Genomic DNA, 227,163 nt, shown 5'->3' with positions numbered 1-227,163 from the left:
TCCAGCGTCGCGGTGCTGATCGTGCCGGTGGCGTTCGCCGTCGAGCGGCTGATCAAGCGGGACGGGCTGCGGATCGCGGACGGGGTGCTCGCCGCCGTCCTCGCCCACGGGGTGTCGCTGGCCACCGACCTGTGGGTGGCCGAGGCCGCCCCGCCCTCCATCCGGGACGCGCTGACCCAGACCCTGGACAACGGCGCCCTCTCCGCTCCGGTGCACAGCTATCTGGCGCCGGTGATCGCCTATATGACGGCGGTGGGGATGTCCCGGCGGCCCCGTTGGCGGGTCGCGATGTGGTGCGTGCTGCTGCTGGACTCGTTCGCGGTGCTGGTCGGGCGGTACACCACCCCGTTCGCGATCGTCACGACCGTGCTGATCGGCTGGACCGTCGCCTACGGCACCCTCTACGCCGTCGGCTCCCCCAACGTCCGCCCCACCGGCCAGAACCTCCTCGCGGGGCTGCGCCGGGTCGGCTTCCACCCGGTCTCCGCCCTGCGCGCGGAGGACGCGGCCGGCGCGGAGCAGTCCGAGCACGCCGACCGCGGGCGCCGCTACCTCGTCACCCTGGAGGACGGCCCGCCGATCGATGTCACCGTCGTCGACCGCGAGCAGCAGGCGCAGGGCTTCTTCTACCGCGTGTGGCGGCGGCTGTCGCTGCGCGGCATCAATCAGCGCCGCAGTCTCCAGTCGCTGCGCCAGGCGCTGGAGCAGGAGGCGCTGCTGGCGTACGCGGCCATCGCGGCCGGGGCGCACGCCCCCAAGCTGATCGCCACCTCCGAGCTCGGCCCGGACGCGGTGATGCTGGTCTACGAGCACATCGGCGGCCGCAGCTTCGACTCGCTCGCCGACGAGGAGATCACCGACGCGCTGATGCACAGCGCCTGGCGGCAGGTCGAGGCGCTCCAGTCCCGGCGGATCGCGCACCGGCGGCTGGTCGGGGACGCGCTGCTGGTGGACCGCGCCGGCGACATCGTGCTGACCGAGCTGCGCGGCGGGGAGATCGCGGCCGGTGATCTGGTGCTGCGGATGGACATCGCGCAGCTGCTGGCCACCTGCGGGCTGCGGGTCGGTGCCGAGCGTGCGGTGGCCGCGGCCGTCGAGGTGCTGGGCCCGGACGCGGTCGCCGACAGTCTGCCGCTGCTCCAGCCGATCGCGCTGAGCCGCACCACCCGCGCGACGCTCCGCCAGCTGGCCCGGGAGCGGGCCGCGCGGGAGCGGGAGGCGGTGCTGGAGGCGTCGCAGGCCGCCAAGGAGGCGCGGGAGGCCCGGGACGCGGCGGGTACGAAGGACCGCAAGACGCTCCGGGCCGAGCGGCACGCGGAGAAGAACGCCGAGAAGCGGGCCCTGGACGAGGCGTCCGAGGAGGCCCGTGAGGAGGATCTGCTGGCGCAGATCCGGCGGCAGGTGCTGCTGATCCGCCCGGCGGCGGTGATCGAGCCGGCGAAGCTGGAGCGGCTCAGCCCGCGCATCCTGCTCAGCTGGATCGCCGGTGCGTTCGCGGTCTATCTGCTGCTGTCCCAGCTCACCCACTTCAACTTCAGCGATCTGATCAGCAAGGCCCAGTGGATGTGGGTGCTGGTCGCGGTGGGCTTCTCGGGGCTGACATATATCGCGGCGGCGATGAGCCTGCTGGGGTTCGTCACGGAGAAGGTGTCGTTCGTCAGGACGGTCATCGCGCAGATCGCGGGCAACTTCGTGAAGCTGGTGGCGCCCGCGGCGATCGGCGGGGTGGCGCTCAACACCCGCTTCCTCCAGCGCGCGGGGGTCCGTCCCGGCCTGGCGGTGGCGAGCGTCGGGGCCTCCCAGCTGTTCGGGCTGGGCAGCCACATCCTGCTGCTGCTCATCTTCGGCTATCTGACGGGCACCGAACGGACCCCGACGATCTCGCCGTCCCGTACGGTCATCGCCGGGCTGCTGACCGTGGCGGTGCTGGTGCTGGTCGTCACGGCGGTGCCGACGCTGCGGAAGTTCGTCTCGACGCGGGTGCGGTCGCTGTTCGCGGGGGTGGTCCCCCGGATGCTGGACATTCTCCAGCGACCGGGGAAGCTGGCCACCGGCATCGGCGGGATGCTGCTGCTGACGGCGGCGAACGTGATGTGTCTGGACGCCTCCATCCGGGCGTTCGGCGGCGGCGACACGATCAGCTACGCGAGTATCGCGGTGGCCTTCCTGGCCGGTAACGCGCTGGGGTCGGCCGCGCCGACACCGGGTGGTGTGGGTGCCGTCGAGGGCGCGCTGTTCGGTGCGCTGACCGTTGCCGGGCTCGCCGGTGATGTGGCGTTCCCGGCGGTGCTGCTGTTCCGGCTGATGGTGTTCTGGCTGCCGGTGCTGCCGGGCTGGGTGGCCTTCACGTATCTGACGCGCAAGGGCGAGATCTGAGCGCGGGCGCCGGGCACGGGCCGGCCTTACCTCCCGTACACCGCGCGAAGGCGCCGGTCCGCAGAACACGGACCGGCGCCCTTCGCATGGTGCGGGAAGCTCAGTAGACCGGCTTCTCCGGCTCGACGGTGTTGACCCAGCCGATGACACCGCCGCCGACGTGCACGGCGTCGGCGAAGCCCGCGGACTTCAGGACGGCCAGGACCTCGGCGGAGCGGACGCCCGTCTTGCAGTGCAGGACGATCTTCTTGTCCTGGGGGAGGTCCTGGAGGGCGGTGCCCATCAGGAACTCGTTCTTCGGGATCAGCCGGGCGCCGGGGATCGAGACGATCTCGAACTCGTTCGGCTCGCGGACGTCGATGATGTCGATCTTCTCGTCGGCGTCGATCCACTCCTTGAGCTGCTTGGGAGTGATCGTCGAGCCGACCGCCGCCTCCTGGGCCTCCTCGGACACGACGCCGCAGAAGGCCTCGTAGTCGATGAGCTCGGTGACGGTCGGGTTCTCGCCGCAGATCGCGCAGTCGGGGTCCTTGCGGACCTTGACCTGACGGTAGGTCATCTCCAGCGCGTCGTAGATCATCAGCCGGCCGACGAGCGGGTCGCCGATCCCGGCGAGCAGCTTGATGGCCTCGTTGACCTGGATGGAGCCGATGGAGGCGCACAGCACACCCAGGACGCCGCCCTCGGCGCAGGAGGGCACCATGCCGGGCGGCGGGGGCTCGGGGTAGAGGCAGCGGTAGCAGGGGCCGTGCTCGCTCCAGAACACCGAGGCCTGGCCGTCGAAGCGGTAGATCGAACCCCAGACGTACGGCTTGTTCAGCAGCACACAGGCGTCGTTGACCAGGTAGCGGGTGGCGAAGTTGTCGGTGCCGTCCACGATCAGGTCGTACTGCGCGAAGAGCTCCATGACGTTCGTGGAGTCCAGGCGCTCTTCGTGCAGGTTCACCGTGACGTACGGGTTGATGCCCAGCACCGTGTCCTTGGCGGACGCGGCCTTGGAGCGGCCGATGTCCGCCTGGCTGTGGATGATCTGGCGCTGGAGGTTCGACTCGTCGACCTCGTCGAACTCCACGATGCCGAGCGTGCCGACACCGGCCGCGGCCAGGTACATCAGCGCGGGCGAGCCCAGGCCACCGGCGCCCACGCAGAGCACCTTGGCGTTCTTCAGCCGCTTCTGCCCGTCCATCCCGACATCGGGGATGATCAGGTGGCGGGAGTACCTGCGGACCTCATCGACGGTGAGCTCGGAAGCGGGCTCGACCAGGGGTGGCAGCGACACGGGGACTCCGTTGGTCGGTCTTGATGGGGTTCCCCCCGCCCGAGCCGAGCCGGGAGTGGGGGAGCTTGCACTCCCGTAACACTGCCACGCCCTTCTTCATTCCGAGACACCTGTTCCGATGCGCGAGACGCATGCGTCCCAGTAGCCGGGCAGTGACACCCGGGCCGCTCCGGGGGCGCCGGCCGCGGGCGGCAGCGTCCGGTCCGCGGGGCAGCGGGCCGGGCCGGAAGCCGTCGGCCGTCCCAGCAGGCGGACACCGGTCTCACGCACCTACCCGGGTGAGCTGGGGGCAGACGGGCGAACGGGCCCGCCGATGCCGAGCGGCGGTGCCCCGGCCGGGGCGAGGGTGGCACCGGCCGGGGAGGTCAGATACGGCATGCGGCCTCCATCCAGATGTCGGCCAGGGACTCCTCCAGCCCGATCCGGGGGCGCCAGCCGAGCCGGTCGCGGGCGGTGCGCACATCCGCCTGCTGCCAGGTGCCGCAGCCGTCCGGGTACGGGTAGGTGGCGGGCGGCGAGCCGCCGCCCGGGTGCTCCGGGGACGGGCCGGGGATGACCAGCCGGGCGGGTGGGGAGTCGAGTTCGTGCAGGGCGCCGCCGAAGCCCGCGACCCGGGCGAGCACCGACGCGGCCTCCCGCAGCCGGATGGCGCGGCCGGTGCCGATGTTGACGACGCCCTGCGCGGCGGACAGTGAGGCGGCGTGCACCGCCCGCGCCACATCGCGCACATCGACGAAGTCCCGCTGCACCCCGAGCCCGCCGAGCTTGAGTTCGCTGTCGCCGGACTGCATGGCGCGGCGCATCGCCTCGGCGAGCCGGCCGAGCGGTGAGCCCGCCGGGGTACCGGGGCCGACCGGCGAGAAGATCCGCAGCACCACGGCGTCGAGCCCGGAGCCCAGGACCAGTTCGGTGGCGGCGAGTTTGCTGACGCCGTACGGGCCGCCGGGGCGCGGCACCGCGTCCTCGGCCGTGGAGGAGCCGGGCTGGGAGGGCCCGTACTCGGAGGCGCAGCCCAGGTGGACGAGCCGGGCGCCGCAGCTGCTGCGCCGCAGCGATTCGCAGATGGTGGCGACCGCGACGGTGTTGTGCCGGGTCAGCTCGCGGGCGCCGCCCCGGGTGGCACCGGCGCAGTTGACGACGACACCGGGGTGCACCGCGTCGAGGAAGCGGGTGAGCGCCCCGGGGCTGCCGGTGGCCAGGTCGAAGCGGACGTCGGCGTCGTCGCCCCGCCCGAGGGCGGTGAGCTGGACGGCGGGGTCGGCGAGCAGGCGGTCGGCGACATAGCGGCCCAGGTAGCCGTTGGCGCCGATGAGCAGCACCCTCATCGTGCGACCCCCCGGTCCGCGTGGCGTGTGGTCGGCTGGACGTTCATATGTCGTGCTCCTAAGGCGGATTGAGGGAAGCAGGTCGGCTTCGGCCGCGGGGTCGGCGTCCGCCCTGGGGGCGGGGGCCACGTGGGGGGTGCGGTCCGCGGTGCGGTGTCCGGAGCGGCCGTTTCGGGGTGCCGCTCCGGGGGTGGTGCGTGGTGGGGGTGCCCGTGTGGGGGTGCCGGGTATCGGGGGCCGGTGGTCGTCCGGAAGGTCACGGCCGGTGCGCCTCCGCCGGTCCGGAGGGGGCGGGCCAGTGGGCGCAGGCGCCGGTGAGCGCCCGCAGGCCGTGGACGAGGAGGCCGAGGGCGGCGGCGGTGCAGGCCACGGCGGGTACCGCGGCCGGTCCGACCGTGGTGGCCAGCGCCGCGACCGGGGCGTCGACCGGGGGCACGCCGGGGAGCCGGGCGATCAGCACCAGGGCCGGGGCGAGGGCTTCCAGGGCGGCGGCCGAGGCCAGGCCGGTCGCGGCCGCCTCGGGGAAGCCGTGGACGGCGAGCAGCCGGGCGAGGAAGAGCAGCACCCCCAGCGCGGCCGCCGCCCCCAGCGCGAGCGGGTCACCGCCGCCGAGGACCGCTGCCGCGCCGAGGAGCAGCGCCACCAGCGCGCCCAGGAAGAGCAGGGTGACGGCGAGCAGCAACGGGCGTACCCGGGCGGCGAGTTCTCCGAGTCCGCGGCTGGCGGCCAGGACCCGCCGTCCACGCACGGTGAACCAGTGGGCGCAGCAGGCCGCCGGGACGAGGGCGAAGGCGAGTGCCACGGCGGGGACGACGGCGGCCCGGGGCGCGGCGGGGGGCAGATCGGGGCCGCCGGCCAGCAGCTGTCCGAGCAGCCAGTCGCCGTACACCGCGTACCCGGCCGTCCAGCAGACCCACAGGCCGGCGGTGTGCGGCCCGGTGCCGTGCCGCAGCCGCAGCGGCCCGGACCGTACGCCCAGCCGGACGGCGAGGGCGAGCAGCACGAGGCCCGAGGCGCCGACGGCGGTGCGTACGGCGGGCGGTGCCGTGGTCACCGAGGCGAGGGCGGCGGCGGCCGCCACACAGACGGCGCCGGGGAGCAGGTGCAGGGCGCCGCACACGATGCGGGAGCGCCGGGCGGGGGCGGTCGTGTGCGGGGGCCCGGCCCCGGGCGCGGCGGCCGGGTCGGCGCGCGGCACCCGGGCGTAGAGCTCCTCGGCCAGCGAGAAGACGTCGCGGTGCCGGAAGCGTGCGGCCGTGCGGTCGGTGACGCCGTGCGCCTCCAGACCGGCGGCGATCTCCAGCGCGTCGACGGCGTGCGCGCACAGCTCCTGGTGGCGGTGCATCAGCATGCGTACGGGGTCGGCGGGGCCGCGGCGCGGGGGGCGGGCGGCGGCGTCCTTGCGCGGGGGCGCGGGACGGTCGGCGCGGGCCTCCCCCGGAGTCTCCACGGCACCGGTGGCGCCGCCTTCGGGTGTGGTCATGACCCGTTCCCCCTCCCCCACGTCGGCGCGCAGCCGTCCGGGCCGGGGCGGAGGTGCGCCGTACGGCGCCGGGGCGGGCGGCCGGGGCAGCCCGGGGCGCGGCGGGGGACGCGGACGGGGACGGCGGGGCGGCCGCTGTGTGCCACATCCGCCATGCCCGTCACCAGTGCCACACCCACGACACCCATCGCACACATCACGTCCAGCACACCGGTCACCATTGCTCTCTCCCTCGCACCGGCCACTCCTGGTGGCTCGCCGGGTCCTTACGTCTCACGGCCTGTCCCACGTCCCGGACAGCGCCCCCTCCCCCGGCCTCGCCCGGGGCGGCGGCCGGTACCGCGGCGGACCGCCCGGCCCCGGGCGCCGCCCAGCTCGGCGTCCGGCCGGCCGGCGCGGTGACCGCCCTGGTGGCGGTGCCGGTCGCGGCCCAGCGGCCGGGGACATGGGACTCCGCGGGGCGGGCGAACGGCCGCGGGACCCCGTGCGCGTCCTGTGTGCGGCAGGCGGCCGGGCCGGCCGGGGCGTGCGAGATCAGCTCCAGGTAGATGCCACGAAATGCCGCGATGTTCTGCTCGACGGTGAACAGTTCCAGCGCCCGGGCGCGGGCCGCCGCGCCCAGCCGGGCCCTGCGGCCGGGGTCGGCGAGCAGGGCCGTGCAGGCCGCGGCCAGCGCGCGGGGGTTGCGCGGCGGGACCACCAGACCGGTGCCGCCGATGACTTCGCAGACCGCGCCGGTGTCGGTCGACACCGTGGCACGGCCGCAGAACATCGCTTCCACCAGGGAGCGCGGAAAGCCCTCGATGACGCTGGAGAGCACCACCACCGCACCGGAGGCATAGGCGTCCGCCAGGACCGGCAGGTCGGGGCTGCCGATCTCCTCGAAGCTGACCGGGCTCTCCCCGACGGTGCGGGCGTCGGCCGCCTCGTCGGGGAAGAGCTGGGCGGCCAGCGCCCGGCAGTGCGCGAGATACCCGGGCGCCCGGGGGTCGCGGCCGGTCCCGCCGATGATCCGCAGCGTGGCCGCCGGCTCCGCCCTGCGGACCTCGGCGAACGCGTGCAGCAGCGCGATGAGGTCCTTGGCGGGCTCCACCGTGCCGACCCACACCAGCGTCGTGGAGTCGTCCGGGGCGGCGTCCGCGACCGCGGCGAACGGCGCGGCGTCCATGCCCGGGTAGACCGTGCGCAGCCGGGCGCGGTCGGCGCCGCAGCGCTCCTGCCAGCGCCGGGCGTGGGTGTTGCCGGGGGTGATCAGGGCGGCCTGGGAGTAGGTCTCGGCGGCCAGCGCGCCCTGGAAGGCGGCGAGCAGCGCGCGCACCGGCACGCTCAGCGGCGCGGCGGCGCGGGCCAGGTAGTGCTCGCGCAGCCGGACGCCGTACTCGGTGACCAGGAGCGGGGTGCCGAAGAAGCGCTTGGCCAGCAGTCCGGGGAGGGCGGCCGCGCCCCCGGAGGTGGCATGGCAGAGGTCCACTCCCCCCAGGCCGGGGGTGTGCCGGTCGCCGTACCAGTCCAGGGACAGCGGCCGGAGCGCGAGTGCGAGCCGGTCGGTGACCGCCAGCAGATCGTTGACCTGCGCGCCCTGGGCGGCGGGCAGCGCGCGGGGGCCGTGGCAGACGGCTTCCAGGATGCGTACGGCGGCTTCGGAGTGCAGCAGCGCGGGCAGTCCGCCCTGTTCCCGGGCGAGTTCGGCGAGCCCGTAGAGACCTGTGGCGAAACGGTCCGCCTTCCAGGTCGCGGACGTATCGGGGGCACTTGGCGGATCGCCTGCCGCCCCGCCCCCGTCGGGCACCGTGGCGAAGGCCGTCACGAGATCGCCGAACCGCTCGGCGAAGCGGCGCCGTTCGCGGCGGCCGGGGCCGCGGCCCTTGCGCTCCGCGGCGGCCCGGCGGTGCCCGGCGGGGAAGCTGCCCCACAGGGGGGCGCGGCGCACCAGGCGTACGTGTTCCGGCAGCGCGGTCCGGGGCCGGGCTTCCTGGCGGGGGTCCGTGCTCAGGGCGTAGACCTCGAAGTCATGGCCGGTGAGCCCGCGCACGAGCCGGTCGCACCACGCGTGCGACTCACCGGCCGCGTCCGGGTAGCCACCCTCGGTGAGTAGTCCAATGCGCATGAGTGCACCCCCGTCCTCCCCTGTCGGCGTCCTGGTGTGCCGGGCGGCACGGCCGCCACCGGCAGGAAGAAGCTATGCAAAGGGGCCGGTGGCGCGATGGACGGTTGTCCATCGCGCCACCGGAAGGGGTGAAAGCACGTGACTTTCCGCCCCTAAGGGCGTTCCTTCGCGCTATGCGAGTGCGGGCCCCTCCCCGGCGCCGGGCGCCGGGGTCCGGTCAGCGCTGGGTGGGGAACGGCCAGGCGTTGGGCCGGCAGGTCGCCCCGTCCGTCGTCAGGAACTTGGTCTGCTGCATCATCACCGGGGCCAGCCCGCCCTGCCGGGAGCAGAACTCATGGTTGTGGCCGAGGCGGTGGCCGACCTCGTGGTTGATCAGCATCTGCCGGTAGGCGTACATCTTGTCGTGGCCGTAGGTCCGGGCGCCCTGTGCCCACCGGTAGGCATTGATCATGACCCGCTCGGTCGCCGCGGAGTCACAGGAGACATTGCCCTCGCGGGTGTCGAGGTTCGACTTGGCGCACCACGTCGCGGTGGTCCCCGGGCTCGCCAGCGTGATCACGAAATCGGCGTCGCCGGACCCCACCCGCTGGAAGGCCATCTTCCCGCCGTGGGCCCAACTACGGCTGTCGTTGAGGGTCTTGTGCACCGCCTCGGCGAACAGCTCGCCGTCCAGCGACAGTCCCTCCTCGACGTCGACGCGATAGCGCAGCACCTTGCCCTGGCCGGGCGCCTTGGCCTCGCTGCCGACCGGCTTGAAGCGGCCGGTGGCCGTCAGCTTCGCGTCCAGCGGGAAGACCTGGTTCATCTTCTCGTCGTAACTGGCGGGCTTGGCGTCCTGGGTGGGCCTGGCGTGCGACCGGGAGGTCTCGTCGCCGACCCCGTCGGTACGGTCGTTGCCGCTGCGCGCCTGCGGGTCGGCGCTCTCCTTGTGCTGCTCGGCGACCTGGCCCGCGATGACCACGGCGAGCACGGTGGTCACCGCCGCGGCCGCCGCGCCGGTGAACGTCCGGCCCTTGCCGCCCTTCGTGGCGCCGTGCCGCGACTCATCGGCGTCGGATTCGTCGTCCAGGTCCTGGTCCCCGGGGCCGCCCGGCGCCGCGCCGTCCGCGCCGAAGCCCGCCTGCCGGTCCGGCTCGTCGCTCGCGTCGCGGTCGAAGACGACCGAACGTCCGGTGTACCGGCCGCCGGGGGCCACCCCGTCCGCGCCGGGCCCGTACGCCCCGGCCTGCGGAGCCGGCTTCCGGGGCGCGCCGGCCCGGAACACATCGTCGTCCGGGTCGCTCGCGGCTCCCGGCCCGCCCGGGAACGTCCGGGCGTCGAAGGCCTCCACATACTCACGCTTCGGCCCGGGCCCGCTGCCCGGTGCGGCGATCGCCTGCCCGCCGGACATCTCCGCACGCGGCCGGGGGATGCGGGGCCCGCCCTGGCCGGGTACGGCCGAGGAGGCCGGCGCCCCGGGGAACTCGCCCCAGCCGCCGCCCGGTTCCCGCTGCTCGGGATGTCCGCCGCGCACCGCGTCGCCCTCGAACGGCTCACGTCTGCGGCGCCCCCGGCCCGGTCCGGTCGGGGTGCCCCCCGAGGGGCCGTTACCGGGCGGACCGGCCGTCTCCGGGGTGTCCGTTGCGGTTTCCGGCCGGCCTCGACGGCTATGGCGTCCCACGGGGTGCGTCAGCTCCTGCTCGCGTCGGCGGTCACATCGGTCATGTCACTGTCGAGCAGTTCGCGGACGGCCCGCGCCACTGTCTCCGGGTACTCCATCATCGCCACATGACCCGCCTCCGGCAGCGTCAGCAGTCGCGAACCGCGGAACGCCGCGGCCGCCCGCCGCGCCATCCGGAAGGAGACCAGGCGGTCGCGCCCACCGTAGACGAGAAGGGTGGGGGCGAGCACTCTCTCTGCCTGACGCCACAAATTATGCTGCCCGCCCAGCGTGTACGCGTTCACCAGACCGCGCGCCGAACGCTCCATGACCTCCCAGAAGTAGGGAAGTTCCAGCCGTCGCGTGTATTCGTCGACCGCGGCGTTGAACCCTTCCGGACTGACCCGGCCGGGGTCGCCGTAGCAGAGCGCCAGCACCTCGCGGGTGCGGCGCTCGGGCGTCCAGTCATGGGTGAGCCGGCCGAAGAGTCCGGTGATGCCGGGCACCGCGAGCAGCGCCGTCGGGACCGCCGTCAGCTGCGGGCGCAGCTCGGGCAGCGCCGGGGAGATCAGCGTCAGGGTGCGGACGAGGTCGGGGCGCACGGCCGCGACGCGGGTGGCGGCGGCACCGCCCATGGAGTTGCCGATGAGGTGGACGGGGCCGCGCCCGGCCGCGTCCAGGTAGCGGATGACCGCGCGGGCCTGCGCGGAGACCGAGTAGTTGCCGTCGTCCGGTGGCGGGGAGTGCCCGAAACCGGGCAGGTCGATCGCCTCGCCGTGCACCCGGTCGGCGAGCAGCGGCATCAGGTCCGACCAGTTCTGTGAGGAGCCGCCGAGGCCGTGGACGTAGAGCGCGGGTTCGCGGTCCCGTCCGGCGCCGGTCTCCGCGCCGCCGTCCTGGGGGGCGGGCGATCCGACGGGTGCCCGTACGGTCAGCGTCAGGCCCGGCAGGGCCACGGTGTGCACCGTCTCCGCCGCGCCGTGCCGGCCGGGGCCGGCCGGGGGCACCGGGAGGGCGGCGGTCGCGGTGTCCGGCGACTCGGTCGAAGACATGCGTCGATGTTACGAGACGATCACGCCCCCGATCGTGTGTCCGCGGTCACACACCGCATCGCGCTGCCGCGGCCACTCTCCTACGCTCGTAGTCGAGGGCAGCCGCCCCGGCCCCTGTTGTCATGCCAGGCACCAGCCGTCGAAGCGAGCACGTGAGAAAGGGAGCCACCATGCGCGTCGACCCGACAGACCCGGATACTTTCGAGGACGAGAGCGACGCCACGGAGTTCGATGTCGAGGCACCGGAAGCGGACGCGGCGGAGCAGTACGCCGACGTCACTCCGCACCACGACGAGCCGCCGGTCACCGTCGACCCGGACTCCGCGAACGAGGCGGATCGCGCCGAACAGGCCCGCGTCGTGGAGCTCAACGAAGACGAATACCGATGACCTGGGGCGTTATGTCGGCTTCCGACGCCGGGGTCAGGCATAAATTCTGGGCCCGGACCGCGCACAGCCGGGTTACCCAAAAGTACGATGGCGGGCGCGGTGCACCATCTTGTACAGGCCGCATACGGAACGATTTCTGGGAGGCAGCGTGAGCGCCATCGAGCAGACCGAGGCGACGCGCCCGCGGGGCACACGCCTGCCACGTCGAGCCCGGCGCAACCAGCTTCTGGGCGCCGCCCAGGAAGTCTTTGTGGCGCAGGGCTACCACGCGGCCGCGATGGACGACATCGCCGAGCGGGCAGGCGTCAGCAAGCCGGTGCTCTACCAGCACTTCCCGGGCAAGCTGGAGCTCTACCTCGCTCTGCTCGACCAGCACTGCGAGTCCCTGCTCCAGTCGGTACGCGCGGCGCTCGCGTCGACGACCGACAACAAGCAGCGGGTCGCGGCGACGATGGACGCCTACTTCGCGTACGTGGAGGACCCGGGCGGCGCCTTCCGGCTGGTGTTCGAGTCGGACCTCACCAATGACCCGGCGGTCCGTGAGCGGGTGGACAAGGTGTCGCTGGAGTGCGCCGAGGCCATAAGCGCGGTGATCGCCGAGGACACCGGGCTGTCGCAGGACGAGTCGATGCTGCTGGCCGTGGGCCTGGGCGGGGTGTCGCAGGTGGTGGCGCGCTACTGGCTGTCGTCGGAGAGCAAGGTCCCGCGGGACACCGCGGTGCAGCTGCTGACGTCGCTCGCCTGGAAGGGCATCGCCGGCTTCCCGCTCCAGGGCACCGAGGCGCACTGACCCCGTTGCCGCACCGCCCCTGTTCGCTGCGGGCGTGGCCCATGGCGTCCTGTGCGTCCCCGTACCGGGCTAATGTGTGCTGCGTACGGCGCGGATCACCGCGCTTCCTCCCCCAGCTGAGGCTGGGGACCCCCAGACCGTCGGAGGGACAAAAGCCGTGGAGGTCAAGATCGGCGTGCAGCACGCGCCCCGCGAGATCATTCTGGAGAGCGGGCAGTCTGCCGAAGAGGTCGAGAGCGCCGTGTCCGACGCGCTGGGCGGCAAGTCACAGCTGCTGAGCCTGGTGGACGACCACGGTCGCAAGGTCCTGGTCCCGGCGGACCGGCTGGCCTACGTGGAGATCGGCGAGCCGACCGCCCGCAAGGTCGGTTTCGGCGCGCTCTGAGCACGGGGCGCCGACCGCGGCGCCCACAAGGTGACAAAGGTGGCGGCCCGGAGATTTCCTCTCCGGGCCGCCGCCTTTTCGCCTGTCGCCGCCGGGCTCGGCCCGCGCCCCGTTCCGGGCCCCCGGGCGCCGCATTTGCGCAGATCAGACCGTTCGAGTCGGTTCGGCTGGGCTGATCAGGCAGCGGACCGGCGCGGAGAGGGTTGCTGCCGGTGCCCCCTGGGTACGACCGCCTACGACCGATTTGTTCGTCCGGTCGGCGTTGTCACGCGGGAGGGAACAGCATGATCTGGGAAGCGCTCGGTGCCCTGCTCATCGGCTTTGTCATCGCACTGTCCGCGACGCGATGGCTGCCCGACCGCTTTCCCTCGCGCACCCTCACGCTCGCGACGGGCCCGGTCGCCGCACTGCTCGGCGCCATGCTGACCCGCGCGATCCTCGGCCCGGGGTATCCCGTCCTGGTGATGTTCGCGTCGGTCGCCGTGGGGGCGGCGCTGCTGTCGGTCCTGGTGCGCCCGCCGCACCGGCGCCTCAGGCGGCCGGCCCCGGCACTGAAAGGGCACCGGACGGCCTGAACCGCCCGGCACCCCGGCCCGGCGTCAGGCCGCGAGACCCAGCGCCGCCATCCGCTTGGTGTGTGCCTCGGTGATCCGCGAGAACATCCGGCCCACCTCGGCCAGGTCGAAGCCGTCGGCGACGCCGCCCACCAGCATCGTGGAGAGCGCGTCGCGGTCGGCAACCACCCGCTGCGCCTGCGAGAGCGCCTCGCCCATCAGCCGGCGCGCCCACAGGGCCAGCCGTCCGCCGACCCGCGGCTCGGCCTCGATGGCCGCGCGCACCTTCTCCACGGCGAACGTGGCGTGCCCGGTGTCGTCCAGTACGGCCAGCACCAGGCCACGGGTGTCGGTGTCCAGGCGGGCCGCGACCTCGCGGTAGAAGTCACTGGCGATCGAGTCGCCGACATAGGCCTTGACCAGGCCCTCCAGCCAGTCCGACGGCGCGGTCTGGCGGTGGAACTCGTCCAGGGCGGCGGCGAACGGCTCCATCGCCTCGTTCGGCTCCGCCTCGATCTGTGCGAGCCGCTCCCGCAGCCGCTCGAAGTGGTGGAACTCCGCCGAGGCCATCTTGGCCAGTTCGGCCTTGTCGTCCATCGTCGGGGCGAGCTTGGCGTCCTCCGCCAGGCGCTCGAAGGCGGACAGCTCGCCGTAGGCGAGCGCGCCGAGCAGATCGATCACGGCGGCCCGGTACTGCGGGTCGGCGGATGCCCGCGCCCAGTCCTGGGCGGCGATCCCGGTGTGTTCTTGCGCGTCAGCGGCGGCGTTGTCAGGCGTTCCCATGACCGGCACAATAGCCCGCTCGGCGGCTGGGGGAAGGGCCTGGTCAGCCACTGCCGTTCCCCCGTACGAACGACGGTCGTAGCGGGCGCTCGGGCGCCGGACCGGGCCGTGATGTATTCCTCACTCATACAAGCCTTCGGATGGGCGCGCCATATCCGGGGTACAGTGGTATTTGGACCTGCCGAGTATCGGTGGGTCGTTCCACGAAGCGGATGCCCGGTCGGTGGCCCGATCGGCTCCAAACCGACCGCCCTCTTTTGCGGCGCGTAGCAGGCATACGCACAGCAGGAGGGACACCGCTCGCGGCAGGAGTGCCTGAGCGTTGGCAGTGGTCCCGCCCCACCGGCCGCCTCAGGCCGGCCCGTACGAACCAGTACGAAGGTGCGGTACGACCCCCTTCGCCGCCTCACGCCGCGTCTCACAGAAGAGGCAAGATTCTGTCTACATTTCGAGACCTCGGAATTTTCCCCGAGACGGCCGAGGCGCTGGAAGCCGTCGGCATCATCTCCCCCTTTCCCATCCAGGAGCTGACGCTCCCCGTCGCCCTCTCCGGGAACGACGTCATCGGCCAGGCCAAGACCGGCACGGGCAAGACCCTGGGCTTCGGCCTGCCGCTCCTTGAGCGCGTCACGGTCCCCGCGGACGTCGAGGCGGGCCGCGCCAAGCCCGAGCAGCTCACCGAGGCCCCGCAGGCCCTGGTGGTCGTGCCCACCCGCGAGCTGTGCCAGCAGGTCACCAACGACCTGCTCACCGCCGGCAAGGTGCGCAATGTCCGGGTGCTGGCCATCTACGGCGGCCGTGCCTACGAGCCGCAGGTCGAGGCGCTGAAGAAGGGCGTCGACGTGGTCGTCGGCACGCCCGGCCGGCTGCTCGACCTCGCCGGTCAGCGCAAGCTCAACCTCTCCGAGGTCAAGAGCCTGGTGCTGGACGAGGCCGACGAGATGCTCGACCTGGGCTTCCTGCCCGACGTCGAGAAGATCATCCAGCTGCTGCCGGCCAAGCGGCAGACGATGCTGTTCTCCGCGACCATGCCCGGCCAGGTCATCTCGCTGGCCCGCCGCTACATGTCGCAGCCCACGCACATCCGCGCCACCGCGCCGGACGACGAGGGCCAGACCGTCCGCAACACCGCCCAGCACGTCTTCCGGGCCCACTCCATGGACAAGCCGGAGATGGTCTCCCGCATCCTCCAGGCCGAGGGCCGGGGCCTGGCGATGGTGTTCTGCCGTACGAAGCGGACCGCCGCCGATATCGCCGACCAGCTCGCGCGCCGCGGCTTCGCCTCCGGCGCGGTGCACGGCGACCTCGGCCAGGGCGCCCGTGAGCAGGCGCTGCGCGCCTTCCGCAACGGCAAGGTCGATGTCCTGGTCTGCACCGACGTCGCCGCCCGCGGCATCGACGTCGAGGGTGTGACCCATGTCATCAACTACCAGTCGCCCGAGGAGGAGAAGACCTACCTGCACCGCATCGGCCGTACCGGCCGGGCGGGCGCCAAGGGCACCGCGGTCACCCTCGTCGACTGGGACGACATCCCGCGCTGGAAGCTGATCAACAAGGCGCTGGACCTGGCGTTCGACGAGCCGGAGGAGACTTACTCCACCTCGCCGCACCTCTACGAGCAGCTGAACATCCCCGCCGGTACCAAGGGCGTGCTGCCGCGCAACGAGCGCACCCGGGCCGGGCTGGCCGCCGAAGAGGTCGAGGACCTGGGCGAGACCGGCGGCCGCGGCCGTGGTCCCCGTAAGGGCGCCGTCGTCGAGGAGGAGCGTCCGCCGCGCACCCGTACCCCGCGCCAGCGCCGCCGTACCCGTGGCGGCACCGGGCAGGACGGCCCGGCCGACGCCACGACGCAGACGACCGGGTCGCCCGCCGCCGCCGAGAGCACCGAGCGCTCCGAGGGCACGGACGCCGCCGGACCGCGGCAGCCGCGCCGGCGTCGCCGTACCCGCTCGACTCAGTCCGATGCCGTGACGGCGCCGGTCACCGTGGCCGCGGCCCCCGCCGCCGAGGTGACCAAGCCCGCCGCCGTGGTGACCGAGGCGCCCGCCGTGGCGACCAAGGCCGCCGCCAAGGCGACCAAGGCCCCGACCGTGGCGACCAAGGCTCCCGCCGTGGTGACCGAGGCTCCGGCCGAGGCCGCCGCGCCGCGCCGCCGCCGTAGCCGGGTCGTCCGTCCGGTGGAGACCGAGAGCTTCCAGACCGTCGAGACCGCCGCCCGGGCGCTCGCGGCGGAGCGCTCGGCGGCCGCCACGGCCGTGACGGAGCCCGTCGAGGCGCCGGCCAAGCCGCGCCGCCGTACCCGCAGCGCCGCCAAGGCCGCCGTGGAGACGGCGCCGGCAGTGGTGACGGAGACCGTCGCCGCGGAGACCGTGGTGGACGCGCCGGCCAAGCCGAAGCGCACCCGGAAGACCGCCGCCGCCAAGGCCGCCGAGGCCACGGTGGACACCGCCGAGGGCGCCGTGGAGGCTCCCGCCAAGCCGAAGCGGACGCGGAAGACCGCTGCCGCCAAGGCCGCCGAGGCCGCGGTGGACACCGCCGAGGGCACCGAGGCCGCACCGGCCAAGCCCAAGCGCACCCGGAAGACCGCTGCCGCCAAGGCCGCCGAGGCCACTGCGGACGCTCCGGTCGCCGAGGACGCCCCGGTCAAGCCGAAGCGGACGCGCAAGAGCGCCGCCGCCAAGCCGGCCGCGGACGCGGCGGAGGCCGCCGAGGCCAAGCCGGTGCGCCGCCGCACCCGCGCCAAGGCCACCGCTGCCGAGGCGACGCCCGAGGGCTGACCCACCCGCTCCACGCCGACGACCCGGACCCGCCCCGCGCGGGTGCCGGGTCGTCGGCGTCCCGGCCCCGTTTTGCCACCCGGCCCGGATAACCTCACCTCATGAGCAGGCCGCCCACCCTCACGCTGCCCCCGTGCGCCCGTGCGTACCGACTCGACACCGAGCGCGGCTCCTTCGCCGTACAGGACGCCCGGCCCGAGGCCGCGCCGATCGGCACCGCCCTGCTGGTGCCCGGATTCACCGGCAGCAAGGAAGACTTCCTCGCCCTGCTGGCACCGCTGGCCGCGGCCGGGTTCCGGGCGGTCGCGGTGGATGGCCGCGGCCAGCACGAATCCCCCGGGCCGCGCGAGGAACAGGCGTACGTGCAAAGGGAGTTGGCGCTCGATGTGCTGGCGCAGGCGCGGGCCGTGCGGGAGCCGGACGGCGGGCCGGTCCATCTGCTGGGGCACTCGCTGGGCGGGCTGATCACCCGGGCCGCGGTGCTGCTGGACGCGGCCCCGTTCCGTTCGCTGACCGTGCTCAGCTCCGGGCCCGCGGCCATCGAGGCGTCCCAGCAGGCCCGGGTGCGGATGCTGATCGACGCGCTCGCGCGGTTCGACATGGAGGGCGTCTGGCGGGCGATGCGCGAACTGGATCCCCCGGAGGCGGCGGACGCGGCGACGCCGCCGGAGATCGGCGCGTTCCTGCACCGCCGCTGGCTGAACACCGTGCCCGAGCAGCTGATCGCGACCGGCCGGCAGATGCTGGAGGAGCCCGACCGGGTGGCGGAGCTGGCCCGTACGGGAATGGCCACCCATGTCGTCTCCGGCGCCGTCGACTACGCCTGGCCGGTGGCGTGGATGGACGCGATGGCCGAGCGGCTGTCCGCCCGGCGCACCGTCATCGAGGGCGCCGAGCACTCCCCCAACGCCGAGCGGCCGGAGAAGACGGCCGAGGCGCTGACGGGGTTCTGGAGCGGGGTGGGCTGACGGCCTGTCGCCCGCACTGCCGCCGGTCCGGTGGGCCGAGCGGGCGGTGTCGCCAGGACAGCGCCCGGCGGTTCGGCGAGCATCGAGGAAGGCGGGCGGGCAGCGGCGCCCGGCCCGCACCGGCTTCGTACGAAGGGCTCCCCATGACCGAGAATCCGGCGTCACCGGCCGATGCCGAAGGCGGCCCGCACGGCATCGCGCTCACCCGGACCTTCGATGCCCGCCGTGAGCTGGTCTTCGAGGCGTGGACCAGGCCGGAGCACTTCGGGTACTGGTTCGGCGGGGAGCTGACGGTGCCGGCCGACCGGATGACGATGGATCCCCGGCCCGGTGGGGTCTGGAGTCTGGTGATGCAGACCCCGGACGGCGGTGAGCTGCCGTTCTCCGGTGTCTACCGTGAGGTCACGCCCCCGGAGCGGCTGGAGTTCACCCTCAAGGACGCGAGCGCGCCGGACGGCATCGAGGGCGAGATCGTCCGGGTCACCCTGACCGACCTCGGGGAGCGTACGGAGATGGCCTTCCGTCAGCTCGGCGGCAATCTCACCTCCGAGCAGTACCGCCAGGCGGAGGCGGGCTGGTCGGGCTTCTTCGACCGCCTCACGGAGCTGCTCTCGCGAGCCTGATCACGGCCTCTCCGGCCGGACGCCGTAGCGGACGCGCCTGCGGAACGCCCGCTAATACTGCCCCTGCACGTGATCCCAGAAGCCGTCGCGCAGGACCCGGCGCAGATCGGCGTGGCCGCGCAGGGAGTGCCGCAGCAGCGCCTCCGAGGCGGTCAGGAGTTCCTGGTCGACGGCGCCGGGCAGATACGGGTGACCGGGGAGCAGTCCGGCCACCCACTCGCGGCCGCGTTCCGACAGCCACTGGGCGGCGACCTGCGCGCCGACGAAGCGGACGTCCTCGCGGCTGGGCGCCGGCCCCTCGCCCACCGTCTGGTCACATTCGACGCCGGCCCGCCGGGTGACGTACGGCTTGCAGAACTCCAGGTCGAAGGTGCGGGTGCTGTCGACCTCCCACAGCAGCGGCTCGGCCTGATTGCGGCCGCCGGCGGCCTCGATGCCCCACAGGTGCACGCGTGCGCCGTAGCCCTGGGCCGCCTCGACCGCGGAGACCAGGTCCTCGTCGCCGCCGATCAGCACCGCGTCGCTGATCGCCCGGTGCCGGGCCAGCGACTCCAGGTCCGAGCGGATCAGGGAGTCGACGCCCTTCTGCTGGTTGTTGGCGTTGAGGTTGCCGAGCCGGACCTTCACGTCGGGCAGCTCGGCGATCCGCTGCTGCTCCTGGGTGTGGATCCGGCGGCGGGCGCCGTCGTACCAGTAGACGCGGAGCAGCCGGCTGTCCGGGAAGATCATCCGGGCCCGGTCGATGAAGGCATCGATGAGCCCTTCCGCGTCCAGATCGAAGGCCTTGCGGTCCTCCGTGCCGGCGACCAGCCGTCCCGCGGCGGCGTAGACATAGCCCGCGTCCACGAAGGCCGCGTGGGTGGACGGGGTGGTGGCGACCTCGGCGAGTACCCGGGTGAGCAGCTCGTTGGTGCGCTCGATCCCGGCGGCGAGTGCGGTGAGGTCGGTGGGGCCCGTGGGCTGGACGTCATTCATACCGGACCCATTGTCCGGGCGGTCACTCTGCGGGCACAACCGTTCTCGGCCAGGCGTACTTAGACCGTCGAAAATTTTCTTTAGCGTAGGGAATGATTGCACTGGGTAGGGCGTTCCCCTGTATGGAGCGCCCGGCAGTGACGCCGGGCAGCGCCGACCCAAGGAGTTCTCCGCAGGAGGATCAGACGAAGGGAGAAGCCGTATGCGCTTCGAGATCATGCGCCTGGACGATGTCGACGGCACCGCCGTGGACAGCACCGTCGTGGACGCCGCCTCCGTCAACCGGATCGTGCAGCAGGCCGCCTCAACCGGCCAGCGCATCTATATCCGCCCGGCCGACACCGCCGTCCGTTAGCACCCGTTCCGCCGCCCGGTAACGCGCCGGGCCGGCAGCCGGCCGCCGATCGGCCGCACCCGCACGAACGCCCCCGTACGCACTGGCCGTACGGGGGCGCCGCGCGTTCTGCGGCAGTGCGGGCGTCAGGCCGCCGCCTGGATCACCTGGAGAACGCCGTTGATGATCTGCTGCACGGCCAGCGCGGAGAGCATCATGCCCGCCAGCCGCGTGACCAGGACCACTCCGCCGTCCTTGATCACGCGGATGATCACCAGCGAGAACCGCATCACGACGTACAGCACCACATGGATCGCCGCGATGGCCGCCCAGACGGAGATCTGCGCGGCGACCCCGTGGGCGTGCTGCACCGCGAGGATCACCGACACGATCGCCCCGGGCCCGGCCAGCAGCGGCATCCCCAGCGGCACCAGCGCCACATTGACGTCCTTGGTCTGGGTCGGCTCCTCCGACTTCCCGGTCAGCAGATCCAGCGCGACCAGCAGGAGCAGCAGCCCGCCCGCGATCATCAGCGCGGGCGTGGAGATGTGCAGCCGCCCCAGGATCTGCCGCCCGAAGAGGCCGAAGAGGGCGATGACACAGAAGGCGACGGCGGCGGCCTGCCAGGCCATCCGGCGCTGCACCTTGGCCGGCCGGCCGGAGGTCAGGGCCAGGAAGATCGGAGTGATGCCCGGCGGATCCATGATCACGAACAGGGTGACGAACAGAGTACTGAAGACGGCGACGTCGAACACGGTGATGGCCTTGCGAGAGGTGGTACGGGAGCAACCACGGACCGGCGCGGTGGGCGCGGGCCCGTAAGGAGGGGGTGGTGGGGCGGCGGGCAGGCAGGGGCCTGCGCCTCGCCCGGACGGAGAACGGCCCGGTGTGGGGACGGTCCGGCGGACCGGGGCACATGGTGCGGCAGCGGCCGCGGCGGGGTCAGCCCCCGGTGCCGGGAACGGGGAAGGCGCCGGTCGCGCGGCGCACGATCTCGCCGTAGATCTCGGGGTCGGTGGTGTATTCGCCGAGGCGACAGGTCTTACGGCTGCCGTGGTAGTCACTGGAGCCGGTGGTCAGCAGGCCGAGGTCGGCGGCCATCCCGCGCAGCCGCGCGCGGGTCGGGGCGTCGTGGTCCATGTGGTCGACCTCGATGCCGTCGAGACCGGCCGCGGCCAGTTCGGCGATCGCGCTCTCCGGTACGCAGCTGCCGCGCTTGACGGCCAGGGGATGCGCGAAGACGGTGACCCCGCCCGCCGCCTTGACCAGCCGGATCGCGTCGAACGGATCGAGTTCGTGCTTCTCCACGTACGCCCGGCCGTCGTTGGCCAGCCAGTCGGCGCAGAACGCGTCGGAGACGGAGGGCACCACGCCCAGGTCGACGAGGGCGGTGGCGATATGCGGCCGTCCCACGGCGCCGTCCCCGGCGATCCGGGCGACCTGCTCCCAGGTGATGGGCACCCCGAGGTCCCGCAGCTTGGCGACCATGCCCTGGGCCCGCGGCACCCGGTCGTCCCGCACCAGTTCCCGCTCGCGGGCGAGCTCGGGCTCCTCGGGGTCGAAGAGGTAGGCGAGCATGTGGAGGCTCACCCCGTCGAGCCGGCAGGAGAGTTCGGCGCCGGTGATCAGCGTCAGCCCCGCGGGCAGCGCCGCCCGCGCCTCGGCGTGGCCGCCGACGGTGTCGTGGTCGGTCAGCGCGACGACGTCCAGCCCGTCGGCCGCGGCGTTGCGCACCAGCTCGGCGGGGGTGTCCGTACCGTCGGAGGCCGTGGAGTGGGTGTGCAGATCGATACGCACGACGCGGACTCCAGACTGCTGCGGGACGGGCGGGGGACGGGGCCCGGGGAAACTCCGGGGACAGGTACACCGTAGGGGGACCTCAGAAGGATACCGGGCGGCCGGATGGCTCCCGGCCCCGGCGATGGCGCCCGGCCGTCAGCCCAGGATCCGCGGTGAGAGCGCCCCGCACGGCAGCAGATCCACCTCGGCGCCGGCCTCGCGCAGATCGGTCAGCACCAGCTCGTCGTACATCATCAGCCCCGACTGCTCGGGCCAGGCGATCGCCCAGAGCCACAGCCCGCGCGCCTCGCCCGCGAAGACCGCGCGGTCCGGGGGCGTGTCCTCGAGGTGCCACAGCGGGGTCGGGCGGCCGGCGGCGAGCACCTTGCCGTGCGGGTGCTTGTCGACGCAGAGGTGCGGGCCGGGGTCGGGGCCGTCGATACCGGCGTAGCGCGCGCCGAGTCCAACGCCCAGTTCCTCGGCGATCAGGAGCAGTTCGCCGGGGCCGCCGAGCGGGCCGGGGCCCGTGCAGGCCACCGCGGTCGCCCGGCCGCCGCTGCGGTCGTCACCGGCGCAGGCCACCCCGGTGAACAGCCAGCCGACCGGCAGCGGCCAGGGCATCCATACGGGCACCTGGGCGCGGCGCACGACAACGCCGAGCGCCTCGACGCTCGGCGGGACGACCGGCTGGAGCGGATGCACGGTGCCGTGCAGGGCGCACTGCCAGGTGTCGGAGAAGAGACCGGGCGCCCTTACCCGGCCTCCGCACTTCGGGCAACTGGGTTCGCCCCTCATAGGGACCAACGGTCCTCCAGCCCCGCCGCCACGTCAAGGACGATCACCCGACCGGTGTGCCCCGAATCACTTGCGCCGGCGCGCATTTGACCGCGCCCCGAGGTCCGTTCACCCCCGCCGAACAACTAGTTGCAGCTTGCATTCTTTAGATGGCCTAACTTATTGTGTGTAAACGTCAACGATCTCGGCGGCCGCACCGGCCGCCACGGACCAGGGATACGCAACCGGCAACAGGAAGGGGAACCGCAGCATGAGCGGCACGGTGAACGGCGGCCACGGCGGCGCGCACGATCCGTTCGAGGAGGGCGGCACCTCCCTGCTCCGCCAGCCGAAGGCCGTCTGGGCCACGGCGGGCGCCTCGGTCGTGGCCTTCATGGGCATCGGCCTCGTCGACCCGATCCTCCCCTCGATCGCCCGCGGCCTGCACGCCACCAACAGCCAGGTCTCCCTCCTCTTCACCTCCTACTTCCTGATCACCGCCGTCGCGATGCTGGTCACCGGCTTCGTCTCCAGCCGTATCGGCGGCCGCAAGACGCTGCTGGCCGGGCTGGCGCTCGTGGTGGTCTTCGCGGCGCTCTCCGGAATGTCCGGGTCGGTCGGCGAACTGGTCGGCTTCCGGGCGGGCTGGGGCCTGGGCAACGCCCTGTTCGTCTCGACGGCGCTGGCGGTCATCGTCGGCGCGGCGGCCGGCGGGAGCAGCGCGGCGATCCTGCTGTACGAGTCCGCGCTGGGGCTCGGGATGGCCTGCGGCCCGCTGCTGGGCGCGGTCCTCGGCGACCTGAAGTGGCGCTACCCGTTCTTCGGGACCGCCGTGCTGATGGCCGTCGGCTTCCTCGCCATCACGGTCTTCCTCAAGGAGCAGCCGAGGCCCGCCGCCAAGACCTCGCTGCTCGCCCCGGTCAAGGCGCTCGGCCACGGCGGGCTGGCCGCCACCGCCACCGCCGCCTTCTTCTACAACTACGCGTTCTTCACGGTGCTGGCCTTCACCCCGTTCGTGCTGAACATGTCCCCCTACGCATCGGGCGGCGTCTTCTTCGCCTGGGGTGTGCTGCTCGCGGTGTTCTCGGTGATCGTGGCGCCGCGGCTCCAGCACCGTTTCGGCTCACTGAAGGTGCTGTGCGCCTCGCTGCTGCTGCTCGCCGCCGATCTGGTCGTGCTGGGCTACGGCGACCACACCACCGCGGTCGTGTGCACCGTCCTGGCCGGCGCCTTCATCGGCCTGAACAACACCGTCTTCACGGAACTGGCGCTGGGCGTCTCGGACGCACCGCGCCCGGTGGCGAGCGCCGGCTACAACTTCGTGCGCTGGTTCGCGGCGGCGGCCGCGCCGTTCCTCGCGCCCAAGATCGAGGAGTGGACCGATATCCATCTCCCCTTCGTGGTCGCGGCCGTGGCCGCGGTGCTCGGCGCCGGCATCGTCGCCGTCCGGCGCCGCGCACTGACCATCCGGGCCGAGGAGCAGGCACCACGGCACGCGACGAAGGACGGGGTCACCGCCTTCGCGCGCTGAGGCACACCGGGGCCGCCCAGCCCCGCCCTGCTCCGCAAGCAAACTGACACCCCGTCGGCCCTCCCTCCCGGAGAGCCGACGGGGCGTACCGCTACCGGCAGCGCGCGGATCAGTCGAGCGGCACGCCCGTGCGCAGCGGATCGCGCAGATCCGTGCCGTGCTCCAGCCAGCGCTTCTCCAGCGCCTCGGCGCCGTGCACCCGCTTCCAGGCCGCCTCGTTGGGCGTCATCGGCAGCAGCGGCAGAAAACGGACCGGCTCCCGCGGCTCGTCCAGTTCGAGATCCTCGACGAGACCACCGGGTGCCGCGACCAGCACCGAGGTGAACGTCGCACCCGGCCACAGCGGTTCACCCACGTCCAGCGAGGCGCCGGGCGCCACGACCACCCCTTCGACCTGCGGGGACGCGGCGAGCACGGCGAGCGGCCGGAGCACCTTGTCGGTGTCGGCGAGGCCGCCCCTTACGGACAGCACGAGTTCGGCGCGCGGACCGCGGAGCGGATCGGCCACTACGGTCGTGGGGTCGGCCATGGGCTGCGCGGACATCCCGAGCGTGGCGTAACGGACCACCCCGCTGTCCACGAAGCGGAGGACCTCGATACGGTCGGTCCCGAGGAAAGTGACGGCGGCGCGCGCGTCCGGCTCGCCCAGGGTGGTCCGCAACCGGGCCTCGACCAGCTCAAGAACGTCAGACATGGCGCGAGCATACGGCCGGTCACCCGTTCGGCCGTCACCCCTCCATGTGCTGCTGTGCGGCGCGCCCGTTCTTCGTATGGAACCGGCAAAGCGGCACCGCAACGCATCAGGCGGCTGATAGCCTTGCCGTCTGGTCAGGGAATGACGTCGTCCCCCAACGGGGACCGGCCGGAGGAGGTGGGGCTGCGGTGGATCCGAGTCGACCGTGCAGTACCGATAGTTCTCCCGTCATTTCCCTCGCGCAGCGAATCTCCTGATCCGAGAGCTTCCGTACCCCGCCGCTCAGCGGCGAAACCAGGGAAGCACCTTTGCGCCGGAAGTAGATGCCGGAAGAGCGCCTTCGACTCTTTGTTCCGTGTTTTCTGCGAACTGCCGTCAGTGTCACCGCACGGAGCGCCGCCCGCTTTGCGGACGTACAGCCGATGACGCCTCGTACGTCCACGTTCCGGGCAGCGTTGCCCCCCCCCGCGCCCGCGCTGACGGCCGGCCCGTGAAGGAGCCTGCCATGTCGATGATCCGCGACCTGCGCGCCGCCGTCCGTCCGTCCCGGCGGCGCGATGACCGTCCGTACCCCTACGAGTCCGCCCCGGCCTGTGTGAACAGCGCCATCGTCGACTGCGGTGTCTACCGCGAGGGCCGCCGGGTGAGCGAGCACGTCACCCCGGCCGAGGCGATGACGAGTGTGCGCACCGAGGGCGGCTTCGCCTGGATCGGCCTGCATGAGCCGACCGAGGCCGAATTCGCCGGTATCGCCCAGGAGTTCGGGCTGCACCCGCTCGCCGTCGAGGACGCCGTGCACGCCCACCAGCGGCCCAAGCTGGAGCGTTACGACGAGACCCTGTTCACCGTCTTCAAGACGGTCCACTACGTCGAGCACACCGAGCTGACCGCGACCAGTGAGGTCGTGGAGACCGGTGAGGTGATGTGCTTCACCGGCCGGGACTTCATCGTGACGGTGCGGCACGGCGGCCAGGGTTCGCTGCGCGCGCTGCGGCACCGGCTCCAGGACGACCCGGAGTTGCTGGCCAAGGGGCCGTCCGCGGTGCTGCACGCCATCGCCGACCAGGTCGTCGACGGCTATATGGCGGTGGCCGGTGCGGTGCAGGACGACATCGATGAGGTGGAGATCGATGTGTTCAGCTCCGGCACCAACGGCAAGGGCTCCCCGAAGGGCGGCGACGCCGGGCGGATCTACCAACTCAAGCGTGAGGTGCTGGAGTTCAAGCGGGCGGTGTCGCCGCTGCTGCGGCCGATGCAGCTGCTGAGTGAGCGTCCGATGCGGCTGGTGGACTCCGACATCCAGAAGTACTTCCGGGATGTCGCCGACCACTTGGCGCGGGTCAATGAGCAGGTGCTGTCCTTCGACGATCTGCTCAACTCCATCCTTCAGGCCAATCTCGCGCAGGCCGCCGTCGCGCAGAACGAGGACATGCGCAAGATCACGGCCTGGGCGGCGATCTTCGCCGTACCGACGATGATCGCCGGGATCTACGGCATGAACTTCGACTACATGCCGGAGACGCACTGGGAGTACGGCTACCCGGCGGTGCTGCTGGTGACGGCCGCGATCTGTGTCGGCATCCACCGCGGGTTCAAGCGCAACGGGTGGCTGTGACCCCGGTGCCGGGCCACCGATCGGCGCCGCCCGCCGGTGCCGCCCGCGCGTTCGCGCATCTCAGCGCCTGGGCGGCCCCGGTCGCCCAGGGCAGGGGCGATTAGGCTGAGCCGTATGACGGAGACCGTGTCGCAGGCCCTGCACGATCGGGCGCTCATCGAAGAGGCCACGAAGAAGTCCGGCCTCGTCTGGGTACGGGGGACGGCCGGCCCGTCCCGTGCGCTGTGGCATCTGTGGCTCGACGGAGGCGCCTGCCTCATCGGGGACGGCGCCGGCGAGCAGCCGCTGGCCGACCTCGGGCTGACCGACGGCGGGACGGCGACGGTCACCGTCCGCAGCAAGGACAAGGGCGGCCGGCTGGTCGCCTGGCAGGCCCGGGTCGTCGAGCTGGCGCCGGAGAGCGATGCCTGGCGGGCCGCGGTCGACGAGCTCAAGGGCAAGCGGCTGAACGCGCCGGACGCGGACACCCTCACGGAGCGCTGGGCGCGCGAGTGCCGGGTGCTGCGGCTGGAGCCGACCGGGGAGACCACCCAGCGCCCCGGACAGATGCCGGACGAGTCGCATGCCGTACCGGCACTGGCGAGCCCCGCGATCACCCGGCGCCCCGCCCCGGCCGCGCTGCCGAAGCTGCTGCGACGGGGACGCAAGGGCTGAGCCCCGGGGCCCCGGCCCGTCCGTCGGCCGGGTGTGATCCGGTGAGCCGCGACGGGAGGCCTAGTGGCCCCCGCCGGAGATCCGGGTGCCGTAGTCCACGACCTGGTCCTTGTCCGGGGCCTTGAGGTCCACGCTCTTGCCCCAGTCCCCCATCCGCACCACGCCCGCGCCGCCGGCCCGGTGGAGCCGCAGCGGGTAGGGCGTGCCCTCCAGCGAGACATCGAGGGTGCCGCCGGAGCCCGCGCCGGCGGTGAGCCGGATGGTGCGGACCCCGTCGAGGTCACCGCGGTCACCGGCGGTCAGCTTGCCGTGCAGACCGAGCAGTCCGGCGAGCAGGGTGTCCTTGTCGGTGAAGCCGCTGAAGCGCTGGTAGACCGGGTCCTTGGCGGGCACCTTGACGTATTTGCCGCCGAGCTTCTGCGCCGCCGCCTGGTCGGGCGTGCCCGACCCGGCGCTCTTCTCGCCGGCCCAGAAGGCCGCGTCCGCCTTCAGATAGAGGGACTCGCCGACCCGCAGCAGCTGGAAGGCGGCCGCCTTGGTGGTCAGCTCGCCCTTGGCCCCGTCCTTCGCCAGGCTCATATCGAGCTTGTAGGTGCGGCCCTGGCTGACGACATTGCCGGACAGGTGCACCGTCTCGGCGCGCTGGGCCGCGGCCTTGGCCTTGGCCTCGACCTTCGCGGCGGGCAGCTTTCCCATGCCGTTGGTGCCGGCGTCCGGATCGGTCTCCCCGCCGCAGCCGGTCAGCGCCACGGCCAGTGCCGCGCAGACCGCCCCCGCGAGCGCAGCCCGTCCCGTACGACGGGTTCCGGGCAGGGGTCGGGGGCCGGACCCCGGGGGGATTGCGCTCACGTCGGCTCGGCCTCCTGATGCGGGTGATCTCGGCAGCAGTACGGCAGCGTACCTGGGCCGCGCCGGGTCGTCGGCGGGGTGCGTGGCGGTCACCCTACGGCCTCTCTCACCGGGGCGGCGCAGAGCCGGGCGCGTTAGCCTGAACCCGGATTGATGCCCTATTTCGGGCCGAACGGGAGAAGGGCGGCGCTCCGCATGGCAGTCGTGACGCCCCGGGTCTTCGTCTCCCACCTCGCCGGCAGCGCCGTCTTCGACCCCCACGGCGACCAGGTCGGCCGGCTGCGGGACCTCGTCGCGCTGCTCCGGGTCGGCGACCGTCCGCCGCGGCTGCTCGGCGTGGTCGTCGAGGTGATCAGCCGGCGCCGGATCTTCGTCCCCATGACGCGGGTGACCGGGGTGGACTCCGGCCAGATCGTCATCACCGGCGTGGTCAACATGCGGCGCTTCGAACAGCGGGCGTCCGAGACGCTGGTGCTCGGCGAGCTGCTCGACCGGCGGGTGCGGCTGGTGGAGACCGGTGAGGAGGTCACCGTCCTCGATATCGGCATCACCCAGCTGCCGGCCCGCCGCGACTGGGAGATCGACAAGGTCTTCGTACGGAAGGGGAAGGGCGGGGCGCTGCGCCGCAAGGGCGAGGCGCTGACCGTGGAGTGGTCGGCGGTGACCGGCTTCTCGCTGGAGGAGCACGGGCAGGGCGCGGAGAGCCTGCTCGCCACCTTCGAACAGCTGCGGCCTGCCGACCTGGCCGGGGTGCTGCACCATCTCTCCGCCAAGCGGCGGGCCGAGGTCGCCGCGGCCCTCGACGACGACCGGCTCGCCGACGTCCTGGAGGAGCTGCCGGAGGACGACCAGGTGGAGATCCTCGGCAAGCTGAAGGACGAGCGGGCCGCCGACGTCCTGGAGGCGATGGACCCGGACGACGCCGCCGATCTGCTCTCCGAGCTGCCGGAGGAGGAGAAGGAGCGGCTGCTGGCGCTGATGCGGCCGGAGGAGGCCGCGGATGTCCGGCGGCTGATGTCGTACGAGGAGCGGACCGCGGGCGGGCTGATGACCACCGAGCCGATCGTGCTGCGGCCGGACGCCACCGTCGCGGACGCGCTGGCCCGGGTCCGCGACCCGGACCTGTCCCCCGCCCTGGCCGCCCAGGTCTATGTCTGCCGGCCCCCGGACGAGACCCCCACCGGCAAGTACCTGGGCCTGGTGCACTTCCAACGGCTGCTGCGCGACCCGCCGTTCACCCTGGTCAGCTCGATCGCCGACACCGATCTGCCGGCCCTGCCGCCGGACACCCCGCTGCCGGAGGTGACCAGCTATCTGGCCGCGTACAACATGGTCGCCGCGCCGGTCGTGGACGAGAGCGGGGCCCTGCTGGGCGCGGTCACGGTCGACGACGTGCTGGACCATCTGCTGCCGGACGACTGGCGGGAAGACGGGCTGCACGGCTCGGCGACGGCCGGGCTGACCGGCAACGGCCGCCTCGGGAAGGCCGAGCATGGGCGCTGAGGAGCGGGACGGCGGCAGGGAGCGGTCGCGGGCGAACGGCGCCTCCGCGCTGCGCCGGGGCGCCGTGGACCGGCCGCGGGTGCGCCTCGACCTGCCGCGCGCCCCGCGCCGTACGTTCCTGCCGGAGTACGACCCGGAGGCCTTCGGGCGGCTCTCGGAGAAGATCGCCCGCTTCCTGGGGACCGGCCGCTTCATCGTCTGGATGACCGTCACCATCATCCTGTGGGTCATCTGGAACATCACCGCGCCCAGCGGGCTGCGCTTCGACACGTACCCGTTCATCTTTCTGACGCTGGCGCTGTCGCTCCAGGCCTCGTACGCCGCGCCGCTGATCCTGCTGGCGCAGAACCGCCAGGACGACCGCGACCGGGTCACCCACGAACAGGACCGCAAGCAGAACGAGCGCTCCATCGCCGACACCGAGTATCTGACCCGGGAGATCGCGGCGCTGCGGCTCGGGCTCGGCGAGGTCGCCACCCGCGACTGGATCCGCTCCGAGCTCCAGGACATGCTCCGGGACCTGGAGCTGCGGCAGCCCGCTGACGCGGAGAGTGACGAACGCGACCGCTGACGGCCTTTCCGGAGGCCGCCTCATGAGCCGTACCATCGGGTCATGGCTACCGACACGCCCCATGGCGCCACCCCGAGCGAGGACGCGGTCCGCGAAGCGCTCGCGACGGTGAACGACCCCGAGATCCACCGCCCCATCACCGAGCTGGGGATGGTCAAATCGGTGGACATCGCGGCGGACGGCGCGGTGGCGGTGGTGGTCTATCTGACCGTCTCCGGCTGCCCGATGCGCGAGACGATCACCAGCAATGTGCGCGAGGCCGTCGAGCGGGTCGAGGGCGTCACCTCCGTCGCCGTCGAGCTGGACGTGATGAGCGACGAGCAGCGCAAGGAGCTGGCGACGTCGCTGCGCGGCGGCACCGCCGAGCGTGAGGTGCCGTTCGCCCAGCCCGGCTCGCTGACCCGGGTCTACGCCGTCGCCTCCGGCAAGGGCGGCGTCGGCAAGTCGTCGGTGACGGTCAACCTCGCCGCGGCGATGGCGGCCGACGGCCTGAAGGTCGGTGTCGTGGACGCCGACATCTACGGCCACTCGGTGCCCCGCATGCTGGGCGCCTACGGCAAGCCCACCCAGGTCGAGAACATGATCATGCCGCCGTCGGCGAACGGCGTGAAGGTCATCTCGATCGGCATGTTCACCCCCGGCAACGCCCCCGTCGTCTGGCGCGGCCCGATGCTGCACCGCGCGCTCCAGCAGTTCCTCGCCGACGTCTACTGGGGCGACCTGGACGTCCTCCTCCTGGACCTGCCCCCGGGCACCGGCGACATCGCCATCTCGGTGGCCCAGCTCGTCCCGAACGCCGAGATCCTCGTCGTCACCACCCCGCAGCAGGCCGCCGCCGAGGTCGCCGAGCGGGCCGGTTCGATCGCCGTGCAGACCCACCAGAAGATCGTCGGCGTGGTCGAGAACATGTCCGGGCTGCCCTGCCCGCACTGCGACGAGATGGTCGATGTCTTCGGTACCGGCGGCGGCGAGCGGGTCGCCGAGGGCCTGACGAAGACGACCGGCACCCAGGTACCGGTGCTCGGCGCCATCCCGATCGATGTCCGGCTGCGCGAGGGCGGCGACGAGGGCAAGCCGGTCGTGCTGACCGACCCCGACTCCCCGGCCGGCTCGGCGATCCGCACCATCGCGGGCAAGCTGGGCGGCCGCCAGCGGGGCCTGTCCGGGATGTCGCTGGGGATCACCCCGCGCAACAAGTTCTGAGCCGGCGGGCGGCGCGGCGGCCTCCCGGCTGTCGGCTCCCGGCTGATGTGGAAAGGGGCGGGCCCTTACGGGTCCGCCCCTTTCGCTGCCTTGCTGCCGCGCGCGGCCGTCCGGCTCCCCGGTGCCGCCCGGCCTGCGCCCCGGCTCAGCCCTCGTACGCGGACAGGTCCTTGATCACCGAGAACCCCAGCCCGTACGCGCTCATCCCCCGCCCGTAGGCGCCGATGTGCACGTCCTCGGAGCCCTCGCCCGCCGAGCCGGCCAGCACCCAGCCGTACTCGGACTCGCGGTAGGCGAACGACGTGGGCACCCCGTCCACCGGCAGCATCAGCTCGCTCCAGCTTCCGCCGCCGAGATCGTCGGCCAGCTCCCAGGCGAGCATCGTCTGCTGGTCCAGCCAGTCCTGGCGCAGTGTCCGGTCCATCTGGGTCGGCCAGGTCTGCGCGAGCAGCCCCGACCCGGCGAGCCAGGCGGCCGTCGAGACCGAGGTCGCCTCCAGGACGCCGGTGCCGTCACCGCTGCGCCGCACGGGGCGGCTGGCGACCGTCACCACGACCGCGAACCGCTCGTCCTGCGGCGGCTCCACCTTGATGGTGGGCTCCTCGCCGTGGCCGGTGGCACCGTGCTCGACGGTGCCGTCCGCGGCCGCGCCGACCTGCATCAGCCAGCGCGGACCGGTGAACGCCTCGTCGAGGCCGTACCACGGGAACGCGGCCAGCAGATAGCCGTCGACCTTCCGGCCGACGCCGGCGGCCGCCTCATGTGTCGCTGACGGACTGGTCGTCTCCATCTGCGCGGAGCCTCCTTGTTGCCCTGCGTCGTGGGCGGCCCGCCCCCCTCAGGCGACCGAACCCCGGACACCCGGAGCATAGCCATAGGCTTCCACACAGACAGTCATACCGGTGTGTGTCAGGTGGCGTCGGCGTCGAACGGCGGACGCTCGTCCGGCTGAGCGGTCCTCTTGACCATGTCGGGGCGCCCGGCGGAGGCGGCCGGGGACTCCTTGGACAGGCTCGGACCCGAGCCGTTCGAGGGCGTGGCGGAGGAGGCGCTGTCGTCGCTGTGGACGGCGTCGGTGACCTCGGCCATCTCCTTCTTCAGGTCGAAGCCGTTACGGATCTCCTGAAGGTCCTTGAGGCCGTACTCGTCCTTCTCCAGGACGTGCTTGCGCACGAAGTTCTTGGGCTTGAGGTCCTCGAACTCGAAGTCCTTGAACTCCGGCCCCAGCTCGCTGCGGATGTCTTCCTTGGCGCTGTCCGAGAACGCCCGGACCTTGCGGACGAAGGACATCACGTCCTGGATGACCTTGGGGAGCTTGTCCGGACCGAAGATGAGCACGGCAAGGATCACGAGCGCCACCAGCTCGAGGGGTCCTATGTCGAAGAACACCTTGCAGCTCCTTGGGTTATCCGCGGCCTTCGGTGGCCTAGGGGCCAGGCCGCCTATCACGGTACCTGGCCCCACACGTCGGGCGGGAGTCGCCCGCCCCAACACCATGCAAACGATCAGCCCGTGCTGGAGGATCCGAGGCTGAGCCGGACGGACCGCTCCTTACCGCCCCTCTGGACGGTCAGCACCAGCGTGTCGCCGGGCCGGTGGCTGCGGATCTTGACGATCAGCTCCTCACCGCTGTGCACGGGGGCGCCGTCGACCTTGGTGATCACGTCGCCGGCCTTGATCCCGGCCTTGGCGCCGGGGCCGCCCGGCAGGACCGGCTGCCGGCCGTCCTTGCTGTGCTCACCGACCCGCGCGCCGTCGCCCGCGTACTCCATCTCCAGCGTGACGCCGATCACCGGGTGTGTCGCCCGGCCGGAGTTGATCAGCTCCTCGGCCACCCGCTTGGCCTGATTGATGGGTATGGCGAAACCCAGCCCTATGCTGCCGCCCTGGGCCTGGCTGTCGCCGTCCGGGCCGCCGCCGCTGTCGGCCGCGCGGATGGCGCTGTTGATGCCGATCACCCGTGCCTTGGCGTCCACCAGCGGACCGCCGGAGTTGCCGGGGTTGATGGGGGCATCGGTCTGCAGGGCGTCCACATAGGACACATCGCTGCCGTCGCCCTTCTTGCCGCCCGCGGTGATCGGGCGCTGCTTGGCGCTGATGATTCCGGACGTGACGGTGTTGGCGAGGTCGAACGGTGCGCCGATCGCCACCACCGGGTCGCCGACCCGCACCGAGTCGGAGTTGCCGAGGGTGAGCGGCCGGAGCCCCGCCACGCCCTCCACCTGGACGACGGCGAGGTCGTAGCCACCGTCCCGGCCGACGACCTTCGCCTTGGCCGTCTGGCCGCCGCTGAAGGTCACCGAGATCTCGCCGCCGCTGCCGGCCGGTTCGACCACGTGGTTGTTGGTGAGGATGTGCCCCTGGTGATCGAGGACGAAGCCGGTCCCGGTCCCCTGCTCGGCGCTCCCCCGCACGTGGATGGTGACCACCCCCGGCAAGGCGGTCTGCGCGATCCCGGCAACGCTGTCGGGCTTACGTCCCCCCTCATCGGCCCCCGACTGCGACAGCTGGATGTCACTGAGCCCGCCGTACCGCTCGACATACGCGCCGATGCCACCCCCGACGCCACCTGCCAGCAGAGCGAGCGCCACCGCCCCGGCGACCAGCGGTCCCCGGCGGGTGCGGCGGAGAGCCGGCGGCGGCACGGGCCCGCCGCCCTGCAAGGGCGCGCTCCAGGGGTCGTAGTGGTGCCAGGCGCCTTGGGGGGTGGGGTTGGGGGTGCCGGGGGCCTGGCCGGGGATGGGGGCGTGGGCGAGGGTCGGGCCGTGGTTGGTGGGGGCGGGGTGGGGGCCGGGGGCGTGGGGCGTGGGTGCCGAGGCCGGGTGGGGGACGGCGGGGGCGCCGGGGGCGGGTGCGTGGGGGCCGGGTGCGTGGGGCGCGGTCGGTGAGGTCGGGCCGTGGTCACCGGGTCCTGTCGTGCCGGGCTGCGGGCCGGATGCGTAGGGCGCGGTTGCCGAGGCCGGGCGGGGGCCGCCGTCGCCGGGGTGGGGGATGAAGGCGCCGTCCGTGCCCTCCTGCGGCGCGTCGGGTCCGGCGGCGGGCCCGGCCGGGGCATCCATGGGGGCGCTCTGTGAGCCGGTGGCCCCGGGGGCGGCTGTCTGCGCGGGGGCGGTGGCCTGCCCGGGGGCGGGCTGCGGCGGAAGCACCGTGCCCTGTGCGGGCGTCGCCATCGGCCGCTGCACGGGCGGCGCGGGCGCCCAGGGCCCGGGACCACCGTAAGGAGGGGTGCCGTAGGGGTCCTCGGCATGCAGGGGCTGCTGGGGCGCGGCGGCCGGGGGCTCGGTCGGGGCGGGGGCGGCGGACGGTGTCGGGGTGGCTTGGGCGGCGGGGACGGCAGCGGTGGCCGCCGTGGCGGGGGCGGCCGTGGTGGCCATCGTGGCCGTCGTGGCCTCGTCGCCCGGGGTGCGGGCAGGCAGAACGGCCTCATCCGGTAGGTCCGCACGCACCCGCCCGAGCGTCACGGTCCCCGGGTCCGGGCGCGTACCGCCGGTCCGGCCGTCCACGGCCGAGGCAGCCTCCTGGCTCGACCCGGCCCCGGCTGCCGTACCCGACGCCACCGTCAACTCATCGGCGGGCCCGGCCACTTCGGCCGTCTCGGAAGCTGCGGGCGACCCGGGCGCCCCCGCACCGTTCCGCGGCTCCGGCGGGCGCACGGTCCAGTCCTCTTCCTGCTGCCCGGCGGACGTGCCCGGCACGTGGGGCAGCCGGGCGGTCGGCGCCTCGGCGGCATCGGCCACCACGGCACCGGCCGGTGCGGACCCGTCCGGCGAACCTGCCGCTGCGCCCGGTGCGTCTCCCCGCTCGGGCGGACGCACGATCCAGTCCTCGCCGCTGTGGTGCACGTCGGACGTGCCGGAGCCCTCGGTCCGCGTTCCGCCCGACGGACTGTCGGCGGGCGGCGGGGTCTGCGGGCCGGCCTCGGCGGACGGTTCCGTGCCCGTGCTGCTCCCCGGACGGCTCCACCACTTCAGCTTCGACCCGGCGGCCTTACCGTCGTCCATGCTCTCCCCAGAGTTCGCCCGCGTCGTGCGCGGGCCACCACCACCTCGCGGACGCGCCCGCTCAGGGGTGCGCCGCCCCACAGGGATTCAACCAGTTCCGTGTGGGGCCGCGCAGGGGACGGTCAGCGCCGGGCGGAGGCTCCGCCCTCGGCGAAGGGGCCCGCCGCGGCCGCGGAGCCGATCAGCGGACGCTTGGGCTCCAGCGGCGGGAGCGCCGGCGGGTTCTTCCGCACCGGGGAGTTGCCGGTCGCGGTGGTCAGGGGCGCGAGGTGATACGGCGACGCCGGACCGCTCCCGGCTATCAGCGGGGAGAGGCCGAAGCGGCCGGCCGGCGCGGAGGGCGGTGCCGACGCCGTCGCATAGGGGGCGGGGGGTGCCGCACCGGGGCCGTACAGGGCCATGGCGCTGGGGGCCGGGGCCAGGGTCGGGCCGCCGGACGGCTGCCCGTCGGAGTTCTTGGCGGCGAACTCCGCGCCGCGGAGCAGGGAACCGCTGTCGGCGGCCGGGTTGACGCTCAGCGGGGTGACGGTCGTGCCGCCGCTGTCGACGCGTCCGCCGGGCAGGTCGACGGCCGCTTCCAGGGGGAGGGCGCCGCCCAGTGCGAAGGCCGCGAGGGAGACCGCGCCGGCCGCCGCGAAGGCGAACCGCCGCCGCTGTGCGGGACGGTCGACCTCGTGCACCCGGAAGCCGCGGCCGCGCGACTGGGTGGGAAGCGCCGCCATGGCATGGCCGGAGTGACCACCGGAGGGGACGTAGCGGAACGCGCTGCCGCCTCTGGCGAAGTCGCCGCGCCCGAAGTCGCCGCGTCCGAGCGCGCCGTTGCCGAGCCGGCTGCCGGGACCCTCGGGGTCGCCACCGGGCAGTTGCTGGAGACGTGCCAGCAGGCCCTCGGACGGCCCGGGCGGTGCCGCCTGGGCGAAGACATTTTTCAGCCGACGCTGGGCGTCGGCCTCGGCCTTGCATTTGCCGCAGGTCGCGAGATGCGCGAGCACCCGCTCGCGCGCGTCATGCCCCAACTCGCCATCGACCAGGGCCGCAAGGCGGTCGCCGAGATGCTGCTCGGCGGGGGACGGACCGCCGTTGCCGCTCACGCGATTCCGACCTCCTGCGAGGGCACCACGGCCAGCGAGCGCCGCTGCTCGCGCTCTTCGGCGCGGGTGGCCGGGGCCCGGTGCTTGAGGGACTTGCGCAGATGGGAGCGGCCGCGGTGGATCCGGCTGCGGACCGTGCCCAGCTTGACGCCGAGAGTCGCGGCGATCTCCTCGTAGGAGAGGCCCTCGATGTCGCACAGCACGACCGCGGCGCGGAACTCCGGCGCCAGGGTGTCCAGCGCCTGCTGCACATCGGCGTCGAAGTGGGTGTCGTTGAAGTGCTGCTGCGGGGAGGGCTCGCGGCTGGGGAGCCGCTCGGCCGCGTCGTCACCGAGCGCGTCGAAGCGAATACGCTGCCGGCGCCGGACCATGTCCAGGAAGAGGTTGGTCGTGATGCGGTGCAGCCAGCCCTCGAAGGTGCCGGGGGTGTACGTCGACAGCGAACGGAAGACGCGGACGAACACCTCCTGGGTGAGGTCCTCGGCGTCGTGTTGATTGCCGGTGAGGCGATAGGCGAGGCGGTAGACCCGTGCACTGTGGGTGCTGACGATCTCCTCCCAGCTGGGCGGAGTCCACGCCTGCGCATCCGCGTCTGCGGCAAAGGTCGCGGTGGTCGCGGAGTCGGCGGTGGAGGCCCTGCCCATGCCCTTCGGGCCATGGGGGCGGAAACGGTCAGCGGTGTTTGTCACGGATTTCGGCTCGGCGAACGACCTTTTCAAGCGCCTCAGCACCCCTCGGTCACCCGCCGCAGCCGCACCTCCCCTGGTGGCTCTGGTGGTGTCCAGTAGAGCCCCTACCATATCCACCTCGCCCGTTAGCTCCGGATAAGCAGTTTTGACCTGCATTTGGTCCTGCTTCTCGTCCTGGTTCGCGTCTCGCGCGGTCGTCACCGTGCCTCCCCCCGTCGTCCCGCCACCCCTTCTTAACGTCCAGTCCCATCTGCGGGTTCCCGCACGCAGCGGATACAGTCACGGTTGCGTCAACTACGGGGACAGGAGAGGGCCATTACCGGCAACCGGCAGACGAGCTTGGCATTCGCCGAGGCGTACGGCGCCGGGACCATCGACGACAGCGCCGAGGCCGCCCTGCACTGGTCCCGTGACCGCGCGCGGGAAGCCGGTATCCGCACGGTGACCACCGGCACCGGCTCGGCCCTCCGTCTGCTCGCCGCCGCCGTGGACGCCAAAGCGGTCGCCGAGATCGGCACCGGCACGGGCGTGTCGGGCATCTACCTCCTGCACGGCATGCGCCCCGACGGGGTGCTGACCACCGTGGACCTCGAACCCGAGCGGCAGGCGTTCGCCAAGCAGGCGTTCCGCGCGGCGGGCTTCGCCGGGAACCGCGCCCGCTTCATCCCTGGCCGCGCCCTGGACGTACTGCCCCGGCTCGCGGACGGCGGATACGACCTCGTGTACTGCGACGGCGACCTGATGGAGTGCTTGGAGTACCTCGCTGAATCGTTGCGGCTGCTGCGCCCCGGCGGCCTGGTCTGCTTCGAAGGGGTCTTCGCCGACGGCCGTACGGTCGATTCGGCGGTACAGCCCGCAGAGGTACTGCGGCTGCGGGAACTCCTGCGGACCGTAAGGGAGAGCACGACCCTCGTACCGTCCCTGTTGCCGGTCGGTGACGGACTGCTCTGCGCCGTCAAACGCGGTTGACCCACGCAGCACCGGATATGCGAAACGGCCCCGACACACGGCGCGCCTTCACTGCGCGCCCCATGCCGGGGCCGTCATACGGCTGGGGATACCGGGGTCAGCCCCGGGAAACCGCCGGTTGCGCCGCCCTTGTCAGACGGTGACCTTGTCCAGGGCCTCACCCAGCGCCTTGGCTTCGTCGGGGGTCAGCTCGACGACGAGCCGCCCGCCGCCTTCGAGCGGAACACGCATGACGATGCCCCGCCCCTCCTTGGTCACCTCGAGCGGGCCGTCGCCCGTCCGCGGCTTCATGGCCGCCATGCTCGTTCCCCTTCCTGAAACCAGCTCATCTCAGCCGACGGCCCGAATAGGCACGTGTCACCGGCATCGAACACATTGCTTCCAGGCCATTATCCCGCATCGAACGACCCGATGACCAACATCGGGCTGCATCCCTTCGGCAACGCGCTCCCGCAAACCCCCTCAATTCGGAGAGGCGGCTGCAATACTTCTCCGCCCGCCGACCCCCGGCGCGCCCGCAATCTTTGATGTACGTCACATGCCGAGGCCCGATGATCTCCGGCATCCTGAGCGCTGACTGCCGCTGCCGAGCAGTCCGAGCCGCGACGGAGGGGACTCCCACTATGGCCGACACCGTGCTCTATGACGTGACCGACGGACTCGCGACGATCACGCTCAACCGCCCCGACGCGATGAACGCGCTGAACATCGAGGCGAAGGTCCTGCTGCGGGACACGCTCCAGGAGGCCGCCGCCGACTCCGCCGTACGCGCCGTGCTGCTGACCGCCACCGGGCGCGCCTTCTGCGTCGGGCAGGACCTCAAGGAGCACATCGGCCTGCTGGCCGAGGACCGGGCCACCGGGTCCGGGAAGACCATGAACACCGTGCGTGAGCACTACAACCCGATCGTGACGGCGCTGACGGAGATGCCCAAGCCCGTGGTGGCGGGCGTCAACGGGGTCGCCGCGGGCGCCGGTGCGGGCTTCGCGATGGCCGCCGACTACCGCGTGGTCGCCGACTCCGCCTCCTTCAACACCTCCTTCGCGGGCGTCGCGCTGACCGCCGACTCCGGGATGTCCTGGACCCTGCCGCGGCTGATCGGCCAGGGCCGGGCCGCCGACCTGCTGCTCTTCCCGCGCAACGTCGGTGCCCAGGAGGCGTACGAGCTGGGGATCGCCAACAAGGTCGTACCGGCCGAGGAGCTGGCAGCGGAGGCCGCGGCCGTCGCCCGGCGGCTGGCCCAGGGCCCGACCGCCGCGTATGCCGCGCTCAAGGAGTCGCTGGCCTACGGGGCGGGGCACTCGCTCGTCGAGACCCTCGGCAAGGAGGACGAACTCCAGGGCCGGGCCGGGGCGTCGGAGGACCACCGGATCGCGGTCGAGGCGTTCGTGAAGAAGGAGAAGCCGGTCTTCCTGGGCCGCTGACCCGGCCCGGTCCCGGCGACGGCGGGCGGCCGGGTCAGCCGGCCGCCGCCTCCACGGCCGCCCGGACGTGGCACTCCGCCAGATGGTCGTTGACCAGGCCACACGCCTGCATCATCGCGTAGGCGGTGGTCGGGCCGACGAAGCGGAAGCCGCGCTTCTTGAGGTCCTTGGCGAGCGCCGTGGACTCCGGGGTCGTCGGCTGGAGATCGTCGACGGTGCGCGGCACCGGCCGGCCCGCCCGGGCGGGCGCGAAGGACCAGATCAGGTCGTCGAGCTCGCCGGGGGCCAGCTCGGCGGCGACCTTGGCGTTGTTGATCGTCGCGGCGATCTTGGCGCGGTTGCGGATGATGCCGGGGTCGGTGAGCAGCCGCTCGGCGTCCGCGTCCGTGAACCGCGCCACCTTCGCGATGTGGAAACCGGCGAACGCGGCGCGGAAGCCGGGGCGGCGGCGCAGGATCGTGATCCAGGAGAGCCCCGACTGGAACGCCTCCAGGCTCATCCGCTCGAAGAGGGCGTCGTCGCCATGGACCGGCAGGCCCCATTCGGTGTCGTGGTAGGCGCGGTAGTCGGCCATCCGCTCCGACTCCAGCCCCCACGGGCAGCGCGGGACGCCGTCCGGTTCCCTCACCACGCCGCTCATGCCCGCTCCTCGTCATCCGGCCGCGGTCCGGGCGCTTCGGGTGCGTCCGCGGATTTCCGGTCGCCGGGCCCCGGGGCCGGCCCCGTCTCCGGCACCGGCCCGAGCACCGGCGGGCCGTCCTGTATCAGCCCCGGGCCGCCCATGGCGGAGGCGTGCGCCCCGGCCAGCGCGGCCTCCAGCTCGGCGATCCGGGCGTCCCGCTCCGCGAGTTCGGCGCCCAGGCGGTCCAGGACGTCGTCGACGTCGTTCATGCGATAGCCACGGACGGTGACCGGGAGACGCACGGCGTCCACATCGGCGCGGGCCACCGGGCGGTCCTCCGGCAGCGGGTCGTGCAGCCGGTCCGGCTCGGAATCCCGCAGCCCACCGCCGTCACCACCGCCGACGACCACGAGCGTGACCGCGGCCACCACCACGACCATCGCGATCAGCAAGAACCAGAACACGACCAACTCCCCGGACTATGTGCCTGCACTGATCGTGCCATGCGGGTGTGACAGTTAGGGTCGCTCCCGGACCACGGAGAGGGAGTCAGGGAATGCTGCGGCTGGGGAATCGCGAGTTCGGCGCGCACGAGCCGGTGATCATGGCGATCGTCAACAGGACGCCGGACTCGTTCTACGACCAGGGCGCCACGTTCCGTGACGAGCCCGCCCTCGCCCGGGTGGAACAGGCGGTGGCCGACGGTGCCGCGATCATCGACATCGGCGGCGTCAAGGCCGGTCCCGGCGAGGAGGTGAGCGCCGAGGAGGAGGCCCGCCGCACGGTCGGGTTCGTCGCCGAGGTCCGCAAGCGCTTCCCCGATGTGGTGATCAGCGTCGACACCTGGCGGCACGAGGTCGGCGAGGCGGTGTGCGAGGCCGGCGCGGATCTGCTCAACGACGCCTGGGGCGGCGTCGATCCACGGCTCGCCGAGGTTGCCGCGCGCTATGACGTCGGCCTGGTGTGCACCCACGCGGGCGGCGCGGAGCCGCGGACCCGGCCGCACCGGGTGACGTACGACGACGTGATGGCGGACATCTTGCGGGTGACGCTCGGACTGGCCGAGCGGGCCGTGGAGTTGGGCGTCCGGCGGGACGCGATCATGATCGATCCGGGGCACGACTTCGGGAAGAACACCCGGCACAGCCTGGAGGCGACCCGCCGGCTCGGCGAGATGGCGGAGACGGGCTGGCCGGTGCTGGTGTCGCTGTCCAACAAGGACTTCGTCGGCGAGACGCTCGACCGGCCGGTCAAGGAGCGGGTGCTGGGCACCCTCGCGACCACCGCCGTCTCGGCCTGGCTGGGCGCCCAGGTCTACCGCGTGCACGAGGTCGCCGAGACCCGGCAGGTGCTGGACATGGTGGCCTCGATCGCCGGCCACCGGCCCCCGGCGGTCGCCCGCCGGGGACTGGCCTGAGGGCGGCGGCCCTTAGGGCTCGTACGAACAGATGCCGTAGGGGGTGGCCGGGCCCCCTTCGGGCCACAACGGGATGGGGGACGGCGGCATTCCCGACGGCACCAGCCAGCGGCCCCCGGGCCGCCCCCGCCCCTAGATCCCGACCTCCTTGGTCACCAGGGCGATTGCCTCGTCGACGTCGTCGCTGAGGTGGAAGAGTTCCAGATCGTGCATGGACGCCTTGCCCTGGGCGATCAGGGTGTCGCGCAGCCAGTCGACCAGGCCGCTCCAGTAGGCCGTGCCGAACAGCACGATCGGGAAGCGGGTGACCTTGCGGGTCTGGACGAGGGTGAGTGCCTCGAAGAACTCGTCGAGGGTACCGAGGCCGCCGGGGAGCACCACGAATCCCCGGGCGTACTTCACAAAGCACGTCTTGCGGACGAAGAAGTAGCGGAAGTCGACGCCGAGGTTCACGTACTCGTTCATGCCCTGCTCGAAGGGCAGCTCGATGCCCAGCCCGACGGAGGTGCCACCGGCCTCGTTGGCGCCCTTGTTGACGGCCTCCATGGCGCCGGGGCCACCGCCGGTGATCACCGCGAAACCGGCGTCGACCAGGGCCCGGCCGATCCGTACGCCGGCGTCGTACTCCTTGGAGTCACGCGGTGTACGAGCCGAGCCGAAGACGCTGACGGCCGGACCCAGCTCGGCCAGCGCGCCGAAGCCCTCCACGAACTCCGACTGGATGCGCATCACGCGCCAGGGGTCGGTGTGCACCCACTCGGAGGGGCCTTCGGAGTCCAGCAGCCGCTGGTCGGTGGTGCCGGCCTGCACCTGCTCCTGGCGGCGCAGTACGGGACCCAGCCGCTGCTCCTCCGGGACCGGTGCTCCCTCGGGACTGGCCATGTCGTGCTCCCTCCGCTGGCAGATCGTTTGCCTGTTCAGCGTAGATCCGACGACATGAAGTGCAGGGGAATTCGGCGGGGAGGCGAGCGGTCGGCGGCGGGCCCGGGGGACGTCAGGCCGTCAGCCAGGCACGCAGCCGTTCCTCGCAGTGCAGGATGCGGTCGATTTCCACCCGCTCGTCCTTCTTGTGCGCGAGCAGGGAGTAGCCGGGGCCGTAGTTGACGGCCGGGACGCCCAGGGAGCTGAAGCGCGAGACATCGGTCCAGCCGAACTTGGGCATCGCGGTGCCGCCGACGGACTCCATGAACGCCTTGGCCGCCGGGTGGGACAGTCCGGGCAGCGCGCCCGGGGAGTGGTCGTCGATCACGAACTCGTCCACCGGGCAGTCCGCGAAGACCTCGCGGACGTGGGCCACCGCCTCGTCGGGGGTGCGGTCCGGGGCGTAGCGGAAGTTCACGGTGACCGTGCAGGCGTCCGGGATGACGTTGTTGGCGACGCCGCCCTCGATGCGTACGGCGTTGAGGCCCTCGCGGTATTCGAGGCCGTCGATCACCGGGCGCCGCGGTTCGTACGCGGCGAGCTTCGCCAGGATCGGGGCGGTGGCGTGCAGCGCGTTGGCGCCCATCCAGCTGCGGGCGGAGTGGGCGCGCTCGCCGGTGGTGCGCAGCAGGACCCGGAGGGTGCCCTGGCAGCCGCCCTCCACCTGGCCGTCGGAGGGCTCCAGGAGGACGGCGAAGTCACCGGTGAGCCAGTCGGGGTGGGCGTCGGCGACATGGCCGAGGCCGTTGAGGTGCGCGGCGACCTCTTCGTTGTCGTAGAAGACGAAGGTCAGGTCGCGGTTGGGGGCCGGGACGGTGGCGGCCATCCGCAGCTGGACGGCGACGCCGGACTTCATGTCGCAGGTGCCGCAGCCCCACAGCACGCCGTTCTCGTCCAGCCGGGAGGGGACGTTGTCGGCGATCGGCACGGTGTCGAGGTGTCCGGCGAGCACCACCCGCTCGGCGCGGCCCAGGTTCGTGCGGGCCACGACGTTGTTGCCGTAGCGGTCGACGGTGAGGTGCGGGAGCGCGCGCAGCGCGTGCTCGACGGCGTCGGCGAGGTCCTTCTCGTTGCCGCTCTCGGAGGGGAAGTCGACGAGCTGCGCGGTGAGCGCGGCGGCGTCGAGCGAGAGGTCGAGGGCGGGGTGATCTGTGGAGCGCTCCATGGATCCGACCCTATCGGCAGCACTCCAGTACGGTGGGCCCGTGTCCGCACAGCCCTCCTCCCCCCGCCGCCGCGCCCGCCTGTGGCGTGCCGCCGCAGCCGTCGCCGTACTGATCGGACTGGCCGGCTATCTCGTGGTCCAGTACGTGACCGGTGGCCCCGGAGCACCACAGTGCACGGTGCGCGCCGAAGGGGACGCGAAGGAGTACGAGCTGTCCCCGGAGCAGGCCGCGAACGCCGCGACGATCTCGGCGGTGGCGTCCTCGCGGGGCCTGTCGGAGCGGGCGGTGACCATCGCGCTGGCGACCGCAATGCAGGAGTCGGGGCTGCGCAACATCGACTTCGGTGACCGGGATTCGGTCGGGCTCTTCCAGCAGCGGCCGTCGCAGGACTGGGGCACCGTGCAGCAGATCATGGACCCGGTCTATTCGGCCGGGGAGTTCTACCGGCATCTGGCGAAGGTGCCCGGCTACTCCCGGCTGCCGCTGACCGTCGCCGCGCAGAGGGTGCAGCGCAGCGGCTATCCGCAGGCCTACGCGAAGCACGAGGCGAACGCCGCACGGCTGACCGGCGCGCTCTCGGGCCGCGACCGGGACGCGATGACCTGCACGGAGAGCCGCCCGGTGGACGGGCAGGCGAGTGGCGCCACGGCGGTGCGGGAGCGGCTGGTGCGGGAGTTCGGCGCCGGGGTGCTGCCGCGGACGGGCGACGGCAAGGGCCGTGCCACGGGCGGCGGGAGCGGCGTGACGATACCGGTGCGGCAGTCCGGTGCGGTCGGCGCGGGCGATGCCGAACGGCGCGGCTGGGAGCTGGCCATGTGGGCGATGGCGCACTCCGCCGAGCTGCGCATCGAACAGATCTCTTATGCCGGCCGGATGTGGCAGGCGGACGATGCGGGGAAGGGCTGGCAGCGGAAGCCGGCCGATTCCGCGGTGGCCGCGCAGCATGTGCGGATCGTCACCGCGCAATAGTTTGCCGGGTCCCCCGGAAGGGTCACCGCCAGCAATTCCCTTTCGCGGAAGGCGAGTTGACCGTTTCTCGTGCGCGCTCTCGGTCAATTCCCTTGCACGCAAGGGGCTGTGACGTTTCCGCGGCGGCTCGGCGCGTGCGCATATTGCCCGTCTTTATCCAGGGCCGATTATGTGACGCGTTACCAACTCTTTACCGGAGTTCACCGCAACCTTCGGGGTTCTGACGCGGTAGTCAGTGCGTCCGCCAGCCGGACATGGCACATCTGTCAGAAGAACGAGTCCTTCTCCGTAAAAGGAGCACCATGCCCCTCCCCGTTACGCGTCGGATCGCCCGAGCCGCCCTGCTCGTTGCAGCGGGTGCCGCTCCCGTGGTCGCTGCGGCCGGCTCCGCGAGCGCCGCGGAGCTGCCCACCAAGGCACTCGGCGGACTGACGGCGCCCCTGGACTCCCAGAACACCAGCGAGACCCTTGACCACACCGCCCGCGACGGCGTCGGCCTGGTGAACGCGGCCGGCAGCAAGGCCGCCACGAAGCTCGCCCCGGCGCTCGTCGAGACCGCCGGCCCGATCGTGAAGAAGGCCATGCCGTTCACCCAGGCCGCCGTCGACAAGGCGGAGGGCGTGGCCCGCCCGATCGCCAAGAAGGGCGTCTCGACCAGCTCGCTGCCGCTCGACGCCGCCAAGGGGCTCGTCGGCTCGCCCAAGGGCCTGCTCGCGCCCGCCACCGGCCTGCTCGGCGGTCTGCCGCTCGGCGGCCGCTGACCGGCGGTCCGCCCGTACGACGCGCAGGGGCCCGGGGAGTTCGCTCTCCCCGGGCCCCTGCGCGTGGTCAGCCGCGGCTCACTGCGCCAGGCGGCGCACCGCCTCGTCCACCCGCTCGTCGGTGGCGGTGAAGGCGATCCGCACGAACCGCTCCCCCGCCGGGCCGTAGAACTCGCCGGGGGCGACGAGGATGCCGCGCTTGGCGAGGTCGCCGACGGTGTCCCAGCAGGGCTCGTCGCGGGTCGCCCAGAGGTAGAGCGCGGCCTCGCTGTGCTCGATACGGAAGCCGGCGGCCTCGAAGGCGCCGCGCAGCGCGGCGCGGCGGCGGGCGTAGCGGGCGCGCTGCTCGGCGACGTGGGCGGTGTCGCCCAGTGCCGCGACGGTGGCGGCCTGCACGGGCGCGGCGATCATCATGCCGCCGTGCTTGCGGATCTGCAGCAGATCGCCGAGGACCGCGGCGTCGCCGACGAGGAACGCGGAGCGGTAGCCGGCCAGGTTGGAGCGCTTGGAGAGCGAGTGGACGGCGACCAGGCCGTCGTGGGAGCCGCCGCAGATGTCCGGGTGCAGCACGGAGACCGGGTCGGCCTCCCAGCCCAGCTCCAGGTAGCACTCGTCGCTGAAGACCAGCACGCCGTGCTCGCGCGCCCAGGCGACGGTGCGGCGCAGTTCGTCGGCGCTCAGCACCCGGCCGGTGGGGTTGGACGGCGAGTTCAGCCAGAGCAGCTTCAGACCGCTGGGGTCGAGCTCGGTGGGGTCGTCGTAGACGACCGGCTCGGCGCCGGCCAGCCGGGCGCCGACCTCGTAGGTCGGGTAGGCCAGCCGGGGGTAGCCGACCTTGTCGCCGGGGCCGAGGCCCAGTTGGGTGGGAAGCCAGGCCACCAGCTCCTTGGAGCCGACGACCGGCAGCACGTTGGCGTGCTCCAGGCCCCGGGCGCCGAGCCGCTCGGCAGCCCAGCCGGTGAGCGCGTCCCGCAGCGCGGGCGTGCCCCACACCGTCGGGTAGCCGGGGCTGTCGGCCGCGTCGGTCAGCGCCTGCCGCACCAGCGCGGGGACCGGGTCCACCGGGGTGCCGACGGACAGGTCCACGATGCCGTCGGCGTGCGCGGCGGCCGTGGCCTTGTACGGCTCCAAGCGGTCCCACGGGAAGACGGGCAGCCGGTCGCGGAGCGATTCGGGCCGGGATGACGGTGCTGCGCCCACGGTGCTCTCTTTCTCGGGTGGTGCGGGGCCCTCGGCGGAAATGCTGCGGTCCCGTACGGCGGCAGGCCGTACGGGACCGGGGCGGCGCCGTCGACCTCCCGTGGCTGACGCTGGAGGTGCCCCCAACGACACGGGAGCAAGAGGGAGCGGGCAGGCTCCCCCTTGGCCCTCGGTCGTTACTGGTTCTGCGGCGGCAGGGCCGCGATGAAGGGGTGGTCCCGCTCGATCAGACCGAGCTTGCTGGCGCCACCGGGCGAGCCGAGCTCGTCGAAGAACTCCACATTCGCCTTGTAGTAGTCCTTCCACTCCTCCGGGGTGTCGTCCTCGTAGAAGATCGCCTCGACCGGGCAGACCGGTTCACAGGCACCACAGTCGACGCATTCGTCCGGGTGGATGTACAAGGACCGGGAGCCCTCGTAGATGCAGTCGACCGGGCACTCCTCGATGCACGCCTTGTCCTTGACGTCGACACAAGGCTGCGCGATGACGTAGGTCACGCTGTCGTTCCTCCTCGGTAGGGCCGGCGGACCGATTGGCAGTACCGCCGCTGGGCGCGCGGGAGCGCGGCGTCGTCGATGCCCGCCATCTAGTATCTCCGTTCCCGGGCGCGAGACGAACAAGAGGGGCGGTTTGAGCGATGGAATTCCTGGCCGGCGGGCGTGCGGAGGTCCGGATCACCCGTGCTGACGTGGGCAAAAGGGTATCCGTCCGGCGTCTGACCGGGGGCGGTGCGGGGGTTCCCCCGTTCACCGACGCGGTCGGCGTTCTCACATCCTGGGATCAAGGTGTGCTGAGCATCACACGGCGCAACGGCGAGACCGTGCGGATCGAGGAGTCCTCGCTGGTGGCTGCCAAGGTGGTGCCGGACCGTCCCGCCACCGCCCGGCCCGGGGCCGCGCGGCCGTCCTCGGGGGAACCGGCCCGGCGGCGCGGGCCCGCCGCCACCGCCCGTGAGCTCCAGACCGTCGCGGCCCGCGGCTGGCCCGCCGTCGAGACGGCGCCTCTCGGGGAGTGGACGCTGCGGGCCTCCGGAGGTTTCACCCGCCGCGCCAATTCCGTGCTGCCGCTCGGCGACCCCGGGGTCCCGCTGGAGGTGGCGCTGGAGCGGATCGGCCAGTGGTATGACGCGCGTGGTCTGCCGCCGGTGATCATGGTCGCCACCGGGCAGGCCGATACCGATGAACGGCTGGCCGCGAAGCTGGCGGAGCGCGGCTGGACCGGCGAGCGGCACACCACCGTCCGGATCGCGGCGCTGGCGCCGCTCGCCGACACCGACGCCGACACCACCCGCGTCACACTGTCCCGGGAGCCCGGCGCGGAGTGGCTGGCGCTGTACAACCGGACCGGTGAGGCCGCCGCGTCGGAGGAGGCCACCCGGATCGCCCGGCAGGTGCTGACCAGCGGGCCCTCGGTGTGGTTCGCGACGGTGACCGGCGCGGACGGCGAAACGGCGGCGATCGGCCGGCTGGTCGTCGACGGGCGCTGGGCGGGCTTCGCGGCGCTGGAGACGGCCCCGGCCGCACGGCGCCAGGGACTGGCCACGCTGGTGATGACGGCGCTCGCCGAGCGGGCCCTGGAAGAGGGCGCCTCGGCCGCATATCTCCAGGTCGAGGCCGACAACGCGGACGCGCTCGCGTTCTACGACCGGCTGGGCTTCACCGAGCACCACGGCTATCACTACCGGCGTGCCCGGCCCGGCGGCCGGCGCTGAAGGGGTCCCCCACCGACATGCCCCAGGAACCCGAGCCGGAGCGGGACGACGCCCGCGCCGCACGGCGGCAGCGGTTCGCCGAGGCCGCGCGGGCCGAGCGGCCCGATCTGGCGCTGCTGTGTCTGCTGATCGGTGCCGAGGCCGATCCCGCGCTGGACGAGGCGGGCTGTGACGCGGCGCAGATCGAACTGGACCGGCTGGCGGGGCTGCTCCCGTACGCCCCGGCCGGGGGTCCCGGGGCCTGGGCCCGCAACCTCGCCGAGCTGCTCGGCACCCGGTGCGGCTTCGGCGGCTCGCCCGCCGACTACCGGCGGCTGGAGTCCTCGCTGCTGCACGAGGTGCTGCGGCGGCGCCGGGGTCTGCCGATCCTGCTGTCGGTGGTGTGGATGGAGGTCGCCCGGCGGGCCGGGGCCCCGGTGTACGGGGTGGCGCTGCCGGGCCATTTCGTCGTCGGCTTCGGCGATCCGGCCGGCAGCCATGTGCTGGCCGATCCGTTCGCCGGCGGCCGGCCGCTCACCGGCGAGGACGCGGAGCTGCTGGTCGCGGGGGCGACCGGGGAGCCGCTGAGCGCGCAGATGATGACGCCCGCCGATCCGCTGGAGATCGTGCTGCGGATGCTCAACAACATCCGGGCCTGGGCGCAGGCCCGGCCGGAGCACAGTGCGGTGCAGCTGTGGGCGCTGGAGCTGTCGCTGCTGCTGCCGAGCCATCCGGCGCGGCTGCGCCATGAGCGGGCCCAACTGCTCGTCCAGCGCGGTGAGTTCCTGGCCGGGGCGGCCGAGCTGGAGGAGTACGCCCGGGTGGTGGAGGCCGTCGACGCGGCCGGGGCGCTCACGATACGGCGTCAGGCCGCGGCGGCGCGGGCCATGCTCAACTGAGTGGCGGCCGGGGTACGGCGGATGACCAGTGCGGTCGCGTCGTCCTTGAGGTCGCCGCCGGTGAAGCTCTCCAAATCGGCGCGGAGGGTACGGGCCAGCTCCGGGGGCTCCAGGTCCGTCCACCCGGCGAGCCGCTCGGCCAGCGGGTAGAACTCACCGTCCTTGCCGCGCGCCTCGGTCACCCCGTCCGTGCACAGCACGATCCAGTCGTCGGGATCGGGGTGGATCCGGACACTGTGCCGGGGCCCGTCGCCGAGCATGCCCAGGCCGAGCGGCAGTCCGCCCTCGCCGTCCCGGCGCTCGGAGACCTCGCCGTGGTGCACCAGGTAATACGGGATGTGGCCGCAGGACAGCACCCGCCCCTGCCGGACACCGGCCGCGCTGCGGATCTCCAGCAGCAGCGCCGTGACGAAGCGCTCGTCGGCGCCCTGCTCGACGGAGCGGGCGTTGTGCCGGATCAGTGCCTGCTCCATGCGCTCGGCCACCGACTCCAGCGACTCCAGGTACTGCGCGGCCTCCCGGAACGACGCCAGCACCTCGACGCCCGCCCCGATCGCCGGCATGCCCTTGCCCTGTACGTCGCCGATCATCAGCCGCAGTCCGTGCGGGGTGTCGATGGCCTCGTAGATGTCGCCGCCGACCCGGGCCCCCTCCTGGGCGGAGACGTAGAAGCCGTACGCCTCCAGCGTCCCGGCGCTGAGCGGCAGCTCGCGCAGCATCGTCCGCTGCACGGTGTCGGCGACCAGCCGCGTCCGGGCGTGCAGTGCCTCCCGCTCCAGACGGGTGCGGCACAGCACCAGGGAGAAGACGGCCACCAGGCAGGCGCCGAAGATCCCGACGACCCGGCTGGCCGGGCCCCAGTCGGGCACCGTGAAGAGGTCGATGTAGATCAGGCACACGAGGAAGACGGCCGCCACCAGGAGCGTCCGGCGGAACGAGCAGCGCAGCGCGGCGTACAGCGGGGCGATGCCCAGGAAGGCCGAGATGTGCAGCTCCGGGCCGGTCGTCGCGTCCAGCAGGGCGACCAGGAGGATCGCCAGGATGAGCAGCACGGGAGCCCAGTCGCCGCGCTCGGTGGATCGGTCGGCAGGCATAACACTTCAAGCCTGCAAGACTCCGCCGCAGACCGCACCGGGACGAAAGTCCCGACGCGCGCGGGACCGGCGCCGGGCCGTCGGGCTACAGCCAGCCCTTGTCGCGGGCCGTGCGGACCGCCTCGGCGCGGTTGCGGGCGCCCGTTTTCTGGATGGCGGTGGACAGGTAGTTGCGGACCGTGCCCGGGGACAGCTGGAGGGTGGCGGCGATCTCGGCGTTGGTGGCGCCGTCGGCGGCCGTCAGCAGCACCTCGCGCTCGCGCTCGGTCAGCGGGCTGGCGCCGTCGGCGAGCGCGGCCGCCGCGAGCGCCGGGTCGATCACCCGCTCGCCGCGCAGCACGCGCCGTATCGCGTCGGCGAGCCGGGCCGCCGGAGCGTCCTTGACCAGGAAGGCGTCGGCGCCGGCTTCCATGGCGCGGCGCAGATAGCCGGGGCGGCCGAAGGTGGTGAGGATGACGGTCCTGACCTCGGGCAGTGCGTCGCGCAGCGCGGCCGCGGCGTCCAGTCCGTTCAGCCCGGGCATCTCGATGTCCAGGAGGGCGACGTCCACCGCGTGCTCCCGTGCGGCGGGGAGGACTTCGTCGCCGCGCGCCGCCTGGGCGACGACCTCCAGATCGTCCTCCAGGGACAGCAGCGCGGCCAGCGCCTCGCGGACCATCGACTGGTCCTCCGCCAGCAGCACTCTGATCATGCGGGTCACCCTATGGGGTTCGGAGGGACGGCGCGGGCCCCGTGGTGGAGCCGCTCAGGGGGACGCGGGCGCGCAGCGCGAAGCCGCGGCCGCGTGGGGCGGGGCCGGTCTCCAGCCGGCCGTCGGCCAGGGCGAGGCGCTCGCGCAGACCGCTGAGGCCGTTGCCGTCGTGCTGGGCGCGGGGCGGGCCGGTGCCGTCGTCGAGCACCGTCAGGCACAGGCAACGGCGCTCGTCGGCCGCCCACTCCTCGGTGAGCAGCAGCTCGCAGCGGCGGGCACCGCTGTGGCGTATGACGTTGGTGACGGCCTCGCGCAGCGCCCAGGCGAGGGCGCCCTCCCCGTCGGCGGCGAGCCCGCGGTACTCGTCCTCCAGGGCCGGGTCGACGACGGCTGTGACGCCCGCGGTGCGCAGCGCGGCCCGCGCCCCGGCCAGTTCGACGGCGAGGCGGGGGCGGCGGTAGCCGGAGACCGCCTCCCGCACATCGAGCAGGGCCTGCCGGCTGACCTGTTCGATGTCGGCGACCTGCCGGGCGGCGTCGGCCGGCCGGTCGGGCAGCATCCGGCCGGCCAGCTCGCTCTTGAGCGTGATCAGGGAGAGGGAGTGGCCGAGGAGGTCGTGCAGATCACGGGAGAGCCGCAGCCGTTCGTCGTTGGCGGCGAGGCGGGCGACCTCCTCGCGGGCGGCGCGCAGTTCCCTGGACGTGTGGATCAGGTACTGCACGCCGACCATCATGAAACCGCAGCCCAGCGCGGGCAGCGCGTAGGCGAAGAGGTAGTAGCCGCGGATGTCCGGATCGCGGGCGCCGACGACGAGCAGCAGCACGGCGACCAGCGGAATGGACCAGCGCGACAGCTTCCAGGGCAGCACCACTCCACAGCCCACGCTGGTGAAGATGAACAGCACCAGCCAGGAGGAGTCCAGCGTCCAGGACAGCACCGTGGACAGCACCAGCAGCAGCGCCAGGGAGCCGTAGATCACCGAGCGGGTCCGCTCGCCCCATATGTGGCGGAAGACCAGGACGATGTAGCAGAGCACGAAGAGCGTGAGCCCGAGGCCGCCCCAGATCCGCTCGGCGGTGGGGACGCCGGGCCGCAGCAGGGCGCTCACCGGGCCGGCCAGATACAGCAGCCAGAGGGAGATCCACATCGTCTTGCCGAGTGCCTGGCGGCGGGTGCGGGGCGGCTGCCCGATCAGCACGGGGGTGTGGTCGGCCGGCTCACGCTTCCTCGTCGTGCGTCTCACGCCTGGTGGGTGTCCTTGCGGTACAGGCCGGCCGCACCGGCGGTGAAGACCAGCAGATAGCCGGCCAGGATGGCCACGTCCAGGTCGAGGTCGCAGACCGCGCGCACCGCGCCGTAACTCTTGCTGACCTGCCGGAAGCTGACCACGGGTGTCCGCTCCGCCGTCGCGGCGGTGCTGGTGTCGGCGGTGGTGGCCGCTGTGGTCGTCATGTCCTTCAGCATCCGGCCTGCGCACGCCGCGCGGCAGTGCCGGCTGTCAGCACTCCCCCATGACATCCGTCATGAGGGAGGCCCCCTAGGGGCCGTCCCGGCGTGACCGGGAAAGCGCCCTGCGGGGGCCTCTCACCTGCGATATCGCGTGGTACGGCGGTCAGTTGCCGTTGGTGGCGATGGTCTGGACCCGCTCGGTCGGGCTGGTGCCCTGGAGGGCCTTGCCGACCGCGCTCGCCACCTCCTCGACGCTGACCGGGTGCTTGGAGCCGTCGCCCTTGGTGACCATGACGCCGTTGAAGGTGTCGCCGTAGAGCTGCTTGAGCGCCGGCCGGTCGTAGTAGGGCACCAGAGCGCCGTTGATGATCTTGAACGACAGGAACTTCGGGATGGACTTCTGCGGGCTGAAGGAGACCGTGTGCGCCGTGTCCGTGCGGACCGTCACCAGACCGGACATCGCGGGCTCCGCGAACTGCTTCAGCGCCTTGTCCACCGCGGCCTTGCTGACCTGCGGCTGCTGGGTTCCGGCGGCCAGCACCACGGGGGCGTCGGTGCCGGTCGCGGCGCGCTTGCGGTAGGCGTCGGTGACCTTCTTCTTGGACGCGTCCACATCGATCGCCTTGTGGGGCGCGCCGTAGTGCGGCACCGCCTTGCCGTTCTCGAAGGTGATCCCGCCGTCCTCGGTGGCACCCCCGGGCCCGGTGGCGTTCTGCAGGGCGATCTGCAGCTTCTCGTCGTCGACGATCACCGCGGGCTCGGCGGTGCGGTGCACGCCGACCAGCGAGCCGATGACGGAGACCGGGTTGTAGTCCCGGCCGGCCGCCCTGCGCACGGTCGCCTGCGGGTCGATGTCCAGACCCGCCGTGGTGGGCCGGAGGGTCGCGGGCTTGCCGTCGACGGTGAGCTTGAGCGGCGCGGTACGGCTGTCCTTGAGCGCCGTCTCCAGCTTCTTGACGGCCTCTTCCTTGGTGGTGCCGCCGATGTCCACCCCGAGCACGGTGGTGCCGTTGGGCACATCGGCGTGGTCGAGCAGCAGCCCGGCGCCATAGGCGACACCGGCCAGCACCACGACGCCGACACCCACGAGAACGAGCTTGTTACGGCCCTTCTTGGGCGGGTTGATCGGCTCGGGGATCTTGGGCCGCGGCTTGGGGGCGGCGCTGTCGCCCTCACCGGCCGGGGCCTGCGCGAACGGTGACGGGGACGACGGCTTCTCGTCGCCGGGGATCTTCGGGATGCCGCTGACCAGCGTGTCGCCGGACACCCGGCCGCGGCCGCCGGGAGCGCCGCCCGGCCCGCCGCTCTGGGGGGCCTTCGGGCCGCGCTTGCCCTTGGGGGCGGTGGGCAGTCCGCCGGTGACGCCGCCGCCGAGACCGCTGCCCGGCCCGGCGAGCGGCGCCGGCGGCTGCGGGGTGAGCTCCGCGGTGTCGTCGATCCGGGGCGTGCCGCCGGTGCCGGGGTCGCTGAAGCCGGGCGGGAGGTTGAGCGCCGCGTTGCCGCGCGCGGGCCCGGTCGTCGGGCCGCTCGGGCCGCCCGCCGGGGCGTCGAACGGGCTGTGGTCACGGGCGGGAGCGGCGGGGTCGTCGAACGGCGTACCGCCGCCGGGCGCCGCCCCGTCGAAGGGCGAGGCTGCGGCACCCGGGCCGCCGTCGAACGGCGAGCCGGTGCCCGGCCGGGCACCGCCGTCGAACGGCGAGGCGCCCTCCTGTGCCGCCGGGCTGTCCGAGAAGTACGGCAGGTCCGGGCGCTGCGGCGGCGTGCCGCCCGACGGGGCGCGCGGCGGCGTGGCACCGCCCGGCGCGGGTGGCGGCGTGGCACCGCCCGGGGTGGGCGGCACCGCGTGGGAGCCGGTGGACGAGGACGCACCGGCGCCGCCCTGCGGCTTGCGCGGGGCGAACCAGTCGCTGGTCTTCTCGGGCGGGCCGCCCGCGGGGGCCTCGTCCGCCGGAGCGTCGGGCCGGGGCGTGTTCGCCGTACGTTCCGCGTTCCGCTCGGCGGGGCGGGGCGTGCCGCGGGATCCGGCGGAACCGCCGGAACCAGCCGATCCGTTCATGCCGGCCTCCTCACCGACGGGCTTGCGCACAACGACCGGCGGGATGGGGCGTGACCCCGGAATGTTGATCTTGATCCGCGTCGTCAGCGTGGTCTCGGTCTTGGGCTCCTCCGGCTGCGCCGCGGCACCGGACGCCGGTGTGTCGCCGGCCTCTCCCCTGGGCGAGCCGTACGGCGGCGTCCCGGACGGGTACGCGGCTCCGCCACGGCCCTGGGGGCCGGAGGACGAACTGTCAGATTCACGACTCAAAGCAGGTTCTCCCGGTTGGCTCCGCCGCTCGTCAGAGATGATCCCCGGCCACAGGCCAGGAGGTGCCCCCAGGGCGGCGCGACGGCGCGCACCACCATACTGTCCGCCGCGGGCGGCCACCCGGGGAGCGTACGAACACCCCCGCCCCGGGCGAACCCCCGGGGCCCGGTTCGTTCACCCGGACCGGCACGGCATCCGTCCCGGTTTGGACCACGTCATCCGCCAACTCGGCCGGGCCGGAGGCCCGTCGGACACATCTGCTGGGCGGTGGCGCAGATCACAGCGACCACGATGCCGCCCAGCAGGAAGATGTACGAGCCGAGCCCCGCGCCGAAGAGAAAGTCGCCTTCCGGCCGGACGTTGCTGAGCAGCAGGAACACGGTCACCAGCCAGGCCGCGCCGGGCACCAGCACGCCCGCCGGGGTGCCGGTCGCCCGGCCGCCCCCGTAGAACAGGCCGCCGACACCGGCCAGGGCCAGCACCAAACCGCCGGGGAACCAGGCCGCTTGCACCAGCGTTCCGGCGCCGGCCACCAGCACGCCCGCGACCAGAAGCAGCACATATATGCCGACCCGTCCCACCGTCAGCGGCGCGCCCGGCACGGAACCGGACAGCGGCGCCACGGGGGCACCGGACGGCATACCGGACGTTCCGCCCGCCCGCGCCCGCTTCCCGTTGCCGGAAGCCGCGCCGCCGTTTCCCTCACCGGCGTTTCCGCCGCCCTTCGCCGTGCTCATTCCGCCGCCTCCTCAATCCAGGCACTCTCCTCCATACCCACCATTTCGCCGATACCCGCGAAGAGATCGTCCTCCCGGACCCCCGCCGCGGCGCCCGGGACGCCGTGCACCAGCTGATAGTGCTCCGTGCGGAACAGCGGCTGGCCCAAGTCGTTGGAGAGCGCGAAGAACGGCCCGTCCACGGCGATCTGGGTGTAGTGCGCCCGCATCGCCGCGGACTTCGCGGCCGCGTAGGCGGGGTCGCCGGTCAGGGACGCCGTGACCTCGGAGTCCGGCACCACGCCCGGCACATCGTCGACGGTGGCCACCCCGGGGAAGCTGTGGCCGGCCGCGCGCAGCCGCGCGAAACCCTCCTCGACCACCGACCGGGGGTTGCAGTTCCAGTAGATCTTGGCGATCTCATGGGCCCGGCCCAGCTCCGGCCGGAAGTCCGCCCGTGCGGCCAGCTCGGCACCGCGCATGGCGACGCGGTGCGCCTGGATGTGATCGGGGTGGCCGTATCCGCCGTTCGGGTCATAGGTGACCAGGACCTGCGGCCGGACCTCCCGGATCACGGCCACCAGTGCACCGGCCGCCTCGTCGAGCGGGGCCTGCCAGAAGGCGTCCGGCCGGTCGTTCTGGGGGGCGCCCATCATCCCGGAGTCCCGGTAGCGGCCCGGCCCGCCGAGGAAGCGGTGGTCCGTGACGCCCAGGGCCGCCATCGCGGCGGCCAGCTCACCGGCGCGGTACGGCCCGAGGGCGTCGTCGCGGTCCGGCGCGAGCGCGGCGAGCTCGGGCGGGATGACCTCGCCCTCCTCGCCGAGGGTGCAGGTCACCAGGGTGACCAGCGCGCCCTCGGCCGCGTACTTGGCCATGGTCAGGCCGTTGTTGATCGACTCGTCGTCGGGGTGCGCATGCACCAGCAGCAGCCGCCGGGAAAAGGCGGCGGGCGAGTCGCTCCCCTCGGCGGGTGGCTGCGGGGGACGGGCGGGCTGATCGGTCATGCCGACAGCCTACGAGCCACCCCGTCCGCCGCCCGCAGGCGATCCCGTCCCGCCACCCGGGTGCCGGGACGGCGGACGGGCCCCACTACGGGCGGGCCCGGCCGGGGGCGGCTCAGAACTTGATGTTCCCGAGCATCCCGGCGACGTTCGTCGTCAGCTGCTTGATCGTCGGGGCGATGGACGAGCTGGCCAGATAGAAGCCCAGCAGCATGCAGACCAGCGCATGCGGGGCCTTCAGTCCAGACTTCTTGACAAGCAAGAAGACGATGATCGCCAGCAGCACCACCGCCGAAATCGAGAGTGCCACGGCGGCTCACCTCCAAGTACTTACGGTCCGGACAGAGTTGAGGGTGCCCGGACCGACTTCACGACCCGCGCACCCGGGTATGCCAAGGGCTCTTTACCCCGTACCCACTACGCGCAAGGGATCATAACTTTCCGCGCTAGCGCATAAGTCGGAGCACGGAAGCAGAGCGGGGGCGCACACGATCTTCACGGGCGCGACCGGGGTGAGCCGGTCCGCCGTCGGGGCCGGACCCGGTTGCTCCGACCCGGCCCTGATCGGGAAGACACCCCCTAGGCTCGACACCATGACCGGACAGCCTTCGTTCCCGCGGCAGTACGCCCGTACGCAGCGCTTCACCCTGGGCGCCCCGCGCAGTTACGCCCTCTCCCCCGACGGCGCGCGCGTCGCCTTCCTCCGCTCCGGTGCGGGCACCGACCGCAGCCAGCAGTTGTGGGTACTCGACCTGGGAGAGGGACGGGAGTTCCCGGCCGCCGACCCGCAGGCCCTGCTGGCCGGTGCGGACGAGGACCTCCCCCCGCAGGAGCGGGCCCGCCGCGAGCGCAGCCGGGAGAGCTCGGCGGGCATCGTCGGCTATGCGACGGACTCCGCCGTGGAGTTGGCGGCGTTCACCCTCTCGGGGCGGCTGTTCGTCTCCGAGCTGCGCGCCGGCACCACCCGTGAACTTCCGGTCCAGGGGCCGGTGGTGGACCCCCGGCCGTCACCGGACGGCCGGCAGGTGGCTTTTGTGGCGGACGGGCGGCTGCGGGTGGTGCCGGTGGACGGCGCCGCGACGTCGGACGAGGGCGACGGCGGTGGCGCGGCGGACGGCGGGCGGGCGGACCGGGTGCTGGCCGAGCCCGACGGGCCCGAGGTGACCTGGGGGCTCGCGGAGTTCATCGCGGCCGAGGAGATGGGGCGTTACCGGGGTTTCTGGTGGTCACCGGAGAGCGATGCGGTGCTGGCCGCACGGGTCGACGAGGCGCCGGTGCGGCGCTGGTGGATCTCCGACCCGGCCCATCCGGACCGGGAGCCCACCCGGGTCGCCTACCCGGCGGCCGGTACCCGCAACGCCGGGGTCACCCTCACCCTGCTCGGCCTGGACGGCACCCGTACCGACATCGTCTGGGACACCGAGCGCTACCCCTATCTGGCGCGCGTCCACTGGTCAGCGGCCGGGCCGCCGCTGCTGCTCGTCCAGGCCCGCGACCAGCGCGACCAGCGCTATCTGACCGTCGACACCACGACCGGCGCGACCCGGACGGTGCACGAGGACGAGGACGAGGCCTGGGTCGAACCGTTCCCCGGGGTACCGGCCTGGACGCCGGACGGCCGGCTGGTGCGGATCGCGGACGAGGGCGGCGCGCGCAAGCTGTTCGTCGGCGACCGGCCGCTGACCGGGGCGCCGCTGCACGTCCGGGCCGTCCTGGACATCGGCGAGGACGATGTCCTGTTCTCCGCGAGCGGCACCGAGATGCACGACATCGGCGTCTACCGCGCCTGGTTCCGCGGCAGCGGTGACCAGGGCGGCTGGGAGCGGGTGGGCGAGCGCCCGTACGCGACGGTGTCCTCCGCGGTGCGCGGCGGGGCGCTGACCGTGCTGTCCCAGGCGTCGCTGGAGCGGCCCGGCACCCAGGTGGAGGTGGTGCGGCTGGACGCCGACGGCGGGGAGAAGGTGCTCGCCACGATCGGTTCGCACGCCGAGCAGCCGTCCCTGACCGCCCGGCCCCGTCTCGTCCTGGCCGGGGAACGGGGGATTCCGTGTGCCGTGCTGCTGCCGAGCGGCTATCAGGAGGGCGACGGTCCGCTGCCGGTGCTGCTGGACCCGTACGGCGGTCCGCACGGCCAGCGGGTGGTCGCCGCGCACCACGCCCATCTGACCTCGCAGTGGTTCGCCGACCAGGGCTTCGCGGTGATCGTCGCGGATGGCCGGGGCACCCCGGGCCGCTCCCCCGCATGGGAGAAGTCGGTCTCCCGGCGGCTCGCGGAGTACGCCCTGGACGACCAGGTCCATGCCCTCCAGGCGCTGGCCGGATCCTTTCCCCTCGACATGGAGCGGGTGGCCATCCGCGGCTGGTCGTTCGGCGGCTATCTCGCCGGGCTCGCCGCGCTGCGCCGGCCCGATGTCTTCCACGCGGCGGTGGTGGGCGCGCCGGTCACCGATCTCCGGCTGTACGACACCCACTACCAGGAGCGCTATCTCGGCCACCCGGACGAGGAACCGGCGGTCTATGCGGAGAACTCGCTGATCACGGACGAGGGGCTGTCCGGAGCCGTGGAGCCGCACCGTCCGATGCTGATCGTGCACGGCCTCGCGGACGACAACGTGGTGGTGGCCCATTCGCTGCGGCTGTCCTCAGCTTTGCTGGCGGCGGGCCGTCCGCACGAGGTGCTGCCGCTGTCCGGGGTGACGCATATGGCGGCGCAGGAGCAGGTGGCCGAAAACCTGCTGCTGCTCCAGGTCGACTTCCTCAAGCGGTCGCTGGGGATGCGGGACTGACCGCGGGAATACCCTCCGCCCCTGCCTCGTTGTGGCTCCGCAGGGGCCCCCGCACCCCCTACGGGATCTGTTCGCCCGCCCCCTAAGCCCTCCGCCCCCTTAAGTCCTCCGCCCCGGCCCGTCTCACCAGCCGGGCGGGAGTGTGGACGGCGGGGGCGGGGCGTGCGGCGGCCGCGTCTCGCCCGGCGCGGCGCCGTACGCCAGCGCCGCGTCCGTCTCCGGGACCGCCGCCGGGACGCCGGGCCGGGCCGCCGCGATCAGCACGGCCAGTCCGGCAGCCACCACGAAGCCCGCGGTGCCCAGCTCCAGCTGGGCCCGGACGGGCAGCACGGCGAAGCGGCCCAGCTTCCCGGTGTGCCCGGCGAAGGCGAGGGCCACGGCTCCGTGCACGCACAGCAGGGCCGCGGCGGTCAGCGCCGCCGGCCGGGACCAGACCGCCCGGCGCAGCGCGGCGGCCCCCACGCCCAGGGCCAGCAGCGCGAGCGCCACCGCCTGCCAGTGCACCGGCGGCTGGAGCAGCGTGCGGAAGACGGAGGCGTCACCGAACAGCCCCTTGGCGTAGATCTCCCCGCCGAGCTGCGCCCACCAGTGGATCTCCCAGCCGGTGACGGCGATTCCGGCGGCGCCCAGGAGGACGGCGACGGTGAGGGCCGGCCCCTTGAACGGGCTGCCGGGCGCCCCGGGGCCCGCCGCCAGCGGCACCGCACGGACCACTCCGTAGGCCGCGGACTCCGGTGCCGGCACGCCGTGCGGCCCGCGACCGCCGGTCCCGTCCCGCCGCCGCCCCGCCGCGCACACCGTGATCAGCGCGATCGCCAGGACGAGTTGGACCAGGGCGGTCAGCCGTGCCCGCGCCATGAGACCGCTGTCCAGCCCTTGGAGCCAGCCCGCGCCCAGCATCCACACCAGCGGGATCCGCAGCAGTGCGGTGGCTGCCGCCAGGGAGAGCAGAGCGCCGGTGACCAGGGTCGAGGCGACGGCGGTGCGCAGGGCGGCGACCGCGACGGCGAGCGCGCCGAGCACCAGCAGCGGGTCCAGCGCCGAGGTGGCCCAGGCGGTGAACTCCCCTGGTCGGGGCGCCTCCCCGAGCCACAACCGCCCGACGTCCGCGCCCTGCTGGGCGATGGTCAGATCGCGGATGATCCAGCCCACGCCGATCAGCGCGAGCAGCAGGCAGACCAGTGCGCCGAGGCCGCGCGCGCCGCGGGTGAGAACGCTGTCCCGCACTGTGGACACGGCTCGCCCCCCGTCCGTGTCGAAGTACCCGAGTCGTCCATGGCACCCCGCAGGGGAGGTGTCCCCGCAGGTCTACTCGAGTCCCGGCCCGGCGACAACAGAGCCGGCCGGGGCGATGGATGAAACCCGGACAAAGCAGCAACCGGCCGGGGCGCCTCTGACGTCCCGGCCGGTCTACGGCACCCGCACGGCCGTACGTTGTTCATCATGGCGCGTCCGTATATCGGTGTTGCGACAGTGAAGTTGCCTTCACGTTAAAGAAGTTGATGGTGATATGTCCCCCATGCCGCATATCCCGGACCTCTGTCAAGCACGCCCGGGCGTCGATCTGCGCAATCTTCGCTCAAGAAGTAGACGACCTGTTCACGAGCACACCCGATCCCCTTGACTCCGCCATAAATCACTTGCGAAAGTCCGCTCATCCAGCGGTGCGACCAGGTGCCGCTTCACGTTCCAAGAGAACTCGGCGCGGGGGCACTTCGCGATGACTAGTCCATCCCAGACCGCGGCAACCAAGTCCGATCCACCCGGACTTGATTCCAAGGGTCTGAAGAAGACGAAGGACGGCAAGGACGGTGAGCTCGTTGGCCGTTCCCCCGGCCAACTGATGTGGCGACGCTTCAAGCGCGACCGCACGGGCGTCATCTGCGCGGTCATTGTGCTGGCCTTCTTCGTCGTGGCCGCGCTGGCTCCGGTGATCGCCTCGCTGTACGGCAAGAACCCGTACACCTTCTACGGCAACGAGGACCCGAGCCTCTTCGACGAGTTCGGGTATCCGATGGGTGCCAACGGCGGCATCTCCGGGGACTTCTGGTTCGGCATCGAACCGGCCCTCGGCCGCGATCTGTTCACGTCCCTGATCTACGGCATGCGGACGTCCCTGGGCATCTCGGTGGCGGTGACCATCCTGGTGGTCATCACCGGCACCCTCCTGGGCATCACGGCCGGCTATGTGGGCGGCAGGACCGACTACTGGCTCGGCCGGATCATCGACTTCCTGCTCGCCTTCCCCAGCCAGCTGACCTTCGTGGCCTTCATGCCCGTGGTCGTGGCGTTCTTCATCCCGCCGGGCGACGAGACCCCGACCTATGTGCGTGTGGTCGCGCTCATCCTGGTGCAGTGGGCGCTGGGGTGGATGGGTCTGGCCCGGCTGCTGCGCGGCCAGGTGCTGTCCCTGCGTGAGCGGGAGTTCGTCGAGGCCGCGAAGATCACCGGCGCCTCTCCCTGGCGCATCATCCGCAAGGAACTGCTGCCCAACGTGGTCACGCCGATCCTGGTGCAGGCCACCTACATGCTCCCGCTGTTCGTCACGGCGGAGGCCGGCCTGTCCTTCCTGGGCGTCGGCATCATGGAACCGACCCCGGACTGGGGGCGGCTGTTCCACACGGCCGGCATGGTCTACGAGAACGACCCGACCTTCCTTGTCTTCCCCGGCGCCGCGATGGTGATCTTCGTGCTGTGCTTCAACCTGCTCGGGGACTCGGTCCGGGACGCCTTCGATCCCAAGTCCGGGCGCTGATCGTCCACATGAGGGGGGCGCTGTCACCCCCGGGCCGGGCTCGTACCGGTTGCGTCAGGCAGCACATCTGGACAACAACCGACAGGCAGGTGCTTGGAACCTCATGAACGCACTATCTACGCGCAGAGCACGCGCCGTGATCGTGGCCCTGGCGGCCGGTTCACTCGCGCTCACCGGATGCAGCAGCGGCGGCAGCAGCGGCAAGGACAAGTCCCAGACGGACAAGGACGCCGCCGCGCAGTCCAAGACCGTGGCGCTCGGCACGGCCGCCGACTCCACCGGCCCGGCCGCCGAGGTCAAGGGGTCCCGCAAGGGCGGCACCATGCGTGTCTTCCAGCGTGACAGCTTCAACCACCTGGACCCGGCGCAGATGTACGTCAGCGACCTGGGCGACCTGTCCAAGCTGATCTTCCGTGGTCTGACCACGTACAAGCAGGACGACGCGGGCAAGAAGACGGTCGTCGGTGACCTCGCCACCGACGCCGGCCAGATGTCCGACGGCGGCAAGACGTGGAAGTACACGCTCAAGGACGGCATAAAGTTCGAGGACGGCAAGCCGATCACCTCGAAGGACATCCGCCACACCATCGAGCGGATGTACGCCAAGTTCATCACCGACGGCCCCACGTACATGCAGACGTGGCTGTCGGGCGAGGGCACCACGTACCGCAAGGCACTGCCGGACGGTCCGTACAAGGGTGACCACCTGCCCAAGAACGTCCTGGACACCCCGGACGACAAGACCGTCATCTTCCACTTCAAGAAGCCGCAGTCGCAGGTGCCCTACGCGCTCGCCATCGCGGGCTACAGCGTGGTCCCCGAGGGCGCCAAGGACACCAAGGAGAACTACGACGTCAAGCCGGTCTGCGCCGGCCCGTACAAGTTCGCCTCCTTCAAGGAGGGCAAGTCCGCGAAGCTGGTGCGCAACACGAACTGGGACCCGAAGACGGACCCGGCGCGGCACCAGTACGTCGACGGCTTCGACATCACCTTCAACCACCAGTTCTCGGACTCCACCAAGCGCCTGATGGCCGACCAGGGTGAGGCCAAGAACGCGATCAGCTTCACCAACTCGGTGGAGCCGACGCAGACCAAGCAGGTGCTGGACAACCCCAGCGCCAGCAAGCGCCTGGTGCAGGGCTACCAGCCCTACGTCTGGCAGATGAACATGAACATGGACCGCATCAAGGACAAGAAGATCCGCGATGCGATCACCTACGCCATGCCGAACTCGCAGATCGTCCGCATCAACGGCGGCAGCTACGGCGGTGAGATCGCCGGCGGTCTGCTCGCCCCGACCGTGGCGGGCTACGAGAAGGGCTACGACCCCTACGGCAAGCTCACGCACCCCAACGGTGAGCCGGAGAAGGCCAAGAAACTCCTCAAGGAGGCCGGCAAGACGGGCATGAAGCTCGTCTACGCCTACTCCAACACCGAGATCCGCCAGAAGGAAGCCGCGGTCATCGAGGACGCCCTGAACAAGGCCGGCTTCGACGTCCAGAAGAAGGAGGTCGACGCGGCCTCCTGGTACCAGCAGATGGGCAAGGTCGACAACGGCTTCGACATCTACATGACCGGCTGGGGCCAGGACTGGGCGGACGCCTCCACCGTCATCCCGCCGTCGTACGACCCCCGGCAGATCCAGGACGGCGCGGCCAACTACTCGCACATCCGCGACAAGCACATCAGCTCCGAGATCGACCGCATCGAGAAGATCACGGACGCCAAGAAGCAGACGCCGGAGTGGCAGAAGCTGCACCAGTACATCGTGGAGAAGGTCAACCCGGCCGCCCCGGTCTTCTACACCAAGATTCTCCAGCTGCACGGCTCCAACGTGGGTGGTACCCGCTACAACAGCGACACCAACTACCTGGACCTGAACACGCTGTTCCTCAAGAAGTAAGACGCACACAGAAGCAAGCACCGGAAGGCGGTCCGGAGAGCGCGCGGCACGGCGGAGCGCGCGCTCTCCGGGGCCTTCCCCGCCACTCCGTCACTCCCCACAGCCGCCGCCGTCCTGAGAGCAGCGAACTGCCATGCTTCCCTTCCTATTCCGCCGGATTTTCGGCGCGGTCGTCATCCTTCTCCTGCTGAGCGCCTTCACGTTCTTCGTGTTCTTCTCCACGGGTGACCCGGCCATGATGGCGTGCGGCAAGAACTGCACCGCCGACAACGTGGCCCTGATCCATCAGAACCTCGGTCTCGACAAGCCCCTGCCGACGCAGTACTGGGACTTCCTGGTCGGCATCTTCGCGGGCCGCGACTACTCCGTCGGGCACTGCAGCGCCCCCTGCTTCGGCTACTCCTTCGCCACCAAGCAGGACGTCTGGGCGACGATGATGGACCGGCTGCCCACCACGGCGTCGCTGGCCGTCGGCGGCGCGATCGCGTTCCTGGTCATCGGCCTCGGTGCCGGTCTGCTCGCCGCCTGGAAGAAGGGCTCGGTGCTGGACAAGACGGTCACCGGCGCTTCCATGGTGCTCAGCTCGGTGCAGATCTACATCCTGGGCCCGATCGTCCTCGGCATCTTCGTCTACAGCGGCCTCATGGCCTCTCCCAAGTACGTGGAGCTCACCAGCAACCCGGGTGGCTGGTTCATGGGCCTGCTGCTGCCGTGGCTGGTGATGTCGACGATCTTCACCGCCCAGTACACCCGTATGGCGCGCTCGACGATGATCGAGCAGCTCCAGGAGGAGCACGTCCGCACCGCCAAGGCCAAGGGCATGCCCGCGCGTTACGTCTTCCTCCGCTACGCCTGGCGCGGTTCGCTGATCCCGATCGTCACGATCCTCGGCATCGACCTGAGTTCGCTGTTCGGCGGCGCCATGATCACCGAGTACACCTTCTCGCTGGCGGGCCTCGGCCGGCTGGCCATCAACTCCGTCATCACTCTCGATCTGCCCATGATCCTCGGCGTGCTGATCTTCAGCGCCGCCCTGATCCTGGTGTTCAACATCATCGTGGATGCGACGTACGCCCTCATCGACCCGCGCGTGCGCCTGTCCTAGGAGAACCCAAGTGACCACACTCACCAAGACCGAGGACGCGCCGGTCCCGGCCGGATCGGACCCCTTCCTCTCCGTCCGCGACCTGCATGTCCGGTTCTCCACCGAGGACGGCATCGTCAAGGCGGTCGACGGCCTCTCCTTCGACCTCGAACGCGGGCAGACGCTCGGCATCGTCGGCGAATCGGGATCCGGCAAGTCCGTCACCAACCTCGCCGTGCTGGGACTGCACAACCCCAAGAGCACCGAGATCACCGGCGAAATCACGCTGGACGGCCAGGAGTTGACCGGAGCCAGGGAGAAGACCCTGGAGAAGCTCCGCGGCAACAAGATGGCCATGATCTTCCAGGACGCGCTGACCGCCCTGTCGCCGTACTACACGGTCGGCCGGCAGATCGCGGAGCCGTTCATCAAGCACACCGGCGCCAGCAAGCGCGAGGGCCGGCAGCGCGCCATCGAGATGCTGACCAAGGTCGGTATCCCGCAGCCCAGTCTGCGGGTGGACGACTATCCGCACCAGTTCTCCGGCGGTATGCGCCAGCGCGCGATGATCGCCATGTCGCTGGTCTGCAACCCCCAGCTGCTGATCGCCGACGAGCCGACCACCGCCCTGGACGTCACCGTCCAGGCGCAGATCCTGGACCTCCTCAAGGACCTCCAGCAGGAGTTCGGCTCCGCGATCATCCTGATCACCCACGACCTCGGCGTGGTCGCCAACACCGCGGACGACCTGCTGGTGATGTACGCGGGCCGCGCCGTGGAGCGGGGCTCGGTCAAGGAGATCCTCAGCCGGCCGCAGCACCCGTACACCTGGGGCCTGCTGAGCTCGATGCCCCGGCTCAGCTCGGACGTCCACGAGGAGCTGCACCCGATCCCCGGGTCGCCGCCGAGCCTGCTCACCCCGCCCTCCGGCTGCGGGTTCCACCCGCGCTGCGGCTTCACCGGCGAGGTCGGCGGCGCCCGCTGCACCGACGAGCGGCCGCTGCTGGAGCTGGGGCGCGCCGCCGCGTGCCACTTGAGCGCCGAGCAGAAGCAGACCCTCTTCACCGAGCAGATCAAGCCCCGGCTGGGCTAGGGAGCTATCACCATGGCAGAGAACGTCACCCTCCCGGCGCCCCGTGACGCCGCGCCCACCCCGGGCGAGCCGCTGCTCACCGCCGAGGGCCTCACCAAGCACTTCCCGATCCACGGCGGCTTCCCGTTCAAGCGGAAGGTCGGCGCGGTCCAGGCGGTCGACGGCGTCGACCTGACCGTGCACGCCGGTGAGAGCTTCGGTCTGGTCGGTGAGTCGGGCTGCGGCAAGTCCACCACCGGACGGCTGCTCACCCGGCTCATGGAGCCGACCTCCGGCAAGATCACCTACGCGGGCCAGGACATCACCCACGCGGGCCGCAAGGAGCTGGCGCCGATCCGCTCCGAGATCCAGATGATCTTCCAGGACCCGTACGCCTCGCTGAACCCGCGGCAGACCGTCGGCACCATCATCGGCGGCCCGATGGAGATCAACGGGATCAACCCGCCCGGCGGCCGGGAGAAGCGGGTCCAGGAACTCCTGGAGACCGTCGGACTCAACCCGGAGCACTACAACCGCTTCCCGCACGAGTTCTCCGGCGGTCAGCGCCAGCGCATCGGGGTGGCCCGGGCGCTCGCCCTGGAGCCGAAGCTGATCGTCGCCGACGAGCCGGTCTCCGCGCTCGATGTCTCGATCCAGGCGCAGGTCGTCAACCTGCTCCAGAAGCTCCAGCGGGAACTGGGCATCGCGTTCCTGTTCATCGCCCATGACCTGGCGATCGTGCGGCACTTCAGCGAGCGGGTCGCGGTGATGTACCTCGGCAAGATCGTCGAGGTGGGAACGCGCGACGAGATCTACAACCGGCCGCGCCACCCCTACACCCACGCGCTGCTCTCGGCGGTGCCCGAGGCCAAGCTGGTGGAGAACGAGGAGGAGGACCGCGAGCGCATCCGTCTCGCCGGTGACGTCCCCTCCCCGGTCAACCCGCCCTCCGGCTGCCGGTTCCGTACGCGGTGCTGGAAGGCGCAGGACAAGTGCGCCACCGAGGAGCCGCCGCTCGTGCAGATCGGCGGGAACGGGGCCGGGCACCTCACCGCCTGCCACTTCCCCGAGGAGCCGACGACCGCGGCCCGCGGCGAGGACATCATCCTCGACCCGGCGCTGGCCGCGATAGAGGAGTCCGCGGCGGCCGAGGACACCGACACGGACGGGTGACCCTCCCTCCGGAGCCGGAGCCCGCTTCCCCTACGGGAGGCGGGCTCCTGGCGTTTCCGGGCGCCGCGCACGGCCGTCCGGCCCGTACGGCTACTCGCTCGGCACCACGTGCCGCTCCTCGGCGAAGTGACAGGCCGAGGCGTGCCCGGCCGGGCTCGCCGTCCCGCGGAACTCCCCGGGCACGTCCAGCGGCGGGACGACGTCGGCGCACAGCTGCCGGGCCTTCCAGCAGCGGGTGCGGAAGCGGCAGCCGGAGGGCGGGTTCGCGGGTGACGGGACATCGCCGGCCAGCAGGATGCGGTCCCGGTGGGTGCGGGCGTCCGGGTCGGGGACGGGCACGGCGGACAGCAGGGCCTGGGTGTACGGGTGCGTGGGGTGGTCGTAGATCTGCTCCTGGGTGCCGGTCTCGGCCAGCCGGCCCAGGTACATCACCGCGACGCGGTCGGAGATATGCCGTACGACGGACAGATCGTGGGCGATGAAGACGTACGACAGCGCGAACTCCCGCTGCAACTCCTCCAGCAGATTGACCACTTGGGCCTGGACCGAGACATCCAGCGCGGAGACCGGCTCATCGGCGACGATGATCTCCGGGCGCAGCGCCAGGCCGCGGGCGATCCCGATGCGCTGGCGCTGGCCGCCGGAGAACTGGTGCGGATAGCGGTGGATGAACTCGGGGTTGAGCCCCACCACTTCCAGGAGTTCCTGGACCTTTCTGCGGCGGTCCCGCTTAGGGGCCGCCTCGGGGTGGATCTCGTAGGGCTCACCGATGATGTCGCCGACGGTCATCCGGGGGTTCAGGGAGGTGTAGGGGTCCTGGAACACCATCTGGATGTTGCGGCGTACGGCCCGCAGGGCGCGGGCCGAGAGGGTGCTGATGTCCTCGCCCCGGTAACGGATCTGACCGGACGTCGGACGTTCGAGGCCGACCAGCAGCCTGGCGACGGTGGACTTGCCGCAGCCCGATTCGCCGACGATGCCGAGCGTCTCGCCCTGGTGGAGGTCGAAGGAGACCCCGTCGACGGCCTTGACCGCGCCGACCTGCTTCCGGAAGAGCACCCCCCGGGTGAGCGGGAAGTGTTTGACCAGGTCGCGGATCTCCAGGATCGGTTCGCCGGCCGCCCGCGCGGCGCCGTCCCGGAACTGCTGGAGCCGACCAGGCTCCACACCGGCCGCTGCGCGGCCACCAATACCGTGCTCCATCGAATGTCCTTGCCCGTGCTCGTCAGGTGAGGTCGGGATGTCTTCCTTCAATGGCCCTGACCTCGGCTTTCGGCATGGATCTGCTGTGTTGTCAGTGGTAGCCCGTAGGTTGAACGGGTGAGTGGAGGTGAACAACCGTGCGCCGTAGCTACAAGTTCTTGTTGAGGCCGACGGTGGGCCAGCAGAGCGCTCTGGTGGCGATGCTGGCGGATCATTGCGACCTCTACAACGCGGCGTTGCAGGAGCGGCGGGGCGCCTGGCGGCACTCCTCGAAGACGACGGTCCGGTACGGCGACCAGTCCGCACAGCTCAAGGGCATCCGCGCCTTCTCCCCCGAGCAGGCTCGCTGGTCGTTCTCCTCCCAGCAGGCGACGCTGCGCCGGTTGAACAAGGCGTTCGAGGCGTTCTTCCGCCGCGTAAAGTCCGGGGATACTCCGGGCTACCCCCGGTTTCGGTCCCGGGCACGGTTCGACACGGTGGAGTTTCCGAAGGACGGTGACGGTTGCCGCTGGGACTCCACCCCGCGCGACGGGACTACCCGCGTCCGCCTCCAGGGTGTCGGTCACGTTCGCGTCCACCAGCACCGGCCGGTCAGAGGCCAGGTCAAGACGGTGAGCGTCAAGCGTCAAGGCCGCAAGTGGTTCGTAGTGCTGTCGTGTGATGACGTGCCCCCTGAGCCCCTGCCCGCCACTGGGCGCGAGGTCGGCATCGACATGGGCACCACCCACTTCCTGACCACTACCGACGGCGTTCACATCGAGAACCCGCGCCTGCTCTCCAAGGCCGCTGCCGAACTGGCCGCCGCGCAGCGGAACCTCAGCCAGTTCCCGAAGCGGGGCAAGACGAAGACCCGTACGAAGAAGCACCGTCAGGCCGTAGAGCGGGTCGCGAAGCTGCACGCGAAGATCCGCCGCCAGCGTCTCGATCACGCTCACAAGGCCGCCAACTTTGTGGTACGTGACGCGGACGTGATCGCCCACGAACGCCTCGACATCGCGAACATGACGCGCCGTCCGAAGCCCAGGGCAGCGGATGACGGCACCTTCGAACCGAACGGAGCGGCCGCGAAAGCCGGCCTCAACAGAGCTATTTTCGATGCGGGTTGGGGGGTGTTCCTCGCCGTCTTGACCGCCAAGGCAGAGTGCGCCGGGCGTCAAATGATCGCGGTGAACCCCCGCAACACTTCCCGCACCTGCCCGCTGTGCAGACATGTGTCGGCGCAGAACCGCGACGGGGAAGGCTTTCAGTGCACCGCCTGCGGTTTCATCGAGCACGCGGACACGGTCGGTGCGCTCAACACAGCAATCAGGGCCGGGCTGGCCCTCTGCGTCGCGACATAGCCCCCGACGCAGGAAGCCCGCCGCTTCAGCGGTGGGTGGAGTCACCAAGGGTCTCCTTCCAGAAGTGGCAGGCGCTGGCCCGGCCGGGTCCGGCCTCGTACAGCGGCGGCGGGTCGGTCCGGCAGATGTCCTGGGCCAGCGGGCAGCGCGGGTGGAAGGGGCAACCGGGCGGAATGGCCGTCAGGCTGGGCGGCAGGCCCTTGATCGCGTACAGCCGCCGGCCCTTCCGGTCCAGCCGTGGGACGGAGTCCAGCAGGCCGCGGGTGTACGGGTGGGCGGGCGCCCGGTAGAGCTGGTGGACGGGGGCGGTCTCGACGATCCGGCCGGCGTACATCACCGCGATGGTGTCGGCGACATCGGCGACCACGCCCAGGTCGTGGGTGATCAGGATCAGCCCCATGGTCAGCTCGCGCTGGAGCTCGGCCAGCAGGTCCATCACCTGCGCCTGCACGGTGACGTCGAGTGCCGTGGTCGGCTCGTCCGCGATGATCAGGTCCGGGCCGAGGGCCAGCGCCATCGCGATCATGATGCGCTGACGCATCCCGCCGGAGAACTGGTGCGGATAGTCGCCCACCCGCTCCCTGGCCGCCGGGATGCCGACCCGCTCCATCAGTTCCACGGCTCTGCCGCGGGCGTCCTTACGGGACATCCCCTCGTGGACCTGGAACATCTCCCCGAGCTGGGCGCCGACGCTGAGGACCGGGTTCAGCGCGGACAGCGCGTCCTGGAAGATCATCGCCATCTTCGCGCCGCGGATCCTGCGCCGTTCGTCCTTGCGCAGGGTGAGCAGATCGCGCCCCTGGAAGACGACTTCGCCGCCGGTGACGCGTCCCGGGGGCGAGTCCAGGATGCCCATCACGGCCTGGGCGGTGACGGACTTGCCGGAGCCGGACTCGCCGAGCACCGCCAGCGTCTGGCCGGGCGCCACGCGGTAGCTGACGCCGTTGACGGCCTTGGCCACGCCGTCCCGGGTACGGAACTCGACCCGCAGGTCCCGCACGTCGAGCAGGGCCGTACCGGCGCCGGCGGACCGCGCGTCCTCGTTCGTCATCTTCCGGCTCCTCAGCGCAGCTTGGGGTCGAGGGCGTCGCGCACCGCGTCGCCGAGCAGGATGAACGCCAGCACCGTGATGCTCAGCGCCCCCGCGGGCCACAGCAGCATGTGCGGCGCGCTGCGGATGTAGGGGGAGGCCGTGGAGATATCGATGCCCCAGGAGACGGTGGGCGGCTTCAGGCCCGCGCCGAGGTACGAGAGCGTCGCCTCCAGCGCGATGAAGGTGCCGAGGGCGATGGTGGCGACGACGATGACCGGCGCGACGGCGTTCGGCGCGATATGCCGCAGCAGCAGCCGCCGGTTGCCCGCGCCCAGCGCCCGCGCGGCCTGGACGTAGTCGTTCTGTTTGGCGGTGACGACGGAGCCGCGGGCGATACGGGAGATCTGCGGCCAGCCCAGCAGCACGATGAAGCCGACCACCGGCCAGACGGTGGGGCTGGTGACCATGGAGAGGAAGACCAGACCGCCGAGGATCACCGGGATGCCGAAGAAGATGTCGGCGAGCCGGGAGAGCAGGGTGTCGCCCCAGCCGCCGAAGAACCCGGCCAGGCCGCCCAGCAGGCTGCCGAGCAGCGCCGCACCGGTCGTGGCGCAGACGCCGACGGTGATGGAGGCGCGGGCGCCGTAGACGACCCGGGTGTAGACGTCCCGGCCCTGGGTGTCGAAGCCGAAGGGGTGGCCGGGCTGGGAGCCCTGCTGCGCCTTGGCGAGGTCGGCGCGGTAGGGGTTGCCGGTGGCGATCAGCTGCGGCCAGATCGCGATGACCACCAGGAAGAGGATGACCAGCGCGGAGAGCACGAAGACCGGGTTGCGGCACAGGTCGTGCCAGGCGTCGCTCCACAGGCTGCGCGGTTTGCCGACGGGGGCCCCGGGTGGCCCGCCGCCGGGCGGGGCCGCGCCGGGCCGCCGTTCCAGCGACTCCGCCTCGCCGATGGCCAGTGCGGCGGACCCGCCGTCGCCGTGGCCCATGGCTTCCTTGGGGACGTAGGACTCAGGCATAGCGGATCCTCGGGTCGAGGACGGCGTACAGCAGGTCGACGAGGAGGTTCGCGAGCAGGAAGACCAGCACCAGGATCGTCACGAAGCCCACGACGGTCGGGGAGTTCTGCCGCAGGATGCCCTGGTAGAGCTGGTATCCGACGCCGTGGATGTTGAAGATGCGCTCGGTGACGATCGCGCCGCCCATCAGGGCGCCGATGTCCGTGCCGATGAAGGTGACGACCGGGATCAGCGAATTGCGCAGCAGATGACGGGTGATGACCCGGTGCCGGGGCAGGCCCTTGGCGAGGGCGGTGCGGACGTAGTCGGCGCGGGCGTTCTCCGCGATCGAGGTCCGGGTCAGCCGGGTGACGTAGGCGAGCGAGACCAGGGCCAGCACCAGCCCCGGCAGCAGGAGTTCGTTCAGCGGCGCCTCGGGGGCGACGGACGGCGCGGCCCAGGCCCACTGCACCCCGAACAGGAACTGGAGCAGATAGCCGCTGACGAAGGTCGGGATGGACACCACGACGAGGGTGAGGACCAGCACCGTGGTGTCGATGTCCCGGCCGCGCCGCAGCCCGCTGAACACCCCCAGCACGATGCCCACCAGCATCTCGATGACGACGGCGACCAGGGCCAGCCGCAGCGTGACGGGAAAGGCGGAGGCCATCAGCTCGGTGACCGGCTGGCCGTTGAAGGCGGTGCCGAAATTCCCCTGGAAGATCTGGCCCATGTAGTGCAGATACTGCTTCCACAGCGGTTCATCGAGGTAGAGCTCGCGGCGGATCTGCGCGGCGGTGGCGGGGTCGGGCGCCCGGTCGCCGAACATCGCGGCCACGGGGTCGCCCAGGGCGTACACCATGAAGAAGATGAGGAAGGTGCTGCCGATGAACACCGGGATCATCTGGAGCAGCCGGCGGATCACATAGCGGCCCATGACGCACCGGCCTCCCTCGCCGTACGGCCCGTGGGCACGGTCAGTTGACCTTGATCTCGTTGTAGACCGGCACGCTGAACGGATTCAGTGCGACATTGCTGATCCGGTCCGAATAGCCGCCGCTGCCGTTCTGGTACCAGAGCGGAATGGCCGGCATCTGGGTGGCGAGGATTTTCTCCGCGTCCTGGAATGTCGCGACGGCCTTCCTCTGGTCCGTTTCCGCGTTCGCCTGGTTCACCAGCTTGTCGAAGGAGGCATTGCTGAACTTGCCGTCGTTGGCGGAGGCGTTGGTGTAGTACAGCGGCTGGAGGAAGTTCTGGATCAGCGGATAGTCCATCTGCCAGCCGGCCCGGAACGGCCCGCTCATCCGCCGGGCGGTGAGCTTGTTGCGGAAGTCGGCGAAGGTTCCGACGGGGGCCCCGACACATGCCTGGTCCTCTCCCAGCGACTTGTTGATGCTGTTGCAGAGGGCATCGATCCAGTCCTTGTGGGAGCCCGTATCGGCGTTGTACGCGAGGGTGACCCTGCCGCCGGGGAGTCCGCCGCCCTCTTTGATCAGCTGTTTCGCCTTGGCCGCGTGGAACTCACAGGCCTCGCCGCACAGCCCGGGCTTGTAGCCGCCCTTCGGCCCGAGCACCGGTGAGGTCCAGTCCGTGGCGGGCGTCCGGGTCTTCTGGAAGATCTCCCGGGTGATCTGGTCCCGGTCGATCGCCATCGACAGGCCCCGGCGCACCTTCTCCGCGCCCGGCCGCCCCCACCGCTTGTCGTACATGGGAAAGGCGAGGGTCTGGATGATCCCGGCCGGCTGATTGATATAGCGGCCGCCCAGATCCGCCCGTACATTCTTCAGCTGTGCGGCCGGCACATCGTCGACCAGATCGAGATTGCCCGCCTGGAGATCGGTATAGGCCGTGTTGTTGTCCGTGTAGACCCGCAGATCGATACCGCCGTTACGCGCCGGATCGTCCCCCGGATACTTGCCCCACTTCCGCATCCGCATCACCGACCCCTTTTCGTAGGAGTCCACGGTGTACGGCCCGTTGCCGACCGGCTTCTCGATCCAGGCGTCGTGGTCCCGGAAGAACGCCTGCGGCAGCGGCATGAAGGCCGCGTAGCCCAGAGTGTCCGGCCAGGTGGAGAACTTCTGGTTGAGCTTGACGGTGAAGGTCCTGTCGTCCTTCACCGCCAGCCCCGACAGGGTCTTGGCCTGCGGGCTCCCGGTGTCCGGATGCACCTGGGCGAAGCCGTCGATGTACTGGAAGAACGGTGCGTTCTTCTGCTTGTTGCTCAGCAGCGCGCCATAATTCCAGGCGTCCACGAAGGACTTGGCGGTGACCTTTTCCCCATTGCTGAAGGTCCAGCCGTCCTTCAGCGTCACCGTGAAATTCTGCGAATCCGTCGTCTCGATCCGGTCCGCGATCACATTCTCCGCGGCGCCCGTCTTCGGGTTGTAGCGCTTGAGCCCGCGGAACAGCATTTCCAGGACCTTGCCGCCCTGGACCTCATTGGTGTTCGCCGGCTCCAGCGGATTCTGCGGATCCCCCCAGGAGGCGCTGACCACACCGGAACGGCTCGCCCCGCTCCCGCCCCCGCACGCCGTGGCCACGAGGGCGACGGCGACGGCGGATGCGCCCCACTTCGCGCACGTGGCTCTCCGCATGACGCCTCCTCAGTCCGGAGCATGCCTAGGGCCACATAAGATCGCAAAGCCGGACGTACCGCACTCCGGCGGCGTCCGCCACTGCTCCGGAAACCTGAGAAACCCCTCGGATGCCCGATCGGGGAGTGAGCCGGGGAGGACGCCGCCCTGGTCCTGGGCGACACAGCCGGCCACCCACGACGAAGGGCGCCCCTCACGCAGAGGGGCGCCCCATCGTTCAGGCCGGGATACCGGCGGCAGCCGTTACCGCTTGGCGCGGGAAGCGGTGCGGCCGCGCTCCTTCTGGTCCAGGACGACCTTGCGGATACGCACGGCCTCCGGGGTCACCTCGACGCACTCGTCGTCGCGGCAGAACTCCAGGGACTGCTCCAGCGACAGCTTGCGCGGCGGCACGATCGCCTCGAACGAGTCGGCCGAGGCGGAGCGCATGTTGGTGAGCTTCTTCTCCTTGGTGATGTTCACGTCCATGTCGTCGGCGCGGGAGTTCTCACCGACGATCATGCCCTCGTACACCTCGGTGCCGGGCTCGGTGAACAGCACACCGCGCTCCTGGAGGTTCGTCATCGCGAAGGCGGTGACGGCACCGGAGCGGTCGGCGACCAGCGAGCCGTTGTTACGGGTGGAGAGCTGGCCGAACCACGGCTCGTGACCCTCGTGGATCGAGTGCGCGATACCGGTGCCGCGGGTGTTGGTCAGGAACTCCGTACGGAAGCCGATCAGGCCGCGGGACGGGACGACGAACTCCAGGCGGACCCAGCCGGAGCCGTGGTTGGACATGTTGTCCATCCGGCCCTTGCGGACACCCATCAGCTGGGTGACGGCGCCCATGTGCTCCTCGGGCACGTCGATGGTCATGCGCTCGACGGGCTCGTACGTCTTGCCGTCGACCTGCCTGGTGACCACCTGCGGCTTGCCGATGGTCATCTCGAAGCCCTCCCGGCGCATCTGCTCGACCAGGATGGCCAGCGCCAGCTCACCGCGGCCCTGCACCTCCCAGGCGTCGGGGCGCTCGGTCTCCAGGACGCGCAGCGAGACGTTACCGATCAGCTCGCGCTCCAGGCGGTCCTTGACCTGGCGGGCGGTGACCTTGCGGTCCTTGACCGCGGCCTTGGCGTCCGCGCCCTTACCGGTGCCGCCCCGGCCGACCAGCGGCGAGGTGTTGGTACCGATGGTCATGGAGATCGCCGGCTCGTCGACCGTGATCAGCGGCAGCGCGATCGGGTTCTCCGGGTCGGCGAGGGTCTCGCCGATCATGATGTCGGGGATACCGGCGACCGCGCAGATGTCGCCCGGCCCGGCCTTCTCGGCGGGCTTGCGGGTGAGCGCCTCGGTCATCATCAGCTCGGTGATGCGGACGTTGGCGACGGTGCCGTCCCGCTTGATCCACGCGACGCTCTGGCCCTTGGCCAGCTCACCCTGCTCGACACGGAGCAGCGCGATACGGCCGAGGAAGTTGTCCGCGTCCAGGTTGGTGACGTGCGCCTGAAGGGGGGCGTCGGCGTCGTACTGCGGGGCCGGGACGGAGTCCAGGAGCGTGGTGAAGAACGGCTCCAGGTTGGTGCTGTCGGCCGGGACGGTGCCGTCCTCCGGCTTGGTCAGCGAGGCCACGCCGTCACGGGCGCAGGCGTAGACGATCGGGAACTCGATCTGGTCCTCGTCCGCGTCCAGGTCCAGGAACAGGTCGTAGGTCTCGTTGACGACCTCGTCGATCCGGGAGTCGGGGCGGTCGGTCTTGTTGATGCACAGGATGACCGGCATCCGGGCCGCGAGGGCCTTGCGGAGCACGAAGCGGGTCTGCGGCAGCGGACCCTCGGAGGCGTCGACCAGCAGGACGACCGCGTCGACCATCGACAGACCGCGCTCGACCTCGCCACCGAAGTCGGCGTGGCCGGGGGTGTCGATGATGTTGATCGTGATCGGGTCCCCGCCGTCCTTGGGGTGATACTTCACCGCCGTGTTCTTGGCGAGGATCGTGATGCCCTTCTCACGCTCCAGGTCGTTGGAGTCCATCATCCGGTCGTCGAGCTTCTCGGCGGCGTGTTCGGCGAACGAACCGGCCTGCTTGAGCATGGCGTCGACGAGGGTGGTCTTCCCGTGGTCGACGTGGGCGACGATGGCGACGTTACGAATGTCGTGGCGGGTGGGCATACTGGCGGCGCTTCTCCCGGAATCGTGGGTGGCGACGCGTCCATTCGGTACGCGCGCCCGCCGGGCATAACGAAGCCACGGCCTCACCCCATCGTACGGGGCCGCGGCAGCATTGGCCGCCGCGGCCCGTACATATGCGCTATGACCTGCGGGTTCTTACCATTTATTCGCCCTGACGCCACCCCTACTTCCGGTAGCCGATGTCCTGGAAGCGGGGTGTGGCGAAGCCGAAGGCACCGACGTTGGCAAGCGACTTCTTCGTCGCCACCAGCTCGGGCCGCTGGTAGAGCGGAATCGACCCGGCGGCCGCCCAGATCCGGGCGTCGGCCTGCGCCACCAGCGTGTGCGAGGCACCCTCGTCCAGCTCGGAGGCGGCCTGGTCGAAGAGCTGGTCGATGTGGTCGGTGCCGACCCGGGTGTAGTTCTGCTCGACGGTCAGCGAGCCGTCGGGCGCGGGCTGCGGCTTGGCGTAGATCGGGCGGGCGTCGGTCGCCGGGTAGGCGGAGCCGGGCCAGGAGTACAGCGCCAGGTCGTAGTCGCCGGAGGCGATGTGGTCCTGGAAGTAGCTGGCGTCGGAGACCCGCTGGAGGGACGTCTGGACGCCGATCTTGCCGAGCATCGAGGCGATCCGCCGTCCGACGGTGCGCAGCTGCTCGGAGCCGGCGCCGTCGGGGAGCACGAAGCGCAGGGTGAGCGGCTTGCCGTTCTTCTTGACGGCGGCGATCCGGGACGTCTTGCCGTCGGCTGGCTGCGGTGCGGCCGCCGCGTCGGCGGCACGCTCGACGGCGGCGTGCCGGGCACCCGGGTGCCCGCCGGACCCCGGCAGCGGCCCGGCCTGTCCGGTCTCGACCCGCTCGGCGGCACCGAGCGCCTCCGCCGCCCGCTTCTTGTACCGCTTGTACTTGGCGTACGCCGAGGACTCGGTGTCACCGTCCGCGTCGGCCTTCTCACTGGCGGCCGCCTGCTTGTAGAACGAGGCGCTCTGCCGCAGCAGCGCGGACTGCTGGACCTCCGAGCCGACCGCGCCGGTGAAGGACAGCGGGGCCTCGGCGGCGGCCGGCCGGTCGCCCCGGCCGGGCGCACCGGCGTGGCCGTCGCGGGCGCGGGCCGGGTTGCGGTCGTCGGTGCCGTCCGGCCCGTCCTCCGCGGAGTCGTCCCGGTACCCGTCCTCGGCGTACCGGTCGTCCGGCCGCCCGTCGCCGTCCTCGTAGGCGCGCCCGTCGGGTGCCGGTGCGCCGGGGTTCTCGCCGGCCTGCTGGTGGCCGGTGCCGTCGCTCTTCCAGCCGGCGTCCGCGAGCAGCGCCTTGGCCGCCCCGGAGTCCTCTTCGCCGAGCGCGGCACTGTGGTCCGCGTAGCCGTACTGCCCGGCCATCAGCAGATGGCTGCCGAGCGGCTTCGACGGCAGGTCGAGCGGCTTGAGGACGGTGTCCGCGAGCGCCTGCCGGTCCAGGGCCCGGGCCACCGCCCGGCGCACCCGGTCGTCGGCCAGCGGCCCGCTGCTGCCGTTGAGGGCGAGCTGGGTGTAGGCGGGCTCCAGCGCCTTGCGGATGGCGTAGCCGCGCAGGGCGGAGTTCTCCGCCGCGGCGGCCTTGGCGCCGGTACGGGCACCGGACCGGGCGCCGTCGGCCTGCGGGCCCGCGTGGCCGTCGGCGGGCGAGCCGGAGGCGGCCGGACGCCGGGCGGAGGCGACCCGCTTCGCGGCGATCTGGTCGACCGCGGCGACATCGACGCTGCCCTCGGCCAGCGCCGCGGCCCGCTTGTCGCCGGGTAGGGACTGCAGCACGATCCGCTTGAGCTTGGCGGGCTCGCCCCACCACCGCGGGTTGCGGGTGAGGATGACGCGCCCCTCCTTGGTGTCCCGCTTCTGGACGAGGAACGGGCCGGCGCCGGCCTTGAGCTGCTCCCGCGCGCCGTCGTTGAAGGCGTTGGCGCTGCCCATCACGCTGTTCGGGTAGAGCGGGGTGAACAGGGACCGCCAGTCGGCGTAGGGGCGGGCGAAGGTGACCTTGACCTCATGGGCGTTCGCGCCCTGCTGGACCTTGCCGATCCGGTCGTAGCCGGCGTTCCGGGCGGTCCAGTAGGCGTTGTTCTTGCCGCGCAGCGCGGTCCACTGGGCGACGAAGTCGGCGGCGGTGATCGCCCTGCCGTCGCTCCACCGCGCCTTGGGGTTGATCTTGTAGGTGACGACCTGCTTGGGGTCCCGGGTGCTGATGTCCGCGGCGTCGAGGAAGTCGGCGTTGCGCTGCGGTCTGCCGCTCGCGTCGATGGTGAACATGCTGGGCAGCACCGCACCGGCGATCCGCGCGGTGGTCGCGTCGGCGTCGGACTGGAAGGCGTTGAAAGTGCCGGGCATCGCGTCGACGGCCCAGCGCAGGGTGCCGCCGTTCTTCAGGTCGCCGCGGGGTGCCGGGGCGATGTCCTGGGACGCCGCGACGGACGCCTCCCGGTCGTCTTCGCTGCATCCGGTCAGTACCGGCAGCGGGAGCAGCACCCCCGCCGCGATGAGCGCGGCACAGCGGCGTCTGCGGCACACCGCGCGGCGGCCTGCAAGGTGATCGTGGTCGGTCATGACGGTTACCTCCGGGCTCGCCCGCGCCGCGCCGCGCACCGCCTGGGGTTGACCGGCGCACCACGTTCGGCCGATTTTGCGGCTCATCACATCTATGGCACCCCTACTGAATGCGACCGCGCCCGGACCGGCAGTCCGACACGGCGGCCGCCGCACCAAGGCCACCCGCCCGGCCCAACACAGGGCCCCCGGGGCGGGTCACGGCGGGGTTCGCGGGGGTGCGGGCCGCCGTCCGCCACCGCCCGTTCCCGTATCGGCGTTCGACCTACGCCGGGGCGCATGGTTACCGGAACGCACCGGTTCGAGTCGTAATCGCGCTGGACCCCTTCCCAACGCCTACTGTGACGCGCGACACTCTCGGGCGCATGAGATCGCCCACCACACCTTCAAAAAGTGAGGGCACGTTATATGTCCCTACAGGACGCAATGACGGCGGTTGAGCGCAGCCTGGACGACCTGATCCGGTCGGTGGGAAAACTGGAGACGCAGCTCGGCGCCGGCCTGGACATCCGCCGGGTCCGTACGGACACCGACCATCTGCGCGAGAGTCTCACCCTGCTGAAGCAGAGCGTGGCGGCCGCTCCTCCCGCCCACCGGCGCGCGCCCGACGTCGAGATGGTGCCGATCTCCGACGCCCCCTACAACTCCGCGCTGTGGACCGACGCCCAGGACGAGGGTCTCGGCTCCCGGAACGGCCACGCGCCCTAGGGGAAATCCCCTGGTGGAGGCCCCTTAGGGGGTGGCTTCGCCCCACTCAGCCCCTACCCCGTTGCCGCCCCGGTGGAAGCATTCCGGCCGGAGCGCCTTTCACGGAGACCGACGTTGGCCACTGGCACCGAACCCTCATCGCAAGCGGGCGCGACCGGCGTGCACACCGCCTCGCGCGCCGCCATCCCCGCCCGTCATCTGCGCACCGACCGCTGGTGGCTGGCGCCGGCGTGCACCGCCGCCGGGCTGCTCGCGTTCATCGTCTACTCGACCTGGCGGGCCTTCTCGAACGCCGACTACTACGCCGCGCCCTATGTCTCGCCGTTCTACTCGCCGTGCCTGGCGGAGAACTGCCACACCATGCGCGGCGGCCCCAACTGGGAGATCTTCGGCAGCTGGTGGGGCCTGTCCCCCGCCCTGCTGATCCTGATCTTCCCGCTGGGTTTCCGGCTGACCTGCTACTACTACCGCAAGGCCTACTACCGCGGCTTCTGGGCCTCGCCGCCGGCCTGCGCGGTCGCCGAACCGCACAAGAAGTACACCGGTGAGACCCGCTTCCCGCTGATCCTCCAGAACATCCACCGCTACTTCTTCTACTTCGCGGTGCTGGTGGCCTGCGTGCTGACCTACGACACCGCGCTGACCTTCCGTGACGCGCACTACGCCTGGGGCCACATGGGCCTGGGCACCCTCATCTTTCTCGTCAACATCGCGCTGATCTGGACGTACACCCTCTCCTGCCACTCCTGCCGGCACATCATCGGCGGCCGGCTGCGGCACTTCTCCAAGCACCCGGTGCGCTACCGGATGTGGGGCTGGGTCGGCAGGCTCAACGAGCGGCACATGCTGCTCGCCTGGTCCTCCCTGATCAGCGTGGCCGCCGCGGACTTCTATGTCTTCCTGCTGGCCAGCGGGGCGTTCGCGGACCCGCGCTTCTTCTGACGACAACATCTCCTAAGGAAAGGTGTGCCCCCTGATGGCGCATGTGGACCGGCAGGCATGGGACGTGGTCGTGGTGGGCGCCGGCGGCGCCGGACTGCGGGCCGCGATCGAGGCCCGCGAAGCCGGTATGCGGACGGCCGTGATCTGCAAGTCCCTGTTCGGCAAGGCCCATACGGTGATGGCCGAGGGCGGTATCGCGGCCAGCATGGGCAACGCCAACGAGCATGACAACTGGCAGGTCCACTTCCGGGACACCATGCGCGGCGGCAAATTCCTCAACCAGTGGCGGATGGCCGAGCTGCACGCCCGGGAGGCGCCCGACCGGGTGTGGGAGCTGGAGACCTGGGGCGCGCTCTTCGACCGCACCGCCGACGGCCGGATCTCCCAGCGCAACTTCGGCGGCCACGAGTACCCGCGGCTGGCGCATGTCGGCGACCGTACGGGCCTGGAGCTGATCCGCACCCTCCAGCAGAAGATCGTCTCGCTCCAGCAGGAGGACGAGAAGGAATTCGGCGCGCACGACGCCCGGTTGAAGGTCTTCCAGGAGTGCACGGTCACCCGCGTCCTCAAGACAGACGGCCGGGTGTCCGGCGCGTTCTGCTACGAGCGGGAGTCCGGCCGCTTCTTCGTGCTGGAGGCCCCGGCGGTGGTGCTGGCCACCGGCGGTATCGGCAAGTCCTTCAAGGTGACCTCGAACTCCTGGGAGTACACCGGCGACGGCCACGCGCTGGCGCTGCTGGCCGGGGCGCCGCTGATCAACATGGAGTTCGTGCAGTTCCACCCGACCGGCATGGTCTGGCCGCCGTCGGTGAAGGGCATCCTCGTCACCGAGTCCGTCCGCGGCGACGGCGGGGTGCTGCGCAACAGCGAGGGCAAGCGCTTCATGTTCGACTACGTCCCGGACGTCTTCAAGGAGAAGTACGCGGAGACCGAGGACGAGGGCGACCGCTGGTACGAGGACCCCGAGCACAACCGCCGCCCGCCCGAGCTGCTGCCCCGCGACGAGGTGGCGCGGGCCATCAACTCCGAGGTCAAGGCGGGCCGCGGCTCCCCGCACGGCGGCGTCTATCTGGATGTCTCCACCCGGATGCCGGCCGAGGTGATCAAACGCCGGCTGCCGTCCATGCACCACCAGTTCAAGGAACTGGCGGATGTGGACATCACCGCCGAACCGATGGAGGTCGGCCCGACCTGTCACTACGTGATGGGCGGGGTGGACGTCGATCCGGACACCGCGGCGGCGACCGGGGTGCCGGGGCTGTTCGCGGCCGGTGAGGTGGCCGGCGGGATGCACGGCTCCAACCGGCTGGGCGGCAACTCGCTGTCCGATCTGCTGGTCTTCGGCCGCCGGGCCGGGCTGCACGCGGCCGAGTACGCGGCGTCGCAGGCCGACCGGCCGGTGCCCGACCCCCTCCAGATCGACGCGGCGGAGGCGGAGGCGCTGCGCCCGTTCAGCGCCGAGGACACCGGGGACGGCGCGGACGCCGGCCGGGTCCCGGCGGAGAACCCGTACACCCTGCACCAGGAGCTCCAGCAGGCGATGAACGACCTGGTCGGCATCATCCGCAAGGAGAGCGAGATGTTCGAGGCGCTCAAGCGGCTGGCCGATCTGCGGGTACGGGCCCGGCGGGCCGGCGTCGAGGGGCACCGGCAGTACAACCCGGGCTGGCATCTGTCGCTCGATCTGCGGAACATGCTGCTGGTCAGCGAGTGTGTGGCGCGGGCGGCGCTGGAGCGCGAGGAGAGCCGGGGCGGGCACACCCGCGACGACCATCCGGCGATGGACCGGCTCTGGCGCCAGATCAACCTGGTCTGTGAACTCGCCGATCCGCAGGGCGATTCCCGGGCCGCCGACCCGGCGCTGGGCCAGATCCGGCTGTCCCGCCGGGAGAACCCGCCGATCCGCCGCGATCTGCTGGAACTGTTCGAGAAGGACGAGCTGGCGAAGTATCTGACCGACGAGGAGCTGAGCCGGTGAGCCAGGCGCAGACAGAGCAGCAGTCCGGGACCTACCAGGCGCACTTCCGGGTGTGGCGGGGCGACGCGGACGCCGGGGAGCTGGCGGATTTCACCGTCGAGGTGCACGAGGGCGAGGTGGTGCTGGACATCGTGCACCGGCTCCAGGCGACCCAGGCGCCGGATCTCGCGGTGCGCTGGAACTGCAAGGCGGGCAAGTGCGGTTCGTGCAGCGCGGAGATCAACGGGCGGCCGCGGCTGATGTGTATGACCCGGATGTCGGTCTTCGCGCGTACGGAGACCCTCACGATCACCCCGCTGCGGGCCTTCCCGGTCGTGCGTGACCTGGTCACCGATGTGTCCTTCAACTACGCCAAGGCCCGGGAGATCCCGTCGTTCGTGCCGCCTCCGGAGCTGGCGCCCGGTGAGTACCGCATGCAGCAGGAGGACGTCGGCCGCTCCCAGGAGTTCCGTAAGTGCATCGAGTGCTTCCTGTGCCAGGACACCTGCCATGTGGTGCGGGACCACGAGGAGAACAAGGCGGCGTTCGCCGGTCCGCGCTTCCTGATGCGGATCGCCGAGCTCGATATGCATCCGCTGGACGCGGCGCCGGAGGCGGGGCTCGACCGCAAGGCCACCGCGCAGGACGAGCACGGGCTGGGCTACTGCAACATCACCAAGTGCTGTACCGAGGTCTGCCCCGAGAACATCAAGATCACCGACAATGCGCTGATCCCGCTGAAGGAGCGCGCCGCGGACCGTAAGTACGACCCGCTGGTGTGGCTCGGGAACAAGATCCGGCGCCGTAGCGAATGATCCGGTGACGGACGTGGCGCGGGGGCCGGGTGTCATACCCGGCCCCCGCGCCGCGTCCGCCGCCCGTTGCTCAGAACAGGCTCAGCAGGGCCTCCGCCGGATCCACCGCCGCCGACTCCCCGTCGGGCAGGGCGAGTTCGAACCACACGGTCTTGCCGCGCGGGGTGCGGCGGCTGCCCCAGCCCTCGCTCAGCAGACCGACCAGCTGGAGTCCGCGGCCGCCCTCGTCGGTGTCGCGGGCCCGGCGGCGGCGCGGCTGGGCGAGATCGGCGTCCCAGACCTCGCAGACCAGCGAGCGGTCCAGCAGCAGCCGCAGCCGGATCTCGCCGTGGCCGTGCCGCAGTGCGTTGGTCACCAGCTCGCTGACCAGCAGCTCCGTGGTGTCGACCAGGTCCTGAAGGCCCCAGTCCACGAGCTGCTCGCGGGCCAGTTCCCGGGCGCGGGCCACCGAACGGGCCTCCGGCGCCAGATTCCAGTCGCCCACCGCGTCCTTGGGCAGCCCCTGCACCCGCGCCATCAGCAGTGCGATGTCGTCCTCGCCGTGCGAGGTGTCCAGGGCGTTCAGGACGTGGTCGCAGGCGTCCTCCAGCGGGCGGTCGGCGCCCGAGAGGGCCGTACGGAACGCCCGCAGCCCCTCGTCCAGCGGATGGTGGCGGGACTCCACGAGGCCGTCGGTGTAGAGCGCCAGCAGCGCGCCGTCCGGCAGCTCGACCTCGATCTCCTCGAACGGTTCTCCTCCGACGCCCAGCGGCATCCCCGGGGGGACGTCGAGCAGCAGCGCGTCCTCCCCGTCCTCGACCAGGACCGGCGGCAGATGCCCGGCGTTGGCGAACGTACAGCGCCGGGTGACCGGGTCGTAGACGGCGTAGACACAGGTGGCGAGGTAGACCTCGGAGAGGTCGGCGGTACGGGCCGAGCGCCCCGTCTCCGGCGCGGCGTCGGCGGTTCCGGACCGGCCGCGGGCGGACCGGGACTGGGACCGGCCGTCGCCGTCGCCGCCGAGCCCGCGGGCGATCTCGTCCAGTGCCGAGAGCACCTCGGCCGGTTCCAGGTCCAGCAGCGCCAGCGTGCGGACGGCGGTGCGCAGTTCGCCCATGGCCACGGCGGCGCGCAGTCCGCGCCCCATGACGTCGCCGACGACCAGGGCCGTGCGGTGGCCGGGGAGTTCGATGACATCGAACCAGTCGCCGCCGACCTCGGTGGCGGTGGTGCCGGGCAGATAGCGGCAGGCGATGTCCAGGCCGGCCGCCTCCGGGTCGCCGGGCGGCAGCAGACTGCGCTGCAATATCAGCGCGCGTTCGTGCTCCCGGCGGTAGAGGCGGGCGTTGTCGATACAGACCGCGGCGCGCGCGGCCAGCTCGACGGCGAGCGCGGTGTCACGCTCCCCGAACGGCTCGCTGCCCTTCGTACGGGAGAACTGCACCAGCCCGACGACGGTGTCCCTGGCGACCATCGGCACGGCGAGGGTGGAGTGCACCACCGCGCCCAGCTCGGGGCCTTCGTCGCTCTCCCGGGCCGGGATGATCTGTGCCTGGGCGGTACGCAGGGCGCCCGCGCAGGGGGAGTTGAAGGGGTAGCGGTGGACCGCGCCGACCGCGACCGGGCCGGGTGTGTCGCCGAGGACACCGGGGGCGGTGGCGAGCGGGGCGTCCGAGACGGCGCTGGCGAAGGCGACCCGGCGCAGCTCGGCGCTGCCGTCGCTGGTGCCGGGCGGGGCCTCGTCACCGGCCAGCAGGCCCTGATAGAGGTCCACCGAGGCCAGATCGCAGAACTGCGGGACGGCGACGTCCAGCAGTGTGCGGGCGGTGGTCTCCAGGTCGAGGGAGTTGCCTATCCGGGCGCCGGCCTCGTTGAGCAGGGCGAGGTTGCGGCGGGCGTTGGCGGCATCGCGCTCGGCCCGGCGCCGGCCGGTGACATCGGCGGCGAGCGCCGCGACCCCGATGGGGCGGCCGCTGGCGCCGTGCAGGCGGTAGAGCGACACCGACCAGCGGCGGTGCTCCTCGTCGTTGGACGGCAGGCCGACCAGCTGCATCTCGGCGACCGGCTCGCCGGTGTCCAGGACGCGGTGCAGCGCGGCGGTCATCCGCTCGGCCTCGGACCGCGGCAGGAAGTCGTGCGGCCCGCAGCCGCGGTACTTGCTGGCGGGGCCGCCGAAGACCGAGGCGAACCGCTCGTTGACCCGCAGCAGCTTCAGGTCCGTGCCGAACAGGGTGAAGCCCATGGGAGATTGACCGAAAACGGCCTGCGAGGCGGCGAGGTCGGTTTCGATGCCGCGCAGCGCCCGGACATCGACGACCAGACAGACCGCGGCGCGTTCACCGTCCTCGTTGCGGGACGGCATCACATAGATCTCGGCGAGGCCGTCGGCCGTGCCGTTCACTTCCCTGCGGTAGGGCACCAGGCCGGTCCACTCCCGGCCGTCGAGTATCTCGGACACCTTGCGGTGCCCGGTCTCCCGCAACTCCCGGGGGACGAACGCCTCGACGGGGTCCTTGCCGAGCGCGTAACGGGCGGGGATGCCGAGCATCTGCTCCGCGCGCTCGCTCCACTGCTCGATCCGCCCGTCGGGGCCGAGCGAGAAGGAGGCCACCCGGATGTAGTCGTAGATCGATCCGGGCCGGCTGCTCTGCCATACGGGCGGACCTTGCAGTGCGCGCAGGGGCGGACGGCCACCTGGGTCGCCGGGGCTGTCCGCACCGCCCTGACCTTCGGCCTGCGCGGGTTCTGCCCCGCCAGATGACATGTTGCTCACGAGCCCCGTCCCCTCCAGCTCATCGTGCCCGGACCGGACCAGCTCGAGTATCCAATACCCCGGCTATCCGGAACACGGTCTTCACGATCACAGCACAGTCTCGATCGCAGCCCGTCGACAAAATGTCGATGGAATGGCAACGATCAGGACTTTCATCTGTCTCCTAACCAGCCACCGACAGCTCGAACCACACTGTCTTACCGCTCTTTCCGCGCCGGGTCCCCCACCGTCGCGAACTGCACGCGACCAGCTGCAATCCACGGCCTCCCTCGTCGTCGGGAGCGGCGTCACGCTCCAGCGGCGGGTCGGGCAGCGGATCGGAGACCTCGACCAGCAGCCCGTCGGAGCTGAGCAGCACCATACGGACCCCGATCGGCCCGCTGGCATGGCGCAGGGAGTTGGTGACGAGCTCGCTGACGAGTAGTACGGCCATATCGGCGGCGCCGTTCAGGCCCCAGTCGTCCATGACCCGCCGGACGGCCGTGCGGGCGGTGCGCACCGCACCGGGGTCGGCCGGAAAGCTCCATTCAGCGGTGGCGGAACCGGCGGCCTTGGTGCGCCTGCGAGCGCTGCCGGAGCCGGGCTCAGGGACCCCTGCCGCTGCGCTGTCGCTCACGCCGATCACATCCCAGCACGATGACTCCCCGTCGTCTTGTCTGCGTCGATGGGGTCAATCTGGACATACCCGGTATCCCGCCCCGCATATCGCCTACGGCGGTGCACTGTGGCACAAATGAAACATATTGCGGCGGGGGGCTGGTGGTTCTGGGTGCGGGGAGGCCGGATACGGGCAGGGCCGGGTGCGCGCGGGCAGGACGCAGGCAGGCGTGGGCGGGACGCGGGCGCGTTCGGGCAGGGTGCGGCCGACTGGGGCTCGTTACCGCCGTACGCCGGTCGCGCCGGCCGGGGCCGCCAGTCGGCGCATCGCCTCGGCGACCGCCGGGCGGTCCTGGTCCAGCCAGTCGACCTGGTTCTCCTCGCCGGGCAGCAGCCAGCGCAGCTCGTCATGGTCCTGGAGCGGCCGCGGCTCCCCGGACAGCAGCCGGGCCGTCCACACCTGAAGGACATAGCCGGGGCGCAGTATCCACTCGCCCGGAATCCGCTCCAGGGCCGCGGCCTCGACACCCAGCTCCTCGCGCAGCTCACGCTCCAGCGCCTGCTCGGGTGTCTCGTCGTCCTCCACCTTGCCGCCGGGCAGCTCCCAGCGGCCGGCCAGCGCGGGCGGTGCGCTGCGCCGGGCGGCCAGCAGCCGCCCGCGCTCGCACACCGCTCCGCCCACCACTACGCGCACGGTCGTCATGCGCGGCAGCCTACGTGCCCCGCTCTGGTCCCGCTTCCCGCCCGTCGCCTCTCAGGTCGCCGCGCGGTCGGCCTTCTCGACCACGTAGAGCTGCTGGCGGCCGCGCGTCTCGAGCCGGTCGGCCACCCGCTCCGCCTCCGCCCGGGTGGCATACCGCCCTACGCGATAGCGGTTGCCCCCTTCGTCCTGGCGGATGACGAGCCAGGGGAGCACGGCTCCACCCTCAGTCATTGCGCCCCTCCGTCCGCCGGATAGCGCGCCGTCACGCGCTCCTGGTCTGCTGATGCCGAAATCGCAATCCGCATATGCCCGAGCCTACGCCCGACCTTCACTCAGCGGATATGGATTTACACAAAGAGGTACCGAACCGGCCACCCGCGGGCCCCGGCGAACCGGAAGCGGCCTGCGAGTGGCCGGTGGGGCCCGAGTGACTCGGGCAGACGTATCGGCGCCGACGGCGCGGGAGCGGGGCTCAGGCCCCGACGGAGGCCTTGACCCCTTCGGTCTCCTCGGCCGCTTCGGCCTCTTCCGCCGCCTGGATCTCGGCCTCGGCCTGGATCAGCGTCGGGTTGCGCCAGGAGCTGCGCACGCCCCAGTAGTAGAAGGCGAGTCCGATCAGGGCGACCAGGACGAGGTCCCAGCCCTCGGGCAGATAGCCCTTACCGCCGAACTCCTTGCCGCCCATGTACGAGACGGCGGCCATGACCAGCAGATACGCCACCATCCAGGCGCCGGCCTTCAGATGCGGGCGCAGTGCGGCCCACGGCTTGCGGCCCTGGGTCAGCGGCTTGCCGATCTCGTACCAGGCCCAGACCGGGAGTCCGACGGCCATGATCAGGATGACCTTGCCGGTGAGCGGCCAGCGGCCCCAGTAGAGGACCAACGAGCCGAAGATCATCGCGATCGGCGCGATCACCGGCATCGCCTTCAGCTTCACCGGGCGCTTGAGGTCCGGCGAGACGCGGCGCAGCGACATCACCGCGACCGGGCCGGTGATGTACGAGATGACCGTGGCCACCGAGACGATCTCGGCGAGCGAGCCCCAGCCGCGGAAGACGGCGAGGAACAGGAAGGCGATCACGAGGTTGAGCAGCAGCGCGGGGCGCGGCACACCGGTCTTCTTGTCCACCTTGCCGAAGATGCCCGGCAGATGACCGTTCTCCTGCACACCGTGGATCATGCGCGAGGTGGTGGCCGCGTAGATCATGCCGGTGCCGGACGGCGAGACAAAGGCGTCCGCGTACAGCAGCAGCGCCAGCCAGTTCAGGCCCCAGGCGATGGCGAGGTCGGCGAGCGGCGAGTTGAAGCCGAGTCCGGCCCAGCCGCCGCCGGCGGTCAGCTTGTCGCCGGGTACCGCCATCAGGAACGCGACCTGGAGCGCGACATAGATGACCAGCGCGATCACGATCGACCAGATCACGGCCTTGGGCAGCGACCGGCCGGGGTTACGGGCCTCGGCGGCGAGGTTCAGCGGGGACTGGAAGCCGTTGTAGGCCCAGACGATGCCGGAGACGGCGACGGCGGTGAAGACCGAGCTCCAGCCGTTGGGCGTGAAGCCACCGTGGTGAACGATGTTGCCGGTGTCGAAGTGCGCCAGCATCAGCGCGCCCGCGGTCATGGCCGGGACGACGACCTTGAAGACCGTGATCGCGGTGTTGGTCTTCGCGAACAGCGAGATCGCGAACCAGTTGAGGAAGAAGTAGAAGATCAGCAGCACGCTGGCGAGCCCGACACCGGTGCCGGTCAGCTCCTTGCCGTCGTACAGCGCCTGCGCCCAGCCGAAGTCCCAGGAACTCATGTACTGGACCGAGGCGGTGGCCTCACCCGGGATGACCGAGACGATCGCGATCCAGTTGGCCCAGGCCGCGAGGTAGCCGGCGAGTGAGCCGTGGGAGTACTGGCCGTAGCGGACCATGCCGCCGGCCTTGGGGAACATCGAGCCGAGCTCGGTGTAGGTGAGGGCGATCGTCAGAGCGACCACCGCTCCGATGATCCAGGCGAGGATCGCGGCAGGGCCGGCGATGGCGGCGGCCCGCTCGGCTCCGAAGAGCCAGCCGGAACCGATGATGGACCCGAGACCAGTGGCGGTCAGGGCGATGGTCCCGAGGGACCGACGGTAGTTCGAGTGCGCGCCCTGCTCCGCACTCGGGGTCTTCGTCGTGCTCACGTGCTGGTCTCCTGGTCTTCCCCCGTGCCGTGCACAAACTTCGCCATCGTAAGAGCGAATCGCAGGGTCGACTTCCCCCACCCGGGCAAAAATCCCGCCCAGTTGAGCGTCTGTGGGGTATCCCACACCGGGTTGGGGGCGACATTTACCAACAAAGTGGTCAAAATGGGTCACCAACCTGAGAACCAAAGGCGCGCTGTGGGCGTCTAGGCGACACACACAGGGCACCGAACCAACACACCATCTACTTCACAGGCAAGTGATAGGCGACCCGATAGCGGTCCGCGAGGGTGACCACATCGGCCGTCTCGACCGGCCGGCCCCCCGCGAAATACGTCCGCGAGACGACCAGCACCGCATGCCCCGGGACCCCGCCCAGCGTCATCGCCTCCTCCGCCAGCGACGGCCGCGCACCGACCTCCTCGACGACGTTGTCCACCACCACATCGATGGCCGCCATCCGTTCGACCACCCCGCGGCCCGCCAGCGGCCCCTCCTCCGGCAGCATCACCGGCGTCCGCCCGGTCACCTCCAGGGGCTCCCACGAGGTCGAGAGCATCGACGGCTCGCCCTCCGCCCGGAAGACATAGCGGGTGCGCATCACCTTGGCCCCGTGCGGGATGCGCAGCCGGGCCGCGACCACCGAACCGGCCGCCTCCTGCTCGCTGCTGGACTCCCAGGTGCCGCGCACCCGCTCGTCCGTCTGCTCCTGCCGGAAGGGCGTACAGCCACCCGCCGATTGGAAGCCGACGCGGGCGATCCGGCGCGGGACGGGCTGTTCGCGCACATAGGTCCCCGACCCCGAGCGGCCCTCGACCAGCCCCTCGGCCATCAGAACCTTGCGCGCCTCCAGGGCGACGGTGTCCGAGACCCCGTACTCCTCGCGGATGCGCGCCTGGGAGGGAAGACGGGTGTGCGGTGGCAGCACCCCATCGACGATCTTCTGGCGCAGGTCGCCGGCGACGCGGAGGTACGCGGGCTGCTCACCGAAAGGCACATGCCCCTCCCAACAGCTTGACAGTCAGCAACAGCGTGGCAACCGCGTGTCGCCGACCGCAACCTTGGGCCAGATGTTCACCTGATGTGATGAAACCCAGCTCAGCACGTGTATGAGGCGAGATCAGCGTCCACCGGGCCCCGGATCCCCACCCCGCGCCACCCCACGGGTTCTTTCCACCCGGGTGGACGTCACCCATAGATGTCACGATCGAAACGGGACCACGTTCGAAGGACACGTCCGAAACGGCATACCGAACACGGCACGGCCCGGCACGAAGACGCCGCACCGGGAACGCGGAACGCGGCCTCAGGACGGGAAGGAAGGGACCTCATGCCCGCCGAACCCCACCTCTCCCCCATGCCCCGGGACTGGCAGCGGGCGCTCGCCGTCGTCGCCCACCCGGACGACCTCGAATACGGCGCCGCGGCCGCCATCGCCGAATGGACCGACGCCGGGCGGCAGGTCAGCTACCTCCTGGTCACCCGCGGCGAGGCCGGTATCGACGGGCTCGCACCCGCCGAGTGCGCCGCGGTCCGCGAGACCGAGCAGCGGGCCGGTGCCACGCTCGTCGGCGTCCACACCGTCGAGTTCCTCGACCGCCACCACGACGGGGTCATCGAGGCCGGCCCGGCGCTGCGCCGCGATCTGGCCGCGGCCATCCGCCGCCACCGCCCGGAGCTCCTGGTCACCCTCAACCACCACGACACCTGGGGCGGCGTCCAGTGGAACAGCGCGGACCACCGGGTGGTGGGGCGCGCCGTCCTGGACGCGGCGGGCGACGCCGGCAACCGCTGGATCTTCCCCGAGCTCACCGGCGACCAGGGCCTGGCGCCCTGGAACGGCGTGCGCTGGGTGGCCGTGGCGGGCTCCCCGCACCCCACGCACGCCGCCGAGGTCGGCCCCGGCATCGACCGCGCGGTCGACTCGCTGGCGGCCCACAGCACCTACATCAGGGGCCTGGGCGGCTCCCAGCAGGACCCCCGCGCGTACGCCCGCAGCTTCATCGAACAGACGCTGCGCAACGGCGGCGAACGCTACCGGGGCCGCCCCGCCACCCTCTTCCAGGTCTTCCCCCGCTGAGTTTCACGGCCTCCCGGGAAGCCCGCCCACGAACCCGGACACCAGCCCCGCGACCTCCTCTGGCCGTTCCAGCAGCATCGCGTGCGTGCCGTCCACACCGGCGACGGTCACCTGCGGCCGGGTCCGCGCCAGTTCGGCCAGGTCGCGGGCCAGCCCCCGCACATAGGCCGCCATCAACTCGTCGACCCACGGCGGCATGCCCGGCACCGACGGGTTGGAGCGCAGCGAACGGGCGATCAGCAGCGGCCGGGTCACCCTCCGGTACAGCGCGAACAGATCGATGCCGGCCATCGCCTCCTGCGTCTCCAGCGCCCGCTGCCGCCCCGGCCGCAGGAAGAGCTGCCCGTCCGCCGTCTCCCCCAGGGACCGCCGTACGCTCGCGGCCATAAGCTCCGCCGGAATCCCCAACTCCGCGGCCATGTCGCTCTGATAGCCGAGGACCGCATCCAACGCCTCAGGAGGAAAGGGCCGTCCGCCGGCCTCATCCGCGAACTTCCTTGCCTCCCCGAGCCGTTCCCGCACATAGGCGGCGTCCAGTCCCACGTACTGCTCAGGACGCCCCATCCCGTGCCCGTCGAGGTTCACCGCCGCCGGCACGCCCCGGTCCCGCTCCAGGCAGCGTGCGGCGATCATCCCGCCCAGCGAATGCCCCACCACTACGGCGCCCGGCGCCCCGCACGCCGCCAGCACCGCCGTCACATCGTCGGCGGCCACCTCGAAGGTCCACGGCACCGCGCCGTCCCCCGACCGCCCGTGCCCCCGCAGATCCATCGCCCACACCCGGTGCCGCTCGGCCAGCAGCGGGGCCACCCGCGCCCAGTCCGCCAGCGTCCGCCCCGCACCGTGCAGCAACAGCACCGGGGCGCCGTCCCCACCGTGATCCCGCACGGCCAGCTCCACGCCGTCGGCCGCCACACACACCAGATCCTCGCCCGCGCTCGTCGTCATGCCCTCACGCTAGGGCCGCAAAGAAGCTCCAAGATCATCCGCAAAAAGGATGCGCCGGCCGCCCGATCCGGGTCAGAATGAATCAACCCCCTTTTGCCACCGGCCCGTTGCCAGCCGTCCGCTCACCGCCCCTTCCGGGCCACGTAGTAGACGTTCAGGATGTCGCCCGGCACCTCCCGCGTCCCGACCTCGCCGAAGCCCGCCTCGCGCAGCATTCGCAGCGCGGTCTGCCGGCCCCAGACGGTCCCGAGTCCGGCGCCGCCCTCCGCGAGGGACACGGTCATGCAGTAGAAGACCGACAGGGCGTAGAGGGTGGGGCCCAGTGGATGGCCGACGTTCTCGGACAGGTCGCTGGAGGCCGCGATATCGCCCATCAGGAAGACCCCGTCGGCCCGCAGCCCGTTCGCGACGGCCGTGAGGGTGCGCGCCGGACGGGCCAGGTCATGGATCACGTCGAAGGCGGTGATCAGGTCGTAGGAGCCGGTCAGTTCGGCCGTATCGGCCACCTCGAAGCGGGCGTTGTCCAGTTCCCAGCGTGCCGCCTCCGCGCAGGCTTCGCCGATGCCCGCCTCGGAGATGTCCATCCCCACGAACCGGCTGCGGGGGAAGGCGCGGGCCAGCAGATTGACGGCGTGGCCCTGGCCGGTGCCGATGTCCAGGGCGTCGATGCCGTCGCGCAGCCGCTCGGTGAGGCCCGGTACCAGCGGCACGATGGTGTCGACCAGCGAGGCGTCGTACACCCGCGCCGTCTCCTCGGCCTGGAGGTCCTGGAAGTGCGGATAGGACGCGTACGGCACCCCGCCGCCGGCCCGGAACGCCGCCAAGATCTCGTCCTCGACCTCGCCCATCATCGCCAAGTACTGCGTGAAGGCGGCCATGTTGTCCGGGCCCGCGTCCCTGGTCAGCGCGGCCGCATGCGCGGGCGGGAGCCGGTAGCCGCCGTCCTCGGGGGCGTACTCGACGATGCCGCCGACCGTCATCCCGCCCAGCCACTCCCGGACATAGCGTTCGTCGAGCCCGGCCGCCTCAGCGATCCGCGCACTGGTCGCCGGCGGCAGACCGGCCATCACATCGAACAGCCCGGCCCGGTGGCCGAGACTGCACAGATGCCCCAGACAGGCGTCGTTGAGCAGCCGGAGCATGCGCGCCGCGAACTCCTCCTGCCGCACCGGGTCCTGAGACCGTTCCGTCATCGCCCTCTCCTCCCGGCGCCCGGAGAACGGCCCGACGCGGCCCCTCGCACCACCACCGGCCACCCGCCGGGTTCGTTCGCTTTATCTCCCCTTTGCCTATTTTTCGATGCTACGCCGGGAGGCCGGTCGCCACCTCGGGAGACCGGCCGGGCCGCCGCCGACCGGGCCCGTTCTGTGGGCCGTCGGTGGCACAGCGGGCCACACCCGCTTGCGCCTCCCGCCGAGCGCCCCCACCGCCCTGAACAATCGCGCCTGACCAGGACGTATGCATGCGTCTCAGCGGACTGAGGGGAACGACCGATGGACGGAGCGAGACAGCCGGACCGCAGAGCCCTGCTGGCCGGCGGACTGTTCGCCGCCACGGCGGCACTCACGGGGTGCTCCTCGAAGAGCACCGCCCCGGCAGCGGGAGGCGCCTCGCCACAGGCGCGGCCCACCATGCAGCCCACCACCCGGCCCACCACCCCGGAAGCGGCCTTCACCCGCCTGATGGAAGGCAACCAGCGCTGGGTGAACGGCGACCTCCAGCACCCCGACCGGGACCCGGACCGCCGCCAGTTCGTGGCCCAGAAGCAGAAGCCCTTCGGGTCGGTCCTCGCGTGCATCGACTCCCGGGTGCCGCCGGAGCTCCTCTTCGACACCGGACTGGGCGACCTCTATGTGATGCGCACCGGCGGCGAGGCGGTCGGCCCGGTGGTCACGGGTTCCGTCGAGTACGGGCCGATGACCAGCGGAACCCCCCTCATCGTGGTCCTCGGCCACCAGCGCTGCGGCGCCGTCGAGGCCTCGTACACCTCACTCAAGGAGGGCGAGCCGCTGCCCGGCAACCTGGAGGCGATCGCCCGCGCGCTGCGCCCCGCGTACGAACAGACGGTCCGGGAGGGCGGCGGCAGCGACCCCGTCGACACCATGGCCCGCAACCAAGTCACCCTGACCGCCGCCAACCTGCGCACCAACCAGGACCTGGCCCCCCTCGTACAGAAGGGCACTCTCGCCGTGGTCGGCGCCTACTACTCCCTCGACAGCGGCAAGGTGGAGGTGCTGTCGGGGGCGCCGTCCTGACCTGCCGCACGGGACTGCCGGGGCCCGCCGGTTCAGGCCGCGAGGAGCTCCGCCCACCAGGTGATGCCGCCCGGGTGGACCCGTGTGCCGCACTCGTCCGCCAGGGCGGTGACGATGTCGAGCCCGCGGCCGTGCTCGCCCGGGCAGGGGTCGGCGACCGGCCGCCCGTCCGCCGCCGCGGGCCCCGCGTCGGTCACCTCGACGCGCAGGGCACTGCGCCCGCCGGTCCCGACCCGTGACAGTCGCAGCACCGCCGGCGGCAGGGCGTGGACGACCGCGTTGGTGATCAGCTCCGAGATCACGAGAAGCGCGTCCTCGGCGAGGTCCGGGGCCAGGTTCCAGTCGGCCAGGACCGTACGCACCCTTCGGCGTACGACCGCGACGGCCTCGGGGATGTGCGGCAGCGGACAGACATGTGCGTCCGCCTCCGGAACCACCACGTCAAGCTGTGCCGTCATGCCTCCACCTCCGAGGCCCCTGCCGGCTGGCCGCCGGGCTTGAGAAGGACGCTATGGCGGACGGTGGAGGCGGTCAATGAACGGTGGTCGGCATTACCGAACGCCAGACGCCGAGGGGTTATCCCGCCCGGCAGATGCCGACCGCGGGACTACGATTGCCTCATGGCCGGCCCGGTCCAGTCGATCGAACGGGCGGCGGCGATTCTGCGTCTGCTCGCCAGTGGGCCCCGTCGGCTCGGACTGGGTGAAGTAGCCGCGTCGCTCGGGCTGGCGAAGGGCACCACCCACGGCATTCTGCGCACCCTCCAGAACGTCGACTTCGTCGAGCAGGACGCGGCGACCGGGAAGTACCACCTCGGGGCCGCACTCCTGCACCTGGGCACCAGCTACCTCGACGTCAACGAGCTGCGGTCGCGCTCCATCAACTGGGCCGACGCCCTGGCCGCCCGCAGCGGGGAGGCCGTCCGGCTGGGCGCGCCCCTGGAGGGCCGGGTGCTCATCGTCCACCACGTCTTCCGCCCCGACGACACCCTCCAGACCCTGGATGTGGGCGCGCTGCTGCCCCTGCACGCCTCCTCGCTCGGCAAGGTGCTGCTGGCTTTCGGCAGCGTGCCGCTGGAACCGGCCGTGGAAGCCGGGCTGGAGACGTACACCCGGCACACCCTGGTCGCCCCGGAGGGCCTCACCCGGGCGCTCACCGAGGTCCGGGAGCTCGGGTGGGCCGCCGAAGTACAGGAGATGACCATGGGCGAGGCCGGTATCGCCGCGCCGATCCGGGGCCACGGCGGCCTCGTGGTCGGCGCCATCGGCGCGTCCGGCACCGTCGAGCGGATCTGCGACGCCAAAGGGGTCCCGCAGCCGGCCCTGGTCAGCCAGGTCCGCCACGCCGCCCAGGCGATCTCCCGAGACCTGGGGGCCGCCCGCTGGTAGACCCCGACGCCCGCATGCCCCGCAACGGAAGGCTGATCATGGTTGAGCGGTATGTGATGTCCATCGACCAGGGCACCACCTCCACCCGGTGCATCCTGTTCGACCACCAGGGGCGGCTGGTGTCGGTCGCCCAGCGGGAGCACCAGCAGCACTTCCCCCGGCCCGGGTGGGTCGAGCACGACGCCGTCGAGATCTGGCACACGCTGCGGCGCGTGGTGCCGCAGGCGCTCTCCGACGCCGAGGTCGGCCCCGATGAGGTCGCCGCCATCGGGATCGCCAACCAGCGCGAGACGACCGTGCTGTGGGACCGGCGTACGGGCACCCCGCTGGGCAGGGCGATCGTCTGGCAGGACACCCGTACGGCCCCGCTGGTCGAGGACCTCAGAAGCCGGCCCGGGGACGACTTCTTCCTCCGGCGCTGCGGCCTGTCCCCTTCCACGTACTTCTCCGCCCCCCGGATCCGCTGGCTGTTCGACCACGCCGACGGGCTGCGGCAGCGCGCCGAGGACGGCGAGGTGCTGTTCGGCACGATGGAGAGCTGGCTGATCTGGAACCTCACCGGCGGGCCGGACGGCGGTCTGCACCTCACCGACGTGACCAACGCCAGCCGCACCATGCTCATGAACATCAGCACGCTCGACTGGGACGAGGAGTTGCTGGAGTTCTTCGGGGTCCCCCGCCCGATGCTCCCGGAGATCCGCTCCTCGGCCGAGACCTACGGAGTCGCCCGTTCCGTGCTCCCGGGTGTCCGTATCACCGCGGCACTCGGTGACCAGCAGGCGGCGCTGTTCGGACAGACCTGCTTCGCTCCCGGCGAGGCGAAGTGCACCTACGGAACCGGCAGCTTCCTGCTGCTCAACACCGGCACCGACCTCGTACGGTCCCGGCACGGACTGCTCACCACCGTCGCCTACAAGATCGAGGACCAGCCCGCGGTCTACGCACTCGAAGGCCCGATCGCCGTCACCGGCGCGCTGGTCCAGTGGTTCCGCGACCGGCTGGGGCTGATCAGCACCGCCCCCGAGATCGAGACGCTCGCGCGCGCCGTCGAGGACAACGGCGGCTGCTACATCGTCCCGGCGTTCTCCGGGCTGTACGCGCCGCACTGGCGCAGCGACGCCCGCGGGGTCATCGTCGGCCTCACCTCGTACATCACCAAGGAGCACCTGGCCCGGGCCGTACTGGAGGCCACCGGCTGGCAGACCCGGGAGGTGGTCGACGCCATGAACGCCGACTCCTCACTCGCCCTGAAAGTGCTCAAGGTGGACGGCGGCATGACGTCCGACAACCTCCTCATGCAGTTCCTGGCCGACGTGCTCGACGTGCCCGTGGTGCGGCCCATGGCCGTCGAGACGGTCTCCCTGGGCGCCGCGTACGCCGCAGGACTCGCCGCCGGCTACTGGCCCGACCTGGAGGTCCTGCGCCGCAACTGGCACCGGGCCGCCCAGTGGCTGCCGGACATGGACCCCCAGCGGCGGGAGTCGGAGTACGAGAACTGGCAGCGGGCGGTCGAGCGCGCGCTCGGCTGGATCCGGTCACCGGACCCGCCCTGACGTCTCGTCACCAGGAAGCCTCGCCACGCTGAGTGGCCGCCCCGGCACAGCCGGCCGACGTCCCTGTTCCGTAAGGAGGCGATCCATTCCACGGCGCCCTTACGGCGGCTGTGATGGGAGGCATGAAATCGCGTCTCTCTCCGCCGGTGTTCAAGGGCAGACTCCATGACGCCCGCACGGCGACCTCGATCGGCCGGTGGCTGGGGTCGGCGTTCGCCGTGTGCTTCCTCACCGGACTGGTCAGCCACTTCATGCAGCATCCGCCGGACTGGCTGGCCCACCACATCCCGAGCCGCCCGTCGTGGGGATACCGGCTCACCCAGGGCCTGCACGTCGCCTCCGGCATCGCGGCCATCCCGTTGCTGCCGGCCAAGCTGTGGGCCGTATATCCACGGCTGTTCGCCTGGCCGCCACTGCGGTCGGTCAAGCACGCCCTGGAGCGGCTGTCGATCGCGGTGCTGGTGGCCGGATCCGTCTTCGAGCTGGCGACGGGACTGCTGAACACGGCCCAGTGGTACCCGTGGCCGTTCTCGTTCGTGCCGGTGCACTACGCCGTGGCGTGGCTGGTCGCCGGGGCGCTGGTGCTGCATCTCGCGGTCAAGGCCCCGGAGATCCGGGCGCACTGGAGCCGGCGGTCGCCCGGGACGCTCGCCCTGCCCGTACAAGACGGGCCCGACCGGCGGTCCCTGCTGGCCGCGGTGGGCGCCGCGGTCGGGGCCGTCACGCTGACCACCGTGGGCCAGTCCTTCACCCCGCTGAAGGACCTCATCCTGTTCGCACCGCGCCACCCGGACCAGGGCCCACAGGCCCTGCCCGTCAACCGGACGGCTGCCGCGGCCGGCGTCGGCCGGATCGCCGACGAGGAGTACCGCCTGGTGGTGGACGGTCCGCAGCGGTACACCCTGACGCTGGACGAACTCCGCGCCCTGCCGCAGCACGAGGTGGAGCTGCCGATCGCCTGTGTGGAGGGCTGGAGCAAGTCGGCGCACTGGACGGGGGTGCGGGTCGTGGACCTGCTGGAGCGGGCGGGCGCGCCGCCGCACGCGCGGGTGCGGGTGACGTCGTTGCAGCTGCGCGGCGGCTACCGGGTGTCAGAGATGGGCCAGGAGCACGCCCGCGACCCGCTGACCTTGCTCGCCCTGCGCCTCAACGGCGCGGAACTCGACCCCGACCACGGCTACCCGGCACGGCTCATCGCCCCGAACCGCCCCGGCGTACTCCAGACCAAGTGGGTCGGGCGACTGGAGGTCCTGGCATGAAGCTGACACGTGCCCTCGCGGGCCTGGCCGGATTGGCGCTCATGGGCGTCGGGGCCTCCTTGCTGCTGGACGTCCGTGAAGTAACCGGCGTGCTCCTCTGGTTGGGCGGAGCGGTGGTGCTGCACGACGGGTTGCTCGCGCCGCTGGTGCTGCTGGTCGGAGTGGTGCTGGTGCGCGGCCGTGTGCGCGGTGGTGTGCGCGGGCCGGTTCGTGGCGCGCTGATGGTCGCGGGCGCGCTGACCATCGTGGCCCTGCCGGTGCTGCTCCGCCCGGGGCCGAGGGCCAACTCCTCGGTGCTGCCGCTGGATTACTGGGGCAACTGGCTGCTCGCGATGGTGACCGTGGCGACGGTGACGGCACTCGTCATGGCCGGTCGGTGGTTCAGGCGCGGGCGGCGGGGGGCGTCGTAGGGCAGGCGCCGGGGCCGCGCCCGGTCCGATCGACGACTCCAGTAGACACCAGTCGAACAAGCGCACCTGCGCACCACCGTCCCGTATCGATGTCGCCCACCGCAGACAGGCGACCGTCGCTTCAGCCGGCTCGCCGTACGCCGAGCCCCATCAGCGTTTTCGACCCCGGGGTACGCACGATCTGGCCGACGTCGACGAGTTGTTCGTGCCGGTGTCGGAGTTCTCAACGCTGCGCCGTCATTGTCAGTGGTTGCCTCTACGGTCTCGCCGCTCTTCTCGACCGCCACTCGCGAAACCCAATGCACCTCGCCGAGCTGCGGGACGCCTTCTCCCGCATCGACACATTCAACGAGGATCTGGACGAGCGATACCAGGCGTTGGAGTGACGCTCACTGCTGATGCGCAGGGTCATCGACCTGGCCTCCCAGGAAGCCGTGGACGGAGTCAGCGACGCGCTGGGAGCCTCAACGACGGCGTCAAGCCCTTTGCGGGCCGGAGGCAAACACCTGCTCTCCTCGCCTGGGCTTGGCGGACCAGCCCTTACCAGGGTTCAAGCCCAGGGGCAGCGAACCACCCGCTCCCGGATGACGCACTCGCCGCGGTGGGGCCCGCAGCACGGACCGCCCAGCGTCTAGTAGTGATAGCGCGCAGCGAGGATGACGATCTCCTTGTCCGTGACAAGGTAGACGAGGCGGTGCTCATCGTCGATCCGCCTCGACCACGCTCCGGGCAAGTGGTATTTGAGCGGCTCAGGTTTGCCGATTCCTGTGAAGGGGTCACGCTTGACGTCCGCGATGAGCTTGTTGATCCGAGCGAGCATCTTGCGGTCGTTCTTGAGCCAGGACGTGTAGTCCTCCCAGCCCTGATCTTCGAAGACAAGCCTCACGCAGCACCCGCAGCAGGATCCACTGTGTCCGGATCGATCAGCTCGCGCTCCGACACGTTGATGTTGCCCAGGGCGTTCTCGTACGCCTTGAGCAGACGCCGTGCGTTCGCAGGCGAGCGCAGCAGGTAGGAGCCCTCGCGCAGTGCCGCGTAGTCCTCGGCCGAGACGAGCACGGCGTTGCCGTGCTTGGAGACGATCTCGATGGCCTCGTGATCGTCATTGACCTTCTTGATCAGCGGAAAGAGAGCCTTGCGGGCTTCGCTCGCGGTTATGGACATGACCTGACCCCTTCCATCAAGTGGTACCCAATAACGTACCACTCGCGACCCCCTCCGGAGAGGCCATACGACTGATGAAGGCGGAGGTTTCCCAGCCCCCTCCCAGCACAGGAAACAGGAAGGGGCCGGCTCCCAGAAGAGCCGACCCCCATCTGACCTGCATGTTTACTAGGTCGCCAACGTGGTGTTACTTCATCCGCTCAGACGTTGAACCGGAACTCCACCACATCCCCGTCCTGCATCACATAGTCCTTGCCCTCCATGCGGGCCTTGCCGGCGGCGCGGGCTTCGGCTACGGAGCCGGTTTCTACGAGGTCGGCGAAGGAGATGACCTCGGCCTTGATGAAGCCCTTCTGGAAGTCGGTGTGGATGACGCCGGCCGCCTCAGGGGCCGAGGCGCCCTTCCTGATGGTCCAGGCGCGGGTTTCCTTGGGGCCGGCCGTCAGGTAGGTCTGGAGGCCGAGGGTGTTGAAGCCGACGTGGGCGAGGGTGGCGAGGCCGGGCTCTTCCTGGCCGACGGACTGGAGGAGTTCCAGGGCCTCGTCCTCGTCGAGCTCGGCGAGGTCGGACTCCAGCTTGGCGTTCAGGAAGATCGCTTCGGCGGGGGCGACCAGGGCGCGCTGCTCGTTCTTGAAGTCCTCGTCGGTCAGCTCGTCCTCGTCGACGTTGAAGACGTAGAGGAAGGGCTTGGTGGTGAGGAGGTGGAGGTCGTGGAGGAGCTCCTCCTTGCCGGAGCCCTGGACGATGCCCTGGGAGAAGAGGGTGTCGCCCTTCTCCAGGATCTCCTTGGCCGCCTCGACCGCCGCGACCTTCGGGGCCACGTCCTTCTTGATCCGGGACTCCTTGACCAGGCGCGGCAGCACCTTCTCGATGGTCTGGAGGTCGGCGAGGATCAGCTCGGTGTTGATGGTCTCGATGTCGTCCTTGGGCGAGACCTTGCCGTCGACGTGGACGACGTTCTCGTCCTTGAAGGCGCGGATGACCTGGCAGATCGCATCGGACTCGCGGATGTTCGCGAGGAACTTGTTGCCCAGGCCCTCGCCCTCGGAGGCGCCGCGGACGATGCCCGCGATGTCGACGAAGTCGACGGTGGCCGGAAGGATCTTCTGGGAGGCGAAGATCTCCGCCAGCTTGGCCAGCCGCGGGTCGGGGACGCCTACGACGCCGACGTTCGGCTCGATGGTGGCGAACGGGTAGTTGGCCGCCAGCACGTCGTTCTTGGTCAGGGCATTGAACATGGTCGACTTGCCGACATTCGGCAGACCGACGATTCCGATCGTGAGCGACACGTGGCGACTCGACTTCCGAGCGAGGTGGTGGGGTGGGCACGGCCCCGGGAGGGCCGATCCACCAGTCTACGGGGCGGTGGGGACCGAGCGGCCGCCACCGGGAGCGCCCGGCCGCCGGCCCGTAGCGAACTCGGCCGCAAGCTCGGCGAAAGCGCGTGTCCCGTGACCGGTTAATACCACTTAGCGGCCTACCGTGGCCGGGTGGAGCAACACGAAGCGCGCACGCCCCAGCACAGTCCGCCGCGGTCCGGACGGCCGCCCGCGGGCCAGGACGCCCGGCTCCCGCGCCCCGCGGAGGCCGTGACCCCCGATCCCGACGACGCCTTTCTCTCCGCGATGCGGGCCTCCGGGTTCGCGTCCGTACCGGCCTCCTCGACGGCCGCCGTGCACGCCCCGCCGCGCGGCCCCGCGCCCGCCGGGGCCCTCCGGGCGCCCGCCCGTCCGGCGGCCGCCGCGGCCCCCGGGCCCGCCGCGGCCCCACCGGCGGGCGCGGAATCCGCCGCCGTCTACCGGGCCGGGCACCGCCCCCCGGCCGCCGCCGCGCCGGACGGCCCGCGGCGCCGGATGCCGGCCGCCAAGCTGACCGGTCTCGGCTGCTGGCTGCTGGCGACGCTGGCGCTGCTGGCGTTCGCCTTCGTGGACCGGCTGCTGTTCGGCGGCGCACCGACCGCGTACGGCGTCTGCTACCTGCTGGTGGGCATCGGCGCGGCGCTGTGGATCAGGCCGTACGACCTGATCTGTGCGCCGGTCACCCTGCCGATCGCCTTCGCGCTCGGCGCGCTGCCGATCCAGCACGGCGGGGACGGGTTCGAGGGGCTGCTGATGGGCCTCTTCACCGTCCTCGCGCTGAACGCGGGCTGGCTCTACGCGGGCACGCTGGTCTGCGCGCTGCTCGCGATCCTCCGGCGGGCGCTGCTCATCGCCCGGCGTCGGGCCAGCCGACCGGTGAGTCGACCGCAGAGCGGACCGCGCGGGCAGCGGAACCGGCCGCCGTCGCGGGCTGCCGACCGGCCCCGGCCGCGGCCCGGGACCCGTCCACGGCAGGTGGCTCGCCAGCCCGAGCGGCGTGCGCAGCCATCGCGGCCCCCACAATCCCCGCATTGTTCTGAAGCTGAGCCGGCACGATCTCGGCCCTGATGTCCTCGATCAGCGGCAGGAACTTCTCCGCCTTACGGCTCACCCCGCCGCCGATCACGAACAGCTCGGGCGAGAAGAGCATCTCCACATGGGCGAGGTACTTCTGGACCCGGTGCGCCCAGTGGTGCCAGCTCAGTCCCTCGTCCTCCTTGGCCTTGGTGGAGGCGCGCTTCTCGGCGTCATGGCCGTGCAGCTCCAGATGGCCGAGCTCGGTGTTGGGCACGAGGCGGCCGTCGATGAAGACCGCGCTGCCGATGCCGGTGCCGAGGGTGAGCACGATGACGGTGCCGGACCGGTCGCGGCCCGCGCCGTAGCGCATCTCGGCCAGGCCGGCCGCGTCCGCGTCGTTGAGCAGGGTGACCGGGCGGCCGGCGGACTCGCCGCCCAGCCGGCCGGTGAGCAGGGCGTCGGCGTCGAGGCCGATCCAGCCCTCGTCGACATTGGCGGCGGTACGGGTCGTGCCGTCGGTGACCACCCCGGGGAAGGTCGCACCGACCGGCCCCGTCCACCCGAAGTGGTCCACGACCTCCTTGACGCAGTCCGCGACCCCTTCCGGGGTGGCCGGGTGCGGGGTAAGTACCTTGTGGCGCTCCTCGGCGAGATCGCCGCGCGCCAGATCCACCGGGGCACCCTTGATGCCCGATCCACCGATGTCCACACCGAAGACCTTCATGGGAAAAGGCTAGGCGCGGACGGGGCGGCTCGCCCCCGGGATGAGACGACTCAGGGCCCGGATGGCGAACCGGCCGGCGGCGGGGTCAGTCCTCGGTGGCCGCCTTGGCCTCGGCGCGCAGGTCGCGGCGCAGCTCCTTGGGCAGCGAGAAGTGGATGGACTCCTCGGCGGCCGTGAGGGTCTCGACGTCCTCGTAGCCGCGCGCGGCGAGCCAGTCCAGGACACCGTGGACGAGGATGTCGGGGACGGAGGCGCCGGAGGTGACGCCGACCGTGCCGACGCCCTCCAGCCAGGCCTCGTCGATCTCCTCGGCGTAGTCGACCAGGTGGGCGTCGCGGGCGCCGGCACCCAGCGCGACCTCGACGAGGCGTACGGAGTTCGAGGAGTTCTTGGAGCCGACGACGATGACCAGATCGGCCTCGGCGCCCATCTGCTTCACCGCGATCTGACGGTTCTGGGTGGCGTAGCAGATGTCGTCGCTGGGCGGCGAGAGGAGGTTGGGGTAGCGGCCCTTGAGGGCGTCCACCGTCTCCATGGTCTCGTCGACCGAGAGGGTGGTCTGGGAGAGCCAGACGACCTTGTCCGGGTCGCGGACCTCGACGTTCTCGACGTCCTTCGGGCCGTCGACGAGGGTGATGTGCTCGGGGGCCTCACCGCTGGTGCCGATGACCTCTTCGTGGCCCTCGTGGCCGATCAGGAGGATGTCGTAGTCCTCGTTGGCGTAGCGGACCGCTTCCTTGTGGACCTTGGTGACCAGCGGGCAGGTCGCGTCGATGGTGGCGAGCTTGCCGCGCTTGGCCTCGTCGTGGACGACCGGGGCGACGCCGTGCGCCGAGAAGATGACGATGTTGCCCTCGGGCACCTCTTCCGTCTCCTCGACGAAGATGGCGCCCTTCTTCTCAAGGGTCTTCACGACGTACTTGTTGTGCACGATCTCGTGGCGTACGTAGACGGGCGCGCCGTACTGCTCGATGGCCTTCTCGACGGCGATGACGGCGCGGTCCACGCCCGCGCAGTAGCCACGCGGGGCGGCGAGCAGGACCCGGCGGCGCGAAGCGGCTTCGCCCGGGGTGGTGGCGGGAGTCGGGCTGGGCGAGGAAGTCATGCGTCCCATCGTAAGGGCGTGCCCCCGGCCCCGAAGATCGGCCGCTGGCCCAGACTGAGGGCGGCAGGCGGCGAGGAGGCACGGATGCCGGGCACGAGCGGTAGGGGGGCGGGTGGCGCGGCGGACGGTGCCGCCGGTGGGGGCGCGGGCGCCGGTGCTCCCGGTGGGCTGCGGCGGACGCTGACGTTCCGGGATCTGCTCGTCTACGGTCTGCTGTTCATCGCCCCGATGGCGCCGGTCGGGATTTTCGGCACCCTCCAGGCCAGGTCGCACGGTGCGGTGACGGTCGTCTACCTGGTCGCGACCGTCGCGATGGCGTGCACCGCCTCCTCGTACGCCCAAATGGTGCGGGTGGCCCCACGGGCCGGGTCGGTCTACGCGTACGCCCGGGCGGGGCTGGGCGAGGGTGCGGGGTTCGTCGCCGGATGGATGGCGATGCTGGACTATCTGCTGATTCCGGCGGTGGCGTATCTGTTCTCCGGGATCGCGCTGCACGCACTGGTGCCGGCCGTGCACCCGTGGGTGTGGACGGCGCTGGCGGTGGTGGTGACGACACTGCTGAATCTGGCGGGCGTGCGGACCGCGGCCCGGGTCGGGTTCGCGGTGCTGGCGATGGAGATCGTGGTGCTCGCGGTGTTCGTGGTGTCGGCGGTCGTGGTGCTGGCCTCGCACGGGGCGCAGCGCGGGTGGGCCGCGCCGCTGACCGGGGAGGGCGGTTTCTCGGCGGGGGCGGTGCTGTCGGCGGTGTCGGTGGCGGTGCTGTCCTATCTGGGCTTCGACGCGATCGCCTCGTTCGCGGAGGAGGCCGGGGGCGGGGCGGACCGGGTGGCGCGGGCGCTGCTCACCTGCCTGGTGGTGGCGGGGGTGCTGTTCGCGGTGCAGACGTATCTGGCGGCGCTGCTGATGCCGATGAGCGCGGCGGATCTCGCGGCCCGGCCCGTGGAACAGGGCACGGCGTTCTACGTCACGGTCGACTCGGCGGTGGGCCGGTGGCTGCGCGATCTGGTCGCGGTGAGCAAGGCGGTCGGCGCGGCGTTCGCGGCGCTGGCGGGGCAGGCCGCGGCCGGGCGGCTGCTGTTCGCAATGGCCCGGGACCGGCGGCTGCCGGGGGCGATGTCGAAGGTGGACGCGGCCAGCGGGGCGCCGCGCCGGGCGCTGCTGGGGGCGGCCCTGGTGACGCTGGTGGCGGCGGTGGGCGCGGCCCGCCGGGACGACGGGCTGGACCAGCTGTCGTCGATCGTGAACGTGGGCGCGCTGACGGCGTTCGGGCTGCTGCACGCCTCGGTGCTCGGCTGGTTCTGGATCCGGGGACGGGGGACGGACCGCCTGCCGGGGCGGAGCGGGGCGCCCGGCGACGGGGCGCCGAGCGTGCTGTGGCATGCGGTGGTGCCGTTGCTGGGGCTGGCGGTGGTGATCGCGGTGGTCGTCGAGGCGTCCGCCACGGCGCAGCTCGTGGGCGGGGTCTGGCTGGTGACGGGGCTCGTGGTGCTGGCGGTGCAGTACGGGGGGCGGGCGCGGGGCTAGGTGGCGAGCCCGGCGCCGAGCCGGGTGGCGGCCGGTTGCCGGGCCTGCTCGCACGGCCCCGGGCACCCTCCCGCCCGGCCACGGACCGCGCGGCCGCCGCCACTGTCAGTGCCCACCGATACTCTCGCTCGTATGGCTGTTTCTACGTCCCCGGAAACGCCGATCCCGGTCGGCGAGGTGTCCCGGCTCATCGGCGGCTGGATCGAGCGGCTCGGCGCGGTGTGGGTCGAGGGGCAGATCACCCAGCTCTCTCGGCGTCCCGGTGCGGGGGTGGTGTTTCTGACGCTGCGTGACCCGTCGTACGACATCTCGGTGAGCGTGACGTGCTACCGCCAGGTCTTCGACAAGGTCGCCGAGGTGGTCAGCGAGGGCGCCCGGGTGGTGGTGCACGCGAAACCGGAGTGGTACGCCCCGCGCGGCCAGCTGTCGCTGCGGGCCGCCGAGATCAAGCCGGTCGGCGTCGGTGAACTCCTCGCCCGGCTGGAGCAGTTGAAGAAGTCGCTGGCGGCGGAGGGCCTGTTCGCGGCGGACCGCAAGAAGCCGCTGCCGTTCCTGCCGCAGCTGATCGGCCTGGTCTGCGGCCGGGCGAGCGCCGCGGAGCGGGACGTATTGGAGAACGCCCGGCATCGCTGGCCGGCCGTCCGCTTCGCGGTGCGCAATGTGCCGGTGCAGGGGGTGCATGCGGTCCCGCAGGTGGTCGCGGCGGTCCAGGAGCTGGACGCCCTGCCCGAGGTGGACGTGATCATCGTGGCCCGGGGCGGCGGCAGCGTGGAGGATCTGCTGCCGTTCTCCGACGAGCAGCTCGTACGGGCCGTGGGCGCGGCCGTGACCCCCGTGGTCTCGGCGATCGGCCATGAGCCGGACAGTCCGCTGCTGGATCTGGTCGCCGACCTGCGCGCTTCGACTCCGACGGACGCCGCGAAGAAGGTGGTACCCGACGTCGGCGAGGAGCTGGCCCGGGTCCAGCAGCTGAGGGAGCGGGCGCGGCGGGCGGTCGACGGTTTCGTGCAGCGGGAGGAGCGGGGGCTGGCGGCGGCGCTGCACCGGCCGTGCATACAGCGCCCGCAGCGGATGGTCGAGGACCGCGAGGAGCAGGTCACGGCCATGCTGGAGCGCGGCCGGCGGACCCTGGGGCATCTGCTGGACCGCGCCGACTCGGAGCTGACGCACACCCTGGCGCGGGTGGTCGCGCTCTCCCCGAAGGCGACGCTGGAGCGCGGCTACGCGGTCCTCCAGAGGCCGGACGGGACGGCGGTGCGCTCGCCGCAGGAGGTCGGGCCGGACGACGCCTTGCGGGCCCGGGTGGCCGAGGGCGAGTTCCGGGTGCGGGTGGACGGCGCCCCGGGCGCCGCCACGGCCGCCGAATAGTGCACGGACGGACTCTTAGGGTGGGAGACATGGCGAAGGCGAAGACGGACGACGCGGCGGACGCGGAGCAGGGTGCGGCGGCCAGGACGGCGCAGGTGCCCCCGGTGGACTCCACGCTCGGCTATGAGCAGGCGCGGGACGAGCTGATCGAGGTCGTCCGCAGCCTGGAGGCGGGCGGCACGACGCTGGAGGAGTCGCTCGCGCTGTGGGAGCGCGGCGAGGCGCTGGCGAAGGTCTGCCGCCGCTGGCTGGACGGTGCCCGGGCGCGGCTGGACGCGGCGCTGGCGGAGCCGTCGGACGAGGGCGGAGCCGAGCGCGCCTGAGGGGCGCCCCCGAACCCGGTCAACGGCCCCGCCCTGTGAGCCCACTCACAGTGATCCAATTTTAGTTGAAACTTAACCTATCCCGTTTACTGTGGTTTCCACAGCAGTCTGTGGCGGCGCCGCAGCCACCGGCGCCCGCAGAACCGCCCAACCTGAACCCCCCACCCGACTCACCGAGGTGCCTTTTATGTCTCTCGCCCTTGACGCCGCCGCTCAGGACCTCCTGTTCCGTGAGGCCCAGACCGCCAACACGTTCACGGACGAGCCGGTGACGGACGAGCAGATCCAGGCCGTCTACGACCTGGTGAAGTACGGTCCGACCGCCTTTAACCAGACGCCGCTGCGGATCACCCTGGTCCGTTCCCAGGAGGCCCGTCAGCGCCTGGTCCAGCACGCCATGGGCGCCAACGGCCCCAAGACGCTGAGCGCGCCGCTGACCGCCATCCTCTCCGTGGACCTGGACTTCCACGAGAAGCTGCCGACGCTCTTCCCCGCCGCCCCGGGCATCAAGGACGCGTTCTTCTCCGAGGCCGCGTCCCGCGAGGTGGCCGGCACCCAGAACGCCACCCTCCAGGCCGGCTACTTCATCGTCGGCATCCGCGCCGCCGGTCTGGCCGCCGGCCCGATGACCGGCTACCACTTCTCCGGCATCGACAAGGAGTTCTTCGGCGACGGCAAGCAGAAGTCCTTCCTCGTCATCAACATCGGCAAGCCGGGCGCCGACGCCTTCTCCCCGCGCTCGCCGCGGCTGGCCTTCGACGAGGCCGTCACCGCCGTCTGAGTCCGCCCCGGGGGGGGCACGCCGCCCCGGACCTCCCGCGAGGGAGTCACTCCACGCAAGAGGCCGCCGCATCCCTCACGGGTGCGGCGGCCTCAGCGGTATCGCGGCTGCTCAGCCCTTCTTCGCCACCAGCGCGGCGGCCAGATCGGCGAGCCGCCCGTACGGCGCGGTGCCGGTGACGACCGTGGTCACCCCGGACTCCTCACGGACCAGCGCCCGGTACTTCTCGCCCTGGTAGCGGTCCCACTTCTTGCTGCCGACGGCCTGCTTGCCCTCGGCCTTGGTCGCGCCGAGGGTGACGTCCTTGATGAACTTCTGCGGCACGCCATCGCTCTGCTCGACGGCCGCGTACTCCTGCTCCGGGTCGAGCATGCCCAGATGCCAGGCGCCGCCCTTGCCGTCGTCGCTCGCCTTGTACGAGACGGAGGTGGCGCGCCAGGTCTTGGGCAGCCCCTCCGGCGCGGCGACCGCGTACGGTGCCGTCCGCCGGGCCGTGATCAGTTCGACGCGGTAGTCGACCCGCTTGACCGCGCTCCGCGCCGCGTCCGCGCCCTCGTCGTGCGGGATGAAGATATAGATCGCCCCGACGAGGATGCCGATCACCGCCAGCGACAGGACCATGTCCCGCACCGTTTGCCTGCCTCGCATACCTGCCACGTCCCTATGGTCCCCTATGGCCGCCGCGGACCCGACAGGCCCCCCGGTCAGGGCCGTGAGCTGCACAAACACGTCGATGCCCGGTTCCCCCCGCGGTGCTCATGCGTGGGGCCCTCTGCTCATTTTGGCGAGGTACGGATAAGGTCGGTATCACCCTCATCCTTCACGGCCGTCGCCGTACAGAAAGGTGCGCTCGATGACCGAGCATCATCTCCCCTCCCCACTCGAGGTCAGCCCCGAGGCCCCGGACCGCAACCTCGCCCTGGAACTCGTCCGGGTGACCGAGGCCGGTGCCATGGCGTCGGGCCGCTGGGTGGGCCGGGGTGACAAGAACGGCGCGGACGGCGCGGCGGTCAAGGCCATGCGCTCCCTGATCCACACCGTGTCGATGAACGGCGTCGTGGTCATCGGAGAGGGCGAGAAGGACAACGCCCCGATGCTCTACAACGGCGAGCACGTCGGCGACGGGACCGGCCCGGAGTGCGACGTGGCCGTGGACCCGGTGGACGGGACGACGCTGACCGCCAAGGGCATGGCGAACGCCGTCTCCGTGCTGGCGGTGGCCGAGCGCGGCTCGATGTTCGACCCGTCCGCGGTCTTCTACATGGACAAGCTCGCCACCGGCCCGGAGGCCGCCGACTTCGTCGACATCACGGCCCCGGTGGCGGTGAACATCAAGCGGATCGCCAAGGCGAAGAAGTCCGCGGTCGAGGACGTCACGGTGGTCATCCTGGACCGTCCCCGCCACGAGGGCCTGGTCAAGGAGGTCCGGGAAGCCGGGGCCCGGATCAAGTTCATCGCGGACGGCGATGTCGCCGGCGCGATCATGGCGGCCCGTGAGGGCACCGGCGTGGACCTGCTGCTGGGCATCGGCGGGACGCCCGAGGGCATCATCGCGGCCTGTGCGCTGAAGTGTCTGGGCGGCGCCTTCCAGGGCAAGCTGTGGCCCAAGGACGACGAGGAGCGCCAGCGCGCGCTGGACGCCGGGCACGACCTGGACAAGGTGCTGGAGATCGACGACCTGGTCCGCGGCGACAACGTCTTCTTCGTCGCCACCGGCATCACCGACGGCGAGCTGCTGCGCGGCGTCCGCTACCGCGCCGAGAACGCCTACACCCAGTCCCTGGTGATGCGTTCCAAGTCCGGCACCATCCGCCAGATCGACTCCCAGCACCGGCTGTCGAAGCTGCGCGCCTACAGCTCGGTGGACTTCGAGCGCCCCAGCTAGCGGCGCCCGGCGGGCCCGTCCGGCCCGCGCCCGTACACACACGTCGCCCCCGTCGGAGAGTCTCCGGCGGGGGCGAAGTGAGCCCTGCGTTCGGTGTGCGCCGTACGGGCCGAAGCCGGTGCCGCGGCGGTCAGCCCGCCGCGGGCATATGGGCCGCGCGCTGGAGTTCGCTCTCCCGGCGCCGGCGGCGGGTCAGCACGACCCGGCGCTCGGCCGCGGTCAGACCTCCCCAGACGCCGTACGGCTCGGGCTGGAGCAGCGCATGCTCCCGGCACTCGACCATCACCGGGCAGCGGGCACAGACCCGCTTCGCGGCCTCTTCTCTGGCCAGCCGGGCGGCGGTGGGCTCCTTGGACGGGGCGAAGAACAGCCCGGCTTCGTCCCGGCGGCACACCGCCTCCGAATGCCAGGGGCCGGCCTCGTCGCGAGCAGGCAGTTGCTGGGACGGAACGACAGCGGCATCCTGCAGGGGCTGTTGCGGTAGCAGCACGGTCTACTCCTGACGACGGCTTCGGCGCGAGAATCACCCTTGCCCGTCTCGCTGCGCACGGCCTTTTTCCGCACCCCGCAGCCGTACGAGAGACGATGCACCAGCCCTACCCGCTGTACGCACGCTTATGCACACCGTGGCGATCGTGCGACAACGAGAAAAGCGTCAGCGGACGAACCCTCCGGGAACACCGGCCGCCGCCCTCCCGGAACGCCGGCCGGCCCCAACTCCCTGGCCCCCGCGGCCCGTCCGCCGCCGCCGTCAGCCGTCAGCCGTCAAAGCCCTTACGGAACCGGTCCCGGCGCTCACGCCGTTCCGCGCGGTGCCGCTCGTGCCAGTCCCGCTGCTCCTGCCGCAGCTGCTGGTGGTCCTCCCACACCTGCCGGCGCAGCTCCCGGTGCCCCTCGCGCAGCCGGTCGCGCAGATCGCGTATCCAGGCGCCGCGCTTGGGCTTGGCCTCCACACTGCCCAGCACGGCATAGCCGTTGACGTGGACCTGCGGGGCGTCGGCGTCGCCCGCCTCATGGGTCTCGACCTCGAAGCTGCCGAGGATGCCGGAGCCGCTGCTGCGCAGCGTGATGTTCTCCGGGACCCGGATCTCCACGCTGCCGAAGATGGCCGTGACGTTGATCTGGATCTGCTGCTGCGGGAAGACCGCCTCGGTCAGATCGATCTCGACGCTGCCGAAGATCGCCACGGCGTTGATCCGCGCCGGGGCCTGCCAGCGGCCCTTGCGGATGGCAGCGCTGAAGATCGCGACGAGGTTCTGGTCCGGAGCCGGGGCGGCGGACCCGTGTGCGGACCCGCCCTGGTCCGGCTGGGGGCGGCTGCCGCCCGCCGCGGGCAGATCCCGTACGACGGGCTCCAGTTCGCCCATGGTCTTGGCGCGGTAGACCGCGTCGATCCGCTCGGCGTGCTCCTCCGGGTCCAGCCGGCCCTCCGCCAGCGCCTCGCGGAGGATCTCGGCGATCCGGTCGCGGTCCGCGTCGGACGCCCGGATATCGCGCTCGGCCACCGCGGGCGGGGCCGGCGCACGGGCCGCCGGCTTGGTCATGTTCAGCGGTTTCCGCTCCTGGAGCCGGTCCTGCTCCTGAAGCGGTCCGGGCGGGGTCTCAGGGCCCGGACGTCCCCCGTTGTCTGCATCCACCGGCCCAGCGTACCGAAACGCGATAGATCGCGACCAGAGTCCACAGGACCGGCCCCGGGAACCGCACAGATCCGGCCGCACGCCGACTGAGCCCTACCTCACAGCGGCGTCCGCGCGCCAGGGTTCTACGCTGTGGAGGCGCTGCCGTAGATGCCAGCCGGACCTCTCCGAGTAAGGAATGACCTTCGATGCCGGAATTCGCCTACACCGACCTGCTCCCCGTAGGTGAGGACAACACCCCGTACCGCCTCGTCACTTCGGAGGGCGTGAGCACCTTCGAGGCCGATGGCCGGACGTTCCTCAAGGTCGAGCCGGAGGCGCTGCGCAAGCTGGCCGCCGAGGCGATGCACGACATTTCGCACTATCTGCGCCCGGAGCACCTCGCCCAGCTCCGCAAGATCCTGGACGACCCCGAGGCCAGCGCCAACGACCGCTTCGTCGCGCTCGACCTGCTGAAGAACGCCAACATCGCCGCCGCGGGCGTCCTCCCCATGTGCCAGGACACCGGCACCGCGATCGTCATGGGCAAGCGCGGGCAGAACGTGCTGACCGAGGGCGGCGACGAGGAGGCCCTCTCCCGCGGCATCTACGACGCCTACACCCAGCTGAACCTGCGCTACTCGCAGATGGCTCCGCTGACGATGTGGGACGAGAGGAACACCGGCTCCAACCTCCCGGCCCAGATCGAGCTGTACGCGACCGACGGCGGCGCCTACAAGTTCCTCTTCATGGCCAAGGGCGGCGGCAGCGCCAACAAGTCCTTCCTCTTCCAGGAGACCAAGGCGGTCCTCAACGAGGGCTCCATGATGAAGTTCCTGGAGCAGAAGATCCGCTCGCTCGGCACGGCCGCCTGCCCGCCGTACCACCTCGCGATCGTCGTCGGCGGCACCTCTGCCGAGTACGCGATGAAGACCGCCAAGTACGCCTCCGCGCACTACCTGGACGAGCTGCCCGCCGAGGGCTCCCCCACGGGCCACGGCTTCCGTGACAAGGAGCTGGAGGAGAAGGTCTTCGAGCTGACGCAGAAGATCGGCATCGGCGCCCAGTTCGGCGGAAAGTACTTCTGCCACGACGTCCGCGTCGTCCGCCTGCCCCGCCACGGCGCGTCCTGCCCGGTCGCCATCGCCGTCTCCTGCTCCGCCGACCGCCAGGCCGTCGCGAAGATCACCGCCGAGGGCGTCTTCCTGGAGCAGCTGGAGACCGACCCGGCCCGCTTCCTCCCGGAGACCACGGACGAGGAGCTGACCGAGGGCGCCGGCCCGGACCTCGACGCGGTCGCCATCGACCTCAACCGCCCCATGGACGAGGTCCTGGCCGAGCTGACCAAGCACCCCGTCAAGACCCGGCTCTCCCTCACCGGCACCCTGGTCGTCGCCCGCGACATCGCGCACGCGAAGATCAAGGAGCGGCTGGACGCCGGCGAGGAGATGCCGGAGTACCTGAAGAACCACCCCGTCTACTACGCGGGCCCGGCCAAGACCCCCGAGGGCTACGCCTCCGGCTCCTTCGGCCCGACCACCGCGGGCCGGATGGACGCCTACGTCGAACAGTTCCAGGCGGCCGGCGGCTCCAAGATCATGCTCGCCAAGGGCAACCGCTCCCAGCAGGTCACCGACGCCTGCGGCACCCACGGCGGCTTCTACCTCGGCTCCATCGGCGGCCCCGCGGCCCGCCTCGCCCAGGACTGCATCAAGAAGGTCGAGGTCCTCGAATACGAGGAGCTCGGCATGGAAGCCGTCTGGAAGATCGAGGTCGAGGACTTCCCCGCCTTCATCGTCGTCGACGACAAGGGCAACGACTTCTTCCAGGACCCGGCCCCGGCGCCTACGTTCACGAGCATTCCGGTGCGCTCGGGGAGCTGACGCCTCGGCCCCGTAACGGAGGATTCCGCAGAGCCCCTGACGCTTGTCAGGGGCTCTGTTGTTGCTGCGCTCATGCCCCGGCGCGCGGACCGCCCTGCGCCCGCCGCCCCGCACTCCGCCGCAGCCGGGCGCGTACGGCCCGCTGGGCGACCGGGCCCAGATCCTCCAGGACGCCGAGGAGGCCGGAGAGTTGTTCCAGTGCGTCCAGGGCCGCCATGGCGCCCTCCTGGTCGACGCCCTCGTAGAGTTCCAGGCCGACGAAGGACGCGGCGAGGGCCCGGGAGAGGCCGGGGACATCGACGAAGGCGGCGATGGGGGTGCCGGCGAGGACGCGTGCCAGTACCTGTTCGAGCTCGTCGATCCACAGGGTGAGCCCGGCGGCGGTCGCGGCGGCGAGGCGGGGCTGGGTCTGGGACCCGGCCAACAGTTGGGCGAGGACAGCTACCTGACCGCCGGCGCGTTCCTCGGTGTGCAGGTCCCGTCCCAGTTCCAGGAGTTCGACGAGGCTGTCCACCCGGGCGAGGCGTTCGCGGTAGCGCGCGACGTTCTGCTCCGCGCCGTAGCGGCAGGCGGCGGCGAGGAGTTCGTCGACGCTGCCGAAGTGGTAGAAGACCAGGCCCTGGTTGACGCCCGCGGCGGCGGCGATGGTGCGGGCCGAGGTCTTGGCGATGCCCTGCTCGGTGACCGTGCGCAGGGCTCCTTCGAGCAGTTTCGTACGGGTGTCGGCGCTCACGTGCGCGCCTCCTCGCGCACCGGCCGCAGTCCGGCGCGCACTCCGCGCTCGGCCACGTTCACGAACTCGGCGTCGAAGGACCCCTCGTAGCCGAAGAGCGGCCCGAACCGCCGGTTGCCGACCCGCACCTGGATACGGAAGCGCCCGGCCGCCTCGTCGTACGACTCGCGCACCACGGCGTCGCCCCCGATCAGGTCCGGCACCCGGACGTCGACCGGCCCCTCCCGGAAGCGGTGTTCACCGGAGCGAATGACCAGGGCGCCGGTGTCGTCGACGGTGAAGTGCAGGTCGGTGGCGAGGTGCTGGTGGGTGCCCAGGTAGTCGACGATGCAGCCGCGCTCGGGGCTGTAGACCATGGTGGCGTCGAAGCGGCGGGGACGGCGCGGGCCGTGCGGGCTGTGCGAGCGGCGCGGGAAGGCGAAGGTCCGGACGAAGGTGACGGTCTCGCGGCCGAAGGAGTCCCGGTACGGGACGTTCTCGATGACGAAGGGGATGTCCTGGCCGGTCTGCGGGACGAGGATGTTGCGGCTGCCGCCGAGGGCCAGGAACGGCCGGACGAAGCTGCGGCCGTGCCAGATCCGGTCCATCGTGCCGCGCCCGACGCACGCCTCACCGTTGTCCAGCCCGACGGAGAAGCGCCGCTGGATCTGCGGGTGGAGCCGGTCGAAGTCGGCGCCCAGGACGCGCTGGAATATCGAGGTCATGACTGCTCCAGGGTGGCGAGGAGGGCGGTGGGGGCGGCGGCGCTCCCGCCACGTCCGGCGGCCCGCTCGGGCGGGCGGCGCAGACAGCGGCGGGCCGCGGGGGTGGTGGGCAGGGGCGGCAGCAGCAGCGCGGCGGCCGCCACGGCGGGTACGGTCGCGGCGAGCAGGGCGACCGGGGCGACGGGGGCCACAGGGGCCAGGGCCGCGGTGGCGACGACGGCGGCGATACGGACGAACAGCTCCGCGAGGGCGTGGCGCAGCGACCGTTCGGGGGTGATCCCGCGCTCGCACCACAGCCGCAGCCGGTCGAAGGACCAGGCGGTGGCCCAGCCCATCAGCGGCCGGAAGACGAGCCGGTCGGCGAACCTGCCGAAGCGCCCCCAGCGCGGCCGGTAGTCGTATCCGGTGAGGAACCGCAGCTCCTCGCCGTCCGGGACGTACCGCCAGTACCCGCGGCCCTCCTCGATGAGCGACAGCGGGTGCGCGGAGGAGAAGCGGAGGGCGGAAGTCCGGGTGCCGTCGGGCCGGTTCCGTTCACCGGCCGAGACGCCGGTGCCGTGGACCGTGAGCAACGGCAGGACGCGGGTGGCGTAACGGAAGCGCTGCGGCTCCCCCGGCTCGCACGGCAGATAGTCGATCTCACTGAACCTCAGATCCCAGCGCTGATGCCGGTCCGGCAGCTGGCTCCGGTCCCACACCTCGTCGATCCCGGCGCGGATACGCGCCTCTACGTACAACCCCATGCGACTACCTCCGCCCCAGATGTTTGAGCGACTGCTCAAAACGCAGCGTAGAGCGTTTTGAGCAGTCGCTCAAGGCGGTGGTCCGGGCCGGAGGTTGCTCCGGCCGGGGAATCGGGTGCGGGCCGGGGTTCGCCAGGGTGGAGTGTCGCGGGCCCCTCCCAGGGGCCGCGGGCACAGCGGCGCGGGCCGTCCATGCCCCGGTTTATGCGACAACGCGCATAGTCGCGAGAGTGCATGGACGCGCTGGCGTGACCCTCGTACCGTCTTCTTCAATGGCTCAAGTGGGGCCATGAATCAGGGGGTTTCGCATGTCTGAGCGTGCCGGGCTGACCCGAGTTACCGGCAACGGAAACGGGGAGTGCGGTGCGGACGACTGCCCCAACGTCTACAAGACGGAGAGCGGATCGTTCGTAGTTCAGGGCGAGGTGTTCAGCGGCTTCACTCCACCCCAGGGCGAAGGCCTTGTAGAGATCCCGGAAAGCGTTCTGCGGGAGGCATTCCGTGTTCTTGGATGGTGAGGAGTGGCGGGCCAAATTCCGCAACTTCCAGGCGGAAGCATGGAGACTGGAGACCCTGCCGCAGTACCTCGTTCCCCAGGAAGCCGAGGAGATCGAAGCATTCCGGGCAGGGAATCGCATCGATCCGCAGACGTTCTCCTGTAATTACACCGAACGCCTCGAAAGGCAGAGACGGGAAGGTAGGCGACAGGGCCGCGTACACGTAGTGACGCGGCCTCTCTCCGAGTATCTGGAATTCGAGTTCTCTCGGTACTACCGGCCACACGGAAGAGCCGGCGAGGAAATCCGAATTCTTGACGTGACCAACCGAGATAATCCGCTGCCCGAAGTCCAGGACTTCTGGATGTTCGATCGGTCCACCGTCGTCCTCATGCACTACGAACCGGACGGCACACAGATCAGCCGCGAAGTGTACGAGGGGGACCCAACCTCGTTCATCGAGTATCAGCGGATCGCGGTAGCCGAGTCTGTTCCCTTCCTGGAGTACGTGAAGGAGTGACGTTCGAGCCAGAGCAGCTGAACCGGTCAACTCAGGTTCTGGCAGCCAAACTGAAAGAACTACGCACGGGGGCCGGTCTCTCAGGAGACCGGCTCGCTGCGCGTTGCAACATCTCCCAGTCCAAGGTGAGCCGCATCGAGAACGCGAAGGTGCGCCCTTCCCTTGTCGATATCGAGCAGATTCTCAAAGCCCTGGACGCTTCCCCGGAAGTGGTCGCAGAAGTGGCCAGGTTGGCCAGGATCGCCAATACAGAATGGCGCAATCTCCGCGAACTGCGCCGTAAGGGCCTGGGCACCCGGCAAGCAGAGCTGAAGGCACTTGAAGCATCGAGCACCAGCATGCGCTACTTCCTGCTCTCCATGGTGACTGGACTGCTGGCCACCCCCGAATACGCGAGAGCGAGTTTGGCCAACTCGCCCGTGGACACCAGCAAGGCAGTGGCCGGGAAACTGGAGCGACAGGCGATCCTCTATGACCAGTCGAAGCGCTTCACATTCCTGCTGACCGAGCAGGCTGTTCGATGGCCCGTGGTCCCCCCACTTGCCCTGGCCGAGCAGATCGACCGACTTGGCTCGCTCACTCATTTGCCAAACGTGCACCTGGGCGTAATTCCCGTCGGCTCTCCTACGCATACCACCACCCCCATGAATACCTTCACTGTCTATGACTCTTCACTGGCCACGGTCGAGACGATCACCGGGAGCCTGGTTCTACGCGATAGCCGTGACGTAAAAAGCTATCTGGACGCTTTCGCGGCCTACGAGGAATGTGCACTGTTCGGAGACCGAGCGAGGGAGAAGCTCGCCCATTGGGCGGCCATCTGCCGCTCATGATCTTTAGTCCACAACACGACTGATCTGCACAAATGAGTAAGCCCCGGCAGATCATGGCTTGTCACCGAGCAACCGAGCCGGAGAGGCAATGCGATGAGCGACCCAAGTACGACGATGACACCGCCCGTGCACCTGTCGTCTCCGCCCGCCTCTCCAACTCCAGCCGAAGGTTGCGGCGTCTGTGCGGCGCTGGCCAAGCAGCGCGCAGCGGCTGCGGCCAAGGGCGACCTTTCGCGGGCCACGGATTGCAATATCGAACTGCGTAACCACCCGCACCGCAGGCGCGATTGACCGGAAACACCCATGACCACCGCCAGGGCACCCCGCAAGCAAGCCAGTCAACCAATACAGCGAAAACACCGTCCGAAAGCCGGACCGAAGGTACCCCGCGCGCCCGAGCCGACGACTTACTGCGGAACCTGCACGGGCCAGAAGCACATGTGGTGCCCGGACTGTTGCGGCTTCGCTGGCTGCGATACCTGCAAATTCACGCGAAAAGTGGCGTGCCCTCAATGCTCGGGCGGCACGTGGGAACCGATCAGATGGTGACGTTTCCCGGCCGCCCTGCTCTCTCCGTCCCTGCCGGACGTAGTCGAACCAGGGGCTCCCCCGTGCCCCGTTCGGAATCCCGGTAGGGGCGGCGCTACGCCCGCCCCGGCGGCGGAAACCTGGACAGTCGAGCAGCCGGGGCGGGGGACCCCATCGCGGAGGAATCCCTCTGCGGTCCACGGGCCATGCCATCGACGGTAAGGCGGCACGGCCCTTCACGAAAGAGGAGGTTGGTAGATGAGCGTTGCGGCTGTCGATAGGTACGAGACGCGCAGGGCCGATGCCGAAGGATGGCGCGGAGTCCCGTTCCGGCACCCCCGGGACATGGCGGTAGCCGCACAGGGCGACGAAGGCAAGCACGACGGAGGGCCGATGCCTCCGGAAGCCCCCCGAGAGCCCGCCCCGCAGGGCGGCGACGGCAAGTAACGGGCGCCGCGGTCAACGCACGCAACGGGCGCCGGGGCTGATGCCCCGGCGCCCGTCGGCTTTTGTGGAACTCAGTGTGAGTTCGTCCGGCGGAAGCGGACCCACGTCACGACCGTCAGGCACACAGTGGTCCACATCAAGACGCTGGCGGTGGCCACGGACTCGACGTACTGCTCGTAACCGTCTGTCGTGCCCTACCGGTCACGATGACGTGGACAGGCGCAGGGCGGCCACGCCTGACTCAGCCCGTACGGATCGGGCCGGTCACCGGCCACCACATGGACCGGCGCCCGCTCCTCCGTCACGATGCCGTCGCGGGTCGCGGCGTAGACCCGCAGGGTCATCAGCGACTGCCTGGGCGGCGGGCCCGGTGGCGTGCCGTCGCGGCTCACCAGACCACCTCGGCGGGCTGCGGCTGCCGCTCGTACGCGGCGTAGTACGGGCGGACGAGGGCGGACGCGTCGCCGTCCAGCGGGCGTTCGGCGGGGCGGTGGCGGCGGGGCGCCGTACCGGGGAGCGGGGGCGGGCTCCACGGCAGCACGAGGACCGTACGGATGGTCACCGGGCGGGCGAGCGGAGCGGGGGCGGCCGTCCGGTGCCGGCCCGCCGCCCGCGGGATCAGTAAAGCCCGCACCCAGGCGAGGCAACGGGCAATAGGCTGAACCATGTTGACGCTCCTGTGCTTTCGTAGCGTTGGCCATGCCCCGGGGCCGTTCGCGCGGCCGCCGGGGTAATTACCTTCTGCGCCCTCATGGTTGCTCTGCGCTGGCTACGATCGACAGAGGGTTGCTGTCCCGGATCGTGTTCGGGACAGGGAGGGACAGGCCAATGACCTTCGAAGCGCGAGAACTCACACCGGATCGCTCCGCGCGTGACCTCTTCGGCGCGGAGCTGCGCCGCCACCGGGAGACGGCAGGCATGTCACTGAGACGGCTTTCGGAGGTGGTGAATTACAGCAAGTCCCAACTCGCCCGGATCGAGGCAGCCGAGTCACTGCCGTACGACGACCTGCCGACGAAGCTGGACGTGTGCTTCGGCACCGGCGAGCTCTTCGCCCGATTGCACGCCGTCGCAAAGAAGGAGCCCTTCCCCGGCAAGTACCGCCGAGTCATCAGCGAGATCGAGAGCCGGGCAACGGTCATCGAGGAATACGCAAGCGCCACCATCCCCGGCCTTCTCCAGACCCGGGAGCTCGCCCAGGAGTCATTGCGCTTCGGCAACCCATACGCCTCGGATGCCGAGGTGGAGAGCTTGGTACAGGCCCGAATGGATCGGCAGGCTCTGCTGGAAAGGCCCAAGCCGCCCCGCTGCTGGTTCATTCTCGACGAAGCGGTGTTGCGTCGCCCCGTCGGCGAACGAAAGGTGATGCGCCAACAGCTGGCGTACCTGACCAAGGCGGGGGCGAGGCCGCATCTCACCCTCCAGGTACTGCCGTTCGCAGCAGGCGGGCACGCCGAGGCCGGTGGCTCGCTCATGCTCTACACGCTGCCTCGCCAGCCACTGACAGCTTATGAAGAAGGCAGCCACTCCGGCACCGTCATCGAAAACCAGAGCGACGTGGCAGCCCGCCGGGAGAACTACGATCTGCTCAGGGCCATGGCCCTCTCGCCCCGCGACTCCGAGGCGATGATCCAAGTGGCAATGGAGGACTGGACCCCATGCGAGCCGCCCCAGACCTGAGCACAGTCGCCTGGCGCAAGAGCAGCTACAGCAACAACGAGGGAGGCGTATGCGTCGAGGTCGCCGACCACATCCCCGGCCTCGTCCCCGTCCGTGACTCCAAGAACCCCCACGGCCCCGCCCTCCTCATCCCCGATGAGGCATGGGGCGCATTCATAGGGAGCCTGAAGGGCGAGTGCCCCGCAGCCAGGTGACATCTGCCGGTGCCCGGGAACAGATCGCCCTTCCCGGGCACTGACATAGACATGAGTGACAACAGCGCATTCGGCGACTCCGACGGCTTCCGGACCGAGCACGACTCCATGGGTGAGGTGCGGGTCCCGGCGCATGCCAAATGGCGGGCGCAGACGCAGCGGGCGGTGGAGAACTTCCCGATTTCCGGGCAGCGGCTGGAGCGGGCGCACATCGCGGCGCTGGCCCGGATCAAGGGGGCGGCCGCCCTGGTCAACGGCGAGCTGGGGGTGCTGGACAAGGAGATCGCGGAGGCCGTCCAGGAGGCCGCCGCCGCGGTCGCCGAGGGGCGGTGGGACGAGCACTTCCCCATCGATGTGTTCCAGACGGGGTCCGGCACGTCGTCGAACATGAACACCAATGAGGTCATCGCGACGCTGGCGGGTGAGCGGCTGGGCCGGGAGGTGCATCCGAACGACCATGTCAATGCGAGCCAGTCGTCCAATGATGTCTTTCCGTCGTCGATCCACATCGCGGCGACCTCGGCGGTCCTCAACGACCTGATTCCGGCGCTGGAGCATCTGGCGGAGGCGCTGGAGCGGAAGGCGGAGGAGTTCGCGGAGGTCGTGAAGTCGGGGCGGACGCATCTGATGGATGCGACGCCGGTGACGCTGGGTCAGGAGTTCGGCGGCTATGCCGCCCAGGTGCGGTACGGCGTCGAGCGGCTGCGGGCCTCCATGCCGCGGCTGGCGGAACTCCCGCTGGGCGGTACGGCGGTGGGGACCGGGATCAACACTCCGCCCGGGTTCTCGGCCGCGGTGATCGCCGAGGTGGCGCGGGTGACCGGGCTGCCGCTGACCGAGGCGCGCAACCACTTCGAGGCGCAGGGGGCGCGGGACGCGATCGTCGAGACCAGCGGGCAGCTGCGGACGATCGGGGTCGGGCTGACGAAGATCGCCAACGATCTTCGGTGGATGGCCTCGGGGCCGCGGACCGGGCTCGCCGAGATCGCGCTGCCTGATCTCCAGCCGGGTTCGTCGATCATGCCGGGGAAGGTCAACCCGGTGATCCCGGAGGCGGTGCTGATGGTGGCGGCGCAGGTCACCGGCAATGACGCGACGGTGGCGGCGGCCGGGGCGGCCGGCAACTTCGAGCTGAATGTGATGCTGCCGGTGATCGCGAAGAATGTGCTGGAGTCGGTGCGGCTGCTCGCCAATGTCTCGCGGCTGCTGGCGGACCGTACGGTCGACGGGATCACCGCGAACGTGGAGCGGGCCCGGGAGTACGCCGAGTCGTCGCCCTCGGTCGTCACCCCGCTCAACAAGTACCTCGGCTACGAGGAGGCGGCGAAGGTCGCCAAGAAGTCGCTCGCCGAACGGAAGACCATTCGTGAAGTGGTCCTGGACGGCGGCTATGTCGAGCGGGGGCTGCTGACCGAGGAGCAGCTGGACGAGGCGCTGGATGTGCTGCGGATGACGCAACCGTAAAGCGGCGCGGCGCAGGATAGCGCGTTCGTTACGCCCGGTGCGGCTCACGTCACGGCGCGCTGCGGGCCGCGCCTCTAAGATCTGCGCATGACAGCGGACATGGTGGACACGACGGAAGGCGAGGCGGCCGGCGGTCGCAGGGCGGCCGGGGCGAAGCGGGCGGCGGACGGGGCGCGCTGGGCGCCGGGGGACCAGGTCCTGTGGCGATATCGCGACAACGCCGACGCCGGGCGGTTCCACATCTCCCGGCCGGTGACCGTCGTCCAGGACACCGATGAGCTGCTGGCGGTGTGGCTGGCGCCCGGCACCGCCTGCATCAAGCCGGTGCTCGCCGACGGCACACCGGTGCACCGCGAGCCGCTGTCCACCCGCTACACCAAACCGCGCCGCACCGCCCGGGACCACTGGTTCGGCACCGGGGTGCTGAAGCTGGCCCGGCCCGGCGACCCGTGGTCGGTGTGGCTGTTCTGGGAGCGCGGCTGGCAGTTCAAGAACTGGTACGTCAATCTGGAGGAGCCGCGCCGCCGTTGGGCGGGTGGCATTGACTCCGAGGACCACTTTCTCGACATCTGTGTCTTTCCGGACCGGCATTGGGAGTGGCGGGACGAGGACGAGTTCGCCCAGGCGCAGCGGGACGGGCTGATGACGGCCGCTCAGGCCGCCGGGGTCCGGTCGGCGGGGCGGGCCGCGATCGCACAGATCTCGGCCTGGCGCGCACCGTACGCCGACGGCTGGGAGGACTGGCGGCCCGACCCGGCCTGGGGCGTTCCCCGGCTCCCGGCGGACTGGGACCGCGCACCGGAGCGTTTGCGGTCGTGAGGGAGTGAAGGGAAACGACGGGAGTGAAGAGGGCGAACCGTGGAAAGGTGCGCCTATGGGCAAAGCTGTTTCCCGCGGGGCGGGAGGCGGGGCCGAGCCCCCTTGCTGCGCCCCCGGCCTTCAAACGTAGGATCGTCCTCCGCAAGACTGCACAGGCGCAACTCCAGAACTGGAAAATGAACTTGACCGCGGTCGCAGGAGGGGCGAGGTCGTGAGCGCGACTAGCTACGACGGATATGAGGGGCTGAACCGGTTAGCACTGGACCGGGCCGGCCAGGCAGAGGCGTTCGACGCGATCGGTGACCGCTATGACGACGCCTTTCCACACAAGGAGGGCCAACTCGCTTCGGGCGCCTGGCTGGCCGACAACCTGCCGGCCGGCTCGCGCGTCCTGGACCTCGGATGCGGTACGGGACTGCCGAGCGCCCATCAGCTCGCGGACGCCGGGCATCGTGTGGTGGGTATCGATCTCTCCCCCTCGATGATCAAACTGGCCCGGCAGCACGTCCCCGCTGCCGACTTCCACCGGCTGGACATCGCCGATCTGCGCGGCGGCCGGCTCGGCGGCCCCGGCTCCTTCGACGGTATTGCCGCTTTTTTCTCCCTTCTGATGCTGCCCCGTGCCGAAATCCCTTACGCATTGGGCATGCTCCATGATCTGCTACGTCCTGAGGGGCTGCTCGCCCTGTCGATGGTCGAGGCGGATGTGGACGACTTCACGATTCCGTTCCTGGGCAACTCGATCCGGGTATCGGGTTACCTGCGGGACGACCTGCGCCGGGTCGTGCACGACGCGGGTTTCGACGTCGTCGGGGAAGATGCCTACGCATACGCCCCGTCAAGTACGGACGTACCACCCGAGATCCAGCTCTTTCTGCACCTGCGACGCGCTTGAGACGCAGCGCGTCGGGCGCGGCCGCACGGACGGCGCGCTCGGAACGCGGCGCGTCGGGCGCGCAGCCCCGGACGGATGGAATCCCACGCGTGACGGAGCACCCCACCTCCCACGAATCGCGGCAGTCGGCACCGACCGCCGCGTCCTCGCTGTCCCCTGCCCGGGGGCCGGCCGGGACGGCGCCGCTCGGCGCGGTCCCCGACCCGCGCAGCGCCCTCCAGCAGCCCGGCACGGCCGGCTGTGTGCCGGTGCCCGGCACCGGCTTCGCGGTGCGCGGCGGTGACGACATAGGTTTCGCCGGTGTCACCATCACGGCCTCGGCGGGCTCGCCGGCCGGCCGTGACGACGGCGAGCCGGCCGCGGACCACGGCGCGGCGCGGCGGGACCCGTCGGCGGACGCGGACAGCGCCGCCGCCGGGCATTCCGGCGGGCGTGCCACCGAGCACTCCGCCGCGCACCGCGGCGGCCATTCCGCCGCACGCGACGCCTCGGTCCCGTATGGGGAGGCGTACGGCGACTCGTACGGGGAGGTGTCCATGCCTGCGAGCGGACGGCCGGAGGGGGCGGACCGGGAGACGGCCCGTGCCGGACGGCGGGTGGCGCAGGGCGCGGTGGGCCGCGCCGAGGCGCCCGAGCCCGGTGAGGAGCCGCGCCACGGGCAGCTCCCGCAGCACGGCGGTGACGGCGTGGGGCGGCCGCGGGAGGGCGGCGGTCCGTCCGGCGCCGGGCGGTCGCGGCCGCGCGGCGGTGAGCCGGGCGGGTCGGTGCCGGAGCAGGCGCCGCACGGCGGACGGTCGGCGGCCTCGGGTGCCCCGCACGGTGAGGTGTCGCGGCCGGCGGCCGGGGAGGCCGCCGGGGAGCAGGTGCCGGCACCGGCCGGCCCGCTGCCCACTCCCCCGGCCCGCTCGGCACATCCGGGCGAGAGCGGCGAGGTGGCCGCGGCCCGGCAGGCGGGCGGCGACCGGCTGCGCTTCATCGGGGCGGCGACGCGGCGGATCGCCCGCGGGATCGACCTCGACGAGATCGTGCTCGGGCTGTGCCGGGCGACGGTGCCGACGTTCGCCGACGCGATCCTGGTCTATCTGCGGGATCCGCTGCCGGTGGGCGATGAGCGGCCGACCGGTCCGGTGGTGCTGCGGCTGCGCCGTACCGACCGGATTCCGGAGGAGCCGGACACCAACGGCGGCCGGCTGCCGATGCTGCCCGCGCAGCCCGATCTGGGCCCGGCGATGGGCGGCAGCGCGGCGGAGCTGGCCGAGGTGGAGCCCGGCGGTCCGCTGGCCGAGGTGCTGCGGGGCGTACGGCCGCTGTTCGGTGAGGCGCAGGCGGCGCGGACGGCGCTGCCCGAGCTGCTGGGGCCGGATCCGCGGCTGCCCAGTGGCCACCGGGTGATCCTGGCGCCGCTGCGCGGCCGCCGCCGGGTGATCGGTGCGGCGGTGTTCCTGCGCCGCCCGGACCGCCCGGCGTTCGAGCCGGACGATCTGCTGGTGGCGGCGCAGCTGGCGACGCACACCGCGCTGGGTGTGGACAAGGCGGTGCTCTACGGCCGCGAGGCGTATATCGCCGATGCGCTCCAGCGCACGATGCTGCCGGACTCGCTGCCGCAGCCGACCGGCGTCCGGCTGGCCAGCCGCTATCTGCCGGCCGCCGAGACGGCCCGGGTGGGCGGCGACTGGTACGACGCGATCCCGCTGCCGGGCAGCCGGGTGGCGCTGGTCGTCGGCGATGTCATGGGGCACTCGATGACCTCGGCCGCGATCATGGGCCAGTTGCGGACCACGGCCCAGACGCTGGCCGGGCTGGATCTGCCGCCGCAGGAGGTGCTGCACCATCTCGACGAGCAGGCCCAGCGGCTGGGCACAGACCGGATGGCGACCTGCATGTACGCGGTCTACGACCCGGTCGCGCACCGGATCACCATCGCCAACGCGGGCCATCCGCCGCCGGTGATGCTGCACCGCGGCGGGCGCGCCGAGGTGCTGCGGGTGCCGTCGGGTGCGCCGATCGGCGTCGGCGGGGTGGACTTCGAGGCGGTGGAGCTGGACGCCCCGGCGGGCGCCACGCTGGTGCTGTACACGGACGGTCTGGTCGAGTCGCGGATCCGGGACGTGTGGACCGGGATCGAGCAGCTGCGGGAGCGGCTGGCCGAGACGGCCCGGCTGACGGGTCCCAATCCGCCGCCGCTGGAGCCGATGTGCGACGAGGTGCTGGACATGCTGGGCCCCGGCGACCGCGATGACGACATCGCGCTGCTGGCGGCCCGGTTCGACGGGATCGCGCCCAGCGATGTCGCGTACTGGTATCTGGATCCGAAGGCGCAGACGGCCGGTCAGGCCCGGCGGCTGGCCCGGCGGGCGCTGGCGCGCTGGGGCCTGGAGGAGCTGACCGACCAGTTGGAGCTGCTGGTCAGCGAGGTGGTGACGAACGCGGTGCGGTATGCGGAGCGGCCGATCACGCTGCGGTTGCTGCGCACGGACGTGCTGCGCTGCGAGGTCGGTGACGATGTTCCGCAGCTGCCGCGGCTGCGGCAGGCCCGGCCGTCGGACGAGGGCGGGCGGGGTCTCTACCTCGTGAACCGGATGGCGCGGCGCTGGGGCGCGACCCGTCTGAGCATGGGCAAGGTCGTCTGGTTCGAGCTGTCGATGCCGCCGGGGACGCCGCGCCGCTGAGGTCTGCCGGGTGCCCGGCACCCGTCCCACATATTGGACCCCGTCTGAGACCGGACGGGGTCCAACTCTTGCCGACAGGCCGTCGGGAGAGTTGACTGCTTGGTGGACGTAAGGGACCAACTGCCCCAATTCGGGCCGTGCCGCCCCGGCTCCCCGCTGTCGAGACAGGAGGCGTTCCTCCATGACCAGCACGCACCACGACCCGCGCACCACGAACAACGCCGGCATCCCGGTGGAGAGCGACGAGCACTCACTGACCGTGAGTCCCGACGGCCCCATCCTGCTCCAGGATCACTACCTCATCGAGAAGATGGCCCAGTTCAACCGCGAACGGGTCCCCGAGCGGGTGGTGCACGCCAAGGGCGCCGGTGCGTACGGCTTCTTCCAGGTCACCAACGACGTCAGCCAGTTCACGAAGGCGGATCTCTTCCAGCCGGGCAAGACCACCGAGATGCTGGCCCGCTTCTCGACCGTCGCGGGGGAGCAGGGGTCCCCCGACACCTGGCGCGACCCCCGCGGTTTCGCGCTGAAGTTCTACACCCAGGACGGCAACTACGACCTGGTCGGGAACAACACCCCGGTCTTCTTCGTCCGCGACACGATCAAGTTCCAGGACTTCATCCGCTCGCAGAAGCGCCGCCCGGACAACGGGATGCGCGACAACGACATGCAGTGGGACTTCTGGACGCTCTCGCCGGAGTCGGCGCACCAGGTGACCTGGCTGATGGGCGACCGCGGTATCCCCAAGAGCTACCGCCATATGAACGGCTACGGCTCGCACACCTATATGTGGGTCAACGGCGGCGGCGAGCGGTTCTGGATCAAGTACCACTTCAAGACCGACCAGGGCATCGACTTCCTCACCCAGGAGGACGCGGACCGGATCGCCGGTGAGGACGGCGACTACCACCGGCGCGACCTCTTCGAGGCCATCGACGGCGGGAACGTCCCGTCGTGGACGCTGTATGTGCAGGTCATGCCGTTCGCGGATGCCCCGGACTACCGGTTCAACCCGTTCGATCTGACCAAGGTGTGGCCGCACGGCGACTACCCGCTGATCGAGGTCGGGCGGATGACGCTCAACAAGAACCCCGAGGACTACTTCGTCCACATCGAGCAGGCCGCGTTCGAGCCGTCCAACATGGTGCCCGGGGTCGGCCCCTCGCCGGACAAGATGCTGCTGGGCCGGCTGTTCTCCTACGCGGACACCCACCGGTACCGCATCGGCCCGAACTACGCCCAGCTGCCGCCCAACCGGCCGCGGGTGCCCGTCCACTCGTACGCGAAGGACGGCCCGATGCGGTACGAGCCGTCCCGCGCGGCCCGGCCGTACGCCCCCAACAGCTACGGCGGCCCGACGGCGGACACCCGGCGCTACGGGGAGCCCGCGGGCTGGGAGACCGGCGGTGAGATGGTCCGCGAGGCGTACACGCTGCGCCGGGACGACGACGACTTCGGCCAGCCGGGCACGATGGTCCGCCAGGTCCTCGACGACGCCGCCCGCGACCGGCTGGTCAGCAATGTCTCCGGTCATCTCCGCAACGGCGTCAGCCGTCCGGTGCTGGACCGCGCGGTCCAGTACTGGCGCAACATCGACAAGAACGTGGGCGACCGGATCGCTCACAAGGTGAACGGGGGCTGAGGCGGCGCCTCCCCGCGCAAAAGACCGCGGCCCCCACCGGATGAGGTGGGGGCCGCGATGCGGTGTGCCGGGACCGGCGTCAGTTGAAGCCGGGCAGGCTGTTGGTGCTCTTGCCGCCGTCGGCGTTCCCGCCGGTCGGCCTGCCGCCGGTGTCGCCGCCGTCCTCGCCGCCGGGCGGCGGGGAGGAGCCGGGGTCGGTCGGCGTGGCCGGGTCCGACGGCTTGCCGCTCCCGGACTGCGACGGCGACGTGCTCGGGCTCGACGGGGTCTGCGACGGGCTCTTGCTCGGCGTCTCGGACGGGGACGGCGAGGTCGACGGGGTGTCGCTCGGCGTCGGGGTGGGGGTCGGCGGGACGCCGGCACCGAGGTCGGTGTCGAGGTCGAACTCCGCGCCGGTGCTGCCGCCCAGCGCCGACTCCGTGTAATCGGCCCACACCCGGGCCGGGTAGCCGCCGCCGTTGACCCGGCCGCCGCCACCGGCGCCCTTCAGGGTGACCTGGGTGCCGCCCTTGGGGGACTCGCCGAACATGCCGACCGCGGTGACCAGTTTGGGCGTGTAACCGACGAACCACGCCGACTTGTTGTCGTCGGAGGTACCGGTCTTGCCGGCCGCCTCGTACGCGGTGTTCTTCACGGACTCCGTGGCGGTGCCGTCACTGACCACACCGGTCAGCACCGAGGTGAGGGTGTCGGCGGTCCGGCGGCTGAGGACCTGGTCGCCGATCGGGTCCTTGAGCGGGACCTCGGTCTGGACGCCGTTGACGGGGTGCACGGCCTTCTTGACCAGGGTCGGGGTGACCTTCTTGCCGTGGTTGTCGAGCGTGGCGTAGGCCCCGGCCATCTGGAGCGGGCTGGCGCCCATGGTGCCCAGGGTCATCGCGGGCTTGGCGTCGATCTTGGAACCGTCCATGCCCAGGTCGACCGCGGTCTTCTTGATCTTCTCCAGGCCGACGTCCGCGCCCATCTGCGCGAAGACCGCGTTGACGGAATTGTTGGTCGCCGTCTGGACGCTGATCTTCCCGTAGGTGTGCTCGTCCTCGTTGGGCGGCGCGAAGGCGATGTTCCCGCCGACGACCGGGCGGCGGTTACGGCCGTCGTAGATCGTGTTCGGGGTGATCGGGACGCCGTCCTGGGTGACCGCGTTGTTCTCCATCGCCGACGCCAGGATCAGCGGCTTGAAGGTGGAGGCGGGCTGGTAGTCGGAGCGCGTGGCGTTGTTCGTGTAGTGCTTGGGGTAGCCCGCGCCGCCGTACATCGCCACGATGTGGCCGGTCTTGGGGTCCACCGAGGTGGCACCGAGCTGGGCGTCCCCGTCGACCTTGCGCTTCTTGGGGTCGAGGTCGTCGGTGAGCTTGCGCTTGACGGACCGCTCCAGCGCCTTCTGCTTGTTCTTGTCGATGCCGAGGGTGACGGTCCAGCCGCCGGCCTCGAACTCGCTCTCGTCGACGCCCTGGGCGAAGAGCTCCTGCTTGGCCTGCTTGACCAGGTAGCTGGTCTGCGGGCTCACACCGCGCAGCGGCTTGGGCGCCTGGGGCTTGTCGAAGGTCTGCTTGGCGCGGTCGGACGCCGGGAGCCACTTCATCTCGACCATGTTGTCGAGGGTGTACGCCCAGCGCTCCTTGACCCGCTTCTGGCCGGCCTTGGTCGCGCTGGTCCAGTCGTACTGGCTCGGTGCCTGGAGCAGCGAGGCGAGGTAGGCGCCCTGCGAGACGGTGAGCTTCTCGACGTCCACGCCGTAGTAGGCCTGGGCCGCGGCCTGGATGCCGTAGGCGCCGCGGCCGTAGTAGCTGGTGTTGATGTAGCCGGCGAGGATGTCATTCTTCGAGAACTTGTTGTCCACCTTGAGCGAGATGACGATCTCCTGGAGCTTGCGGGAAACCGTCTGCTCCTGGCTCAGGTAGTAGTTCTTGACGTACTGCTGGGTGATCGTCGAGCCACCCTGCTTGCCCTGGCCCCGCAGGGTGTTCAGGACGCCGCGCAGGGTGCCCTTCAGGTCGACGCCGGAGTCGTCGTAGAAGGTCTTGTTCTCCGCGGCGACGAAGGCGTGCTGGACGTCCTTGGGTATTCGGGTGATCGGGACGCTCTCGCGGTTGAGTTCGCCGACCCGCGCCATGACCTTGCCGTCGGAGTACTTGTAGACATTGCTCTGCAGCTTGGCAGCGCTGTTGCCATTGGGGATGTCCACGTACAGATACAGGCCGATGAAACCGAGGATGCCCAGCAGGCACGCCCCGAGGAAGGCTCCGAGGAGCTTCTTCCAGGTGAAGAAGCGGCGTATGCCGGACTTCTTCCCTTCCTGCCTGGTCCGGCGAGCGCTTCCTTCTCGCGCTCGTCTCGCGTCCGCTCGGCCCATCGCTTCAGCAACTCCAGTCGTTCCGCCCCCAGCAAACTCAGCTGTTGAAGCTAACACCGCATCTGTAAACAAATACTCATCGATCAAGGCTTTTCCTGACGTGACAAACAGCACCTGTCGCGGCGGAACCACGGGGTGGGTATTGCGCGTCGCCCCGCCCTCACCTGGGGACTTGTCGCCGGAGAGACCCCGCACAGCACTGGACGCCGCGGCTCGCTCAGCGTTAAAGTGATAACACTTTGCTAGACCAGCGACATCACCAAATGCGGCGGACATCACCCGCCACACCTGGAGAAACGGGGACCCCATGACCGACCAGACACCGGCCGACCGCACCGGCGGCTCCGGCGCCGACCTCACCGCCGACGCGCCCGAGATGCCCAGACCGCAGGTCCGCGAGGTCCCGGCACACAGCATCGGGGGCGGGCTGGCCCTGCTGCTGACCGTGCTCGGGGTCGCGGTGGGCATCGCCCTGCTGGTCGTCGGCGGCATACTCGGCGACGGCGGCAACGGCGCCGTCGGCGTACCGATGATCATCGTCGGCATCCCGATACTGCTCGCCTCTTTCTTCTGCATGACCGGCGTGAAGATGGTCGCGCCCGGCGAGGCCCGCGTCATCCAGCTCTTCGGGCGCTACGTCGGCACCATCCGCACCGACGGACTGCGCTGGGTCAACCCGCTCACCAGCGCACGGAAGATCTCCACCCGGGTGCGCAACCACGAGACCGCGGTACTGAAGGTCAACGACGCCTACGGCAACCCCATCGAGCTGGCCTCGATCGTGGTCTGGCAGGTCGAGGACACCGCCCAGGCGCTCTTCGAGGTCGATGACTTCCTGGAGTTCGTCGCCACCCAGACCGAGGCGGCCGTCCGGCACATCGCGATCGAGTACCCCTATGACGCCCACGACGAGGACGCCCTGTCGCTGCGCGGCAACGCCGAGGAGATCACCGAGAAGCTGGCCCAGGAGCTGACCGCCCGGGTCCAGGCCGCCGGCGTACGGATCATCGAGTCCCGCTTCAGCCACCTCGCCTACGCCCCCGAGATCGCCTCCGCGATGCTCCAGCGCCAGCAGGCCGGCGCGGTGGTCGCGGCCCGCCAGCAGATCGTCGAGGGCGCCGTCGGCATGGTCGAGCAGGCACTGGCACGGATCAACGAACAGGGCATCGTCGAGCTGGACGAGGAGCGCAAGGCCGCCATGGTGAGCAATCTGATGGTCGTGCTGTGCGGCGACCGGGCCGCCCAACCGGTCCTGAACACGGGCTCGCTCTACCAGTGAGTGCCGACACCTCCGAGGGGGCCGGCGCCGAGAGCGAGCGGCCCCCCGCGCGACGGCCGCAGCAGCGCAAGCAGGTGCTGCTGCGGCTGGACCCGCTGATCCATGACGCGCTGGCCCGCTGGGCCGGTGACGAACTCCGCAGTGCCAACGCCCAGATCGAGTTCCTGCTCCGCAAGGCCCTGTCGGATGCGGGCCGCCTGCCGAAGGGGGCCGGGGCGATACCGCGACGGGGGCGGCCGCCCAAGGAGCCGGGCGGGGACTGAAGCGCACTACGGAGCTCACTCTATACACCGCGTGTATAGCGCTGGTGTAGAGTGTGCGGCGCGCCCCTGCCCCACGCGGCCCACAGGGCACCCGGGGCCCGTCCCCCGCCCGCACTCCCGGAGGTCCGCCCATGAGCGCTCTCCTCGCCGCCTGGGCCCGCGACCTCGCGCGGGGCGCCCGCTTCGCCGTCGGCGGCGGGCGGGAGGGCCGGGCCCGTACGCTCCTGACCGCCGTCGGCGTGGGGCTCGGGGTGATGCTGCTGCTCGGCGCCGCCTCGGTCCCGCACCTCATGGAGAGTCACCAGGAACGCCGCGAGGCCCGGCTCATCGACGCGAACACGGAGCAGGGGACCCGGCCCGGCGCCGGCACCCTGCTGTACACGGACCGGGACACGGTCTTCCGCGGCGCCGGTGTCCACGGCGTCCTGCTGCGGCCCGACGGCCCCGACCCCGTCCGCCCGCCGGGTGTACGCACCCTGCCGCGGCCGGGCGAGATGGTGGTCTCCCCCGCGCTCAGGGCACTGCTGGCCACACCGGGCGGCGCACTGCTGCGGGCACGGCTCGGCCGTACGGTCGTGGGCACCATCGCCGCGCCGGGACTCGTCGGGCCCGGCGAACTGACCTACTACGCGGGCGAGAACACGCTCACCGCCTCCGCCCGGGTCCCCCGCATCAGCCACTTCGGCGGCGAGCTGCCCACCTCGCCGATGAACCCCCGGCTCACCGTGATCGTCATCGTGGCCTGTGTGGTGCTGCTGATGCCGGTGGCCGTCTTCATCGCCACCGCCGTGCGCTTCGGCGGCGAGCGCCGCGACCGCCGGATGGCCGCCCTGCGGCTGGTGGGCGCGGACCGCCGGATGACCCGCCGGATGGCGGCCGGGGAAGCGCTGTGCGGGGCGCTGTGCGGACTGGTGCTGGGGGCGGGCCTGTTCCTGCTCGCCCGCCGGTTCAGCGGGCGGATCACCCTCTGGGACGTCAACGCCTTCCCCTCCGACGTGGTCCCGGACCCCGCGCTCGCCGCGCTGATCGCCCTCGTCGTGCCGCTCTGCGCGGTCGTCGTCACCCTGGTCGCGCTCCGCGGGGTCACCGTCGAACCGCTGGGCGTCGTACGCCATCACACGCTCCGGCGCCGGCGGGTGTGGTGGCGGCTGCCGCTGCCGGTCCTCGGCGCGGTGGTGCTGTTACTGCCCCGCAAGTCCGGCCCGGCCGCGGCGGATGACCGGATCGATCCCTACCTGCTCGCGGGCGGCGCGCTGCTGGTGCTCTCGGGGATCGCCGTGCTGCTGCCGTGGCTGGTGGAAGCGGTGGTGGCCAGGCTGCGTGGCGGCGGTCCGGTTTCCTGGCAACTCGCCGTCCGCAGGCTTCAGTTGAGCAGCGGCTCGGCGGCCCGCGCGGTCAGCGGCATCACCGTCGCGGTGGCCGGCGCCATCGCGCTGCAGATGCTGTTCGCCGCCGTCCAGGACGACTTCACGACGGTGACGGAGCAGGACACCTCGCGGGACCGGCTCACCGCCGCGGTACCGGCCCGGGGCGCCACCACCCACCGGACGGTGCTCGACGCGTTCCGCGCGACCAAGGGGGTCAGCGGCGTCACCGCCGTCCTGTATTCCACCGTGTCGCGCCCCGGAGGCCCTGCCCCCGGCTCCGCCACCCCGCTGACCGTCGGCGACTGCCGCAGCCTCCGGGAGCTGGCGCGCCTCGGCCCCTGCCGGGACGGCGATGTCTTCGTCGTCCGGGACGGCAGCGGAGTGGTCGGCGACGGCACGCTCGCGCGCACCGCCCGGCCGGGCGCCGAGGTGCTGCTCCACGGCGGGCCGGACGCACCGCGGCACACGGGGCGGGCGCGGATGTGGACCGTCCCGGAGAAGGCCAGGACCATCACCTCGCGCACCGGCCCCGCGGGCACCGTGGCCTTCGGGATCTTCGCCACCCCCTCGGCGGTCCCGGTGCCGGACCTCGCCGCCCCCGTGGCCGAGGCGACGCTCACGCTCGACCCCCGCGTCCCGGACGCGGCCGAGTACGCCCGCAACACCGCGGCCCGCCTCGATCCGGCCGCGGACGTCCGGACGCTGCGGAACACCGAGCGGGACCAGGAGTTCGCCACGGTGCGTACCGGACTGCTGGTCGCCTCGACGGTGACGCTGGCGCTGATCGCGGCGAGCCTGCTGGTCAGCACGCTGGAACAGCTGCGGGAGCGCCGCCGGTTGCTGTCGGTCCTGGTGGCCTTCGGCGCCAAGCGGGCCCAGCTGGGCTGGTCGGTCCTGTGGCAGACCGCCGTCCCGGTGGCGCTCGGGCTGGCCCTCGCCGTCGTGGGCGGCTGCGGGCTGGGGCTCACCCTGCTCCGCCTGGTCGGCGAGTCCTCCCCCGACTGGTCGGTGATCTGGCCGATGGCGGGCGCCGGCGCCGCCCTGGTCGTCCTCGTCACGCTGCTGAGCCTGCCGGCACTGTGGCGGATGATGCGCCCCGAAGGGCTGCGCACGGAGTGACCACCCCTCCGCCGCCCGCCCGCACCCTTCCCCTATACGCCACGCGTATACACCGCCGACACACCCCCGAGTAAGGTGTTCGCCATGTCAATCGGTCATACGCTGCTGGGCCTTCTGGAGTCCGGTCCGCGCCATGGGTACGACCTCAAGCGGACCTTCGACGAACACTTCGGGCAGGACCGTCCGCTGCACTACGGGCAGGTCTACTCCACGATGTCCCGGCTGCTGAAGAACGGCCTGGTCGAGGTGGACGCCGTGGAGGCCGGGGCCGGACCGGAGCGGAAGCGGTATGCGATCACCGACGCCGGGGTCACCGATGTCGCGCAGTGGCTGGCCCGGCCGGAGAAGCCCGAACCGTATCTCCAGTCGACGCTCTACACGAAGATCGTCCTGGCGCTGATGACCGGCCGGAACGCCGCCGAGCTGCTGGACAGCCAGCGCGCCGAGCATCTGCGGCTGATGCGCGGGCTGACCGAGCGCAAGCGCACCGGCGACCTCGCCGACCAGCTGATCTGTGACCATGCGCTCTTCCACCTCGAAGCCGATCTGCGCTGGCTGGAGCTGACCGCCGCACGCCTGGACAAACTGGCGGAAGCGGTCCGCCCATGACGCCGGAGGGGTCCCTGCTCGCGGCGGAGGGGCTGCACAAGTCCTACGGGGCGACGCCGGCGCTGGACGGCGTGGAGTTCTCCATCCACCCCGGCGAGGTCGTCGCCGTCATGGGGCCGTCCGGCTCCGGCAAATCGACCCTGCTGCACTGTCTGGCCGGGATCATCAGCCCGGACGCCGGTACGGTCCGCTACGGGCCGCACACCCTGACCGGCCTCAGCGACGCCCGGCGCAGCGCCCTGCGCCGTACCGACTTCGGCTTCGTCTTCCAATTCGGCCAGCTGGTACCGGAGTTGACCGCGCTGGAGAATGTGGCGCTGCCGCTGCGGCTGAACGGCACCAAGCGCAAGGAAGCCGAGCGGCAGGCCCGCGAGTGGCTGGAGCGGCTGGAGGTCGAGTCCGTCCACGACCGGCGCCCCGGGGAGATATCCGGCGGCCAGGGCCAGCGGATCGCGGTCGCCCGCGCCCTCGTCACCCGGCCGCGGGTCGTCTTCGCGGACGAGCCCACCGGCGCGCTGGACTCGCTCAACGGCGAACGCGTGCTGAACCTGCTGACCGACGCCGCCCGGGAGAGCAGCGCCGCGGTGGTCCTGGTCACCCATGAGGCCCGGGTCGCCGCGTACTCCGACCGGGAGATCGTCGTCCGCGACGGCAAAGTGAAGGACATGCTGGCGGGCTTGATATGAGCCCGCTGCGCCCGCGGGCCGGGCGCGGGGGCGGGCCCAGCGACGGCGGGCCCGGCGACGACCGCGGGCACCACGACGACCGCGCGCCCCGCCCGCCCGCGTCCCCGCCTACCGGCGCCTGGGCCCGGGACCTCGCGATGGGGATGCGGCTCGCGGCCGGCGGCGGCCGCGAGGGCTGGATCCGTACGGCGCTGACGGCCGCCGGTGTCGCCCTGGGCGTGGCCGTCCTGCTGCTCGGCTCGTCCGTGCCGACCCTGATGGACGCCTGGCACGGCCGGGAGAAGGCCCGCGAGAACATGGGCCAGGCGCACCAGCCGCCGCCCGCCGACGACACCGTGCGCTACACCTCGACCGACACCGTCTTCCACGGGGTTTCGATCCGTGGCCGCCTGGTGCGCCCGGACGGCGCGCATCCGCCGGTGCCGCCCGGCGTCCGCCAACTCCCCGGCCCCGGCCGGATGCTGGTCTCCCCCGCGCTCAAGGAACTGCTGGACTCACCCGACGGCGCGCTGCTGCGCGAGCGGCTGGACTACCGGGTGGCCGGGACCATCGGCGACGAGGGGCTGCTCGGCCCGCGGGAACTCACCTACCTCGCGCAGAGCACCACCCCCCTCACCGCGCCGGACAGCTATCGCATCGACCACTTCGGCAAGGACTGGCAGGCGCCGCCGATGCGGGCGCCCGCCGTGGTCCTGCTGATCATGACGTGTGTGGCGCTGATGACGCCGGTGCTGGTCTTCCTCGGCACCTCCGTACGGTTCGGCAACGAGCGCCGGGAGCGCCGGCTGGCCGCGCTCCGGCTGGTGGGCGCCGACGTCCCGACGACCCGCCGGATCGCCTCGGGGGAGGCGCTGTTCGGCTCGCTGCTGGGGCTGGTGGCGGGCGGGGCGCTGTTCCTGGGCGGCCGGCAGTGCGCTTCGGTGGTCACGCTGTGGGGCATCAATGTCTTTCCCTCGGACGTGGTCCCGGGCCCGCTCGCCGTGGCGCTGATCGCCGTGCTGGTGCCGACGGCGGCGGTGGCGGTGACGCTGTTCGCACAGCGCGGGGTCACCGTCGAGCCGCTGGGCATCGTCCGCCACCGCCCGCCGGTCCGCCGCCGGCTGTGGTGGCGTCTGGCGCTGCCCGTCGTGGGCGCCCTGCTGCTGGTGCCGCTGGCCCGGGAATCCCCGTGGCGGGACACCCCGTTCAACACCGTCCGGCTCGCGGCCGGTGCGATGCTGCTGCTGCTCGGGGTCGCCGCGCTGCTGCCCTGGCTGGTCGACGCGGTGGTCGGCCGGCTGCACGGCGGGCCGGTCTCCTGGCAACTGGCCATTCGCAGACTCCAGTTGAACAGCGGCTCGGCCACCCGCGCGGTCAGCGGCATCACCGTCGCGGTGGCCGGTGCCATCGCCATCCATACGCTGCTGACCGGTATGCAGGCCGGTTTCGCCCAGGCGTACGCCGAGTCCGGCAAGCTGCCGCGGATCGGCCTGTGGGGCAACGCCCATGACTGGCCGCAGGTCCAGCGGGCGCTCACCGCGCTGCGCGCCACCCCCGGGGTGACGGCGGCCCGCGGCACGATCGACGCCGGCCTGTCGCACACCACCGGGCGGCCCGGGTCCACCGGCCGCTTGGCGACGATCGCCATCGGCAGCTGCGCCGAGCTGCGCACCCTGGCCCGGATGGACTCCTGCCGGGACGGCGACATCTTCCTCACCGGTGCCCGCGACCACACCCTCACGCCCGGCGCGACCGTCGACCTCAACCCCCGGTACTCCGAGCACGATCCGGTGCGGCCGCGCCCCTGGAAGATCCCCACGGCGGCCCGCGACGCCCGGCTGCGCCACCCCGGGCGCGCCCCCGGCCGCGTCCACTACGACCTGCTGGCCACCCCCGCCGCTGTCGACCTCGGCCGCTTCGGATACCCCACCGCGGAGTACCAGATCGACTTCGACCGTGACACCCCGGACGCGGTGGAGCACATCCGCACCACCGCGGCCCATATCGACCCGACGATGAACGAGTTTTCCGCGGTCGACAATCCGCATGACGCGCAGTACTCCAGCGTCCGCAACGGCCTGTTCGCCGGCGCCGTCATCACCCTGCTGCTGATCGGCTCGGGCCTGATCATCTCCACCGTCGAACAGCTCCACGAGCGCCGCCGCCTGCTGTCCACCCTCGACGCCTACGGCACCCGCCGCAGCACCCTGGGCTGGTCGGTGCTCTGGCAGACCGCCCTCCCGGTCGTCCTCGGCCTGGGCCTGGCACTGGGCTGCGGCCTGGCGCTGGGCACCCTGCTGCTGACCATGCTCGACACCGCGGTGACGGTGGACCTCCCGGTGGTGGCGGGGATGACCGGCATCGGCGGCGGCGTCATCCTCTTCGTGACGGCGCTGAGCCTGCCGCCGCTGTGGCGGATGATGCGGCCCGACGGGCTGCGGACGGAGTGAGCGCGGCGATGCCCCACCCCTCCCGCCCGGACCGCACCCGGGCGCGGACGGCCCGCCGCTGGTGCGCCGACTTCGCCATGGGCGCCCGGTTCGCCGTCACCGGCGGCCGCGAGGGCTGGATCCGTACGGCTCTGTCGGCGCTCGGCGTCGGCCTGGGCGTCGTGGTCCTGCTGCTGGCGTCCGCCGTCCCCAACGCGCTGAACGCCGCCATGAGCCGGCAGTCGGCCCGCACCGTCGTGCCCGTGGCGCACGGCACCGGCCCCTCGGACCGCTCGCTGCTGACCGTCTCCTCCTACAGCGACTACCGCGAACTGCCGCTGTACGGCCGGATCCTGGCGGCCGAGGGGCCGCACCCGCCCGTCCCGCCGGGCCTGTCCCGGCTGCCGGGCCCCGGCGAGCTGGCCGTCTCCCCCGCTCTCGCGGACCTGCTGTCCTCGCCCGAGGGCGCGCTGCTCAAGGGCCGCTTCGCGCAGCTGCGGATCACCGCCACCATCGGCGACGAGGGCCTCACCCACCCCGGTGAACTCTTGTTCTACCAAGGCAGCGCCGCCGTGCCGCGGCCCGGGCCCGAGCCCGGCAACGGGGTCGAGCGGATCACCGCGTTCGGGGGGCACGACACACCGTTCCGGGCCGGTCCCCTCGTGGTGCTGAGCATCCTCGTGTGCTGTGTCGCGCTGCTCACCCCGGTCACCGTCTTCATCGCGACCGCGGTGCGGTTCGGCGGGGAGCGCCGCGACCGGCGGCTCGCCGCGCTCCGGCTGGTGGGCGCGGACCGGGCCACCACCCGGCGGATCGCCGCGGGCGAGGCGCTGGCCGGTGCGCTGTTCGGTCTGCTCACCGGCGGCGCGCTGTTCCTGGCCGTCCGGGTCCCCCTCGCCGGTCTCTCGCTCTTCGACCTCGGCGTCTTCCCCGCCGACCTGGTGCCCGACCCCGCGCTCGTCTGCTGCGTCGCGTCGGCCGTCCCGTTCTGCTCGGTCGGCGTCACCCTGTTCGCCCTGCGGCGGGTCGCCATGGAGCCGCTGGGCGTCAGCCGTACGGCACCGCCGCTGCGCCGCCGGCTGTGGTGGCGGGTGCTGCTGCCGGTCGCCGGGGTGGCGCTGCTGCTGCCGCAAGTGATCGGCGGGCAGGGCTCCGGCGACGCCGCCAACGCCCAGGTGATCGTCGGGATGTCGCTGCTTCTGCTGGGGGTGGCGGCGCTGCTGCCCTGGCTGCTGGACGCGGTGGTGGGCCGCCTGGGCCGTGCGGGCTTCAGCGGCCCGTCCTGGCACCTTGCCGTACGGCGGCTCCAGTTGAGCGGCGCCACGACCAGCCGCTCGGTCAGCGGGATCACCGTGGCGGTGGCCGGCGCGGTCGCCGTGCAGGTGCTGCTGAACGGCACCTGGAGCCCCGACGAGCAGACCCCCCGGCCTGCCTGGACCGAGGTCGACGCGTACGCCGGTACGGTGCCCGCCGCCCGCGCCCCCCAGATGTCCGCCCGGCTGCGCGCCACCCCCGGTGTCCGCGAGGCGCACCTCCTGATCTCCGGCTACGCGGACTCCGTCCGCCACCACCGAGCCCTGGCACACACCGAACCCGAGGACCGCGGGGACCCCGAGCCGTATCCGGTGACCGTCGCCGACTGCGGCATGCTGCGCCAACTCGCCCACCTCGGCACCTGTTCGGCCGGCGACGTCTTCCTCGTCAAGGGCCCCGAAGGCTCCGGCCCGCTCCCGGCCCCCGGCACCCGGCTGGTCCTCGACCCGGTCGGCAGCCGGGACGCCCATCGGGCGCCCGCCCTCTGGACCGTCCCGCGAAACGCCCGCCACGCCACCTCCGTGCGCCACGACCGCCTCCCCGCCTTCGCCGGTCCCGGGGTGTACGCCACCCCCGAGGCGCTGGACGCGACCCTGCTGCGCCGCCCCGGGATCGCCGTCCTGCTGCGGCTCGACCCGCACACCCCCGACGCGATCGAGTACGTCCGCAACACGGCCGCCCGGATCTCCGTGCGCACCGACGTGGTGTCCTCCCGCGACGGCACCGAGGAAGCCGGCACGCTCTTCCGTCTCGGTCTGACCGCGAGCGCCGCCGCCGTACTGCTGCTGATCGGCTGCGGTCTGCTGATCAGCACCCTGGAGCAACTCCGCGACCGCGCCCGGATGTTGTCGGCGCTGGCGGCGCTCGGCACACCGCGCGCCGTCCTGGGCCGCTCGGTCCTGTGGCAGACCGCCGTCCCGGTGGCCCTCGGTCTGGCCCTGGCCGTCGGCTGCGGGCTGTCCCTCGGCACCCTGCTCCTCCACATCGCCGACCGCCCGCTCCGGCTCGACTGGTGGGGCATCCTCACCCTCACCGGCACCGCGACGGCCGTCGTCCTGGGCATCACCGCGCTCTCCCTGCCGCCGCTGTGGCGGATGATGCGGCCGGACGGCCTGCGGACGGAGTGAATCTGCGAGATCATTCCGGCGCAGCAGTGCATATCAACTGCCCAAGGGGGGCCCTCCATGCGTCGACTCGTCTACTGCATCGCTTCCACTCTCGACGGCTTCATCGCGGGCACTGACGGCGCGGACCCCACCGGTCCGGACGGCTTCTGGCCGATCGCCGACGACTACCTCAAGCATCTGGCCGCCGAACTCCCCGAGGTGCTGCCCGCGCAGGCCCGGTCGGCGTTCGGCATCACCGGCGAGGGCACCCGCTTCGACACCGTCCTGGAGGGCCGCCGCACCTACGCACTCGGCCTCCGGGCCGGGATCACCGACGCCTACCCCCATCTGCGGCATCTGGTCTTCTCCCGGACCCTGACACAGAGCCCGGACCCGGCCGTGGAGCTGATCGCCACCGACCCGGTCGCGAAGGTACGCGAGCTGAAGGACTCGGACGGCAAGGACATCTGGCTGCTGGGCGGCAGTACACTCGCCGGCGCCCTCTACCCGGAGATCGACCAGCTGCTCGTCAAACTCAGCCCCCTCACCCTCGGCACCGGCCTCCCCCTCTTCTCCCCGGACACCCCCTTCGACCCCCGCACCTGGGAACTGACCGAACACACCGTCCTCCAGAGCGGCGCGGCCTTCCTGACGTATACGCGGGCGGGCGCGGCGTAGAGGCTGCGACGACGCTCTCGAACGGGTGAACATCGTGGTGCGGGACGTTGAGGCCTGCCCGGCCTACGATGATGCTCTCGATACCAGCCACGAGGAGGCGCCATGTCTGCCGCAGCGGTCGAGCACCCCTGTGACGGCGAATCCGCACTGCGCACAGAAGCGGCGCGGCTCGCCGAGAAGCTTCCCGGCTACCGCATCGAGATCATCGGGGGAGAGCTCACCGTGACGCCACCGCCGGACGGCCCGCACGGGGATGCACTGTCCGATCTCTTCGTGACCTTCGCGTCCCTGCACGGCAGGGAGTCGAGAGTCATCCAGGGCATCGGCGTACGGCTTCCCGACGGCCCCGACGACTTCGCCGTACCGGACCTCGCCATCGTCGACGCGGACTACCGTGAGCACCTGATGGAAGAGGGCTGCTACGACCCGGCCGTCTTCCGCCTGGTGCTCGAAGTCACGTCGTCCAACTACGCCACCGACCTCAAGAAGAAGGTCGCCGCCTACGCGATCGCCCAGATCCCGGTCTACGTGGTCATCGACCGTAAGAAGGACCGCGTTCACGTCCTGACGGACCCCTTCGCCAACGAGTACCGCTGCCACCGGGTCCACGCCCCCGGACAGCACGTCGTCCTCCCCGATTCCCTCGGCGCCGAGATCACCCTCGACGTCGAGGCGATCCTCGCCGTCGGCCGCCCCTGACCCTCACTCCTTCACGATCCGCACCGGCAGCCCCCGCAGTGCCCCGCGCAGTGCCGTCGCGAACTCCTGGAATTCCTGGTGGCGGGCGGTGCCGGTGCGCATGGCCAGGGCGATTCTCCGGGAGGGGGCCGGGTCCGCGAAGTAGCCGGTGGTGAGCTGGTCGTTGCGGCCGGTCTCAACCCGGAGGGCGGTGCGGGGCAGGAGGGTGACGCCGAGTCCGCCGGCGACCAGCTGGACGAGGGTGGACAGGCCCGCGGCGCTGGTCGTCACGGGGGTGTTCTCGTCGCGGCCGGCCTCGCGGCAGATGTCCAGGGCCTGGTCCCGCAGGCAGTGGCCCTCGTCGAGCAGCAGCAGGTCCAGTTCCTGGAGGGCCTGGCGCGGGATGTCGCCGCGGCCGCCGAGCCAGTGCTCCTTGGGGGCGACCAGGACGAAGTCCTCGTCGAAGAGCGGGAGTTCGGCGACCTGGGGGACGCCGAGGGGGACCGCGAGCAACAGCAGGTCGAGGCGGCCATGGGCCAGGCCGTCCAGGAGGGAGGCGGTCTGTTCCTCGTGTACCTGGAGGTCCAGGTCGGGATAGGTCTCATGGACCAGCCGCAGCACGGCCGGCAGGAGGTAGGGCGCGACGGTGGGAATGACGCCCAGGCGCAGCACCCCGGTGAAGGGCGCGCGGGCCGCCTCCGCCTCCTCCATCAGATCGCCGACCGCCTCCAGGACCGCACGGGCCCGCGCGGCCACCCGCTCCCCCGCGGGCGACAGCAGCACCTTGCGCGTCGTACGCTCCAGCAGCTGCACTCCGAGGGTCTCCTCCAGCGCGGAGACCGCCCCGGACAGCGCGGGCTGGCTCATCCCGATCTCGGCCGCCGCCTCGCGGAAATGCAGATGCTCGGCCACCGCCGCGAACGCGCGCAGCTGGGCCAGGCTGGGCTGCCGGGGCCGGCCGCCCAGGTTTGCCGGTGACGCCACTGATAACCACCTCCGATCAACAGCAACCAGTCTAGCTATTTCCCTGATCAATGGCCGCTGTGCCACTGTGTAAGCCGTCCAAGCCTCAAGGAAAGTCCTCAAAAGGGACTTTCTGCGCAACAAGGAGAGTACGTGCTCACTGTCGGTGACAAGTTCCCCGAGTTCGACCTGACCGCCTGCGTTTCGCTGGAAGCGGGCCAGGAGTTCGAGCAGATCAACCACAAGACCTACGAGGGCAAGTGGAAGATCGTCTTTGCGTGGCCCAAGGACTTCACCTTCGTGTGCCCGACCGAGATCGCCGCCTTCGGCAAGCTGAACGACGAGTTCGCCGACCGTGACGCCCAGGTTCTCGGCTTCTCCGGCGACTCCGAGTTCGTGCACCACGCCTGGCGCAAGGACCACCCGGACCTGACCGACCTGCCCTTCCCGATGCTCGCCGACTCGAAGCACGAGCTCATGCGCGACCTGGGCATCGAGGGCGAGGACGGCTTCGCGCAGCGCGCCGTCTTCATCGTCGACCAGAACAACGAGATCCAGTTCACCATGGTGACCGCCGGTTCCGTCGGCCGTAACCCCAAGGAGGTCCTGCGGGTCCTCGACGCCCTCCAGACCGACGAGCTGTGCCCGTGCAACTGGTCCAAGGGCGAGGACACCCTCGACCCGGTCGCGCTGCTCTCGGGCGAGTGACACTCCGCTAGCGAACTGGAGGCAGATCTGACATGGCTCTCGACGAACTGAAGTCCGCGGTACCGGACTACGCCAAGGACCTCAAGCTGAACCTCGGTTCGGTCATCGGCAACAGCGACCTGCCGCAGCAGCAGCTGTGGGGCACCGTACTGGCCTGCGCGATCGCCTCGCGCTCGCCGAAGGTGCTGCGCGAGCTGGAGCCGGAGGCCAAGGCCAACCTCTCCGCCGAGGCGTACAGCGCCGCCAAGTCGGCCGCGGCCATCATGGCGATGAACAACGTCTTCTACCGGACCCGGCACCTGCTGTCGGACCCGGAGTACGGCAACCTGCGCGCCGGTCTGCGGATGAACGTCATCGGCAACCCGGGCGTGGACAAGGTCGACTTCGAGCTGTGGTCGCTGGCCGTCTCGGCCATCAACGGCTGCGGTATGTGCCTGGACTCGCACGAGCAGGTGCTCCGCAAGGCCGGTGTGGACCGCGAGACGATCCAGGAGGCCGTCAAGATCGCGTCCGTCCTCCAGGCCGTCGGCGCCACGCTGGACGCCGAGGCCGCGCTCGCCGAGTAATTCCGGCCGCGCGGACACCCGCACCCAAGAACCCCCGCAGACCTGGTGTCTGCGGGGGTTCTGTGCGTCCGGCGGGCAGCGCGCCTACTCCCAGGGCTCCTCGGACGGGCGTGGTGTCGGGGGCGGCGTCGGTGCCACCCCGAGCGCCGTGGCACCGCGTGGGGCCACCGACATCCGCAGCGCCTGTTCCCTGGAGTAGGAACGGAGATAGCCGACCACCGCGTTGGTGACCGCCACCAGCGGGACCGCGACGACCGCACCGCCGATGCCCGCGATCAGCCCGCCCGCGGCCACCGAGAGGATCACCGCCAGCGGATGGACCCGCACCGCCCGGCCCAGGATGAACGGCTGGAGGACATGGCCCTCGATCTGCTGGACGGCCAGCACCACCGCCAGCACCATCAGCGCGGTGAACACCCCGTTGGCGACCAGCGCGATGACACAGGCCAGCGCGCCCGAGACCACCGCGCCGACCAGCGGGATGAACGCGAACAGGAAGATGAAGACGGCGAGCGGGACGGCCAGCGGCACATTGAGGAAGTAGAGCCCGATACCGATGAAGATGGCGTCAATCAGGGCGACGACGACCGTGCCGCGCACATAGGCGGTCAGGGTGCGCCAGGCCCGCGGCCCGGCCCCGGCCACGCCCTCGCGGGCCGCGCTCGGGACCAGCTTGAGCAGCCAGTTCCAGATCCGCCGGCCGTCGTAGAGCAGGAAGAGCGTGGTGAACATCGCGAGCAGAATGCCGGTGAACACCTCCAGGATGACGGTGACGCCCTCCAGACCCGCCGAGGTGATCGCCTCGGTGTTGGCGCCGACCGCGTCCTGGAGATTCTTCGCGATGTGGTTGATCTGACTCTCGGTCACATGGAACGGGCTCTTCAGCAGCCAGCCCTTGAGCTCGGTGATGCCCTCCTGGATACGGCTGGAGACCGAGTCGATGTTGTCCTGCACTTGCCACACGACGAACCAGCCGACCAGGCCCATGATCACGAACCCGCTGATGAAGGTCAGCGCGGTGGCCGGCCCACGCGGCAGCCCGCGCGCACGCAGCCAGCCCACGGTGGGCTGGAGCAGCGCGGTGATCAGCGTGGCCGCGATGAAGGCCAGTACGACCAGTTCGATGGTGGTGATGACGCGCGCCAGCACCCACAGGGTGGCGGCCAGCACCAGCAGCCGCCAGCCCGCCTCGGCGGCGACGCGTACGCCCCACGGCACCGCGTCGACCGGATCGGCGCGGGCCGCGACGGCCGGGGCGTAGGAGGGCGGGGCGGGCACGGACTCCGGCGGACGGCCCGCGGCCGGCTCGGACTCGGGCTCCTGCTCCGACCCGGGCCCCGGCACGCCGTCCACCGCCGTGGGCAGCTGCGTACGGGGGACGGTGAGCGTGCCCACCGAACGGCCGCCCGCTGAACGGTCACCCGCGGGGCCGTCACCGGCCGGGCCGTCGACCGCCGAGCTCTCGGCCGCGGAGGCGTCCGCGTGCTCGGCACGCCTCAGCTCATCCGGGTCGTCGGCCGCCTCCCCCGAGGAGTCCGACAGGCTCCCTCCAGGAGGGACCCCCATCCCGGCTTCCGCGCGGCGGCGCTGTTCCTCCAGCCGCTGCGAGAGCCGCGTCAGACCGGCGCCGAGGCCACCGACCCACTGAGGCAATCTGGACATGTCCTTCCTCTTCCCCTCCCACGCGCCACAAGCTGACGGCACGACGTTACCTGTGCGGCACGCGCGAAACCCCCGACGCGGACGCGTTCGGGGGTTTCGGAAGTGCGATGGTGCGGCTTACGGCCTAGTACCAGCTGTTCGCCTGCCAGAACGACCAGGCACCACAGGGGCTGCCGTAGCGGTCGTTCATGTAGTTCAGGCCCCACTTGATCTGGGTGGCCGGGTTCGTCTGCCAGTCGGCACCGGCCGAGGCCATCTTGGAGCCGGGCAGCGCCTGGACGAGCCCGTAGGCACCCGAGCCGGCATTCGTGGCCTTGTAGTTCCAGGTGGACTCGTGGTCCACGATGTTGCTGAAGCACTGGAACTGGTCGCTCGCCATCATCTGGCGCGCCATGGCCTGCGTCTCGGCGACCGTGTACGAGCCCTTGGAGACGAAGTCGCTCGCGTCGCGCGTGGCGGAACGGGAAGCGGCCAGCGTCTTCTCGTGCTTTTCGGCGGCCTTCTTCGCCTTCGCCTCGTCCGCGGCGTCCTTCTTGCTCTTCGCGGTCTCAGCTGCAGCCTTGCGTGCCGACTCCTGGGCGGACTTCAGGGCTGCCGTGTCCGCCTGGGTGGACTGGTCGTCCGCCTGCTGCGTCAGGGAAGCCGTCTGCACCTGGGCCTGTGCGCCCGCGGGAATGTCGGCGATCGTCGCATCGGCAGCGGCGGCCTCGGTGTTATCGACCGAGGGGAGCGCATTACCCGAAGCGGCACCGGCAATGGCGCCGACGGCGGTGACCGCGGTGGCGGATGCCACGGCGAGTCCCCGGACCGAGATCCGGCTCACACGTTTTCCTTCCAGCATCGTCCGCATAGGTGACCTCGCGGACGCAATCGTGCCCCTGGCGCTGGTCTCCCCTTGTTCCGGGCCCGGTTGAACGATGGGTCCGGCTGGTCACGGGAGGCACTGGCCCGGTACGTCCCCCTCGGGGTCCGCGTGGTGCTCGGGCGGCATACGGCGTTCGCTATGAAGTTCGTGTTCGTTCCACACCTCCCCCAGTCTCACCTTCGTTCGACCGGGGGCACCCCCATGGGGTGTTAATGCTGCCGTATGCGGGGCCTGACAGGACCCAGACTCTGCCCGACCGGGATGCCGGGAGGCAATTCCCCACTGGGTGTGAAAGCTCACACCTCGTTTACGGCAAATGATTTTCGGATATCCACGCGCAGCACAACGCAGCCCGGCTAAGCTCCTTCGCTTCGCCGGGCGGCGTCGTCTTCACAGTCGGTCAGATCCGGCCTTCCTCCAGCATTTCGGTCACCAGCGCCGCGATCGGCGAGCGCTCCGAGCGGTTCAGCGTGACGTGCGCGAACAGCGGGTGGCCCTTCAGCTTCTCGACGACCGCGACCACGCCGTCGTACCGCCCGACCCGGAGGTTGTCGCGCTGCGCGACATCATGGGTCAGCACGACGCGGGAGTTGGCGCCGATACGGGACAGAACCGTCAAAAGGACGTTCCGTTCCAGTGACTGGGCCTCGTCCACGATGACGAACGCGTCATGCAGCGACCGCCCGCGGATATGGGTCAGCGGCAGGACCTCCAACATGCCGCGCCCCACCACCTCTTCGATGACCTCCTTGCTGGTCACCGCGGACAGCGTGTCGAAGACGGCCTGCGCCCAGGGGCTCATCTTCTCCGCCTCGCTGCCCGGCAGATAGCCCAGCTCCTGCCCGCCGACGGCGTACAGCGGCCGGAACACCATCACCTTGCGGTGCTGGCGGCGCTCCAACACGGCCTCCAGACCCGCGCACAGCGCCAGCGCCGACTTGCCCGTGCCGGCCCGCCCGCCCATCGAGACGATGCCGACGTCCGGGTCCAGCAGCAGATCCAGGGCGATCCGCTGCTCGGCGCTGCGGCCGTGGATCCCGAAGGCCTCCCGGTCGCCCCGCACCAGCCGGACCGCACCGTCCGAGGTGACCCGGCCGAGCGCCTTGCCGCGCTCGGACTGCAGCACAAGTCCGGTATGTACCGGAAGTTCGGCCACCTCCGGGACATGGGTGCTCTCGGCGGCGAACAGCTCGTCGACCTGTTCGGCGGAGATGGTCAGCTCGGCCATCCCCGTCCAGCCGGAGTCGGTGATCGCCAGCTCGGCGCGGTACTCCTCGGCCAGCAGCCCGACCGAGGACGCCTTGATGCGCAGCGGCAGATCCTTGGAGACGACCGTGACGTCATAGCCCTCGGCCTGGAGATTGCGCGCCACCGCGAGGATCCGCGAGTCGTTGTCGCCGAGCCGGAAACCCGCGGGCAGTATCCCCGGGTCGGAGTGGTTCAGCTCGACCCGGAGCGACCCGCCCAGATCCCCGATGGGGATCGGCGAGTCCAGCCGCCCGAACTGCACCCGGTACTCGTCCAGCAGACGCAGCGCCTGCCGTGCGAAGTAGCCGAGCTCGGGGTGGTGCCTCTTGGCCTCCAGCTCGGTGACCACGACGACCGGCAGCACGACCTCGTGCTCGTCGAAGCGGGCCATGGCGCCTGGGTCTGCCAGCAGGACACTGGTGTCGAGGACATAAGTGCGCCGGTCGATTTCACGGCGCTGCTTGATGTTCACCACGGATGGACGAACCCCCTCGGATGAGGTTGGGGTGCGACGGCGTCGCGGGGCGGTGTTCTCCCGGGGTCACCGCTTGGAGGCGGCGTCCTCGGGACCCCCGGCCATCTAGTGACCGGACCGGGCTCGGGCCACGATGCGCGGGCCGAGCGCCGGCCCTCCGCGTCGACCGTGCTGTGCGCACGGACCTCCGTGATGTGCAAAGGGCCTCCCGGGCGGACGGCCCCATGCCGCCCGCTGAGATGCGGCGCCTGATGGCTTGTTCCTGACGCCGACCTGGAAGGGATATTCCCTCGAACCCTCGTCGCCATGCCACGGCATATGACGCACAGCCGATGAACCTTGGGTGACGCATGATCACCGAGCGGCGGAGCCATTCGGGTGGGCCGCGAGGGGATGGTGCGTCAGAAAAGGCCCCGCCGGAGGTGCATGGGGCCGGCGGGGCCTGGTGACGTACCGTGACAATCAGGAGTGTCCGGGACGTAAGGGTTGTATGGGGCGTAACGCTCCTGGCGGAAGGGGAGCGGCCCAGCGGGGCTCGCTCTAGAAGCCGTAGCGCCGGTGCCGGGCCGCGTAGTCGCGCAGGGCGCGCAGGAAGTCGACCTTCCGGAACGCCGGCCAGAAGACCTCGCAGAAGTAGTACTCCGAATGGGCGCTCTGCCACAGCATGAAGCCCGACAGCCGCTGCTCGCCGCTCGTCCGGATCACCAGGTCCGGGTCGGGCTGGCCGCGGGTGTAGAGGTGCTCGGAGATCAGGTCGATGTCGACGATCTCGGCGAGATCCTCGAAGGAGGTGCCGCGCTCGGCGTGTTCCAGCAGCAGCGAGCGCACCGCGTCGGCGATCTCCTGCCGGCCGCCGTAGCCGATCGCCACGTTCACCAGCACGCCGGTGTTGTCGCGGGTGGCCTGTTCGGAGTCCTTGAGCACCTTCTGGGTGCCGGTGGGCAGCAGATCGCGGTTGCCCACGTGGTGCACCCGCCAGCGGCCGTCGGCGGCCAGGTCCCGGACGGTGTTCTCGATGATGCCGAGCAGCGGCTTCAGCTCGTCCTCGGGCCGGTCGAGGTTGTCGGTCGACAGCAGCCACAGCGTGACCACCTCGACATCTGTCTCCTCGCACCAGCCGAGCAGCTCACTGATCTTGAGCGCACCGGCCTGGTGGCCCTGCTCGGTGGTCCGCCCGTCGGCCCGCGCCCAGCGCCGGTTGCCGTCCAGGATGACGCCGATGTGCTTGGGCACCTGGGTGTGATCCAGGCGACCCTCCACCCTGCGCGCGTACAGCCGATAGACCAGATTGCGCAGTGCAGGCGGATACGGGATGCGCACCCCGGAAGATCGCAGCATGTGTGGTTAGCCCCTCCGTGCCAATGGCGGTCGCCCCGTCGCCTCAAGTGGGCAACTTTACTTCTCGGCTGTCTCGACAGCCCAATCAGGTAGGTCACAAGTACGTGATAGGGAGATGAGCATGACTGGCACCGACTACCGCGCGGCGGAATCCCGCTACGACTCGATGAAGTACCGGCGAACGGGTCGCAGTGGACTCAAACTCCCCGCTATCTCCCTTGGACTCTGGCACAACTTCGGGGACGACCGCACCCTGAGCTCCCAGCGCGCCATCCTGCGCCGCGCCTTCGACCTGGGCGTCACCCACTTCGATCTGGCCAACAACTACGGTCCGCCACCCGGGTCCGCCGAGCTCAACTTCGGAAAGATCTTTGCACAGGACTTCCGCGGCTACCGCGACGAGATGATTCTGTCGACGAAGGCCGGATATCTGATGCACCCCGGCCCGTACGGCGAATGGGGTTCACGGAAATATCTCCTCTCCTCGCTGGATGCCTCACTGAAGCGGATGGGCGTCGATTACGTCGATATCTTCTACTCGCACCGCTTCGACCCCGACACCCCGCTGGAGGAGACGATGGGCGCGCTGGCGTCCGCCGTCCAGCAGGGCAAGGCCCTGTATGTCGGGATTTCCTCGTACAACGCGGAGCAGACCCGGGACGCGGCCGGGATCCTGCGCGCGATGGGCGTACCGGCGCTGATCCACCAGCCCTCGTACTCGATGATCAACCGCTGGACCGAGGACGATCTGCTGCTGGACACCCTTGAAGCGGAGGGCATGGGCTGCATCTCTTTTGCGCCACTCGCGCAGGGCATGCTGACCGATAAATATCTGCACGGCGTCCCCGAGGGCTCGCGCGCCGCCCAGGGCAAGTCGCTGGACCCGAATCTGCTGTCCGACGACGTCGTGCGCCGGCTCCGGGGCCTCAATGAGATCGCCGCCCGCCGTGGCCAGTCGCTGGCGCAGCTCGCCCTGGGCTGGGTGCTGCGCGACGAGCGGATGACCTCCGCCCTGATCGGCGCCAGCAGCGTCGCCCAGCTGGAGGCCAATATCGCGGCCCTCGACGCCCCCGCGATCACCGGGAGCGAGCTGGCGGAGATCGATGAGTTCGCCAGGACCACGGACGGCGTGAACATCTGGGCCCGCCGCTGAGCGCTCCGGGCGCCTGCGCCGCGGGGAGCCGTCGTACGGCCGCGGCCTGATCGCGGCTGGTCACGGGGTTCCCCGCGCCCCGGACAAAAAGCGGGCCGGTCCGTGGGGGGGATACGGACCGGCCCGAGGGGGGGTTTCCACCATAACCCCGACGGAGGGGTGCTGCGTGCACCGGCGTGGCCACGGCGGGTCGGGCGCTCCCGGAGGCGCCGTTCCGGGGTGGGTCAGGCCGCCGCCGCGGCGCCCGGGAGCAGCCCGCAGAACGCCCCGATGATCATGAAGGGCCCCAGCGGCATGGCTGCATTCCGCGCCTCGCGCCGTACGAGCAGCAGCCCCGCGCCGTAGAGCGCACCGAGCAGCACCCCCGCGGCGCCGCCCGTGACGAGGGTGCGCCAGCCGTACCACCCCAGGGCGATCCCCAGCCCGACCGCGAGCTTGACGTCGCCCAGCCCGATGCCCCGCGGGTTCACGAGATAGAGGACGAGGTACCAGGCGCCGAGGAGCAGGCCGCCCAGCAGGGCCCGCCGCCACGCCGCGGTCTCCCCCGTGAGCCAGCCGACGGACCCCAGCAGTGCCGCGCCGGCCACCGCGAGCGGCAGCGTCAGCACGTCCGGGAGGCGCCGGGCCCGCCAGTCGACGGCGGCCAGCAGCACCGCGACCGGCGTCATCACCAGCCAGGCGACGAGTTCCGGCCGGGGCCCGGTGGCCGCCGCCAGGGCCGCGGAGGCCGCCGCGGTGGCCGCCGCCGTGGGCAGCGGGCCCGGCCCGTACGCCCCGCAGTCCGGACAGCGCCCGCGCCCCAGCCAGCCCCGGGCCGGCCCGGTGATCGGATGCCCCCCGGGACAGACCGCGCGCCACTCCTCCTCGGGCTCGACGGCCATCCGGTGGACGGGCCGCGGTATCAGCAGCCCGGCCGCGGCGCCGTAGACGGCGGCGAGAAACATCAGCATCACGGACACGCGTCGACCCTAGAGGCGCCCGGTGGCGGCCCGCCGGGAAAGTGCGGGAGTGCCGGACTGCCGGACTGCGGGAGTGCGGGAGTGCGGGAGGGCCGGAGCTGATAGAACGCTGCGCATGGCGCGTTGGGAGAATGGTCCGGGAGTTCTGTACGGGGCGGAGAGCAGTGTTCCGGTGGAGATCGCGGCGTCCTACCGGGCCCGGTCCCGCGGGCTGTTGGGGCGGGACGGGATCGAGGGGGCGCTGTTGCTCACCCCGGCGAGCGGGGTGCACACCTTCCGGATGCGGTTCGCGATCGATGTCGCCTATCTGAGCCGGGACTTCACCGTGCTCGCCGTCCGCACCATGCGCCCGGGGCTGCTGGGACTCCCCCGCCTCCGCGCCCGGCACGTCCTGGAGGCGGAGGCCGGTGCGATGGCGCGCTGGGGGCTGCGGCCCGGACTGCGCCTGGGGGTTGAACCCGGCCGGGGCCCGCTTATGAGGCGCGCGGGAAGCTGACCTCGACCCGGCGGTTCTTCTTGCGGCCTTCCTCGGTGCCGTTGTCGGCGATCGGGTACTGCTCGCCGTAGCCGCGGATCTGGAAACCGACGGACGAGCCGAGGTCCTTGGCCAGTTCCTGCTGGACGGCGGTGGCGCGCTTCTTGGACAGCACCAGGCCGTGGCCCGCCGAGCCGAGGTTGTCGGTGAAGCCGAAGACCCGCAGGCTGGTGGCGTTCTGCTTCTTGATCTCGGCCGCGATGGTGCCGATCCGGGACAGCGCGTCCGACGACAGTTCGGCGCTGTCCTTGCCGAAGAGGACCTCGGCCTGGAGCGCGAAGGTCACATTGTCGTTGGTGTCCTGGCGGCGCTCGGAGCCGTCGTCCGCCTCGACGATCGACTTGATGTTGAGGACCTTGGACGGCGCGAGCTTGGCGCCCTGGACCATCCGCAGGTCGGGGTCGCCGGTGTCGATGCGCACCGGCGGGCTGGAGTCCTCGGTCACGCCCGGCGGATCGGCATGGGCGACGGGGGCCGTCAGCGCCACGGTGAGCAGCAGCGCGACGGCGGCGGTGGCGGCGCTCCGGGGCGCTCGGCGCACCCGGTGTCCTCGGGGCATCTGGGTCGCGGTCATCGGTGCCCGCTCAGTCCGTGATCCGCACGCTGGCCGGCGGCAGGGTCGGCAGCTGGAAATCGACCTCGGTGACCTTGGCCGGCGGCGCCGGGAACTGCGCGAAGATCGGGCGGCTGGCCCCCGGCATCAGCCCGCTGAGGCCGGTCGTGCACAGGCATTCGCCGTTGGTGTCGCGCAGCACCAGATAGCGCTTCTTGCCCGCCTTGTCGACGAGGGTCGCCCCGGAGATCGAGGAACGGGACCGCAGCTCGGTCTCGTTGGAGCGCCAGTCGATGGCGTTGAAGGCGCGGGTGCCGCGGTTGGTGACCGTGCCGTTGACGGTGACGAAGCCGCCGGAGTCCCGGACCACGGAATGCAGGGTGACCACCACGCCGTCCGGCCCCTTCATCTCGCCGATCACCTTGTCGGAGTCGGCCGCCGGGGCCCCGGGGCCGCTGTCCTTGGGGGCGGTGCTGCGGGCCGGTGGCTTGTCGCCGTCCGACGCCTTCGCACCGCCGCTGTCACCACCGCAGCCGGCCACGACGAGCGCGAGGCCGACAGCGCTCGCCATGGCGACCGCTCCCCTGGCGGCCTTCGTGGTGCGCCGAATGCTCATGGGATGCGATTCCTTTGATCGTCGTCTGGTCGTCTCGAGGGGGGTGGTCGGGTGCGGGCGGTCAATGGGCGAGGCGTACGGAGAACAGGTCGGCGGCGTCGGGCAGTTCCTGGAGGTGGCGGGGGTCGAGCGTCCAGCGTTTTCCGTCGCAGGTGATCTCGACGGGGGCGGGGGCGTCGTCGTCCTTGCCGCTCTTGCCGTCCTTGCCTCCCTTGTCGTCCGCACCGTCCCCGCTGTCCTCGCCGTCCCCGCCGTCCGTCCCGCCGGTGTCGTCCTGGGCGGGGTCGAGGGTGCAGCGGGGACCGACGACGGACTTCGCCGCGGCGGACGCATGCTCGTTGCTGGTCGCCGGGATGACGGAATCCCCCACGGGGTTGCGGGTGGTGACCTCGACGGCGAACGAGGTGGGCCAGGAGTCCGGGGTGCAGCGGGGGCCGGAGAGACGGGCGCCGTTGCGTCCGGCGAACCAGGCCGCGCTCTCGCAGGCCGCCGGGGACAGGACGCCGCGCCCGTTCAGCAGCTCTTTCCAGGCCGTCGGGTCGGTCCGGTAGCTGCCGTCGCGGAGGCCGTCGAGCACGCTCTCGCGCAGCAGTTCGCGGTACTTCTGGCCGGCGGCGAGCGCGGCCGCGTCGGCGGCGGTCTGCGCACCGTTGCGGCTGGCCGCCGCCTGCCCGACGGCGAAGAAAGCGAGCGCGAGGAAGAGCAGGCCCCCGACCGCGACGATGTAGAGCGGGAAGGCCTGCCCTTCGTCGCGCCGGCGGTGGGGTGGGGTGGTGGCCGGCACGGCGGTGGCGGTGCGGGCTAAATGCCGACGACGTCGGAGATCTTGTTGGCGATGGCGTTCGCGATCTGGCTGCCGAAGTCCGTGGTCGACAGGACCAGGACGATCGCCACGACCACCGCGATGATGCCGAGGTACTCGATCGAGGTCTGTCCCCGGTCGTTCCCCAAAATCCGCTTCGCCATCGTCTTCCCCTCCATGGGCGGCCGTACCGCTCTGGTCCGGCTGGTCTGTCCCCGTGGTGCCGGCGCGGTCGGCCGCGCTCACGACACCAGAAAAGTACGCCGGAACCGCATGCCCGGAACAGGGAATCCGTATCCCATCCTCTTTCGGGAACCCGGATGACAGGCACAACGTCGTCTTTCGGCCACTCAGTCGCACCCTACCCACCCCCGCTCCCCCTCCGGGACCGTGCCCCGTTCCGTTACCCATGCAGACCGGACGGTCCTTCCGCACCATAGTGCGAGTGCAACCGTCCGCCCACCCACTGTGACACAACTCGTTGCTGTTGCGAAGGAGTTGAGGGGAAGCCGGGCCCGTAACGCACTCATCCGGCCGAGTACAGGCCGCCGTCGGCCGGACGGGCCCGAATGTGCAACCGCAAGGGCAGGCCGGAGCGGCGGCCGTCGTGGCGGGTGGCGGCACAGCAGGTCACCAGGGGCCGGACGGGCGGCGCGCCGGGGGCCGCCGGGTCGGGTCCGCCGAGCCCGGTCCCGTGGCGCCGGACGGCCGCGGGCGGGTCCGGTGCCGGGCCGAGTGAGACAGGTCACCTGTCCATCAGCGAGCCGAAGTTGGTGCCCGAGCCCAGGAAGAAACCGGCGATGAGCAGGATCATCGTGGCCGGAACCATAAAGGTGGTGACGACCATGGTGGCCTTGGGGACCGCGCGGGCGGCCCGGCGCCGGGCGTTCTGGGCGTCGGTCCGGCGCATGTCGTCGGCGATCTGGATCAGCGTCTCGACGATCGGCGAGCCCAGCTCCTCGCCCTGCTGGAGGGCGGTGACGAACTGTGCGACCTGTTCGGAGTCATTGCGTTTGCGCAGTTCCTCGAAGGCGGCCCGGCGGCTGACGCCCATGTCCATCTGCCGCAGGGTGATCCGGAGTTCATCCGCCCATGGCCCCTCGTACTTCTCCGCGACCCGGTCCAGGGCCTGACGGAAGCCCAGACCGGCGCTGACCACGACGGCCAGCACATCCAGAAAGTCCGGAAGAGTGCGCTCGATGGTGTCCTTGCGCTGACGGATGGCGGCCCAGATGCCGACCTCGGTCCAGAAGAGGCCGAACAGCACCATCAGCACGCCGAGCAGCGGCTGGCCGCGCAGAAACATCACCAGGGCGCCGAAGAGGCCGAGGGCCCCGTAGACGGCGCGGCGGGCGGCGTACCGGTCGACGGTCAGCCCGCCCGGATTGCCCGCCAGGTCGATCCGCCGGCGGATCCGGGCGGTGCGCTTGCCGCCCATCAGCCGCAGCACCAGCGGCGCGTAGCGCATCCCGGCGCGGTCCACCGCCGACCCGACGGCCGTGGTGCGGGTCGCGCCGACCTCCAGGGACAGCGCCAGGTCGGGCGGCAGCCGGGCCTCGCGCCGGTAGAGCGCGATACCGCAGCAGATACCGGCGACCGAGAGGGCGAAGGCGAGGGCCAGCAGGATTCCGAGTGCCATGGCGATACCTAGACGTCGATCTTGGACAGACGGCGGATGAAGAAGAACCCGAGCCCGTAGAGGGCGAAGGCCACCACGACCGCGAGCTGGCCGAGGAAGGAGGCGGTCATCCGGTCGATGGCGCCCGGGGCGATCCGGTTCATCAGCAGCAGGGTGCCGATACCGAGCAGCGGGACGACATAGGCGGTGACCACCACCTGGGAGAGCTGGGTGCGGACCTCCCGGCGGGTCTCCTTACGCTCCTCCAGGGTCTTGGTGAGGTTGCGCAGCGAGCCGACGACGGTGCCGCCGGCGCGGTTGGCCAGCACCAGCGTGGTGACGAGCACGACGAGTTCCCGGGACGGCAGGCGTTCGGCCAGCTCGCCGAGCGCCTCGTCGATGGAGTGGCCGACGGCGAGCTTGTCGGAGACCTTGGCCAGCTCCTCACCGGCCGGGGCCTCCAGTTCCTCGGCCGCCATGCCCAGCGCCGTCCGCAGCGCGAGTCCGGCCTGGGTGGCGTTGGCGAGGATCCGGGAGAGTTCGGGCAGCTGGTTGATGAACTTCTCGATGCGCTTCTGCCGCTGCCAGTTGAGGAAGGCGAACGCCGCCCAGATGGCGACCAGCGCGGCGATCGGGCCGAAGAACGGGGCGAGGGTGGCCTGGGCGACGAGCCACAGCGCGAGGACCGCGCCGAGCAGGTAGACGACGAACTCGCCGGGGGTGACGTCCAGGCCGGTGGCGGTCAGCCGCAGTTCGAGGCGGCGGCCGAAGCGGGTGCCGCGCAGCGCCCGGTCGACGGACGGGAAGCGGCGCCGCCCGGTCACCGGCAGCCCGCGCTCGTCGGCCAGCCGGTCGACGATGGCCTGTCGCTGGGCGCGCCCGGCCGCGTACGTCCGGGCGCCGGCGATCGCGAGCAGCCCGCACAGCAGCGTGGCGCCGATGGCGAGCAGGGCGAGGTCGTTCCCGCCGGTCATGAGTGGGCCTTCCGGGTGGCGAGTTGGGCGTCGTGGGTGGCGATGCCGAAGGCGGGCGGGGTGGGCTCGCTGGCCATGAAGAGGCGTTCGGCGACCCGGCGGGGCAGCGGGAAGTAGCGGAACCGGCCGTGCACGATGCGGTCGGCGCCCATCGGTTCGGCGTCGAAGCGGCAGACCGTGGCGATCCGGTAGTCCTCGTGGCCGCGTGAGTCGAGGATGGCGATCTCGCTGATCCGGCGGGAGCCGTCGGCGTGCCGGGTGAGCTGGACGAGGCAGTCGACGGCGCTGTTGATCTGGTCCCGCAGCGCCTCGAAGGGGATCTTGACGTCGGACATCGACGCCAGGGTCTGGAGCCGCATCAGGGCGTCCTCGGCGCTGTTGGCGTGCACGGTGGCCAGCGAGCCGTCGTGGCCGGTCGACATCGCCTGGAGCATGTCGAGGGTCTCGCCGCCGCGCACCTCGCCGACGATGATGCGGTCGGGGCGCATCCGCAGGGAGTTGCGGACCAGGTCGCGGATGGTGATCCGGCCCTTGCCCTCGACGTTGGGCGGGCGGGACTCCAGCCGGATGACATGGCTCTGCTGGAGCTGGAGTTCGGCGGCGTCCTCGACGGTGATGATCCGCTCGCCGTCCGGGATCAGCCCGGACAGCGCGTTGAGGAGGGTGGTCTTGCCCGCACCCGTGGCCCCGGAGACCACCACATTGAACTTGGCCCGCACCAGCCCCGCCAGCAGCATCAGCATCTGCTCGTCGAGGGTGCCCATGCCGATGAGTTCGGCGAGGGTGTAGGCGCGGGGGAAGCGGCGGATGGTGAGGGTGGCGCCGTTCAGCGCGAGCGGCGGGATGATCACGTTGACGCGTTCGCCGGACGGCAGCCGGGCGTCGACCATCGGATTGGACTCGTCGACCCGGCGGTTGACGGTGGAGACGATCCGTTCGATGGTCTGCATCAGCTGCTCGTGCGAGGCGAAGCGGACGGGCAGCAGCTCGACCCGGCCGGCCCGCTCGACGTACACCTGGTCCGGGCCGTTGACCATGATCTCGGTGATCGAGGCGTCCTCCAGCAGCGGCTCCAGCACCCCCAGGCCCAGCGCCTCGTCCACCACCCGGCGGATGAGCTGGGCGCGTTCGGCGGTGGAGAGCACCGGGCCCTCGCGGCTGATGATGTGGCCCAGCACCCGCTCCAGCCGTGAGCGGCGCTCGGCCGCGGCCAGCGAGGACATCTCGGCGAGGTCGATCTCTTCGAGCAGCTTGGCGCGGTAGACGGCGACCAGATGGCTGTCCTCGCGCGCCTCACCGGCCGGTTCGGGTGCGACGATCCGGGCTTTCAGGCTCATCGCGGGGGTGCTCCTTCGTACGTGTCCGCGGCGCGCGGGCCCAGCGCGCCGGGTTCCTGCGGGCGGGGCATGGTGGCGGTGCGGCTGGCCGTACCGAGGCTGTCGACGCCGGGGATGACCGAGGGGATCGCCACCCGCACCGTCGCGCTGACCTCGGCGCCCCCGCCGCCCACCGAGATCGTCGCGCCGTCGGCGACCCAGTCGCTCATCGCGGCCCGTCCGGCGGCCTGCGGGCCGGTCTCCCGGTCGGCCTCGTCCATCGAGGCGGTACGGGCCGCGGCGCGCGCCCCGGTCCCGGCCTGCTGGACGGTGTAGGCGGCCAGGCCGAGCTGGACCACGGCGAGCCCGACGACCAGCAGGATCGGCAGAAAGCCGAGGAACTCGATGGAGGCCTGGCCCCGGTCGCGGCCGTGACCGCGGAGCCGGGCGGGAAGGCGTACGGCGCTCACCCGGTGCCCTCCTTCGCGGCGCCGGCCGAGCCGGTGACCTTCCACGGATAGCTGCCGGCGCCGGGGAAGAGCACCGGGACCTCGATCCGTACGGTGGCCTTCCACAGGCCCGACTCCGTTCCGCAGGAGGTCGAGGCGCCCGCGCGCCAGGAACTGGGCAGTTCGTCCTCGGCGGCGGCGCGGCAGGCGCCCTCGCCGCCGCCCTCGGTGGCGGTGGCGGCCCGTGCGCCGCGGTCGGCGGAGTGCGCGGCGAGCGAGTAGGTGTACCCGACCAGCACCAACTGCCAGAGCAGGGCGAGGACCAGCAGGATCAGCGGGAGCAGCCCCATGAATTCCACGGCCACCTGCCCCCGGTCGTCGCCGCCCAGCGGGCGCCGCACCGCTCAGCCCTCCTCGTACGGGCCGGACGGATCGAACGGCCCCGGGCCGGCCGCCGCCGCGGATCCCCGCCGCACCCCGAACCGGGGACCGGTGCCGGGGCCCGCCCCGGAGGCCGTCCCCGACGCCTGACCCGGAATTCCCCCGGAAGCGGGAGCCGCCCCCGGCGTTATGGCCTTGCGCTTGCGCCCGGTCAGCGTGGGGCGGGCCCGGTGGCTGCCGCGGCCCTGCCGTACGGACGGCGAGTCGCCCAGGCCGAGTTCACCGGCCAGCGCGCACAGCGCCTGCTTGACCGTGGACCGGCTGTCCAGATCCTGCATCCGGCCCGCGTCGACACAGGGCTGGAGCTCCTTGAAGGCGGCCGGCACATGGGTCCGGGCGACCTGGGTGCCGGTGGCCTTGGCGACCAGCGGCGGCTGGATCTCGGTGTTCCGGGTGAGGCGGTTGACCACCGTCGTGGTGTCCTCCGCCTTACGGATCTGGAGCCGGTCCCACAGCCGGACCTGCCGTTTGGCGGCCCGTACGGCCACCACGTCCGGGGTGGTCACCAGCAGTGCCAGATCGGCGAGTTCGACGGCCGCGGCGTTGGCGGACTGCATCTGGGAGCCGCAGTCGACCAGCACGACTTCGTAGCGGGAGCGCAGCGCGCCGATGATCTGCCGGGCCGCCCGGTCGTCGACCTCCTCACCGCGTTCGCCCTCCTCGGGCGCCAGCAGCAGGCCCAGACCGGTGTGGTGGTCGTGCACGGCGTCCTGGAGAACCCGTACGGAGATGTCCTGAATGCCCGCCAGATCGACGACCGAGCGGCGGAACTGGACGTCCAGATAGGAGGCCACGTCACCGGACTGGAGATCCAGGTCCACCAGCGCGACGCTGCGGCCCGCGGCCCGCGCCGCCAGCGCCAGCTGCACCGCGGTGACGGTGGTGCCGACCCCGCCCTTGGCACCCGTCACGGTCACCAGCGTCCCGGCCGGGCCGGAAACCGCCTCCGGGCTGCCCCCTAGGTGGACCCGGACGCCCGCCGACCACTGCGCGGCGGCCTGCACCCGGGCGGCCAGCTCGTCGTAGCCGAGCGGCATCCCGACGATGCCCCGGGCCCCGGCGTCCATCGCCGCGGAGAACAGCGCGGGCCCGGCATCCGTGGTGATCAGTACGACGCCGACGGCGGGGAAGCGCAGCGCCACCTCACGGATCAGCTCCAGCGCCGGTGTCGGCCCGATCCGCTCGTGGACGAGCACGACCTCGGGGAGCGCCTCCACGGCGGACGGCTGGCCCGCGGCGGACGGGCCACCCGCGGCCGCCGCACCGGCCCCCTGGGCGGCGGCACCGGCCAGCGCGTGGAGCAGCGCGGCGGAGTCCCCGACGGTGGGCGCGGGTTCGGCGTCCGGCAGCTGGTGGAGCAGCGAGGACACGGCGCGGGCGGCGTCGGGGTCACCGATGGCCGGGAGGATGCGGATGGTCACCTGAGGCTCCGGGTCACTTGTCGCCGTCGAGGGTGTAGCTGCGCTGGGCGGGCGGTATGGCGTTCTCGTTGCCGGGGGCGAGCAGGGCGAGCCGTACATGGGAGGCGAAGGACTCGGCGTACGCGACCCGTTGGGCGTCCGGCGTGTTCAGCGCGAAGGTGATCGGGACGGCCTCACCGGCCTGGCGGCTGTTGGCGGTGGTGCTGTCGCCCGGGTCCTTGGCCTCCAGGGGCGTCAGCTTGCCGACGTCGATGACCTGGGCGCCCGCGACGATGACCTTGGAGACCGGCTTGTCCTCGGGGCGCTTGCCCTCGAACGTGGCGTAGATGTTCACCCGGGCACCGGGGTTGATCTTGCCGGCCACACCGGTGGCGGCGTCGATCATGATGGCGATCTCCTGCTGCCCGGACTTCAGTGCGGGCCGCTCGACGATCATGTCGTCCTGGAGCAGCGACCCCTTCTTCAGCGGGGTCACCGCGATCTTGCCGCTGACCTGGTCCAGGTCGGTCACGGCGGTGGGCGGCAGCCACCGCTGCGGCATCTGCACCTTTTCGAACTGCCCCGGATTCAGCTCTTTATAGGCCGCGACATCGCTCTTCAGCCGGTACGCCGTCTTCTCGGGGCCGACCTTGGACTCGACGTTCTTGATCACCGACAGTACGCCGACGAACGCGCCGACCGCACAGAGAACCGACAGGAGCAGCAGGATCACTCCGCGGCGCTGGCGTGAGTTCATGGGGGAGGGACCTCGATCGGGACGGGGAGAAAGGGCGGGCGGGGGACGGGTTCGGGCGGTCGCCGGGCGGGAACCCGGCGGGCGGCCGGGGGGACCGGCCGGAGGGGCGGGGCCACGGCGGCCCGGTCGGACTCAGCGCACGCGGGCCACCGTTCGCGGGGTGCCGGGGACGTCCGGGCGGCCGGAGAGATCCGGCTGCCCGGGGTGAGCGGGGTGACCGACCGAGTCAGGGTGACCGGCGAAGTCGGGGTGGCCGGGCAGATCCCACTGGCCGGGGGCGCGGGGGGTGTCGGACGCGTAGGGGTTGCCCGGCACCGGACGGCCGGACCCGTACGGGTTCCCCGGTACGGCCGGACCACCCGATGTGAGATCCGGTCCTCGTACGTCCAGTTGCCCGGGTTCATCACGACCGCCGGGGCGGCCGCCCCATACGCCCAGCACACCGGGTGCGGCAGGTACACCGGGCCCACCCGACGGGGCCAGCGGCGAGAGCGCGCGGTCCTCCCGCGCCGGGGCCTGGGCCGGGGCGGGCATCGGGCCGGGCATCGGGGCGGCAGCCTGGTCCCGGGGCTGGGGCCGGTCCTGGGCGGGAGCTGATGCGGGCGGGCCGGGAGTCGGTGCGGCCGGGCCGGGAGCCGGTGCGGGCGCGGCCGCTGCCCCGCCACCCGGTGATGACGCGGCGGCCGAAGCCGGAGGAACGGGCGCGGCAGGAGGAAGGGGCGAGGCCGGGGGAACGGGCGAGGCCGGAGCCGGAGCAGCGGCAGAAGAGGCCCCAGGAGCCACAGCCGTAGCCGGAGCCACAGTCGGAGCCACAGCCCCGCCCCCCACCCGCCCGGATGCCGTCCCGCCTATGGCCGCCGGCCCCTGGCCCGAGCCGCCACCCCCCGTCGCCCGTTCCCGCGCCAGCGGGGCCGCGCAGAACGCACAGCGGTCGCCGAGGAGTTCCAGACCGCACCAGCGGCACTCCTCGCGGCGTACGGAGGCCACCAGCTGATGGAGGACCGACACATCCGGTATGGCCGACGCGAATTCGATCAGCTTCGGCGTGCCCCACCACCGGGCGGACTCGGCGGGCAGCCGGGTCTCGTAGACCCCCTGCACCTGCCAGGCCGGGGCGAGCGCGCCGGTGACCCACTCCGAGGTGAGCTGGCCGCGGGCGACCGCGAGCTGGGTGGCGAACTTGGGCCCCGGCAGTCCGGCCTCGGTGCTGTGCCGGTCCAGGTGCAGCAACTGCGGTTCGGGATGGGCCAGTACCGCGAAGTGCGCGCCGGGCAGCCAGGACTTCATATGGGCCCGCAGATCGACCTCGACCCGGTCCAGCCCGCTGACGCTGCCCAGCAGGGCGCCGGCGTGAATGTAGTGGGCCAGCAGCCGGGCCGCGCTGGCCAGCACCCCGGGGCTGACGTCGCACAACGACAACTGCCGCAGCTGCCGGGCCAGTAAGGCGACCCCCAGCGGCGGCAGGGACAGCGGCACGATGGCGATCCGGTCGCTCTCCAGGACGGCGCGCAGGGTGTGCAGCCGGCGGATGTGTTCCGGCGGGCAGACGGAGGAGTACAGCGCGACGAGATGGCCGTGGTGTTCCAGCACCGCGCTGGTCTCCGTCAGGGCGTCGTCCAGCGGCTGGAGATGCGGGGCCTGGAGGACGACGGCGGCGGGGGTCTGCCGGTCGGTCGCCGGCAGCGCGAGGTCAGGGCTGGTGACTGCAATCGCGGTCGGCACGTCGCTCCCCCACTCCCTCCGGCCGCCGGGGGTCCCGGGACCGCGGATCGGCACAGCTCTGCGCCATCGGCGCCATTCGCTCAGCACTTTATCCACAGAGATACGTCCCAGAGAACACGTTCTGGGCTACTCGTCATCACCATCACCCCGCAGGGAAATGGCGGATACCGGCCAAGCGTCCCGCACGGGAACATCCGTCTCCGCGCGGACTCTTGACAGAGTGATTGGTCTGGACCACGTTGTACGGCACACGCAGGGGCCCCTGAACACGCATCCGCACTCTCCCCAACTTCCCCCCACACGGAGGCAGTCGTGGTTCGCGCACGCTCAGGAAGACCGAAGACCGGGCCGGGGAACAGGCCGAACACCGGGCCGAATGCAGGGCCGGGGAACGGACCGTCGACCGGACTGCCCGCGAGGCTGCTGGCCGGACTCACCGCCGCGGTGCTGACCACGGCCGCCCTCGTCGGGGCGAGCACCGCCCAGGCGGCCGGGACGCACCGCCCGGCTCCCTCCGCCGCGGCCGCCACCACCGCCGCAGCCGTCCCCCGGCACGCGGTCACCGGCTACTGGCAGAACTTCGACAACGGCGCCACGGTGCAGAAACTCAAGGATGTCGACGGCGCCTACGACATCATCGCGGTCTCGTTCGCCGAGGCGACCGGGCAGCCCGGCGCGGTCACCTTCCAGCTCGACCCGGCCGTCGGCTATGGCTCCACCGACGAATTCAAGGCAGATATCAAGGCGAAGCAGGCGGCCGGCACGTCGGTGATCCTCTCCGTCGGCGGTGAGCGGGGCGCGGTGTCCGTCAGCGACGACGCCTCCGCGCAGAACTTCACCGACTCCGTCAGCGGCCTGATGGACACCTACGGCTTCGACGGCGTCGACATCGACCTGGAGAACGGCCTCCACGCGACCTATATGACACAGGCGCTCAAGGCCCTGCACGACCGGCACGGCGATGTCGTGGTCACCATGGCCCCGCAGACCATCGATATGCAGTCACCGCAGAACGAGTACTTCAAGACGGCGCTCGGGATCAAGGACTTCCTGACGGCGGTCAATATGCAGTACTACAACAGCGGTTCGATGAACGGCTGCGACGGCAAGGTCTACGCCCAGGGCACGGTCGACTTCCTGACCGCGCTCGCCTGTATCCAGCTGGAGGGCGGGCTCGACCCGTCCCAGGTCGGCATCGGGGTGCCGGCCTCGGCCCGCGCGGCCGGCGGCGGCTACGTCGCCCCGTCCGTCATCAACGCCGCGCTGGACTGCCTCACCCGGGGCAGCAACTGCGGCTCGTTCAAGCCCTCCAGGACCTACCCGGGGCTCCGTGGCGCGATGACGTGGTCCACCAACTGGGACGCGGCCAACGGCAACGCCTTCGCGGCCCAGGTGGGCGCGCACGTCCACGGCCTCCCGTAACACCGCCCCGCCCGCACCACGTGGCCCCGCCCCGGGACCCGCGCACCTCGTGCACGGGACCCGGGGCGGGTCTCCTGCTTCAGCTCACCGGCGCGCGGCCTTCGGCTTCGGCAGCACACAGCCCTCGGCGTTCAGGTCCAGCTTGTTGCCGTCGCCGAAGCACTTCGGTATCTGGTACGTCTCCTGGGCGTAGCCGATGCCCTTGTGCACCGTCTTCTTGCCGTTCTCGTCCACCTCACAGGGGTTGTTGAGGGTGCACTCCTCGCCGCTCTCGTTGCTGGTGTTGTTGATGGCCGTGACCTTGCCGGTCGCGGTGTCGACCACCGGCGAGCCGGACGTGCCGCCGATGATCTGGCACTCCGGGGTGTAGCGGACCGAGTCCTTCCAGGTCCACTCGCCCTCCTTGAGGGTGGGGGCGAACCCGTCGATACCGCAGGAGTAGATCTTCTTCCAGTAGCCGGAGACGATGCTGATCTTCGCGTCCTTGGCCGGGTGCTCGGTGGCCATCTCCAGCGGCTTGATCTTGAACTTCTTCTCGATCTCGGCGTAGGTCGACCCGGTCTCGTAGAACGAGACATCGGTGTCGGTCATCGTGGCGTAGGCGACCTTGGTGGCCTTGATGGTGCCCAGCTTGCCGGCCGACTTGTCCAGCAGGGTGAAGCTGCGGCTGGACGGCTTGTCGACGACGACCTCACCGGCGCCGGGCATATCGCCTTCCAGGCAGTGGCCGTTGGACATCACCAGCGCCGGGTCCGCCGGCTTCGAGCCGGGCATCCGGACGACCGAGCCGGAGCAGTTGCTCAGCGCGACACTGCCGGCGAAGTCCACCGCCTTGGTCTTCTTCTGCTGCGTGGGGTGCTGGCCACCGTCCTGCGGCGCGGCGTGCGCCGTTCCGACGGTGCCCAGCAGGGTTGCGGCGCCCAGTGCGGCCGTGGCCAGGGTGCCGACGAGAGGTCGATTCATGTGGGGGTCCTCTCAGCGTCTGTCACCGAAGCCCTTGCGGGGAACTTCGGTTTTGTCGTGCGCATTGTTGGCGACTCGGCACCGCCTGGCAATCAATTTCCGCCCGTCAGCAGCAAGTTGAGGGATTCGCCACTTTCCGGTGGCCGATTCTCACGGGCCCAGAATTGACCGTCAGACGTCTTGTCACGGCCATGACATCGTCCAAAACTGGCGCCGTCGCTTCGCCTCACACCCCACAGGAGACCGCATGCGACCACGTATCCGCGGCGGACGCACCACCGTCCTCGCCGCACTCCTCTCCCTCGCGCTCGCCGCCCCTATCGCCGCCGCCCAGGCACAGGACGCGCCACGCCCTGGCCCCGCCGCCGACGCCGCCCGGATCGCCGAAGTCCCGCGCCAGTACGAGGTGACCGGCCCCGCCACCCGTACGGAGCGCACCGCCCTGGTCGCGACCGGAGTCAGCATCGACGAGGTGCACGCCCGCGCGGTCGTCATCACCGCGACCCGCGCCCAGGCCACCGCGGTCCGCCAACTCGGCCACAAGGTCCGTCAGTTGCCTGCCCCGCCGACCGCCGCCCCCTCGCCCCACAAGCCCCGCGCCAAGGACTTCCCAGCCGGCTACACGAAGTACCACACCTACGACGAGGCCACGAAGGAGATCGACGCCCTCGTCGCCAGGCACCCGGACATCCTGAGCAAGCAGGTCATCGGCACCTCCCATGAGGGCCGCAACCTCCTCGCCCTCAAACTCAGCAAGAACGTCACCAAGGACGAGCAGGAGCCCGAGGTCCTGTTCACCGCCCACCAGCACGCCCGGGAACACCTCACGGTCGAGATGTCCCTCTACCTCCTCAACGAGTTCACCTCGAAGTACGGCAGCGACTCCCGCGTCACCAAGATGCTCGACTCCCGCGAGATCTGGATCATCCCCGACCTGAACCCCGACGGCGGCGAGTACGACATCGCCTCCGGCGACTTCCGCAGCTGGCGCAAGAACCGCCAGCCCAACGCCGGGACCAGCGAGGTCGGCACCGACCTCAACCGCAACTGGGACTTCAAGTGGGGCTGCTGCGACGGCTCTTCGACCGACCCGGGCGACGAGACCTATCGCGGTGCCTCCGCCGCATCCGCCCCCGAGGTCCAGGTCGTCTCGAAGTTCGTCCACGGCCGCAACGTGGGCGGCAAACAGCAGATCACGGCCGCCATCGACTTCCACACCTACAGCGAACTGGTCCTCTGGCCCTTCGGCTTCACCAACGACGACACCGGCGACGGCATGACCAAGGACGAACACGACACCTTCGCCACCCTCGGCAAAAACATGGCCGCCACCAACGGCTACACCCCCGAGCAGTCCAGCGACCTGTACATCACGGACGGGGCGATCGATGACTGGTTGTGGGGCGACCAGAAGGTCTTCGCGTTTACGTTCGAGATGTACCCGTCCTCGTTCGGCTCCGGTGGCTTCTACCCGAAGGACTCGGTGATCCCGAAGGAGACCGCAAGGAACCGGGAGGCGGTGCTGCAAATGCTGGAGACCGCCGACTGTGTCTATCGCGTGATCGGCAAGGAGGGGCAGTACTGCAAGGGCAGGTGAGCCTTCTGCCGCCGCAATGAGGGTGCCCGGCACCGGGTGTGAGCCCGGTGCCGGGCACTCGTTCCTCCAGGAATGTCAGAGCAGGTGGTCGGCCTTGCCGGCCTTGATGTCGAGGACGAGGGCGCGGAGCGCTTCACGGGAGTCGGACACGTAGGCGTCTTCGGCGCCCGCCACGGCGATGTAAGCGTTTCCCTGATCATCGGTGCCTATGCGGAAGCATGCCGAGCCCTCGGCGCAGAAAGGCTCTTCCCAGTCGATGTCCTGCATGGCGGCCTCCCCGGAGTGAGCGTATGGGTTTCGATCGAGGTCGGAGACACTAAAGCAGGTGGTCGGCCTTACCCGCCTTAATGTCGACGATGAGCGCCCGGAGCGCTGCACGGGAGTCCGACACGTATGCCTCTTCGGCACCCGCAACCGCGATATAGGCATTGCCCTGGTCGTCAGTACCTATGCGAAAGCAGTTGTTGCCCTCCGCGCAAAAGGGATCTTCCCAAGAGATCTCAGCCATGTGACCTTCCTCAGAGCTGACGGACGATGTGGTGAATAAAATCGCGGGACTCGCGCATCCCGAGCGTATGGGCGTGCATCCAGTCCATGTGCTCCCGGTACTTGGCGAGTTGCGCATCGGCATGAGTGAACTCGGGACCGTGAGCCGAGTCCAGCTGGACGGTGCCCAATTGCGGCACCGTACCTTTGGCGTACAGGACGGCATGCCCGGCGCCTGGGAAGGCACCTGCCTCAACCGGAAGTACCCGCACCTCGACGTTCACCAGCTCGGATACCTCGCAGAGATGCCGGAGTTGCTCGCGGGCCACAGCGCGTCCACCGAACTGCATGCGCAGCGCGGACTCATGGATGTATGCCACATAGTCAACGGGGTTGTCGCGTTCCAGAATCTGCTGGCGGTGCAGCCGGAGAATGACGCGTAGCTCCACCTCCGATCTGGACAGAGGGGGCAGCGCGGCGTCGAAGATGGCGCGTGCGTACGTGCCTACTTGAAGCGGGCCGGGCAGGTGCACGGTCTGTTCGGACCGCAGCCGCGTAGCGTGCCACTCCAGCTCTGCGACATCCAGCAGCCCTTGCGGGAGGCTTCCCCTGAACTGTTCCCACCATCCACGCGTGCGGGAGTTGGCCAGCTCGACCAGAGCGTCGACGTATCGCTGGTCCGAGCAGTCGTAGTTACTGGCGAGCACCCGTACGCGTTCAGGCGAAGTGGAGCGGATGCCCAGCTCCATATTGGAGACCTTCGTACGGTCCAAACCAAGTAGACCGGCCGCGTATTCGGTGGTTCGACCCGCTGCGAGGCGCATCTTGCGCAGCTCGGCACCCAGGCGCTTCTGGCGCTCTGTGGGCGTGGCCCTGGTGGGCATCGGCGCCCTCCCTCCCCACTCGGTGACGTCAGTCTGCCCGTCGCACGTGACGTCGGTCCACTGCACGGGAGGCAATGTGCGGGAGTAGGTGGCACATGAGCCACCCATCCCCCCACAGTCAGTAACGCAACGTTTACGCTCGACGCAGTCGGAAGCGCATCGCGCGAGCCTGCCCGCATCCTCCTGCCCTGGGAGGGGCGGGCCCGCGCCAGGGAGACAGGCCACCGGCTGCCGTGCCATCAACCAACCCTCTGCAACAGGGAGTTGCCATGTCCGCAGCCGTGACCGTCTGCCCGCACCCCGTCGACGCCCGCACACCTCGCGTGCCGGAAAACCTGGCCTACAGCCTCACTCTTCCCGCCGCGCTCGCCAGTCCGGCCGTCGCGCGCTCTGCCGCCCGTACGATCCTGGAAGCGCACGGCCTGTACGACGTGACCGCCGCCGCGGTCCAGGTGATCGGTGAACTTGCCGCTTGTGCCTGCCTGTTCACGCCCACTGACAGCGTCTATCTGTCCCTGCGCTATCGCGACGACGCGCTGCGCATCAGCCTCTACGACGGGCACCCGCGCCACACCCACCGCCGTCTCGCGGCGGCCTGCGACGGCAGGCGGCGGTCCCTGCTCCTGCTGCTGGCCTGTGTGATGCACGCCTGCGACGGTGAGTGGGGGTTCGGGGAGTCGCCGGAGGCCGGGGACGGGACGCGCTTGTGGGCCGTGCTGCCGCGCGAAGGGGCGCGGGCGTACGGGCACGTGGCGTGACAGCCGATGGGGCGGCCGGTGCCGGGCGCCCCATCGGCGTGCGCGGACGGGACGTCGCCGCTCCGGGGACCTGAACGGCTACACCACCAGGCTCACCAGAGCCGCCACCCCGAACCCCGCCACCGACAGCACCGATTCCAGCACCGTCCACGACTTCAGGGTGTCCCGCTCCGAGATCCCGAAGTACTTGCTCACCATCCAGAACCCCCCGTCATTCACATGCGAGGCGAAGATCGACCCCGCCGAGATCGCCATGATGATCAGCGCCAGATGGGCCTGGGACATGCCCTGGCCCTCGACCAGGGGGACGACGATGCCGGCCGTGGTGACGATGGCGACCGTGGCGGAGCCCTGGGCTACGCGGAGGACGAGGGAGAGGAGGTAGGCGAGGACGATGACCGGCAGGCCGACATGGTGGAAGGTGTCGGAAAGGGCGGTGGCGACGCCGCTGGCCTTGAGGACGGCGCCGAAGATACCGCCGGCGCCCACGACCAGGATGATGTTGCCGACCGGCTTGAGCGAGGCGGTGGAGACCGTCTCCAGGGACGTGCGGGACCAGCCGCGGCGGATGCCCAGCAGGTAGTACGCGAGCAGCAGGGCGAGCGTCAGGGCCACGAAGGGGTGGCCGAAGAACTCGATCACCGAGCGGCCGGGCGAGGGGGCCAGGGCGATGGAGGAGAAGGTCGCCAGGAGGATGAGCAGGAGCGGGGTGCCGATGATGGTGAGGACGGTGGGCAGGGGGACCGGCTCCTCGTGGGCGGGGACGCCGGCCGCCGCCTTCTCCGCGGTGACGGCCGCCCTGGCCTCCTCGGCGGCCTCGACCATGTCCTGCGGGACGGGGACGAAGAGGCGCTTGCCGATCCAGGCCGCGTAGCCCCAGGCGGCGAGCACCGCCGGGAGGCCGCAGACCAGGCCCATCAGGATGACCCAGCCCAGGTCGACCTTGAAGAGACCGGCGGCGGCGACCGGGCCGGGGTGCGGCGGCAGGAACGCGTGCGTCATGGAGAGGCCGGCGAGGAGTGGCATGCAGTAGAGGAGAATCGACTTGCCGGACCTCTTGGCGGCCGCGTAGACGATCGGGGCCAGGACGAAGATGCCGACGTCGAAGAAGACCGGGATGCCGAAGATCAGGCCGGTCAGGCCCATCGCGAGGGGGGCGCGCCGCTCGCCGAAGAGGTGGAGCAGCCGGGCGCTCAACACCTCGGCGCCGCCGGAGACTTCGAGGATCGCGCCGAGCATGGTGCCCAGGCCGATGATGATCGCGACATGCCCGAGGATGCCGCCCATGCCGGTCTCGATCAGCGAGACGGCGTCGGACTTCTGGACCGTGCCGAAGAGTTCGGTGACGGAGAGCCCGGCGGCCAGGCCCACCGCGATGGAGACGGCCAGCAGCGCGACGAACGGCTGGAGCCGGACCTTGATGATCAGTACGAGGAGCAGGGCGATGCCCAGGGCGGCGACCGTCAGGAGGCCCGCGGTGCCCGGTATCAGGGCGAGCAGTCCACCGGTGTGGGGTGGTGGTGGAGGGGTGGCCGGGGTGGCGGTCGCGGCGGCGAGGTGCATGAGGGAACTCCGTTGGCAGACAGGGGCTTTCCGGGTAGGGGGGACCGCGGCAGGGCGCCCCGTCGGTGCGGGGTGCCCTGCCGTGCGGCGGATGGTGCGGACGTACGACTAACGGCACAGCGGACGACTCAGCTCAGGAGGGGATGGCTCAGCTCAGGACGGCGAGGGCGTCGATCTCGATGAGGAGCCCCTTGGGCAGCCCGACGTAGACGGTGGTGCGGGCGGCGGGGGCCTCCTTGAGGCCCTGCTCCTCGAAGTAGGCGTTGTAGATCTCGTTCATCTCGGCGAAGTGCGCCACGTCGGTGAGGTAGACGCGGATCATCATCGCGTCGTCCCAACTGGCGCCGCCCTCTTCGAGGATGGCCTTGACGTTGGCGAGGGTCTGGAGGGTCTGCTCGCGCAGGGTGGGGCCGGCCGGGGTGGGCGCCTGGCCCTCGACGGCGGGGAGGAAGCCCACCTGACCCGCGACCTGGAGGACATTGCCCTTCCTGACGCCGTGGGAGAACTTCGCGGGCGGGGTGGTGTGGGTGGCCGGGGTGAGCGCGGTCTTCTCGGTCATGGGGTGCGGGCTTCCTCTGCGGGGTCGGTGGCTGACGGGGGGACGGCGGTTCCGGAGTACTCCCGGCTGATGGCGTCGGCGGTGCGGCGGACCAGCGGGAGCAGTCCGAGGAGTTCCCCGGCGCTGACGACGACATTCGGCGCGGAGACCGACATGGCGGCGACCAGGCGGCCGTCGGCGCCGCGGACGGGGGCCGCGACGCAGTTGATGGACTCCTCGTGGCCACCGAGGTCGGTGGCCCAGCCCTGTTCGCGGACCGTGGCCAGTTCGGCGAGGAACGCCGTGGCGTCATGGGTCGAACGGGACGTGTAGCGGGGGTAGTCGAGCTTCTCGGCGAGGGCGCGGCGCTCGGGCTCGGGGAGGTCGGCGAGGAGCAGCTTGGCGACCGCGGCGACCGTGATCGCGACGGGTTTGCCGATCCGGGAGTACATCCGGACGGGGTAGCGGCTCTCCACCTTGTCGATGTAGAGGACCTCGTTCTCCTCGTGGACCGCGAGGTGGACGGTGTGTCCGCACTTCTCGTTGAGTGCGACGAGGTGGGGGTGGGCGATCTCGCGTACGTCGAGGTTCTCGACGGCCTGCTGGGCGAGCGCGAAGAGCCGGGCGCCGAGGCGGTAGCGCTGGTCGGACTGCCGGTAGACGAAGCCGTGTTCGTGGAGGGTGCGCAGCAGCCGGAGGGCCGTGGACTTGTGGACGCCGAGCCGGTCGGCGACCTGGCCCAGGTCGGCGGGCCCCTCGGCGAGCAGCGGCAGAATGCTCAGCGCCCGGTCGACGGTCTGGCTCATCGCCGCACCTCGCTTCGCCCGGTCCGCCCGGCGCCCCGGCCCGCCCGCCCGTTACCCGGGGCGCACCGCTCGATGGCTCTCGCTCGTGGCTCGTTCACTGGGTGGGTACCTCCTCGTCGGCCCGGGGGCCGGGTGCGTCGGCGTCGGTCCAGCCGGGAGCGAGGCGCAGGCTCGCCCAGGCCGGGCCGTCGAGGGCGGCCAGCCGGTCGGCGTACGGCCGGCTCGGCGGGGTGGCGAGATCGCCAGGGACGGTGAGGGCGGCGGCGGCCCACAGATGGCCGTGCCGGAGGCGGGCGCGGTCCGGCAGGCCGCGGAGGGTGGCGGAGAGGAAGCCGGCGGCGAAGGCGTCCCCGGCGCCGGTGGCCGCCACGAGGTCGACGTCCAGGGCGGGGACGAAGGTGGCGGTGCCGGTGGCGTCGTCGGTGCCGGTGACCTCGTCGGCACCGGTGGCGTCGTCGCGGCGGCCGCCCGGCTCCCGCGTCCGCCGGAACACGGTGGCTCCGGTCTTGCCCTGCTTGACGACCAGGGTGTGCGGTTCGGGCAGCGCCTGGCGGATGGCCCGGGGGCCGTGCAGGCCCCAGGCGTCCCGGGCCTCGTCGTCGCCCACGAAGACGAGGTCGGCGCCGCGTGCGAGGTCGAGCAGTACCCGTGCCCGTGCGGTGTCCCGCCACAGCCCCGGCCGGTAGTTGACGTCGAAGGAGAGGAGCGGGCGCCCGGGGCGGCGGGTGGTCAGCTCCGTCAGCAGGGCGAGGCAGTCCGCGGACAGCGCCGCCGTGATGCCGGACAGGTGCAGGATCCGGCCGCCGTACAGGGCGGCCGGGTCCAGGTCGGCCGCCGTCATGGCGGAGGCGGCGGAACCGGCGCGGTAGTAGGCGACTTCGTGGGTGCCGGTGGCGCGGTCGCCGGCGGTGCGGAAGTAGACGCCGGTGGGGCGCAGCGGGTCGCGCCGGACGTGCCGGACGTCGACGCCGCAGTCGGCGATGGCGGCCAGCAGATGGTCGCCGAAGCCGTCGGTGCCGACCCGGGAGATCCAGCGGGTGGGGTGGCCGGTGCGGGCGAGGGTGCAGGCGACATTGGATTCGGCACCGCCGATGGCGCGGTCGAAGGAGGGGACATCGGCGAGCCGCCCGGGCCGGCGGGGCAGGAAGGTGACCATGGACTCGCCGAGGCAGACGACATCGATGTCCGGGACGGGTGCGCCGTCCGGGGCCTGACCGTCGCCGGCGTTCGAGGACCTGGTCACGAGCGGATGTGCTCCTTCGCTGTACGGCTCACCCGGGCGCGGCCGGTGCGGCGGTTCGGGTGTCGTCCGGGGCGGTCTCCAGGGCCCGTTCCGGCCCGTCCCCCGCCATGCTTCTCACCATTGACCGTGCGATGGCCCGGATGTTAGACAGCGGTACGCGATATGCGCAATGAGTGTTGCAGAGAGTGCAACAGGAACTTGGAGGAGGCCCCATGGCCGGCGAGCGGCTCGCGCAGGGACTCAAGGGACTCGCGGACGAACGGGTCGATCACCGCTTCAAGGCGCTCCCGCCGGACGCCGAAGGGCTCACCGTCGGGGAGCTGGCCGCCGAGCGCCGCAACCTCTTCGACGGTGGCTTCACCACCCCCGTCCTCGCCCTCTCCGCCGAGTCGGTCGAGCACAACCTCGCCCTGATGGAGACCTACGCCGACCGGCACGGCCTCGCCTTCGCCCCGCACGGCAAGACCTGTATGGCCCCGCAGCTCTTCGCCCGGCAGCTGGAGCACGGCGCCTGGGGCATCACCGCCGCCGTCCCCCACCAGGTCCGCGTCTACCGCGCCTTCGGCATCCAGAAGATCTTCCTCGCCAACCAGGTGGTGGACCCGGCCGCGCTGCGCTGGCTCGCCGCCGAGCTGGCGGACGACCCCGGCTTCCACCTGATCTGCTACGTCGACTCGCTGCGCGGTATCGAGCTGATGGACCGCACGCTGCGGGAGGCCGGCGCCACCCGCCCGGTGGATGTGGTCGTCGAGCTGTGCGCCGGCGAGGGCGCGCGTACCGGCGTGCGCACCGAGACCGAGTGCCTGGAACTCGCCGACGCCATCGCGGGGGTGGACACCCTGCGCCTGGTGGGCGTGGCCGGCTACGAGGGCGAGGTGCCGGAGGCCACCCCGGAGCGGGTGACCGCCTACCTGCGCCGACTGGTGGCACTGGCCGAGGCGTTCGACAAGGCGGGCCGGTTCGCCGACCTGGACCAGATCGTGGTCAGCGCGGGCGGCAGCGCCTGGTTCGACGCGGTCGCCGAGGTCTTCGCGGACCTCCCCGCGCTGTCGGCGCCGGTCCTCAAGCTGCTGCGCTCGGGCGCGTATGTCTCGCACGACGACGCCCACTACCGCCGGCTCACCCCCTTCAACCGCGTCCCGGACGAGGGCGCCCTGCACCCCGCCTTCCGGCTGTGGGCCCAGGTCGTCTCCCGTCCCACGACCGAGCAGGCGTTCCTCAACGCGGGCAAGCGCGATGCGGCGTACGACCTGGATCTGCCGCAGGCCCAGGTCGTCCGGTCCGGACGGGACGGCACCGAACGCCCGGCGGACGGCCTCACCGTCCGCAAGCTGTCCGACCAGCACGCCTGGGTCGACACCGAGCGGGCCGGCGATGTGGAGGTCGGCGACTGGGTCGCCCTCGGGCTGTCGCACCCCTGCACCATCTTCGACAAGTGGCAGCTGATCCCCCTCGTCGAACAGGACGGCACGGTCACGGACTTCATCCGGACCTTCTTCTAGGACCCGCCCGGCAGGGCCGTCCATGGCCCTGCCGGCTTCCCGGGCCGGAGCTTCCGCTCCCGCCCCCGGACGCCGGCGGTGCGCGCCGATCCCCCGCGGTGCGCGCCGCCGGCCCCGGACCCCGCGACCGTACGTCCCCCGGTCGCCGACGCTCCGGGGCGCCGAGAGAGGCAGGACCGGCCATGGACACCGTGTTCCGCGACGTACGCGTCCTCGACGGGTCCGGCGGTCCGTCCTACCGCGCCGATGTCGCCCTGTCCGACGGCCGGATCGCCGCCATCCACCGCGAGTCGGACGGCGGCCCGCGGCCGGGCGCCGCCCGCGTGGTCGAGGGCCAGGGCCTCGCCCTCTCCCCCGGCTTCATCGATATGCACGCACACAGCGACCTGGCGCTCCTGCGGGACCCCGGGCACGAGGCGAAGGTGGCCCAGGGGGTCACCCTCGAAGTCCTCGGCCAGGACGGCCTGTCGTACGCACCGGTCGACGACCGCACCCTCGCCGAGGTCCGCGCCCAGATCACCGGCTGGAACGGCGGGGCACCCGGGGACACCTCCGTCGACTTCAGCTGGCGCACCGTCGGCGGCTACCTCGACCGCCTCGACCACGGCTTCGACGGCCGGGGCATCGCCGTCAACGCCGCCTATCTCGTGCCGCAGGGCACCGTACGGATGCTCGCCGTCGGCTGGGACGACCGCGCGGCCACCGCCGACGAGCTGGACCGGATGCGGCAGCTGGTCGCCGAGGGCCTGGAACAGGGCGCGGTCGGGATGTCCTCCGGTCTGACCTACACCCCCGGCATGTACGCCTCGGACGCCGAACTGACCGAACTGTGCCGGGTGGTGGCCCGCTACGACGGCTACTACTGCCCGCACCACCGCTCCTACGGCGCCGGTGCCCTCCAGGCGTACGAGGAGATGGTGGCCCTCACCCGCGAGGCCGGCTGTGCGCTGCATCTGGCGCACGCCACCATGAACTTCGGCGTCAACGAGGGCCGCGCGCCCGAGCTGCTCGCGCTCCTGGACGACGCGCTGGACGCCGGCGCCGACCTCACCCTGGACACCTATCCGTACACCCCCGGCTGTACGACCCTGGTCGCCATGCTGCCGAGCTGGGCGAGCGAGGGCGGTCCGGAGGCGATTCTGGCCCGCCTCCGGAACGAGACGACGGCCGCCCGCATCCGGCACGCCATGGAGGTGACGGGCGCCGACGGCTGTCACGGGGTGCCCATCGACTGGGACACCATCGAGATCTCCGGGGTGTCGGATCCCACGCTGGCGGACCACGTCGGCAAGACCCTGGCCCGCAGCGCCGCCGAGCGCGGCGAGGAGCCGTGGCGGACCGCCCGCCGACTGCTGATCGACGACCGCCTGGGCCCGACGATCCTGCAACACGTCGGCCACGAGGACAACGTCCGCCGGATCATGCGCCACCGGGTGCACACCGGCGGCAGCGACGGCATCCTCCAGGGCGCCAAACCGCATCCGCGGGCGTACGGCACCTTCCCCCAGTACCTCGGCACCTACGTCCGCGAGCTGGGGGTGCTCTCACTGGAGGAGTGCGTCGCCCATCTGACGGGCCGTCCGGCCGCCCGGCTGCGGCTCCCCGACCGCGGCCTGGTCCGCGAGGGCTACCGCGCCGACCTGGTCCTCTTCGACCCGGACACGGTCGCCGCCGGAGCCACCTTCGACGCCCCGCGCACACTCCCCACCGGCATCCCGCATGTCCTGATCGACGGCCGTTTCGTGATGGAGGACGGACGGCGGACGGACGTCCTGGCGGGCCGGACGGTACGGCGGACGGCGCGGGGGCGGGGCTGAGGTCAGGCGGGCGCCGCCGGGCCGGCGCTGAGGTCAGGCGGGCGGCGGCAGCTCCCCCGCGGCCGCGCGCAGGACCAGTCGTTCGATCTCGGTTCCGCTGCTCGTCAGATGGGCCCGCAACTGCCGGGTCAGGGTGGTCCGTTCCGGAGTGACCCGGCCCGCGTAGAAGACGACCGGGCCGGTGTAGCGGTCCTCCTGCCGCAGCCGCCCGATGTGCTCCAGGCCCTCCCGCGGATTGCCTCCCCGGTCGATATCGGAAACGATCATCGTCGGCCGCTCGACGGCGAGGGCGGCGTCCGCGGCGGCCGAGTCCTCGGCGATCCGCACCACCGCGCCCGCCGCCCGGAAGGCTCGGAGCGCGGCAGCGCCACCAGACCGTCGATCAGCGAGGTGAACCCCTGGTCGGTCACCATCTCCGGGAATCCGCTGGGGAGTTGGCGCTTCAGCCGGCTCAGCGTCTCGGCCCCGGTAGCCGTGGCCTGTTCCGGCAGGTCGTGTTCGTGGAGGAAGCGGTTGACGCGGGGCAGCTCGGCGTCGGGGACCGGCCCCGGGGCCCGCAGCAGCCGGCGCACCTGCTGGTAGGTGCGGAACTCGGCGATCACATCACCGGCGCCGGGCCCCCCGCCGCCGGCCACCATCCGGTAGAAGTCGGCGTAGAAGTACTGGAGCAGCAGCGTCCTGACCACCGCCTCGGGTGGGAAGTCCTCCCACATCGGATTGAGCGTCGCCTCCAGCACGAAGCCGTTCACCAGGCGCTTGATGCGGCGCGGATTACGGGCCGAGCGCTCCGCGAGCAGGGTGGTCAGCCGCTCGTCCAGGAGCCGGTCGATGCCGACGGCGCGGGCGCACCGGTCGATGTACTCCCGGACGTCCTGCTGGTCGGCGACCGGGATGCGGTAGCTGGTGTGGAAGATCCGCTCCATGAACGCCGAGGCCGCGGGTGACGGGTCACGTAACAGCCCGTTGGGTGCCAGCGCCGCACGGTCGCAGCCGATGACGAACGCCAGCCCCGGCACGTCCAGATAGACCTTCACCGCCTCGCAGACGGCGAGCACCGTCTCCTCCGAGCAGCGGTCGAGGTCGTCGATGAAGACGACCAGCAGGCGGCGCGGCCGGAACTCGGCGGTCTCCGACCACTCCTGCACCAGCGCGCCGATCGCCTCGCGCATCTCGTTGCGGGCCTGGGAGTTGACGGACAGCCCGCGCCACAGCTCGTCGACCAGACCGGCCACCCCGAGCGGCCCGGCGGCGACTGTCGTCACGGCCCGTACGGCCCGCAGCAGCGCGCGCCGCTCGGAGATCCGCTGGAGTCCGCGCCGCAGCACCCGCCGGTCGAACCGCAGCAGTACGGATTTGATCAGCCCTTCCAGCGCGTCGTCGCCGGTCGAGGTCCAGGCGTTGTACCAGACGGTGTGCACCTCGGGGGCGTCCGCCAGCTCCGCGTCGACCAGCCGCATCAGGCTGCTCTTCCCCATGCCCCAGCCGGCGTCGACGGCGAGGGTGAACGGGGTGGTGGCGCGGGAGGCGACCAGGAGACCGGCGAGCCTGCGGGCGGCGCGGCCGGCGCCGAGCAGATCCGCGCCGGACTCGGCCACCGGCTCGTCGTTGAGCAGCGCGAACGGGCCGCGGTGCGCTGGATCGCGGCGGGTGCGGGCGAGGCCGGTGCGGCGGGTGCGTACGGGGGTAACGGTGCTGAGGCGGGCATGTGCCGGAGCGTAGTAGCGCGCGCATCCGCCCGTGGGGGCCTCCGCGGAATCCGCGCCCCCGGAATCGTCACCTGGCGTGAGGAACTCCACACCGTCCGGTGATCAACGTGGGGAAAAACACCGGGCGGCCGCCGATACGCGCCCGTAAGGTGGCGGACATGCAGGTGATCCAGTCAACGAAGCTCGCCAACGTCTGCTACGAGATCCGTGGCCCGGTGCTCGAGGAGGCGATGCGGCTGGAGGCTGCCGGTCACCGGATCCTCAAGCTCAACACCGGTAACCCGGCGGCGTTCGGCTTCGAGTGCCCGCCGGAGATCCTGGAGGACATCCTCCGCACGGTCGGCACGGCGCACGGCTACGGGGACGCCAAGGGCCTGCTCTCCGCCCGCCGCGCGGTGATGCAGCACTACCAGACGCAGGGCATCGACCTCTCCGTCGACGACATCTACCTGGGCAACGGCGTCTCCGAGCTGATCCAGATGTCGATGCAGGCGCTGCTGGACGACGGCGACGAGGTGCTGGTCCCGGCCCCGGACTACCCGCTGTGGACGGCGTCCGTCTCACTCTCCGGCGGCACGGCCGTGCACTACCGCTGCGATGAGCAGGCGGACTGGATGCCGGACCTGGCCGACATCGAGCGCAAGGTCACCGACCGCACCAAGGCCATCGTCGTCATCAACCCCAACAACCCCACGGGTGCCGTCTACGACGACGAGCTGCTGCGCGGTATCGCGGAGATCGCCCGCCGGCACAACCTCATCGTCTGCGCCGACGAGATCTACGACAAGATCCTCTACGACGGCGTCACCCACACCCCCTTCGCCTCGCTCGCCCCCGACCTGCTGACCCTGACCTTCAACGGGCTGTCCAAGTCGTACCGGGTGGCGGGCTACCGCAGCGGCTGGATGGCGGTCTGCGGCCCGAAGGCGCATGCCACCTCGTACATCGAGGGGCTGACGATCCTCGCCAATATGCGGCTGTGCGCCAACATGCCGGCCCAGCACGCGGTCGCCACCGCCCTCGGCGGCCGGCAGTCGATCAACGAGCTGGTGCTGCCCGGCGGCCGGCTGCTGGAGCAGCGCGACACCGCGTATGAGCTGCTGACCCAGATCCCCGGCGTCAGCTGCGTCAAGCCGAAGGGCGCGCTGTACGCCTTCCCGCGGCTGGATCCCAAGGTCTACAAGGTCAAGGACGACCGGCAGATGGTGCTGGATCTGCTGCGCGCCGAGAAGATCATGATCGTGCACGGCACCGGCTTCAACTGGCCGGAGCCCGATCACTTCCGCCTGGTCACGCTGCCCAGCAAGGACGATCTGGCCGATGCCGTCACCCGGATCGGCTCCTTCCTCGACGGTTACGGACAGTACTGATCCGGGGTAATTTTCTGTACGAGCCACAACTTTAGACAGCGTCTAAGCTAGGCTGGTCTCCTGAACGTTCTCAGGAGGCCGTCCCATGTACGAACCGATCCGCACCAAGTCGGTCCACACCATGGCCGCCGCCCCGGAGATCCCGCACCGCTCGCGCGAGCAGGAACTGGACATCCGGCTCGCCGGACAGCTGACCGCGCTGCTCACCGTCACCGATGAGCTGCATGCGCTGGCGACGCGGACGGACGGCGGTGCGGACCAGGAGTCCGGGCCGGACGCCGGGCTGGACGGCGCCGAGCTGGCCACCGCCGCCGAGCGCATCGCCGAGCAGGTGGCGCGGCTGAGCGGCGGCCACTATCCGCTGCGCGCCGAGCCCACCGACGGCGCCACCCCGGCCCGGATCGAGGCCCTCCAGCAGCGCGCCCACACCCTCGCCGGGAACGCCCTGGCGGTCGCCACCACCCGCGACGACGCGGCGGCGCGGGAGCTGGCCGCCGAGCGGATGGCGGCGCACGCCGCACCGCGCCGGGATCTCGCCACGGCCTGAGCCCGGGCGCCGGGTCCGTCCCGGCCCCGCCTCACCCGACCGGCCCAGCAGGTCCGCGTCACGTCAGCTCACCCACAGCTACGAGCCGGGGCCCCGCACGTCCTGTGCGGGGCCCCGGCCGGTGTGCGGTACGGGTGATCAGCCGAGCCGCTGAACCAGCGCGCGGTACTCGTCCCACAGCTCCTTCGGCGTGTGATCACCAAAGGTGTTGAGGTGCTCGGGGATCAGCGCCGCCTCCTCGCGCCACACGTCCTTGTCGACGGTGAGCAGGAAGTCGAGGTCGGCGTCGTCGAGGTCGAGACCCGCGGTGTCCAGCGACTCCTTGGTGGGCAGCACGCCGATGGGGGTCTCCACACCCTCGGCCTTGCCGTCCAGCCGCTCGACGATCCACTTGAGCACCCGGCCGTTCTCGCCGAAGCCCGGCCACACGAAGCGGCCCTTGTCGTCCTTGCGGAACCAGTTGACGTAGTAGATCTTCGGCAGCTTGGCCTGGTCCTTGTCGGCACCGACCTTGACCCAGTGGCCCATGTAGTCGCCCATGTTGTAGCCGCAGAACGGCAGCATGGCGAACGGGTCCCGGCGCAGCTCGCCGACCTTGCCCTCGGCCGCGGCGGTCTTCTCGCTGGCGACGTTGGCGCCGAGGAAGACGCCGTGCTGCCAGGTCAGCGACTCGGTCACCAGCGGCACGGCGCTGGCGCGGCGGCCACCGAAGAGGATCGCCGAGATCGGCACACCCTTGGGGTCCTCCCACTCGGGCGCGATGATCGGGCACTGGCCGGCCGGGACGGTGAAGCGGGCGTTGGGGTGGGCGGCCGGGGTCCCGGACTCCGGGGTCCAGTCGTTGCCCTTCCAGTCGGTCAGATGGGCGGGCTTCTCCTCGGTCATGCCCTCCCACCACACATCGCCGTCGTCGGTGAGCGCGACATTGGTGAAGACGGAGTTGCCCCACATCGTCTTCATGGCGTTGGCGTTGGTGTGCTCGCCGGTACCGGGCGCGACACCGAAGAAGCCGGCCTCGGGGTTGATCGCGTAGAGGCGGCCGTCCTCACCGAAGCGCATCCAGGCGATGTCGTCGCCGATGGTCTCGACGGTCCAGCCGGAGATCGTGGGCTCCAGCATCGCGAGGTTGGTCTTGCCACAGGCGCTCGGGAAGGCGGCGGCGACGTACTTGGACTCGCCCTGCGGCGGGGTGAGTTTGAGGATCAGCATGTGCTCGGCGAGCCAGCCCTCGTCGCGCGCCATGACGGAGGCGATGCGCAGCGCGTAGCACTTCTTGCCGAGCAGGGCGTTGCCGCCGTAGCCGGAGCCGTAGGACCAGATCTCCCGGTCCTCGGGGAAGTGCGAGATGTACTTGGTGGTGTTGCACGGCCACGGCACGTCGGCCTCGCCCTCGGCCAGCGGGGCGCCGAGGGTGTGCACCGCCTTGACGAAGAAGCCGTCCGTACCGAGCTCGTCGAGCACCGGCTGCCCCATGCGCGTCATGGTGCGCATCGAGACCGCGACATAGGCGGAGTCGGTGATCTCCACGCCGATCGCGGAGAGCGGGGAGCCCAGCGGGCCCATGCAGAACGGGACGACGTACATCGTGCGGCCGCGCATCGAACCGCGGAAGATGCCCTGCTCACCTGCGAAGATCTCCCGCATTTCGGCGGGGTTCTTCCAGTGGTTCGTGGGGCCGGCGTCCTCCTCCTTCTCGGAGCAGATGAAGGTGCGGTCCTCGACGCGCGCCACGTCCGAGGGGTCGGAGGCCGCGTAGTACGAGTTGGGGCGCTTGATCGGGTCGAGCTTCTTGAACGTGCCCTTGTCGACGAGCTCCTCGCACAGACGCTCGTACTCCGCCTCCGAGCCGTCACACCAGACGACCCGGTCGGGCTGGGTGATCGCTGCGATCTCGTCGACCCAGGAGATGAGTTCCTGGTGACGGGTCGGATGGGCAGAGGGAGCCGCGTTGTCGCGCGCCACGATCGCTCCTAGATGAGGGTATGGACAGATTTATGCCCGGTTTGACCGGGAAAATCCGCTTCTTTAGATGTCTGCCCCTTGGGGGCCGCGACCCGGATGCTTCGTGACCGCTCATCCGGTGCCGACCGCACTCATTTGATCATCCGACCGTTGTGGTGTTCTGTCCAGAGGGCGACTTCGTGACCGTCACCACTCCGCCACCAATCTGTAACTTACGGTCGCGTAGGTAGCATTGCGCCATGACATCCGCGCCCGACGCCGCCGAGAGCCAGCCCCCCTCCGCGCCGCCCGCGATCGCGGCGGTCGCCGCCGCGACCGCGCCCCCCAAGCCCAAACTCCGCGGCTGGCTGCACGCCGGGATGTTCCCCGCCGCCCTCCTCTCCGGCGTCCTGCTCACGGCCCTCGCCGACAGCCCCCGCGGCCGTCTGGCCTGCGCCATTTACACGCTGACCGCCTGCCTGCTCTTCGGGGTCAGCGCCCTTTACCACCGCGGCAATTGGGGCCCGCGGGCCGATGGCGTCCTGCGCCGGCTCGACCACGCCAACATCTTTCTGATCATCGCGGGCACCTATACGCCGCTGACGATGCTGCTGATGCCCGGCTCCCGCGGAGAAGCCCTGCTCTGGGCGGTCTGGGCGGCCGCCCTGGCCGGAATCCTCTTCCGGGTCTTCTGGGTCGGCGCCCCACGCTGGCTCTACACCCCGTGCTACATCGCCATGGGCTGGGCCGCCGTCTTCTTCCTGCCCGACTTCCTGCGCACCGGCGGCGTCGCCGTCCTCGTCCTCGTCATCGTCGGCGGGCTGCTCTACAGCGCCGGCGGCGTGATCTACGGCCTCAAGCGCCCCAACCCCTCACCCCGGTGGTTCGGCTTCCACGAGGTCTTCCACTCCTTCACCCTGGCGGCCTTCGTCGTGCACTACGTCGGCATCTCCCTGGTGGCATATACGCACCCCTGAGGCCGCCGCGCGGCCCCCGGCCCCGGGCAGCCGACCGCCCGATATCCCCGCGCCTCCATGGCCGCGGCCTTCCTGGCTGCGGCCATGCGCCGTATTGAGACCTTCGCTGAGCATGCCCCACCCCGCGCTCATCACTCACGGTAACCATTCCTACGCCCCAGCGTGACACACCCCGCTGACAGGGCTGACGGGGTTGACGGGGTCGGCAGGGCTGGCAGGGCTGCGGGCGCGGGGAGTACTGAGCACAGTGACCGCACCGAGCGCCCTGACCGCCGAAGCCGTGCTCCGGGGCGCCGTCTGCGCACGGGCCGGGGCGTGGCCTCGCGGGCGCCCGATGCCCGACAATGCTGCGCATGGTTTCCGCACGTACCCCTGCCACCGCGCCGCCCGGAACACCGAAGATCGGGCTGCGGGAGCGGAAGAAGATCCAGACGCGGGAGGCGATCCGGCGGGCCGCTTACCGGCTCTTCGAGGCGCAGGGGTACGAGGCGACCCCCATCGACCAGATCGCCGAGGCCGCCGATGTCTCGCCGAGCACGGTCTTCCGCTACTTCCCGACCAAGGAAGACATCCTGCTCACGGACGAGTACGACACCGTGTTGGAGGCCGGGCTGCGGGCCCGTCCCACGGACGAGCCGATGGTCGAATCGATGCGGCGGGTCACGACCGAGGCGCTGCGCGAGCTCACCGCCGCGGACCGCGGCGAACTCGTCCAGCGCATCCGGCTGGTCCGCGACGTACCCGCCATCCGGGGCCGTACGGCGGAGAACATCGCCCGGGACACCGCCTTGATCAGCGCGGTGCTGGCGGAGCGCACCGGCCGCCCGGCCGACGATCTGGAGCTGCGGGTGATCAGCGCCGCGATCCTGGCCGCACTCCAGGAGGCGATGCTGAGCTGGGTCGCGGGCGGTCAGCGCACCGAACTGGAGGCGCTGATCCACCGGACGATGGAGGTGCTGGCGCGGGGCCTCACGCTCTGAGGGCGCGCCCGTCCGGGGCGGGCCCGGTCTCCAGCCGGAAGAGCGGGCCGCTGTCCGCCCCGGCACGTCCCGTGCCAATCGACTCGGCCGGCTCCGTCACCTCGGCCTCCGGTTCCCCCAGGCGTGCCGCCGGTTCGCCCAGGCGTGCCGCGAGCCGTGCCCGTAAGAGGGACAGCCGCGCTATACGGGCGTCCAGGTCCGCGAGCCGGCGCCGGGCCACCGCCTCCGCGGCCGAACAGGCCCCCGAGCCGAGTGCTTGCGGGAGGAGATCCGGCACCCCGTCGGCCGGCACCGTGCGCAGCAGATGGGCGAAGGCCCGCACATCACCGACCGTCAGCCCGACATCCCGCAATTCGCGCACCACCCGCAGCCGGCGGATGTCCTCCTCGTCGTACACCCGGTGCCCGGACGGCGTCCTCCGGGCCGTCACCAGCCCCCGCTGCTCGTAGTAGCGCAGCGCCCGCGGCGTCATCCCGGCAGCCGCCGCGGCGTCCCCGATCCGCATCTCCCCCTCCTTCGCCGCTCTGCTCAGCCCGCCCGCACCGGGCCGTTCCCCGCGCCCGAGTTGAGTACGTCCTGGTGCCGCGCCTCCCCGTTGAGTACCTGCTCGATTCCTGCCGCCCCATGGAGCAGTTCTTCGTCCGTGCCGGATCCGCCGATGAGTTGGAGTCCGAGCGGCAGCCCGTTGGCGGCGCGCCCGGAGGGCAGGCTGATCGACGGCAGTCCGGCGTTGCTCCACGGCAGGCACATGATCGAGGTGCCGGTGGTGGTGAGGTCGGCGGGCGCGGGGCCGGTGGCCGACGGGGCGATCCACAGGTCGACGCCGGCCGCGGCGCGGTCCGCCGCGAGCCGGGCACGGAAGGCGCGCCGCCGTACCCGGGCCGCCTCATAGGCGGCGTCCCCGATCGGCCGGCCTTCCTCGATGGCCGCCGTGGTCTGCCGGCGGTAGCGGTCGCCGAAGCGGGCGAACCAGTCCCGGTGCGCACGGGCGACTTCGTAGCGGTTCATCGTGAACAGCTGCTCGACGATCTGCTCGAAGTCGTCCATCACCGGCACCTCGTGGACGGTGTACCCGGCGGACCGCAGCAGCTCCTGCTGCTCCTCGAAGGCACGCAGCGCCGCGCCGTCGGCGCGCTCCAGGTAGGGACCGGTCGGCACGCCCAGTACCGGGCGCGGCCCGGGCCCCGCCGCGGCCTCCGGTCGCCATCCGTCGACCAGCACCGACGCCGCCAGGGCGACACCGGCCACATCCGTGGCGTAGCAGCCGAGCGTGTCGAAGCTCGCGGCGTTGGGGATCACCCCGTCGACCGGTATCCGCCCATAGCCCGGCTTGAAGCCGACCACTCCGCAGTACGCGGCGGGCCGGATCATCGAACCGACGGTCTGTGTCCCGATGGCCAGCGGCACCATCCCGGCGGCGACCGCGGCCGCCGAACCACTGCTCGAACCGCCGGGTGTATGCGCGAGGTGGTGCGGATTGCGGGTCGGGCCCGGGGCGGTGACCGCGAACTCCGCGGTCACGGTCTTGCCCGCGATCAGCGCCCCGGCGGCACACAGCCGGTCGACGACGGTGGCCTGCGGGCCGCCGAGCACCTCGGGCGGCAGCGCCGAGCCCGCGCGGGTGGGCAGCCCGTCGACCCGCACGATGTCCTTGATGCCCACGGGGACGCCATGGAGGGCGGGCCGGCAGGCAGGGTCCCGCGCACCGGCGGCCGCCCGCCGCGCCGCCTCCAGGAGCCGCGTACGCCGCCCCTCCTCCGGCACGAAGGCCCGCACCTCCGGATCGACCGCGTCGATGCGGTCGCAGGTGCGGTGGACCGCGTCGACGAGGTCGTCCGTGCCGGCCCGTAGCGCCGCGGCTTCCTGGACGAGGGATCGCTTCCCGAGCAAGTTCGTCACTCTGCGAGGCTACAACCGGCCGCTGACAGTGGCGGGTTGGCTCGGTTCCGCCACGGCGCCCCGGGGCCGCGCCTCACAACTCCACGAGGACGGCGCCCAGATTGCGCCCCTCGGTCAGCTCGCGCAGGGCCCGCGGCGCCTGCTCGATACCGTGCAGCCGGGTGTGCGGGAAGGTGAGGGTGCCGTCGCGCAGCCCCTCGCCGAACCGCTGGTTCCACTCCGGGATCAGGTCCAGGTGGTCGTACAGGGCGACACCGCGCAGGGTGATGCTGCGGGCGAGCAGCGCGAGGGTGTCGATCTCGACGGTGTGGGCCGCACTGTCGTCGGACAGCTGGCTGGACAGCGCGCCTACGAGGGCGAGCCTGGCACCCCGGTTGGCGACGGCGATGGCGGCCCGCAACTGCTCCCCGCCCACATTGTCGAAGAGCGCGTCGATGCCCTCCGGGGCCGCCGCACGCAGTTGCTCCTCGATGGGTCCGGCGCCGCGGAGCACCACCGCGTCATAGCCGAATTCCTTGATCAGCCGGTCCGCCTTCGCCTGCGATCCGGTGCTGCCGATGACCCGGGCGGCGCCGCGCAGCCGGGCGATCTGACCGGCCAGGGAGCCCACGCCGCCCGCCGCACCGGTGACGAAGACGGTGTCCCCGGGGCGTACTTCGGCGCCGTGCACCACGCCCATCCAGGCGGTGGGCCCCTGGGAGAGGTAGGCGGCCGGGTCGGGCATCAGGGCGGGGTCGCGCCGGTGTACCCGGTCGGCGTCCAGCAGGGCGTATTCGCGCCAGCCGAGGTGGTGTTCCACCAGGTCACCGGGCGCGAGGCCGGTCCCCGGGGCGGCGACCACCTCGCCGAGGGCGGGTCCGTTCAGCGGCTCGCCGATCCCGAAGGGCGGCATCGGCACGACGCTGGTCTCGTCCATCAGCGTGCGCATCACGGCGGCGACGCCCATGACGGTGTTGCGTACCAGCACCTGGCCGGGCCCGGGTTCCGGGACCGGCACCTCCACGAGCTCGAAGAGGTCATCGGTGACCGGCCCCTGGGGGCGGGCGGTCAGGCGGACTTCGCGGTGTGTTCGCTGTGTCATGCGGCGAGGCTAGAACTTGACGCGCACGTCAGGCGCAATTCCGTCGCGGGTCCCAGGACGCGGCGACGGCCGGCGGCCCCTGGGACGGCCGCTGTGCCGTACGTCCCAGGGGGCCGCCGCCGAAGCGCCGGTGAACCATGCGCCGGGCCGGTCCCGTTCACCGGCGGATGCTCACCCCCGGAGGCGCTCCGTCAGCTCCTCCGGGTCGGTGGTCGGCCGCTCGCAGGTGAAGTGGCGGCAGACGTAGGCGGCCGGTTGGCCGTCCACCAGGGGGCGGTCCTGGAGGAGCGGTACCTCGTCGGCTTCGGGGGCGCCCAGCGCGACGACCGCTCCCGGGGCGGTGCCGAGCAGCGCGGCGCGGTGCAGCGCGACGGTGGCCGGGTCGCCCTGCGGGCCGACGACCGCGACCTCGCGCGGCCCGTCCAGTGCGGCCTCGGCGACGGCCAGGCCCCAGCCGATGAAGCGCGGGGCCCGCCCGGCGAGCGCGGTGACGATGCCCAGGGCCCGCTCCGCGGCGTCCCGGTGGAGACCGCTGCCGGTGAGCGCCGCATACGAGAACAGGGCCCCGGCCGCCGCGGTCCACCCGGAGGGCGTCGCGTTGTCGGTCGGGTCCTGGGGGCGTCGGATCAGCGCCTCGGCGTCGGCCGCGGTGTCGTAGAGCGCACCGTCCTCGGCGGTGAACTGGAGCAGCACGGTGTCCAGGAAGAACCCGGCGAACTCCACCCAGACACCTTCCCCGGTGACCGAGGCCAGGGTGAGGAAGCCCTCCGCGACATCGGCGTAGTCCTCCAAGACGCCGGAGTTGGCCCCGGGGGTGCCGTCGCGGGAGGTGCGGTGCAACCGGGCGTGCCAGTCCATGTGGACGCGGACCAGCAGGTCGGCGGCGTCGGTGGCGGCCTGGATGAGGTCCGGCCGGTCGAAGTAGGCACCGGTTTCGGCGAGCGCGGCGATGGCCAGACCGTTCCAGGAGGCGACGACCTTGTCATCACGCCCCGGGCGCGGCCGCTCCTCCCGCGCCGCGAGCAGCCGCCGTTTGACGGAGGCCATCCGTTCGGCGTCCACCAGGCCCTCGGGGTCCGGGAGTTGGAGGACCGAGGCGCCCTCCTCGAAGGTGCCCTCCTCGGTGACGCCGAAGCAGGTGGCGGCGAACTCCGCGTCTTCGTCGCCCAGTACGGCGCGCAGCTGCTCGGGCGTCCAGACGTAGTAGGCGCCCTCGACGTGCTTGCCGGTGCCGTCATCGCTGTCCGCGTCCAGTGCGGAGGCGAAGCCGCCCTGGTCGGTACGGAGTTCGCGGACCATGAAGTCGGCGGTCTCGACGGCGATCCGGCGGGCCAGGTCCGAGCCGGTTGCCCGCCACAGATGGGCGTAGGTCCGGCACAGCAGGGCGTTGTCGTAGAGCATCTTCTCGAAGTGCGGCACGGTCCAGGTGGCGTCCACCGCATAGCGCGCGAAACCGCCGCCGAGCTGGTCGTAGATGCCACCGCGGGCCATCGCCGCGCCGGTCGCCTGCACCATTTCCAGGGCCCCGGCGGACCCGGTGCGCGCGTAGTGCCGGAGCAGGAATTCCAGCACCATGGACGGCGGGAACTTGGGCGCGCCGCCGAACCCCCCGTGCACCGCGTCGAATTCACGTGTCAGCCCCATCAGGGCACCGTGCAGCTCCTCGGTCCCCGGAGGCCGCCGGTCCGCGGGCAGCGCCCCGGTCAGCGAGCGTCCGGCCAGGTCGGCGACGATCCGGCTGGCGACCTCACCGACCTCGTCACGCCGGTCGGCCCAGGCAGTGCGCACCCCGTCGAGGATCTGCCCGAAGGACGGCATGCCATGGCGGGGCTCGGGCGGGAAGTACGTACCGAAGTAGAACGGCTCGGCGTCGGGCGTGAGGAAGACGGTCATGGGCCAGCCACCCTGGCCGGTGGCGGCCTGCACGGCCTCCATATAGACGGCGTCGACGTCCGGCCGCTCCTCACGGTCCACCTTGACGGCCACGAAGTGCTCGTTGAGCAGCTCGGCGGTGGCCGCGTCCTCGAAGCTCTCGTGCGCCATCACATGGCACCAGTGACACGAGCTGTACCCCACGCTGAGCAGCACCGGGACACCGCGCCGCCGGGCCTCCTCGAACGCGGCGGCGGACCAGGGCCACCAGTCGACCGGGTTGTCGGCGTGCTGGAGCAGATACGGGGAAGTCTCATGGGCCAGGCGGTTCGGCATGGGTCCATCCTCTCCCAAGGGGGGCCGGTGAGCCGGGAGCGGAGGGAGTTGTCCACAGCCCTGCCGGAATCGGTGCGGACGCGGAACACTGTGCGTGCGGCGACGATCACCGCTGGAGACTGCTGGAACTGCTGGAGGGGGATGGCATGCCGGGCTCACTGGCTGTGCTGCGCGACGGCCACCGGGCGGAAGCGGAAGCGCTGTTGACCAGGGCGGTCGAGGAAGAGGTACGGCGCTCGGGCGGGCGGCTCGACGGGGACACGCTGCTCAGCAGGGCTCGCTCGGCGCTGGAGGAGCTCGCGGGCAGCGCCGCCGAGGAGTACGCCGCGTATGTGCGGGCCTTGGACGAGGCGGCCGCCGGTCAGCCCTCGCTGGGCCGGCGGCTGACCCGCAAGGAGCTGGGGACCCCCGCGGTGGCGACGGCCGTGGCGGCGGTGGCGGCGTTCAGCACGGACCTCGCGTACGGCACGGGCACGGGTCCGGCGCTGGCCGTGGGGGCCTCCGTGGTGCTGGCGGGCGCGACGGCCACGGTCCTGAAGTTGACCGCCGCCCACCTGCCGGCGGCCCACCAGGAGGCGGGGAAGCGCGGCCAGCCGGGCGGCGCCCAGCAGCTGCGGCTCCAGTGGCTGACAGCGCTGGAGGTGCGGGGCATCCGTCCGTTCCTGGACCAGCAGCGGATGCTGACGGCGGCGGCCCGCGGCGGCGGCACGGCGTCCCAGCCGGCCGCCTCGACCTCCTCCCGTGGGCCGCAGTTGCGCGGCGCGGACCGCAGCGCGGCGGCCCGCCAGCGGTCCGTACTGGAGCATTCGTTCGCCCAACTTCCGCGTGCGGACGGCCCGTTCGCCGGGCGGCGGGCGGAGCTGACGCAGATCGCCCAGTGGGTGCAGGCGGCCCGGGCGAGCACGGAAACCAAGCCGACCGTGGTGGTGCTGCACGGCGAGCCGGGCTCGGGCCGGACGGCGCTGGCGGTGCGGGCCACCCACCAGCTGCGCGATCAGTTCCGTGGCGCGTGTGTGGTGGATCTGCGCAGTGACACTCCCGGTGAGGTGCCGCTGCCCACCCGGGACGCGCTGCTGCATCTGCTCAACCGGCTGGGCGCGCCGCGCGAGCAGCTGCTGTTCCGCGAGCGGCCGTCCCAGGAACAGCAGGTCAAGCGGCTCGCCGAGCTGTATCACCACCATCTGACCGGCCTGCCCGTGACGGTGCTGCTGGATGACGCCGCGGATCCGGAGCAGGTGCGCACGCTGGTGCCGGAGCGGTCCGACAGCCTGGTGCTGGTCACCTCCCGTACGCCGCTGGAGCTGCCCGAGGACCTCCAGGCGTGGGTGCATCAGCTGCCGGTGGGACCGCTGGACACCCCGGGCACCGAGGAACTGCTGCGGGCCACGGCCGCGGGTGGCGGCGAGGCCCCTGACCCGGCGGGCCCGTACGACTCGCGGGCGATCGAGGAGATCTCCGGGCTGTGCGCCGGACTGCCGCTGGCGCTGCGGGTGGCGGGCTCCTCGCTCGGTACGCGCACCCCCGCCGCGCTGGCCACGGATCTCGCGGCCCATGGGGAGCGGTCGCCGGTGGAGCGGGCCCTGTGGCTGCGCTACTCCGACCAGTCGGAGACGGCCCGGCGGCTGCTGCGCCGGCTGGCGCTGGTGGGCCGGGCGAGCCTGGGGGCGGCGGCCTCGGCGGCGCTGCTGGGCGTCGAACAGGCCGAGGCGGCCCGGCAGCTGACGACGCTGGCCCGTGCGGGGCTGATCGAGCATGTCCGCGGCGAGCGCTACCGCCTGCACGCCCTGGTGCACAGCTTCGCGCACGACCGGCTGCTGGACGAGGAGGAGCCGGGCGAGCGCGGCGCGGCCCAGGAGCGGCTGATCCGGGGCTATGCGGAGCTGGCCGACTCGGTCATCCGGCTGGTCGACGGCCGTACGTCCACCCGTGCCGACCGCTTCGGATCGCACGGCTTCACCTCCCTGGACGCGGCCCTCCAGTGGCTGGACGACGAGAGCAGCTTCATCACCTCCGCGCTGCGCCATGCCGATCACGGCGTGGACCAGGCGGCGGTCTCGCATCTGCTGGGCGCGCTGGCCGACTACTGCCTGCTGCGCGGCGATCTCTACCGGCTGGGCGAGCTGAGCGAGCTGACCCGGGCCGTCGGGCAGGGGCTGCTGGTCCGCTCGGTGCAGTGGCGCACAGGTGTGGCGGCCCGGCAGCTCGGCGAGCTGGACAAGGCGCGGACGACCCTGTCGTCGGTGGTGGATCTGTATTTCGAGGCGCAGCATCCGGCGGGCGCCGCCCGTGCGCTGCGCGATCTGGGCATCACGCTCCAGCAGCAGGGCCATCTCACCGACGCGTCGGCCAAGCTCCGGGAGGCGCTGGAGCTCCAGTCCGGCGCGGACATGCACGGCGACCGGGCGTGGACGCTGCACGCCCTGGCGGCGGTGGAGCGGGACCGCGCGCGGCTCGCGGACGCCGTCGCCATGCTGCGCGAGGCGCTGGAGCTCCACGAGGAGAGCGAGAGCGTGCACGGTCAGGCCTGGGCTCACTTCCAGCTCGGTCAGGTGCATCTGCGCAGGGGCGATGTACCGGCCGCTGAGCAGGCCCTCCAGGCCGCGATGGAGCTCTACGGCCGGACGCACGACGAGCGCGGTGAGGCCTGGGCGATGACGCAGCTGGCCCGCGCCCGGCTGGTGGACGGCGATCCGGGGCCCGCGGTGGACCAGCTGCGGCAGGCGCTGCCGCTGCACCACCAGCACGAGGACGCCCGCGGTGAGGCCTGGACGATGTACTACCTGGGCCAGGCGCTGGAGGAGCGCGGCGAACGCGATGCGGCGCTGCGGCAGCTGGAGCGGTCCCGGACGATGTTCAGCCGGATGCAGGACGGCTACGGACTCGCCTGCGCCCGGCATCATTCGGGCCGGGTCACCCGCGATCTGCGGGCCGAGCAGACCGGCTCGCTGCGCAACAGCGGCTTCGCCCGGCAGCTGCTCCAGGACGCCCGTAAGGACTTCCAGCGGATCGGGGTGCCCCACGGGGAGGCGTGGTCCTGCCTGGAGTTGCTGATCATCGACGCCGGCAACGGCCGGGCGGCGCAGGCCCTGGAGCTGGCCGACGAGGCGGCGCGGCTCTTCACCGGCTACGGCGACCGGCGCGGTGAGGACTGGGCGCGGTTCCTGCGCTGCACGCTGCTGCCACTCGCCTCGCCGGGCGGCTCCGTGGTGGGCACGGCCGTCGCGCAGGAGGAGCTGGCGCAGCTGGTCCGGGAGAAGCATGCGACCCGCGACGCCAGGCTGGAGGACTGCGCGGAGGCGTTCGCGCTGCTGCTGGAGCGCGGGGTGGAGCCGGAGTCGGGCTGGCAGGCCTGGCGGCTGGGCATGGTGCCGAACCGCCATGCGCGCGAGGTCATGGGCGTGCTGATCGCCCCGGCCGACGCGGAGTGACGGCCGGGCGGGCCGAGAGCGATGCCGGGTGCGCAGGGGACGATGCCGGGCAGGCCGGGAGCGATGCCCGGTGCGCCGGGAGCGCCGCGGGGTACGCCGAGGCGCGCCGCCGCGGCCGTGCGCGGTGACGCTTCGACGGCGCGCGGGCCCGGCCCGTCGGCCGCTCGGACCGACGAGCCGCCGGGCCGGTCAGCCGGCCGTGTCCATCGGCCGGCCGTCGACCGCCACCCGGTCTCTGCGGACCACCGGGGCTCCACGGAGCGGCCGGTCCGCACGGAGCGGCCGGCCCGTGGGCCGAGGGGTCCTCGCTGCGGGCGGGCCGGCGGGCCCCGCCCTCAGCTGGTCTTCGGCTCGGCCGCCGGGGCGGCGGCGGAGGCGGTGGTGCCTGCCTCGCCGCCCTCCGGCTGCTCCTCGAAGTCCACCTTCTTCATGTGCTTGTTCATGGACTTCATCAGCAGCCACACGGCGCCGCCGATGACCGCGAAGACGATGAAGCCGAGGACGCCGGGGGTCACCTTGTTCTTGTCGAAGCTGTCGGCAAGGGTGACGAAGTGCGTCAGGGCGAGGGTGCTGGTCGCGCTCATCATGGGGTCAATTGTTGCGGATGCCCGCGAAGAGGTCGTCCTCGGGGAGGGAAGTGTCCACGCGCGACTTCGCGAGCTCGTACTCCTCCGTCGGCCAGACCTCGCGCTGGATGTCCATCGGCACCCGGAACCACCCGCCGTCGGGGTCGATCTGGGTGGCGTGGGCGATCAGCGCCTTGTCACGGATCTCGAAGAACTCATCGCACGGAACATAAGTGGTCAGCGTCCGCTCACGCTGCTCGAACTGCTTCCAGCGCTCCAGCCACTCGCCGTAGGGCGAGTCCATCCCGCGCGCCAGCAGCGCCTCGTGCAGCGCGATCGTGCGCGGCTTGTTGAAGCCCTGGTTGTAGTAGAGCTTCTGGGGCTGCCAGGGCTCACCGGCCTCCGGGTACTTCTCCGGGTCGCCGGCCGCCTCGAAGGCCACCATCGTGATCTTGTGGGTCATGATGTGGTCCGGGTGCGGATAGCCGCCGTTCTCGTCGTAGGTCGTGATGACCTGCGGCTTGAACTTCCGGATCAACCGGACGAGGGGCTCGGCCGCCGCCTCGACGTCCTGCAAGGCGAAGCAGCCGTCGGGCAGCGGCGGCAGCGGGTCGCCCTCGGGCAGCCCGGAGTCGACAAAGCCCAGCCACTCCTGCTTGACGCCCAGGATCTCCCGGGCCTCGTCCATTTCCTTCTTCCGTACCTCGTGGATGTTCTCCTCGATAAACGGATCGCCCTGGAGTTTGGGGTTGAGGATGGATCCCCGCTCACCGCCTGTGCAGGTGGCGACCAGCACGTCCACCCCCTCGGACACGTACTTGGCCATGGTGGCCGCACCCTTGCTCGACTCGTCGTCGGGGTGGGCGTGAACCGCCATCAATCGCAGCTGCTCAGTCAAGACTCGATCCTCAATGAAGGGCCGGAGAAGATGCCTCCTATAGTGACCGAAGCGAGGGGCGCTGTATTCCCAGGGGCGAGGACCCCCCGGGGGTTCGTGACTGAGGCCCCCGCATCCAGGAGGAGTTGATCATGACCGCGGTGCGCGACGGGCTCCCCGACGGACGCTACGGCCGTTCCGCGGATCAGCGCGCGGACCGCAAGCTCAAGATCATCGGCGCGGTGCTCGGCGCCGCGCTGCTGGGCGTGATCGGCTGGTCCGGTATCTCCTACATCACGGGGCAGGACCTCAGCGGCCGCGTGATCGCCTGGGACGCGGTCTCCGACCACGCCGTCAAGGTGCATCTCGAGGTCGTCAAGGACACCGGCGCCAAGGGTGTGTGCACGATCCGCTCGCAGGCCGAGGACGGTTCCGAGGTCGGCCGTAAGGACGTCACCGTCGCCCAGCGCACGGGCCAGGTGGACACCGAGGTCACCCTGCGGACGACCAAGCGGGCCACCAACGCCGTACTCGTCGGCTGCACGGCGTCCGGTACGGGCTGACCCCACCGCCGACCGCGCCCAGCCCCACGAGTCACCACCGCTGCCCGCCTCAAGCGCCACCGCACACCCCCCGCCGACCCACCCGCCCCACGCCCACCGGCCGCGTCAACCGCACCGCCCGCCCCACCGGGGCCACGGCCGGCACGGGGCGTGTCGTGACCGCCTCTGAGCAGGGATGATGCGCTGCTGTGCGGTCGCTGTGAATTTCCTCTTCCCCGTTTTGTGCCGGAATTGTTAGGCTCGTGGTTTCGCCCACCTGTGAAGGCGCAAACCTTCCTGGTAGGGCGTTTGATTTATCCCCAGTACCGACGAGGAGCACCTGTGACCCAGACCAGCGAGAACGTCACCTGGCTTACCCAGGAGGCGTATGACCAGCTCAAGGCCGAGCTGGAGCACCTGTCTGGTCCCGCACGCGCCGAGATCACCGAAAAGATCGCGGCCGCCCGCGAGGAAGGTGACCTGAAGGAGAACGCCGGGTACCACGCGGCCAAGGAAGAGCAGGGCAAGCAGGAGCTGCGCGTCCGCCAGCTCACCCAGCTGCTCCAGACCGCGAAGGTCGGCGAGGCGCCTGCCGAGACCGGCGTCGTCGCGCCCGGCATGGTCGTCACCATCGCGTTCGACGGGGACCCGGACGACACGCTGGCGTTCCTTCTGGCCTCCCGGGAGTACGCGAGCTCGGACATCGAGACCTACTCCCCCCAGTCGCCGCTGGGCACCGGCGTGAACGGCAAGAAGGTCGGCGCCGAGGCGAATTACGAGCTCCCCAACGGCAAGAAGGCGACCGTGAAGATCCTCGACGCCAAGCCGTACACGGGCTGAGGCCGAGACACCGCAGACATCGAAGCGGCCCGGAGCGTGATGCTCCGGGCCGCTTCGCCGTTCCGCTCAGGCCGCGGCCGACCGGTATTTGCGGACGGCCAGCGTCCGGAAGACCGCGATGATCACCAGGGACCAGATCACCGAGGCCACCACCGGGTGCTCCATCGGCCAGGCACCGGTGACCGACTTCGGCGCCGTGGCGATGGTGTTGCCGAACAGCTCCCGGGCTGCGGCCACCGTCGCACTGAACGGATTCCACTCCGCGACATGCTGGAGAAACGCCGGCATGCCGTCGACCGGCACGAACGCGTTCGAGATGAAGGTCAGCGGGAAGAGCCAGATCAGCCCGCCGGAGGTGGCCGCCTCGGGCGTGCGCACCGAGAGGCCGATGAGCGCGCCGATCCACGAGAAGGCGTAGCCGAGCAGGAGCAGCAGCGCGAAGCCGGCCAGCACCTCGGCGAGGCTCTCGTGGGTGCGCCAGCCGATCAGCAGCGCGACGACGGCCAGCACCACCAGCGTCAGCGCGGTCTGCACGAGGTCGGCGAGGGTGCGGCCGGTGAGCACCGCGCCCCGGGACATCGGCAGCGACCGGAACCGGTCGATGAGGCCCTTGTGCATGTCATCGGCGATGCCCGCGCCGGCGCCCGCCGTGGCGAAGGTGACCGTCTGCGCGAAGATCCCGGCCATCAGGAACTCGTGATACGCCTGGGCGTCGCCCACGGGGGCGCCGGGGATGTTGATGGAACCGCCGAAGACGTACGTGAACAGCACCACGAACATGATCGGCTGGATCAGCCCGAAGATCACCACCTCGGGAATGCGCAGCATCCGTATCAGATTGCGCTTGGCGACCACCAGGGAGTCGCGTACGGACCGGCTGAAGCCGCCGCGGGGCCGCGGGGGCCTGAGGGGGGCGGTGTCGGCCGCTTCGGTCACCGTGGTCACTTCACGCCCTCCTTGTCGGTCTTCACGTCCGCGTCCGGGGCGTCGGCCGCCGCTCCGGCCTTGCCGCGCTTCTTCTGCTTCCCGACGGAGCCCGCGTCGCCCGGACCCGCATCGGCGGCGCCCGCGCCGTTGCCGTTGGCGTCCGCGGTCTCGGCGGCGTGGCCGGTCAGCGAGATGAACACATCGTCGAGGGTCGGACGGCGCAGCCCGATGTCATCTATCTCCACGCCGCGGAGGTCCAGTTCGCGGATGACCTCGGCGAGCAGCTTGGCGCCGCCCGTCACCGGGATCGTGAGCTTGCGGGTGTGCGGTTCGACGGTGCCCTCGCCCTTGCCGAAGCCGCGCAGGACCTCGTCGGCGACGGTGAGGTGCTCGGGGGCGTGCACGACGACCTCGACGCGCTCGCCGCCGGTACGCGCCTTGAGCTGGTCGGAGGTGCCGCGGGCGATGACCTTGCCGTGGTCGACGACGCAGATGTCGTGGGCGAGGCGGTCGGCCTCCTCCAGATACTGCGTGGTGAGCAGCAGGGTCGTGCCGCCGGCGACCAGTTCCTGGATGACGTCCCACAGGCCCTGGCGGTTACGAGGGTCGAGGCCGGTGGTCGGCTCGTCCATGAACATCACGGGCGGGCTGACGACCAATGCGGCCGCGAGGTCGAGCCGGCGGCGCATACCGCCGGAGTAGGTCTTGGCGGTGCGGTCCGCTGCGTCGCCGAGATGGAAGCGTTCCAGCAGTTCAGTGGCTCGCCGCTTCGCGTCGCGCCCGCTCATCTGGTAGAGCTGGCCGACCATGATCAGGTTCTCGCGGCCGGTCAAGTACTCGTCGACGGCGGCGAATTGGCCGGACAGACCTATGGAGCGCCGCACTTTGTCGGGGTGGGCCAGCACATCGATCCCGGCGACGACCGCCTTGCCCCGGTCGGGCTGGAGCAGGGTCGTCAGGACCCGTACGGCGGTGGTCTTGCCGGCACCGTTGGGGCCGAGCATTCCGAGGACGGTTCCTTCGGGGACGTCGAGGTCGACGCCGTCCAGTGCCCTCACGTCGCCGAAGGTCTTGACCAGCCCTTCGGCGTAAATGGCGCCTGGCATAGGGGTACTCCCATGGCTTGGGTCAGTTCCAGGTCGAATATTACGGTTGGCGGTCTATGCCTGCTCTGTGGGCGTTTGTCCGCAACGGAACGCCATGACGCACCGGCACCCAGCAGCCGCGATACTACGGTCAGACGCGATACATCGCGATACAGTTTCCAGATTTCGCGCGCGGCGGTGGAGGCAAGCGGAGGGAAACAGACGTTCGCCGACGCGTGTGGGGCGTCACCGTATACCCGTGACGCCCCCTGGTCCCATCCCTTTTGCCGCATCCGTCGCAGCGGCCTCACTCCGTGACGAAGTACCCCGCCTCGCGCAGCGCCGCCCGCAGTTCGCCGCAGTGCGCCGGCCCCTTGGTCTCCAGATGCAGCTCCACCTCGACCTCGGTCAGACCGAGCCGCGGATCCGTCCGCACATGGCCCACATCGAGGACGTTCGCATCGGCCACGGACAGCACCCCCAGCAGCGTCGCCAGCGCCCCCGGCCGGTCCGTCAGCCGCAGCCGCAGCGAGAGATAGCGCCCGCCGGCGGCCATCCCGTGCCGCAGGATGCGCTGCATCAGCAGCGGGTCGACATTGCCGCCGGACAGCACCGCGACCACCGGCCCCTCGAAGGACTCCGGGTCGGCGAGCAGCGCCGCCACCGGGCTCGCCCCGGCCGGCTCCACCACCAGCTTGGCCCGCTCCAGACACAGCAGCAGCGCACTGGAGAGCTGGTCCTCGGTGACCGTACGGACCTCGTCCACCAGCTCCTCGACCATCCCGAAGGTCACCTCGCCGGGCCGCCCGACCTTGATGCCGTCGGCCATCGTCGACAGCCCCTCGATCGCCACCGGACGCCCGGCCGCCAGCGACGGCGGATAGCAGGCCGCGCCCGCCGCCTGCACCCCGACGACCCGCACATCCGGCCGCAGCTCCTTCACCGCGAGCGCGATCCCGGCCACCAGCCCGCCGCCGCCGACCCCGACGACGATGGTCCGTACCTCCGGGCACTGTTCGAGGATCTCCAGCCCGACCGTGCCCTGCCCGGCGATGATGTCGTGGTGGTCGAAGGGGTGGATGAAGACCGCACCGGTCGCGCGCGCGTGCTCCTGGGCGGCGGCCAGCGTCTCGTCCACCACATGGCCCTGGAGCCGTACCTCCGCCCCGTATTCACGGGTCGCGGCCACCTTCGGCAACGGGGCGCCGACCGGCATGAACACCGTCGAGCGCACCCCCAGCAGGGACGCCGCCAGCGCCACCCCCTGGGCGTGATTGCCGGCGCTCGCGGCCACCACACCGGCCGCCCGCTCCTGCGCCGAGAGCCCGGCGATCCGTACGTACGCGCCACGGATCTTGAAGGAGCCGGTGCGCTGGAGGTTCTCGCACTTCAGGTGCACGGGCGCGCCGACCAGCCCGGACAGATAGCGGCTGCCCTCCATCGCGGTGGCCCGGGAGACACCGGAGAGCATCTTGTGCGCCGCCCGGATGTCATCGACCGTGATCGCGGCCGCCGGACCCTGCGCGGGCAGCGCGGCGGCGGCGGTCTCAGGCGGCGTACGCGGCGTGTGGTCGGCCATGTCGCCAGTCTCGCAGTTCGCCCACGGGAGGGCCTTTTCTGCCCGAATGGTGATCAGGCGCGCGGCGGGCGGGGCAGGATGGCGTCCCGTACGACCGCCCGGGGTTACGGGGCGTTATCGGAAGGGGCAGCACAGGTACGCTCCGCGCGGGGTCCGCGTACGCTGTCCTCTCATCCATACGCACTTCCACCGAAGCGAGCTTCCGGCCATGCCCACCTCTTCGGACATGACGACCCACACCGACCCCGCTCTCCTCGACGCGCTACAGCACCAAGTGGCCGTCTTCGCCCGCCGTGCAGAACAGAGCCGGCTCGGCGGCGTCGGACAGGCGCGCAACTCCATGGACCGCGCCGCGTATCTGCTGCTCAACCGCCTGGACCAGGAAGGCCCGATGGGCGTCAAGGCCCTCGCCGCCGGTATGGGCATCGACTCCTCGACAGTCACCCGGCAGGTCGCCCCGCTGGTCGACTCCGGCCTGGTCAGCCGCGCCACCCACCCCGAGGACGGCCGCGCCGTGGTGCTCCAGCTGTCCGAGCGCGGGCACGCCCGTCTGGACGAGGTGCGCACCTCGCGCCGTGCGCTGATGGCCCTGGTGACGGAGCAGTGGTCCGAGGAGGAGCGCACCGCCTTCACCACACTCCTGACGCGCTTCAACGCCTCCCTCTGCGACATCACCGCGGCCTTGCCGCCGACGGGCCCGACGTCCTGACGCCCGCGCACACCGGCTGACCTGACACGGGCCCGGATCTCGCGCCGCGGGCCCGTCCCGCCTCTTGACCGGCCGACCGTACTGGCGTGCTATAGGAGCCCAGGAGGTCGTGCGTCCGTCATCCGGGAGGCGCGGTGCGAGAGCGGCGGTCGGAGCAGGAGCGCCGCCACGCCCGGGAGTTCGAGCGGTTCGTGGCGGGCGCGGCGGGCCGGCTGCTGCACACCGCCACCCTGCTGACCGGCGAGCCCGCCGCCCGGCCCGCCCCGGCCGCCGAGGAGTTGCTGCTCCGGGCGCTGTCGCGGACGTACGCCGACTGGGACCGGCTGCGCGGCGACGATCCGTACGCGCACACCCGCCAGGAGCTGGCCGCCCTCTTCACACACACCGCCCGGCGCCACCGCCGGCCGCGCGGCGGGCTGCTGGACCGGCTGTCCCCGCAGGAGCGGCTGGTCCTCGTGCTGCGGTTTCACGAGGACGTGGCCGAGGAGCAGACCGCGGCCCAACTGGGCCTGCCCTCCGAGCGGGTGCACACGCTGTGTCTGCACGCCCTCGGGGAGCTGCGCAGCCGCCGCCCCGGACCGGCCCCGTTCCCGGCAGCGGACTCCGCACCGCCAACGGAAACGGGAACGGGAACGGGAACCACACCGGACCTCACGGCCCCATGAGTCCCGCCGACCGCAAGGAGACCGAGGTACGGCGGATGCTGGCCGGGCCGCATCCGCTCGTCCCCACCGATCTGGCCGCGCGCGCCACCGCCCGCGGCCGCCGCCTGATGATCCACCGCAGGCGGGCGCGGCACCTCGGCCGGCTGCTCGCGCTCCTGGTGCTGGCGGCCCTGGTCTGGGCGGCCGCGGCCCAGCCGTGGCTGCCCTCGCCGGCCCACACCACCCCTCGCGTGGAGGGGTGGTGAACGGCGGAGCCGGCGGGTGTCCCGTCAGCCCAGCGCCTGCGTGAGGTCGGCCAGCAGGTCGTCGACGGACTCGATGCCGACCGAGAGGCGCACGAGGTCGGCGGGGACCTCCAGGAGCGACCCGGCCGTCGAGGCGTGCGTCATCCGCCCCGGGTGCTCGATCAGCGACTCGACGCCGCCCAGCGACTCACCGAGGGTGAACAGCTTGGCCCGGTTGCAGACCTCCACGGCTTCCTGCTCGCCGCCCGCGACCCGGAACGACACCATGCCGCCGTAGGACCGCATCTGCTTGGTGGCCACGTCGTGGCCCGGGTGCTCGGCCAGCCCGGGGTAGTAGACCTGGGTCACCTTGTTGTGGCTGCTCAGCAGCTCCGCGATGCGCTCCGCGTTGGCGCTGTGCCGGTCCATACGGACGGCGAGCGTCTTGATGCCGCGCATCACCAGCCAGGCGTCGAACGGGCCGGAGACCGCGCCCATCGCGTTCTGGTGGTAGGCGAGTTCCTCACCGAGGGTGTCGTCGCCGACGACCAGGGCGCCGCCGACGACGTCCGAGTGCCCGCCCATGTACTTGGTCGTGGAGTAGACCACCACATCGGCGCCGAGGGCGAGCGGCTGCTGGAGGTAGGGGCTCGCGAAGGTGTTGTCGACGACGAGCTTGACCCCGGCGTCCCGGGCGACGGCGGCGAGCGCCGCGATGTCGGTGATGCCCAGCAGCGGGTTGCTGGGCGTCTCCACCCAGATCGCCTTCGTACGGGGCCGCAGTGCGGCGCGCACGGCCTGCGGGTCGGAGGTGTCGGCCACCGACCACTCCACGCCCCAGCGCTCGACGACCTTGGAGATGAGACGGAACGTGCCGCCGTAGGCGTCATTGGGGATGACGACATGGTCGCCGGGGGTCAGCAGGGTCCGCAGCAGGCAGTCCTCGGCGGCGAGGCCGGAGGCGAAGGCGAGGCCGCGGCGGCCGCCGTCCAGGGCTGCGAGGTTCTCTTCAAGGGCGGTACGGGTCGGGTTGGCGCTGCGGCTGTACTCGTAGCCGCCGCGGAGCCCGCCCACGCCGTCCTGCTTGTACGTGGATACCTGGTAGATGGGAGGTACTACCGCACCGGTCACCTCGTCAGGCTCCTGACCTGCGTGGATGGCACGGGTTTCGAAATGCTGGTGGCGCTCTTCGCGCTGATCGCTCATGCCTGCCGAGGGTAGTCGTCCGCGCAACCGAACTTTCCGGAACTTTCTGGTTGGCTGGATAGTGGATACATACGAGGATCCGCACAGCGGTTCCCCCGCCGCCCGCCGCACACCGCCCCTCGCACCCGTCGCCCACGCCTCCGCCGCACCGCAGGTCCCAGGCAGCCGTTACAAGAATTTCAGGTACAGGACACCCCACATGGACGCTCTGCTGGTTCTCTTCGCCGCGCTCGCGCTCGGCGGCCTCGTCTTCCTGCCCTGGATGCGGCGCCGACGGGCCGTGCAGCACACCCGGCAGGGCCTGGTGGTGGCCTCCGACCCGATGGCGGGCTACGGCTTCGTACCGCTGGAGGAACTCGACGTCCGCCTGCCCGGCCCGGACCAGGAACTGGCCGACGCGCTCGCCGAGATGCGCCGCACGCACGACTGGCGCCCGGCCGCCGAGCTGCTGAAGTCCACCGGCGACGACTGGGAGCGCCGCTGGCAGCGGGTGCAGACGCTGGCCGGTGCCGCGGCCTTCGAGCTGGCCGCCGAGGAGGCCTCGGAGCAGCAGCTGCGCGGTGCGGGCCCGGGGTACGGCGACGGCGGCCGGACCGGCGGGATCTGGCTGCGCACCTGGCGCTCGGAAGCCCCCAAGGACCCCGGCGGCGCTCAGACGCACGCCCAGTTCCTCGTCGTCCAGGCGCTGCGCGACCCGGGCTCCCAGGACTTCCGGATGATTCTGGAAGAGGCCCGTACGGTCTGCCGGGAAGCGGCGCTGCTGGCCCCCGGCAGCCCGATCCCGTACATCACCGAGCTGGCGATCGCCCGCGGACTGCACGACCGCCCCGCCGACTACGAGGAGCTCTGGTCCAAGGTCGCCCAGCGCGCCCCGCAGCACATGGGCGCCCACCTCGCCGCGCTCCCCTACTGGTCGCAGAAGTGGCACGGCTCCCGCGAACAGGCCGAGTCCTTCGCCGAGCGCGCCGCGTCCGCCGCCCCCAAGGGGACCCTCCTCCCGGCCCTCCCCCTCTTCGCGGTCTACGAGCACCTCCCCGAGGCCAACATGGTCCGCAGCCTCTATCAGAGCGCGGTCGTCGAGCGCGCCATCGAGGGCGCCCACTTCGCCCTCCGCGAGGCCCCCACCGACCACCCCATGGCCCCCCACGTCCGCCATCTCCTGGTCTGGTTCCTGGTACGCGCCGAGCGCTACGCCGAAGCCATGGAACAGCTCCGCCTCGTCGACGGCCACGTAGGCGCCGTCCCCTGGTCCTACGGCCACAGCCCCGCCGCCGAATACGCCGCCTACCGCGCCCTGGCCATCGCCGGCTGGGAACAGCTCGGGGGGACCTCTGCGGGGTTTCCGCCATCCGGGAGCTGAGTTCGGACACCCGGGAACTGAGTTCGGAGGCCGGAATGCCTATTGCCCTGCGGGCGTTCCTCCCAGTGCAGCCGTACGCACACCGCCCCCGCCCCAGCGCCCGCCAGGTCGCCCCCCTTCCCTTCCTCACCCTCAGGAGCTGATCCCCGTGCTGTTCTCCCGCTTCAAGAACCAGCTCCCCACCCCGGAGGAGGCGCTGGAAGGCCGCCCCGAGCGGGCCTTCGCCGTCCCCGACCGGCACACCGTCCTCGGCAACCCGCTGCTCGGCCCGTACCCGGACGGCCTGGAGATCGCCGACTTCGGGCTGGGCTGCTTCTGGGGCGCCGAGCGGAAGTTCTGGCAGACCGAGGGCGTCTGGACCACCCTGGTCGGCTACCAGGGCGGCCACACCCCGAACCCCACCTACGAAGAGGTCTGTAGCGGCCACACCGGCCACACCGAGGCCGTCCGCGTCGTCTACGACCCCAAGGTCGTCCCGTACACGACCCTCCTGAAGCTCTTCTGGGAGTCCCACGACCCCACCCAGGGCTTCCGCCAGGGCAACGACGTAGGCACCCAATACCGCTCCGCCATCTACACCCACTCCCCCGCCCAGCAACAGGCCGCCGAAGCCTCCCGCGACGCCTACCGCACCGTCCTGCGCAACGCCGGCCACGGCGACATCACCACCGAAATCCTCCCCGCCACCGGCCGCCCGTTCTACCCGGCGGAGGGCTACCACCAGCAGTACTTGGACAAGAACCCGGCCGGGTACTGCGGCGTCGGCGGGACGGGCGTCTCTTGCCCGATCGGCGTGGCAAGGGCGGATGGCTGAGCAACTGTCGCCGGAAGCCACGGCGACGCTGCAGGCGCTGCTGGCCGGCTCGGATCCGGTGAGCAACGCCCTGCTGGCCCAGCTTCCCCACACACGGGTGGTGGGCAGGTGTGGCTGCGGCTGCGTGACGGTCGATCTGGAAGTGGACCGTACGGCGGCGGCTCCTGCGCCGTCGCATGACAATCCGGCCGTGGATGCCTGGTACGACGCCCCGTACTCGGCCGGCGTCATGGTCTGCACCGAGGGCGGCTACCTTTCCGCCCTGGAGATCTACTCAGTCGCCGACCAACCGATCACCGCATGGACGGACCCCCGCTTCATCGAACGATGAGCAAGTGAGGGCACGCACCAGCAGTATCTTTCTGAAGGCGGCTGGGGCCCGTGTCCGACGGGGTCGCGCCCGTCGAGGACTGGCCTTGGGAATCTCGGCCGGAACAGGGCGTACGGACTAACGCCCCGCTTGGCACGGATGACATAGCCAGGCAAATCCCGCAACCAGCACGCATCCGCCTACCTGCGCCGCTTTCTAGCCAAGGAGGGGCAGCACCGTACAGACGGCGGGAGCAGACCCACCAAAATGCAGGCTATGGCAACCTCGGGGGCAGCAGGAAAAGGGCTTGGTGGTCTGGGCAAGTGGTGGGGGGTCCTAAGTGGCCTTCTGCTGATCGCCGCGTGGATCAACCATGCGGCAGGACCAGTCGTGGTGATCGTGCTCTCAGCAGTCACTACCGCGTGGTGCTTCTTCCGAGCCCCTGTTACGTGTGGTGCTCCGGTCCGAGGGAGAGATGACGGCTGCCGGAACAATGCTTCGGGACTTCTCATGGGATGTCCGCAGGTCGGCCAGCACCGCTGGGAGAAACTCAAGGTGTTGGTCCTCCGACGCCAGCTACGCGCCTTCTGCTCGGGCCTGTTCTCGGACGGCAAGGCCATCATCGTCACGCTCGCAGGCGTAGGGAGCTTTGTCTCCGGCCTCGCCGCCCTTGTCCCAGGCGTCGTCATCCACTGACCGGGCGAGCCAATCACGGGCCAACACAACCCGTTAGGGACGAGCGTGAGCTGCCAGGTGGGCATGGCTCCGGCCAGGGACTGACCTCGGAGTCGTCACCCCAGGTAGGGGCGCTCCCGACGCTCCAGGAAGTGTCGAATACGCAGCTCCTGCGTGTGGTGCATCGGGAGATCGCCGATCTCATCGGGGTGGATGAACCGCAGCTCCGTCGACTCATCCGAGATGGCAAGCTGCCCCCCGACGACACGCGCGGTAAAGCACACGTTGAACTGCCGCCGCACCTCCCCGTCGGTATAGGCGATCACATGACGGGGATCGGTGTACGTCCCCACCAGCCCCGTGATCTCCACATCCAGCCCGGTCTCCTCCTTGACCTCCCGGACCGCGGTGCCGGGAAGGGAGTCGGTCATCTCCATGCCGCCGCCGGGCAGGGCCCAGAGGTCGTTGTCCCGGCGCCGCTGGAGCAGGATGCGGCCCTCGTCGTCGGGCACCACGGCTGAAGCGGCAACGACGAGACTGTTGGGCTCGGGGGCATCGGGATCGTCGTAATACTCGGTGCGCGACAGGGTTCACTCCTCGGGTACAGGCTTCGCCGTCGTCCAGACCGCGTCGAAGCTCTGGGCATAGGTGTCGAAGATGCCACCATCCCCGTTGCGACGAAGGTGCCATACCGGTGCTCCATAGGCGTTCACGCCCCAGACATGGGCATTGGCCAGGAGCTGATCGTCCGCCCGGTAGATGGAGTTGTACAGCGTGGTTCCGTGGGTCCGGATCTCGACTCCGGGTACCCCGAGGAGCGGCCGGTAGTGCATGAGGGCCAGCCGGCAACGCGATTCGATGCCGTGCCCGAACCGTTCCTCCTCGCCGCGCTGCCGCACGTTTTCGCTCTCCGCATCACCCAACGCGATGCGGACAGAGCACCCTTCGGCGGCGCGCTCGCGGAGCAGATCGTTCAGGCGGGGAAACCCCTCGTGCAGGAAGACCGCCGCGTAGACGAGTACGTCGATGTTCTCGCGGCCCTCCGCCAGCATGTCCGTGAACGTGGAAACGGGAACGTCCGCGCGCTGGTCGTACAACGCGACCAGCTCGGAGCTGACAGCGCGGGCAGAGCGTGCTTGCCTGAGCGCCGGCCAAAGTGCATGCACGTCTTCTCCTAACGTCTCAGCCGCCAGCAGGGCCGTCGCCCGTCGCGGGGTCCGACCCAAGTTGACCCACCGCTCAACGGACTTGGGGTCCACCTGGGCCCTGGCTGCGAGGGTGGCATGGGTCCACCCTCCGGCTGCCATGGCGGCTCGAAGCCTCTCGTTCGGCATCCGCAGTCTCTCCCTGGAAGTTGGGACGTTGCTAGGGACGTTCTACCTCCTCTGGGACGTCCCAAAATGGGTTTTGGGCGAGGTTCCTACGTCCTGGGCGTCGCCGTGATCCTCCTTGCATGAGCGACAAGAAAGCCCCTGCGGTGGGCACTTTGACGCTGGACACCAGGAGCGGCCGGGTCGGCCGGGTCATGGACGTCATGTGGTCGCACGTACAACTGCGTCCGCCCCAAGGCGGGATCGAATGGGACGCACGTCCGCAGGACCTACGCGCACTCGGTTCCCGTGACGATCTGAGCTCACGAGTGGCAGAACTCAACGCTCACAGCAGGAGTGGACTGTGACCAGGTCCGTCTTCCGCTACCTCAGATGGACGATGGGACCGGAGACCGCTCCGGAAGCCCCGGAGATGGTGCACGAGTTGGAGTGCATGTCCTGCGACGCCGCAGCAGATCCCTCGGAAGAATTCAAGACCGCACGAGACTGGGCCTTCTCGCATACCGGCCAACACCCCTCGCACCGCGGGTACCGCGAGACCGTCACGCGGTTCTGGCGCGTGACGCCAACGGGCGGTGAGTGCCTGTGAGACAGCGACTATTCAGCGTTCTGGTCGTGGCCTTCTGGGCGGCGACAGTCGTGCCGCTTGTCGTCATCAGCACCCCTGACAACGGCTGACCCAAGTGCAACTGCGATGCCGGCCTCAGAGAGGGCCCTTCCGTATCTACGCAGTGCGGGGCTCAATCAGCTTTTCGCCCCTCGGGACCGCCCTCTCCCGGGAGGGAGAGATCCCGGGCGGTCTCGGTACGCGTGCGTTCGTATTCCGCCGGGTCGAGAATCTCCCATGCCGCCTGGCCGATGGCCAGAACCCCACGGGCCGGCAGGGGCACGTCACCGATGCGCGGGTTCTCCGTCAGCTGGACCGGGCGCCCGAGGTCGACGCCCTCGAATGTGGCACTCGAATCGTCGACGAAGTACATCCGCTGTGGCATGAGCGTTCCGGTGTGACCGCTCGGCATCGTGCCGGAGAGCTGAAGGTCCCCCATTCCCAGCGCACGAGCCAGGCGCTCGCGGGCCCGCACCAGGAGTCGAGAGCGCCAAGTGGCGAGCGGCAGCGCCCCACTGATGCCGTTGAGGAGGCCAAGGAATCGTGTCGCGGAGGCAGTGAGGGTCCAGTCCAGGGAGGGGGAATCCATCGTCACCCGCAAGGTGGCAGGGCCCGTCCACGTGAGCCCGATCCGGGCATACCCGGTGTGGGCGCAGGCAGCGCCGTAATACCTGGGGCATGCGGTGTCCAGTCGTGGCCCGTCGACGTAAATCGACCAACTGCCGTTCGGGTCGCGATGCCACAGCGTGCGGTAGGGACTGAAGCAGTTCTCCGGAAAGACGCGCAGGGCGAGGACGTGACCGGATGCGAAAGGCAGTCCGAAGACACCCCAACCCTTGACGTATTCGTGATGGGGCCATGGCGCCTGGCCCCGTAGAGGCGGGACATCGGACAGCGCGGAGGAAAGGTCGAGCATCTCCATCACCCGGCGAGGTTGACCTGTGCCCCACGTCAAGGGTAAGGGGCCACGACTGGATTCGCTCGGGTTGCCGCCGGCACCGCAGCGTCAGAGCAGCCGTGTTTCCGGCCGGACCGCACGGGCCCGACGCACGCCCTGTGGGTGGCAGGGGGCCGCGGGCCTGGTAGGTCCCGGACCACAACATCGACACGCAGCCGCCGCCACCAGCAGTACCTCGACCAAAACCCGGCGAGGTACTGAGGGATCGGAGGGACGGGCGTCAAGCTGAGTACCCCGTTCGGGACGTACCGGGGGCCTCATGCCCCACAGGGCTCGCCCGGCACCGACCGGGGAATGACAGGTCGTGCGCCCTGACACGCTTGGGCGACGGCCGACGGGTCCTACGGAATGAACAAGTCCGCCAGATAGGTCGGTTTGGCCTCTATCTCCGCATAGCGCCCGGTCTCCTTCGACCAAGCGACGTTCCCGGCGGTGAGCGCGTGGAAGTCCCTGACACAGCGGAGCGCGTCGGCGATGACGTCGTCGGCAAGGCCGGAACGCTCCAGCCGCGCGGGCAGGACCCGTTCAAGATCGAGGATGCGCTGGACGTATCCGGCCTGCATCACGGCCACGCGCTCCACCGCCTCCTGGAGGCTGCACCGGTGATGGTGGCAGATCACCGTGACGGCGTTGAACGCATAGTCATGGGCGAGTTCTTTGGGCAGCGAGTAGAGATCGTTGATGCAGGCATTCGCATAGATCACTGCCTCTCGCATGTCCGCGAAGGCCGGGTTCGCATGCAGTTGGTCGGGCAGGTCCACACCGGTACCGATTTCCATCAGGTCCAGGACGGCGTCGAATGCGAATGAGGCGCGGCGGTGGGCGAGATATTGCTGGAGGCCGGGTATTCGCCCTTCCTCCCGATGAATCATATCGGCCCGGTAGCTTTCGAAATACCACAACAGGTGCGGGATGAATCTGCGCTGCCATGCGGAAGAACGGACAGCCGTCGTGCGGCGCCACAGATCGGCCAAGGAACGCGCCAGTGGCCCAGCCGTAACGTTTCCGTCGAATACGGCGAACAACGGCCCGAACGCCTCCCGCCACTGCTCGGGCCGGTAACCGCGCACCGGGTCGTCGTCGAACTGGTCGTCCAACTGGAACAGCCACCCGTTCCACTGGGTGATCAGCGTCAGCGCCTCCCGTGAGGCGTTCGGGCACAGCCACGCGGTGAGCCGGTCCACACGAGTGCGCTGCACATGCCGACGCGCCTCCTCGGTCGGCACCAGACCGAACTCGTCCAACCACGCCTCAGCGGCCGCCGTGACCTCCTGGAGTTCCGGATTGAGCGCTGCCGGTACGGGTACGTAAAGGGCCGGGATCCGGAAATTTTCCATACGTCAGCTCACTTTTCGATAATTCTCTGCCGTTCGCGACATCCAGCGACATTGCCGATGCAGCACGCCAAGGCCCGCATGGAGCATGACCAGGCAATCCCAACCACCGATGTAAATTACCCTGCCCGTCAATGATCTTTGACCGGGGCCTGGTTTCTTTGGTGCTCTTTGCCTTGCGCCGGGCAGCACCACAGACCGGGAAATTCGGTTGGTCGTGGAGACAAGTACCCGGCGATCCAAGCTGGTTGAGGACAGGCCAGGTCAGGCCCGGGTCAGTTGCGGCGACCGGGCCTGTTCAGACGAGCCAGGAGCACAGCGACGTCGTCGCCCAGGCCGTGAGCCTTCTGCGTACCGGCAAGGAGGTTGTCGACAACAGTCTCCAGGTCCGCCGTGGGAGCCCCTCGCAGACCCTGGAGAAACCTCTCGAAGCCCTGGTCGATGTCCTTGTTCACGGCCTCGAGCAGGCCGTCGGTGGTCAGCGCGAGCACACTGCCCGGAGCGATGCGCAGGCGGGTGGTCGGGTACCGCTGCTCCCGGTCGATCCCCAGAGGGAGGCCGCCGGGGACCTCCAGGAGGCGCGGCGGCTTGCGGGGCGTGATCAGCGCTGGGGGCGGATGGCCCGCCCGGCACACCCGGAGCGTTCCGTCGGACGGGGTGAGTGCGAGGTAGCAGCACGTGGCGAACAGGGCCCGGTCCGGGTCGGTGTTCAGCTCGGTCAGCAGGCGGTTGGTGCGTTCCAGGACGGCCGCGGGCGGGTGTCCTTCGTTCGCGTAGGCGTGCACGGCGGTGCGCAGCCGCCCCATGAGGGACGCGGCGTGCACGCTGTGTCCCTGCACATCTCCGATGACCAGCGCCACGCCGCCGTCGGGCAGGCTGATGGCGTCGTACCAGTCGCCACCGATCCACATGCCGGAGGTGGCGGCCTGGTAGCGGGCGGCGATGGTGACACCCGGCACCGTGAGCGGCCCGCGCGGCAGCATGCCACGTTGGAGCTCGGTCGCGAGCGCGTGTTCCGACTCGTACATGCCGGCTCGCTCCAGTGACTGGGCGAGCAGTCCCATGGCGGCGACCAGGAGGGCCCGCTCCTCGAGCAGGAATTCCTGCGGCTCGGGGAAACTGACGAGGCAGGAACTGACGCGGCCGCGCGAGTCCGTGAGCGGCAGTGCCGCCCACGCCTGCCGGGCCGACGGCGCGAGCGGTGCCAGGTGCGGATAGCTGGTGCGCAGCGCGTCCTCGGAGCCGATGAGGACGGGCGCCCTACGGTCGAGTGACTCCTTCACGAGCGTGCGGGCCGTGGCGTCGAGGACTCCTATGGAGTCCTCGCCCTGCTCGTCGTCGGCGCACGAGGCGACGACGGTCAACCGGTCCTCCTCCGGGGCGATCACCGCCAGCGCATCCGCTCCGAAGGTACGCAGTCCCGCCTGTGCAGCGGTCATGATGTCCTTGACCGTCACTGCGGCGGCCAGAGCCGCAGTCAGCTCCTGCATCCAGCGGTCACGGCTCGCGCGCTCGTACAGCCGCCGCCTCTCCGCCTCGTGGCGCTCATGGACGGCCGTGGTGTCCATGACCACTCCGACCATGCGGGCCGGCAGCCCGTCAGCGCCGGGCAGGACGCGGCCCCGGGCTTCCAGGGACCGGTGCCGGCCGTCGTCGGAGGTGACGCGGTACTCGATCTGGTAGTTGCCGCAGGATTCCGATATCAGCCCCAAGGCATCCCGCACATCGGCCAGATCGGACTCGTGCACTGAGGCCAGGAAGCTCGAGATGCCCGACGGGCCGCTCTCGGGCATGCCATGCAGCGCGAGGGTGAGCGGATCGCAGCTCACCTCGCCAGTGGCGATCTCCCAGCAGAAGAAACCCGCCTGCACGATGCTCGCACTGGCCTGGAAGTCGCCAGGATTGGGCTCATCCTCCCGGTATACGACAGTACGCACCGACCCGACGTCTTTCACTGGATCTCCCTGCCGCGGTGCGAACCACTCCCCCTTGAGGAGCCGACCGTGCTCAACAGGACGGGCCACGCAGTGTAGTGGGCGGCCGATGGAAACCAGCCAGTGAGACGACTCGAGAACCTGCGGGACTGCGACACCGTTCCCTCCCAGATGTGAACGGAGCTCTTGCAGCGGAGTGTGTTCCCGCCCTTCCAGGGAAGATCGTCGGACCGACCCGGCGGTGGCCTGATCGTGCGCATGGTAGTAACTTTCCGGATCTTCCGCTAGACGCCCCACCCGGCAGACCGCGCCGGCCGGGCAAGCGAAGGCGGTCCTCCGCTCGGCCCACGCCGGTCACTGAACGCGCGGCACAGGCGGGTCCCGGCAGAGCCTTCGCCGCTTCCTCTCTGGCGCGGGTGGCGACCAGGCTTCCGGCCCAGGATCTGGAGCGGTTACGGCGGTTCCACTCCGAGCGGCTCGGGCTGGAGCCGTTCGATGAACGGCCCGGCGAGCACCCCACGAGGCACGTACCGGAAACATATTGCACGAGACGTTTCGTCTCGCCTACCGTGTGGCCATGACGAACCCGGAACGCAAAAAACCTGCCCACATCGCCATGTTCTCCATCGCCGCCCATGGGCACGTGAACCCGAGCCTCGAAGTGATCCGCGAGCTCGTTGCCCGTGGGCACCGCGTCACGTACGCGATCCCGCACCTTTTCGAGGAAAAGGTTGCCGAGACCGGTGCCGAGCCTGTCCTGTACCGCACTACGCTGCCCTCGCCCGACGACGACCCGTCAGCGTGGGGGACCACGCTTCTCGACAACGTCGAGCCGTTTCTCGACGACGCGATCCAGGTGCTGCCGCAGCTCATCGAGGCCTATCGAGGTGATGAGCCGGATCTCGTGCTGCATGACATCACCTCGTACCCGGCGCGTGTGCTCGCCCATCGCTGGGGGGTGCCGGCGGTCTCGCTCTCGCCGAACCTCGTGGCGTGGGAGGGGTATGAGGAGGAGGTCGCCGAGCCGATGTGGGCGGAGCCGAGGGCGACCGAGCGGGGGCGGGCGTACTACGAGAAGTTCGCCAATTGGCTGATGGAGAACGGGATTTCGCAGCATCCCGATCCGTTCGTCGGGCGGCCCGGGCGTTCGATCGTGCTCATCCCGAAGGCGCTGCAGCCGCATGCCGAGCGGGTGGATGGGAAGGTCCACTCCTTTGTTGGCGCCTGCCAGGGAGAGCGGGCGGCGCAGGGGGACTGGGAGCGGCCCGTGGGTGCCGAGCGGGTGTTGCTGGTTTCGCTCGGCTCGTCCTTCACCAAGCAGCCCGGTTTTTACCGCGAGTGTGTCAAGGCGTTCGGTGATCTGCCGGGCTGGCATGTTGTGCTTCAGGTGGGCAAGCATGTCGCGGCCGAGGAGCTGGGGGAGATTCCTGGGAACGTGGAAGTGCGGGCGTGGGTGCCTCAGTTGGCGATCCTGAGGAAGGCCGATGCGTTCATTACGCATGCCGGGGCGGGGGGCAGCCAGGAGGGTCTGGCAACCGGCACGCCCATGGTGGCCGTTCCGCAGGCCGTCGACCAGTTCGGTAACGCGGACATGCTTCAGGGGCTCGGGGTGGCACGCCATGTGCCGATGGACGAGGCGGATGCCGACACCTTGCGGGAGGCGGTGCTCGCGCTTGTCGACGACCCGGAGGTGGCGCGGCGTCTTGCGGCCATCCAGCGGGAGATGGCCGATGAGGGCGGCACCCAGCGGGCGGCCGACCTCATCGAGGCCGAGCTGACCGTGGAGTGCGGAAACCCGCCCGTGGAGTGAGGAAACCGCCCGTGGAGTGAGTCACCGGCTGGCGGAGCAGGCCGAACGGTCGGCGGCGTAGCGGCATCGGCCAACCGCGTCAGTTGACGGGGCCCGCGCGGTGCCCATTCCCGGCATGTCGAGGGCGCGCGAAGGCTTAGCATCCCTGGAGACCGCGTGTGGGGAGCATCGTTGTGAACGAGACTGAACTGCGGTACCTGCGCCGCTGCGTGGAGCTGGCGACCGAGGCGCTGGAGGCGGGCGACGAACCGTTCGGCTCCGTGCTCGTCGGCGGGGACGGGAGCGTTCTCGCCGAGGACCACAACCGGGTGGCTTCGGGCGACCGGACCCGTCACCCGGAATTCGAGCTGGCGCGCTGGGCCGCGGCGAACCTGTCCCCCGAGGAACGGACGGCGGCGACCGTCTACACCTCCGGTGAGCACTGCCCGATGTGCGCCGCCGCGCACGGCTGGGTCGGACTGGGGCGCATCGTGTACGTGAGCTCTTCCCAGCAACTGACGTCCTGGCGCGACGAGTTGGACGTTCCGGCCCCTCCCGTGCGCGCCCTCCCGATCCGGGACGTCGTTCCCGACCTCGTGGTGGAGGGCCCGGTTCCCGGCCTGGCGGAGCAGGTGCGGGAACTGCACCGCCGCTTTCACCGCGCGTCCTGACACGCCACGGTCTCAACTCCCCGGCACCGGCTGCCCGGATGCCGTCGCCGCATCGACGTAGACCACCAGGGTCTGGTCCGGTTGTTCGGCCAGGTGGAAGGCCGTGTAGGCGTATGCGACCGGGCCGTGTTGGGGGTGGTGTAGGCGTTTGTGGCCGCTGTGGCGGGGCTGGATCTCGTAGTGGGGCCACCAGGCGCGTGCTTCGGGGCTGTGGGTGGTCAGCTCGTCGATGAGGCGGGGGTAGCGCGGGTCGGCGGGGTGGCGTTCGGACTGGGTGCGGAGGCGGGCGAGGAGGGCGCGGGCCTCCGGTTCCCAGTCGAGCACGATGTCGCGCGCCACCGGTTCGAGGAACGTCCAGCGGAGGAGGTTGGGCGGGCGCTGTGCCGTGTTGTCGATGAGGCGGGGGAAGAGCGCTTCGGCCGCCTGGTTGTGGCTGAGGACGTCGTAGGTGCCGTCGATGAGGTACGTGGGGTGCGGCTGGAGCAGGAGCGGTACGGCTGCGGCCTCGGGAGTGAGCGGTTCGCGGTCCTCGGGTGCGTCCGCGGGAGCGTGGCCGGCCAGTTGGAGCAGGTGGGCGTGCTCGTGGCGGTCGAGCCGTAGTGCGGTGGACAGGGCGGTCAGCACCTGTTCGGAGACGCGGATCTCGCGTCCTTGCTCCAGGTACGTGTACCAGGTGGCGCTGATGCCGGCCAGCAGCGCCAGCTCCTCCCGGCGCAGGCCCGGCGTCCGGCGACGGGCGGTCTGCGGCAGGCCGACCTCGGCCGGAGTGAGGCGTTCCCGGCGGCTGCGCAGGAACGCACCCAGTTGGTGGCGTTGGTCCGATGGCGGGGGCGGTGGCATAGCAGCCTCAGTTCCAGAATAAGTACGTTCTGGATACCAGGCTAAGGGTGGTGGAGGGTGGTGGTGGGCGAAGGCCGGACGGCGACTGACGGCGACTGGACGGATGGCGGCGTGACACGGCTCCGGCGGTCGGCCGCGGCGTGCCACGGGCTGCGGCGCCCCTCCCGGCCCCCTCTCCCCCCGAGAAGGAAGGAAATTCCCCATGTCTGGAATCGCTGGAATCGCTGGAATTGAAGGAAAAGTGGTGGCTGTTACGGGAGCCGGCAGCGGTATCGGTGCGGCGACCGCGTTGTTGCTCGCGGAGCGGGGTGCGCGGCTGGTTCTCGGTGGGCGGCGGTCCGAGCGGCTGGCGGAGGTGGTGGAGCGGATCGAGCGGGCGGGTGGCGCGGCGGTGCAGCTCCGTACCGATGTGACCCGGCGGGAGGATCTTGAGGCGCTGGTCGCGCTGGCCGGTGAGCGTTTCGGGCGGCTCGATGTCCTGGTCAGCAACGCCGGAGTGGGCACGATCTCGCCGCTCGATGATCTGCGCGTCGAGGAGTGGGACCGGATGGTCGACGTCAATGTGAAGGGCGTGCTGCACGGCATCGCCGCCGCGCTGCCGGTCTTCCGTGCGCAGGGCACCGGGCACTTCGTCACCGTCGCCTCCACGGCCGCCTTTCGTGTCGTCCCCGCCATGGCGGTCTACGCCGGTACCAAGTTCGCGGTCCGGGCGATCTGTGAAGGGCTGCGCCAGGAGGCCGGCGATGCGCTGCGGGTGACCACCGTCTCGCCGGGGGTGACCGCCACCGACTTCGCCGAAGCGTCCAGCAACAGCCGGGTCCGGGCGGAGATCACGAAGATGCGGGACGACATCGCCATACCGCCCGACGCGATCGCCCGCGCCATCGCGTTCGCCATCGAGCAGCCCGCCGCGGTCGATGTGAACGAGGTCGTCGTCCGGCCGGTCGCGCAGAGCTGACGGCCGGCCGAATTCCCGTACGGCGTGCGGTGTGTGAGAGGAGGGGTGATTGGATGGCGCCAGGAGTGAGGAGAGGTTGCCGTGCCCCGTACAGGCTCGTCCGGCCGTAGTGCCGGTGTGGATCCCGAGCAGCTCTGGTCGCAGGCCGAACGCCCGCGGCGGGGGCGGCCGCCCGCCCACAGCCGCGCCGCCATCACCACCGCGGCCATTGCCCTCGCCGATGCCGAAGGGCTCGCCGCGGTCACCATGCGTGCGGTCGCGGCCCGGATCGGGGCGGGCACGATGTCGCTCTACAGCTACGTCCCCACCAAGGAGACGCTGCTGGAGCTGATGATCGACCAGGTGAGCGGCGAGCACGGGCTGCCGGCTGCGCCGTCCGGCAACTGGCGGGCCGACCTGCGGCAGTTCGCGCAGGAGCAGCGCATGATCATGCGGCGCCATCCGTGGCTCCCCGGGGCGCTCTCGGCCCGGCAGACGCTCGGCCCGAACGCGCTCGCCGCCCTGGAGTACGCCCTCGCCGTCCTCGCCCCCGTAGGGCTGGAGGCGCCGGCCCTACTGGAGACGTTCAGCCTGCTCACCGGCTTCGTGGCCAGCCACGTTTCCTATGAACTCGCCCAGGAGCGGGCGGTGGAAGCCGGTGGGCCCGCCTCCGGTGAACTCCTGGACGCGCAGGACCGCTACCTCCGGTCCGTTGCCGCCGGGGGCAGCTATCCCCACCTCGCGCAGGCCCTGGCGGTGCCGGGTCATGACTCGGCACCGCAGGCCGTGTTCGACCGCCTTCTCGACCGCATGATCAATGGGCTGACGGCCTGACGGCTGAGGTGTGCGGGCGAGCCCCGACGTGCCGCCGGGCCGGATTACAGGTCGAGTTCGGCGACGACGGCAGCGTGGTCGGATGCCTGGTCGCCGGGGCCGGTCACGGTGTCGAACGGGGTGCCGAACTCGAAGATCCCGCGCCGCTCCACCTCGACCGTGTCCACCTTGGCGAACAGCTGCGGCGAGAACATCAGGTAGTCGATCTTGTCGTTGCGGCTCGTGCACTTCCCGTGGGTGCCGGGCGGTCCCTCGTAACTGTCGTGGGTCATCGCGTCCTTCAGGCTGGTGGCCTCCAGGAACGTGAGCGGTGGGCTGCCCGGGGTGTCGTTGAGGTCCCCGGCGACCACGACATGGGCCGAGCGCTTGAGTGCGGCCCGGTAGAGCTGGGCGACGCGCTCGCCCTGGAGCTTGCGCTTGTCCGCGCCTCCGCCGCCGAGCTTGCTCTTGAAGTGGTTCCCTAGGAGCCAGAGCGGTTCGCCATCGATATCGATCTCGAATTCCGGGCAGTCCCGGCTGAAGATTTCCCGGGAATCCTTCATGTCGAAGATGTGCGAGCGTACGGAGGTGATCGGGTGCCGGCTGAACAGCCCCACGTCGATACCGCGAATGTCATTGCCATCGATCAGCATGTTGAACGGATAGGGTTCCGCGTCGAATTGGCCCGCCAGCACCTGTCGGTTGAAGCGGTGCAGGGTGAGCCGGTCCTCGACTTCGACCGTCAGCAGGATGTCGGCGTTCACCTCGGCAATCACCCTGGCGGTGTTCTTGACGGCGTCCCAGCTGAGGTCGCCCTTGACCAGTTCGGCCCAGCCGACCCAGGCGGACCGTCCCGTGACCTCGGCCCTGACCTCGATGTTCCTGCCGTCGCCCTTGAGCAGCCGGGCCTGTCCGCGCGGCTCGTTCAGCAGGATCGTCTGGGTGGAGATTTCCTGGGAGACATCGACGCTGTGCTTCTTGAGAAGGTCGATGATCTTTGTCTTGTCGTCGGCCGTATACGTGTGGTGATCGAGGATGCCGACGAGTTTTCTGAAGTCCTCCAGCACGGCGTTGTGCACCGAGTCGTTCCCGGCGCTGAAAACGATGGGCCGCCGGAAGAGGTTTTCGCAGTTGAAAGTGGCTATGCGGATAGTCATGGCCTGCCCCTCCTCACCTCTCCAATTCTCCGGCGGTGTGCCATGGCTGTCGAACGGAGCAGGGCCGCTCCCGGGGGGGGGGGAGCGGCCCTGGGCGTCAGGCGCGGAGCGGGGCCTCGCGGAGGTGGTGCGCCGACTCTGCTGTCAGTGTTCCGACCGCTCCGGCGTCCCTCCCTTCGTCTCTCCCGGCCGGGGGCCGAAAGCGGTCAGGAAGCGGTCGCGGAAGGTGTCCATCCGCCAAACCGGGGTCTTCGGGCCGGGCTTCAGGCCGTTCTGCCAGTTCCAGCCGGAGACCCGGTCCAGCACGGCGGGGTCGTGGGCGACGAGGGCGACCGGCACATCGCGGCTGGCGTTCTCGCCGGTGACGGTCGGCACGGGCTGGTGGTCGCCGAGGAAGACCAGCACGGTGTTCTTGTTGCCGTACTTCTCCATGTACGAGATGAGGCTGTGCAGCGAGTACTGGATCGCGCGGCGGTACTCGTTCCGTACCTGTGCGGGGTCCTTCCACACCTCCTTGGGGTCCTTACCCGCCTTCTTGATGGCGTCGTAGACGGAACCGTCGCCGAGTTCGTCCCAGCCGATCATCTTGGGGATGGGCGCCCAGGGGTTGTGGCTGGAGACGAGGATGATCTCCGACATCAGCGGCTTGTCATGGCGCTTGCCGTGCTCCAGGCGTTCAAAGGCCGACAGGCTGTATTGGTCGGGCACCCGCGACCAGCTGAACTGCGGGCCCTTGTAGCCGAGATGGTGGGTGTCGTAGACGTGGTCGAGGCCGTAGAACTTGCCCTCCGGCCAGGAGCGGGTGACGCCCGGCATGATGCCGGCGGTGCGCCAGGCGCCGGAGCGCTTGAAGGCGTCGGTGAGGGGCATCCGGTCGCTGGAGGTGACGGTGCGGTAGCGCTGCTGGTTCTTGATCCAGAGGCCGGACATGAAGGTGGAGTGGGCAAGCCAGCTGCCGCCGCCCGCCGTCGGTGAGGTGAGCCACGCACTCCGGGAGGCGAACCCGGCCTTGCGCAGCCGCTTGGTCCCGTCCTTGAGCACCTCGTCGACCTGCGAGGCCATCGCCGGATCCGCGATCGCGCTGCGGCCGTAGCTCTCGATGAAGGTGAAGATGACGTCCTTGCCGCGCAGTCCGGTCAGCAGCTGGTCGGGCGGGGTGTCGCGGAAGGCGTCGACGTGCGCCTCCTTGGCGAACACCTGCTGGTCGGCCAGACTCGCGCGCAGCCGCTCCGCGCTGTCCTGGACGAGGTCGGCGGTGTTGGCTGCGGCGACCGGGACACCGGCGAGCTGTACGCCGAGCGCCGCGCAGGTGATCCAGGCGGTTCCGAGGACGAGGGTGGTACGGGTCGCCACGGCGCTGTGCCGCACCAGGAGGCGGGTGAGCCGGACGACCGCCAGCGTCATGAGGACGAGCAGGGCGAGCACGAGGAGCACGACGCCGAGTACGGCACCGATCGCGCCCGCCTGACCTATCGAGTCCTTGAGGAACGACTCGGCGTCGTCGAACAGGATCCAGTCGAGCACCGGGTCGAAGGGCCGGGCGAGCACCGAATAGAAGCCCATGTCCAGGCAGTTCAGGAGGGTCCGCAGGCCGAGGCCGACGCCGGCGACCACGGCCGCCACCCGCCGCGCCTTCGGCGGCAGGAGCAGCAGCAGGGCCGCACCGAAGATGCCCTCCACCGGGATGCGCAGGAACTCGCCGGGGGTGAGCCGGGTGAGCTGGTTCGGCAGCAGGAGCGCGGAGAGCACCAGTACGGCGGCCAGCGCGGTGACCGTTCGCCCCGCGGCCCGCGCCACGGCCGGATTCCGGTCCCGCCAGCCGACGGCCGCGTCGTCCCCGGTCGAGCCGACGGCCGTGTCGTCCCCGGTCGAGCCGCTGGTCTCGGACGTCGTGTCGACAGCGGCCTCGTCGGCAGCGCTCTCGTCGACATCGGCCCCGTCGACAGCGCTCTTGTCGGCAGCGGCCTCGTCGACCTCGGCCCCGTCCGGCACCCGCTCCGGAGGGCCGTCCGGCGGCGGAGCCTCCGTCGTGGTTGCCTTCTTCGTGTTCGGCGGCTGGCTGAGGCGCGTGGAGTGCGGCAACCCGAAGGTCCTTCCGTGCGGGGCCGGTGGTGGCACGGCGGACCGGAACCCGGGATTCGGCCGCCGTGATCTGTACGTGCGGCCGGCGGCCTCCGTTCAATCTTGGTCCATCGTCGAGGTCCGCGAAGCGGATGTGCCCGGGTTGTCCCCGAGCACATCCGCTTCGCATGCGGCGCAGGAATATCGCGGGGCGCCCCTCAGACCGCCGCCGGCTGCTCTTGCTTCCCGGCCGGTTCCGCGGGCGAAAGGCGAATGCGGCGGCGCTTGGCCACCAGCACCGCGGTGCGGGTGAGAACCATGGCAAGGGACATGAAGACAAAGGCGTTGGAGTAGACGTCCGGACCGCTGAGCTCATTTTCGATGCTGAAGCGGATCAGGCCCTCGGCGAACCAGTGCTCGGCGCCATAGGCGAAAAGGACGCGGGCGCTGGAAAGGACGATCCAGACCAGGGCGTAGCCGAATCCGCCGAGGGTGTAGATCTGCCCGTCGGCGCCGCGGTGGGCGGGGAGCAGGGCGCCGGCGACCAGACCGCAGATCACGCCCACGCCGACGCCGATGAGCTGGAAGGACGGGGCGTTCCCCGAGGTCGGGAAGGAGTGCACGAAGATCGCGATGATGACGGCGACGGCGAGTACGGAGCGCAGCATCCGCATATTGGTGACCCGGCGGCGGCCCAGGTCGGTCGCCAGGATGAGGGTGAGAATGGAGGCGCTGGCAATCAGCGCGATAACGAATTGACTCAGGTGGTTCATGGAAATCCGGGGCCTTTCCGCAATGCTGCGAGGTCTGTTGCTCCGGCGGTTTCTGCGCTGTCCGCCGACCGCCGTCAACGACGTTATGGCGACACCGTGTTGCGGGGGTACGACCGGCCGGTGGATTCAGCTGTCCACCGGTCGGTGGACAGTGCGGACGAGGCCGAAGCAGGGTGATAGGACTGGGGCCGCGGTGGCGCGATGGCGCCCGCGCCCCGGTGCTGGGGCCGTTCGGATGCAGGGGGATGGACACGGTGACGTGTGAGGCGCGGTGCACGCCCGACGCACGGATGCGTTGGTTCGGGCTGTGGGACAGCTACTTCGTGATCTGCTATCTGGTCACCACGGGGCTGGTGTTCACCTCCGCCGTACCGCAGACCGGCCGGTTGATCGCCATCGGTGCGCTGACGCTGGTCGTGCCCTGGTACGCGGGGATCGGGCGGCCGTTGATGCTGCGCCATGAGCGGGACCGGCGGAACGTGGTCTTCGCCGGTGGGCTCTTCGGGCTGTTCGGGCTCGCCACCGCGGTGGATCTGACGAGTGCGTTCGCGCTGTTCGCGCTGGTCCCGATGCTGATGATGAGCCTGGAGACCCGGCCGGCCGCCGTGGCCGGTGTGGTCAGCAATCTCGTCCCCGTCACGATGCTGTGGCTCCAGGGCGGCGCTCCCGCCCCGCTGATGCTGTTCGTGCTGCTGGCGTCGCTGCTCGGGATCGCGCTGTCCGTGCTGCTCGGGCTGTGGATCAAGCGGGTGGTACGGCAGAACAGGGAGCACGCCGAACTCATCGAGGAGCTGCGGCAGAACCGCGAGCAGGTGGCCCGGCTGTCGCACCAGGCGGGGATCTCCGCCGAGCGCGAGCGGCTGGCGCGGGAGATCCACGACACCCTGGCGCAGAGCCTGACCAGCATCATCAGCCTGGTGGAGGTCGCCGATGCGGAGGTGGAGGGTGCCCCCGCCGTCGCCCGGAAGCACCTGGCGCTGGTCGGGCGGATGGCCAAGGAGAGCCTGGCGGAGGCCCGTTCCTTCGTCGCCGACCGGACGCCCGCTTCGCTGCGGGAGAGTTCGCTGGCGCAGGCGCTGCGGCGGCAGGCGGACGGGCTGGCCGCGCAGACCGGGCTGGTGGCGCGGTTCGCGGTCGAGGGGGACGAGCGGCCGCTGCCGATGGCGGTCAATGTCGTCCTGCTGCGGGCCGCGCAGGAGGCCGGTACCAATGTGCGCAAGCATGCCGATGCCCATGCGGTGGACCTGGTGCTGCGGTACGACGAGAGCCACGTCGGGCTCCACGTCACCGATGACGGCCGTGGGTTCGACGCGGCGGAGGCGGAGGCGGACCGTGGTGCGGCGGAGGGCGGTCAGGACGGGCCCGGCGGCGGGGGCGAGGACAGCGGGTTCGGGCTGCGGGGCATGGCGGCCCGGCTGGCGGAGATCGGTGGGGCGATGAGCGTGGTGAGCGCGCCGGGAGCGGGCACCGTCGTCGAGGTGACGGTGCCCTTGGACGGGGCGGCGGCGGGGCGGCCGGACGGGCCGTCGGGCCCGCGGTCCGAAGTGGCGGAACGGCGGACGGAGGCGGCACATGAGGGGCGTTGAGGACCCGGCCGTGGTGCGGGTGCTGCTCGCGGACGATCATCCCGTCGTCCGCGAGGGCCTGTGCGCCATGCTCGAATCCGACCCGGGCATCGAGGTCGTGGGACAGGCGGGCTCCGGTGAGGAGGCCGTGACGCTGGCGGAGCGGCTGGTCCCGGACCTGGTGCTGCTGGATCTGCGGATGGGCGCGATGGACGGGGTGGCCGCCACCGGCCACATCCTGCGCCGGTCGCCGCGCACCAAGGTCGTCATCGTCACCACCTACGAGGACGACGCCGACATCCTGCGCGCCGTGGAGGCGGGCGCGGCCGGTTATCTCCTCAAGGGGAGTTCACGCGCCGAGCTGATCGACGCGGTGCACGGTGCGGCGCGCGGGGCGACCGTGCTGACGCCTTCGCTGGCCCCGAAGCTGTTCCGGGCGCGGGCGGTGGAGGCGCCGCTGCTGTCCGGCCGGGAGTGCGAGGTGCTGCGGCTGGTCAGTCAGGGGCTGACCAATGCCGAGATCGGCCGGCAGCTGTTCATCGGGGAGGCGACGGTCAAGACCCATCTGCTGCGGGCGTTCAAGAAGTTGGAGGTGTCGGACCGGACCGCGGCCGTGATCACGGCGCTGGAGCGCGGGTTGCTGGGGTAGGCCGGTCCGGCCCTGGTCGGTCAGAAAGGCCGCCCTGAGTCCAGCCATCACCCCCGCCCGCTCACGGACGAACGGCCCGGAAGCGGAAGTTGTCGCTTCTGAGGCTGATCTCGGGGGTGGCGAAACCGGCGGCGCGCAGCCGGTCCGGGAGGGTCCGGGGCGACACCGGGACATAGGTGTCCCGGAGGTGGATGAGGCGGAAGCCGCGGCCGGCCCGGCCGTCGCAGCCCGCGAAGACGCCGCCCGGCCGCAGCACCCGGAACGCCTCCGCGAAGAGCTGGTCCTGCTGCCGCGGCGACGGCACATGATGCAGCATCGTGAAGCAGAGGACGGCGTCGAAGCGGCCGTCCGGCAACGGCATCGCGCAGCCGTCACCGTGCACGACCTCGACCCGGTCGCCGTACTCCGCACGCAGTCGCTCCGCCGCTCCCCCGTCGACTTCGAGGACGCTCAGCCGGCCGCCGGTCCGACGGGCCAGCACCCGCGTCGTGGCACCGTAACCTGGCCCGATCTCCAGGGTGTCGGCGCCGAGTTGGACGTCTTCGAGCGCCCAGGGCAGCAGGTCCTTCTCCACCGCGCGGGCCCACATCCGGGAGTTGCACAACCACTGGTGATAGCGATTCATGGAGGTCATGCGGCGAGCGTAGGGAGCGGCCGCGGTGACCACCACGCGACAGGGGGACATGTTGTATCGCAGGACGGACAGCGGTGAACGGCCGGACGGGAGCGCGGGGTCGGGCGGGGTGGCGCAGCCGGCCGAACGCGAGGCGGCGGACGGCCAGGTGGCGCCGCCGGGACCGCCCGCGGGGGCGGCGGTCGTCGTCGGGAGCTTCGCGATGGACCGGGGGCAGTGGTTCGCCCGCCATCGCCATGACCACCATCAACTGGCCTGGGCGCGGCGGGGAGTGCTGGCCGTACGGGCCACCGGCAACACCTGGGTGCTGCCGCCGTCCATGGCGCTGTGGATTCCGGCCGGGACCCCGCACGCCACCGGCGCCGCGGGCCAGGCGCTCTTCCGGAGCCTGTATTTCCTGCCGGACCGCTGCCCGGTCGGCTGGTCCGCGCCCACCGTCGTCGGCGTCGCACCGCTGCTGCGCGAGCTGATCTCGTATCTCTCGGACGGCACGCTGGACCCGGCGCCGCGCGAACGGGCCGAGGCCGTGGTCCTCGATCAGCTGCGGCCGGTGTCGGTGGCCACGGTGCAGGCGCCGATGCCGCGCGACCCCCGGGCGCGCCGGGTCGCCGAGGCGCTGCGTGCCGATCCGTCCGACGGGCGGACGCTGGCGGAGTGGGGCCCCCGGGTGGGTGCGAGCGGGCGGACGCTGGCGCGGGCGTTCGTGGCGGACACCGGTATGCCGTACGGGCAGTGGCGCACCCGGATCCGGCTCCAGGCGGCGATGCCGCTGCTGGCCGGGGGCGCGACGGTGGCGGCGGTGGCGGCGCGGGTGGGCTATGCCTCCCCGAGCGCCTTCGTCGCGGCCTTCCGGCGGGCGGTCGGGGTGCCGCCGGGCGCGTACTTCGCCCCGTGACGGCGGACGACGCGGCGCGTACCCGCCGTCGCCCGTGAGGTCACCCCTCCCCCAGCCTGGCCCGGTCGGCCGCCGCTCTGCCCTGGTGCCAGCCGTCGGCGTCACGGACGCCGCGGAGGCGGACCGGGGCGGTGTCGGGGAAGAGGGCGCCGGTGGTCTCCTCGACGGCGAGGGCGCGGGCGGCGAGGACCGGGAGGAGGTCGGGGGCGGTGGGGGCGGACTCGGCGGTGGCGGCGGCCGTGGCGTCAGCGGTGGCCGCCGCGAGCCGGTCGCGGATGCGGTCGGCGTAGGCGACGAGGAAGCTCTGGCGGAAGTCCCGGGTGCGGCGGGAGCGGCCGCGGGCGTGGACGGCGTCGCCCGCGCGGTTCATCGCGGCGGTGGCCTGGAGCAGCAGCGAGGTGTAGAGCATCTCGGCCGCCTCCAGGTCGGAGGCGAAGCCGATGAGGGTGGAGAAGCCGACGTCGGCGGCCCAGACGGCCTGGCAGCGGTTGGCGGCCGCGACCGCGTCGAGCAGCAGCGCCTTGGCCTGCTCGTAGGGGCCCTCGATGCCGATACGGACCGCTGACGGGCCGTCGGTCCGGCCGCCCGGGGCGCCGTCCGCGCGGTCGAGGAGCGCCTCGTCGATGCTGTGCCGGGCCATCAGCTCCTGCGCCTTGGCGGACAGCGCCTCGGCCTCCTCGGCGTAGTCGGTCGCCTCCGCCTTGGCGAGCAGACCGCGGATCCGCCCGAGGGCCCGTGCCGCGGCGTCACCGGCGGGCCCGCTCCTGGTGCCGGGCTGCGGCGGGGCCGGCAGCGGGGTGATCCGGGGCAGCCGGGCGAGGAGGCGCAGCGCGGCCAGCACGTCGTACGCGGTCTCGAAGCGGGAGGCGCGGCGGCGGGTGGCCAGCGCGTCGAGGTAGCCGGTGTCGGCGGGCCACCAGACCTCGGCGCCGAGGTGCCGCAGCTGCTCGGACCGGCGCGGGTCCGGAGCCGGGCGGGCGGCCGCCCGGCCCGCCTCGGCCGCGATGGCGTCCACGACCAGCGCCACGAGGGCGGTGTCGGCGGCCTCGCGCCGTACGATCCGCGCCAGGTCGGCGGGGTGCCAGCCGCCCGCCCAGCACTGCCGTACGCCCGCCACGGCGGCCTCGACCACCGCCGCGCTCACCGCCGCCCAGCCGGCCTCGGCCGATGCCAGCATCGAGGCACCCGCCTCGATGGCGTCCTCGGCCCGCTCGCCTTCCGGCGCGTAACGGACGCTGCCGAGCACCTGCCCGACCAGTTCACCGGCCGACGGCGACGGCCCGCCGCGCCCTTTTCCTCCGCGCTCACTCACCCGTTCACTGTACGGAGGGCCCGTCGGCGCCCTGCCGGGAGGCGGGCGCGCCGGGCCCCGGCTTCAGAGCCGGACTTGGTAGAGGCCGGGGTGGGCAACATGAGTTCGGTGTAGCCGGCCACCGCACCGTCGGCCTCCGCGAGGACCGCCACGGTCAGCAGCACCCCGCCACGGTCCAGGACGACCCGGGCCGCGGCCCGTATCCGCTCGGCGTCCCAGGGGTCGTGCTGTTCGTCCAGGTCGCCGGACGGGGCGTCCTCCATGGCGTCATGGGCGCGGGCGTGGGCGGCGGCATGGGCGTCCGGGACGACGCCGCTCCAGGCGGCGAAGCGGTAGCCGGCGGGCAGCGGGACGCCGGTGGCCGGGAGGGGCGCCGTCCGCACGTCCTGTACGTAGGCCACCAGCGGCAGCGCGCCACTCCGCGCCCCGGGCGACGGCGAACCGCTCGCCCGCGCCGCCCTGCTCCACCAGGGTGCTCACCGACGTACGGCCCTCGGCGGCGAGCCGCCCGCACACCGTCTCCCACAGGGCGCGGCCCACCCCGCGGCCGCGTCGGGCGGGGTGGACCGTCAGGGTGTCGAGGAAGGCGTTGCCGGCGTTCTCCTCGGTGTCGTGGAGGCGGAGCAGGGCGACGCCCGCGTAGCCGGTGGCGCCTTCGGGGGCCGGCAGCGTGACGGGGACGGCGCGGCTGTGCAGGGCGGGGATCCGCAGCCGGCCGGTCTCGGCGGCCCGTTCGAGGGCGGGGCCGTCCGGCCGGTCGTGGGCACGGGCGGCGGCGAGCACGGCGAACCAGGCGTCGGTGTCGATCTTCATACGCGGACCGTACGCAGCGACGATGCCCGGCGCGCCGTATTTTCGGCGCCGCCGGGCATCGGTCACGTGGGGCGGAGACGGGTCAGGGCGCCGGGCGCCGCCGTCTCATCGGGGCGTCACTGCACCGCGCTGCCGGACACCCACTGCGACCAGTCCATGTTCCAGCCGTTCAGGCCGTTGTCCGGCTTGACGCTCTTGTCGGGGGAGTTGACGACATCGACCACGTCACCGGTCTGCGAGTGGTCGAAGAACCAGGCGCCGTCCGTCTTGGAGTCCTTGGCGCCCTTGGCGTCCTCCAGGCCGATGCAGCCATGGCTGGTGTTGGCCTTGCCGAAGATGCCCTTGCCCCAGTAGTTGCCGTGGATGAAGGTGCCGGAGCTGGTCAGGCGCATGGCGTGCGGCACATCGGGGATGTCGTACTCGCCCTTGCCGTTGTGCTTCTTGAAGCCGACCGTCGAACCGTTCATCCGGGTCTGCTTGAACCGCTCGGAGATGACCATCTTGCCGTTGTAGGTGGCGTTCTCGTCGCTGCCGGCCGAGATCGGAATGGTCTTGAGGGTCCGGCCGTCCCGCACCACGGTCATCTCGTGCGCCTTGGTGTCGACGGTGCTGACCTG

211 protein-coding genes and 3 pseudogenes (2 of these 214 running past the window's edge) are annotated in these 227,163 nt (G+C 71.3%); 96 read left to right on the top strand and 118 right to left on the bottom strand.

The window, feature by feature from the left end; translation table 11 throughout:
* On the top strand, positions 1–2,376 hold the 3' portion of the coding sequence (locus tag QT196_RS26495; protein WP_248001660.1) for a lysylphosphatidylglycerol synthase transmembrane domain-containing protein. Its footprint begins 240 nt before the window's first position; only the last 2,376 of its 2,616 coding nucleotides appear in the window; its start codon lies off the left edge, out of view; its stop codon occupies positions 2,374–2,376.
* A gap of 100 nt (positions 2,377–2,476) precedes the next feature.
* On the opposite strand, the gene moeZ is transcribed toward QT196_RS26495, so the two are convergent.
* The 6 genes from moeZ to QT196_RS26465 form a co-directional block, all read right to left on the bottom strand.
* A complete protein-coding gene (moeZ, locus tag QT196_RS26490) occupies positions 2,477–3,655 on the bottom strand; it encodes an adenylyltransferase/sulfurtransferase MoeZ (RefSeq protein WP_168481277.1) in 1,179 nt (392 codons plus the stop codon).
* Between the two features lie 365 nt (positions 3,656–4,020).
* Positions 4,021–4,980, bottom strand: coding sequence for an NAD-dependent epimerase/dehydratase family protein (locus tag QT196_RS26485; RefSeq protein WP_168481276.1), 960 nt, complete (start codon positions 4,978–4,980; stop codon positions 4,021–4,023).
* Positions 4,981–5,236: 256 nt separating this feature from the next.
* Positions 5,237–6,463 (bottom strand): hypothetical protein, encoded by a 1,227-nt coding sequence (locus QT196_RS26480; RefSeq protein ID WP_290355849.1) that lies wholly within the window; start codon positions 6,461–6,463, stop codon positions 5,237–5,239.
* Positions 6,464–6,677: 214 nt separating this feature from the next.
* Positions 6,678–8,570: a DUF3492 domain-containing protein gene (locus QT196_RS26475; RefSeq protein WP_266733618.1), complete on the bottom strand. Its 1,893-nt coding sequence runs from the start codon at positions 8,568–8,570 to the stop codon at positions 6,678–6,680.
* Positions 8,571–8,787: 217 nt separating this feature from the next.
* Positions 8,788–10,083 carry a DUF3152 domain-containing protein gene (locus tag QT196_RS26470; RefSeq protein ID WP_290355848.1) on the bottom strand — a complete coding sequence of 432 codons (1,296 nt, stop codon included), beginning with the start codon at positions 10,081–10,083 and terminating at the stop codon, positions 8,788–8,790.
* Between the two features lie 155 nt (positions 10,084–10,238).
* The gene (locus QT196_RS26465; RefSeq protein ID WP_266733620.1) at positions 10,239–11,261 is read right to left on the bottom strand and encodes an alpha/beta hydrolase; all 1,023 of its coding nucleotides are present in this window, start codon (positions 11,259–11,261) and stop codon (positions 10,239–10,241) included.
* A 170-nt stretch (positions 11,262–11,431) separates the two neighbouring features.
* On the opposite strand from QT196_RS26465, the gene QT196_RS26460 reads away from it, so the two are divergent.
* From QT196_RS26460 to QT196_RS26445, 4 genes are all read left to right on the top strand, one after another.
* Positions 11,432–11,650 (top strand): hypothetical protein, encoded by a 219-nt coding sequence (locus QT196_RS26460; protein ID WP_266733622.1) that lies wholly within the window; start codon positions 11,432–11,434, stop codon positions 11,648–11,650.
* 148 nt (positions 11,651–11,798) lie between these two features.
* Positions 11,799–12,440, top strand: a complete 642-nt coding sequence (locus QT196_RS26455) for a TetR/AcrR family transcriptional regulator (protein WP_168481272.1) — start codon at positions 11,799–11,801, stop codon at positions 12,438–12,440.
* A gap of 157 nt (positions 12,441–12,597) precedes the next feature.
* Entirely contained in the window at positions 12,598–12,825 is a 228-nt protein-coding gene (locus QT196_RS26450; protein ID WP_018089430.1) for a DUF3107 domain-containing protein, read from the top strand.
* 284 nt (positions 12,826–13,109) lie between these two features.
* Complete coding sequence (locus tag QT196_RS26445; protein WP_168481271.1) at positions 13,110–13,400, top strand: hypothetical protein; 291 nt, start codon at positions 13,110–13,112, stop codon at positions 13,398–13,400.
* Positions 13,401–13,424: 24 nt separating this feature from the next.
* Here QT196_RS26445 and QT196_RS26440 read toward each other — a convergent pair whose 3' ends face one another.
* The gene (locus QT196_RS26440) at positions 13,425–14,162 is read right to left on the bottom strand and encodes a ferritin-like fold-containing protein (protein ID WP_168481270.1); all 738 of its coding nucleotides are present in this window, start codon (positions 14,160–14,162) and stop codon (positions 13,425–13,427) included.
* A gap of 311 nt (positions 14,163–14,473) precedes the next feature.
* Between QT196_RS26440 and QT196_RS26435 the strand changes: the two genes are divergently transcribed.
* From QT196_RS26435 to QT196_RS26425, 3 genes are all read left to right on the top strand, one after another.
* On the top strand, positions 14,474–16,939 hold the full coding sequence (locus QT196_RS26435) for a DEAD/DEAH box helicase (protein WP_168481269.1): 2,466 nt from the start codon (positions 14,474–14,476) through the stop codon (positions 16,937–16,939).
* Between the two features lie 101 nt (positions 16,940–17,040).
* Positions 17,041–17,907, top strand: a complete 867-nt coding sequence (locus tag QT196_RS26430; protein WP_168481268.1) for an alpha/beta hydrolase — start codon at positions 17,041–17,043, stop codon at positions 17,905–17,907.
* A gap of 143 nt (positions 17,908–18,050) precedes the next feature.
* The gene (locus tag QT196_RS26425) at positions 18,051–18,530 is read left to right on the top strand and encodes an SRPBCC domain-containing protein (RefSeq protein WP_290355847.1); all 480 of its coding nucleotides are present in this window, start codon (positions 18,051–18,053) and stop codon (positions 18,528–18,530) included.
* A gap of 51 nt (positions 18,531–18,581) precedes the next feature.
* Here the strand turns inward: QT196_RS26425 and QT196_RS26420 are convergent, their stop codons facing one another.
* Positions 18,582–19,505, bottom strand: a complete 924-nt coding sequence (locus tag QT196_RS26420) for an NYN domain-containing protein (RefSeq protein ID WP_168481266.1) — start codon at positions 19,503–19,505, stop codon at positions 18,582–18,584.
* 202 nt (positions 19,506–19,707) lie between these two features.
* Here QT196_RS26420 and QT196_RS26415 point away from each other — a divergent pair, with 202 nt between their 5' ends.
* Entirely contained in the window at positions 19,708–19,860 is a 153-nt protein-coding gene (locus tag QT196_RS26415; RefSeq protein ID WP_085925097.1) for a hypothetical protein, read from the top strand.
* A 125-nt stretch (positions 19,861–19,985) separates the two neighbouring features.
* On the opposite strand, the gene QT196_RS26410 is transcribed toward QT196_RS26415, so the two are convergent.
* From QT196_RS26410 to QT196_RS26400, 3 genes are all read right to left on the bottom strand, one after another.
* On the bottom strand, positions 19,986–20,594 hold the full coding sequence (locus QT196_RS26410; RefSeq protein WP_085925096.1) for a MarC family protein: 609 nt from the start codon (positions 20,592–20,594) through the stop codon (positions 19,986–19,988).
* 187 nt (positions 20,595–20,781) lie between these two features.
* Positions 20,782–21,636, bottom strand: coding sequence for a PHP domain-containing protein (locus QT196_RS26405; protein ID WP_168481265.1), 855 nt, complete (start codon positions 21,634–21,636; stop codon positions 20,782–20,784).
* Between the two features lie 138 nt (positions 21,637–21,774).
* Positions 21,775–22,413 (bottom strand): DUF6758 family protein, encoded by a 639-nt coding sequence (locus QT196_RS26400; protein ID WP_290355846.1) that lies wholly within the window; start codon positions 22,411–22,413, stop codon positions 21,775–21,777.
* 250 nt (positions 22,414–22,663) lie between these two features.
* Here QT196_RS26400 and QT196_RS26395 point away from each other — a divergent pair, with 250 nt between their 5' ends.
* On the top strand, positions 22,664–23,923 hold the full coding sequence (locus QT196_RS26395) for an MFS transporter (RefSeq protein WP_290355845.1): 1,260 nt from the start codon (positions 22,664–22,666) through the stop codon (positions 23,921–23,923).
* Between the two features lie 109 nt (positions 23,924–24,032).
* Here QT196_RS26395 and QT196_RS26390 read toward each other — a convergent pair whose 3' ends face one another.
* Entirely contained in the window at positions 24,033–24,617 is a 585-nt protein-coding gene (locus QT196_RS26390) for a suppressor of fused domain protein (protein WP_168481262.1), read from the bottom strand.
* A gap of 505 nt (positions 24,618–25,122) precedes the next feature.
* Between QT196_RS26390 and QT196_RS26385 the strand changes: the two genes are divergently transcribed.
* Together QT196_RS26385 and QT196_RS26380 are read left to right on the top strand one after the other, a co-directional pair.
* Positions 25,123–26,232, top strand: a complete 1,110-nt coding sequence (locus QT196_RS26385; protein WP_168481261.1) for a magnesium and cobalt transport protein CorA — start codon at positions 25,123–25,125, stop codon at positions 26,230–26,232.
* A 114-nt stretch (positions 26,233–26,346) separates the two neighbouring features.
* Positions 26,347–26,886, top strand: a complete 540-nt coding sequence (locus QT196_RS26380) for a hypothetical protein (RefSeq protein WP_266733634.1) — start codon at positions 26,347–26,349, stop codon at positions 26,884–26,886.
* A gap of 60 nt (positions 26,887–26,946) precedes the next feature.
* Here QT196_RS26380 and QT196_RS26375 read toward each other — a convergent pair whose 3' ends face one another.
* Entirely contained in the window at positions 26,947–27,735 is a 789-nt protein-coding gene (locus QT196_RS26375; protein ID WP_248001310.1) for a hypothetical protein, read from the bottom strand.
* 195 nt (positions 27,736–27,930) lie between these two features.
* On the opposite strand from QT196_RS26375, the gene QT196_RS26370 reads away from it, so the two are divergent.
* The 3 genes from QT196_RS26370 to QT196_RS26360 are packed head-to-tail and all read left to right on the top strand — an operon-like array spanning position 27,931 to position 31,012.
* Positions 27,931–29,238, top strand: a complete 1,308-nt coding sequence (locus QT196_RS26370; protein WP_168481259.1) for a CBS domain-containing protein — start codon at positions 27,931–27,933, stop codon at positions 29,236–29,238.
* Positions 29,228–29,809, top strand: coding sequence for a DUF1003 domain-containing protein (locus tag QT196_RS26365; protein WP_290355844.1), 582 nt, complete (start codon positions 29,228–29,230; stop codon positions 29,807–29,809). The genes QT196_RS26370 and QT196_RS26365 overlap by 11 nt, the downstream gene beginning before the upstream one ends.
* A 42-nt stretch (positions 29,810–29,851) precedes the next feature.
* Entirely contained in the window at positions 29,852–31,012 is a 1,161-nt protein-coding gene (locus QT196_RS26360) for a P-loop NTPase (protein ID WP_168481257.1), read from the top strand.
* A gap of 145 nt (positions 31,013–31,157) precedes the next feature.
* Here QT196_RS26360 and QT196_RS26355 read toward each other — a convergent pair whose 3' ends face one another.
* The 5 genes from QT196_RS26355 to sigE form a co-directional block, all read right to left on the bottom strand.
* Positions 31,158–31,802, bottom strand: a complete 645-nt coding sequence (locus QT196_RS26355; protein WP_168481256.1) for a hypothetical protein — start codon at positions 31,800–31,802, stop codon at positions 31,158–31,160.
* Between the two features lie 119 nt (positions 31,803–31,921).
* Positions 31,922–32,401 carry a sec-independent translocase gene (locus tag QT196_RS26350; RefSeq protein WP_168481255.1) on the bottom strand — a complete coding sequence of 160 codons (480 nt, stop codon included), beginning with the start codon at positions 32,399–32,401 and terminating at the stop codon, positions 31,922–31,924.
* A gap of 116 nt (positions 32,402–32,517) precedes the next feature.
* The gene (locus tag QT196_RS26345) at positions 32,518–34,386 is read right to left on the bottom strand and encodes a trypsin-like peptidase domain-containing protein (protein WP_290356721.1); all 1,869 of its coding nucleotides are present in this window, start codon (positions 34,384–34,386) and stop codon (positions 32,518–32,520) included.
* Positions 34,387–35,135: 749 nt separating this feature from the next.
* Positions 35,136–36,104, bottom strand: a complete 969-nt coding sequence (locus QT196_RS26340; protein WP_266733640.1) for a zf-HC2 domain-containing protein — start codon at positions 36,102–36,104, stop codon at positions 35,136–35,138.
* The gene (gene sigE / locus QT196_RS26335; protein ID WP_168481254.1) at positions 36,101–36,793 is read right to left on the bottom strand and encodes an RNA polymerase sigma factor SigE; all 693 of its coding nucleotides are present in this window, start codon (positions 36,791–36,793) and stop codon (positions 36,101–36,103) included. Before sigE ends, QT196_RS26340 begins: the two co-directional genes overlap by 4 nt.
* Before the next feature lie 285 nt (positions 36,794–37,078).
* Between sigE and QT196_RS26330 the strand changes: the two genes are divergently transcribed.
* Positions 37,079–37,762 (top strand): O-methyltransferase, encoded by a 684-nt coding sequence (locus tag QT196_RS26330; RefSeq protein WP_159743512.1) that lies wholly within the window; start codon positions 37,079–37,081, stop codon positions 37,760–37,762.
* Positions 37,763–37,894: 132 nt separating this feature from the next.
* Here QT196_RS26330 and QT196_RS26325 read toward each other — a convergent pair whose 3' ends face one another.
* Positions 37,895–38,062 carry a DUF3117 domain-containing protein gene (locus QT196_RS26325; RefSeq protein ID WP_006603288.1) on the bottom strand — a complete coding sequence of 56 codons (168 nt, stop codon included), beginning with the start codon at positions 38,060–38,062 and terminating at the stop codon, positions 37,895–37,897.
* Between the two features lie 323 nt (positions 38,063–38,385).
* On the opposite strand from QT196_RS26325, the gene QT196_RS26320 reads away from it, so the two are divergent.
* On the top strand, positions 38,386–39,186 hold the full coding sequence (locus tag QT196_RS26320) for an enoyl-CoA hydratase-related protein (RefSeq protein WP_168481253.1): 801 nt from the start codon (positions 38,386–38,388) through the stop codon (positions 39,184–39,186).
* Between the two features lie 34 nt (positions 39,187–39,220).
* Here QT196_RS26320 and QT196_RS26315 read toward each other — a convergent pair whose 3' ends face one another.
* Positions 39,221–39,826, bottom strand: a complete 606-nt coding sequence (locus QT196_RS26315; protein WP_290355842.1) for a DNA-3-methyladenine glycosylase I — start codon at positions 39,824–39,826, stop codon at positions 39,221–39,223.
* A complete protein-coding gene (locus QT196_RS26310) occupies positions 39,823–40,272 on the bottom strand; it encodes a DivIVA domain-containing protein (RefSeq protein ID WP_168481251.1) in 450 nt (149 codons plus the stop codon). Before QT196_RS26310 ends, QT196_RS26315 begins: the two co-directional genes overlap by 4 nt.
* Positions 40,273–40,364: 92 nt before the next feature.
* On the opposite strand from QT196_RS26310, the gene folP reads away from it, so the two are divergent.
* Complete coding sequence (gene folP, locus QT196_RS26305) at positions 40,365–41,225, top strand: dihydropteroate synthase (RefSeq protein WP_168481250.1); 861 nt, start codon at positions 40,365–40,367, stop codon at positions 41,223–41,225.
* Positions 41,226–41,357: 132 nt separating this feature from the next.
* Here folP and QT196_RS26300 read toward each other — a convergent pair whose 3' ends face one another.
* Positions 41,358–42,107, bottom strand: coding sequence for a TIGR00730 family Rossman fold protein (locus QT196_RS26300; RefSeq protein WP_168481249.1), 750 nt, complete (start codon positions 42,105–42,107; stop codon positions 41,358–41,360).
* Between the two features lie 112 nt (positions 42,108–42,219).
* A complete protein-coding gene (gene dapE, locus QT196_RS26295) occupies positions 42,220–43,311 on the bottom strand; it encodes a succinyl-diaminopimelate desuccinylase (protein WP_266733647.1) in 1,092 nt (363 codons plus the stop codon).
* 40 nt (positions 43,312–43,351) lie between these two features.
* Here dapE and QT196_RS26290 point away from each other — a divergent pair, with 40 nt between their 5' ends.
* Both QT196_RS26290 and QT196_RS26285 read left to right on the top strand, forming a co-directional pair.
* Positions 43,352–44,281: a heavy metal transporter gene (locus QT196_RS26290; RefSeq protein ID WP_211117424.1), complete on the top strand. Its 930-nt coding sequence runs from the start codon at positions 43,352–43,354 to the stop codon at positions 44,279–44,281.
* A gap of 302 nt (positions 44,282–44,583) precedes the next feature.
* Positions 44,584–45,042 carry an ATP-binding protein gene (locus QT196_RS26285; RefSeq protein ID WP_266733650.1) on the top strand — a complete coding sequence of 153 codons (459 nt, stop codon included), beginning with the start codon at positions 44,584–44,586 and terminating at the stop codon, positions 45,040–45,042.
* 78 nt (positions 45,043–45,120) lie between these two features.
* Here the strand turns inward: QT196_RS26285 and dapC are convergent, their stop codons facing one another.
* Positions 45,121–46,242: a succinyldiaminopimelate transaminase gene (dapC, locus tag QT196_RS26280; RefSeq protein WP_266733652.1), complete on the bottom strand. Its 1,122-nt coding sequence runs from the start codon at positions 46,240–46,242 to the stop codon at positions 45,121–45,123.
* Between the two features lie 176 nt (positions 46,243–46,418).
* Positions 46,419–46,739 carry a ferredoxin gene (fdxA, locus tag QT196_RS26275; RefSeq protein ID WP_018089397.1) on the bottom strand — a complete coding sequence of 107 codons (321 nt, stop codon included), beginning with the start codon at positions 46,737–46,739 and terminating at the stop codon, positions 46,419–46,421.
* A gap of 140 nt (positions 46,740–46,879) precedes the next feature.
* Here fdxA and QT196_RS26270 point away from each other — a divergent pair, with 140 nt between their 5' ends.
* Positions 46,880–47,953 (top strand): GNAT family N-acetyltransferase, encoded by a 1,074-nt coding sequence (locus QT196_RS26270; RefSeq protein WP_290355828.1) that lies wholly within the window; start codon positions 46,880–46,882, stop codon positions 47,951–47,953.
* 17 nt (positions 47,954–47,970) lie between these two features.
* Positions 47,971–48,831 carry a transglutaminase-like domain-containing protein gene (locus QT196_RS26265; protein WP_290355826.1) on the top strand — a complete coding sequence of 287 codons (861 nt, stop codon included), beginning with the start codon at positions 47,971–47,973 and terminating at the stop codon, positions 48,829–48,831.
* Here the strand turns inward: QT196_RS26265 and QT196_RS26260 are convergent.
* From QT196_RS26260 to QT196_RS26225, 8 genes are all read right to left on the bottom strand, one after another.
* Positions 48,798–49,925, bottom strand: coding sequence for a PP2C family protein-serine/threonine phosphatase (locus tag QT196_RS26260; RefSeq protein WP_266733657.1), 1,128 nt, complete (start codon positions 49,923–49,925; stop codon positions 48,798–48,800). The genes QT196_RS26265 and QT196_RS26260 overlap by 34 nt on opposite strands.
* A gap of 85 nt (positions 49,926–50,010) precedes the next feature.
* Entirely contained in the window at positions 50,011–50,616 is a 606-nt protein-coding gene (locus QT196_RS26255) for a response regulator transcription factor (RefSeq protein ID WP_168481242.1), read from the bottom strand.
* 10 nt (positions 50,617–50,626) lie between these two features.
* A complete protein-coding gene (locus tag QT196_RS26250) occupies positions 50,627–51,763 on the bottom strand; it encodes a histidine kinase (RefSeq protein ID WP_168483997.1) in 1,137 nt (378 codons plus the stop codon).
* Between the two features lie 92 nt (positions 51,764–51,855).
* Positions 51,856–52,068 (bottom strand): hypothetical protein, encoded by a 213-nt coding sequence (locus tag QT196_RS26245; protein ID WP_168481241.1) that lies wholly within the window; start codon positions 52,066–52,068, stop codon positions 51,856–51,858.
* Between the two features lie 160 nt (positions 52,069–52,228).
* Complete coding sequence (locus tag QT196_RS26240; protein ID WP_290355823.1) at positions 52,229–54,370, bottom strand: hypothetical protein; 2,142 nt, start codon at positions 54,368–54,370, stop codon at positions 52,229–52,231.
* A 215-nt stretch (positions 54,371–54,585) separates the two neighbouring features.
* Positions 54,586–55,107 (bottom strand): DUF6113 family protein, encoded by a 522-nt coding sequence (locus tag QT196_RS26235; protein WP_290355821.1) that lies wholly within the window; start codon positions 55,105–55,107, stop codon positions 54,586–54,588.
* Positions 55,104–56,090 carry an N-acetyl-1-D-myo-inositol-2-amino-2-deoxy-alpha-D-glucopyranoside deacetylase gene (mshB, locus tag QT196_RS26230; protein ID WP_211117423.1) on the bottom strand — a complete coding sequence of 329 codons (987 nt, stop codon included), beginning with the start codon at positions 56,088–56,090 and terminating at the stop codon, positions 55,104–55,106. The genes QT196_RS26235 and mshB overlap by 4 nt, the downstream gene beginning before the upstream one ends.
* A gap of 112 nt (positions 56,091–56,202) precedes the next feature.
* Entirely contained in the window at positions 56,203–56,397 is a 195-nt protein-coding gene (locus QT196_RS26225) for a hypothetical protein (RefSeq protein WP_006603310.1), read from the bottom strand.
* A gap of 283 nt (positions 56,398–56,680) precedes the next feature.
* Here QT196_RS26225 and QT196_RS26220 point away from each other — a divergent pair, with 283 nt between their 5' ends.
* The gene (locus QT196_RS26220) at positions 56,681–58,873 is read left to right on the top strand and encodes a prolyl oligopeptidase family serine peptidase (RefSeq protein ID WP_290355812.1); all 2,193 of its coding nucleotides are present in this window, start codon (positions 56,681–56,683) and stop codon (positions 58,871–58,873) included.
* A 123-nt stretch (positions 58,874–58,996) separates the two neighbouring features.
* On the opposite strand, the gene QT196_RS26215 is transcribed toward QT196_RS26220, so the two are convergent.
* Positions 58,997–60,109 (bottom strand): hypothetical protein, encoded by a 1,113-nt coding sequence (locus QT196_RS26215; RefSeq protein WP_290355811.1) that lies wholly within the window; start codon positions 60,107–60,109, stop codon positions 58,997–58,999.
* Positions 60,110–60,593: 484 nt separating this feature from the next.
* Here QT196_RS26215 and QT196_RS26210 point away from each other — a divergent pair, with 484 nt between their 5' ends.
* The 5 genes from QT196_RS26210 (at position 60,594) to QT196_RS26190 (ending at position 66,860) form a co-directional block, all read left to right on the top strand.
* Positions 60,594–61,628: an ABC transporter permease gene (locus QT196_RS26210; protein WP_168481238.1), complete on the top strand. Its 1,035-nt coding sequence runs from the start codon at positions 60,594–60,596 to the stop codon at positions 61,626–61,628.
* Positions 61,629–61,731: 103 nt separating this feature from the next.
* Complete coding sequence (locus QT196_RS26205; protein ID WP_168481237.1) at positions 61,732–63,531, top strand: ABC transporter substrate-binding protein; 1,800 nt, start codon at positions 61,732–61,734, stop codon at positions 63,529–63,531.
* Positions 63,532–63,664: 133 nt separating this feature from the next.
* Positions 63,665–64,636: an ABC transporter permease gene (locus tag QT196_RS26200; RefSeq protein WP_168481236.1), complete on the top strand. Its 972-nt coding sequence runs from the start codon at positions 63,665–63,667 to the stop codon at positions 64,634–64,636.
* A gap of 10 nt (positions 64,637–64,646) precedes the next feature.
* Positions 64,647–65,708 (top strand): ABC transporter ATP-binding protein, encoded by a 1,062-nt coding sequence (locus tag QT196_RS26195; RefSeq protein ID WP_290355810.1) that lies wholly within the window; start codon positions 64,647–64,649, stop codon positions 65,706–65,708.
* Positions 65,709–65,720: 12 nt separating this feature from the next.
* The gene (locus tag QT196_RS26190; RefSeq protein WP_168481234.1) at positions 65,721–66,860 is read left to right on the top strand and encodes a dipeptide ABC transporter ATP-binding protein; all 1,140 of its coding nucleotides are present in this window, start codon (positions 65,721–65,723) and stop codon (positions 66,858–66,860) included.
* Between the two features lie 90 nt (positions 66,861–66,950).
* Here QT196_RS26190 and QT196_RS26185 read toward each other — a convergent pair whose 3' ends face one another.
* Positions 66,951–68,063 carry a dipeptide ABC transporter ATP-binding protein gene (locus QT196_RS26185; RefSeq protein ID WP_266733676.1) on the bottom strand — a complete coding sequence of 371 codons (1,113 nt, stop codon included), beginning with the start codon at positions 68,061–68,063 and terminating at the stop codon, positions 66,951–66,953.
* Between the two features lie 137 nt (positions 68,064–68,200).
* On the opposite strand from QT196_RS26185, the gene QT196_RS26180 reads away from it, so the two are divergent.
* Entirely contained in the window at positions 68,201–69,403 is a 1,203-nt protein-coding gene (locus tag QT196_RS26180) for a transposase (RefSeq protein WP_266733678.1), read from the top strand.
* Positions 69,404–69,428: 25 nt separating this feature from the next.
* Here QT196_RS26180 and QT196_RS26175 read toward each other — a convergent pair whose 3' ends face one another.
* The 6 genes from QT196_RS26175 to QT196_RS26150 all read right to left on the bottom strand — a co-directional run bounded on the left by QT196_RS26175 (position 69,429) and on the right by QT196_RS26150 (position 78,748).
* Positions 69,429–70,454, bottom strand: a complete 1,026-nt coding sequence (locus QT196_RS26175) for an ABC transporter ATP-binding protein (protein WP_290355809.1) — start codon at positions 70,452–70,454, stop codon at positions 69,429–69,431.
* A gap of 11 nt (positions 70,455–70,465) precedes the next feature.
* A complete protein-coding gene (locus QT196_RS26170) occupies positions 70,466–71,455 on the bottom strand; it encodes an ABC transporter permease (protein ID WP_168481231.1) in 990 nt (329 codons plus the stop codon).
* The gene (locus QT196_RS26165; RefSeq protein WP_168481230.1) at positions 71,448–72,371 is read right to left on the bottom strand and encodes an ABC transporter permease; all 924 of its coding nucleotides are present in this window, start codon (positions 72,369–72,371) and stop codon (positions 71,448–71,450) included. The genes QT196_RS26170 and QT196_RS26165 overlap by 8 nt, the downstream gene beginning before the upstream one ends.
* A 40-nt stretch (positions 72,372–72,411) precedes the next feature.
* A complete protein-coding gene (locus tag QT196_RS26160; RefSeq protein ID WP_266733684.1) occupies positions 72,412–74,031 on the bottom strand; it encodes an ABC transporter substrate-binding protein in 1,620 nt (539 codons plus the stop codon).
* Between the two features lie 243 nt (positions 74,032–74,274).
* The gene (gene typA / locus QT196_RS26155; RefSeq protein WP_168481228.1) at positions 74,275–76,179 is read right to left on the bottom strand and encodes a translational GTPase TypA; all 1,905 of its coding nucleotides are present in this window, start codon (positions 76,177–76,179) and stop codon (positions 74,275–74,277) included.
* A gap of 184 nt (positions 76,180–76,363) precedes the next feature.
* Complete coding sequence (locus QT196_RS26150; RefSeq protein WP_290355808.1) at positions 76,364–78,748, bottom strand: ABC transporter substrate-binding protein; 2,385 nt, start codon at positions 78,746–78,748, stop codon at positions 76,364–76,366.
* Positions 78,749–79,156: 408 nt separating this feature from the next.
* Between QT196_RS26150 and QT196_RS26145 the strand changes: the two genes are divergently transcribed.
* From QT196_RS26145 to QT196_RS26130, 4 genes are all read left to right on the top strand, one after another.
* Complete coding sequence (locus QT196_RS26145; protein ID WP_085925054.1) at positions 79,157–79,456, top strand: hypothetical protein; 300 nt, start codon at positions 79,157–79,159, stop codon at positions 79,454–79,456.
* A 114-nt stretch (positions 79,457–79,570) separates the two neighbouring features.
* Positions 79,571–80,398 (top strand): hypothetical protein, encoded by an 828-nt coding sequence (locus QT196_RS26140; protein WP_266733691.1) that lies wholly within the window; start codon positions 79,571–79,573, stop codon positions 80,396–80,398.
* 34 nt (positions 80,399–80,432) lie between these two features.
* Positions 80,433–82,376, top strand: a complete 1,944-nt coding sequence (locus tag QT196_RS26135) for a fumarate reductase/succinate dehydrogenase flavoprotein subunit (RefSeq protein ID WP_168481224.1) — start codon at positions 80,433–80,435, stop codon at positions 82,374–82,376.
* Positions 82,373–83,170: a succinate dehydrogenase/fumarate reductase iron-sulfur subunit gene (locus QT196_RS26130; RefSeq protein WP_168481223.1), complete on the top strand. Its 798-nt coding sequence runs from the start codon at positions 82,373–82,375 to the stop codon at positions 83,168–83,170. The genes QT196_RS26135 and QT196_RS26130 overlap by 4 nt, the downstream gene beginning before the upstream one ends.
* A 70-nt stretch (positions 83,171–83,240) precedes the next feature.
* On the opposite strand, the gene QT196_RS26125 is transcribed toward QT196_RS26130, so the two are convergent.
* The 6 genes from QT196_RS26125 to QT196_RS26100 form a co-directional block, all read right to left on the bottom strand.
* The gene (locus QT196_RS26125) at positions 83,241–85,913 is read right to left on the bottom strand and encodes a SpoIIE family protein phosphatase (RefSeq protein ID WP_248001657.1); all 2,673 of its coding nucleotides are present in this window, start codon (positions 85,911–85,913) and stop codon (positions 83,241–83,243) included.
* A 172-nt stretch (positions 85,914–86,085) separates the two neighbouring features.
* Entirely contained in the window at positions 86,086–86,547 is a 462-nt protein-coding gene (locus QT196_RS26120) for an ATP-binding protein (protein WP_266733694.1), read from the bottom strand.
* A gap of 252 nt (positions 86,548–86,799) precedes the next feature.
* On the bottom strand, positions 86,800–87,222 hold the full coding sequence (locus tag QT196_RS26115; protein ID WP_211117422.1) for a (deoxy)nucleoside triphosphate pyrophosphohydrolase: 423 nt from the start codon (positions 87,220–87,222) through the stop codon (positions 86,800–86,802).
* Between the two features lie 51 nt (positions 87,223–87,273).
* Positions 87,274–87,453 (bottom strand): SPOR domain-containing protein, encoded by a 180-nt coding sequence (locus QT196_RS26110; RefSeq protein WP_018089368.1) that lies wholly within the window; start codon positions 87,451–87,453, stop codon positions 87,274–87,276.
* A gap of 241 nt (positions 87,454–87,694) precedes the next feature.
* Complete coding sequence (locus QT196_RS26105) at positions 87,695–89,389, bottom strand: APC family permease (RefSeq protein WP_168481221.1); 1,695 nt, start codon at positions 89,387–89,389, stop codon at positions 87,695–87,697.
* Positions 89,390–89,633: 244 nt separating this feature from the next.
* On the bottom strand, positions 89,634–90,386 hold the full coding sequence (locus QT196_RS26100) for a GntR family transcriptional regulator (protein ID WP_168481220.1): 753 nt from the start codon (positions 90,384–90,386) through the stop codon (positions 89,634–89,636).
* Positions 90,387–90,719: 333 nt separating this feature from the next.
* Between QT196_RS26100 and QT196_RS26095 the strand changes: the two genes are divergently transcribed.
* Positions 90,720–91,469: a PIG-L deacetylase family protein gene (locus QT196_RS26095; RefSeq protein ID WP_290355806.1), complete on the top strand. Its 750-nt coding sequence runs from the start codon at positions 90,720–90,722 to the stop codon at positions 91,467–91,469.
* A 3-nt stretch (positions 91,470–91,472) separates the two neighbouring features.
* Here QT196_RS26095 and QT196_RS26090 read toward each other — a convergent pair whose 3' ends face one another.
* On the bottom strand, positions 91,473–92,417 hold the full coding sequence (locus tag QT196_RS26090; RefSeq protein WP_290355805.1) for an alpha/beta hydrolase: 945 nt from the start codon (positions 92,415–92,417) through the stop codon (positions 91,473–91,475).
* Between the two features lie 122 nt (positions 92,418–92,539).
* The gene (locus QT196_RS26085) at positions 92,540–93,610 is read right to left on the bottom strand and encodes a methyltransferase domain-containing protein (RefSeq protein WP_290355804.1); all 1,071 of its coding nucleotides are present in this window, start codon (positions 93,608–93,610) and stop codon (positions 92,540–92,542) included.
* A gap of 300 nt (positions 93,611–93,910) precedes the next feature.
* On the opposite strand from QT196_RS26085, the gene QT196_RS26080 reads away from it, so the two are divergent.
* On the top strand, positions 93,911–94,672 hold the full coding sequence (locus QT196_RS26080; RefSeq protein ID WP_248001308.1) for a carbonic anhydrase: 762 nt from the start codon (positions 93,911–93,913) through the stop codon (positions 94,670–94,672).
* A 32-nt stretch (positions 94,673–94,704) separates the two neighbouring features.
* Here QT196_RS26080 and QT196_RS26075 read toward each other — a convergent pair whose 3' ends face one another.
* Positions 94,705–95,130, bottom strand: coding sequence for an ATP-binding protein (locus tag QT196_RS26075; RefSeq protein WP_168481216.1), 426 nt, complete (start codon positions 95,128–95,130; stop codon positions 94,705–94,707).
* A 162-nt stretch (positions 95,131–95,292) separates the two neighbouring features.
* Here QT196_RS26075 and QT196_RS26070 point away from each other — a divergent pair, with 162 nt between their 5' ends.
* The 4 genes from QT196_RS26070 (at position 95,293) to QT196_RS26055 (ending at position 99,282) form a co-directional block, all read left to right on the top strand.
* A complete protein-coding gene (locus QT196_RS26070; protein ID WP_266733701.1) occupies positions 95,293–96,060 on the top strand; it encodes an IclR family transcriptional regulator in 768 nt (255 codons plus the stop codon).
* 38 nt (positions 96,061–96,098) lie between these two features.
* On the top strand, positions 96,099–97,613 hold the full coding sequence (gene glpK, locus QT196_RS26065; RefSeq protein WP_168481214.1) for a glycerol kinase GlpK: 1,515 nt from the start codon (positions 96,099–96,101) through the stop codon (positions 97,611–97,613).
* A 122-nt stretch (positions 97,614–97,735) separates the two neighbouring features.
* Positions 97,736–98,872, top strand: a complete 1,137-nt coding sequence (locus QT196_RS26060; RefSeq protein ID WP_290355803.1) for a molybdopterin-dependent oxidoreductase — start codon at positions 97,736–97,738, stop codon at positions 98,870–98,872.
* On the top strand, positions 98,869–99,282 hold the full coding sequence (locus tag QT196_RS26055; protein ID WP_290355802.1) for a hypothetical protein: 414 nt from the start codon (positions 98,869–98,871) through the stop codon (positions 99,280–99,282). Before QT196_RS26060 ends, QT196_RS26055 begins: the two co-directional genes overlap by 4 nt.
* 631 nt (positions 99,283–99,913) lie before the next feature.
* On the opposite strand, the gene QT196_RS26050 is transcribed toward QT196_RS26055, so the two are convergent.
* The 3 genes from QT196_RS26050 to ychF form a co-directional block, all read right to left on the bottom strand.
* On the bottom strand, positions 99,914–100,168 hold the full coding sequence (locus tag QT196_RS26050; protein WP_168481211.1) for a Txe/YoeB family addiction module toxin: 255 nt from the start codon (positions 100,166–100,168) through the stop codon (positions 99,914–99,916).
* Complete coding sequence (locus QT196_RS26045) at positions 100,165–100,446, bottom strand: type II toxin-antitoxin system prevent-host-death family antitoxin (protein ID WP_168481210.1); 282 nt, start codon at positions 100,444–100,446, stop codon at positions 100,165–100,167. The genes QT196_RS26050 and QT196_RS26045 overlap by 4 nt, the downstream gene beginning before the upstream one ends.
* 200 nt (positions 100,447–100,646) lie before the next feature.
* Positions 100,647–101,735, bottom strand: coding sequence for a redox-regulated ATPase YchF (gene ychF, locus QT196_RS26040; protein WP_290355801.1), 1,089 nt, complete (start codon positions 101,733–101,735; stop codon positions 100,647–100,649).
* 336 nt (positions 101,736–102,071) lie between these two features.
* On the opposite strand from ychF, the gene QT196_RS39410 reads away from it, so the two are divergent.
* A complete protein-coding gene (locus QT196_RS39410; RefSeq protein ID WP_356948504.1) occupies positions 102,072–102,872 on the top strand; it encodes a DUF6542 domain-containing protein in 801 nt (266 codons plus the stop codon).
* On the opposite strand, the pseudogene ppgK reads toward QT196_RS39410, so the two are convergent.
* A pseudogene (gene ppgK / locus QT196_RS26035) lies at positions 102,793–103,545 on the bottom strand (polyphosphate--glucose phosphotransferase); the annotation flags it as partial. The gene QT196_RS39410 and the pseudogene ppgK sit on opposite strands and share 80 nt — an antisense overlap.
* Before the next feature lie 85 nt (positions 103,546–103,630).
* Positions 103,631–104,650 (bottom strand): 4-hydroxy-3-methylbut-2-enyl diphosphate reductase, encoded by a 1,020-nt coding sequence (locus tag QT196_RS26030; RefSeq protein ID WP_290355800.1) that lies wholly within the window; start codon positions 104,648–104,650, stop codon positions 103,631–103,633.
* A gap of 84 nt (positions 104,651–104,734) precedes the next feature.
* On the opposite strand from QT196_RS26030, the gene QT196_RS26025 reads away from it, so the two are divergent.
* The 4 genes from QT196_RS26025 (at position 104,735) to QT196_RS26010 (ending at position 108,646) form a co-directional block, all read left to right on the top strand.
* Positions 104,735–106,174 carry an APC family permease gene (locus tag QT196_RS26025; RefSeq protein WP_290355799.1) on the top strand — a complete coding sequence of 480 codons (1,440 nt, stop codon included), beginning with the start codon at positions 104,735–104,737 and terminating at the stop codon, positions 106,172–106,174.
* 132 nt (positions 106,175–106,306) lie between these two features.
* Positions 106,307–107,542 (top strand): exodeoxyribonuclease VII large subunit, encoded by a 1,236-nt coding sequence (xseA, locus tag QT196_RS26020; RefSeq protein ID WP_168483992.1) that lies wholly within the window; start codon positions 106,307–106,309, stop codon positions 107,540–107,542.
* A 29-nt stretch (positions 107,543–107,571) separates the two neighbouring features.
* Positions 107,572–107,865 (top strand): exodeoxyribonuclease VII small subunit, encoded by a 294-nt coding sequence (locus tag QT196_RS26015; RefSeq protein WP_211117421.1) that lies wholly within the window; start codon positions 107,572–107,574, stop codon positions 107,863–107,865.
* 187 nt (positions 107,866–108,052) lie between these two features.
* Positions 108,053–108,646, top strand: a complete 594-nt coding sequence (locus tag QT196_RS26010) for a malonic semialdehyde reductase (protein WP_266733734.1) — start codon at positions 108,053–108,055, stop codon at positions 108,644–108,646.
* Positions 108,647–108,757: 111 nt separating this feature from the next.
* Here QT196_RS26010 and QT196_RS26005 read toward each other — a convergent pair whose 3' ends face one another.
* Complete coding sequence (locus QT196_RS26005; RefSeq protein WP_168483990.1) at positions 108,758–109,294, bottom strand: DUF4245 domain-containing protein; 537 nt, start codon at positions 109,292–109,294, stop codon at positions 108,758–108,760.
* 205 nt (positions 109,295–109,499) lie between these two features.
* Between QT196_RS26005 and glpX the strand changes: the two genes are divergently transcribed.
* Complete coding sequence (gene glpX / locus QT196_RS26000) at positions 109,500–110,531, top strand: class II fructose-bisphosphatase (protein ID WP_168481205.1); 1,032 nt, start codon at positions 109,500–109,502, stop codon at positions 110,529–110,531.
* A 130-nt stretch (positions 110,532–110,661) separates the two neighbouring features.
* Here glpX and QT196_RS25995 read toward each other — a convergent pair whose 3' ends face one another.
* Positions 110,662–111,021: a WhiB family transcriptional regulator gene (locus QT196_RS25995; protein WP_159470537.1), complete on the bottom strand. Its 360-nt coding sequence runs from the start codon at positions 111,019–111,021 to the stop codon at positions 110,662–110,664.
* A gap of 268 nt (positions 111,022–111,289) precedes the next feature.
* On the bottom strand, positions 111,290–112,168 hold the full coding sequence (locus tag QT196_RS25990; RefSeq protein WP_323139149.1) for a DUF1707 domain-containing protein: 879 nt from the start codon (positions 112,166–112,168) through the stop codon (positions 111,290–111,292).
* 188 nt (positions 112,169–112,356) lie between these two features.
* Between QT196_RS25990 and QT196_RS25985 the strand changes: the two genes are divergently transcribed.
* Positions 112,357–114,030 (top strand): fumarate hydratase, encoded by a 1,674-nt coding sequence (locus QT196_RS25985; RefSeq protein WP_168481204.1) that lies wholly within the window; start codon positions 112,357–112,359, stop codon positions 114,028–114,030.
* 70 nt (positions 114,031–114,100) lie between these two features.
* On the opposite strand, the gene QT196_RS25980 is transcribed toward QT196_RS25985, so the two are convergent.
* From QT196_RS25980 to QT196_RS25970, 3 genes are read right to left on the bottom strand one after another with little or no spacing between them, the layout of a single operon-like run.
* Positions 114,101–114,763 (bottom strand): TetR/AcrR family transcriptional regulator, encoded by a 663-nt coding sequence (locus QT196_RS25980; protein WP_266733741.1) that lies wholly within the window; start codon positions 114,761–114,763, stop codon positions 114,101–114,103.
* On the bottom strand, positions 114,760–115,467 hold the full coding sequence (locus QT196_RS25975; protein WP_266733743.1) for a DUF4166 domain-containing protein: 708 nt from the start codon (positions 115,465–115,467) through the stop codon (positions 114,760–114,762). The genes QT196_RS25980 and QT196_RS25975 overlap by 4 nt, the downstream gene beginning before the upstream one ends.
* Complete coding sequence (locus tag QT196_RS25970) at positions 115,464–116,210, bottom strand: hypothetical protein (protein ID WP_266733745.1); 747 nt, start codon at positions 116,208–116,210, stop codon at positions 115,464–115,466. Before QT196_RS25970 ends, QT196_RS25975 begins: the two co-directional genes overlap by 4 nt.
* Positions 116,211–116,518: 308 nt before the next feature.
* Between QT196_RS25970 and QT196_RS25965 the strand changes: the two genes are divergently transcribed.
* The 3 genes from QT196_RS25965 to QT196_RS25955 are packed head-to-tail and all read left to right on the top strand — an operon-like array spanning position 116,519 to position 118,060.
* Positions 116,519–116,728, top strand: a complete 210-nt coding sequence (locus QT196_RS25965; protein ID WP_266733747.1) for a hypothetical protein — start codon at positions 116,519–116,521, stop codon at positions 116,726–116,728.
* Positions 116,712–117,227, top strand: a complete 516-nt coding sequence (locus tag QT196_RS25960; RefSeq protein ID WP_266733749.1) for a DUF6879 family protein — start codon at positions 116,712–116,714, stop codon at positions 117,225–117,227. The genes QT196_RS25965 and QT196_RS25960 overlap by 17 nt, the downstream gene beginning before the upstream one ends.
* The gene (locus QT196_RS25955; protein ID WP_266733751.1) at positions 117,224–118,060 is read left to right on the top strand and encodes a helix-turn-helix transcriptional regulator; all 837 of its coding nucleotides are present in this window, start codon (positions 117,224–117,226) and stop codon (positions 118,058–118,060) included. Before QT196_RS25960 ends, QT196_RS25955 begins: the two co-directional genes overlap by 4 nt.
* A 1,046-nt stretch (positions 118,061–119,106) precedes the next feature.
* Here QT196_RS25955 and QT196_RS25950 read toward each other — a convergent pair.
* From QT196_RS25950 to QT196_RS25940, 3 genes and pseudogenes are all read right to left on the bottom strand, one after another.
* Positions 119,107–119,208: pseudogene (locus tag QT196_RS25950) on the bottom strand (SCO3870 family protein); the annotation flags it as partial.
* Between the two features lie 21 nt (positions 119,209–119,229).
* A complete protein-coding gene (locus tag QT196_RS25945) occupies positions 119,230–119,427 on the bottom strand; it encodes a hypothetical protein (protein WP_266734507.1) in 198 nt (65 codons plus the stop codon).
* Positions 119,424–119,702 (bottom strand): hypothetical protein, encoded by a 279-nt coding sequence (locus tag QT196_RS25940; protein ID WP_266733753.1) that lies wholly within the window; start codon positions 119,700–119,702, stop codon positions 119,424–119,426. The genes QT196_RS25945 and QT196_RS25940 overlap by 4 nt, the downstream gene beginning before the upstream one ends.
* A 161-nt stretch (positions 119,703–119,863) precedes the next feature.
* On the opposite strand from QT196_RS25940, the gene QT196_RS25935 reads away from it, so the two are divergent.
* The 7 genes from QT196_RS25935 to QT196_RS25905 all read left to right on the top strand — a co-directional run bounded on the left by QT196_RS25935 (position 119,864) and on the right by QT196_RS25905 (position 128,398).
* Positions 119,864–120,715: a helix-turn-helix transcriptional regulator gene (locus tag QT196_RS25935; protein ID WP_290355798.1), complete on the top strand. Its 852-nt coding sequence runs from the start codon at positions 119,864–119,866 to the stop codon at positions 120,713–120,715.
* Positions 120,694–120,909 (top strand): DUF397 domain-containing protein, encoded by a 216-nt coding sequence (locus QT196_RS25930; RefSeq protein WP_266733757.1) that lies wholly within the window; start codon positions 120,694–120,696, stop codon positions 120,907–120,909. Before QT196_RS25935 ends, QT196_RS25930 begins: the two co-directional genes overlap by 22 nt.
* A gap of 51 nt (positions 120,910–120,960) precedes the next feature.
* Positions 120,961–122,373, top strand: coding sequence for a class II fumarate hydratase (locus QT196_RS25925; protein ID WP_290355797.1), 1,413 nt, complete (start codon positions 120,961–120,963; stop codon positions 122,371–122,373).
* Positions 122,374–122,460: 87 nt separating this feature from the next.
* On the top strand, positions 122,461–123,192 hold the full coding sequence (locus tag QT196_RS25920; RefSeq protein ID WP_248001307.1) for a DUF402 domain-containing protein: 732 nt from the start codon (positions 122,461–122,463) through the stop codon (positions 123,190–123,192).
* A 211-nt stretch (positions 123,193–123,403) separates the two neighbouring features.
* The gene (locus tag QT196_RS25915; protein ID WP_168481199.1) at positions 123,404–124,087 is read left to right on the top strand and encodes a class I SAM-dependent methyltransferase; all 684 of its coding nucleotides are present in this window, start codon (positions 123,404–123,406) and stop codon (positions 124,085–124,087) included.
* 89 nt (positions 124,088–124,176) lie between these two features.
* Entirely contained in the window at positions 124,177–126,756 is a 2,580-nt protein-coding gene (locus QT196_RS25910; RefSeq protein WP_266733762.1) for a SpoIIE family protein phosphatase, read from the top strand.
* Positions 126,757–126,937: 181 nt separating this feature from the next.
* Positions 126,938–128,398, top strand: a complete 1,461-nt coding sequence (locus QT196_RS25905) for a catalase (protein ID WP_266733764.1) — start codon at positions 126,938–126,940, stop codon at positions 128,396–128,398.
* A 79-nt stretch (positions 128,399–128,477) separates the two neighbouring features.
* On the opposite strand, the gene QT196_RS25900 is transcribed toward QT196_RS25905, so the two are convergent.
* On the bottom strand, positions 128,478–130,751 hold the full coding sequence (locus QT196_RS25900; RefSeq protein ID WP_266733766.1) for a transglycosylase domain-containing protein: 2,274 nt from the start codon (positions 130,749–130,751) through the stop codon (positions 128,478–128,480).
* A 307-nt stretch (positions 130,752–131,058) separates the two neighbouring features.
* Here QT196_RS25900 and QT196_RS25895 point away from each other — a divergent pair, with 307 nt between their 5' ends.
* From QT196_RS25895 to QT196_RS25855, 9 genes are all read left to right on the top strand, one after another.
* Positions 131,059–132,030, top strand: coding sequence for an SPFH domain-containing protein (locus tag QT196_RS25895; RefSeq protein ID WP_290355796.1), 972 nt, complete (start codon positions 131,059–131,061; stop codon positions 132,028–132,030).
* Positions 132,027–132,293, top strand: a complete 267-nt coding sequence (locus QT196_RS25890) for a hypothetical protein (protein WP_168481196.1) — start codon at positions 132,027–132,029, stop codon at positions 132,291–132,293. Before QT196_RS25895 ends, QT196_RS25890 begins: the two co-directional genes overlap by 4 nt.
* A gap of 131 nt (positions 132,294–132,424) precedes the next feature.
* Positions 132,425–134,779: an ABC transporter permease gene (locus QT196_RS25885; RefSeq protein WP_290355795.1), complete on the top strand. Its 2,355-nt coding sequence runs from the start codon at positions 132,425–132,427 to the stop codon at positions 134,777–134,779.
* Between the two features lie 84 nt (positions 134,780–134,863).
* Positions 134,864–135,388 carry a PadR family transcriptional regulator gene (locus QT196_RS25880; RefSeq protein WP_085926741.1) on the top strand — a complete coding sequence of 175 codons (525 nt, stop codon included), beginning with the start codon at positions 134,864–134,866 and terminating at the stop codon, positions 135,386–135,388.
* The gene (locus QT196_RS25875) at positions 135,385–136,074 is read left to right on the top strand and encodes an ABC transporter ATP-binding protein (protein WP_168481195.1); all 690 of its coding nucleotides are present in this window, start codon (positions 135,385–135,387) and stop codon (positions 136,072–136,074) included. The genes QT196_RS25880 and QT196_RS25875 overlap by 4 nt, the downstream gene beginning before the upstream one ends.
* Entirely contained in the window at positions 136,071–138,503 is a 2,433-nt protein-coding gene (locus tag QT196_RS25870) for an FtsX-like permease family protein (RefSeq protein WP_290355794.1), read from the top strand. Before QT196_RS25875 ends, QT196_RS25870 begins: the two co-directional genes overlap by 4 nt.
* Before the next feature lie 8 nt (positions 138,504–138,511).
* The gene (locus QT196_RS25865) at positions 138,512–140,923 is read left to right on the top strand and encodes an FtsX-like permease family protein (RefSeq protein ID WP_290355793.1); all 2,412 of its coding nucleotides are present in this window, start codon (positions 138,512–138,514) and stop codon (positions 140,921–140,923) included.
* Positions 140,924–140,980: 57 nt separating this feature from the next.
* Positions 140,981–141,580 carry a dihydrofolate reductase family protein gene (locus QT196_RS25860; RefSeq protein ID WP_168481193.1) on the top strand — a complete coding sequence of 200 codons (600 nt, stop codon included), beginning with the start codon at positions 140,981–140,983 and terminating at the stop codon, positions 141,578–141,580.
* 102 nt (positions 141,581–141,682) lie between these two features.
* Entirely contained in the window at positions 141,683–142,279 is a 597-nt protein-coding gene (locus tag QT196_RS25855) for a Uma2 family endonuclease (RefSeq protein ID WP_168481192.1), read from the top strand.
* Between the two features lie 3 nt (positions 142,280–142,282).
* Here the strand turns inward: QT196_RS25855 and QT196_RS25850 are convergent, their stop codons facing one another.
* A complete protein-coding gene (locus tag QT196_RS25850; RefSeq protein ID WP_168481191.1) occupies positions 142,283–143,242 on the bottom strand; it encodes a hydrogen peroxide-inducible genes activator in 960 nt (319 codons plus the stop codon).
* A gap of 132 nt (positions 143,243–143,374) precedes the next feature.
* Between QT196_RS25850 and QT196_RS25845 the strand changes: the two genes are divergently transcribed.
* The gene (locus tag QT196_RS25845) at positions 143,375–143,929 is read left to right on the top strand and encodes a peroxiredoxin (protein WP_168481190.1); all 555 of its coding nucleotides are present in this window, start codon (positions 143,375–143,377) and stop codon (positions 143,927–143,929) included.
* A gap of 32 nt (positions 143,930–143,961) precedes the next feature.
* Positions 143,962–144,495, top strand: a complete 534-nt coding sequence (locus tag QT196_RS25840) for an alkyl hydroperoxide reductase (protein ID WP_018089322.1) — start codon at positions 143,962–143,964, stop codon at positions 144,493–144,495.
* An 84-nt stretch (positions 144,496–144,579) separates the two neighbouring features.
* On the opposite strand, the gene QT196_RS25835 is transcribed toward QT196_RS25840, so the two are convergent.
* The 4 genes from QT196_RS25835 to QT196_RS25820 form a co-directional block, all read right to left on the bottom strand.
* Positions 144,580–146,157, bottom strand: a complete 1,578-nt coding sequence (locus tag QT196_RS25835; RefSeq protein ID WP_168481189.1) for an AI-2E family transporter — start codon at positions 146,155–146,157, stop codon at positions 144,580–144,582.
* Positions 146,158–146,281: 124 nt separating this feature from the next.
* The gene (locus QT196_RS25830) at positions 146,282–146,980 is read right to left on the bottom strand and encodes a transglycosylase SLT domain-containing protein (RefSeq protein ID WP_168481188.1); all 699 of its coding nucleotides are present in this window, start codon (positions 146,978–146,980) and stop codon (positions 146,282–146,284) included.
* 442 nt (positions 146,981–147,422) lie between these two features.
* Positions 147,423–148,745, bottom strand: a complete 1,323-nt coding sequence (locus tag QT196_RS25825) for a PhoH family protein (RefSeq protein WP_168481187.1) — start codon at positions 148,743–148,745, stop codon at positions 147,423–147,425.
* Between the two features lie 540 nt (positions 148,746–149,285).
* On the bottom strand, positions 149,286–150,083 hold the full coding sequence (locus QT196_RS25820; RefSeq protein WP_168481186.1) for an isoprenyl transferase: 798 nt from the start codon (positions 150,081–150,083) through the stop codon (positions 149,286–149,288).
* A 121-nt stretch (positions 150,084–150,204) separates the two neighbouring features.
* On the opposite strand from QT196_RS25820, the gene mgrA reads away from it, so the two are divergent.
* On the top strand, positions 150,205–151,236 hold the full coding sequence (mgrA, locus tag QT196_RS25815; protein WP_266733785.1) for an L-glyceraldehyde 3-phosphate reductase: 1,032 nt from the start codon (positions 150,205–150,207) through the stop codon (positions 151,234–151,236).
* A gap of 224 nt (positions 151,237–151,460) precedes the next feature.
* Here mgrA and QT196_RS25810 read toward each other — a convergent pair whose 3' ends face one another.
* On the bottom strand, positions 151,461–152,195 hold the full coding sequence (locus QT196_RS25810; RefSeq protein ID WP_266733787.1) for an A24 family peptidase: 735 nt from the start codon (positions 152,193–152,195) through the stop codon (positions 151,461–151,463).
* Positions 152,196–152,310: 115 nt separating this feature from the next.
* Here QT196_RS25810 and QT196_RS25805 point away from each other — a divergent pair, with 115 nt between their 5' ends.
* Positions 152,311–152,691: a DUF192 domain-containing protein gene (locus tag QT196_RS25805; protein ID WP_168481183.1), complete on the top strand. Its 381-nt coding sequence runs from the start codon at positions 152,311–152,313 to the stop codon at positions 152,689–152,691.
* On the opposite strand, the gene QT196_RS25800 is transcribed toward QT196_RS25805, so the two are convergent.
* The 12 genes from QT196_RS25800 to QT196_RS25745 all read right to left on the bottom strand — a co-directional run bounded on the left by QT196_RS25800 (position 152,669) and on the right by QT196_RS25745 (position 163,378).
* Positions 152,669–153,304, bottom strand: coding sequence for an OmpA family protein (locus QT196_RS25800; protein ID WP_168481182.1), 636 nt, complete (start codon positions 153,302–153,304; stop codon positions 152,669–152,671). The genes QT196_RS25805 and QT196_RS25800 overlap by 23 nt on opposite strands.
* Before the next feature lie 10 nt (positions 153,305–153,314).
* A complete protein-coding gene (locus QT196_RS25795) occupies positions 153,315–153,899 on the bottom strand; it encodes a hypothetical protein (protein WP_085926756.1) in 585 nt (194 codons plus the stop codon).
* 61 nt (positions 153,900–153,960) lie between these two features.
* Entirely contained in the window at positions 153,961–154,683 is a 723-nt protein-coding gene (locus QT196_RS25790; RefSeq protein ID WP_266733790.1) for a pilus assembly protein TadG-related protein, read from the bottom strand.
* Positions 154,684–154,700: 17 nt separating this feature from the next.
* Positions 154,701–154,865 (bottom strand): membrane protein, encoded by a 165-nt coding sequence (locus QT196_RS25785; protein ID WP_018089307.1) that lies wholly within the window; start codon positions 154,863–154,865, stop codon positions 154,701–154,703.
* A 581-nt stretch (positions 154,866–155,446) separates the two neighbouring features.
* Positions 155,447–156,340: a DUF5936 domain-containing protein gene (locus QT196_RS25780; RefSeq protein ID WP_168481180.1), complete on the bottom strand. Its 894-nt coding sequence runs from the start codon at positions 156,338–156,340 to the stop codon at positions 155,447–155,449.
* Positions 156,341–156,348: 8 nt separating this feature from the next.
* Positions 156,349–157,293 carry a type II secretion system F family protein gene (locus tag QT196_RS25775; RefSeq protein ID WP_168481179.1) on the bottom strand — a complete coding sequence of 315 codons (945 nt, stop codon included), beginning with the start codon at positions 157,291–157,293 and terminating at the stop codon, positions 156,349–156,351.
* Entirely contained in the window at positions 157,290–158,630 is a 1,341-nt protein-coding gene (locus tag QT196_RS25770; protein ID WP_168481178.1) for a CpaF family protein, read from the bottom strand. The genes QT196_RS25775 and QT196_RS25770 overlap by 4 nt, the downstream gene beginning before the upstream one ends.
* Positions 158,627–159,079 carry a TadE family protein gene (locus QT196_RS25765; protein WP_266733794.1) on the bottom strand — a complete coding sequence of 151 codons (453 nt, stop codon included), beginning with the start codon at positions 159,077–159,079 and terminating at the stop codon, positions 158,627–158,629. The genes QT196_RS25770 and QT196_RS25765 overlap by 4 nt, the downstream gene beginning before the upstream one ends.
* The gene (locus tag QT196_RS25760; RefSeq protein WP_266733796.1) at positions 159,076–159,459 is read right to left on the bottom strand and encodes a TadE/TadG family type IV pilus assembly protein; all 384 of its coding nucleotides are present in this window, start codon (positions 159,457–159,459) and stop codon (positions 159,076–159,078) included. The genes QT196_RS25765 and QT196_RS25760 overlap by 4 nt, the downstream gene beginning before the upstream one ends.
* Positions 159,460–159,462: 3 nt before the next feature.
* Positions 159,463–160,920, bottom strand: a complete 1,458-nt coding sequence (locus tag QT196_RS25755; RefSeq protein ID WP_168481176.1) for an AAA family ATPase — start codon at positions 160,918–160,920, stop codon at positions 159,463–159,465.
* 13 nt (positions 160,921–160,933) lie between these two features.
* Positions 160,934–161,656 (bottom strand): Flp pilus assembly protein CpaB, encoded by a 723-nt coding sequence (cpaB, locus tag QT196_RS25750; RefSeq protein ID WP_211117420.1) that lies wholly within the window; start codon positions 161,654–161,656, stop codon positions 160,934–160,936.
* A 132-nt stretch (positions 161,657–161,788) separates the two neighbouring features.
* The gene (locus QT196_RS25745; RefSeq protein WP_168481175.1) at positions 161,789–163,378 is read right to left on the bottom strand and encodes a hypothetical protein; all 1,590 of its coding nucleotides are present in this window, start codon (positions 163,376–163,378) and stop codon (positions 161,789–161,791) included.
* Positions 163,379–163,786: 408 nt separating this feature from the next.
* On the opposite strand from QT196_RS25745, the gene QT196_RS25740 reads away from it, so the two are divergent.
* Complete coding sequence (locus QT196_RS25740; RefSeq protein ID WP_168483985.1) at positions 163,787–164,800, top strand: chitinase; 1,014 nt, start codon at positions 163,787–163,789, stop codon at positions 164,798–164,800.
* Positions 164,801–164,884: 84 nt separating this feature from the next.
* On the opposite strand, the gene QT196_RS25735 is transcribed toward QT196_RS25740, so the two are convergent.
* A complete protein-coding gene (locus tag QT196_RS25735; protein WP_168481174.1) occupies positions 164,885–165,763 on the bottom strand; it encodes a trypsin-like peptidase domain-containing protein in 879 nt (292 codons plus the stop codon).
* A 247-nt stretch (positions 165,764–166,010) separates the two neighbouring features.
* Between QT196_RS25735 and QT196_RS25730 the strand changes: the two genes are divergently transcribed.
* A complete protein-coding gene (locus QT196_RS25730; protein ID WP_266733803.1) occupies positions 166,011–167,360 on the top strand; it encodes a M14 family metallopeptidase in 1,350 nt (449 codons plus the stop codon).
* Between the two features lie 75 nt (positions 167,361–167,435).
* Here the strand turns inward: QT196_RS25730 and QT196_RS25725 are convergent, their stop codons facing one another.
* Genes QT196_RS25725 through QT196_RS25715 form a run of 3 tightly spaced genes read right to left on the bottom strand, consistent with a single transcriptional unit; the run spans position 167,436 to position 168,730 of the window.
* On the bottom strand, positions 167,436–167,627 hold the full coding sequence (locus tag QT196_RS25725; protein ID WP_168481172.1) for a hypothetical protein: 192 nt from the start codon (positions 167,625–167,627) through the stop codon (positions 167,436–167,438).
* Between the two features lie 49 nt (positions 167,628–167,676).
* Positions 167,677–167,868 (bottom strand): hypothetical protein, encoded by a 192-nt coding sequence (locus QT196_RS25720; RefSeq protein WP_168481171.1) that lies wholly within the window; start codon positions 167,866–167,868, stop codon positions 167,677–167,679.
* Between the two features lie 10 nt (positions 167,869–167,878).
* Positions 167,879–168,730 carry a Scr1 family TA system antitoxin-like transcriptional regulator gene (locus tag QT196_RS25715; protein WP_290355784.1) on the bottom strand — a complete coding sequence of 284 codons (852 nt, stop codon included), beginning with the start codon at positions 168,728–168,730 and terminating at the stop codon, positions 167,879–167,881.
* Positions 168,731–168,999: 269 nt separating this feature from the next.
* Between QT196_RS25715 and QT196_RS25710 the strand changes: the two genes are divergently transcribed.
* Positions 169,000–169,488, top strand: a complete 489-nt coding sequence (locus tag QT196_RS25710; protein WP_266733808.1) for an ATP-binding protein — start codon at positions 169,000–169,002, stop codon at positions 169,486–169,488.
* Between the two features lie 78 nt (positions 169,489–169,566).
* Here the strand turns inward: QT196_RS25710 and QT196_RS25705 are convergent, their stop codons facing one another.
* The 4 genes from QT196_RS25705 to QT196_RS25690 all read right to left on the bottom strand — a co-directional run bounded on the left by QT196_RS25705 (position 169,567) and on the right by QT196_RS25690 (position 173,638).
* The gene (locus QT196_RS25705; RefSeq protein WP_266733810.1) at positions 169,567–171,051 is read right to left on the bottom strand and encodes a gluconate:H+ symporter; all 1,485 of its coding nucleotides are present in this window, start codon (positions 171,049–171,051) and stop codon (positions 169,567–169,569) included.
* 148 nt (positions 171,052–171,199) lie between these two features.
* Positions 171,200–171,610 carry a RidA family protein gene (locus tag QT196_RS25700; protein WP_266733812.1) on the bottom strand — a complete coding sequence of 137 codons (411 nt, stop codon included), beginning with the start codon at positions 171,608–171,610 and terminating at the stop codon, positions 171,200–171,202.
* Positions 171,607–172,395 carry an IclR family transcriptional regulator gene (locus QT196_RS25695; RefSeq protein WP_266733814.1) on the bottom strand — a complete coding sequence of 263 codons (789 nt, stop codon included), beginning with the start codon at positions 172,393–172,395 and terminating at the stop codon, positions 171,607–171,609. Before QT196_RS25695 ends, QT196_RS25700 begins: the two co-directional genes overlap by 4 nt.
* 94 nt (positions 172,396–172,489) lie before the next feature.
* Positions 172,490–173,638 carry a sugar kinase gene (locus QT196_RS25690; RefSeq protein ID WP_290355783.1) on the bottom strand — a complete coding sequence of 383 codons (1,149 nt, stop codon included), beginning with the start codon at positions 173,636–173,638 and terminating at the stop codon, positions 172,490–172,492.
* A 212-nt stretch (positions 173,639–173,850) separates the two neighbouring features.
* Between QT196_RS25690 and QT196_RS25685 the strand changes: the two genes are divergently transcribed.
* Positions 173,851–175,140 carry an amino acid deaminase gene (locus tag QT196_RS25685; RefSeq protein WP_168481166.1) on the top strand — a complete coding sequence of 430 codons (1,290 nt, stop codon included), beginning with the start codon at positions 173,851–173,853 and terminating at the stop codon, positions 175,138–175,140.
* 182 nt (positions 175,141–175,322) lie between these two features.
* A complete protein-coding gene (locus QT196_RS25680) occupies positions 175,323–176,957 on the top strand; it encodes a D-aminoacylase (protein WP_168481165.1) in 1,635 nt (544 codons plus the stop codon).
* A gap of 33 nt (positions 176,958–176,990) precedes the next feature.
* On the opposite strand, the gene QT196_RS25675 is transcribed toward QT196_RS25680, so the two are convergent.
* Together QT196_RS25675 and QT196_RS25670 are read right to left on the bottom strand one after the other, a co-directional pair.
* A complete protein-coding gene (locus QT196_RS25675) occupies positions 176,991–177,224 on the bottom strand; it encodes a hypothetical protein (RefSeq protein ID WP_290355782.1) in 234 nt (77 codons plus the stop codon).
* A complete protein-coding gene (locus QT196_RS25670) occupies positions 177,221–178,753 on the bottom strand; it encodes a P-loop NTPase fold protein (RefSeq protein ID WP_290355781.1) in 1,533 nt (510 codons plus the stop codon). The genes QT196_RS25675 and QT196_RS25670 overlap by 4 nt, the downstream gene beginning before the upstream one ends.
* Before the next feature lie 68 nt (positions 178,754–178,821).
* Between QT196_RS25670 and QT196_RS25665 the strand changes: the two genes are divergently transcribed.
* Positions 178,822–180,033: a pyridoxal phosphate-dependent aminotransferase gene (locus QT196_RS25665; protein ID WP_168481163.1), complete on the top strand. Its 1,212-nt coding sequence runs from the start codon at positions 178,822–178,824 to the stop codon at positions 180,031–180,033.
* Between the two features lie 85 nt (positions 180,034–180,118).
* The gene (locus tag QT196_RS25660; RefSeq protein WP_290355780.1) at positions 180,119–180,580 is read left to right on the top strand and encodes a hypothetical protein; all 462 of its coding nucleotides are present in this window, start codon (positions 180,119–180,121) and stop codon (positions 180,578–180,580) included.
* 138 nt (positions 180,581–180,718) lie between these two features.
* On the opposite strand, the gene QT196_RS25655 is transcribed toward QT196_RS25660, so the two are convergent.
* Positions 180,719–182,542, bottom strand: a complete 1,824-nt coding sequence (locus QT196_RS25655; RefSeq protein WP_266733821.1) for a phosphoenolpyruvate carboxykinase (GTP) — start codon at positions 182,540–182,542, stop codon at positions 180,719–180,721.
* A gap of 239 nt (positions 182,543–182,781) precedes the next feature.
* Here QT196_RS25655 and QT196_RS25650 point away from each other — a divergent pair, with 239 nt between their 5' ends.
* Together QT196_RS25650 and QT196_RS25645 are read left to right on the top strand one after the other, a co-directional pair.
* Positions 182,782–183,498, top strand: a complete 717-nt coding sequence (locus QT196_RS25650; RefSeq protein WP_266733822.1) for a hemolysin III family protein — start codon at positions 182,782–182,784, stop codon at positions 183,496–183,498.
* 344 nt (positions 183,499–183,842) lie between these two features.
* Entirely contained in the window at positions 183,843–184,478 is a 636-nt protein-coding gene (locus tag QT196_RS25645; RefSeq protein ID WP_290355779.1) for a TetR family transcriptional regulator, read from the top strand.
* Here QT196_RS25645 and QT196_RS25640 read toward each other — a convergent pair.
* From QT196_RS25640 to QT196_RS25625, 4 genes are all read right to left on the bottom strand, one after another.
* Positions 184,468–184,983, bottom strand: coding sequence for a MerR family transcriptional regulator (locus tag QT196_RS25640; RefSeq protein WP_266733824.1), 516 nt, complete (start codon positions 184,981–184,983; stop codon positions 184,468–184,470). The two genes, QT196_RS25645 and QT196_RS25640, sit on opposite strands and share 11 nt — an antisense overlap.
* Before the next feature lie 23 nt (positions 184,984–185,006).
* Entirely contained in the window at positions 185,007–186,377 is a 1,371-nt protein-coding gene (locus QT196_RS25635) for an amidase (protein WP_266733826.1), read from the bottom strand.
* Positions 186,378–186,450: 73 nt separating this feature from the next.
* Positions 186,451–187,458 carry an NADP-dependent oxidoreductase gene (locus QT196_RS25630; protein WP_290355778.1) on the bottom strand — a complete coding sequence of 336 codons (1,008 nt, stop codon included), beginning with the start codon at positions 187,456–187,458 and terminating at the stop codon, positions 186,451–186,453.
* A gap of 171 nt (positions 187,459–187,629) precedes the next feature.
* Positions 187,630–189,666 (bottom strand): thioredoxin domain-containing protein, encoded by a 2,037-nt coding sequence (locus QT196_RS25625; RefSeq protein WP_290355777.1) that lies wholly within the window; start codon positions 189,664–189,666, stop codon positions 187,630–187,632.
* A gap of 146 nt (positions 189,667–189,812) precedes the next feature.
* Between QT196_RS25625 and QT196_RS25620 the strand changes: the two genes are divergently transcribed.
* Positions 189,813–193,094 carry a tetratricopeptide repeat protein gene (locus QT196_RS25620; RefSeq protein WP_290355776.1) on the top strand — a complete coding sequence of 1,094 codons (3,282 nt, stop codon included), beginning with the start codon at positions 189,813–189,815 and terminating at the stop codon, positions 193,092–193,094.
* Between the two features lie 335 nt (positions 193,095–193,429).
* Here QT196_RS25620 and QT196_RS25615 read toward each other — a convergent pair whose 3' ends face one another.
* Positions 193,430–193,681, bottom strand: coding sequence for a hypothetical protein (locus tag QT196_RS25615; protein ID WP_042147933.1), 252 nt, complete (start codon positions 193,679–193,681; stop codon positions 193,430–193,432).
* A 4-nt stretch (positions 193,682–193,685) separates the two neighbouring features.
* Entirely contained in the window at positions 193,686–194,558 is an 873-nt protein-coding gene (gene mca, locus QT196_RS25610; protein ID WP_168481150.1) for a mycothiol conjugate amidase Mca, read from the bottom strand.
* Between the two features lie 131 nt (positions 194,559–194,689).
* Between mca and QT196_RS25605 the strand changes: the two genes are divergently transcribed.
* Together QT196_RS25605 and greA are read left to right on the top strand one after the other, a co-directional pair.
* Positions 194,690–195,100, top strand: coding sequence for a DUF4307 domain-containing protein (locus QT196_RS25605; RefSeq protein WP_266733836.1), 411 nt, complete (start codon positions 194,690–194,692; stop codon positions 195,098–195,100).
* Between the two features lie 321 nt (positions 195,101–195,421).
* A complete protein-coding gene (greA, locus tag QT196_RS25600; RefSeq protein ID WP_168481148.1) occupies positions 195,422–195,919 on the top strand; it encodes a transcription elongation factor GreA in 498 nt (165 codons plus the stop codon).
* Between the two features lie 66 nt (positions 195,920–195,985).
* On the opposite strand, the gene QT196_RS25595 is transcribed toward greA, so the two are convergent.
* From QT196_RS25595 to ilvA, 3 genes are all read right to left on the bottom strand, one after another.
* A complete protein-coding gene (locus QT196_RS25595) occupies positions 195,986–196,864 on the bottom strand; it encodes an ABC transporter permease (protein ID WP_211117419.1) in 879 nt (292 codons plus the stop codon).
* Complete coding sequence (locus QT196_RS25590) at positions 196,861–197,952, bottom strand: ATP-binding cassette domain-containing protein (protein WP_266733839.1); 1,092 nt, start codon at positions 197,950–197,952, stop codon at positions 196,861–196,863. Before QT196_RS25590 ends, QT196_RS25595 begins: the two co-directional genes overlap by 4 nt.
* A gap of 286 nt (positions 197,953–198,238) precedes the next feature.
* Positions 198,239–199,510, bottom strand: a complete 1,272-nt coding sequence (gene ilvA, locus QT196_RS25585; protein WP_168481146.1) for a threonine ammonia-lyase — start codon at positions 199,508–199,510, stop codon at positions 198,239–198,241.
* A 208-nt stretch (positions 199,511–199,718) separates the two neighbouring features.
* Between ilvA and QT196_RS25580 the strand changes: the two genes are divergently transcribed.
* The 3 genes from QT196_RS25580 to QT196_RS25570 all read left to right on the top strand — a co-directional run bounded on the left by QT196_RS25580 (position 199,719) and on the right by QT196_RS25570 (position 201,129).
* A complete protein-coding gene (locus QT196_RS25580; protein ID WP_168481145.1) occupies positions 199,719–200,219 on the top strand; it encodes a MarR family transcriptional regulator in 501 nt (166 codons plus the stop codon).
* Between the two features lie 134 nt (positions 200,220–200,353).
* On the top strand, positions 200,354–200,884 hold the full coding sequence (locus QT196_RS25575) for a sigma factor-like helix-turn-helix DNA-binding protein (RefSeq protein ID WP_266733843.1): 531 nt from the start codon (positions 200,354–200,356) through the stop codon (positions 200,882–200,884).
* A complete protein-coding gene (locus QT196_RS25570; RefSeq protein WP_168481143.1) occupies positions 200,881–201,129 on the top strand; it encodes a hypothetical protein in 249 nt (82 codons plus the stop codon). The genes QT196_RS25575 and QT196_RS25570 overlap by 4 nt, the downstream gene beginning before the upstream one ends.
* 24 nt (positions 201,130–201,153) lie before the next feature.
* Here the strand turns inward: QT196_RS25570 and QT196_RS25565 are convergent, their stop codons facing one another.
* The gene (locus tag QT196_RS25565) at positions 201,154–202,314 is read right to left on the bottom strand and encodes a cystathionine gamma-synthase (RefSeq protein WP_168481142.1); all 1,161 of its coding nucleotides are present in this window, start codon (positions 202,312–202,314) and stop codon (positions 201,154–201,156) included.
* 199 nt (positions 202,315–202,513) lie between these two features.
* On the opposite strand from QT196_RS25565, the gene QT196_RS25560 reads away from it, so the two are divergent.
* The 4 genes from QT196_RS25560 (at position 202,514) to QT196_RS25545 (ending at position 205,494) form a co-directional block, all read left to right on the top strand.
* Positions 202,514–203,674, top strand: coding sequence for a hypothetical protein (locus tag QT196_RS25560; protein WP_168481141.1), 1,161 nt, complete (start codon positions 202,514–202,516; stop codon positions 203,672–203,674).
* Positions 203,675–203,822: 148 nt separating this feature from the next.
* Complete coding sequence (gene msrA / locus QT196_RS25555; RefSeq protein ID WP_168481140.1) at positions 203,823–204,488, top strand: peptide-methionine (S)-S-oxide reductase MsrA; 666 nt, start codon at positions 203,823–203,825, stop codon at positions 204,486–204,488.
* Positions 204,481–204,819 carry a hypothetical protein gene (locus QT196_RS25550; protein WP_168481139.1) on the top strand — a complete coding sequence of 113 codons (339 nt, stop codon included), beginning with the start codon at positions 204,481–204,483 and terminating at the stop codon, positions 204,817–204,819. The genes msrA and QT196_RS25550 overlap by 8 nt, the downstream gene beginning before the upstream one ends.
* Before the next feature lie 489 nt (positions 204,820–205,308).
* Positions 205,309–205,494 carry a hypothetical protein gene (locus QT196_RS25545; RefSeq protein WP_290355773.1) on the top strand — a complete coding sequence of 62 codons (186 nt, stop codon included), beginning with the start codon at positions 205,309–205,311 and terminating at the stop codon, positions 205,492–205,494.
* A 95-nt stretch (positions 205,495–205,589) separates the two neighbouring features.
* On the opposite strand, the gene QT196_RS25540 is transcribed toward QT196_RS25545, so the two are convergent.
* From QT196_RS25540 to QT196_RS25520, 5 genes are all read right to left on the bottom strand, one after another.
* Positions 205,590–206,060 carry an NUDIX domain-containing protein gene (locus QT196_RS25540; protein ID WP_168483981.1) on the bottom strand — a complete coding sequence of 157 codons (471 nt, stop codon included), beginning with the start codon at positions 206,058–206,060 and terminating at the stop codon, positions 205,590–205,592.
* A 3-nt stretch (positions 206,061–206,063) separates the two neighbouring features.
* Positions 206,064–206,807, bottom strand: coding sequence for a helix-turn-helix domain-containing protein (locus QT196_RS25535; protein ID WP_168481137.1), 744 nt, complete (start codon positions 206,805–206,807; stop codon positions 206,064–206,066).
* A 737-nt stretch (positions 206,808–207,544) separates the two neighbouring features.
* Positions 207,545–208,336 (bottom strand): hypothetical protein, encoded by a 792-nt coding sequence (locus tag QT196_RS25530; protein ID WP_290355772.1) that lies wholly within the window; start codon positions 208,334–208,336, stop codon positions 207,545–207,547.
* Positions 208,337–208,710: 374 nt separating this feature from the next.
* Positions 208,711–209,706, bottom strand: coding sequence for a hypothetical protein (locus tag QT196_RS25525; RefSeq protein ID WP_290355771.1), 996 nt, complete (start codon positions 209,704–209,706; stop codon positions 208,711–208,713).
* Between the two features lie 272 nt (positions 209,707–209,978).
* Positions 209,979–211,640 (bottom strand): SpoIIE family protein phosphatase, encoded by a 1,662-nt coding sequence (locus tag QT196_RS25520; protein WP_168481134.1) that lies wholly within the window; start codon positions 211,638–211,640, stop codon positions 209,979–209,981.
* 404 nt (positions 211,641–212,044) lie between these two features.
* Here QT196_RS25520 and QT196_RS25515 point away from each other — a divergent pair.
* The 3 genes and pseudogenes from QT196_RS25515 to QT196_RS25505 form a co-directional block, all read left to right on the top strand.
* Positions 212,045–212,146: pseudogene (locus QT196_RS25515) on the top strand (VOC family protein); the annotation flags it as partial.
* Between the two features lie 68 nt (positions 212,147–212,214).
* Entirely contained in the window at positions 212,215–213,447 is a 1,233-nt protein-coding gene (gene mgt / locus QT196_RS25510) for a macrolide-inactivating glycosyltransferase (protein ID WP_290355770.1), read from the top strand.
* 167 nt (positions 213,448–213,614) lie between these two features.
* A complete protein-coding gene (locus tag QT196_RS25505) occupies positions 213,615–214,097 on the top strand; it encodes a nucleoside deaminase (RefSeq protein WP_266734429.1) in 483 nt (160 codons plus the stop codon).
* Between the two features lie 12 nt (positions 214,098–214,109).
* Here the strand turns inward: QT196_RS25505 and QT196_RS25500 are convergent, their stop codons facing one another.
* Positions 214,110–214,937, bottom strand: coding sequence for a helix-turn-helix transcriptional regulator (locus tag QT196_RS25500; RefSeq protein ID WP_266733867.1), 828 nt, complete (start codon positions 214,935–214,937; stop codon positions 214,110–214,112).
* A gap of 220 nt (positions 214,938–215,157) precedes the next feature.
* Here QT196_RS25500 and QT196_RS25495 point away from each other — a divergent pair, with 220 nt between their 5' ends.
* Positions 215,158–215,895: an SDR family oxidoreductase gene (locus QT196_RS25495; protein ID WP_290356720.1), complete on the top strand. Its 738-nt coding sequence runs from the start codon at positions 215,158–215,160 to the stop codon at positions 215,893–215,895.
* Positions 215,896–216,012: 117 nt separating this feature from the next.
* A complete protein-coding gene (locus QT196_RS25490; RefSeq protein ID WP_290356719.1) occupies positions 216,013–216,708 on the top strand; it encodes a TetR/AcrR family transcriptional regulator C-terminal domain-containing protein in 696 nt (231 codons plus the stop codon).
* A 44-nt stretch (positions 216,709–216,752) separates the two neighbouring features.
* Here QT196_RS25490 and QT196_RS25485 read toward each other — a convergent pair whose 3' ends face one another.
* The 3 genes from QT196_RS25485 to QT196_RS25475 form a co-directional block, all read right to left on the bottom strand.
* A complete protein-coding gene (locus QT196_RS25485) occupies positions 216,753–217,844 on the bottom strand; it encodes an endonuclease/exonuclease/phosphatase family protein (RefSeq protein WP_168481132.1) in 1,092 nt (363 codons plus the stop codon).
* Positions 217,845–217,988: 144 nt separating this feature from the next.
* Positions 217,989–219,926 (bottom strand): sulfatase, encoded by a 1,938-nt coding sequence (locus tag QT196_RS25480; protein WP_290355769.1) that lies wholly within the window; start codon positions 219,924–219,926, stop codon positions 217,989–217,991.
* 197 nt (positions 219,927–220,123) lie between these two features.
* Positions 220,124–220,678 carry a hypothetical protein gene (locus QT196_RS25475; protein WP_290355768.1) on the bottom strand — a complete coding sequence of 185 codons (555 nt, stop codon included), beginning with the start codon at positions 220,676–220,678 and terminating at the stop codon, positions 220,124–220,126.
* Between the two features lie 245 nt (positions 220,679–220,923).
* Here QT196_RS25475 and QT196_RS25470 point away from each other — a divergent pair, with 245 nt between their 5' ends.
* On the top strand, positions 220,924–222,264 hold the full coding sequence (locus QT196_RS25470) for a sensor histidine kinase (RefSeq protein ID WP_248001302.1): 1,341 nt from the start codon (positions 220,924–220,926) through the stop codon (positions 222,262–222,264).
* Complete coding sequence (locus tag QT196_RS25465) at positions 222,251–222,892, top strand: response regulator transcription factor (RefSeq protein WP_211117417.1); 642 nt, start codon at positions 222,251–222,253, stop codon at positions 222,890–222,892. Before QT196_RS25470 ends, QT196_RS25465 begins: the two co-directional genes overlap by 14 nt.
* Before the next feature lie 61 nt (positions 222,893–222,953).
* On the opposite strand, the gene QT196_RS25460 is transcribed toward QT196_RS25465, so the two are convergent.
* A complete protein-coding gene (locus tag QT196_RS25460) occupies positions 222,954–223,526 on the bottom strand; it encodes a class I SAM-dependent methyltransferase (RefSeq protein ID WP_290355767.1) in 573 nt (190 codons plus the stop codon).
* 25 nt (positions 223,527–223,551) lie between these two features.
* Here QT196_RS25460 and QT196_RS25455 point away from each other — a divergent pair, with 25 nt between their 5' ends.
* On the top strand, positions 223,552–224,421 hold the full coding sequence (locus QT196_RS25455) for a helix-turn-helix transcriptional regulator (protein WP_290355766.1): 870 nt from the start codon (positions 223,552–223,554) through the stop codon (positions 224,419–224,421).
* A gap of 40 nt (positions 224,422–224,461) precedes the next feature.
* Here the strand turns inward: QT196_RS25455 and QT196_RS25450 are convergent, their stop codons facing one another.
* From QT196_RS25450 to QT196_RS25435, 4 genes are all read right to left on the bottom strand, one after another.
* On the bottom strand, positions 224,462–225,733 hold the full coding sequence (locus QT196_RS25450) for a DUF2786 domain-containing protein (RefSeq protein ID WP_290355765.1): 1,272 nt from the start codon (positions 225,731–225,733) through the stop codon (positions 224,462–224,464).
* The gene (locus tag QT196_RS25445; RefSeq protein ID WP_290355764.1) at positions 225,730–225,996 is read right to left on the bottom strand and encodes a hypothetical protein; all 267 of its coding nucleotides are present in this window, start codon (positions 225,994–225,996) and stop codon (positions 225,730–225,732) included. Before QT196_RS25445 ends, QT196_RS25450 begins: the two co-directional genes overlap by 4 nt.
* A gap of 4 nt (positions 225,997–226,000) precedes the next feature.
* The gene (locus QT196_RS25440; RefSeq protein WP_266733874.1) at positions 226,001–226,546 is read right to left on the bottom strand and encodes a GNAT family N-acetyltransferase; all 546 of its coding nucleotides are present in this window, start codon (positions 226,544–226,546) and stop codon (positions 226,001–226,003) included.
* A gap of 116 nt (positions 226,547–226,662) precedes the next feature.
* A protein-coding gene (locus tag QT196_RS25435) for an Ig-like domain-containing protein (protein ID WP_211117416.1) crosses the window boundary here: on the bottom strand, positions 226,663–227,163 show its 3' portion. It continues 768 nt past the right edge of the window; the window shows 501 of its 1,269 coding nt (coding positions 769–1,269); its start codon lies off the right edge, out of view — the gene reads right to left on this strand; its stop codon occupies positions 226,663–226,665.

This window comes from Streptomyces sp. P9-2B-2 (genome assembly GCF_030406865.1).
Taxonomy (GTDB): Bacteria; Actinomycetota; Actinomycetes; order Streptomycetales; family Streptomycetaceae; genus Streptomyces; species Streptomyces platensis.
This window is presented reverse-complemented; position numbering and strand designations above follow the sequence as displayed.

Coding starts and splice junctions, on each gene's coding strand:
- QT196_RS26385 (WP_168481261.1), top strand. CDS start 25,123: ATGTCGATGATCCGCGACCTGCGCGCCGCCGTCCGTCCGTCCCGGCGG.
- QT196_RS25545 (WP_290355773.1), top strand. CDS start 205,309: ATGGGATGTCCGCAGGTCGGCCAGCACCGCTGGGAGAAACTCAAGGTG.
- QT196_RS26110 (WP_018089368.1), bottom strand. CDS start 87,453: ATGACTGAGGGTGGAGCCGTGCTCCCCTGGCTCGTCATCCGCCAGGAC.
- glpK (WP_168481214.1), top strand. CDS start 96,099: ATGGTTGAGCGGTATGTGATGTCCATCGACCAGGGCACCACCTCCACC.
- QT196_RS25570 (WP_168481143.1), top strand. CDS start 200,881: ATGAGTCCCGCCGACCGCAAGGAGACCGAGGTACGGCGGATGCTGGCC.
- QT196_RS25965 (WP_266733747.1), top strand. CDS start 116,519: ATGTCTGAGCGTGCCGGGCTGACCCGAGTTACCGGCAACGGAAACGGG.
- QT196_RS25605 (WP_266733836.1), top strand. CDS start 194,690: ATGACCGCGGTGCGCGACGGGCTCCCCGACGGACGCTACGGCCGTTCC.
- QT196_RS26285 (WP_266733650.1), top strand. CDS start 44,584: ATGCCCCTCCCCGTTACGCGTCGGATCGCCCGAGCCGCCCTGCTCGTT.
- QT196_RS26095 (WP_290355806.1), top strand. CDS start 90,720: ATGCCCGCCGAACCCCACCTCTCCCCCATGCCCCGGGACTGGCAGCGG.
- QT196_RS26320 (WP_168481253.1), top strand. CDS start 38,386: ATGGCCGACACCGTGCTCTATGACGTGACCGACGGACTCGCGACGATC.
- QT196_RS25550 (WP_168481139.1), top strand. CDS start 204,481: ATGGCTGAGCAACTGTCGCCGGAAGCCACGGCGACGCTGCAGGCGCTG.
- QT196_RS26085 (WP_290355804.1), bottom strand. CDS start 93,610: ATGACGGAACGGTCTCAGGACCCGGTGCGGCAGGAGGAGTTCGCGGCG.
- QT196_RS26185 (WP_266733676.1), bottom strand. CDS start 68,063: ATGGAGCACGGTATTGGTGGCCGCGCAGCGGCCGGTGTGGAGCCTGGT.
- QT196_RS25840 (WP_018089322.1), top strand. CDS start 143,962: ATGGCTCTCGACGAACTGAAGTCCGCGGTACCGGACTACGCCAAGGAC.
- QT196_RS25460 (WP_290355767.1), bottom strand. CDS start 223,526: ATGACCTCCATGAATCGCTATCACCAGTGGTTGTGCAACTCCCGGATG.
- QT196_RS25875 (WP_168481195.1), top strand. CDS start 135,385: ATGACGCCGGAGGGGTCCCTGCTCGCGGCGGAGGGGCTGCACAAGTCC.
- QT196_RS25885 (WP_290355795.1), top strand. CDS start 132,425: ATGAGCGCTCTCCTCGCCGCCTGGGCCCGCGACCTCGCGCGGGGCGCC.
- QT196_RS25935 (WP_290355798.1), top strand. CDS start 119,864: ATGACCTTCGAAGCGCGAGAACTCACACCGGATCGCTCCGCGCGTGAC.
- QT196_RS25470 (WP_248001302.1), top strand. CDS start 220,924: ATGGACACGGTGACGTGTGAGGCGCGGTGCACGCCCGACGCACGGATG.
- QT196_RS25975 (WP_266733743.1), bottom strand. CDS start 115,467: ATGACCTCGATATTCCAGCGCGTCCTGGGCGCCGACTTCGACCGGCTC.
- QT196_RS26055 (WP_290355802.1), top strand. CDS start 98,869: ATGAAGCTGACACGTGCCCTCGCGGGCCTGGCCGGATTGGCGCTCATG.
- QT196_RS25705 (WP_266733810.1), bottom strand. CDS start 171,051: ATGCACCTCGCCGCCGCGACCGCCACCCCGGCCACCCCTCCACCACCA.
- QT196_RS25940 (WP_266733753.1), bottom strand. CDS start 119,702: ATGGTTCAGCCTATTGCCCGTTGCCTCGCCTGGGTGCGGGCTTTACTG.
- QT196_RS25560 (WP_168481141.1), top strand. CDS start 202,514: ATGGACGCTCTGCTGGTTCTCTTCGCCGCGCTCGCGCTCGGCGGCCTC.
- xseA (WP_168483992.1), top strand. CDS start 106,307: ATGGCTGTTTCTACGTCCCCGGAAACGCCGATCCCGGTCGGCGAGGTG.
- QT196_RS26025 (WP_290355799.1), top strand. CDS start 104,735: ATGCCGGGCACGAGCGGTAGGGGGGCGGGTGGCGCGGCGGACGGTGCC.
- QT196_RS26160 (WP_266733684.1), bottom strand. CDS start 74,031: ATGCGGAGAGCCACGTGCGCGAAGTGGGGCGCATCCGCCGTCGCCGTC.
- mgt (WP_290355770.1), top strand. CDS start 212,215: ATGACGAACCCGGAACGCAAAAAACCTGCCCACATCGCCATGTTCTCC.
- QT196_RS25715 (WP_290355784.1), bottom strand. CDS start 168,730: ATGCCCACCAGGGCCACGCCCACAGAGCGCCAGAAGCGCCTGGGTGCC.
- QT196_RS26390 (WP_168481262.1), bottom strand. CDS start 24,617: ATGTCTGACGTTCTTGAGCTGGTCGAGGCCCGGTTGCGGACCACCCTG.
- QT196_RS25500 (WP_266733867.1), bottom strand. CDS start 214,937: ATGCCACCGCCCCCGCCATCGGACCAACGCCACCAACTGGGTGCGTTC.
- folP (WP_168481250.1), top strand. CDS start 40,365: ATGCTGCGGCTGGGGAATCGCGAGTTCGGCGCGCACGAGCCGGTGATC.
- QT196_RS25930 (WP_266733757.1), top strand. CDS start 120,694: ATGCGAGCCGCCCCAGACCTGAGCACAGTCGCCTGGCGCAAGAGCAGC.
- QT196_RS26425 (WP_290355847.1), top strand. CDS start 18,051: ATGACCGAGAATCCGGCGTCACCGGCCGATGCCGAAGGCGGCCCGCAC.
- QT196_RS25860 (WP_168481193.1), top strand. CDS start 140,981: ATGCGTCGACTCGTCTACTGCATCGCTTCCACTCTCGACGGCTTCATC.
- QT196_RS25920 (WP_248001307.1), top strand. CDS start 122,461: ATGACAGCGGACATGGTGGACACGACGGAAGGCGAGGCGGCCGGCGGT.
- QT196_RS25925 (WP_290355797.1), top strand. CDS start 120,961: ATGAGTGACAACAGCGCATTCGGCGACTCCGACGGCTTCCGGACCGAG.
- QT196_RS25675 (WP_290355782.1), bottom strand. CDS start 177,224: ATGATCGTTTCCGATATCGACCGGGGAGGCAATCCGCGGGAGGGCCTG.
- QT196_RS25820 (WP_168481186.1), bottom strand. CDS start 150,083: ATGCTGCGATCTTCCGGGGTGCGCATCCCGTATCCGCCTGCACTGCGC.
- QT196_RS26070 (WP_266733701.1), top strand. CDS start 95,293: ATGGCCGGCCCGGTCCAGTCGATCGAACGGGCGGCGGCGATTCTGCGT.
- QT196_RS26255 (WP_168481242.1), bottom strand. CDS start 50,616: ATGATCAGAGTGCTGCTGGCGGAGGACCAGTCGATGGTCCGCGAGGCG.
- QT196_RS26300 (WP_168481249.1), bottom strand. CDS start 42,107: ATGGCCAGTCCCGAGGGAGCACCGGTCCCGGAGGAGCAGCGGCTGGGT.
- QT196_RS26345 (WP_290356721.1), bottom strand. CDS start 34,386: ATGGCCACCACGGCCGCCCCCGCCACGGCGGCCACCGCTGCCGTCCCC.
- QT196_RS26060 (WP_290355803.1), top strand. CDS start 97,736: ATGAAATCGCGTCTCTCTCCGCCGGTGTTCAAGGGCAGACTCCATGAC.
- glpX (WP_168481205.1), top strand. CDS start 109,500: ATGACCGAGCATCATCTCCCCTCCCCACTCGAGGTCAGCCCCGAGGCC.
- QT196_RS25785 (WP_018089307.1), bottom strand. CDS start 154,865: ATGGCGAAGCGGATTTTGGGGAACGACCGGGGACAGACCTCGATCGAG.
- QT196_RS26210 (WP_168481238.1), top strand. CDS start 60,594: ATGACTAGTCCATCCCAGACCGCGGCAACCAAGTCCGATCCACCCGGA.
- mgrA (WP_266733785.1), top strand. CDS start 150,205: ATGACTGGCACCGACTACCGCGCGGCGGAATCCCGCTACGACTCGATG.
- QT196_RS25880 (WP_085926741.1), top strand. CDS start 134,864: ATGTCAATCGGTCATACGCTGCTGGGCCTTCTGGAGTCCGGTCCGCGC.
- QT196_RS26370 (WP_168481259.1), top strand. CDS start 27,931: ATGGCAGTCGTGACGCCCCGGGTCTTCGTCTCCCACCTCGCCGGCAGC.
- QT196_RS26325 (WP_006603288.1), bottom strand. CDS start 38,062: ATGGCGGCCATGAAGCCGCGGACGGGCGACGGCCCGCTCGAGGTGACC.
- QT196_RS25795 (WP_085926756.1), bottom strand. CDS start 153,899: ATGAGCATTCGGCGCACCACGAAGGCCGCCAGGGGAGCGGTCGCCATG.
- QT196_RS25645 (WP_290355779.1), top strand. CDS start 183,843: ATGCTGCGCATGGTTTCCGCACGTACCCCTGCCACCGCGCCGCCCGGA.
- QT196_RS26090 (WP_290355805.1), bottom strand. CDS start 92,417: ATGACGACGAGCGCGGGCGAGGATCTGGTGTGTGTGGCGGCCGACGGC.
- QT196_RS25475 (WP_290355768.1), bottom strand. CDS start 220,678: ATGAACCACCTGAGTCAATTCGTTATCGCGCTGATTGCCAGCGCCTCC.
- QT196_RS25625 (WP_290355777.1), bottom strand. CDS start 189,666: ATGCCGAACCGCCTGGCCCATGAGACTTCCCCGTATCTGCTCCAGCAC.
- QT196_RS26135 (WP_168481224.1), top strand. CDS start 80,433: ATGGCGCATGTGGACCGGCAGGCATGGGACGTGGTCGTGGTGGGCGCC.
- QT196_RS26175 (WP_290355809.1), bottom strand. CDS start 70,454: ATGACGAACGAGGACGCGCGGTCCGCCGGCGCCGGTACGGCCCTGCTC.
- QT196_RS25895 (WP_290355796.1), top strand. CDS start 131,059: ATGACCGACCAGACACCGGCCGACCGCACCGGCGGCTCCGGCGCCGAC.
- QT196_RS25855 (WP_168481192.1), top strand. CDS start 141,683: ATGTCTGCCGCAGCGGTCGAGCACCCCTGTGACGGCGAATCCGCACTG.
- ilvA (WP_168481146.1), bottom strand. CDS start 199,510: ATGGCCGACCACACGCCGCGTACGCCGCCTGAGACCGCCGCCGCCGCG.
- QT196_RS26235 (WP_290355821.1), bottom strand. CDS start 55,107: ATGAGCACGGCGAAGGGCGGCGGAAACGCCGGTGAGGGAAACGGCGGC.
- QT196_RS25640 (WP_266733824.1), bottom strand. CDS start 184,983: ATGCGGATCGGGGACGCCGCGGCGGCTGCCGGGATGACGCCGCGGGCG.
- QT196_RS25665 (WP_168481163.1), top strand. CDS start 178,822: ATGCAGGTGATCCAGTCAACGAAGCTCGCCAACGTCTGCTACGAGATC.
- QT196_RS26165 (WP_168481230.1), bottom strand. CDS start 72,371: ATGGGCCGCTATGTGATCCGCCGGCTGCTCCAGATGATCCCGGTGTTC.
- QT196_RS25775 (WP_168481179.1), bottom strand. CDS start 157,293: ATGACCGGCGGGAACGACCTCGCCCTGCTCGCCATCGGCGCCACGCTG.
- QT196_RS25985 (WP_168481204.1), top strand. CDS start 112,357: ATGCCGGAATTCGCCTACACCGACCTGCTCCCCGTAGGTGAGGACAAC.
- QT196_RS25440 (WP_266733874.1), bottom strand. CDS start 226,546: ATGAAGATCGACACCGACGCCTGGTTCGCCGTGCTCGCCGCCGCCCGT.
- QT196_RS26420 (WP_168481266.1), bottom strand. CDS start 19,505: ATGAATGACGTCCAGCCCACGGGCCCCACCGACCTCACCGCACTCGCC.
- QT196_RS25900 (WP_266733766.1), bottom strand. CDS start 130,751: ATGGGCCGAGCGGACGCGAGACGAGCGCGAGAAGGAAGCGCTCGCCGG.
- QT196_RS26115 (WP_211117422.1), bottom strand. CDS start 87,222: ATGACGACCGTGCGCGTAGTGGTGGGCGGAGCGGTGTGCGAGCGCGGG.
- QT196_RS25805 (WP_168481183.1), top strand. CDS start 152,311: ATGGCGCGTTGGGAGAATGGTCCGGGAGTTCTGTACGGGGCGGAGAGC.
- QT196_RS26480 (WP_290355849.1), bottom strand. CDS start 6,463: ATGACCACACCCGAAGGCGGCGCCACCGGTGCCGTGGAGACTCCGGGG.
- QT196_RS25680 (WP_168481165.1), top strand. CDS start 175,323: ATGGACACCGTGTTCCGCGACGTACGCGTCCTCGACGGGTCCGGCGGT.
- cpaB (WP_211117420.1), bottom strand. CDS start 161,656: ATGAACTCACGCCAGCGCCGCGGAGTGATCCTGCTGCTCCTGTCGGTT.
- QT196_RS26485 (WP_168481276.1), bottom strand. CDS start 4,980: ATGAGGGTGCTGCTCATCGGCGCCAACGGCTACCTGGGCCGCTATGTC.
- QT196_RS26010 (WP_266733734.1), top strand. CDS start 108,053: ATGTCTCTCGCCCTTGACGCCGCCGCTCAGGACCTCCTGTTCCGTGAG.
- QT196_RS26440 (WP_168481270.1), bottom strand. CDS start 14,162: ATGGGAACGCCTGACAACGCCGCCGCTGACGCGCAAGAACACACCGGG.
- QT196_RS25485 (WP_168481132.1), bottom strand. CDS start 217,844: ATGACTATCCGCATAGCCACTTTCAACTGCGAAAACCTCTTCCGGCGG.
- QT196_RS26030 (WP_290355800.1), bottom strand. CDS start 104,650: ATGACTTCCTCGCCCAGCCCGACTCCCGCCACCACCCCGGGCGAAGCC.
- QT196_RS25780 (WP_168481180.1), bottom strand. CDS start 156,340: ATGGCACTCGGAATCCTGCTGGCCCTCGCCTTCGCCCTCTCGGTCGCC.
- QT196_RS39410 (WP_356948504.1), top strand. CDS start 102,072: ATGCGGGCCTCCGGGTTCGCGTCCGTACCGGCCTCCTCGACGGCCGCC.
- QT196_RS26075 (WP_168481216.1), bottom strand. CDS start 95,130: ATGACGGCACAGCTTGACGTGGTGGTTCCGGAGGCGGACGCACATGTC.
- QT196_RS25695 (WP_266733814.1), bottom strand. CDS start 172,395: ATGAGCCAGACCGTCGACCGGGCGCTGAGCATTCTGCCGCTGCTCGCC.
- QT196_RS26265 (WP_290355826.1), top strand. CDS start 47,971: ATGCCCCAGGAACCCGAGCCGGAGCGGGACGACGCCCGCGCCGCACGG.
- QT196_RS26170 (WP_168481231.1), bottom strand. CDS start 71,455: ATGCCTGAGTCCTACGTCCCCAAGGAAGCCATGGGCCACGGCGACGGC.
- QT196_RS26245 (WP_168481241.1), bottom strand. CDS start 52,068: ATGACGACCACAGCGGCCACCACCGCCGACACCAGCACCGCCGCGACG.
- QT196_RS26415 (WP_085925097.1), top strand. CDS start 19,708: ATGCGCTTCGAGATCATGCGCCTGGACGATGTCGACGGCACCGCCGTG.
- QT196_RS26465 (WP_266733620.1), bottom strand. CDS start 11,261: ATGTCTTCGACCGAGTCGCCGGACACCGCGACCGCCGCCCTCCCGGTG.
- QT196_RS25465 (WP_211117417.1), top strand. CDS start 222,251: ATGAGGGGCGTTGAGGACCCGGCCGTGGTGCGGGTGCTGCTCGCGGAC.
- QT196_RS25905 (WP_266733764.1), top strand. CDS start 126,938: ATGACCAGCACGCACCACGACCCGCGCACCACGAACAACGCCGGCATC.
- QT196_RS25630 (WP_290355778.1), bottom strand. CDS start 187,458: ATGACACAGCGAACACACCGCGAAGTCCGCCTGACCGCCCGCCCCCAG.
- QT196_RS26125 (WP_248001657.1), bottom strand. CDS start 85,913: ATGTCATCTGGCGGGGCAGAACCCGCGCAGGCCGAAGGTCAGGGCGGT.
- QT196_RS26045 (WP_168481210.1), bottom strand. CDS start 100,446: ATGTCCATAACCGCGAGCGAAGCCCGCAAGGCTCTCTTTCCGCTGATC.
- QT196_RS25650 (WP_266733822.1), top strand. CDS start 182,782: ATGACATCCGCGCCCGACGCCGCCGAGAGCCAGCCCCCCTCCGCGCCG.
- QT196_RS25725 (WP_168481172.1), bottom strand. CDS start 167,627: ATGCAGGACATCGACTGGGAAGAGCCTTTCTGCGCCGAGGGCTCGGCA.
- QT196_RS25565 (WP_168481142.1), bottom strand. CDS start 202,314: ATGAGCGATCAGCGCGAAGAGCGCCACCAGCATTTCGAAACCCGTGCC.
- QT196_RS26145 (WP_085925054.1), top strand. CDS start 79,157: ATGTCCCTACAGGACGCAATGACGGCGGTTGAGCGCAGCCTGGACGAC.
- QT196_RS25800 (WP_168481182.1), bottom strand. CDS start 153,304: ATGACCGCGACCCAGATGCCCCGAGGACACCGGGTGCGCCGAGCGCCC.
- QT196_RS26360 (WP_168481257.1), top strand. CDS start 29,852: ATGGCTACCGACACGCCCCATGGCGCCACCCCGAGCGAGGACGCGGTC.
- QT196_RS26015 (WP_211117421.1), top strand. CDS start 107,572: ATGGCGAAGGCGAAGACGGACGACGCGGCGGACGCGGAGCAGGGTGCG.
- QT196_RS25710 (WP_266733808.1), top strand. CDS start 169,000: ATGTCCGCAGCCGTGACCGTCTGCCCGCACCCCGTCGACGCCCGCACA.
- QT196_RS25700 (WP_266733812.1), bottom strand. CDS start 171,610: ATGACCGAGAAGACCGCGCTCACCCCGGCCACCCACACCACCCCGCCC.
- QT196_RS25685 (WP_168481166.1), top strand. CDS start 173,851: ATGGCCGGCGAGCGGCTCGCGCAGGGACTCAAGGGACTCGCGGACGAA.
- QT196_RS25620 (WP_290355776.1), top strand. CDS start 189,813: ATGCCGGGCTCACTGGCTGTGCTGCGCGACGGCCACCGGGCGGAAGCG.
- QT196_RS26475 (WP_266733618.1), bottom strand. CDS start 8,570: ATGCGCATTGGACTACTCACCGAGGGTGGCTACCCGGACGCGGCCGGT.
- QT196_RS26205 (WP_168481237.1), top strand. CDS start 61,732: ATGAACGCACTATCTACGCGCAGAGCACGCGCCGTGATCGTGGCCCTG.
- QT196_RS26260 (WP_266733657.1), bottom strand. CDS start 49,925: ATGCCTGCCGACCGATCCACCGAGCGCGGCGACTGGGCTCCCGTGCTG.
- QT196_RS25970 (WP_266733745.1), bottom strand. CDS start 116,210: ATGGGGTTGTACGTAGAGGCGCGTATCCGCGCCGGGATCGACGAGGTG.
- QT196_RS26380 (WP_266733634.1), top strand. CDS start 26,347: ATGACGGAGACCGTGTCGCAGGCCCTGCACGATCGGGCGCTCATCGAA.
- QT196_RS25735 (WP_168481174.1), bottom strand. CDS start 165,763: ATGAATCGACCTCTCGTCGGCACCCTGGCCACGGCCGCACTGGGCGCC.
- QT196_RS25535 (WP_168481137.1), bottom strand. CDS start 206,807: ATGCCGAACGAGAGGCTTCGAGCCGCCATGGCAGCCGGAGGGTGGACC.
- QT196_RS25730 (WP_266733803.1), top strand. CDS start 166,011: ATGCGACCACGTATCCGCGGCGGACGCACCACCGTCCTCGCCGCACTC.
- mshB (WP_211117423.1), bottom strand. CDS start 56,090: ATGACCGATCAGCCCGCCCGTCCCCCGCAGCCACCCGCCGAGGGGAGC.
- QT196_RS26365 (WP_290355844.1), top strand. CDS start 29,228: ATGGGCGCTGAGGAGCGGGACGGCGGCAGGGAGCGGTCGCGGGCGAAC.
- QT196_RS26150 (WP_290355808.1), bottom strand. CDS start 78,748: ATGACCGACCACGATCACCTTGCAGGCCGCCGCGCGGTGTGCCGCAGA.
- QT196_RS25580 (WP_168481145.1), top strand. CDS start 199,719: ATGCCCACCTCTTCGGACATGACGACCCACACCGACCCCGCTCTCCTC.
- QT196_RS26395 (WP_290355845.1), top strand. CDS start 22,664: ATGAGCGGCACGGTGAACGGCGGCCACGGCGGCGCGCACGATCCGTTC.
- QT196_RS25770 (WP_168481178.1), bottom strand. CDS start 158,630: ATGAGCCTGAAAGCCCGGATCGTCGCACCCGAACCGGCCGGTGAGGCG.
- QT196_RS26005 (WP_168483990.1), bottom strand. CDS start 109,294: ATGCGAGGCAGGCAAACGGTGCGGGACATGGTCCTGTCGCTGGCGGTG.
- QT196_RS25615 (WP_042147933.1), bottom strand. CDS start 193,681: ATGATGAGCGCGACCAGCACCCTCGCCCTGACGCACTTCGTCACCCTT.
- dapE (WP_266733647.1), bottom strand. CDS start 43,311: ATGGAGCGCTCCACAGATCACCCCGCCCTCGACCTCTCGCTCGACGCC.
- QT196_RS26400 (WP_290355846.1), bottom strand. CDS start 22,413: ATGAGGGGCGAACCCAGTTGCCCGAAGTGCGGAGGCCGGGTAAGGGCG.
- QT196_RS26250 (WP_168483997.1), bottom strand. CDS start 51,763: ATGTGGATCTCCCTCTGGCTGCTGTATCTGGCCGGCCCGGTGAGCGCC.
- QT196_RS25720 (WP_168481171.1), bottom strand. CDS start 167,868: ATGGCTGAGATCTCTTGGGAAGATCCCTTTTGCGCGGAGGGCAACAAC.
- QT196_RS26315 (WP_290355842.1), bottom strand. CDS start 39,826: ATGAGCGGCGTGGTGAGGGAACCGGACGGCGTCCCGCGCTGCCCGTGG.
- QT196_RS25445 (WP_290355764.1), bottom strand. CDS start 225,996: ATGGAGGACGCCCCGTCCGGCGACCTGGACGAACAGCACGACCCCTGG.
- QT196_RS26430 (WP_168481268.1), top strand. CDS start 17,041: ATGAGCAGGCCGCCCACCCTCACGCTGCCCCCGTGCGCCCGTGCGTAC.
- QT196_RS25660 (WP_290355780.1), top strand. CDS start 180,119: ATGTACGAACCGATCCGCACCAAGTCGGTCCACACCATGGCCGCCGCC.
- QT196_RS26200 (WP_168481236.1), top strand. CDS start 63,665: ATGCTTCCCTTCCTATTCCGCCGGATTTTCGGCGCGGTCGTCATCCTT.
- QT196_RS26355 (WP_168481256.1), bottom strand. CDS start 31,802: ATGGAGACGACCAGTCCGTCAGCGACACATGAGGCGGCCGCCGGCGTC.
- QT196_RS26220 (WP_290355812.1), top strand. CDS start 56,681: ATGACCGGACAGCCTTCGTTCCCGCGGCAGTACGCCCGTACGCAGCGC.
- QT196_RS25870 (WP_290355794.1), top strand. CDS start 136,071: ATGAGCCCGCTGCGCCCGCGGGCCGGGCGCGGGGGCGGGCCCAGCGAC.
- QT196_RS26190 (WP_168481234.1), top strand. CDS start 65,721: ATGGCAGAGAACGTCACCCTCCCGGCGCCCCGTGACGCCGCGCCCACC.
- QT196_RS25525 (WP_290355771.1), bottom strand. CDS start 209,706: ATGGAAAATTTCCGGATCCCGGCCCTTTACGTACCCGTACCGGCAGCG.
- QT196_RS26080 (WP_248001308.1), top strand. CDS start 93,911: ATGGACGGAGCGAGACAGCCGGACCGCAGAGCCCTGCTGGCCGGCGGA.
- QT196_RS26270 (WP_290355828.1), top strand. CDS start 46,880: ATGGAATTCCTGGCCGGCGGGCGTGCGGAGGTCCGGATCACCCGTGCT.
- typA (WP_168481228.1), bottom strand. CDS start 76,179: ATGCCCACCCGCCACGACATTCGTAACGTCGCCATCGTCGCCCACGTC.
- QT196_RS25835 (WP_168481189.1), bottom strand. CDS start 146,157: ATGTCCAGATTGCCTCAGTGGGTCGGTGGCCTCGGCGCCGGTCTGACG.
- QT196_RS25590 (WP_266733839.1), bottom strand. CDS start 197,952: ATGCCAGGCGCCATTTACGCCGAAGGGCTGGTCAAGACCTTCGGCGAC.
- QT196_RS26445 (WP_168481271.1), top strand. CDS start 13,110: ATGATCTGGGAAGCGCTCGGTGCCCTGCTCATCGGCTTTGTCATCGCA.
- QT196_RS26460 (WP_266733622.1), top strand. CDS start 11,432: ATGCGCGTCGACCCGACAGACCCGGATACTTTCGAGGACGAGAGCGAC.
- QT196_RS25865 (WP_290355793.1), top strand. CDS start 138,512: ATGCCCCACCCCTCCCGCCCGGACCGCACCCGGGCGCGGACGGCCCGC.